The organism is Phyllobacterium ifriqiyense (assembly GCF_030817885.1).
GTDB lineage: Bacteria > Pseudomonadota > Alphaproteobacteria > Rhizobiales > Rhizobiaceae > Phyllobacterium > Phyllobacterium ifriqiyense.
This window is the reverse complement of record NZ_JAUSZT010000003.1, coordinates 114,447-345,132: the sequence shown is the minus strand read 5'-3', so window position 1 is coordinate 345,132 and position 230,686 is coordinate 114,447. Positions and strand designations below refer to the sequence as shown.

General features: G+C 51.9%; 223 protein-coding genes, 2 tRNA genes, 3 pseudogenes and 1 riboswitch (2 of these 229 only partly in view). Of the genes and pseudogenes, 117 read left to right on the top strand and 111 right to left on the bottom strand.

The features are described from left to right. A protein-coding gene (locus QFZ34_RS09005; protein WP_307279831.1) for a Fur family transcriptional regulator crosses the window boundary here: on the bottom strand, positions 1-304 show its 5' portion. It extends 101 nt beyond the left edge of the window; the window shows 304 of its 405 coding nt (coding positions 1-304); its start codon is at positions 302-304; the stop codon falls past the left edge of the window. Between the two features lie 187 nt (positions 305-491). On the opposite strand from QFZ34_RS09005, the gene aztA reads away from it, so the two are divergent. The 5 genes from aztA (at position 492) to zigA (ending at position 5,714) form a co-directional block, all read left to right on the top strand. Next, a complete protein-coding gene (gene aztA / locus QFZ34_RS09000) occupies positions 492-1,301 on the top strand; it encodes a zinc ABC transporter ATP-binding protein AztA (protein ID WP_307279828.1) in 810 nt (269 codons plus the stop codon). A gap of 1 nt (position 1,302) precedes the next feature. Continuing rightward, a complete protein-coding gene (aztB, locus tag QFZ34_RS08995; RefSeq protein ID WP_307279826.1) occupies positions 1,303-2,169 on the top strand; it encodes a zinc ABC transporter permease AztB in 867 nt (288 codons plus the stop codon). Positions 2,170-2,186: 17 nt separating this feature from the next. After that, on the top strand, positions 2,187-3,152 hold the full coding sequence (aztC, locus tag QFZ34_RS08990) for a zinc ABC transporter substrate-binding protein AztC (protein WP_307279824.1): 966 nt from the start codon (positions 2,187-2,189) through the stop codon (positions 3,150-3,152). 80 nt (positions 3,153-3,232) lie between these two features. Then, the gene (gene aztD / locus QFZ34_RS08985; RefSeq protein ID WP_307279821.1) at positions 3,233-4,438 is read left to right on the top strand and encodes a zinc metallochaperone AztD; all 1,206 of its coding nucleotides are present in this window, start codon (positions 3,233-3,235) and stop codon (positions 4,436-4,438) included. Positions 4,439-4,493: 55 nt separating this feature from the next. Next, positions 4,494-5,714 carry a zinc metallochaperone GTPase ZigA gene (gene zigA, locus QFZ34_RS08980; RefSeq protein ID WP_115052300.1) on the top strand — a complete coding sequence of 407 codons (1,221 nt, stop codon included), beginning with the start codon at positions 4,494-4,496 and terminating at the stop codon, positions 5,712-5,714. A gap of 290 nt (positions 5,715-6,004) precedes the next feature. Here zigA and QFZ34_RS08975 read toward each other — a convergent pair whose 3' ends face one another. The 5 genes and pseudogenes from QFZ34_RS08975 to QFZ34_RS08955 all read right to left on the bottom strand — a co-directional run bounded on the left by QFZ34_RS08975 (position 6,005) and on the right by QFZ34_RS08955 (position 12,080). Further along, positions 6,005-7,582 (bottom strand): TerC family protein, encoded by a 1,578-nt coding sequence (locus tag QFZ34_RS08975; RefSeq protein WP_115052301.1) that lies wholly within the window; start codon positions 7,580-7,582, stop codon positions 6,005-6,007. Positions 7,583-7,913: 331 nt separating this feature from the next. Continuing rightward, positions 7,914-8,465, bottom strand: coding sequence for a DUF924 family protein (locus QFZ34_RS08970; protein WP_307279812.1), 552 nt, complete (start codon positions 8,463-8,465; stop codon positions 7,914-7,916). A 26-nt stretch (positions 8,466-8,491) separates the two neighbouring features. After that, positions 8,492-10,328: pseudogene (locus QFZ34_RS08965) on the bottom strand (monovalent cation:proton antiporter-2 (CPA2) family protein). 104 nt (positions 10,329-10,432) lie between these two features. Then, the gene (locus QFZ34_RS08960) at positions 10,433-11,278 is read right to left on the bottom strand and encodes an amidohydrolase family protein (RefSeq protein WP_307279809.1); all 846 of its coding nucleotides are present in this window, start codon (positions 11,276-11,278) and stop codon (positions 10,433-10,435) included. A 16-nt stretch (positions 11,279-11,294) separates the two neighbouring features. Continuing rightward, the gene (locus tag QFZ34_RS08955) at positions 11,295-12,080 is read right to left on the bottom strand and encodes an IclR family transcriptional regulator (RefSeq protein WP_307279806.1); all 786 of its coding nucleotides are present in this window, start codon (positions 12,078-12,080) and stop codon (positions 11,295-11,297) included. A gap of 261 nt (positions 12,081-12,341) precedes the next feature. Between QFZ34_RS08955 and QFZ34_RS08950 the strand changes: the two genes are divergently transcribed. From QFZ34_RS08950 to iolG, 12 genes are all read left to right on the top strand, one after another. Beyond that, positions 12,342-13,454: a mandelate racemase/muconate lactonizing enzyme family protein gene (locus QFZ34_RS08950; RefSeq protein ID WP_115052307.1), complete on the top strand. Its 1,113-nt coding sequence runs from the start codon at positions 12,342-12,344 to the stop codon at positions 13,452-13,454. Between the two features lie 83 nt (positions 13,455-13,537). Further along, entirely contained in the window at positions 13,538-14,272 is a 735-nt protein-coding gene (locus QFZ34_RS08945) for an SDR family oxidoreductase (protein ID WP_307279802.1), read from the top strand. 8 nt (positions 14,273-14,280) lie between these two features. Further along, positions 14,281-15,558, top strand: coding sequence for an L-fuconate dehydratase (locus QFZ34_RS08940; RefSeq protein ID WP_307279799.1), 1,278 nt, complete (start codon positions 14,281-14,283; stop codon positions 15,556-15,558). A 181-nt stretch (positions 15,559-15,739) separates the two neighbouring features. Then, positions 15,740-15,938, top strand: a riboswitch (cobalamin riboswitch). Between the two features lie 111 nt (positions 15,939-16,049). Then, on the top strand, positions 16,050-17,291 hold the full coding sequence (locus QFZ34_RS08935) for an aromatic ring-hydroxylating oxygenase subunit alpha (RefSeq protein WP_115052310.1): 1,242 nt from the start codon (positions 16,050-16,052) through the stop codon (positions 17,289-17,291). Positions 17,292-17,296: 5 nt separating this feature from the next. After that, the gene (locus QFZ34_RS08930) at positions 17,297-18,382 is read left to right on the top strand and encodes an FAD-binding oxidoreductase (protein ID WP_307279796.1); all 1,086 of its coding nucleotides are present in this window, start codon (positions 17,297-17,299) and stop codon (positions 18,380-18,382) included. Between the two features lie 154 nt (positions 18,383-18,536). Then, the gene (locus QFZ34_RS08925; RefSeq protein WP_307279793.1) at positions 18,537-19,352 is read left to right on the top strand and encodes a TIM barrel protein; all 816 of its coding nucleotides are present in this window, start codon (positions 18,537-18,539) and stop codon (positions 19,350-19,352) included. Positions 19,353-19,435: 83 nt separating this feature from the next. Then, on the top strand, positions 19,436-20,020 hold the full coding sequence (locus QFZ34_RS08920; RefSeq protein ID WP_307279790.1) for a carboxymuconolactone decarboxylase family protein: 585 nt from the start codon (positions 19,436-19,438) through the stop codon (positions 20,018-20,020). A gap of 182 nt (positions 20,021-20,202) precedes the next feature. Then, positions 20,203-20,676 (top strand): YciE/YciF ferroxidase family protein, encoded by a 474-nt coding sequence (locus tag QFZ34_RS08915; RefSeq protein WP_115052314.1) that lies wholly within the window; start codon positions 20,203-20,205, stop codon positions 20,674-20,676. A 347-nt stretch (positions 20,677-21,023) separates the two neighbouring features. Continuing rightward, positions 21,024-21,953 carry a sugar ABC transporter substrate-binding protein gene (locus QFZ34_RS08910; RefSeq protein ID WP_115053215.1) on the top strand — a complete coding sequence of 310 codons (930 nt, stop codon included), beginning with the start codon at positions 21,024-21,026 and terminating at the stop codon, positions 21,951-21,953. 86 nt (positions 21,954-22,039) lie between these two features. After that, positions 22,040-23,581, top strand: coding sequence for a sugar ABC transporter ATP-binding protein (locus QFZ34_RS08905; RefSeq protein WP_307279785.1), 1,542 nt, complete (start codon positions 22,040-22,042; stop codon positions 23,579-23,581). A 55-nt stretch (positions 23,582-23,636) separates the two neighbouring features. Continuing rightward, the gene (locus QFZ34_RS08900) at positions 23,637-24,707 is read left to right on the top strand and encodes an ABC transporter permease (protein WP_307279782.1); all 1,071 of its coding nucleotides are present in this window, start codon (positions 23,637-23,639) and stop codon (positions 24,705-24,707) included. Further along, the gene (gene iolG / locus QFZ34_RS08895; protein ID WP_307279780.1) at positions 24,704-25,693 is read left to right on the top strand and encodes an inositol 2-dehydrogenase; all 990 of its coding nucleotides are present in this window, start codon (positions 24,704-24,706) and stop codon (positions 25,691-25,693) included. The genes QFZ34_RS08900 and iolG overlap by 4 nt, the downstream gene beginning before the upstream one ends. Before the next feature lie 50 nt (positions 25,694-25,743). Here the strand turns inward: iolG and iolB are convergent, their stop codons facing one another. From iolB to QFZ34_RS08865, 6 genes are all read right to left on the bottom strand, one after another. After that, positions 25,744-26,541 (bottom strand): 5-deoxy-glucuronate isomerase, encoded by a 798-nt coding sequence (iolB, locus tag QFZ34_RS08890; protein WP_307279777.1) that lies wholly within the window; start codon positions 26,539-26,541, stop codon positions 25,744-25,746. Between the two features lie 3 nt (positions 26,542-26,544). Then, positions 26,545-26,766 (bottom strand): DUF3329 domain-containing protein, encoded by a 222-nt coding sequence (locus tag QFZ34_RS08885; RefSeq protein ID WP_115052319.1) that lies wholly within the window; start codon positions 26,764-26,766, stop codon positions 26,545-26,547. Next, the gene (gene iolE, locus QFZ34_RS08880) at positions 26,763-27,647 is read right to left on the bottom strand and encodes a myo-inosose-2 dehydratase (protein ID WP_307279772.1); all 885 of its coding nucleotides are present in this window, start codon (positions 27,645-27,647) and stop codon (positions 26,763-26,765) included. The genes QFZ34_RS08885 and iolE overlap by 4 nt, the downstream gene beginning before the upstream one ends. 31 nt (positions 27,648-27,678) lie before the next feature. Then, positions 27,679-29,529 (bottom strand): 3D-(3,5/4)-trihydroxycyclohexane-1,2-dione acylhydrolase (decyclizing), encoded by a 1,851-nt coding sequence (iolD, locus tag QFZ34_RS08875; protein WP_307279768.1) that lies wholly within the window; start codon positions 29,527-29,529, stop codon positions 27,679-27,681. Positions 29,530-29,597: 68 nt separating this feature from the next. Then, a complete protein-coding gene (locus QFZ34_RS08870) occupies positions 29,598-31,538 on the bottom strand; it encodes a bifunctional 5-dehydro-2-deoxygluconokinase/5-dehydro-2-deoxyphosphogluconate aldolase (protein ID WP_307279764.1) in 1,941 nt (646 codons plus the stop codon). Positions 31,539-31,659: 121 nt separating this feature from the next. Continuing rightward, positions 31,660-32,502 (bottom strand): MurR/RpiR family transcriptional regulator, encoded by an 843-nt coding sequence (locus QFZ34_RS08865; RefSeq protein WP_115052323.1) that lies wholly within the window; start codon positions 32,500-32,502, stop codon positions 31,660-31,662. A gap of 126 nt (positions 32,503-32,628) precedes the next feature. On the opposite strand from QFZ34_RS08865, the gene QFZ34_RS08860 reads away from it, so the two are divergent. Beyond that, a complete protein-coding gene (locus QFZ34_RS08860) occupies positions 32,629-33,738 on the top strand; it encodes a Gfo/Idh/MocA family protein (protein WP_307279759.1) in 1,110 nt (369 codons plus the stop codon). 6 nt (positions 33,739-33,744) lie between these two features. On the opposite strand, the gene QFZ34_RS08855 is transcribed toward QFZ34_RS08860, so the two are convergent. Both QFZ34_RS08855 and QFZ34_RS08850 read right to left on the bottom strand, forming a co-directional pair. Then, positions 33,745-34,386 carry an NrsF family protein gene (locus tag QFZ34_RS08855; protein WP_115052325.1) on the bottom strand — a complete coding sequence of 214 codons (642 nt, stop codon included), beginning with the start codon at positions 34,384-34,386 and terminating at the stop codon, positions 33,745-33,747. Further along, a complete protein-coding gene (locus tag QFZ34_RS08850; protein WP_115052326.1) occupies positions 34,373-34,927 on the bottom strand; it encodes a sigma-70 family RNA polymerase sigma factor in 555 nt (184 codons plus the stop codon). Before QFZ34_RS08850 ends, QFZ34_RS08855 begins: the two co-directional genes overlap by 14 nt. Positions 34,928-35,201: 274 nt before the next feature. Here QFZ34_RS08850 and QFZ34_RS08845 point away from each other — a divergent pair, with 274 nt between their 5' ends. The 5 genes and pseudogenes from QFZ34_RS08845 to QFZ34_RS08825 all read left to right on the top strand — a co-directional run bounded on the left by QFZ34_RS08845 (position 35,202) and on the right by QFZ34_RS08825 (position 39,212). Next, on the top strand, positions 35,202-35,495 hold the full coding sequence (locus QFZ34_RS08845) for a pentapeptide MXKDX repeat protein (RefSeq protein WP_307279749.1): 294 nt from the start codon (positions 35,202-35,204) through the stop codon (positions 35,493-35,495). Positions 35,496-35,588: 93 nt separating this feature from the next. Further along, on the top strand, positions 35,589-36,461 hold the full coding sequence (locus tag QFZ34_RS08840; RefSeq protein WP_307279747.1) for a cytochrome b/b6 domain-containing protein: 873 nt from the start codon (positions 35,589-35,591) through the stop codon (positions 36,459-36,461). Further along, on the top strand, positions 36,458-37,231 hold the full coding sequence (locus QFZ34_RS08835) for a molybdopterin-binding protein (protein ID WP_307279745.1): 774 nt from the start codon (positions 36,458-36,460) through the stop codon (positions 37,229-37,231). The genes QFZ34_RS08840 and QFZ34_RS08835 overlap by 4 nt, the downstream gene beginning before the upstream one ends. Positions 37,232-37,373: 142 nt before the next feature. Beyond that, a complete protein-coding gene (locus QFZ34_RS08830; protein WP_370878833.1) occupies positions 37,374-37,991 on the top strand; it encodes an HAD-IA family hydrolase in 618 nt (205 codons plus the stop codon). 143 nt (positions 37,992-38,134) lie between these two features. After that, positions 38,135-39,212, top strand: a pseudogene (locus tag QFZ34_RS08825) (Tim44 domain-containing protein). Between the two features lie 104 nt (positions 39,213-39,316). On the opposite strand, the gene QFZ34_RS08820 reads toward QFZ34_RS08825, so the two are convergent. Beyond that, positions 39,317-39,949 carry a LysE family translocator gene (locus tag QFZ34_RS08820; protein WP_307279740.1) on the bottom strand — a complete coding sequence of 211 codons (633 nt, stop codon included), beginning with the start codon at positions 39,947-39,949 and terminating at the stop codon, positions 39,317-39,319. Between the two features lie 169 nt (positions 39,950-40,118). Here QFZ34_RS08820 and QFZ34_RS08815 point away from each other — a divergent pair, with 169 nt between their 5' ends. Next, entirely contained in the window at positions 40,119-40,859 is a 741-nt protein-coding gene (locus QFZ34_RS08815; RefSeq protein WP_115052333.1) for a putative nucleotide-diphospho-sugar transferase, read from the top strand. 18 nt (positions 40,860-40,877) lie between these two features. On the opposite strand, the gene QFZ34_RS08810 is transcribed toward QFZ34_RS08815, so the two are convergent. Together QFZ34_RS08810 and QFZ34_RS08805 are read right to left on the bottom strand one after the other, a co-directional pair. After that, on the bottom strand, positions 40,878-41,231 hold the full coding sequence (locus QFZ34_RS08810) for a hypothetical protein (RefSeq protein WP_115052334.1): 354 nt from the start codon (positions 41,229-41,231) through the stop codon (positions 40,878-40,880). Between the two features lie 77 nt (positions 41,232-41,308). Further along, on the bottom strand, positions 41,309-42,235 hold the full coding sequence (locus QFZ34_RS08805; RefSeq protein WP_307279734.1) for a Gfo/Idh/MocA family protein: 927 nt from the start codon (positions 42,233-42,235) through the stop codon (positions 41,309-41,311). A 221-nt stretch (positions 42,236-42,456) separates the two neighbouring features. Here QFZ34_RS08805 and QFZ34_RS08800 point away from each other — a divergent pair, with 221 nt between their 5' ends. Further along, entirely contained in the window at positions 42,457-43,944 is a 1,488-nt protein-coding gene (locus QFZ34_RS08800) for a carboxypeptidase M32 (protein WP_307279731.1), read from the top strand. Between the two features lie 3 nt (positions 43,945-43,947). Here the strand turns inward: QFZ34_RS08800 and QFZ34_RS08795 are convergent, their stop codons facing one another. From QFZ34_RS08795 to QFZ34_RS08755, 9 genes are all read right to left on the bottom strand, one after another. Beyond that, positions 43,948-44,955, bottom strand: a complete 1,008-nt coding sequence (locus QFZ34_RS08795) for an FkbM family methyltransferase (protein WP_115052337.1) — start codon at positions 44,953-44,955, stop codon at positions 43,948-43,950. A 46-nt stretch (positions 44,956-45,001) separates the two neighbouring features. Continuing rightward, positions 45,002-45,760 (bottom strand): class I SAM-dependent methyltransferase, encoded by a 759-nt coding sequence (locus QFZ34_RS08790; RefSeq protein ID WP_115052338.1) that lies wholly within the window; start codon positions 45,758-45,760, stop codon positions 45,002-45,004. 89 nt (positions 45,761-45,849) lie between these two features. Then, on the bottom strand, positions 45,850-46,707 hold the full coding sequence (locus QFZ34_RS08785) for a WcbI family polysaccharide biosynthesis putative acetyltransferase (RefSeq protein ID WP_307279727.1): 858 nt from the start codon (positions 46,705-46,707) through the stop codon (positions 45,850-45,852). Between the two features lie 21 nt (positions 46,708-46,728). Further along, the gene (locus QFZ34_RS08780) at positions 46,729-47,781 is read right to left on the bottom strand and encodes a GSCFA domain-containing protein (protein WP_307279725.1); all 1,053 of its coding nucleotides are present in this window, start codon (positions 47,779-47,781) and stop codon (positions 46,729-46,731) included. Further along, positions 47,778-48,635, bottom strand: a complete 858-nt coding sequence (locus QFZ34_RS08775) for a WcbI family polysaccharide biosynthesis putative acetyltransferase (protein WP_307279722.1) — start codon at positions 48,633-48,635, stop codon at positions 47,778-47,780. Before QFZ34_RS08775 ends, QFZ34_RS08780 begins: the two co-directional genes overlap by 4 nt. Positions 48,636-49,010: 375 nt before the next feature. After that, positions 49,011-49,385 carry a VOC family protein gene (locus QFZ34_RS08770; RefSeq protein WP_307279719.1) on the bottom strand — a complete coding sequence of 125 codons (375 nt, stop codon included), beginning with the start codon at positions 49,383-49,385 and terminating at the stop codon, positions 49,011-49,013. Positions 49,386-49,405: 20 nt separating this feature from the next. Beyond that, positions 49,406-49,810, bottom strand: coding sequence for a lysozyme inhibitor LprI family protein (locus tag QFZ34_RS08765; RefSeq protein WP_307279718.1), 405 nt, complete (start codon positions 49,808-49,810; stop codon positions 49,406-49,408). A gap of 99 nt (positions 49,811-49,909) precedes the next feature. Continuing rightward, positions 49,910-50,653: a class I SAM-dependent methyltransferase gene (locus QFZ34_RS08760; RefSeq protein ID WP_307279715.1), complete on the bottom strand. Its 744-nt coding sequence runs from the start codon at positions 50,651-50,653 to the stop codon at positions 49,910-49,912. Between the two features lie 296 nt (positions 50,654-50,949). Next, positions 50,950-51,774 (bottom strand): alpha/beta fold hydrolase, encoded by an 825-nt coding sequence (locus QFZ34_RS08755; protein ID WP_307279713.1) that lies wholly within the window; start codon positions 51,772-51,774, stop codon positions 50,950-50,952. Positions 51,775-52,062: 288 nt separating this feature from the next. Here QFZ34_RS08755 and QFZ34_RS08750 point away from each other — a divergent pair, with 288 nt between their 5' ends. Continuing rightward, the gene (locus QFZ34_RS08750) at positions 52,063-52,251 is read left to right on the top strand and encodes a hypothetical protein (protein ID WP_307279711.1); all 189 of its coding nucleotides are present in this window, start codon (positions 52,063-52,065) and stop codon (positions 52,249-52,251) included. 245 nt (positions 52,252-52,496) lie between these two features. Here QFZ34_RS08750 and QFZ34_RS08745 read toward each other — a convergent pair. After that, positions 52,497-52,573 (bottom strand) — tRNA-Met (locus QFZ34_RS08745). A gap of 356 nt (positions 52,574-52,929) precedes the next feature. Between QFZ34_RS08745 and QFZ34_RS08740 the strand changes: the two genes are divergently transcribed. Beyond that, the gene (locus tag QFZ34_RS08740) at positions 52,930-53,892 is read left to right on the top strand and encodes a Gfo/Idh/MocA family protein (RefSeq protein ID WP_115053217.1); all 963 of its coding nucleotides are present in this window, start codon (positions 52,930-52,932) and stop codon (positions 53,890-53,892) included. Between the two features lie 164 nt (positions 53,893-54,056). After that, on the top strand, positions 54,057-55,181 hold the full coding sequence (locus tag QFZ34_RS08735; RefSeq protein ID WP_307286208.1) for a DegT/DnrJ/EryC1/StrS family aminotransferase: 1,125 nt from the start codon (positions 54,057-54,059) through the stop codon (positions 55,179-55,181). Positions 55,182-55,211: 30 nt separating this feature from the next. On the opposite strand, the gene mnmA is transcribed toward QFZ34_RS08735, so the two are convergent. Further along, positions 55,212-56,402: a tRNA 2-thiouridine(34) synthase MnmA gene (gene mnmA / locus QFZ34_RS08730; protein WP_307279708.1), complete on the bottom strand. Its 1,191-nt coding sequence runs from the start codon at positions 56,400-56,402 to the stop codon at positions 55,212-55,214. A gap of 302 nt (positions 56,403-56,704) precedes the next feature. Here mnmA and sciP point away from each other — a divergent pair, with 302 nt between their 5' ends. Then, positions 56,705-56,980: a CtrA inhibitor SciP gene (sciP, locus tag QFZ34_RS08725; RefSeq protein ID WP_008124404.1), complete on the top strand. Its 276-nt coding sequence runs from the start codon at positions 56,705-56,707 to the stop codon at positions 56,978-56,980. 94 nt (positions 56,981-57,074) lie between these two features. Here the strand turns inward: sciP and QFZ34_RS08720 are convergent, their stop codons facing one another. After that, positions 57,075-57,527: a paraquat-inducible protein A gene (locus tag QFZ34_RS08720; RefSeq protein WP_307286206.1), complete on the bottom strand. Its 453-nt coding sequence runs from the start codon at positions 57,525-57,527 to the stop codon at positions 57,075-57,077. A 174-nt stretch (positions 57,528-57,701) separates the two neighbouring features. Between QFZ34_RS08720 and QFZ34_RS08715 the strand changes: the two genes are divergently transcribed. After that, positions 57,702-59,819 (top strand): carboxy terminal-processing peptidase, encoded by a 2,118-nt coding sequence (locus QFZ34_RS08715; protein WP_307279704.1) that lies wholly within the window; start codon positions 57,702-57,704, stop codon positions 59,817-59,819. 31 nt (positions 59,820-59,850) lie between these two features. Beyond that, a complete protein-coding gene (locus tag QFZ34_RS08710) occupies positions 59,851-60,147 on the top strand; it encodes a GNAT family N-acetyltransferase (RefSeq protein WP_115052349.1) in 297 nt (98 codons plus the stop codon). A 51-nt stretch (positions 60,148-60,198) separates the two neighbouring features. Here QFZ34_RS08710 and QFZ34_RS08705 read toward each other — a convergent pair whose 3' ends face one another. Next, positions 60,199-60,585: a flagellar export protein FliJ gene (locus QFZ34_RS08705; RefSeq protein WP_115052350.1), complete on the bottom strand. Its 387-nt coding sequence runs from the start codon at positions 60,583-60,585 to the stop codon at positions 60,199-60,201. 489 nt (positions 60,586-61,074) lie between these two features. Between QFZ34_RS08705 and ctrA the strand changes: the two genes are divergently transcribed. Then, positions 61,075-61,776 (top strand): response regulator transcription factor CtrA, encoded by a 702-nt coding sequence (gene ctrA, locus QFZ34_RS08700; protein ID WP_008124398.1) that lies wholly within the window; start codon positions 61,075-61,077, stop codon positions 61,774-61,776. Between the two features lie 70 nt (positions 61,777-61,846). On the opposite strand, the gene QFZ34_RS08695 is transcribed toward ctrA, so the two are convergent. The 4 genes from QFZ34_RS08695 to chpT form a co-directional block, all read right to left on the bottom strand. Then, positions 61,847-62,233: a cupin domain-containing protein gene (locus QFZ34_RS08695; protein WP_307279691.1), complete on the bottom strand. Its 387-nt coding sequence runs from the start codon at positions 62,231-62,233 to the stop codon at positions 61,847-61,849. A 53-nt stretch (positions 62,234-62,286) separates the two neighbouring features. Beyond that, positions 62,287-62,883, bottom strand: coding sequence for a YdeI/OmpD-associated family protein (locus QFZ34_RS08690; RefSeq protein WP_307279688.1), 597 nt, complete (start codon positions 62,881-62,883; stop codon positions 62,287-62,289). Next, on the bottom strand, positions 62,884-63,252 hold the full coding sequence (locus QFZ34_RS08685; protein WP_307279686.1) for a response regulator: 369 nt from the start codon (positions 63,250-63,252) through the stop codon (positions 62,884-62,886). It lies immediately after the preceding gene. A gap of 133 nt (positions 63,253-63,385) precedes the next feature. Next, positions 63,386-64,015: a histidine phosphotransferase ChpT gene (gene chpT, locus QFZ34_RS08680; RefSeq protein ID WP_115052354.1), complete on the bottom strand. Its 630-nt coding sequence runs from the start codon at positions 64,013-64,015 to the stop codon at positions 63,386-63,388. A 331-nt stretch (positions 64,016-64,346) separates the two neighbouring features. Here chpT and QFZ34_RS08675 point away from each other — a divergent pair, with 331 nt between their 5' ends. Continuing rightward, positions 64,347-64,880 (top strand): DUF1134 domain-containing protein, encoded by a 534-nt coding sequence (locus QFZ34_RS08675; protein WP_307286202.1) that lies wholly within the window; start codon positions 64,347-64,349, stop codon positions 64,878-64,880. A gap of 118 nt (positions 64,881-64,998) precedes the next feature. Then, positions 64,999-66,045 (top strand): coiled-coil domain-containing protein, encoded by a 1,047-nt coding sequence (locus QFZ34_RS08670; RefSeq protein WP_307279681.1) that lies wholly within the window; start codon positions 64,999-65,001, stop codon positions 66,043-66,045. Here the strand turns inward: QFZ34_RS08670 and QFZ34_RS08665 are convergent. From QFZ34_RS08665 to QFZ34_RS08655, 3 genes are all read right to left on the bottom strand, one after another. Next, entirely contained in the window at positions 66,016-66,828 is an 813-nt protein-coding gene (locus QFZ34_RS08665; RefSeq protein ID WP_307286199.1) for a TrmH family RNA methyltransferase, read from the bottom strand. The genes QFZ34_RS08670 and QFZ34_RS08665 overlap by 30 nt on opposite strands. Positions 66,829-66,851: 23 nt before the next feature. Continuing rightward, a complete protein-coding gene (locus QFZ34_RS08660; protein WP_115052357.1) occupies positions 66,852-67,631 on the bottom strand; it encodes a HugZ family pyridoxamine 5'-phosphate oxidase in 780 nt (259 codons plus the stop codon). Positions 67,632-67,726: 95 nt separating this feature from the next. Further along, positions 67,727-67,918 carry a hypothetical protein gene (locus QFZ34_RS08655; RefSeq protein ID WP_115052358.1) on the bottom strand — a complete coding sequence of 64 codons (192 nt, stop codon included), beginning with the start codon at positions 67,916-67,918 and terminating at the stop codon, positions 67,727-67,729. 239 nt (positions 67,919-68,157) lie between these two features. Here QFZ34_RS08655 and QFZ34_RS08650 point away from each other — a divergent pair, with 239 nt between their 5' ends. Further along, positions 68,158-69,084, top strand: coding sequence for a cell wall hydrolase (locus QFZ34_RS08650; protein WP_307279677.1), 927 nt, complete (start codon positions 68,158-68,160; stop codon positions 69,082-69,084). A 56-nt stretch (positions 69,085-69,140) separates the two neighbouring features. Here the strand turns inward: QFZ34_RS08650 and QFZ34_RS08645 are convergent, their stop codons facing one another. From QFZ34_RS08645 to QFZ34_RS08625, 5 genes are all read right to left on the bottom strand, one after another. Then, a complete protein-coding gene (locus QFZ34_RS08645) occupies positions 69,141-69,527 on the bottom strand; it encodes a DUF930 domain-containing protein (protein WP_115052360.1) in 387 nt (128 codons plus the stop codon). Between the two features lie 114 nt (positions 69,528-69,641). Further along, positions 69,642-70,322, bottom strand: a complete 681-nt coding sequence (locus QFZ34_RS08640; protein WP_115052361.1) for a hypothetical protein — start codon at positions 70,320-70,322, stop codon at positions 69,642-69,644. Between the two features lie 19 nt (positions 70,323-70,341). After that, positions 70,342-70,932, bottom strand: coding sequence for a protein-S-isoprenylcysteine O-methyltransferase (locus tag QFZ34_RS08635; RefSeq protein WP_307279673.1), 591 nt, complete (start codon positions 70,930-70,932; stop codon positions 70,342-70,344). Beyond that, positions 70,929-72,125: a hypothetical protein gene (locus tag QFZ34_RS08630; RefSeq protein WP_307279671.1), complete on the bottom strand. Its 1,197-nt coding sequence runs from the start codon at positions 72,123-72,125 to the stop codon at positions 70,929-70,931. Before QFZ34_RS08630 ends, QFZ34_RS08635 begins: the two co-directional genes overlap by 4 nt. 127 nt (positions 72,126-72,252) lie before the next feature. After that, entirely contained in the window at positions 72,253-73,014 is a 762-nt protein-coding gene (locus QFZ34_RS08625; RefSeq protein WP_115052364.1) for a 3-hydroxyacyl-CoA dehydrogenase, read from the bottom strand. Between the two features lie 314 nt (positions 73,015-73,328). Between QFZ34_RS08625 and QFZ34_RS08620 the strand changes: the two genes are divergently transcribed. From QFZ34_RS08620 to QFZ34_RS08595, 6 genes are all read left to right on the top strand, one after another. Further along, positions 73,329-74,936 (top strand): ABC transporter substrate-binding protein, encoded by a 1,608-nt coding sequence (locus tag QFZ34_RS08620; RefSeq protein ID WP_115052365.1) that lies wholly within the window; start codon positions 73,329-73,331, stop codon positions 74,934-74,936. A gap of 115 nt (positions 74,937-75,051) precedes the next feature. Continuing rightward, positions 75,052-76,056: an ABC transporter permease subunit gene (locus tag QFZ34_RS08615; RefSeq protein ID WP_307279665.1), complete on the top strand. Its 1,005-nt coding sequence runs from the start codon at positions 75,052-75,054 to the stop codon at positions 76,054-76,056. An 11-nt stretch (positions 76,057-76,067) separates the two neighbouring features. Continuing rightward, the gene (locus tag QFZ34_RS08610; protein ID WP_115052367.1) at positions 76,068-76,979 is read left to right on the top strand and encodes an ABC transporter permease subunit; all 912 of its coding nucleotides are present in this window, start codon (positions 76,068-76,070) and stop codon (positions 76,977-76,979) included. Positions 76,980-76,981: 2 nt separating this feature from the next. Then, positions 76,982-77,839 carry an ABC transporter ATP-binding protein gene (locus QFZ34_RS08605; RefSeq protein ID WP_115052368.1) on the top strand — a complete coding sequence of 286 codons (858 nt, stop codon included), beginning with the start codon at positions 76,982-76,984 and terminating at the stop codon, positions 77,837-77,839. Next, positions 77,836-78,669: an ABC transporter ATP-binding protein gene (locus QFZ34_RS08600; RefSeq protein WP_115052369.1), complete on the top strand. Its 834-nt coding sequence runs from the start codon at positions 77,836-77,838 to the stop codon at positions 78,667-78,669. The genes QFZ34_RS08605 and QFZ34_RS08600 overlap by 4 nt, the downstream gene beginning before the upstream one ends. Positions 78,670-78,727: 58 nt before the next feature. Then, the gene (locus QFZ34_RS08595; protein ID WP_115053220.1) at positions 78,728-78,991 is read left to right on the top strand and encodes a hypothetical protein; all 264 of its coding nucleotides are present in this window, start codon (positions 78,728-78,730) and stop codon (positions 78,989-78,991) included. Between the two features lie 39 nt (positions 78,992-79,030). Here the strand turns inward: QFZ34_RS08595 and choV are convergent, their stop codons facing one another. The 3 genes from choV to QFZ34_RS08580 all read right to left on the bottom strand — a co-directional run bounded on the left by choV (position 79,031) and on the right by QFZ34_RS08580 (position 81,946). After that, entirely contained in the window at positions 79,031-80,071 is a 1,041-nt protein-coding gene (gene choV, locus QFZ34_RS08590; protein ID WP_115052370.1) for a choline ABC transporter ATP-binding protein, read from the bottom strand. Next, the gene (gene choW / locus QFZ34_RS08585) at positions 80,068-80,910 is read right to left on the bottom strand and encodes a choline ABC transporter permease subunit (protein ID WP_115052371.1); all 843 of its coding nucleotides are present in this window, start codon (positions 80,908-80,910) and stop codon (positions 80,068-80,070) included. The genes choV and choW overlap by 4 nt, the downstream gene beginning before the upstream one ends. Positions 80,911-81,004: 94 nt before the next feature. Continuing rightward, on the bottom strand, positions 81,005-81,946 hold the full coding sequence (locus tag QFZ34_RS08580) for a choline ABC transporter substrate-binding protein (protein WP_115052372.1): 942 nt from the start codon (positions 81,944-81,946) through the stop codon (positions 81,005-81,007). 187 nt (positions 81,947-82,133) lie between these two features. Here QFZ34_RS08580 and QFZ34_RS08575 point away from each other — a divergent pair, with 187 nt between their 5' ends. The 6 genes from QFZ34_RS08575 to QFZ34_RS08550 all read left to right on the top strand — a co-directional run bounded on the left by QFZ34_RS08575 (position 82,134) and on the right by QFZ34_RS08550 (position 89,468). Then, positions 82,134-82,715 (top strand): thymidine kinase, encoded by a 582-nt coding sequence (locus tag QFZ34_RS08575; RefSeq protein ID WP_115052373.1) that lies wholly within the window; start codon positions 82,134-82,136, stop codon positions 82,713-82,715. A gap of 149 nt (positions 82,716-82,864) precedes the next feature. Further along, positions 82,865-83,953, top strand: coding sequence for a hypothetical protein (locus tag QFZ34_RS08570; protein ID WP_115052374.1), 1,089 nt, complete (start codon positions 82,865-82,867; stop codon positions 83,951-83,953). Between the two features lie 3 nt (positions 83,954-83,956). Next, positions 83,957-85,108, top strand: a complete 1,152-nt coding sequence (locus QFZ34_RS08565) for a hypothetical protein (RefSeq protein ID WP_115052375.1) — start codon at positions 83,957-83,959, stop codon at positions 85,106-85,108. A 13-nt stretch (positions 85,109-85,121) separates the two neighbouring features. Next, entirely contained in the window at positions 85,122-87,032 is a 1,911-nt protein-coding gene (locus tag QFZ34_RS08560) for an AAA family ATPase (protein ID WP_307279647.1), read from the top strand. Next, the gene (locus QFZ34_RS08555; protein WP_307279643.1) at positions 87,032-88,318 is read left to right on the top strand and encodes a DUF6638 family protein; all 1,287 of its coding nucleotides are present in this window, start codon (positions 87,032-87,034) and stop codon (positions 88,316-88,318) included. The genes QFZ34_RS08560 and QFZ34_RS08555 overlap by 1 nt, the downstream gene beginning before the upstream one ends. Before the next feature lie 10 nt (positions 88,319-88,328). Further along, positions 88,329-89,468, top strand: a complete 1,140-nt coding sequence (locus tag QFZ34_RS08550) for a DUF2333 family protein (RefSeq protein ID WP_115052380.1) — start codon at positions 88,329-88,331, stop codon at positions 89,466-89,468. Positions 89,469-89,513: 45 nt separating this feature from the next. Here the strand turns inward: QFZ34_RS08550 and QFZ34_RS08545 are convergent, their stop codons facing one another. Next, the gene (locus QFZ34_RS08545) at positions 89,514-89,975 is read right to left on the bottom strand and encodes an Lrp/AsnC ligand binding domain-containing protein (protein ID WP_115052381.1); all 462 of its coding nucleotides are present in this window, start codon (positions 89,973-89,975) and stop codon (positions 89,514-89,516) included. Positions 89,976-90,084: 109 nt separating this feature from the next. Here QFZ34_RS08545 and putA point away from each other — a divergent pair, with 109 nt between their 5' ends. The 8 genes from putA to QFZ34_RS08505 all read left to right on the top strand — a co-directional run bounded on the left by putA (position 90,085) and on the right by QFZ34_RS08505 (position 102,937). Next, entirely contained in the window at positions 90,085-93,174 is a 3,090-nt protein-coding gene (putA, locus tag QFZ34_RS08540) for a bifunctional proline dehydrogenase/L-glutamate gamma-semialdehyde dehydrogenase PutA (RefSeq protein ID WP_307279633.1), read from the top strand. 85 nt (positions 93,175-93,259) lie between these two features. Then, positions 93,260-94,939: a formate--tetrahydrofolate ligase gene (locus QFZ34_RS08535; protein WP_307279630.1), complete on the top strand. Its 1,680-nt coding sequence runs from the start codon at positions 93,260-93,262 to the stop codon at positions 94,937-94,939. 234 nt (positions 94,940-95,173) lie between these two features. Then, a complete protein-coding gene (locus tag QFZ34_RS08530) occupies positions 95,174-97,357 on the top strand; it encodes an anthranilate synthase (protein ID WP_307279628.1) in 2,184 nt (727 codons plus the stop codon). 15 nt (positions 97,358-97,372) lie between these two features. After that, positions 97,373-98,302 (top strand): cation diffusion facilitator family transporter, encoded by a 930-nt coding sequence (locus QFZ34_RS08525; RefSeq protein WP_307279624.1) that lies wholly within the window; start codon positions 97,373-97,375, stop codon positions 98,300-98,302. 24 nt (positions 98,303-98,326) lie between these two features. Next, on the top strand, positions 98,327-98,908 hold the full coding sequence (locus QFZ34_RS08520; RefSeq protein WP_307279621.1) for an NUDIX domain-containing protein: 582 nt from the start codon (positions 98,327-98,329) through the stop codon (positions 98,906-98,908). A 286-nt stretch (positions 98,909-99,194) separates the two neighbouring features. Further along, positions 99,195-100,139: an alpha/beta hydrolase gene (locus QFZ34_RS08515; protein WP_307279618.1), complete on the top strand. Its 945-nt coding sequence runs from the start codon at positions 99,195-99,197 to the stop codon at positions 100,137-100,139. A 301-nt stretch (positions 100,140-100,440) separates the two neighbouring features. Next, entirely contained in the window at positions 100,441-102,144 is a 1,704-nt protein-coding gene (leuA, locus tag QFZ34_RS08510) for a 2-isopropylmalate synthase (RefSeq protein WP_307279616.1), read from the top strand. A 178-nt stretch (positions 102,145-102,322) separates the two neighbouring features. Then, positions 102,323-102,937 carry a hypothetical protein gene (locus tag QFZ34_RS08505; protein WP_307279614.1) on the top strand — a complete coding sequence of 205 codons (615 nt, stop codon included), beginning with the start codon at positions 102,323-102,325 and terminating at the stop codon, positions 102,935-102,937. Positions 102,938-102,963: 26 nt separating this feature from the next. Here the strand turns inward: QFZ34_RS08505 and QFZ34_RS08500 are convergent, their stop codons facing one another. Further along, positions 102,964-103,875 (bottom strand): metallophosphoesterase family protein, encoded by a 912-nt coding sequence (locus QFZ34_RS08500; RefSeq protein WP_307286195.1) that lies wholly within the window; start codon positions 103,873-103,875, stop codon positions 102,964-102,966. A gap of 85 nt (positions 103,876-103,960) precedes the next feature. Here QFZ34_RS08500 and QFZ34_RS08495 point away from each other — a divergent pair, with 85 nt between their 5' ends. After that, the gene (locus QFZ34_RS08495) at positions 103,961-104,431 is read left to right on the top strand and encodes an NUDIX domain-containing protein (protein ID WP_307279612.1); all 471 of its coding nucleotides are present in this window, start codon (positions 103,961-103,963) and stop codon (positions 104,429-104,431) included. 1 nt (position 104,432) lies between these two features. On the opposite strand, the gene QFZ34_RS08490 is transcribed toward QFZ34_RS08495, so the two are convergent. Further along, the gene (locus QFZ34_RS08490) at positions 104,433-105,413 is read right to left on the bottom strand and encodes a glutathione S-transferase family protein (RefSeq protein WP_307279609.1); all 981 of its coding nucleotides are present in this window, start codon (positions 105,411-105,413) and stop codon (positions 104,433-104,435) included. Between the two features lie 372 nt (positions 105,414-105,785). Between QFZ34_RS08490 and QFZ34_RS08485 the strand changes: the two genes are divergently transcribed. After that, a complete protein-coding gene (locus QFZ34_RS08485; protein ID WP_307279605.1) occupies positions 105,786-106,292 on the top strand; it encodes a GNAT family N-acetyltransferase in 507 nt (168 codons plus the stop codon). A gap of 2 nt (positions 106,293-106,294) precedes the next feature. On the opposite strand, the gene QFZ34_RS08480 is transcribed toward QFZ34_RS08485, so the two are convergent. The 4 genes from QFZ34_RS08480 to QFZ34_RS08465 are packed head-to-tail and all read right to left on the bottom strand — an operon-like array spanning position 106,295 to position 113,126. Beyond that, positions 106,295-108,370 (bottom strand): hypothetical protein, encoded by a 2,076-nt coding sequence (locus QFZ34_RS08480; protein WP_307286192.1) that lies wholly within the window; start codon positions 108,368-108,370, stop codon positions 106,295-106,297. 9 nt (positions 108,371-108,379) lie between these two features. Next, a complete protein-coding gene (locus tag QFZ34_RS08475; RefSeq protein WP_307279604.1) occupies positions 108,380-111,208 on the bottom strand; it encodes a DUF4159 domain-containing protein in 2,829 nt (942 codons plus the stop codon). After that, a complete protein-coding gene (locus QFZ34_RS08470; protein ID WP_115052394.1) occupies positions 111,205-112,119 on the bottom strand; it encodes a DUF58 domain-containing protein in 915 nt (304 codons plus the stop codon). The genes QFZ34_RS08475 and QFZ34_RS08470 overlap by 4 nt, the downstream gene beginning before the upstream one ends. Continuing rightward, positions 112,119-113,126, bottom strand: a complete 1,008-nt coding sequence (locus tag QFZ34_RS08465) for an AAA family ATPase (RefSeq protein ID WP_307279598.1) — start codon at positions 113,124-113,126, stop codon at positions 112,119-112,121. Before QFZ34_RS08465 ends, QFZ34_RS08470 begins: the two co-directional genes overlap by 1 nt. Before the next feature lie 123 nt (positions 113,127-113,249). Here QFZ34_RS08465 and QFZ34_RS08460 point away from each other — a divergent pair, with 123 nt between their 5' ends. The 3 genes and pseudogenes from QFZ34_RS08460 to QFZ34_RS08450 all read left to right on the top strand — a co-directional run bounded on the left by QFZ34_RS08460 (position 113,250) and on the right by QFZ34_RS08450 (position 115,765). Further along, a complete protein-coding gene (locus QFZ34_RS08460) occupies positions 113,250-113,858 on the top strand; it encodes a DUF1285 domain-containing protein (RefSeq protein ID WP_307279596.1) in 609 nt (202 codons plus the stop codon). Continuing rightward, a pseudogene (locus QFZ34_RS08455) lies at positions 113,855-114,497 on the top strand (CoA pyrophosphatase). The gene QFZ34_RS08460 and the pseudogene QFZ34_RS08455 overlap by 4 nt, the downstream one beginning before the upstream one ends. Further along, on the top strand, positions 114,494-115,765 hold the full coding sequence (locus QFZ34_RS08450; protein ID WP_307279595.1) for a CCA tRNA nucleotidyltransferase: 1,272 nt from the start codon (positions 114,494-114,496) through the stop codon (positions 115,763-115,765). The pseudogene QFZ34_RS08455 and the gene QFZ34_RS08450 overlap by 4 nt, the downstream one beginning before the upstream one ends. Before the next feature lie 9 nt (positions 115,766-115,774). Here the strand turns inward: QFZ34_RS08450 and QFZ34_RS08445 are convergent, their stop codons facing one another. Together QFZ34_RS08445 and hemF are read right to left on the bottom strand one after the other, a co-directional pair. Further along, positions 115,775-115,957: a DUF1059 domain-containing protein gene (locus QFZ34_RS08445; RefSeq protein ID WP_115052399.1), complete on the bottom strand. Its 183-nt coding sequence runs from the start codon at positions 115,955-115,957 to the stop codon at positions 115,775-115,777. A 95-nt stretch (positions 115,958-116,052) separates the two neighbouring features. After that, positions 116,053-116,964, bottom strand: coding sequence for an oxygen-dependent coproporphyrinogen oxidase (gene hemF / locus QFZ34_RS08440; protein WP_307279589.1), 912 nt, complete (start codon positions 116,962-116,964; stop codon positions 116,053-116,055). A 155-nt stretch (positions 116,965-117,119) separates the two neighbouring features. Between hemF and QFZ34_RS08435 the strand changes: the two genes are divergently transcribed. Together QFZ34_RS08435 and QFZ34_RS08430 are read left to right on the top strand one after the other, a co-directional pair. Continuing rightward, a complete protein-coding gene (locus tag QFZ34_RS08435) occupies positions 117,120-117,392 on the top strand; it encodes a hypothetical protein (protein ID WP_307279586.1) in 273 nt (90 codons plus the stop codon). Between the two features lie 223 nt (positions 117,393-117,615). Next, complete coding sequence (locus QFZ34_RS08430; protein ID WP_115052402.1) at positions 117,616-118,719, top strand: ABC transporter substrate-binding protein; 1,104 nt, start codon at positions 117,616-117,618, stop codon at positions 118,717-118,719. Between the two features lie 21 nt (positions 118,720-118,740). Here the strand turns inward: QFZ34_RS08430 and QFZ34_RS08425 are convergent, their stop codons facing one another. Next, positions 118,741-119,217: a tRNA (cytidine(34)-2'-O)-methyltransferase gene (locus QFZ34_RS08425; protein WP_307286189.1), complete on the bottom strand. Its 477-nt coding sequence runs from the start codon at positions 119,215-119,217 to the stop codon at positions 118,741-118,743. Between the two features lie 353 nt (positions 119,218-119,570). Here QFZ34_RS08425 and QFZ34_RS08420 point away from each other — a divergent pair, with 353 nt between their 5' ends. The 6 genes from QFZ34_RS08420 to QFZ34_RS08395 all read left to right on the top strand — a co-directional run bounded on the left by QFZ34_RS08420 (position 119,571) and on the right by QFZ34_RS08395 (position 127,148). Further along, positions 119,571-121,403: an ABC transporter ATP-binding protein gene (locus tag QFZ34_RS08420; RefSeq protein WP_307279580.1), complete on the top strand. Its 1,833-nt coding sequence runs from the start codon at positions 119,571-119,573 to the stop codon at positions 121,401-121,403. Positions 121,404-121,549: 146 nt separating this feature from the next. Beyond that, on the top strand, positions 121,550-123,400 hold the full coding sequence (locus tag QFZ34_RS08415) for an ABC transporter ATP-binding protein (RefSeq protein ID WP_307279577.1): 1,851 nt from the start codon (positions 121,550-121,552) through the stop codon (positions 123,398-123,400). Between the two features lie 345 nt (positions 123,401-123,745). Next, complete coding sequence (gene petA, locus QFZ34_RS08410; RefSeq protein ID WP_115052405.1) at positions 123,746-124,309, top strand: ubiquinol-cytochrome c reductase iron-sulfur subunit; 564 nt, start codon at positions 123,746-123,748, stop codon at positions 124,307-124,309. Between the two features lie 21 nt (positions 124,310-124,330). Further along, positions 124,331-125,629 (top strand): cytochrome b, encoded by a 1,299-nt coding sequence (locus tag QFZ34_RS08405; protein WP_115052406.1) that lies wholly within the window; start codon positions 124,331-124,333, stop codon positions 125,627-125,629. A gap of 20 nt (positions 125,630-125,649) precedes the next feature. After that, entirely contained in the window at positions 125,650-126,519 is an 870-nt protein-coding gene (locus QFZ34_RS08400; protein WP_115052407.1) for a cytochrome c1, read from the top strand. A gap of 83 nt (positions 126,520-126,602) precedes the next feature. Beyond that, on the top strand, positions 126,603-127,148 hold the full coding sequence (locus QFZ34_RS08395) for an adenine phosphoribosyltransferase (protein ID WP_115052408.1): 546 nt from the start codon (positions 126,603-126,605) through the stop codon (positions 127,146-127,148). A gap of 24 nt (positions 127,149-127,172) precedes the next feature. Here QFZ34_RS08395 and QFZ34_RS08390 read toward each other — a convergent pair whose 3' ends face one another. From QFZ34_RS08390 to lgt, 11 genes are all read right to left on the bottom strand, one after another. Continuing rightward, a complete protein-coding gene (locus QFZ34_RS08390; RefSeq protein ID WP_162802459.1) occupies positions 127,173-127,646 on the bottom strand; it encodes a MaoC family dehydratase in 474 nt (157 codons plus the stop codon). After that, the gene (locus QFZ34_RS08385) at positions 127,643-128,107 is read right to left on the bottom strand and encodes a MaoC family dehydratase (RefSeq protein ID WP_307279564.1); all 465 of its coding nucleotides are present in this window, start codon (positions 128,105-128,107) and stop codon (positions 127,643-127,645) included. The genes QFZ34_RS08390 and QFZ34_RS08385 overlap by 4 nt, the downstream gene beginning before the upstream one ends. Before the next feature lie 8 nt (positions 128,108-128,115). After that, a complete protein-coding gene (gene ychF, locus QFZ34_RS08380; RefSeq protein ID WP_115052410.1) occupies positions 128,116-129,219 on the bottom strand; it encodes a redox-regulated ATPase YchF in 1,104 nt (367 codons plus the stop codon). A gap of 12 nt (positions 129,220-129,231) precedes the next feature. Further along, positions 129,232-129,951, bottom strand: a complete 720-nt coding sequence (gene pth / locus QFZ34_RS08375) for an aminoacyl-tRNA hydrolase (RefSeq protein ID WP_307279560.1) — start codon at positions 129,949-129,951, stop codon at positions 129,232-129,234. Positions 129,952-129,975: 24 nt separating this feature from the next. After that, the gene (locus QFZ34_RS08370) at positions 129,976-130,614 is read right to left on the bottom strand and encodes a 50S ribosomal protein L25/general stress protein Ctc (RefSeq protein ID WP_115052412.1); all 639 of its coding nucleotides are present in this window, start codon (positions 130,612-130,614) and stop codon (positions 129,976-129,978) included. 214 nt (positions 130,615-130,828) lie between these two features. Then, positions 130,829-131,761: a ribose-phosphate pyrophosphokinase gene (locus QFZ34_RS08365; protein ID WP_008124277.1), complete on the bottom strand. Its 933-nt coding sequence runs from the start codon at positions 131,759-131,761 to the stop codon at positions 130,829-130,831. Between the two features lie 144 nt (positions 131,762-131,905). After that, positions 131,906-132,511, bottom strand: a complete 606-nt coding sequence (locus QFZ34_RS08360) for an RAD23 family protein (RefSeq protein WP_115052413.1) — start codon at positions 132,509-132,511, stop codon at positions 131,906-131,908. A gap of 62 nt (positions 132,512-132,573) precedes the next feature. Then, positions 132,574-133,725 carry a M24 family metallopeptidase gene (locus tag QFZ34_RS08355; protein WP_307279555.1) on the bottom strand — a complete coding sequence of 384 codons (1,152 nt, stop codon included), beginning with the start codon at positions 133,723-133,725 and terminating at the stop codon, positions 132,574-132,576. Positions 133,726-133,729: 4 nt separating this feature from the next. After that, positions 133,730-134,521, bottom strand: a complete 792-nt coding sequence (gene pgeF, locus QFZ34_RS08350) for a peptidoglycan editing factor PgeF (protein WP_307279552.1) — start codon at positions 134,519-134,521, stop codon at positions 133,730-133,732. Between the two features lie 67 nt (positions 134,522-134,588). Beyond that, on the bottom strand, positions 134,589-135,671 hold the full coding sequence (locus QFZ34_RS08345) for a class I SAM-dependent methyltransferase (protein WP_307279548.1): 1,083 nt from the start codon (positions 135,669-135,671) through the stop codon (positions 134,589-134,591). Further along, positions 135,668-136,519: a prolipoprotein diacylglyceryl transferase gene (lgt, locus tag QFZ34_RS08340; RefSeq protein ID WP_307279546.1), complete on the bottom strand. Its 852-nt coding sequence runs from the start codon at positions 136,517-136,519 to the stop codon at positions 135,668-135,670. Before lgt ends, QFZ34_RS08345 begins: the two co-directional genes overlap by 4 nt. A gap of 169 nt (positions 136,520-136,688) precedes the next feature. On the opposite strand from lgt, the gene QFZ34_RS08335 reads away from it, so the two are divergent. Further along, positions 136,689-136,985, top strand: coding sequence for an accessory factor UbiK family protein (locus tag QFZ34_RS08335; protein WP_115053225.1), 297 nt, complete (start codon positions 136,689-136,691; stop codon positions 136,983-136,985). Between the two features lie 17 nt (positions 136,986-137,002). Here the strand turns inward: QFZ34_RS08335 and QFZ34_RS08330 are convergent, their stop codons facing one another. Next, on the bottom strand, positions 137,003-137,176 hold the full coding sequence (locus QFZ34_RS08330; protein WP_307279543.1) for a hypothetical protein: 174 nt from the start codon (positions 137,174-137,176) through the stop codon (positions 137,003-137,005). A 549-nt stretch (positions 137,177-137,725) separates the two neighbouring features. On the opposite strand from QFZ34_RS08330, the gene QFZ34_RS08325 reads away from it, so the two are divergent. Together QFZ34_RS08325 and QFZ34_RS08320 are read left to right on the top strand one after the other, a co-directional pair. Beyond that, on the top strand, positions 137,726-138,226 hold the full coding sequence (locus tag QFZ34_RS08325; protein WP_115052418.1) for a type III secretion system chaperone family protein: 501 nt from the start codon (positions 137,726-137,728) through the stop codon (positions 138,224-138,226). 38 nt (positions 138,227-138,264) lie between these two features. Beyond that, positions 138,265-138,600 (top strand): tRNA-binding protein, encoded by a 336-nt coding sequence (locus tag QFZ34_RS08320; RefSeq protein ID WP_115052419.1) that lies wholly within the window; start codon positions 138,265-138,267, stop codon positions 138,598-138,600. Between the two features lie 14 nt (positions 138,601-138,614). On the opposite strand, the gene QFZ34_RS08315 is transcribed toward QFZ34_RS08320, so the two are convergent. The 3 genes from QFZ34_RS08315 to QFZ34_RS08305 all read right to left on the bottom strand — a co-directional run bounded on the left by QFZ34_RS08315 (position 138,615) and on the right by QFZ34_RS08305 (position 141,331). Then, positions 138,615-139,910, bottom strand: a complete 1,296-nt coding sequence (locus tag QFZ34_RS08315; RefSeq protein ID WP_370878832.1) for a sensor histidine kinase — start codon at positions 139,908-139,910, stop codon at positions 138,615-138,617. A gap of 157 nt (positions 139,911-140,067) precedes the next feature. Continuing rightward, on the bottom strand, positions 140,068-140,796 hold the full coding sequence (locus tag QFZ34_RS08310; protein WP_307279537.1) for a response regulator: 729 nt from the start codon (positions 140,794-140,796) through the stop codon (positions 140,068-140,070). A 31-nt stretch (positions 140,797-140,827) separates the two neighbouring features. Continuing rightward, complete coding sequence (locus tag QFZ34_RS08305; RefSeq protein WP_307279534.1) at positions 140,828-141,331, bottom strand: MarR family winged helix-turn-helix transcriptional regulator; 504 nt, start codon at positions 141,329-141,331, stop codon at positions 140,828-140,830. A 245-nt stretch (positions 141,332-141,576) separates the two neighbouring features. Here QFZ34_RS08305 and QFZ34_RS08300 point away from each other — a divergent pair, with 245 nt between their 5' ends. The 3 genes from QFZ34_RS08300 to QFZ34_RS08290 all read left to right on the top strand — a co-directional run bounded on the left by QFZ34_RS08300 (position 141,577) and on the right by QFZ34_RS08290 (position 143,677). After that, complete coding sequence (locus QFZ34_RS08300; RefSeq protein WP_307279531.1) at positions 141,577-142,467, top strand: branched-chain amino acid aminotransferase; 891 nt, start codon at positions 141,577-141,579, stop codon at positions 142,465-142,467. Positions 142,468-142,604: 137 nt separating this feature from the next. Then, entirely contained in the window at positions 142,605-142,916 is a 312-nt protein-coding gene (locus tag QFZ34_RS08295) for a hypothetical protein (RefSeq protein WP_115052423.1), read from the top strand. A gap of 116 nt (positions 142,917-143,032) precedes the next feature. Next, on the top strand, positions 143,033-143,677 hold the full coding sequence (locus QFZ34_RS08290) for an MBL fold metallo-hydrolase (RefSeq protein ID WP_307279528.1): 645 nt from the start codon (positions 143,033-143,035) through the stop codon (positions 143,675-143,677). Between the two features lie 40 nt (positions 143,678-143,717). Here QFZ34_RS08290 and QFZ34_RS08285 read toward each other — a convergent pair whose 3' ends face one another. The 3 genes from QFZ34_RS08285 to QFZ34_RS08275 form a co-directional block, all read right to left on the bottom strand. Then, positions 143,718-144,143: a BA14K family protein gene (locus tag QFZ34_RS08285; RefSeq protein ID WP_115052425.1), complete on the bottom strand. Its 426-nt coding sequence runs from the start codon at positions 144,141-144,143 to the stop codon at positions 143,718-143,720. Positions 144,144-144,516: 373 nt separating this feature from the next. Then, positions 144,517-144,732 (bottom strand): cold-shock protein, encoded by a 216-nt coding sequence (locus QFZ34_RS08280; protein ID WP_008124224.1) that lies wholly within the window; start codon positions 144,730-144,732, stop codon positions 144,517-144,519. A gap of 447 nt (positions 144,733-145,179) precedes the next feature. Next, positions 145,180-146,049: a lytic transglycosylase domain-containing protein gene (locus tag QFZ34_RS08275; protein WP_307279523.1), complete on the bottom strand. Its 870-nt coding sequence runs from the start codon at positions 146,047-146,049 to the stop codon at positions 145,180-145,182. Between the two features lie 128 nt (positions 146,050-146,177). On the opposite strand from QFZ34_RS08275, the gene QFZ34_RS08270 reads away from it, so the two are divergent. Further along, complete coding sequence (locus QFZ34_RS08270; RefSeq protein ID WP_115052427.1) at positions 146,178-146,879, top strand: HAD family hydrolase; 702 nt, start codon at positions 146,178-146,180, stop codon at positions 146,877-146,879. Here the strand turns inward: QFZ34_RS08270 and QFZ34_RS08265 are convergent, their stop codons facing one another. Next, positions 146,880-148,397, bottom strand: a complete 1,518-nt coding sequence (locus QFZ34_RS08265; RefSeq protein WP_307279515.1) for a helicase HerA domain-containing protein — start codon at positions 148,395-148,397, stop codon at positions 146,880-146,882. A 102-nt stretch (positions 148,398-148,499) separates the two neighbouring features. Next, positions 148,500-149,528, bottom strand: coding sequence for a Rossmann-fold NAD(P)-binding domain-containing protein (locus QFZ34_RS08260; protein WP_307279507.1), 1,029 nt, complete (start codon positions 149,526-149,528; stop codon positions 148,500-148,502). A 156-nt stretch (positions 149,529-149,684) separates the two neighbouring features. On the opposite strand from QFZ34_RS08260, the gene QFZ34_RS08255 reads away from it, so the two are divergent. Continuing rightward, a complete protein-coding gene (locus tag QFZ34_RS08255; protein WP_307279503.1) occupies positions 149,685-150,269 on the top strand; it encodes a TetR/AcrR family transcriptional regulator in 585 nt (194 codons plus the stop codon). Between the two features lie 9 nt (positions 150,270-150,278). Here QFZ34_RS08255 and QFZ34_RS08250 read toward each other — a convergent pair whose 3' ends face one another. Beyond that, entirely contained in the window at positions 150,279-151,583 is a 1,305-nt protein-coding gene (locus QFZ34_RS08250) for an MFS transporter (protein ID WP_307279499.1), read from the bottom strand. Between the two features lie 119 nt (positions 151,584-151,702). On the opposite strand from QFZ34_RS08250, the gene QFZ34_RS08245 reads away from it, so the two are divergent. Further along, positions 151,703-152,287, top strand: coding sequence for a TetR/AcrR family transcriptional regulator (locus tag QFZ34_RS08245; protein ID WP_307279496.1), 585 nt, complete (start codon positions 151,703-151,705; stop codon positions 152,285-152,287). A 7-nt stretch (positions 152,288-152,294) separates the two neighbouring features. Here QFZ34_RS08245 and uvrB read toward each other — a convergent pair whose 3' ends face one another. The 5 genes from uvrB to QFZ34_RS08220 all read right to left on the bottom strand — a co-directional run bounded on the left by uvrB (position 152,295) and on the right by QFZ34_RS08220 (position 159,130). Further along, positions 152,295-155,111 (bottom strand): excinuclease ABC subunit UvrB, encoded by a 2,817-nt coding sequence (gene uvrB, locus QFZ34_RS08240; protein WP_115053228.1) that lies wholly within the window; start codon positions 155,109-155,111, stop codon positions 152,295-152,297. 116 nt (positions 155,112-155,227) lie between these two features. Then, positions 155,228-156,133 carry an HNH endonuclease gene (locus QFZ34_RS08235; protein ID WP_307279489.1) on the bottom strand — a complete coding sequence of 302 codons (906 nt, stop codon included), beginning with the start codon at positions 156,131-156,133 and terminating at the stop codon, positions 155,228-155,230. Positions 156,134-156,255: 122 nt separating this feature from the next. Next, positions 156,256-156,543 carry a SemiSWEET family sugar transporter gene (locus tag QFZ34_RS08230; protein ID WP_307279486.1) on the bottom strand — a complete coding sequence of 96 codons (288 nt, stop codon included), beginning with the start codon at positions 156,541-156,543 and terminating at the stop codon, positions 156,256-156,258. Positions 156,544-156,623: 80 nt separating this feature from the next. Continuing rightward, positions 156,624-157,793: an alpha/beta hydrolase gene (locus QFZ34_RS08225; RefSeq protein ID WP_115052433.1), complete on the bottom strand. Its 1,170-nt coding sequence runs from the start codon at positions 157,791-157,793 to the stop codon at positions 156,624-156,626. Between the two features lie 140 nt (positions 157,794-157,933). Then, on the bottom strand, positions 157,934-159,130 hold the full coding sequence (locus QFZ34_RS08220; RefSeq protein ID WP_307279481.1) for a mandelate racemase/muconate lactonizing enzyme family protein: 1,197 nt from the start codon (positions 159,128-159,130) through the stop codon (positions 157,934-157,936). A 161-nt stretch (positions 159,131-159,291) separates the two neighbouring features. Here QFZ34_RS08220 and QFZ34_RS08215 point away from each other — a divergent pair, with 161 nt between their 5' ends. Then, positions 159,292-159,681 carry an acyl-CoA thioesterase gene (locus tag QFZ34_RS08215; protein ID WP_115052435.1) on the top strand — a complete coding sequence of 130 codons (390 nt, stop codon included), beginning with the start codon at positions 159,292-159,294 and terminating at the stop codon, positions 159,679-159,681. A gap of 63 nt (positions 159,682-159,744) precedes the next feature. On the opposite strand, the gene QFZ34_RS08210 is transcribed toward QFZ34_RS08215, so the two are convergent. Beyond that, positions 159,745-160,167 carry a VOC family protein gene (locus QFZ34_RS08210; protein ID WP_307279477.1) on the bottom strand — a complete coding sequence of 141 codons (423 nt, stop codon included), beginning with the start codon at positions 160,165-160,167 and terminating at the stop codon, positions 159,745-159,747. Positions 160,168-160,425: 258 nt separating this feature from the next. On the opposite strand from QFZ34_RS08210, the gene QFZ34_RS08205 reads away from it, so the two are divergent. Beyond that, complete coding sequence (locus QFZ34_RS08205; protein WP_307279473.1) at positions 160,426-161,610, top strand: low temperature requirement protein A; 1,185 nt, start codon at positions 160,426-160,428, stop codon at positions 161,608-161,610. Here the strand turns inward: QFZ34_RS08205 and QFZ34_RS08200 are convergent. The 3 genes from QFZ34_RS08200 to QFZ34_RS08190 all read right to left on the bottom strand — a co-directional run bounded on the left by QFZ34_RS08200 (position 161,607) and on the right by QFZ34_RS08190 (position 164,760). Then, on the bottom strand, positions 161,607-162,455 hold the full coding sequence (locus QFZ34_RS08200; RefSeq protein ID WP_370878726.1) for an extensin-like domain-containing protein: 849 nt from the start codon (positions 162,453-162,455) through the stop codon (positions 161,607-161,609). The two genes, QFZ34_RS08205 and QFZ34_RS08200, sit on opposite strands and share 4 nt — an antisense overlap. Before the next feature lie 179 nt (positions 162,456-162,634). Beyond that, positions 162,635-163,540, bottom strand: coding sequence for a DMT family transporter (locus tag QFZ34_RS08195; protein WP_307279469.1), 906 nt, complete (start codon positions 163,538-163,540; stop codon positions 162,635-162,637). A gap of 74 nt (positions 163,541-163,614) precedes the next feature. Then, on the bottom strand, positions 163,615-164,760 hold the full coding sequence (locus QFZ34_RS08190; protein WP_307279467.1) for a PQQ-dependent sugar dehydrogenase: 1,146 nt from the start codon (positions 164,758-164,760) through the stop codon (positions 163,615-163,617). Positions 164,761-165,045: 285 nt separating this feature from the next. On the opposite strand from QFZ34_RS08190, the gene greA reads away from it, so the two are divergent. Both greA and QFZ34_RS08180 read left to right on the top strand, forming a co-directional pair. Then, positions 165,046-165,519, top strand: a complete 474-nt coding sequence (gene greA, locus QFZ34_RS08185) for a transcription elongation factor GreA (RefSeq protein WP_115052440.1) — start codon at positions 165,046-165,048, stop codon at positions 165,517-165,519. Between the two features lie 5 nt (positions 165,520-165,524). Continuing rightward, positions 165,525-166,586, top strand: coding sequence for a glycosyltransferase family 4 protein (locus QFZ34_RS08180; protein ID WP_115052441.1), 1,062 nt, complete (start codon positions 165,525-165,527; stop codon positions 166,584-166,586). Here QFZ34_RS08180 and QFZ34_RS08175 read toward each other — a convergent pair. Together QFZ34_RS08175 and QFZ34_RS08170 are read right to left on the bottom strand one after the other, a co-directional pair. Continuing rightward, positions 166,583-167,053, bottom strand: coding sequence for an Lrp/AsnC family transcriptional regulator (locus QFZ34_RS08175; protein ID WP_307279461.1), 471 nt, complete (start codon positions 167,051-167,053; stop codon positions 166,583-166,585). The genes QFZ34_RS08180 and QFZ34_RS08175 overlap by 4 nt on opposite strands. A gap of 96 nt (positions 167,054-167,149) precedes the next feature. Continuing rightward, a complete protein-coding gene (locus QFZ34_RS08170) occupies positions 167,150-168,550 on the bottom strand; it encodes a TrkH family potassium uptake protein (protein WP_115052443.1) in 1,401 nt (466 codons plus the stop codon). Between the two features lie 281 nt (positions 168,551-168,831). On the opposite strand from QFZ34_RS08170, the gene trxB reads away from it, so the two are divergent. Further along, positions 168,832-169,806, top strand: coding sequence for a thioredoxin-disulfide reductase (gene trxB / locus QFZ34_RS08165; protein ID WP_115052444.1), 975 nt, complete (start codon positions 168,832-168,834; stop codon positions 169,804-169,806). Positions 169,807-169,863: 57 nt separating this feature from the next. Next, a complete protein-coding gene (locus QFZ34_RS08160; protein ID WP_115052445.1) occupies positions 169,864-170,760 on the top strand; it encodes a LysR family transcriptional regulator in 897 nt (298 codons plus the stop codon). A 427-nt stretch (positions 170,761-171,187) separates the two neighbouring features. Here QFZ34_RS08160 and QFZ34_RS08155 read toward each other — a convergent pair whose 3' ends face one another. Further along, a complete protein-coding gene (locus tag QFZ34_RS08155; RefSeq protein ID WP_115052446.1) occupies positions 171,188-172,390 on the bottom strand; it encodes a pyridoxal phosphate-dependent aminotransferase in 1,203 nt (400 codons plus the stop codon). Positions 172,391-172,632: 242 nt separating this feature from the next. Between QFZ34_RS08155 and QFZ34_RS08150 the strand changes: the two genes are divergently transcribed. Continuing rightward, the gene (locus QFZ34_RS08150; RefSeq protein ID WP_115052447.1) at positions 172,633-173,247 is read left to right on the top strand and encodes a glutathione S-transferase family protein; all 615 of its coding nucleotides are present in this window, start codon (positions 172,633-172,635) and stop codon (positions 173,245-173,247) included. 9 nt (positions 173,248-173,256) lie between these two features. Here the strand turns inward: QFZ34_RS08150 and QFZ34_RS08145 are convergent, their stop codons facing one another. Continuing rightward, positions 173,257-174,174, bottom strand: coding sequence for a LysR family transcriptional regulator (locus tag QFZ34_RS08145; protein ID WP_307279453.1), 918 nt, complete (start codon positions 174,172-174,174; stop codon positions 173,257-173,259). A gap of 110 nt (positions 174,175-174,284) precedes the next feature. On the opposite strand from QFZ34_RS08145, the gene QFZ34_RS08140 reads away from it, so the two are divergent. Beyond that, on the top strand, positions 174,285-175,316 hold the full coding sequence (locus QFZ34_RS08140) for a zinc-dependent alcohol dehydrogenase family protein (RefSeq protein ID WP_307279451.1): 1,032 nt from the start codon (positions 174,285-174,287) through the stop codon (positions 175,314-175,316). 99 nt (positions 175,317-175,415) lie between these two features. After that, positions 175,416-176,090 (top strand): type 1 glutamine amidotransferase domain-containing protein, encoded by a 675-nt coding sequence (locus QFZ34_RS08135; protein ID WP_307279448.1) that lies wholly within the window; start codon positions 175,416-175,418, stop codon positions 176,088-176,090. A gap of 84 nt (positions 176,091-176,174) precedes the next feature. Here QFZ34_RS08135 and QFZ34_RS08130 read toward each other — a convergent pair whose 3' ends face one another. Next, on the bottom strand, positions 176,175-176,387 hold the full coding sequence (locus QFZ34_RS08130; RefSeq protein WP_008124164.1) for a cold-shock protein: 213 nt from the start codon (positions 176,385-176,387) through the stop codon (positions 176,175-176,177). Between the two features lie 335 nt (positions 176,388-176,722). Between QFZ34_RS08130 and QFZ34_RS08125 the strand changes: the two genes are divergently transcribed. After that, positions 176,723-178,507, top strand: a complete 1,785-nt coding sequence (locus QFZ34_RS08125) for an ABC transporter ATP-binding protein/permease (protein WP_115052451.1) — start codon at positions 176,723-176,725, stop codon at positions 178,505-178,507. Positions 178,508-178,527: 20 nt separating this feature from the next. Here the strand turns inward: QFZ34_RS08125 and carB are convergent, their stop codons facing one another. After that, positions 178,528-182,013, bottom strand: a complete 3,486-nt coding sequence (gene carB / locus QFZ34_RS08120) for a carbamoyl-phosphate synthase large subunit (protein ID WP_115052452.1) — start codon at positions 182,011-182,013, stop codon at positions 178,528-178,530. 335 nt (positions 182,014-182,348) lie between these two features. Here carB and ypfJ point away from each other — a divergent pair, with 335 nt between their 5' ends. Continuing rightward, positions 182,349-183,260, top strand: a complete 912-nt coding sequence (gene ypfJ / locus QFZ34_RS08115) for a KPN_02809 family neutral zinc metallopeptidase (RefSeq protein ID WP_115052453.1) — start codon at positions 182,349-182,351, stop codon at positions 183,258-183,260. A gap of 16 nt (positions 183,261-183,276) precedes the next feature. Here ypfJ and QFZ34_RS08110 read toward each other — a convergent pair whose 3' ends face one another. Then, positions 183,277-183,999 (bottom strand): aspartate/glutamate racemase family protein, encoded by a 723-nt coding sequence (locus QFZ34_RS08110; RefSeq protein WP_115052454.1) that lies wholly within the window; start codon positions 183,997-183,999, stop codon positions 183,277-183,279. Positions 184,000-184,142: 143 nt separating this feature from the next. On the opposite strand from QFZ34_RS08110, the gene QFZ34_RS08105 reads away from it, so the two are divergent. Further along, a complete protein-coding gene (locus tag QFZ34_RS08105) occupies positions 184,143-184,607 on the top strand; it encodes an Lrp/AsnC family transcriptional regulator (RefSeq protein WP_307279428.1) in 465 nt (154 codons plus the stop codon). A 47-nt stretch (positions 184,608-184,654) separates the two neighbouring features. On the opposite strand, the gene QFZ34_RS08100 is transcribed toward QFZ34_RS08105, so the two are convergent. Together QFZ34_RS08100 and QFZ34_RS08095 are read right to left on the bottom strand one after the other, a co-directional pair. Then, a complete protein-coding gene (locus QFZ34_RS08100) occupies positions 184,655-185,212 on the bottom strand; it encodes a TetR/AcrR family transcriptional regulator (protein ID WP_115052456.1) in 558 nt (185 codons plus the stop codon). Between the two features lies 1 nt (position 185,213). Then, positions 185,214-185,687 (bottom strand): nuclear transport factor 2 family protein, encoded by a 474-nt coding sequence (locus QFZ34_RS08095; protein ID WP_307279424.1) that lies wholly within the window; start codon positions 185,685-185,687, stop codon positions 185,214-185,216. Positions 185,688-185,828: 141 nt separating this feature from the next. Here QFZ34_RS08095 and QFZ34_RS08090 point away from each other — a divergent pair, with 141 nt between their 5' ends. Further along, positions 185,829-186,743, top strand: a complete 915-nt coding sequence (locus QFZ34_RS08090; RefSeq protein ID WP_307279421.1) for an aldo/keto reductase — start codon at positions 185,829-185,831, stop codon at positions 186,741-186,743. On the opposite strand, the gene carA is transcribed toward QFZ34_RS08090, so the two are convergent. After that, positions 186,740-187,981, bottom strand: a complete 1,242-nt coding sequence (gene carA, locus QFZ34_RS08085) for a glutamine-hydrolyzing carbamoyl-phosphate synthase small subunit (protein WP_115052459.1) — start codon at positions 187,979-187,981, stop codon at positions 186,740-186,742. The genes QFZ34_RS08090 and carA overlap by 4 nt on opposite strands. Before the next feature lie 282 nt (positions 187,982-188,263). On the opposite strand from carA, the gene QFZ34_RS08080 reads away from it, so the two are divergent. Then, a complete protein-coding gene (locus QFZ34_RS08080; protein WP_307279417.1) occupies positions 188,264-188,713 on the top strand; it encodes a GatB/YqeY domain-containing protein in 450 nt (149 codons plus the stop codon). Positions 188,714-188,786: 73 nt separating this feature from the next. Here QFZ34_RS08080 and cml read toward each other — a convergent pair whose 3' ends face one another. The 3 genes from cml to QFZ34_RS08065 form a co-directional block, all read right to left on the bottom strand. Next, a complete protein-coding gene (gene cml / locus QFZ34_RS08075; RefSeq protein ID WP_307279415.1) occupies positions 188,787-189,989 on the bottom strand; it encodes a CmlA/FloR family chloramphenicol efflux MFS transporter in 1,203 nt (400 codons plus the stop codon). Positions 189,990-190,384: 395 nt separating this feature from the next. Beyond that, positions 190,385-190,918, bottom strand: coding sequence for a DUF1003 domain-containing protein (locus QFZ34_RS08070; protein ID WP_307279413.1), 534 nt, complete (start codon positions 190,916-190,918; stop codon positions 190,385-190,387). Then, the gene (locus tag QFZ34_RS08065) at positions 190,902-191,405 is read right to left on the bottom strand and encodes a GNAT family N-acetyltransferase (protein WP_307279409.1); all 504 of its coding nucleotides are present in this window, start codon (positions 191,403-191,405) and stop codon (positions 190,902-190,904) included. Before QFZ34_RS08065 ends, QFZ34_RS08070 begins: the two co-directional genes overlap by 17 nt. 98 nt (positions 191,406-191,503) lie before the next feature. Between QFZ34_RS08065 and QFZ34_RS08060 the strand changes: the two genes are divergently transcribed. Then, positions 191,504-191,668 (top strand): hypothetical protein, encoded by a 165-nt coding sequence (locus QFZ34_RS08060; protein ID WP_162802461.1) that lies wholly within the window; start codon positions 191,504-191,506, stop codon positions 191,666-191,668. A gap of 14 nt (positions 191,669-191,682) precedes the next feature. On the opposite strand, the gene QFZ34_RS08055 is transcribed toward QFZ34_RS08060, so the two are convergent. Further along, a complete protein-coding gene (locus tag QFZ34_RS08055; RefSeq protein WP_115052464.1) occupies positions 191,683-193,353 on the bottom strand; it encodes a Na/Pi cotransporter family protein in 1,671 nt (556 codons plus the stop codon). Between the two features lie 362 nt (positions 193,354-193,715). Between QFZ34_RS08055 and dnaG the strand changes: the two genes are divergently transcribed. After that, positions 193,716-195,665: a DNA primase gene (dnaG, locus tag QFZ34_RS08050; protein WP_115052465.1), complete on the top strand. Its 1,950-nt coding sequence runs from the start codon at positions 193,716-193,718 to the stop codon at positions 195,663-195,665. Between the two features lie 304 nt (positions 195,666-195,969). Continuing rightward, on the top strand, positions 195,970-197,997 hold the full coding sequence (rpoD, locus tag QFZ34_RS08045) for an RNA polymerase sigma factor RpoD (RefSeq protein WP_115052466.1): 2,028 nt from the start codon (positions 195,970-195,972) through the stop codon (positions 197,995-197,997). Positions 197,998-198,055: 58 nt separating this feature from the next. On the opposite strand, the gene QFZ34_RS08040 is transcribed toward rpoD, so the two are convergent. From QFZ34_RS08040 to QFZ34_RS08030, 3 genes are all read right to left on the bottom strand, one after another. Beyond that, complete coding sequence (locus tag QFZ34_RS08040; protein WP_307279401.1) at positions 198,056-198,349, bottom strand: DUF2798 domain-containing protein; 294 nt, start codon at positions 198,347-198,349, stop codon at positions 198,056-198,058. Positions 198,350-198,518: 169 nt separating this feature from the next. Further along, positions 198,519-199,043, bottom strand: a complete 525-nt coding sequence (locus QFZ34_RS08035) for a TIGR00645 family protein (RefSeq protein WP_307279396.1) — start codon at positions 199,041-199,043, stop codon at positions 198,519-198,521. 117 nt (positions 199,044-199,160) lie between these two features. Beyond that, entirely contained in the window at positions 199,161-201,281 is a 2,121-nt protein-coding gene (locus QFZ34_RS08030; RefSeq protein WP_307279393.1) for an OmpA family protein, read from the bottom strand. A gap of 247 nt (positions 201,282-201,528) precedes the next feature. Between QFZ34_RS08030 and QFZ34_RS08025 the strand changes: the two genes are divergently transcribed. Beyond that, positions 201,529-201,981 (top strand): YcgN family cysteine cluster protein, encoded by a 453-nt coding sequence (locus QFZ34_RS08025; RefSeq protein WP_307286183.1) that lies wholly within the window; start codon positions 201,529-201,531, stop codon positions 201,979-201,981. 487 nt (positions 201,982-202,468) lie between these two features. On the opposite strand, the gene QFZ34_RS08020 is transcribed toward QFZ34_RS08025, so the two are convergent. Beyond that, positions 202,469-203,197, bottom strand: a complete 729-nt coding sequence (locus tag QFZ34_RS08020) for an SIMPL domain-containing protein (protein WP_307279392.1) — start codon at positions 203,195-203,197, stop codon at positions 202,469-202,471. Positions 203,198-203,338: 141 nt separating this feature from the next. Between QFZ34_RS08020 and QFZ34_RS08015 the strand changes: the two genes are divergently transcribed. The 4 genes from QFZ34_RS08015 (at position 203,339) to QFZ34_RS08000 (ending at position 207,172) form a co-directional block, all read left to right on the top strand. Further along, positions 203,339-203,632, top strand: coding sequence for a hypothetical protein (locus QFZ34_RS08015; RefSeq protein WP_307279390.1), 294 nt, complete (start codon positions 203,339-203,341; stop codon positions 203,630-203,632). 182 nt (positions 203,633-203,814) lie between these two features. Continuing rightward, positions 203,815-204,846, top strand: a complete 1,032-nt coding sequence (locus tag QFZ34_RS08010; protein ID WP_307279387.1) for a thiamine pyrophosphate-dependent dehydrogenase E1 component subunit alpha — start codon at positions 203,815-203,817, stop codon at positions 204,844-204,846. Positions 204,847-204,850: 4 nt separating this feature from the next. After that, a complete protein-coding gene (locus QFZ34_RS08005) occupies positions 204,851-205,849 on the top strand; it encodes an alpha-ketoacid dehydrogenase subunit beta (RefSeq protein WP_307279384.1) in 999 nt (332 codons plus the stop codon). Between the two features lie 3 nt (positions 205,850-205,852). Then, positions 205,853-207,172: an acetoin dehydrogenase dihydrolipoyllysine-residue acetyltransferase subunit gene (locus QFZ34_RS08000; protein WP_307279381.1), complete on the top strand. Its 1,320-nt coding sequence runs from the start codon at positions 205,853-205,855 to the stop codon at positions 207,170-207,172. On the opposite strand, the gene QFZ34_RS07995 is transcribed toward QFZ34_RS08000, so the two are convergent. After that, on the bottom strand, positions 207,153-207,791 hold the full coding sequence (locus QFZ34_RS07995) for a hypothetical protein (protein WP_115052475.1): 639 nt from the start codon (positions 207,789-207,791) through the stop codon (positions 207,153-207,155). The genes QFZ34_RS08000 and QFZ34_RS07995 overlap by 20 nt on opposite strands. A gap of 197 nt (positions 207,792-207,988) precedes the next feature. Here QFZ34_RS07995 and QFZ34_RS07990 point away from each other — a divergent pair, with 197 nt between their 5' ends. Genes QFZ34_RS07990 through ptsP form a run of 5 tightly spaced genes read left to right on the top strand, consistent with a single transcriptional unit; the run spans position 207,989 to position 212,659 of the window. Then, positions 207,989-208,423, top strand: coding sequence for a transcriptional regulator GutM (locus QFZ34_RS07990; protein ID WP_115052476.1), 435 nt, complete (start codon positions 207,989-207,991; stop codon positions 208,421-208,423). 42 nt (positions 208,424-208,465) lie between these two features. Further along, complete coding sequence (gene srlA, locus QFZ34_RS07985; protein ID WP_307279373.1) at positions 208,466-209,224, top strand: PTS glucitol/sorbitol transporter subunit IIC; 759 nt, start codon at positions 208,466-208,468, stop codon at positions 209,222-209,224. Positions 209,225-209,241: 17 nt separating this feature from the next. Then, on the top strand, positions 209,242-210,264 hold the full coding sequence (gene srlE, locus QFZ34_RS07980; protein WP_307279370.1) for a PTS glucitol/sorbitol transporter subunit IIB: 1,023 nt from the start codon (positions 209,242-209,244) through the stop codon (positions 210,262-210,264). Between the two features lie 29 nt (positions 210,265-210,293). Beyond that, complete coding sequence (locus tag QFZ34_RS07975) at positions 210,294-210,671, top strand: PTS glucitol/sorbitol transporter subunit IIA (protein WP_115052479.1); 378 nt, start codon at positions 210,294-210,296, stop codon at positions 210,669-210,671. A gap of 38 nt (positions 210,672-210,709) precedes the next feature. Continuing rightward, positions 210,710-212,659, top strand: coding sequence for a phosphoenolpyruvate--protein phosphotransferase (ptsP, locus tag QFZ34_RS07970; protein ID WP_307279367.1), 1,950 nt, complete (start codon positions 210,710-210,712; stop codon positions 212,657-212,659). Between the two features lies 1 nt (position 212,660). Here the strand turns inward: ptsP and QFZ34_RS07965 are convergent, their stop codons facing one another. Then, positions 212,661-213,401, bottom strand: coding sequence for a hypothetical protein (locus QFZ34_RS07965; RefSeq protein ID WP_307279365.1), 741 nt, complete (start codon positions 213,399-213,401; stop codon positions 212,661-212,663). 132 nt (positions 213,402-213,533) lie between these two features. On the opposite strand from QFZ34_RS07965, the gene QFZ34_RS07960 reads away from it, so the two are divergent. From QFZ34_RS07960 to QFZ34_RS07945, 4 genes are all read left to right on the top strand, one after another. Continuing rightward, complete coding sequence (locus QFZ34_RS07960) at positions 213,534-214,589, top strand: sugar-binding transcriptional regulator (protein WP_370878725.1); 1,056 nt, start codon at positions 213,534-213,536, stop codon at positions 214,587-214,589. Positions 214,590-214,687: 98 nt separating this feature from the next. Next, positions 214,688-214,764 (top strand) — tRNA-Ile (locus QFZ34_RS07955). Positions 214,765-215,183: 419 nt separating this feature from the next. Continuing rightward, positions 215,184-215,804 carry an autotransporter outer membrane beta-barrel domain-containing protein gene (locus tag QFZ34_RS07950; RefSeq protein WP_307279362.1) on the top strand — a complete coding sequence of 207 codons (621 nt, stop codon included), beginning with the start codon at positions 215,184-215,186 and terminating at the stop codon, positions 215,802-215,804. 488 nt (positions 215,805-216,292) lie between these two features. Then, on the top strand, positions 216,293-216,766 hold the full coding sequence (locus tag QFZ34_RS07945) for a VOC family protein (RefSeq protein WP_307286177.1): 474 nt from the start codon (positions 216,293-216,295) through the stop codon (positions 216,764-216,766). Between the two features lie 38 nt (positions 216,767-216,804). Here QFZ34_RS07945 and QFZ34_RS07940 read toward each other — a convergent pair whose 3' ends face one another. Beyond that, positions 216,805-217,104 carry a DUF982 domain-containing protein gene (locus QFZ34_RS07940; protein ID WP_307279359.1) on the bottom strand — a complete coding sequence of 100 codons (300 nt, stop codon included), beginning with the start codon at positions 217,102-217,104 and terminating at the stop codon, positions 216,805-216,807. A gap of 474 nt (positions 217,105-217,578) precedes the next feature. Between QFZ34_RS07940 and QFZ34_RS07935 the strand changes: the two genes are divergently transcribed. Both QFZ34_RS07935 and QFZ34_RS07930 read left to right on the top strand, forming a co-directional pair. Continuing rightward, complete coding sequence (locus tag QFZ34_RS07935; RefSeq protein WP_307279356.1) at positions 217,579-217,917, top strand: hypothetical protein; 339 nt, start codon at positions 217,579-217,581, stop codon at positions 217,915-217,917. Between the two features lie 36 nt (positions 217,918-217,953). Next, on the top strand, positions 217,954-218,148 hold the full coding sequence (locus QFZ34_RS07930; RefSeq protein WP_307279354.1) for a hypothetical protein: 195 nt from the start codon (positions 217,954-217,956) through the stop codon (positions 218,146-218,148). A 41-nt stretch (positions 218,149-218,189) separates the two neighbouring features. Here the strand turns inward: QFZ34_RS07930 and QFZ34_RS07925 are convergent, their stop codons facing one another. Further along, positions 218,190-218,393: a hypothetical protein gene (locus tag QFZ34_RS07925; RefSeq protein ID WP_307279351.1), complete on the bottom strand. Its 204-nt coding sequence runs from the start codon at positions 218,391-218,393 to the stop codon at positions 218,190-218,192. Positions 218,394-218,816: 423 nt separating this feature from the next. Between QFZ34_RS07925 and QFZ34_RS07920 the strand changes: the two genes are divergently transcribed. Further along, positions 218,817-219,038: a hypothetical protein gene (locus tag QFZ34_RS07920; RefSeq protein ID WP_307279348.1), complete on the top strand. Its 222-nt coding sequence runs from the start codon at positions 218,817-218,819 to the stop codon at positions 219,036-219,038. Between the two features lie 69 nt (positions 219,039-219,107). Continuing rightward, entirely contained in the window at positions 219,108-219,710 is a 603-nt protein-coding gene (locus QFZ34_RS07915; RefSeq protein WP_307279344.1) for a cysteine hydrolase family protein, read from the top strand. Between the two features lie 2 nt (positions 219,711-219,712). Here the strand turns inward: QFZ34_RS07915 and QFZ34_RS07910 are convergent, their stop codons facing one another. From QFZ34_RS07910 to QFZ34_RS07900, 3 genes are all read right to left on the bottom strand, one after another. Continuing rightward, positions 219,713-219,925: a hypothetical protein gene (locus tag QFZ34_RS07910; RefSeq protein WP_307279341.1), complete on the bottom strand. Its 213-nt coding sequence runs from the start codon at positions 219,923-219,925 to the stop codon at positions 219,713-219,715. Positions 219,926-220,074: 149 nt separating this feature from the next. Then, on the bottom strand, positions 220,075-220,536 hold the full coding sequence (locus QFZ34_RS07905) for a GFA family protein (protein WP_162802467.1): 462 nt from the start codon (positions 220,534-220,536) through the stop codon (positions 220,075-220,077). A 445-nt stretch (positions 220,537-220,981) separates the two neighbouring features. Further along, positions 220,982-223,114 (bottom strand): sensor histidine kinase, encoded by a 2,133-nt coding sequence (locus QFZ34_RS07900; RefSeq protein ID WP_307279335.1) that lies wholly within the window; start codon positions 223,112-223,114, stop codon positions 220,982-220,984. 220 nt (positions 223,115-223,334) lie between these two features. Between QFZ34_RS07900 and QFZ34_RS07895 the strand changes: the two genes are divergently transcribed. Both QFZ34_RS07895 and QFZ34_RS07890 read left to right on the top strand, forming a co-directional pair. Then, positions 223,335-223,838: a peptide deformylase gene (locus tag QFZ34_RS07895; protein WP_307279332.1), complete on the top strand. Its 504-nt coding sequence runs from the start codon at positions 223,335-223,337 to the stop codon at positions 223,836-223,838. A 134-nt stretch (positions 223,839-223,972) separates the two neighbouring features. Continuing rightward, positions 223,973-225,364, top strand: a complete 1,392-nt coding sequence (locus QFZ34_RS07890) for a GGDEF domain-containing protein (RefSeq protein WP_307279328.1) — start codon at positions 223,973-223,975, stop codon at positions 225,362-225,364. Here the strand turns inward: QFZ34_RS07890 and QFZ34_RS07885 are convergent. Continuing rightward, complete coding sequence (locus QFZ34_RS07885) at positions 225,357-226,373, bottom strand: LacI family DNA-binding transcriptional regulator (protein WP_307279324.1); 1,017 nt, start codon at positions 226,371-226,373, stop codon at positions 225,357-225,359. The genes QFZ34_RS07890 and QFZ34_RS07885 overlap by 8 nt on opposite strands. A gap of 181 nt (positions 226,374-226,554) precedes the next feature. Between QFZ34_RS07885 and QFZ34_RS07880 the strand changes: the two genes are divergently transcribed. The 3 genes from QFZ34_RS07880 to QFZ34_RS07870 form a co-directional block, all read left to right on the top strand. Next, positions 226,555-227,583 (top strand): ABC transporter substrate-binding protein, encoded by a 1,029-nt coding sequence (locus tag QFZ34_RS07880; protein ID WP_307286174.1) that lies wholly within the window; start codon positions 226,555-226,557, stop codon positions 227,581-227,583. Between the two features lie 81 nt (positions 227,584-227,664). Then, positions 227,665-229,884 (top strand): ABC transporter permease, encoded by a 2,220-nt coding sequence (locus QFZ34_RS07875; protein ID WP_307279321.1) that lies wholly within the window; start codon positions 227,665-227,667, stop codon positions 229,882-229,884. Continuing rightward, positions 229,884-230,686: the 5' portion of an ABC transporter ATP-binding protein gene (locus QFZ34_RS07870; protein ID WP_307279318.1), read on the top strand. It continues 262 nt past the right edge of the window; the window shows 803 of its 1,065 coding nt (coding positions 1-803); it begins with the start codon at positions 229,884-229,886; its stop codon lies off the right edge, out of view. The genes QFZ34_RS07875 and QFZ34_RS07870 overlap by 1 nt, the downstream gene beginning before the upstream one ends.

The window sequence follows — 230,686 nt, the reverse complement described above, 5'->3', positions numbered from 1 at the left end:
TAACGTCATCTGAAAACTCGGTAACCTGGCCGCATTTCTCGCAGATCGCGAAGGCGATCATGCCATGGTTGTGGCTATGATCATGAGGATGGGAGCAAGCAACAAAGGCATTTATGCTTTCAAGCCGGTGGATCATCCCATAATCGAGAAGTTTATCCAGCGCACGATAGACCTGTAAGGGGGCGCGGAAACCATTTTCACGCAATTGGTCCAAAATAGTGTAGGCGCTCAACGGCCCGTCGGCGCGTGTCAAAGCGTCGAAAACCAGTGACTGGTTCTTGGTGAGTTCCTGAGTGGCCGCCATATTCGCTTGTTCCTTTTATCTGCTTACTAGATAAGAAATTTTTTCACGAACCGCCAGTGCGTCATCTCTTTTCCACTGATCTCAAATTTGCCATTGTTGACTAATGTAATAACATCACATACGAAGACGTCAAGAATTTGCCGAGAAGGCTTTCAGTAAATCCGGCTTTTCCGCGAGTTTTACCTTTATGACTGAACCAAGTCTGACATTTCGTGATCTTACGTTGGGTTACCACAGCCATCCAGCTGTGCATCACCTTAGCGGCGTTGTCGCGCGGGGATCTTTGACAGCCGTTGTCGGATCAAATGGTTCAGGCAAGTCCACGCTGATGAAGGGTATTGTCGGTGTGTTGAAGCCCATGTCCGGCTCATGCACAGTTGAGAAGGGCATGCGGATCGCCTATCTGCCGCAGCAATCGGAACTTGACCGGTCTTTCCCGGCACGTGTGGTCGATCTCGTATCACTTGGCCTGTGGCCAAGACGGGGATTACTGGGCCGTTTCAGCAAAGAAGACCGGGCAAGCGTTTCACAGGCATTGATGGCTGTGGGGCTTGGCGGCTTTGAAAAGCGCGGCATTGATACCCTGTCCGGCGGACAATTGCAGCGGGCATTGTTTGCGCGCGTTCTTGTGCAGGACGCTGACATAATTCTGCTGGACGAACCCTTCAATGCGATCGATGCCAAGACCGTTGCTGATCTCGTCGGCCTCATCAAGCGCTGGCATGGCGAAAGCCGGACCGTCATGGTTGTCGTGCATGATCTGGAACTGGTGAAGGAACATTTCCCGGAAACCCTGCTTCTGGCCCGCAAGCCAATTGCCTGGGGTTCATCCCGCGATACGTTGCGGCCGGAAAATCTTCTCCACGCCCGCCAGTTCCACGAAGCATGGGAAGAAGGCGCTGCATGGTGCGAGGATGACCAGTTGCATGGTCACGATCACACGCACGCCCACAATCACAGCGGACCCCATGACCATATGAAAAAGGGGGCTGCATAGCATGTATGATTTTCTGATTGCTCCCTTCGTCGATTATAGCTTCATGCAGCGCGCATTGCTGGGTTCGCTGGCTCTGGCACTTGGCTCATGTCCGGTCGGTGTATTTTTGATGCTGCGTCGCATGAGCCTGACCGGTGATGCGATGGCGCATGCGATCCTGCCCGGCGCTGCGGTCGGTTTCCTTCTCTATGGTTTGCAGATCGTGCCGATGACAATTGGCGGGCTGGTTGCCGGTGTCATCGTTGCCTTGGGGGCGGGGGCGGTTTCCCGCTTTACCATCCAGAAGGAGGACGCTTCAATGGCGGCTTTCTATCTCATATCGCTGGCGCTGGGTGTTTTGATTGTTTCGCTGCGCGGATCGAACGTTGATCTCATGCATGTCCTGTTCGGCACGGTACTCGCGCTCAATAATGATGCGCTTGGCCTGATTGGTCTTATCTCGGCAATCAGTGTCGTGACACTGGCAATCTTCTGGCGGGGATTGGTGGCGGAGTGTCTTGATCCGTTATTTCTGCGCTCTGTCAGCCGCATCGGTACGCCGGTCCATTTCATATTTCTCGGCCTGGTGGTGATAAATCTCGTCGGCGGTTTTCAGGCGCTTGGCACATTGCTTGCTGTCGGGCTGATGATGCTTCCGGCTGCCGCTGCGCGTTTCTGGACTGCTCGTGTCGGGCCGATGTGCGCCGTGGCAATAGCAATCGGCTTTGCCTCATGTGTCGGGGGACTGTTGATCTCCTATCATTTTTCGGTGCCATCAGGACCGGCTATTATTCTCTCTGCCGGTGCAGTTTATCTTTGCTCCATCATAATGGGCTCGAGCGGAATTCTACAAAGCCGCCTTCGCCCTCATCGTCACAGAACCGCATAAAATCAAGGAAAGAGACCATGATCAAAACCCTCAAACTTGCCAGTGCTTTAAATGTTATACTATTACTGAGTGCAGCCTATAGTTCTGCTTCTGCCGAAAACCTGAAAGTTGTTTCGAGTTTTTCGATCATCTCTGACTTCGCCAAGAATGTCGGTGGCGACAAGATCGATCTGACGACGCTGGTTGGCCCGGATGGCGACGCGCATGTTTATGAGCCAAAGCCATCTGATGCCGCAGCTGTTGCCAAAGCTGATGTTGTGTTGGTCAATGGTTTGAACTTCGAGGGATTTCTGCCGCGGCTTGTAGAAGCAAGCGCCACAAAGGCACCAATCGTTGAATTGACCAAGGGTGTTGAGCCGTTGAAAAGCGGCGAAGAAGAGCATGATCATGCGAGTGGAGAAGAGCACAAGCATGAACCCGAAGCGCATGCCCATGAAGGACACGATCACGGTGCCTATGATCCGCATGCTTTTCAGTCCATCAGCAACGCAAAGATTTATGTGAAGAATATCGCCGACGCCTTCTGCACAGCTGATGCTGCAAATTGCGATACCTACAAGACCAATGCTGCCGACTACACCAAGAAGCTCGACGCGACGGAAGCAGATGTGAAGGCCGCAATTGCGTCAATTCCGGAAAGCAAGCGCCTCGTCATCACGTCGCACGATGCATTTGGCTATTTTGAACATGAATATGGCCTGAAATTCCTGGCGCCAGAAGGCATTTCGACGGATTCGGAAGCCTCTGCTGCCGATATTGTTGCCCTGATCAAGCAGATCAAGGAAGACAAGGCCTCGGCAATCTTTGTCGAGAATATCACCAACCCGCGTTTGATCGAACAGATTGCCAGCGAAACGAAACTGAACGTCGGCGGCACGCTGTTCTCGGATGCTCTATCCAAGCCTGAGGATGGTGCCGGGACCTATGTCGAAATGATGCAGCACAATATCGCTACATTCAAGAAGGCCATTCTCGGCAGTTAATACGGCACGCCGGAAAAGCGGAGCAGGACTCCGCTTTTCTTTTACCCAGAAATGTTATGTTATTACATTAGGAGAAAACCATGACACGGCACCTACTTGTGTTCTCGTCTCTCGCCATCACAGCTGGTTTGCTGATGACCCCCGCCTTGGCAGAGGGAAAAACGGCATGGCGGCTATTCGTCGCCGATCAGGCCGATCCCGTAATACGCGCTCTGGATGCCAAGACCGGCGAGGTGCTGGACACGTTCAAGATGAAAGCACCAGCCAGCCTTTCGCGGAGCGAAAGTGGTCGCCTAGTATTCGCCAACGAGCGTGATGCTGGCCAATTCTCAGTCATTTCAAGTGGCATTTCTGTTGATGATCATGGAGATCACGGGGATCTGAAAGTTGAAAAGCCTACGCTGCTCAATTTGAATTTTGCGGGAAAGAAACCGTCGCACTTTGTCGACCACCATGGGCAAATTGCCTTGTTCTTTGATGGGGACGGGGCGGTCAAAATTGTTAAAGAGTCTGACGTTCTGGGCGAGAAGGCCGATGCAAGGGAAGTGAAAGTTGCCTCGCCGCATCATGGCGTTGCGGTCGCTTTCGGTGAGAAGGTTCTCGTGTCCGAACCGCACCCGACAGAGCCAGTCAAGGAGCTGCCCATCGGCGTGCGTATTGCCGGAGCGAATAATAAAGTTTCAGGAGAATTGTATGATTGCCCGGATCTCCACGGCGAAGCGGCCTCAGGCAGTATCGTCGCCATAGCCTGTAAATCGGGTCTGCTTCTGGTGAAATCGGCGAATGACGAGCTGGAGATCAATCATCTTGATTATTCAAAATCGCTTCCAGAGGGCAAGTCCTCAGCTTTGGTTGGTGGCAAGGGGCTACAGTATTTTCTGGGCAATTACGGGCCGCAGGCGGTGGTTCTGATTGATCCAACCGCTGAAGATGCATTCCGTCTGATCGAGCTTCCCGCACGCCGCGTTCATTTTGCTGTCGATTCTGTGCGCCCGCGCTTTGCCTATATCTTTACCGAGGATGGTCAACTGCACCAGCTGGATGTCATCACCGGCAAGATTGAAAAATCGCTACAGCTTACAGAGCCTTACAGCATGGACGGCCATTGGAACCTGCCACGGCCTCGAATTGCCGTCGCAGGCGATGACATCATACTTACCGACCCTCTGAAAAGCCGGTTGCAGGTCATTGACGCAGCCCGTTTCGAAAAGTCCCGCGATATTCCAGTTGAAGGCACTCCTTACAATGTTGTGGCCATAGGCGGGTCGGGCGAAGTTCACGAGTAATCCTATGCCCGCGCGCCGAACAGCGCGTGGGCTTTTTTTTGGAAAGGCTAAAGCCATGCAAAACACAGCAACAGCCAAGCGCTTGCCCGTGACAGTGCTTTCGGGTTTTCTCGGAGCGGGCAAAACCACACTCCTCAATCATATTCTCAACAATCGTGAGGGCCGCCGTGTCGCGGTTATCGTCAACGATATGAGCGAGGTTAATATTGATGCCGCGCTTATCCGCGACGGTGGTGCGAACTTGTCGCGGACGGAAGAGCAATTGGTTGAGATGACCAATGGTTGCATCTGCTGCACCTTGCGCGACGATCTTCTCGCAGAAGTGCGGCAATTGGCAAGTCAAGGCCGGTTTGACCATCTGTTGATAGAGTCGACCGGCATATCAGAGCCGCTGCCGGTGGCATCCACCTTTGATTTTCGTGATGAAAACGGCATGAGCCTGTCGGATATCTCATGCCTCGACACAATGGTGACTGTCGTTGATGCGGCAAATCTTTTGAAGGATTATGCCTCCAGCGACTTTCTCAAGGATCGTGGCGAGTCACTGGGTGATGGGGATAACCGCACATTGGTCGATCTTCTCGTCGATCAAATCGAATTTGCCGATGTCATCATCCTGAACAAGATATCGTCGGCCTCCATGTATGACCGCGATATTGCACGAAAAATCATTCGTGCCCTGAATCCAGATGCCAAGGTAATCGAAACGGATTTTGCCAAGGTCAATCTTGCCGACGTTCTGGACACGGGCCTTTTCGATTTCGACAAGGCGCAAGAAAACCCGCTTTGGTACAAGGAACTGAACAATTTTGCCGATCACATACCTGAAACGGAAGAATATGGTGTTCGCTCATTTGTCTATCGTGAACGGCGCCCGTTCGATCCGCAAAAGTTCCAGGATTTCATCAACTCAAACTGGACCGGGGTCATCCGTGCCAAAGGCTTTTTCTGGCTTGCGACACGGCCGGACCATGTCGGCGAGCTTAGCCAGGCGGGTGCATTGGTCAGATCAGAAAAGCGCGGTCTTTGGTGGTCATCGGTTTCGAAAAGCCGTTGGCCTGATAGTCCCGAGTGGTTGAATGCCATGAAGCCATATCTTCATCCTATTTGGGGTGATCGGCGCCAGGAACTGGTCTTCATCGGCGTCGATCCCATGGATGAAGCTGAAATCCGCGCGCAACTCGACGCCTGTCTCTTGGATACGGATGAATTCACGCCGCATAAATGGGAGGCGTTGCTGGACCCCTTTCCAAGCTGGATGAGACAGGCTTCCTGAGAGCCGGCAAATGAGATTGCGCTTGGGAACCATGCAGAATCTGGCATCGAAACTCCTGGGTTTTGATGTCTCAGACGAGCGGGCAAAGCCTGTTCAAACCAAAAGCTTCAATTGCGATAGTCCTTCCCTTTTGGGGGAAGGACATCAGTGCCCGGAAGAGGTCATGAGTTGCGATTGCGAAAAAGCTTCTAGAGCATTTCCAATAAAAACGGAGTCACCGTAATGCTCTATCTCTTTGTTTTTACGCATTATCCAACGCAAAGCCGCTTCACACTTTTGCTGGAAATGCTCTAAATGAAAAGCGCCGAAGCCAAGGTTGAACTGATGCGCACCTTGCCAATATTTCGGCCATCCATTTCTACGATTTCATACTCGTAGTCATCGACGGTCAGTTTTTCGCCTGTGGTCGGGATGTGTCCGAGATTCCACAGAATATAACCGGCGAGCGTGGTGTAACGGTCGCCGTCATCGACCAAATCCCGATCGATGAGGCTGCCCAAACGGCGGATGTCGATATAGGCATCCACCACCATGCTGCCATCTTCGGACCGCTCGAGGATCGGACTTTCTTCACCCTCTTCAGGAAAATCACCGGCAATCGCTTCGAGAATATCGGTTGGCGTCACCACACCCTCAAACGAACCATGCTCGTCGAGGATAACGCCCATCTGAACAGTTGAACCGCGAAGCTGTTCCATCACGCGCAGAACATTGGCGTTCTCATGCAAGATGAGTGGTTGGCGTGTCACCTTTTCCCAATCGATCTTGCCGCCATCCAAAATTGCGAACAGCAAATCCTTGGTGAGCGCGACACCAACAAAATCATCCACGCGCCCTCGGGCAAGCACAACGCGGCTATGGGCGAGCGTGCGGATTTCCGCGAGCAATTCCTCATTGGTTTCATCCAGATCAAGCCACTCCACTTCGTTGCGTGGCGACATGATCGAGCGCACCGGCCGCTCGACCAGATCGAGGACGCCGCGGATCATTTCCTTTTCTTCCGGATGGAAAACATCTGATGCAGCAGAATGTTCTGCTATGGCATCCAGCGTGTCCGAGTGAGGCGCATCGCTGCCGCGACCACCGCCGAGAAGGCGCAGAACGGCACCAGCCGTGCGATCGCGCAAGTCCATTGTGGTGATGCGTTTTTCGCGATTGTGGCGACCAAACTGATTTGCAGCTTCCACGAGAACCGAAAAGCCAATGGCCGCGTAGAGATAGCCCTTTGGGATATGAAAGCCGAAGCCTTCGATAATGAGACTGAAACCTATCATCATCAGAAATCCGAGGCAGAGGATAACCACTGTCGGATGACGATTAACGAAGCTCATCAATGGCTTTGCGGCGAGCATCATCACGCCGACGGCGACAATGACCGCAATCATCATCACTTCAAGGTGCTTGACCATGCCAACGGCGGTGATCACGCTATCCAATGAGAACACGGCATCCAGAACGACAATCTGCGCGATGACCTGCCAAAATACGGCGTGGACAGCATTGCTTTCCTTGGCTGCAAGACTTCCCTCCAGCCGCTCATGTAACTCCATCGTCCCCTTGAACAGAAGGAAAACGCCGCCCACGATCAAAATGAGATCGCGGCCGGAGAAAGCAAATCCTGCAACACTGAAAAGCGGTTCCGTGAGGGTAACGACCCAGGAGATAGAGGCGAGCAAGGCAAGCCGCATGACCAATGCCAGCGACAGGCCGACAAGTCGTGCCCGGTTACGCTGGTGCGGCGGAAGTTTGTCGGCAAGAATGGCAATGAAAACAAGATTGTCGATACCAAGCACGATCTCCAGAACGACGAGCGTCGCAAGACCGATCCAGGCATTGGGGTCGGCAATCCATTGAAATGTCAGATCCATTGGAAGTCGGGTCCTGTTAGCGGATAAAATGAGAGCATGACTTTGCGGGCGGACCGGCTGTCAAAAACAGCACAAATCCACCAGCATAGCGGGCAAATTCAGGATAAGGGAGAATGGCGGGTTTTCGGTGCTGACGCTGCGAGTGCAGAGTCAGCATGCTTCGCAAGTCCGGCTCTTCAGATTGATCGTCCGGCATTGATGCGCGCGGTCAGTCCCTGTGTCACTGGCTGAAATTGTGAAATGTATCGGTGCCAGATGCGCATATAATGGCAGTCCCGCCGCTTTGGTTCAAGTGGCGGACAATAACAAAGCCGATACCGCGATAGATATTTCAGCCGGCAAACCCGCCTGCATCAAGGAATGCGCGTTCTTCCTCGGTGGTATCGCGGCCCAATATTATGTTGCGATGGGGAAAACGTCCGAAACGTTGAATAATGTCATAGTGGTCATTGGCATATTCGACATTTGCTGGAGAACCGTGACTGCAAAGCTCTACACAACGGCGCTGGTCGTCCACATCTTCCGAATGCATGAATGGCAGATAGAAGAATGCGCGCAGTTCCGGCGCGACAGAAATGTCATGGCCTTGTTCCAGCGCCCGATTTGCGTAATAGCGCGCCAGTTCATCGGTCGCGTACATATGACCGGTATTGCGGAAACAATTGCGGGGAAACTGATCGAGCAGGATCATGAGTGCCAGCGCACCCTCAGCCGTGTCGACCCAAGTTTCATATTCCCGTCTTGCGGCGGCGAAATGTTCGTCAAGAAATGTCTTGTGAAAAACAGTGTCGAAGGCTTCGTCCTTCTTGAACCATTTTTCCGGTCCGGCCTCACGCCAGAAGTCAGTGACTTCCTTGATTACCGACGATTGTTCCTTTGACATATTCTATCCTCTTTAGTCTGACCCACTCAGTTTGCGTCCGCAGATGCGGCAATGGGCAAGACACTTGCAGTTTCTTCGCTCAAGGGGCGTCCGGGCTGGCGTGGTTTGATCAAAGGTCCGGGAACCGGCATATTGCCCTTCATGAGATCATTGCCTGCATGTATGCCGCCAGCCAGTTGAAGATCGAGACGCTCGTCATCGCGCTGGCGAATATCGCGGATGATCTCGGCTGCTTCTTCCGGATCAACGCCAAGTCCGATCAAGGTTGTTTGCCCAAACATGAGCGCGGATTCAAAGGTTTCGCGAAGTTGGTACTCGACGCCGATCTTGATCAGTTCAATCGTATTGCCACGATCAAATGACCGCGCATAAATCTGCACCAGCGGAAATTCGGCCTTGATGAGATGGGCGATTGAAAGAATTGTTTCTGCCTTATCGACGCAGATCAACACTGCCTGGGCGCGACCCGCACCGGCTGCGTGCAGAATATCCAGACGCGTGCCATCGCCATAATAGACCTTGAAGCCGAACTGCGCGGCTGCCTGGATCATTTCTATATCATTATCAATGATCGATACGTCGACATCGCGAAGCAGCAGAGGTTGGCTGGAAATCTGGCCGAAACGGCCAAAGCCGATAACTAGAACCCTGCCGGTCAATCCTTCCGCTATATCAACATCCTTCAGCGCCTGCGTCTCGGCTGGCAAGATATATCGCATGCCGATAATGGCGAGAGGCGTAAGAACCATCGAGATAATGATGATTGCCGTCAGGATCGCATTGGATTCGCCATCCAGAATGCCCACTGCCGTCGCCGTGGAATAAAGCACAAAGGCAAATTCGCCGCCCTGAGCCATTACAATGGCGCGTTCCAGCGATTCGCGATGGGATGATTTCAGCATGCGAGCCACAATGTAGATCGCGATTGCTTTGACGATCATGAAGGCGGCAACGTAGAAGACCACCATTTGCCAGTTGGCGGCAACGACAGCCAGATTAAGGGACATGCCGACTGCGAGGAAGAAAAGCCCAAGCAATATACCGCGGAATGGTTCGACATCCGCCTCCAACTGATGGCGGAAGGTGGATTCAGACAGGAGTACGCCTGCAAGGAAAGCGCCCATGGCCATGGAAAGGCCGCTGACCTGCATGACAAGCGCGGCCCCCGAGCACAACCAGCAAAGCGGCAGCAGTCATAACCTCCCGGGCTCTCGTCATGGCGAGCAGGCTGAACAGGGGATTGAGCAGGTAGCGCCCCGCAATGATAAGGCCCGCGACAGCGCCAATCCCGATGCCAATATCAAGCCAACGCAATCCGCCCGCCTCGGTGGTGCTGATGGGTGCAAGAAAAGCGACCAGCGCCAGCAGCGGTACGATTGCCAGATCTTCGAAAAGCAGGATCGATACCATGCGCTGGCCTTTGGCCGAGGCAATTTCGCCGCGCTCTTCCAGCAATTGCATGACGATGGCCGTCGAGGTCAGAACAAAGCCTGCGCCTGACACGAAAGACACAGCAACGGGAAAGCCGGTTGCGCTGCCAACGCCAGTCAGCAGCAGAGCACAGACGATGACCTGTAATGCACCGAGACCGAAAATCTCATTGCGCATGCCCCAAAGTTTCGTCGGCTGCATTTCCAGTCCAATAATGAACAGAAACATGACAACGCCAAGTTCAGCCACATGCAAAATGGTTTCAGGGTCAGAAAAGAAGCCAAGACCAAAGGGACCGATGACCAGTCCGGCGGCAAGATAGCCAAGCACCGATCCTAGCCCGAGCCTCTTGAACAGGGGGACAGCGACCACGCCTGCACCCAGCAGGACGACAACACTTAATAGATCGGGGCCACTTGCTTCAGTTGCCATTGTCTCTCCTGCGATGCGCAATTGCTCTGATTTTCACAGGTAAAGCGGTGGTGCCCAGCAGGCAAGCTAAAATGGACGAGATGTCCTCTACAATAATTTGAAGATTACAGCTTCCAGATCCGCTTGGCGTTTTGCGAGAAAAGTTTTGCCTTCTCATCCTCGCTACAGCCGGCAACAAGCGCATGCGTGGCAGCAACCCATGTGGCGAGGCCTCCACCCAACGTACATACCGGCCAGTCGCTTCCCCAAACCAGGCGATCAAAACCAAAACTGGCAATGACGTGGTTCACATAAGGGGCCAAAGTCTCAACATTCCAGGTCTGCGCATCGGCATAGGCAACCACGCCGGATATCTTCGCCGTAACATTGGCGCGCTTTGCGATTTCGGTGATGCCTGCCTGCCATGGCTTGAATGCCCCGCCCTTGATATCGGGTACGCCGCAATGATCAAGAATGAACTGAACGTCGGGGGCAAGGTCGGCAAGGGTGATCGCTTTTTCGATCTGTTTGGGCAGAACGCACAGGTCAAAAGATAGCCCCGTGCCTCCAAGCTTCTTTAAATTCTCGCGAAATAATGGCTGCGCAGAAAGCTCGTCGGGCATGACGTGGAGAACGCGCCGAAAGCCCTTGACCAGTGGATTTGCGAGTTGCCGCTCAAGAAAGGCAGAAAAAGCCTCATCTTCCGGGCGGCAGGAAGAGATCGCCCCCGCAATCAAGTTTCCTTCGCGTGCGGATAATTTGGCGACGTTGGTCGTTTCGCTCTCAATATCAGAGGCTGCGACGTCAACTTCCATATGCAATGCGCGGGTAATGCCGACGCGAAGTGCTTGCTGGGCATATTCTTCGTAGAGGAAATCACGGTTCAGCGCTTCCACACTGGATAGCCAAGGATAGGACAAGACGGATTGGTCAATGAGGTGCAGGTGCGTATCAATCAATTCACTGGCCATTATTTGATTTCTCCAATCAGGCCTTACCTACGTCGGCGCCGGAAAGTTCCGACAGTTTTTTCGCTGTCGCAACTATCATCTGACAGACCTGATCAACGCTAGGTGCTTCAGGAACATTAAGGACCTGAATATAGGGGCAGGTGATTGCAGCAATCGCGCGCCCATCCGGCCCGAGCACTGGAGCAGAAACGTTGAAAACCCCTCCCGTCTGGGCACTGGGCATGACCTCGTAGCCGCGTTCGCGTATCATATTCAGCCGATCACGATAGTCGTCCGGTTGTGAATTATCATCAACGTGGCGTTCATACTCGGCGATCATCAGGCTACGCTCTTCAGGCGAACGGAATGCCATCAATACATGACCGGAGCCGGTATTGAGCAAACTCATATGCGAGCCGACCCGAATTGAGATTCCCCAATATTCAGGCGCTTCCTGCTGGGCAACGACCACGACTGCCCCGCGATCAAACACGCATAAATGATTTGCCTGCTTCGATTGAACCGCAAGATCGCGCATCAAGGGCGTTGCGTAAGCCGCCAACCGCCGAACAGGGGCGTGGAGCTGTGCAAGGCCGAAAAGCTTGAGCGTCAATGAATAGCGATCGCCTTCGAGCCTGGTTACATAGCCTCGGCGCACCAAGCGATCCAGCATCCGGTAAAACTCGTTGGGGCTGCGGCCAAGGCGCTTGGCTATCTCCGCCTGTGTTACGCCGCCATCAATGCCGGCAAGCAGCTCCAATATATCAAGACCTTTGTCGAGTGCGGGCGCGCGATAGCGGTCACTGTCGTCTTCATCAGTCATATGCGAATACCCCCTGGAGCGCTTCTGCAATCTTTGAATCGCCTGCGCCCTGACTGTTTATTTTAGCGCAATTCCGAATAGAAAACCGGTTCCCATTTTCCTGGAATTCCTCTCATCTAGGCTTATACGAAGAACATGAGCAGATGGAAGCGGTTTCATCGCTTGACGATATGTGGCGCAAATGTTTGTATATGAATGAAGTTCCCATATATGGGTATATAATATATAAGGGCAATATACAAAGCCCGACGGGAGGATAATTTGGCTAAGATCCAGCGCGTGGAACTGCGGATGGTTGACCTGCCGCCAAAGGTGCTGCGGACGGATGCAATTCAGAGTTTTGTCAGCCAGGAAACGCCAATCGTTACAATTACCGATAGCGATGGCGCTGTGGGCACGGGTTATAGTTATACGATCGGAACGGGCGGATCGTCGGTAATGCGACTTCTTTCCGATCATCTGGCACCCAGACTGCTTGGCAAGGATGCAGACCAGATCGAAGCCATCTGGCATGATCTTGAATTTGCTACACATGCAACCACCATCGGCGCAATTACTGCGATTGCGCTTGCAGCCATTGACATCGCTCTGTGGGATTTACGGGCCAAGAAGCAGAATCTGCCTTTATGGAAACTTGCTGGCGGCGCAAAGGATCGCTGCCCGCTTTATACAACTGAAGGTGGCTGGCTGCATATTGAAAAGCAGGCTCTGGTCGATGACGCGCTGCAAGCCAAGGCAAAGGGTTTTAAAGGTGCCAAGGTCAAGATCGGCCGTCCGCATGGATCGGAAGATCTTGATCGCCTGTCGGCCGTTCGCGCTGCCGTCGGTTCCGGATTTGAGATCATGACGGATGCAAATCAGGGTTTTTCACTTGATGAAGCCATTCGGCGCTCGCACGTGTTGCGGGATATTGATCTGGCGTGGCTGGAAGAGCCGCTGCCAGCGGATGATATTGATGGGCATGTGCGCCTGTCAGCTTCTACACAAACGCCCGTGGCGGTTGGAGAATCGCTCTATTCGATCCGGCATTTCCGCGAATATATGCAAAAGGGAGCCTGCTCCATCGTTCAGGTCGATGTTGGCCGTATTGGCGGGATCACTCCCTGGCTGAAAGTGGCTCACGCAGCAGAAGCCTTCAATATTCCCGTATGTCCACACTTCCTGATGGAACTCCATGTCAGTCTGACATGCGCGGTTCAGAACGGCAAATATGTTGAGTATATTCCCCAGCTTGATGATCTGACCAAGACTCAAATGCGGATCGAGAATGGCTATGCTTTGGCACCGATGGAACCAGGTATCGGAATTGACTGGGACTGGGATGCCGTCAAAGCGCGCAGCGTGGAAGAGTTCACCACTGAAATTCGCGTTTGATGGCTGACTTAACGAGAAATGATTGCCCTGTTCAGGGCTGAAGTGCATGACTGGCATCATAAGATGCCCAATGGAGATATGAGATGACAGGCAAGCTTGAAGGCAAACGCGTTCTTATCACGGCAGCTGGACAAGGCATCGGTCGGGCTTCGGTGCTGGCTTTCGCACGCGAAGGTGCAATCGTGCACGCAACCGATATCAATCAGCAACTGCTCGATGCTTTGCCGAAGGAAGCCAATATCAAGCCGCGCAAGCTCGACGTGCTCAAGGCAGAAGAAGTGACGCAGGTCATTGGCGAAATCGGCGCTATCGATGTGCTGTTTAATTGCGCTGGTTTTGTCCATGGCGGTTCAATTCTCGATATGCCGGACGCCGATCTGGATTTTGCACTTGATCTCAATGTCCGCGCCATGATCCGCACGATCAGGGCGGTACTACCGGGTATGATCGAACGTAAGGACGGTGCTATCGTCAATATGTCTTCAGTCGCCAGCAGCGTGAAAGGTGTCCCGAACCGTTTTGCCTATGGCGTAACCAAGGCTGCCGTATTGGGAATAACCAAATCGGTAGCTGCGGATTATATTACGCAGGGTATTCGCTGCAATGCGATCTGCCCCGGCACGGTGGAAAGTCCTTCGCTTGAGCAACGCATGCGCGCTGGTGGCGACTATGACGCCACGCGGGCGGCATTTATCGCGCGCCAGCCCATGGGGCGTCTGGGCCTCCCGGAAGAAATCGCTGACCTTGCCGTCTATCTTGCTGGTGCTACCTACACCACGGGACAGGCCTACAATATTGATGGCGGCTGGACAGTTTAGGAAAGACCATGACCCTCATCACTGATCTTCGCGTTTTCGATATCCGTTTCCCGACCTCGCAAAGTCTGGACGGATCGGATGCCATGAATCCTGACCCGGACTATTCGGCTGCCTATGTGGTGCTGGATACGGATGCAGGGCTTTCCGGCCACGGCCTTACCTTTACCATCGGGCGCGGCAATGAGATCTGCTGCCTTGCCATTGAGGCCATGAAACACCTTGTTATCGGCCTTGAACTTGATTGGATAAAGGAAAACCCGGGCAGATTCTGGCATTTTATCACCGGTGACAGCCAGTTACGCTGGATCGGCCCTGATAAGGGTGCAATGCATCTGGCCACAGGCGCGGTAGTGAACGCCGTTTGGGATTTGCTGGCCAAGGAAGCGAAGAAGCCTGTCTGGCAACTGGTCGGTGAAATGACGCCGGAAGAGATCGTCAAAATCGTGGACTTCCGCTATCTTACGGACGTGCTGACGCCTGAAGAGACGCTGGAAATTCTGCGTAGAGCAGAGGTTGGTAAGAAAGAGCGTATTGAAACGCTAAAAGCAGATGGGTATCCCTGCTATACGACATCGGCAGGCTGGCTGGGCTATTCCGATGAAAAGCTCCGTCGCCTTTGTCAGGAGGCCGTGGATGCGGGCTTCAACCACATTAAGATGAAAGTCGGCCGCGATCTCGAAGATGATATCCGACGTCTTACCATCGCGCGCGAAGTGATCGGCCCTGACCGCATTCTCATGATCGATGCCAATCAGGTCTGGGAAGTGAATGAAGCCATTGATTGGGTGAACAAGCTTGCCTTCGTCAAGCCGTTCTTCATTGAAGAGCCAACGAGCCCCGACGACGTTGCGGGCCATCGCAAAATTCGGCAGGCTATCCATCCGGTGAAAGTCGCGACCGGTGAGATGTGTCAGAACCGCATCATGTTCAAACAGTTCATCGCCGAAGGCGCTATCGATGTCGTGCAGATCGATAGTTGCCGCATGGGTGGACTGAACGAAGTGCTGGCGGTGCTGCTTATCGCCGCAAAGTATGAGCTGCCAGTCTGGCCGCATGCGGGCGGTGTTGGTCTGTGTGAATATGTCCAGCATCTGTCAATGATTGATTATATCGCCGTTTCAGGGACGAAAGAGGGCAGGGTTATCGAATATGTCGATCATCTGCACGAGCATTTTGTTGATCCCTGCAACATTCAGGATGCAGCCTATATGCCGCCCTCACTGCCGGGCTTTTCAATTGAGATGAAACCGGAATCGATCAAGCAGTATTTGCATCACGGTCTTTAGAGCCTTTTCGCCTGGTAAATGAACCATCGCCGTCTCTCGCGATGTTCATTGCTGACATGGAAGGGGTATTCTGCCGCCATTCTGACGTGCCGGAGTGGCGGCATTTTCTGTTTTTTCGGTCGTGTCGTCTTGTGTAAATGCGATGTCGTTTCCGCACCTATTCTTTTTATCATCCGGATGCTTTTATCAGGCTACTTGAGGTGCCGCTTTCTAGGGAAGGTGGAGAATTGGGAAGCCGGTTTAATCCCGGCGCTGCCCCCGCAACGGTAATGGAGTGAAACGCGGCAAAATAGCCACTGGAGCATGGTTCCGGGAAGGCGCCGTGAGGCTCGCAAGAGCAACTCCAGAGCCCGGAAACCAGCCGCAAGCGATAACACCGACTGATCGCGGTGGGCGATCAAGGAGCATTGTTTTGTATGGGCAGCCATACGGACGGTCTTCTCCGTCACCACCAGTCAGTTCTTTCGCAAATGAGATGGCGAGGACACGACATGGACGCACATAGTGAACTACTCCGGAACCTGAAACACCGGAAACCTGGTTATGGCCTTGAGCAGGCTTTCTACAATGATCCAGAGTATTTCCGGTTGGATATGGAAAATATCTTCTACCGCGACTGGCTGTTTATCGGTCATGATTGCGAAGTGGCGCGACCGGGCAATTATTTTACCGTGCAGATTGGCGATTATCCGGTCGTTATCGTCCGGGACCGCGAGAAGAAAATACGCGCGTTTCATAATTCATGCCGCCATCGCGGGTCGCGCGTTTGTGCTTCTGAACGGGGCACCTCGGCGAAGCTTGTTTGCCCCTATCATCAGTGGACTTATGAACTGGATGGCCGTCTATTGTTCGCACGCCAGATGGGCGACGACTTCGATGCCAGCCAGCACAGCCTGAAGACGGTGCATTGCGAAAGCGTTGGCGGCTATATCTTCATCTGCCTTGCGCCGATTGCGCCGGATTTTGCCGCTACGCGTGCCATGATCGATCCTTATCTTGCACCGCATCGCCTCAGCGAAACCAAAGTCGCCTTTCAAAGCTCGATCGTGGAGAAGGGTAATTGGAAGCTGGTGTGGGAAAACAACCGCGAATGCTATCATTGCGCCGCCAATCATCCGGAACTCTGTAAGACGTTTCCTGAAGCACCAAGCGTGACTGGCATACAAGGCTCAAAGGATGATCCGGAAATCGTGGCGCATTGGGACAAATGCGAAGCCGCAGGTCTGCCGAGCGTGTTCCGTATCGATGAGAATGGCCAGTACCGCGCGACACGCGTGCCGCTGCTTCACGAAGCCGAGAGCTATACCATGTCGGGCAAACGTGCTGTGGCGCGTCAGCTTAGCGATGATGTGAATGCACGGCAGATCGGTTCGCTATTGCTCTATCATTATCCGACGACGTGGAATCACATTCTGGGGGATCATGCCCTTTCTTTCCGCGTTCTCCCGCTTAGCCCGACCGAAACCCAGGTCACGACCAAGTGGCTGGTGCACAAGGACGCGGTGGAAGGCGTCGATTACACCATTGAGGAACTCACGCATGTCTGGCTCGAAACCAATGATCAGGACCGCCAGATCGTTGAAGAAAATGCTTTTGGCATTCGCTCTCCTGCCTATGAGCCGGGCCCTTATTCGGTAGAGCATGAAGGCGGTGTTCTGCAATTCCTTGAATGGTATTCCAACACGATGGAAACGCGCCTTTCCGGCGACAAGCGACTGAGCAAGGTAGCGTAGTGAATATGGGCATTCCTCAAAAGTACCCGCATCTCGATCAGATGCAGCCATGGAACGACCGGCTGCATCTGCTGGAGTGCCTGTCTGTCATTGAGGAAGCGCCCAATGTGAAGACATTCACATTTCGTTCCGACAATCAAAACTGGTTCCGGTATGAGCCCGGCCAGTTCATGACGTTTGAATTGGGTACGCAACCGGATGCGGTCCTGCGTACCTACACACTCTCTTCCAGCCCCTCGCGGCCATTTACGATTGCAATCACGGTCAAAGCGCAGGATGGCAGCATTGGCACCCGCTGGATGCTGGACCACCTCACGCCGGGCGCGCGGCTGAAAGCATTTGGGCCGCTGGGTGACTTTTCAATCTCAAAACATCCCGGCGAAAAATATCTGTTTATTTCTGCCGGATCAGGCATCACGCCTATGATGTCAATGACGCGCTGGATGCAGGATTGTGCACCACAAAGCGATATTAGTTTTGTCAGTTGCGCACGCCGCCCGAGCGATATAATTTTTCGGAAGGAACTCGAATATCTGACCAGTTGCATGCCAAATCTCAAATTGTCCTTTCTGATCAAGGAACATGAAATGGGGCAGCTCTGGACGGGTATCAGAGGCAGGCTCGAAGCGCCGAAGCTTTCGCTATTGTCGCCCGACTTCAAGGAACGGACGATTTTCTGCTGCGGTCCTGACGGATTCATGCGCGATGTTCGGGCCATGCTGGAAGAGTCCGGCTTCGATATGGCCAATTACCATCAGGAAAGCTTCGGTTCCGCCGCCGAACCTGTGCTTCCGGTAATGGACGATATTTCTACGGAGGTGTCTGAAACTGCCGCGATCGTCACTTTCTCCATGGCCGGCAAGGATGTGCACTGCGTCGCAGGCGATACAATCCTCAAGGCTGCCCGTGGTGCTGGCATTCGAATTGCCGCGGCCTGTGAATCCGGATTGTGCGGCACCTGCAAGGTCATGAAAATTTCCGGCAATGTCGATATGAACCATAATGGCGGGATTCTCGACGAGGAAATTGATGAAGGCTATATCCTGGCCTGTTGTTCCAAACCGTTGGGCAATGTCGAAGTGGAAGCCTAGAGCAAATTTTGCTCCAGCTCCCAAGCGCATTTTCGTGTTGTCGATCTCAATCCCCTTGCTTTTCCCGATGCATTGCTTGACGAAGCTCGTGTATTGCCAGAGGCCGAGATTCGCATAGAGCAGGCTGGCTCAAAGCGGTGGGGAGGAATCCAAAATGGCTGCACCAATTTTTGCTATCAATCATATCGCTACTCCTTATCTTCGCCCTGCCGCGTTTTTTCAGTTGGCGGTGGCGCTTGGCTTGCGCGATGTTGAGATTCGTAATGACCTTGGCGGCAATGCGATTATTGACGGCACAGCTGCAACTGAAATGAAGGCGCTATCGAAAGCAGCCGGCGTGCGCATTGCCACGATCAATGCCTTGCAGCGCTTTAACGAGTGGACTCCGGAACGTGAGCACGAGGCTATTGAGCTTGCGGATTATGCGCGAGACGCTGGCGCAGCGGCACTTGTTCTGGTTCCTGTCAATGATGGCACGGGTCAGGAAGAGGGTGAGCGGGAGACTAATTTGCGAAAGGCGCTGACGGCGCTAAGGCCCATTCTTGAGAGCCGCGGGCTGTTGGGTTTTGTCGAACCGCTGGGCTTTGAAATTTGCTCGCTTCGTTCAAAGGGCGAGGCGGCGCATGCCATTGAGGCTATCGGGGGTAAGGCTTGTTTCAAGCTTGTCCATGACACTTTCCATCATCATCTTGCCGGAGAGCCAGAATTTTTTCCGGATTTGACAGGGCTCGTCCATATTTCCGGCGTGACGGATCCTCATGTGAGCATTGATGATATGCGTGATCCGCACAGGGTTCTGGTCGATGAGAATGATCGCCTTGGCAATGTCGATCAGATCCGCGCACTTTTGAATCAGGGCTACAAGGGCTTGTTTTCATTTGAGCCTTTTGCAGAAGAAGTCCAGAAAATGGCTGACCCGGCACGTGCCATTTCTGCCAGTATGGCATGGATTAATACCCGATTGGGCTGAACGCCGCTTCGCTCTAAAGGCCTATATCCCATGGCGTCCCGCTTTCTGATAAGGTAGGTGCGACTATTGTTGGGAGAATGGCGATGTTCCTGCAAACGATTGACGATGAAAGCGCGACGGACGAAGTGGCCGAAATTTATGCCAGGCACAAAGCCCAGCTTGGCTTCGTCATGGACGCGACGCGCTGCTTTACGGCGCGCCCTGGTCTTTTGCCCGCCTATACAGATTTCATGGATAAAATACGGGCAGGCTTTTCGCTCGGCATGCGAGAATGGCGGCTGATCACGCTCATTGCGGCAAAGTACATCCCTTCGACCTATTGCTCGCATGTTTATGCGAAACAACTGATCGGCGACCTTGGGTCAAAGGAAATGGTACTCGCTGTCCATAGCGATTTTCGAACTGCCGGGCTTTCTGCTGCGGATGTGGAAATGCTGGCCTATGCGGAAAAGATTACGCAGGATGCTTCCAAAGTTGAACAAGAAGATATTAATCGGCTGCGCGCGGCGGGCTTCACGGATGTCCAGATATGCGACATCGCCCTTTGTGCCTCATTCCGCTGTTTTGTCAGCCGTTTCTTTGATGCGACAGGCGCTGCGCCAGAAGCAATATTTCTTGATCCAGATATCAATTTTCAAACTGCGATGACTGTCGGAAAACGTTTCTAAACTGATGAGGCACTGCGCCGTTTTACAGGCTTCGTTGCGATAGGCTATGGCGCTATTTCAGAATCTCTTTGGCATTGACCCAAGACACTCGGTTGATTGTCATGTGATTTCGTCCTGGGTGCGACGGAACATTATCGCTCCCCCAAGGTTCCTGTATCCCAATCGACAGGAGGAAAATCACAATGAAGACACTAGCTGAGATTTTTGAACACACATTGCATGACATCTATTATGCCGAGAATGCGCTCGTCAAAGCTCTACCAAAAGTTGCGAGCGCCTCCAAAGACGCCAAACTCAAAAAGGCAGTAGAAGAGCATCTTGAAGAGACGAAGGGTCAGGTAAAGACGCTGGACCAGGTTTTCAAATCGCTGGGTCTTAAGCCGAAAGCCGAAAAATGCGATGCCATTGAAGGTTTGATCAAGGAGACGGATGGTCTTATTGAAGAGGCTTCCGGCACCGCGCTGAATGCGGGCTTGCTTGCCGCTGCGCAAGCCGTGGAGCACTATGAGATTGCCCGCTACGGCTCGTTGCGGGAATGGGCAAAAACACTCGGCCATGACGAAGCTCACAAGCTGCTCAGTGAAATTCTCGATCAGGAGAAGGCAGCCAATAACAAGCTGACCAACATCGCTGTTGAGAGCGTCAACAAGCCTTAACAGGCCCTTCTATCGGACAAATTGAGCGGGTCTGGCAAGTTTGCCGGGCCCGTTTTCATGTTGGATGGACAGCGAACCATTTTGCGCAGCTGTGCAACTAATTACTTCGTCTAACAATAGTCGAGAGTTGAATCGGACTTGACGATGAAGCCTTAAAATGGAATAAATATTTCAGAAACTAGCGTGGCGGTCTGTACATTCCGAAAACGCGCCAGGATCGAGTTGCGCGAGAGATACGCGCTTTCCATAACTTCGTCGCTTGCCGGTCAGGGGTAGTGGCCACAAGGACGAAGTGGAAGATTCCGGATAGAAAGGTGTTGCCGGGCACCATTGTGGAGGAGAAAAAAGTGAAAAAGTTTCTATTGGGAGTGGCTGTTTCAGCGTTGATGAGCAGTTCGGCGCTGGCCGCCAATATAGGCGTGTCGATGGCGCAGTTTGATGACAATTTTCTCAACGTTTTGCGCACGGGGATGGAAGACTATGCCAAGACGCTTGATGGCGTGACTTTGCAGGTTGAAGATGCGCAGAATGACGTGGCGAAACAGCAGAGCCAGATTCAGAATTTCATCGCCTCAAAAGTAGATGCGATTATTGTCAATGCGGTGGACACGGATGCCACTGCGGCCATGTCGAAAATTGCTGCCGATGCCGGTATCCCACTGGTTTACGTTAATCGCCAGCCAGCAAATGTCGACGAATTGCCTGAGAAGCAGGCTTTTGTCGCCTCCAATGAAACTGAAGCGGGCACACTTGAAACAACGGAAGTCTGCCGGTTGCTCAAGGGGCAGGGCAAGGTCGTCGTCATGATGGGCGAGTTGTCCAATCAGGGTGCGCGGGCACGCACAAAGGCCGTGCATGATGTGATTGCGACCGATGCATGCAAGGGAATCTCCATTGTTGAAGAGCAGACCGCCAACTGGTCGCGCACACAGGGCGCGGATTTGATGACAAACTGGCTCTCGGCTGGCTTGGAGTTTGACGCTGTAATTTCTAACAATGACGAGATGGCAATCGGGGCTATCCAGGCGCTTAAGGCTGCAGGCCGTGCCCCGGACAGTGTCGTTGTTGCCGGTGTTGACGCCACACAAGACGCTTTGGCGGCAATGACTGCCGGTGATCTTGATGTAACCGTATTCCAGGATGCGGCAGGGCAAGGCAAGGGTGCTGTCGATGCGGCGCTCAAGATTTCCAAAGGCGAGAAGATTGAAAGCAAGGTCTATATTCCTTTCGAGCTCGTAACGCCTGAAAACCTGTCGAAATATCAGTCAAAAAACTAAGCAATAAGTCGTTGCCGGTCTCTCCCCCCCTGGGGAGAGACCGCATTGGTATTTAAAGCAGCCAAACTCTCTGGGAGGAGAAGAGCATGACACTCAGCCCTTCAACCATGGCGGCAGTTCGTGCCAGCGGTGCAGTGCCGCAGGCGGAATATCTTTTGAATGTTGAAAATGTCCGCAAGGAATTTCCAGGTGTTTTGGCGCTGGATGGTGTGCAGTTCCGGCTGAAGCGCGGGACAGTTCATGCGCTGATGGGTGAAAATGGCGCCGGTAAATCCACTCTGATGAAGATACTTGCTGGAATATATATTCCAGATCAGGGCGAGGTTTATCTCAAAGGCCTGCCCATTCGCCTGAAATCGCCATTGGACGCGCTCGAAAATGGCATAGCGATGATTCATCAGGAATTGAACCTGATGCCATTCATGACTGTAGCCGAGAATATATGGATTCGCCGTGAACCGAAGAATGCTTTCGGCTTCGTTGATCATGGCAAAATGTACGATATGACGGCCGAGCTTTTTCAGCGGCTGAATATCAGGCTCGATCCTGATAGCCATGTGCGGGATCTCTCGGTCGCCAACCGCCAGATGGTCGAAATTGCCAAGGCGGTTTCCTATGAATCCGATGTGCTGATTATGGATGAGCCGACCTCTGCGCTGACTGAGCGCGAGGTGGAACATCTCTTCGCGATCATACGTGATCTGCGTTCGCAAGGGATCGGCATTGTCTACATCACGCACAAGATGAATGAACTGTTCGAGATTGCCGATGAGTTTTCGGTATTTCGGGACGGCCGTTACATCGGCACACATGCCTCAACCGATGTAACCCGTGATGACATCATCAAAATGATGGTTGGCCGTGAGATTACCCAGATGTTCCCGAAGGAAACTGTGCCTATCGGCGATGTCGTGCTTTCGGTGAAGGATTTGTCGCTGAAGAATGTATTTCACAACATTTCTTTTGATGTTCGCGCGGGTGAAATCCTGGGTATTGCCGGACTCGTCGGCTCTGGTCGCTCAAATGTGGCTGAAACCATTTTCGGTGTTACTCCAGCCACGACAGGAACCATTGCCATTAATGGCAAGGAGGTAAAGGTCACCACGCCCAACCAAGCCATCAATATGGGCATGGCCTTTCTGACAGAGGATCGCAAGGATACGGGCTGCCTGCTGATCCTCGATATTCTTGAAAACATGCAGATCGCTGTGCTGCAGGATCGCTTTACCAAATTTGGTTTTGTGCAGGAGAAGCAGATTACGTCTGTTTGCCAAAAGATGAGCGAAACCTTGCGGGTGAAGACGCCCAACCTGGAAGAAAAGATCGAAAATCTATCCGGTGGCAACCAGCAGAAGGTTCTCATTGGTAGGTGGTTGCTTACCAATCCTAAAATTCTCATTCTGGATGAGCCGACCCGCGGCATTGATGTTGGTGCCAAGGCAGAAATCCATCGCCTCGTCACGCAGCTCGCAAGGCAGGGCGTTGCGGTCATCATGATCTCATCGGAAATGCCTGAGGTGCTTGGCATGAGCGATCGCGTGATGGTGATGCATGAGGGGCGCGTAACGGGTTTTCTGGATAGGGCTGAAGCGACGCAAGTCAAGGTAATGGAGCTGGCGTCAAAATAATCCGGTCAAATTTTTCAGATCGGACGATGCTACTGGGGTATTGGGAGAAACTATAATGACAAGCGAAAAAGCAACTGCAACGCTTACGTCTCGCCGAAGCCGGCGGCTACCGCCTGAAGTCAACATTCTTCTGGTGTTGATCGGGATTGCGCTGGTGTTCGAAATCCTTGGCTGGATACTTGCAGGCCAGAGCTTTCTGATGAACACACAGCGCCTGCGGATCATCATTCTGCAGGTTTCAGTGATCGGCATTATCGCTGTTGGTGTCACCCAAGTGATTATCACGGGCGGTGTTGATCTCTCGTCAGGCTCGGTTGTAGGCATGACCGCGATGATTGCCGCGAGTTTTGCGCAATCCTCCACCTGGGCGCGACCGGTTTATCCCGGTCTTACCGACTTGCCGTTCGTCATACCGATCGCTATCGGGCTGGGTGTCGGGCTTCTGGCCGGGATCATCAATGGCTGGCTGATTGCTCAAACCAAAATTCCCCCCTTCATTGCCACGCTGGGCATGATGGTTTCTGCTCGTGGCATTGCAAAATGGTACACAAAGGGCTCGCCCATCTCCGGCTTGACTGATCAATTCAATTTCATTGGAACCAGTATCTGGCCGGTCATTGTTTTTCTCCTCGTGGCTCTCATTTTCCACATAGCCTTGCGATATACGCGCTATGGAAAGTTCACCTATGCCATCGGTGCCAATGCGCAGGCGGCGCGGGTTTCGGGTATCAATATCGAACGGCATCTCATCAAGGTCTATGCCATTGCCGGTCTGCTGGCGGGGCTTGCCGGTATTGTCACCGCTGCTCGGGCACAGACAGCACAATCGGGCATGGGCGTGACCTATGAGCTCGATGCGATTGCAGCGGCCGTCATTGGCGGGACATCGCTGACAGGTGGTATAGGCCGCATCACCGGCACGGTTATCGGCGCCATTATTCTGGGCGTCATGATTTCAGGTTTCACCTTTCTTCGGGTGGACGCCTACTATCAAGAGATCATCAAAGGCATCATTATCGTTGCAGCGGTGGTCATCGACGTATATCGCCAGGAAAAAGAGAAAAGTCTGAGTTTTGTAACGCCCGGGAATCATCCCGGGCCATTCTTCCATGAGGTAATGAAATGACTGTACGTTTTGGTCTGCTGGGCGCAGGCCGTATCGGCAAGGTTCACGCCAAGGCAATAGGCTCCAATGCACGGGCAGAGCTTGTTGCAGTGGCCGATGCGTTCGAACAGGCTGCCACGGATCTATCTGCTGCCTATGGCTGCGAAGTGCGCACCATTGATGAGATCGAGAGTGCCGGCGATATCGACGCCGTTATCATCTGTACTCCGACTGATACGCATGCGGATCTCATCGAACGTTTTGCGCGTGCAGGAAAGGCCATCTTTTGCGAGAAGCCGATCGACCTTGACGTAAAGCGGGTTGAAGAGTGCCTTGCAGTGGTAAGGCAGACAAAGGCGACATTGATGGTAGGCTTCAACCGTAGGTTCGACCCGCATTTCGCCGCAGTACGCAAGGCAATCGACGATGGCGCGATTGGCGACGTGGAAATGGTCACCATAACCTCGCGTGACCCCGGTGCGCCACCTGCCGAGTACATTACCCGCTCGGGTGGCATTTTCCGCGATATGACTATCCATGATTTTGATATGGCGCGCTTCCTGCTTGGCGAAGAGCCTGTGTCTGTCGCTGCACATGCTTCTGTACTTGTGGACAAGAAGATTGGCGAGCTTGGCGATTACGATAGTGTCAGCGTCATTCTTTCGACGGCTTCGGGGAAGCAATGCGTGATTTCAAACTCGCGCCGTGCAACCTATGGCTATGATCAGCGCATTGAAGTGCATGGTTCCAAGGGAATGGTCGCAGCGGAAAATCAGCGTGCCGTTTCAATCGAAATTGCCAATGGCAATGGCTATACGCGCCCGCCACTGCACGACTTCTTCATGACGCGTTATACGGAGGCCTATGCCAACGAAATCGCGGCCTTTATCGACGGTATTGCCACCGGCACGCAAGCTGCCCCCAGCGGCGAAGATGGGCTGATCGCATTGGCACTTGCCGATGCTGCCTTGCGTTCGGTGAAAGAAGGCAAGACGATTACGGTGTAAATTTCAAATTGCAGCTTCATCGTTTTTTCGGTGAAGCTGCAATTGAAAGCTTATAGCTTTGTCAGCCATTCATGCTCGGCAGCATTGTGGAATTTCCACGTGCGCTTTGGACCAGCCATCACGTTGAGATAATAGAGGTCATAGCCGTGGCAGGCCGCGCAGGGATGGTATCCTTTGGGCACCATGACCACGTCGCCATCCTCAATCGCCATGGCTTCATCAAGCGAGCGATCATCCGTATAGACACGCTGGAACCCAAAACCTTGCGGCGGGTTAAAGCGATGGTAGTAGGTTTCTTCCAGATAGGATTCGGCCGGAAGATTATCCTGATCATGTTTATGCGGAGGATAGCTGGAAGTATGTCCTCCCGGCGTAATCACCTCAACCACCAGAAGTGAGTCCGCAGGCTCGTTTTCAGGAAGAATATTGGTGACATAGCGGGTATTGGTGCCTTTGCCGCGCGTTTCCTGGCCAAGATCATCCGGCGATATGACGCGCACAGGTAGCCCGCCATTGAGGCTGGGTGCGGAGCAGACGGCAAGTTCGACGCCAGTCTCGGCTGAAATGGACCAATCCGAACCTTCAGGCAGGTAGACAGACCATGGCTTGCCATCAAATGGCGACATGCGTTTGCCGAGAAGGCCAAGGTCTTCGCCATTGGCAGTTACATTGCCCTTGCCGGTTACAAAGACGAGGCAGACCTCTTTGTCCTCGGTTTTTCCACACAATGACTGCCCGGCTTCCAGCCTGTGCAGGTCAAAGCCTACATAAGTCCAACCAGCACTTTCAGGTGTGATATTGGCAATATGGCCAATACCATCCACGGCCTTGATCAAAAGTTTCGACATGGATCATTCCTTCTCGGCATTAACGTCCGCCGGCGGAACCGGTTCCGACGCGTCGTAGACGATGATGAATTGCCAAACGCCATAGCCTGCGAAACCTAGTGCGATGATGCCCCAGAATGGTGTTCCCGTGGCAAATTCGAAAATTGCCCAAGCAACGCAGAACGCCACGACGGCAATTCTGCGCCACAGGGGACGGAAGAATGGATGGTTGGAGTCTTTAGTCACGCAAGCCCTGCTTCCTTTATGAAGCGGCTTAGATTGGCATGCCCAAGCTTGGAATAGGTTGCCGGATCAGCTTTCGTCGGATCCTGCTCAGCTTCGACAACCACCCAGCCGCTATAGCCTTTGAGTTCCTTAAGTACTCGAACATAGTCGATCATACCGTCGCCGGGAACAGTGTAAACACCGACGAGAACGCTATCAAGGAATGACCAGTCTTCGCGGTTTGATGCCCACATGACGTCTTCGCGAATATCCTTGCAATGGACATGGCCGATGCGTGCTTTGTAATGCCGTGCCAGACGCGCCGGATCTCCTCCACCCCAAGTCGCATGTCCCGTGTCGAGCAGAAGATTTACCGAATCGCCAGTGACTTCCATGAAGCGGTCAATCTCGGATTCCGTCTGAACGACAGTACCCATATGGTGGTGATAGACCAGTTGCAGGCCATAGGTCTGCTTAATGGCTTGTGCAAAGCGGGTATAGCGCTCACCGAAGACTTTCCAGGCCGATTTCAGCAAGACGGGGCGGGCGGAAAGTGGCAGCTCCTTATTGGAATGGATGGCATTTGATGTTTCCGCTGCAATCAGAACGGTGCAGCCCATGTCTTTCAACAATGTGGCGTGATCTTTAACAGCTTCAAGTTCCGCATCCACATCGCGGACCAGCAACTCGGTTGAATACCATCCGCTGACAAGGCTGTGCCCATAAGCGTCGAGAATAGGACGCAATTTTTCGGCAGTGCGCGGAAATTTATTGCCAAGTTCCATGCCGGTAAATCCGGCTGCCTTTGCCTGCTCAAGACAGGTTTCCAGTGGAATATCGCCACCGATTTCCAGCATGTCGTCATTCGACCAGCCGATTGGGTTCGCCCCGATACGGATCATTCTTCAGTTCCTTTGGTTAGCAGTAAACAGCTTAGTCACCGACGCGCTGTAATTTCAATTTTTGTTCATATTCCTTGCGTGCCGCAGTGACCTGGCTGCGCTGGCTTACCTCCGGCACCGCCACATCCCACCAGGTGCCGCCTTCTTCCGTCGAAATCAGTGGGTCGGTATCAATGACAATAACTGTTGTGCGGTCGTTGTCTTTTGCCCTTGCAAGCGCTGTTTCCAGCTCAGCAATTGAAGCGACTTTTTCTGAGATTGCACCGAGGCTACGGGCATGAGCAGCGAAATCGATATCGGGCAAGACTTCGTGCTTCGAATCCTTCAGAAGATTATTGAAGTTGGCCCCACCCGTTCCCATTTGCAGCCGGTTGATGCAGCCATAGCCGCGATTGTCGAGCAGCACGACGGTGATACGCTGACCCAGCATGACTGAGGTGGCAAGTTCCGAATTCAACATCAGATAGGAGCCATCGCCAATCATCACAACGACTTCATCGTCAGGCTTGGCCATCTTCGCACCCAGCCCGCCAGCAATCTCGTAGCCCATGCAAGAAAAGCCATATTCGGCATGGTAGGAGCCGGGAGCACCTGCCTGCCATAATTTGTGCATTTCGCCCGGCAGTCCGCCCGCAGCATGAAGGACCGTTGCCTCAGCGCCAAATGTACGTTGCACGGCACCGATAACCTGTGCATCCGAAGGCAGCGAAGCATTGGTAGGGCTGGTAACCTTTGCAGCGGCTTTTTGCCATTCGGCTTTTCCGGACTTTGCATTTTCTGTCCAGCTTGCAGGCGCCTTATATCCCTGCAAAGCGGCCGTGAGCTCCAGCAATCCTTCTTTCGCATCAGCAACCAGTGGCAGCGCCCGATGTTTTGCAGCATCAAAGGTCTGGACGTTAAGGCCGATGAAAGTCTTAGCAGAATTCTGGAAGAGTGACCACGAACCCGTCGTAAAGTCCTGCAAGCGTGTACCCACGGCAATGATCACGTCGGCCTCTTGCGCCAGCCGGTTTGCAGCAGAAGTGCCGGTTACCCCGACAGCTGCCATGTTGAGTGGATGGCTATCGGGCAGCGAAGATTTGCCGCCTTGCGTTTCACAGACAGGGATACCCGCAGCCTCGACAAAATCAGCAAGTTCCTTTGAAGCTTGCGAAAAAATGACACCGCCACCGGCAATGACCAAAGGCTTTTTGGCGGATTGCAAGGCTGCAACAGCGGCTGAAAGCTCATTACGATCAGGACGCGGGCGTCGAAGTGACCAGACGCGCTTATCGAAAAAGCTCTCCGGATAATCGTAAGCTTCCGCCTGCACATCCTGACAGAGAGCCAGAGTGACCGGGCCGCACTCCGCCGGATCGGTCAGCACTGTCATGGCGCGGGCGAGGGCGGGAATAATCTGTTCAGGGCGCGTGATACGATCGAAGTAACGGGACACGGGCTTGAAGCAGTCATTGGCGGAAATGGTGCCGTCGGCAAAGGATTCAACCTGTTGCAGAACTGGGTCGGGAATACGGTTTGCAAAAACATCGCCGGGAAGCAGGAGGAGGGGCAGGCGATTGACATGGGCAAGGGCGGCGGCGGTGACCATATTGGTTGCGCCAGGTCCCACCGAACTCGTTACGGCCATCATGCGCTGGCGGAAACTCGCCTTCGCAAAGGCGATTGCGGCATGGGCCATCGCTTGTTCATTATGCGCGCGATAGGTCGGCAGTTCATCGCGGACTTGATAGAGTGCCTCCCCAATACCAGCCACGTTGCCATGGCCGAAAATCGCCCAGACACCGGCGAAAATCGGCATTTCCTTGCCGTCTATCGTGGTCATCTGTGCCGCGAGAAAGCGTGTCAGTGCCTGCGCCATCGTCAGACGTACTGTATTGCTCATATCAATCTCCTCCCCGGTCCTATTCTCCGTATAACGGATGGAAAACCGGCTCCACTATTCGTAATTATCTAGTTCGACAATATATCGCGACTGGACAGCCATGCCTTGGTCAATTTCTCGAAACGACCAGCCATATCACCAACCGCTTCCTCGTCAGAAAGTTTACCCGAAAGCCAAGCTTCCGCAGCCTCCATGAAGAGTGTCCGGCCCACAGCAAAGCCCTTCACGATAGGAGCCTTGGCGGTGGCGGCGAAAGCAGCCTCCAACTCATCTTGCGGTGCTTCCAAACCAAGCAATACAACACCGCGGCACCAAGGATCATTCTTTTCAACGATCTGCTCGATATTTTTCCAAGCTGTTGCCGAGGCCTGCGGCTCAAGCTTCCACCAGTCGGGCTTGATGCCGAGTGCGTAAAGCTCTTCCAGTGCGCGTGGAATAGTGTTGTCATCCAGAATGCCGTGTTTTCCGGCGATAATCTCGATCAGCAATTCCCGGCCCACTTTGCGTGCTGCCTCAAAAAGCGTGCGCAATTTTTGCTGCTGTTCAAGCTTGAGGTCAGCAGGGTCGTCGGGGTGATAAAAGCACAAGCACTTTATGCAATGATCGACTGGCCACTCAACAAGCTGGGAGCCAATATCCTGCGAGAACTCAAACCGTAGCGGACGGGAACCTGGCAGTTCTACCGGACGTCCAAGCCAGTCAAAACTATGGCGTGCAAATTCGAACATGGCTTCACGACCGAACTTCTCATCCAGCAGCATTCCATATCCACCACGACCATCGGCAACTTTTGCAGCGGCTTTGACCGCCAATTCCTTGAATTCACCGATCTTTGATGTATTCGCACCCAGCTTTTGACAAAGATCTTCAAGCTGGACCCTGTGATCAATGGCGAAGGTCATCATTGAAGGAATTTCGCGCCGACGCGTTGTTGCCCAATGGATATGGTTGATGGCCTCGTCCTTGCGCAGAGCATGATGCTTGCTGCCATGTTCGAGGAAATATTGCAGCTCTGCGAAGGTTGGTATTTCCGGCGAGCAAAGCAAGCGCGAAACGGCAAATGCGCCGCAGGCATTTGCCCATGTTGCGGCAGTTGCCAGAGACTCGCCGCCGAGCCATCCGCGTAGCAGGCCGGACATGAAGGCGTCGCCTGCTCCAAGGACGTTGAACACTTCGATGGGAAAGCCCTTGCCGACAATGCCATCTTCGAGATCGTCGGAGATGGGTCCCTCGTAAACAATGCAACCCATGGGTCCGCGTTTGAGGACAATTGTTCCTTTTGATAGAGCGCGAATGGTCTTGAGAGCGCTCAGAAGGTCATCTTCCCCGGAAGCGATCAAAACTTCTTCTTCGGTGCCAACAATCAAATCGCAATCAGGCAGTACGGTTTTAAGGTGGTTGGAAACGGCATCGGATGCGATATAGCGGCTGTCGCCCTCACCGTGACCGGCAAGGCCCCAAAGGTTAGGACGATAGTCGATATCGAACACGACTTTTCCGCCAGCTTCTTTCATCAGGCGAATGGCTTTGCGCTGTGCAGCGTCCGGCTTTGGTTTGGAGAAATGCGTACCCGTGACAACGACCGCGCGGGCTGAAGCGATGAAATCCGCGTCAATATCGCTTTCTTCCAATGCCATGTCGGCACAGTCTTCGCGATAGAAAATCAGTGGGAAGCTTTTATCATTCTCCACAGACAGAATAACCAGTGCAGAAAGACGCTGCGGGTCAGTAATAACGCCCGTTGTCGCGACGCCTTCCCGTACCATTTGTTCGCGGATAAAACGGCCCATCTGCTCATCACCGACACGGGAGAGCAGGGCAGAACGCAAACCAAGCCGCGCAGTGCCAATGGCAATGTTGGCCGGGCAGCCACCCACTGATTTTGCAAACGACGTGATGTCTTCGAGACGTGAGCCGATTTGCTGGCCGTAAAGATCAACTGACGAGCGCCCAATGGTTATGACATCAAGCGGCTTGCCAAGGGGCTTGGCGCTATCAGTTCTATCCATGTCGTTCTCCCGATATTCTGATTAAGTGTCCCATTTCGGACAGCAGGTTCTCGTCTATATGAAATAATAATTCTATCAAATCGTCAACATGGAATGTATATTCTTTTTAGGTTTTTGACATTCACAGTTTGCGGCGCCGTTCGGCAACGCTGACGGTCAAAGCCATGGCAAGCGCCATTGTGCCGGACAGTGAGCGGAAGCCTGAGAAATCGCCTTCCGCCGCCTCGAACCAGACTTTTGCCGACTGAGCGAGCGGCGAAAATGCGCTGTCAGTGATTGCAACGACAGGAACGTTGCGAGCAGCGAGCGTGGCGGCATGCTCAATTGTGGCTGATGCGTAGGGAGAAAAGCTGATGGCAATGGCTGCATCTGCCGGTGTTGCAAATGACAAAATCTCAGGATCAATCCCGGCTGTTGATTCAATCAACTGATTGCGAATTTTCAATTTGCCGAAGGCGTAGGCCATATAGGCGGTAATTGGATATGAACGTCGGCGGGCGAGAAGAAAGATGGTCTCGGCACCTGCCAGAATATCGACTGCCCGGTCCAGTACATCATCTTCGAGCTGCCGGGAGATCGTCTCCACAGATTGGCTGGCCGCAGCCAGAAACCCGTTGAGAATTGCGCGATTTTGGGAAAGACCATCCGTATTTCCATGCAGTGCGGAAAGGCGCTCTTCATAAGAGATTTGCCGCTCGCGCAGACGTTCGCGAAAAACAGATTGCAGGCTGGTGAAACCATCGAATCCGAGGTGCTGAGCAAACCGGATAAGGGTTGAAGGTTGCACGCCTGCCGTATTGGCTATGCTGGCGGCGGTACCAAAGGCAATTTCGTCGGGATTGCTGAGGGCATAGGCTGCGATCTGGGCCAAACGTTTCGGCAGGATATCTCGCCGCTCCAGGATGAGATTGCGCAATGCATCGAAGTCCCGCGGCAACTCCGCTCCATTGTCCATAGTACCCATCCGAATCATTGCCCCAATGACTACATCTTACAAAGCAAAATATTTATATCAAAGTGGATCAGTTATTCCATTTTCATCTGTTATAGATTATTTCATTCGTTATTCGCAAGCGCTGGAGAAGAGTCGATGCTGGGTGTTGGGCTGATCGGAACAGGTTTTATGGGCAAATGCCACGCTCTGGCGTGGAATTCGGTACGCGCCGTCTTTGGTGACGGCCCCGACATTTCTCTGGTTCATCTTGGCGAAGCCAATGAAAATCTTGCGGTAGAACGTGCAAGCGAGTTCGGTTTTCGAAGGGCATCCGGTGATTGGCGCGAAGTCATCAACGATCCACAGGTTGATGTTGTATCGATTACAACGCCGAACCAGTTCCACCCTGAAATGGCAATTGCAGCTCTTAAGGCTGGCAAACATGTCTGGTGCGAGAAGCCGATGGCACCTGGCTTTGCAGAGGCAGAAGCAATGGCTGCTGCTGCAGCTCAGTCCGGAAAAGTAGCTGCGCTTGGATATAATTATACGCAAGGGCCAGCGATCCGTCATATCCGCAAGCTTCTGGATGAGAAGATTATCGGCGAGGTAAATCACCTGCGCATTGAAATGGATGAGGATTTCATGGCCGATCCTGATGCGCTTTTCTACTGGAAGCATGAAGCGACCTCGGGCTATGGGGCGCTTGACGATTTCGCCGTACATCCTTTGTCACTGTTGTTCACACTGTTCGGACGCGTGTCGCGAGTGATGTGCGACATGGCGAAACCCTATGCGAGCCGCAAGACCCGAGATGGCACCAGCCGGGCTGTCGAAACCTATGACAGTGCCAGCGTTTTGATGCATATGGAAAACGGCGTGGCAGGTACATTGCAGGTGAACCGTTCTGCATGGGGACGCAAGGGCCGCATCGCGTTGCAGATATTCGGTTCAAAGGGCTCCATCCTGTTTGATCAGGAGCGCGCCAATGAATTTCAGCTCTATGTGACATCGGATCGCCCTACAGAGCAGGGCTATCGCACCATTTTAACGGCACCGCATCACGAGCCCTATGGCCGGTTCATTCCAGCGCCGGGCCATGGGCTTGGTTTCAACGATCTAAAAATCATTGAATGCCATGAGCTGATCAAGCGTATCGAAGGCCAAGCGGCGCATCTGATCGAGTTTGCAGATGGCCTGGAAATCGAGCGCACCGTTCATGCCATGGCTCGCTCTTTCAAGGATCAGCGCTGGGTGGATGTCAGGTAGCTATTTCTACCATCTGAGAAAGAAACGCCCGGCCAAGGCACCGATGAGGCCGGGTATCAATACGCCGAGCGTATACCAGACAGCGACAAACGGCATGGCGCTTTCCGTGCAGTGGAAAGAATAGATAACCGAGCCTATCGCGCCCGCTGCAATGCCGGCCGCAGCCCCCGCCATGGTGAGGCGAGTGGGTGCCATACCACGCAAAACCCAGAATGCGCCGATCAGCAGTGGCATGGACAGCACAACAATATTGAATGTGCATACGGCCAGCGATTTGCCGGTCAGCATCGTCATGTGCGCTTCGGGCGGTGCCATGGCGAATATCCCCGCAGCCAATATTCCGAATGCAAACAGTGCGACTGCCATCAAGACAAGATTGATGATGATGCTGCCAAGTGGATAAGCGATCCGCTTGACTGCCCATGCACCGATAACGGCGAGAAGAAGCGTATAAGCGAGCTTTCCCCAGAAGGGCATTGTGGCAGAAGCTTCCATGAGATCTGGCCGCATGCCCAACCACCAGACCATCAAAAGCCAGGATGCGGCAAAGCCCAAGCCAAGACCTATGGCAAGCCGCTTGGCGACGCTGCTGCGCTGTATAGGCTTCAGATCGCGCGTGAGACGTGCAATCAAGTCATCCGTTGCCATGTGCACGTCCTTTCAATTTTGCGGCAATCGCCTTGATGCCTCTATGTATACCAACCTTCACCGCTGATTCCGAAAGTCCGGTGCTCGTCGCGACCTCTGCTATTGATTGCCCTTCAATTTTTGTGCGGTAGATCAACTCCCGTGATTTCTCCGGGACTGACTGTAACAGGCTTTCCACATCTATCCGGTCCGCAGTTGCATCGGAATAATCCGCCGGTATCAAATCTTCAGCATTATCCAAAGGTATAGTTGCGCGAATTTTGTTGCGGCGGAAATGATCTATCAATTTATATCGCGCGATAGCGTGCAGCCAGGCGGTGAACGGGCGATCGGTTTCGTAGGTTGCCCGTTTGGTATGCAGCGCCATCAACGTCTCCTGCACGAGATCGTCAGCGTCACCCTTATGGGCTTCAGAGAGCCGTCGCAAAAAATAAGAACGCAAATGCTTTGCCACGTCATTCAGAAGAATGGCGTAGCTGCGCGCATCACCTGCAAGACTAGCAAGCATCAGTTCTTTCAGTCGCGTTTCGACAGAATGCACTCCGGTTTAATTCCTTATTCGCAGCGGCGGCAGAAAGGTTACAGCATGAGGTGCAAGATGGCGGAACGTCAATGAGCGACACGCAAATCGGATGCAAATGTTGGAATCAGACCACCCGCCCATCACCAATCCGTGATCCTCGTAACCAATTTCCTGTCCGATCCGTATTGCTTCATGTCACTGGCGACAACGCGCCGAAGCAATGTGGGTGTCAGAGGCACTCGAAACTTATGGGCACGTTTATCGTATCTGAATTAACTCAAGGAGAATGACCATGAACGTTTTTACACGTAGTATAGTCCTTTCGGCTTTCGCACTTACCGCTGGTTTTGCCAGTGTGAATCTGGCCGCTGCTGAAGATGCCATGAAGGCACAACCGGTGAAAAAGCAGGATGCGATGAAACATGACGCAATGAAACCAGATGCAATGAAAGCCGACCCGATGAAGGGCGATGCGATGAAAGCGGATGCCATGAAGCCGGACGCCATGAAAAAAGACGCGATGAAGGGCGATGCCATGAAGCCTGTCAAGAAAAAGCCGGATGCAATGGCTCCAGCAGCCAATTAGCATTGGCAAAGGTTATAATTGTGATCTCTCCTCGAAACTGGGGAGGGATACACAGTTGGAATAGATGCGATAATGGGCGGGTGGAGGCTTAAAATGACAAGTGTAACGACTGGCACTGCATTGAAGGAAAAGCCAAAAAGAGCTGTGGTCTACCGCCATTCCCTGGCGGTGCGGATTACCCATTGGCTGAATGTTTTGTGCCTTAGCTTCCTTTTGATGAGCGGTTTGCAAATATTCAACGCCCATCCGCATCTTTACTGGGGGCAATATGGTGCCGATGCTCTGCCTGATCCGGCATTTGTTTCCATCGAGGCATATCCCGACGGGGACAGCATGAAAGGCGTGACCAGCATTGGGTCCTTTCAGTTTACAACAACTGGAGTGCTTGGCGCATCGAAGGTCGATGGAGAATTAACCCCGCGCGCCTTTCCGGCGTGGGCGACAATCCCAAGCTATCAGGATCTCGCCACGGGACGACGCTGGCATTTCTTTTTTGCCTGGTTCTTCGTCATTAACGGGTTCGTTTATATGCTTTACGGGCTTGTCTCCCGGCATTTTCGCCGCGATCTGCTGCCGACGAAAGTTGAGTTGACCCCCAGGCATCTCGCTCACGAGGTTGCTGAGCACGCACGTCTGCGTTTTCCAAAGGGTGAGAAAGCTCGCCGCTACAACTCTTTGCAGAAGCTTGCCTATATCGGGGTAGGTTTCATCTTGTTGCCACTGATGGTGCTGACGGGCCTCACCATGTCTCCCGGCTTCAATGCAATTTTTCCTTGGTTGCTGGATGTATTTGGCGGTCGTCAGTCGGCACGAACAATTCATTTCATCACGGCCTCGCTGATCATTGTCTTCGTATTCATACACATTGCCATGGTTCTCTTATCCGGCGTCTGGAACAATATGCGCTCAATGATTACCGGCTATTACGCTTTAAAGCCTGAAGCAGATAAGGAGATAACCAAATGAGTATTGATCTCACACGGCGTCGTTTCCTGATTGGTTCAGGCATTGCTGCCACAGGCATTTTGACGGGTTGTGATGCGCTGGTTCAAAGCCCAAGCGTCAATGCCGTTCTTGAGAAAGGTGAGTGGCTTTCAATGAACGCTCAGCGTCTGCTTTTGGGCAACCAGCAGCTGGCTCGTGAATATAGCGAGGCGGATTTATCACCTGTATTCAAGGCAAATGGAACGCAAATGCCTGAGACAGATGTCTATAAGCAGCTTGTTGACAGTAATTTTGCCAATTGGCGACTTCAGGTTGGTGGCATGGTCAAGACGGCCAAGAGCTTCTCCATGGCGGATTTGAAAGCCATGCCGTCGCGCACACAAATTACCCGCCATGATTGCGTCGAGGGCTGGAGCGCGATCGGCAAATGGACCGGCGTCCCGCTCGGGCTGGTTTTGGAACAGGTTGGTCTTGCGCCCGGAGCACGTTATGCGGTGTTCTATTGTGCAGACGATTATGAGCAATCACTTGACGGCAGCGGTCTTTACTATGAAAGCATTGATCTGGTGGATGCCTGGCATCCGCAAACAATCCTTTCCTATGGTATGAACGGCAAAGATCTGGAGATCGCCCATGGCGCGCCCTTGCGCCTGCGGGTTGAGCGGCAGATCGGATATAAACATGCCAAATATCTGATGCGAATTGAGCTTGTCGACAGTTTCAAGAACATCGGTTCCGGCAAAGGCGGCTTCTGGGAAGATCGGGGATATGAATGGTACGCCGGTATTTGAGTGTGCCCCTCCAAAAAGTAGGCGCTGGTCTTTGCCATATTCGGATCATCTGACATAAGAGGCGACACAATCCGCTAAAGAGAGATTTTTCGTGTCCGCAACTTTCGTCTTCGATAAAACTTATGCAGCCTTCCTCTTTGACATGGATGGCACGATTCTCAACTCCACCGTTGCTGCAGAGCGCGTCTGGAGCAAATGGGCAGAGTCTCACGGGCTTGATGTGGCGGCATTCATGCCAACCATGCATGGCGTGCGGGCGATTGATACTATTCGCCGTTTGGGATTGCCTGGTGTTGATCCCGAGGTTGAAGCTGCCAAGATAACGGAAGATGAAATAAACGACGTAGCTGGCGTGATGCCGCTGCCGGGAGCGGCGGCTTTCTTGGAAAGCCTGCCACCTGAAAAATGGGCGATTGTGACGTCCTCGCCGCTTGAGCTGGCAAAACGGCGCCTTGCCGCAGCGGGAATTCCCGTGCCGCGCACATTGGTGACAGCCGAAGACGTCAAGATCGGCAAACCAAACCCGGATTGCTATCTGTTGGGCGCACGCAAACTGGGCTTTGACGCTTCAGATTGTCTGGTCTTTGAGGATGCTATTCCCGGTATTCTGGCTGGAGATGCCGCTAAAGCCGATGTTATGGTGATTACGGCAACCCATAAACATCCAGTTGAAACGACACACGCGACAATAGCGGATTATGAGAACGTGGTTGCGCGGATTGATCTGAACGGAAGACTATCTGTTGTTAAAAGCAATTGATCGGCAGAACATTATTGGCTTTGCCGAGCAAACGCAAAATTGATCAATCTCCCTCACACAATTTGCGGCTCGTCCTTTTAATCCCTGCAGTTCTTCCCCATATGTAGCGCGAACGTCACGTGACGCATATTGAGGAGATTTGCATGCCGCTCGTACTATTCAAGCTGAGTTGGGCCACCCTTAGCAGGATTGCCGCGATACTCGTTATTGGACTGGCTGTAAGCTTTAGCGCAGTCTATGAGGCTGATGCACGTCGTGGCGGCGGCGGATTTGGTAGCCGTGGCTCGCGAACATTCGATGCGCCGGCACCGACACGCACCGCGCCGACCAACGCAGCCCCTATTGAACGTACAATGACACCGCGGCAGCAGACTCAGCCCGGTGCAGCTCAGACGCAAGCTACGCAGCAGCGCCCCGGCGGTTTGTTCGGCGGAATGGGCCGCTCGTTGATCGGAGGCCTCTTGGTTGGCGGCCTTATCGGAGCATTTCTCGGGAACGGGTTTGGCGGAATAGCCGGGCTATTCGGCATGCTGATCCAGATTGCCCTGGCCGTCGGCGTCGTGATGCTGGCTCTACGCTTTTTTCGCTCTCGCCAGACATCTTCAATGGCTCCCGCTGGCGCTGCTGGTCAGGCATTCGGGTCGAAATGCATTTAACGACCAGCCAGCCTCGTCTTCGTCAATGCGCGTTCCAACAATTGGTTCAGGATCAAGACAAAACGATACGGCGAGCAGCGGTTTTGGCTCGGGCAGTGCTGCCAGTAGTGCTGCAGGCCATGCTAAACAGCAGCCGGGAAAGCTGGTCCCAGAAGATGAAATTGGTTTGACCCAAAACGATCTTGATCGTTTTGAAGCCCTACTGACTGAGGTGCAAACTGCCTATGGCAAGGAAGATTATGCAACTTTGCGCAAGATCACCACGCCGGAGGCAATGTCCTATCTGGCCGAAGAACTGGGCCAGAATGCCACCGATGGACTGCGCAACAGCGTAACCGATGTCAAGCTTGTTCAGAGCGATATTTCCGAAGCATGGGCAGAAGGCGACCGTGACTATGCAACCGCGGCACTGCGCTATTCCAGCATTGATGCCATGCTCGACCGCAATACAGGGCGCGTGGTCAATGGCGATGAGGGCGTACCAAGCCAGACAACGGAAATTTGGACATTTGTGCGCGAGAGCGGTCAAGAATGGAAGCTCGCCGCCATTCAGGACGCGGCCTGATCAAATCTGAACGAAATGCGGCCCGGTTCCACTCTACTTGGACCGGGCCTTTTTTTGCCCAGCCCGACACGTCCCAAGCAAGATCATCTCGATAAGCCTTGCTTCTAGCTTTTTTGCAAAGCGAGATGTGCGCCAAGGCCTACAAGAATGGCGCCGCCAGCACGTTGCATGAGCTTTTGAGCCCGGCTGGAGCGTTGCAATCGGCTGAGCATTGCACCCGCAAGAAACACGCACAAAAGATCTGCGGACGAAAACACTATGTTGACGATTGTTCCAAGGAGAACGAACTGCACCCAGACAGGAAATGCAGCGGAGGGATCGATAAATTGAGGCAGGAACGCAAGAAAGAAAATTGCCGTTTTTGGATTGAGGACCTCAACGGTTATGCTTTCGAGAAAGGCGCGCTTGCCAGACTTTTGTTCAATGGGAGCCGACGCGATTTCACTGTGTGTTTTGGTGCGGAAAAGTGAAATTCCCAGCCAGATCAAATAAATTGCGCCAGCAAATTTAACCACCATGTAGATCAGGGGAACGGCGTGAAAAAGCACGGAAAGGCCCGCTGCTGCCGCGATGACATGAATATATCCGCCAAGATGAATCCCGAGCGATGCCATAAGCCCTGACCAGCGGCCACGGGCTATTGTTTGCGCAGCCGCGTAAAGCATTGCCGGGCCGGGGATAAAAGCAAAGACGGCAGTGGTTACCAGAAAAGCAATTAAAGTATCCAGAGGAGGCATGACCAAGTCCTTTAGGAGGAATATTTATGGAATCGAATCGGCTTGCAATGATAGTCAGACAAATGTCTTGTTTCTGATCTCTAAAGCTGACGAGAACCCCAGGAAAGAAAAATTTGTGATCACCAGATTGATAAATAGATTTCGAGCTTCGTCATCAGCCCATCGGGCAATGCTCGTTCATTTTCCTGACAGCAAGGAAGCGGCAATTCGTGCCGCAAGCACCAAGCAAAGCAATAATTTGGTTGTGGCCTTTTACACGCGGGATTCATTTTACGAGCGGGAAGCTCAACGCATGTCGGCCTCGGCAATCCGGCTGGGGTTATCCGTGGCGATGACGGCGGTGGACAGTGCCGGGAGCTGGGTGCGGAACGCTTCCATGAAAGCGGAGTTTTTGTTCAACGAACGTCGCGCAAGACGAGGTCCTTTGCTTTATGTCGACGTCGATGCTGTATTTCACCGCGATCCATGGCCAGCCCTGGAAGAATATATGGGAGATGTTGCGGTACATTATGATCCGCGTGTCAAAAAGCTGATCGCAGCAACCATTCTGATCAATGATACGCCGGCAGCTTTGATTCTGATGGAGATGTGGAAGGATCGTTGCAATGCCAATCCAGATATCTGGGATCAGGTAGTATTGGAACAAATCATAGCAGAAGATGCCGCTGCAGATGCTCCGCAATTCGACGTCCGGCATATTCCAGTGGCTTTTTGTTGGATATTTGATCGTTTGTCGAATGTTCCGGTAGACGCAGTTTACATAGAGCAGCTTCAGGCAAGTCGTGAGGCGCGCAACAAGCCCAGATGGTTTGGCTTTGTCGGCAAACGCCTCCAACGTCGCAGAGATCGCGTAGAGATGATTGACCGTATTTTGATGCAAGAAAAAGACTCGGATCGAACCAAGTCATAGGGTCCGGACCCTAAGGCTCTAATTCGGCAAAATGCGCACTTTGTAGCGGCCAACTTTTGGCGATGTTCCCATTATCTTCAATTCGCTATTCTCAAACTTGATAATGGATGTAGTCATGCGGAATTCCGTATGAACGAAGACTGGATTGAGTTGACCGGCTTCACTGAAGCGAATCGCCGAGACATCATCATCGCGAAAGCTGATATGGACCCGCGTTTGTTCATCTACATTTCTGTCGCTGCGAAATGAAACCAACGCATCAAAACGGCAACGTTGCCCGCGATCAATGTTAATGCCCGACTCCTCGATGAAATTGGTCAATGCCTCCCAGTTCGCATCTTCGTCAATCTGTTCCGGTTCGGTCGGTTCCATCGGGAGCTTTCATTGCTTTCAGCATGTCGTCAGTTATTTATACATCAAATCGCGGTTGTGGCGCGATGCTTGAATTTTCAATCGTGAAAGGGCTCTACAAAGGCGCGCTCACCCATCATGAATGCGTCTGCCACATGACGTAACGGGGCGATGTCGACATCGGATTTGCCATTCTTTACCAGATCGGCAAAGCGCCGGTAAAGCTCAGGATATTCGGCTTCTTCCGGCAAGGAAACAGCCTTGCCGCCAATGGTAAGCTTCGACCCTCCATCAATCAGGATCATCTGGCCAGCAGATGTTTCGGCTATGATATCCCATGTCTGCTTGCCAGTTTGTCGCCAGTCGAATTCTGCGTGAACAGGTGTCCCAATAGCACTGGTCATTTTCAGATCGGCAGCAATCGGCGCTTGCCGGTTCTCTGGAAATTCCAGTGTCGCGCTTCTGATGAATACCGGGTTTGGCATGATATGGGTAAGGATCGACAGGGCATTAATGCCCGGATCAAAAACGCCAAGGCCGCCAGCCTGCCAGATCCAGTCCTGGTTAGGGTGCCAATGCCGGACATCCTCCTTCCAGACGATGTGAACACTTTGGATCGTGTTGGAGCCAAGGAAGGATTTCGCTGCTTCGACGCCGGGAGCATAGCGGGAGTGCCAACTGGCAAAGAGCGAAACGCCTTTTTCATTTGCCAAAGATGCCAGGCTCTCAACTTCGCTCAACGTCGCCCCCGGCGGCTTCTCAAGAAAGACGTGCTTGCCCGCTAGAATGGCTTCGTAAGCGGCGTCATAACGAAACTGCGGCGGCATGCATAAGGACACAGCGTCGATAGTCGGGACGGCCTCGAACATGGCCTTCATGGTGGTAAAATTGGGGATGCCGTCTACAGTGCCGTTGCGGCTTGCTGCGGCTACCAGCGTGAAGTCAGCATTTCTCTCTATGGAAGGCAGGTGTTGATCCCGGGCAATTTTGCCAACGCCGACGATTGCCAGATTGATTGGGGGCATAGCGACGTTCCTCTTTTTCCGTCATCGCATCAAGCGATTGAAGTGCACTGATTTTTCAGCAGAGGTAATGCGGAAATCGCGCAGCGGCAAGTGGGGCACGCGATAAACTGTGTATCAACGGCACGGTGCTCAACACCCACATGGGTGAGTTCAATCTTGCACTTGGAAGAAAATTGGAGTCCTGTCCGATATTGAGTTGAATCAGTTATGCGAGAAACAGAATGTCCTTCCAGAAAATCGACGATCATGGCCGCAAGCTCGAAGCGCTTGAGCATGCGCTGGCAATTCTGGGGGCCGATGAGGCCACGCACATGGCCGTCGGAGGTGGTGAAAAACGTGCCGAAGCAATGGCCGCGCTTGCGGGAATGTATCACAGACAAGCAACAGCTCCAGAAATCGCCGATTGGATTGCTGATGCTGAAGCGCAAACGCTTGGTGATGAACAGCTTGCCGCCGTGCGTGAGTTCCGGCGCCATTACACAAATCTGACTTGCCTGCCTGTTGAGTTTGTCGAGCGTCAGACAAATGCGCGGATGCGCTGTGAACAATTATGGCGGGACCTGCGGGCAAAAAACGATTGGGCTGGTTTTGTGCCCGCGCTCGACGGCGTTATTGCACTGGCCCGTGAGGAGGCGGCTCTGCGTGCACAGGCGTTAGGACTTACGCCTTATGATGCAATGATCGAGCAACATGATCCGGGTGCCCGTACCGCCACGATTGGCCCGGTTTTCTCGGAGTTGAAAAATTTCCTGAAAGATTTTGTTTCCGAGGCATTGGCTGTTCAGGAGGAGAGGGCGGCCAAACGCCCCGTAAAAGCTTTGTCCGGAGTTTATCCCGTCGAAAAACAGCGAGAGCTCGGACTGGCAATCATGGCGGCAACCGGCTTTGATTTGGCGCACGGAAGTCTTTCAGTTTCACATCATCCGTTTTGTGGCGGCGTGCCAAGCGATGTGCGTATCACCACGCGTTACAAGACAAGCGAATTCCTTTCAGCGCTCATGGGCGTCCTGCACGAGACAGGTCATGCGCTTTACGAGCAGAATCTACCGAAAGAATGGTCGCATTGGCCGCTCGGCAGAGCACGGGGAATGGCAATGCATGAGAGTCAAAGCCTTTTCGTGGAGAAACAGATAGGCCGCAATCCGGCATTTTGGCGCTGGGCGCTCCCGGTTATTGCCCAACATCTGAATGAGACATGGTCTTTGGAAGACATCCTTCCGCACGTGCATCATGTAGGGCGCGGGCTGATCCGCGTCGATGCGGACGAAGTGACTTATCCGCTTCACGTTATCCTGCGATATGAGCTGGAAGAAGAGATTATTGCGGGCAAACTGCAAACCATCGATCTTCCGGAAGCGTGGGACGCGAAAATGCGTGAATATCTGGGTTTGTCCACGATTGATACACCGGGGGATGGACCGATGCAGGATGTGCATTGGCCCGCGGGTGCTTTTGGTTATTTCCCCTCATACACGCTCGGCGCAATGATGGCAGCACAGCAATGGGCCGCGTTGATACGCGACTACCCGACAGCGAACAACGATCTTGCGGAAGGCAACTTCACGAAGATCAATGATTGGCGACGTGAGAAAATCTGGTCGCAAGGCTCACGCTGGTCCACGCCGGAGCTGCTCGAGCGGGCTACTGGTGAAAAGTTGGATGCCAGCCACTTCATAGGGCATCTGCGCAGCAGATATGGGGCTGCCTGAATATTATAGCTTCAGCGATAGTTTGGCCAACTGCCTGGCTACTTCTTTCTTGCGGCTTGGATGAATGGCCAGAATATTGGCAACCCGTCCGGATGGAAAAGCGGAATCGATTGCCTGAACGTCGGGCAATCGATTGATCCTCCCATTCAGAACTTCCCATATCTGATAATCCCAACCTATCAGCCTGTCGTAAATTCCGCCGGGCGTCGTCTTTGACAAATTGGCAAGAACGTCGCGGTTTATCTCGATGAGCATTGTGGGAGTATATGCCGGGATCGTGTTTGTCGCGCCCTCCAAAAACAGGCCCTCTGCGCCTTCAATATCGACCTTGATGGAATCCGGCTTTAGCCCTTTTGCCATCACGTCCAGCGTCTCCACCTTTGTGCTCCGCTCGGATTTTGTATTGCCTGACCCCGCTACCAGACTTGTCGCTCCGGCATTGACCGAATATTCCGCTGTGTTGAGTTCCATCTCGCCAGGCTGATCGGCGAGAGCCAGTTGATGTACTTTGACCGTTTTCGAAAGCTTGTTTGCAATGATCGACTTGCTGAAAAGATTCCATAGATGAGGTAGCGGTTCAAACGAGACCACTTTCCCGTTGAACCCCGGCTTTGTGGCAATCGAAAGCGAGTAATAGCCGACATTGCCGCCTACATCGAAAAATGTACCATTGTCCGGCGTGACAGCTTTCATGATGTCTATGTCAAACTTCTCATATCCGCCGCTGAAAATACCAAACGTCATGTGATACTGACGCAGATCGAGATATATCTTGAAACTATTGGTCGTCTCGAACAGCAACTCGACGCTTTTGGGCACAAAATTGTTAAATATGATCTCGGCATGGCGCTGATGAAATTCGGATGAGGCGAAGAAGTTTCTGCGGTGCTGCTCAAGGGAAATCGTGCAAAGAGAGGACAGATTGTCCGATATTTTCAATTTCTCCTCGGCGTTGGCATCGCGTCCGAGGATGAATTTATAACAGTTCAGAATATCGCCAAGATCAGTCATGTTGCCATCACGTTACTTCAGAAATCAGTGACCAAGGCTCACAGGATCAGGCTCGCCGGGCTATGAAATAATAAGCGTGAATTCCCGTCGTTGAACGGTCATGGATCAGATGTACATCGGTCATCTGGTTCTTGTGAAACAGCGCCATCACCGTGTTCGCGTCGTAATCATACATTTGAATATCAGGGTGATCATAATTATCCCTGTCGATGAAAACGGTTTCATTTTTGTAGTAATCATTGCGGAAATACATCATCCGGTCGTTATAATACTCGGCGCGGTTTGCGGTTTTGAACAGCGGAACGTGCAGCGAAGCAACGCCGCCACTCTTCACACATTGCAAAAGATCATTGATGATAAAATAGCCCCGGCGCGGTTCAATGTGTTGCAAAACAATATAGCTATTGAGCCAATCGACTTTGACACCTTCCTTGACAAGGACCTCGGGTGACTCGACGCAGCGCACGTTTTTCAACCCGCGATTGGCGCAATTTTTCAGCGCAATATTTCGCATCGTTTCAGAAATATCGATGCCAATGGCATTTTTTGACTGCTCGGCGAGGGGGATCAGCAGTCTTCCTACCCCACAGCCAAAATCAATGATCGATTCAGTGGGAACCTCAAATTCCGGAACCAGACTTTTAATAAGCTTGGACAAATTGGCGATATCAGTCTGACCTGTGGCGAAGAATTCAGTTGCATCTTTTTTTGTCAATTTTTTCGATTTGAACTGGTCTTCTGTCAATACGGCCCAATAGGCATTGTCTTGAGCCAGTTTCTCCCAGTCTTCATTTGTATTGCGCATGGAGTTCCCCTCGATCCAGTCAACTCATTTCAGGCAATTAAAAGTATTTTTCATATATCTCAGCAAAGTATTTTCAGTATTAAATAGCATCAATGCAGCGCCTCCATAAGAACTGATTTTACCAAGTTGTGGCGGTTGGTGTACTGAACTTCGGGAAGAAATGGGTCCGGCGCCAATCTGGAGTATATTCCGAAGCTCTGTTCGATGAATTGCTCCAGGGAAATTTGCTTATATTCCTGGGGCACCTTGAACATGTAAGAGCCTCTCACGCCGAAAACTTCTCCTATTTCCGGGTAGACCGGATAGCATGCTCCTGAAGTCATCACGTCTGCTGGCACAAGATCTGTGCAATTGGGTTCGATGCCGCATTTTTCAAGAAATAATTGCGCGATATCGTGTATCGGACGCGCCTTGGAGTGATTGATTCCGTACATGAAGCAATCGCCGCGTGTCCAAACCCTGAATTTGCCCGAAATATCGAGCCCGTGATTCATGAAGGTTTTCAGAAGCTGATCTCGCTCGATTTCCCATCGTGTGAAATAACCGCATCGTTCAAATACGTCGCGACGAAAGAGAGCCGTTGTTGTTTGAACATCATACCCGGCTTGATAGGCGGCAAGCACAATCATTGAATGGAATGGCCCCAAGGGGCTATCCAACATTGCTCCCCGCGCTACCACCGTGCAAAGGTCCGGGTGATAAGCATCAAACTTTATGGACGGTATCTTGCTGAGATTGTCCAATGCTGAAAAATCATAGGCTAGGCCGTTAATGTCGGGGTGAATGATTACTTTCGCATATTGGGACAGCGTTTGTTTATAGTCATCAAGCTTGTTGCGGAACGACCAATAGTCGGCGTGATCGATCTTGATGCCATTGGTGAGCAATCGCAATGAGTTCGCGAGTCCGAATGTATTGCAGTTGGAAACGAGTAGCCAATTATCCATGACAGGTTCTCGAGTTCGGGGTTACGGGCGCATCATCTCGATCTCGCGTTCATCGCAAATGACATTGCGTTGCGGTGCTTCCGGAAGGGGCAACATTGTCGCCGCCGTCTTTTCTTCTTCCGGTTGAGACACATAATTTTTGACGAAGCAGCGCATGGCATGCGCCACACCGATTGAGTTTACCTCTCGATAATCGTCCTCATAATACAAGCCGCCCGCATAGCTGCCGGTTATGATCTCGTAGGAGGGAAAATAGTCCACCCAATCAAAACGCGCCAACATCTGTTCGGCAACTACCCGCAAAACGGATTTACTATAGGTGGTGGAAACAAGGACACTTCGGTCTTCATAGGTAGCGACTAGCGGTACTGGAGAGACAGTGAGCAGCACCTTAACGCGAGGATTGACCGCTTTCAGCTTTTCCAGAAAAAGAGTCATATCCATATCAACGTCAGCAACGTTGAAATTGATGAACTCGTATTTTTCAGCATCGTAAGCACCAGCGCTGACGCCAGGTGCCAGCGGAAAAACAGAGCCATCGGATCTCGATCGCCATGCTTCGGTCAGACCGAGCGTGAAAACGAAAACATCTGAATCGAGAAATACGGATTTAACTGCTTTAAGATGGGCGCGGCGTGCTTCCCTGACGGCTTCTTCCGTCTCATAGCCGTCCGGCTCAATGAGCGGACGAAATGGATCGACAAATTTGCCGTCCTTACGCCGCCAGGCGGTTTCCAGTGGTGTTCTTCCCTCAAAAACTTCCTCAAAAAGTTGCAAGAGCTGGCGGGCAGTATAGAGATTTCCGTAACGCGCAGAAAACACCCCGAAATTGCGGGAAATACGCTCCTGAGGGGGCAGGTCTTCACCGGATTCTGCAATCAAATAATGGAAACCTATCCGCTGCATCTGACGAGAGATATGTTGGGCGAAACAGCTTCCAGCCGTGGCAATTTTCATTGAACTGTCGATTTTGTACCGGGGATTTTCAACCGGATCAAAAAGATGGGTTTCCACTCGCGCAACCGAACGCCGCCACAACTGATAATCCTTGATTCCGACGTAGGGGTTGGTCATTTGTCCGCCTCCGCTATGATATTTTTGACGTGATTGTATCGGTCAGCAAAGAAATATTCGGCTGCAACTTCGCCCGGTGCCCATTTGGAATAGACCTCAAAACTTTTTTGAATGAACTCTTCCAGTGACATCAACCGGTATTCGCCCAGAACTTTGAACATGCGCGATCCGCGAAAGCCGAATGTTTCCGCAATTTCCGGGTAGACTGGAAGGCATATGCCGTCGACCAAGGTGTCGTGGGGTACAAGGTCAGATTTGTTTGTCTCAATGCCGATCGATTCAAGAAATACTCTCGCAACATCGTGAATTGGCCCAGCCTTTGGGTGACCGAGGCCATACATGAAGGACTGGCCGCGAGACCATGATCTGAACGGCGCTGCTATATCGAGATTGAAGAATGAAAAAACTTTCATAAGCCGGTCCCGTTCCGGCTCCCATCGTGAAAGAAATCCGCACTGCTCGAATATTTCCCGCCGAAATAGTCGCTCGGTTTTCTCGACACTATAGCCCGCTTCAAAAGCGGCAAAAACCAGCATGGAATGATAGCCGGCCGTCGGGCCATAAATGCGCTGTCCGTCCGCAAAAAGATAACAAAGATCCGGATGATAGGCATCAAAGTCGATACCGGGAATTCGGCTGACGTTTTTCAGAAGAGAAAAATCATATTCTACGAATTGAATGGCAGGATTTATAATAACCCTATCATATCCCGGCATGGTTTCCTTGTACTTTTCGAGATTTTTCATCAGTTCGAAGACATCGAAACAGTCCAAGGTGAAACTGTTACTGAGAAGCTTTAAGGAGTTTGCCAATCCATATGTATTGCAGTTCGAAATCAGCAACCATTTTTCCAAGGGACGCTCTCTTCAAAGTGACTGTTACACAAGGCTATATTCGATAGCTGCGGAATGGTTCCATTGCTTACAAAACTCGTCGGAATTCTCATGAACGGCTGTAAATCATTGTCAAATTACGACGTTGATCCGAGATAAGCCTTTTGGAGACTTATAAATCTATACAGATTGCGCCTTAACGCGTCATAATACGACCGTCGTACATTATCCTTTGAAGACTTGGTAAATGGTCGCTGGCATAAGCGCGGCAGTGCCCAACCTACGGCTGACGCAGAAGTTTTCGTCGCATCGTTTCGCAACAGCGAACTGTCAGATGACCTTTAAAGCGTGAAGTTTAAGCGACCCCGGTATCCGGTGATACCGGGGTTATGAGCGTTATGCCTCCGGCGCGTGGCAAACGGCCTCGATATTATGTCCGTCAGGGTCGATGACAAAGGCAGCATAATAATTGACGTGATAATGGGGGCGAAGACCAGGAGCACCATTATCTTTGCCACCAGCTTCCAAAGCTGCACGATAAAACGCGTCGACTTCCTGGCGGGTTTTTGCCGCGAAAGCCAAATGAATATGCGCTGGCTTTTCCTGGGTTTCGAACAGACACAATGAAGCCTCGCTCCCAGCGCTAAGCTCAATACCGTATGAAGGCTCGCCCTCGGCGACGATAGTTACTCCCAGCGGTTTTAATGCCTCGACAAAAAATGCCCTGCTCGCAGCATAATCGCTAACGCCGAATTTGACATGATCAAACATTGGACCTCCTTGTTGCCTCGCTATTTTGCTGGAACAGGACAGTCCATGTCTCCATCCGTGCATTTGAGGTATAGTTTCAATTCCTGAATACGGGATCGAGTTTTATTATAGAGGCAAGAATTCGAGATAAAAGGGTATGCTGTTCCACCTTGAACAGTCGAACTTGAGAAGTTGCATTCCGCGTCTCGAAATCCAATCCAGGCTTTTTGTGCAGCCACCAACAGTTTTGCGGTGTCCGGATCACCCTTTAATCGTCCTGCAATCTGCTTGTAGACCGAATTGAGTTCTCCGTCAGCTTTGGAATAAGCTTGCCCGGCACAAATATTCATGTCGGTCTGATTGGTCTTATCGCCACAGTTTTGCTGAGAATGTGCGAGTGAAATTCCTCCGAGAAATATGGCTGACGCCATAAACAGAACCTTCATTGCTTCTCTCTCCCTCTGAACAACGGATCAACGCCGACTCGGCAGTCATATCAAACTGAAACAGGATTGTTGAGCCAATCGGCCAGCGCAAAATTTGCTCTAGGCGAAACAAAGCACCGTATGCTCGCCAATCTGTGCATATCGCCATTTGTTCGTATGAACCTCATGCATCAGATCGCGATCAATCAGCTTACGGAACTTGGCCAATAGTTGGGGGTGCTCAGAATAGGTGGTTAGAAAGAGCTTGTTCTGAAAAATCAGAAATGGTGCAAGGCGGCGGTTTGCAACGCGCATATATTCAAAGAAGCCTTCCGAAACACTAGGCCAATGTGGACCGAGGAAATCATCAAGCAGGATGACGCCGCCGGGCACGATCATTTCCTGAGCGAGCGCCATATCATTGATTACATGCTTGACCGTATGACCGCCATCGACCGAAAAAAGTCGCACACCAGAGCTTTTTAGCCGTTGTCGGATGGTTGCCGGTGTAAATGACATGCTGTCAGCCGAAATTGCTGTGACCTGCCGCTTCAGGTGGGAAAAATAACTGTCGAGATGCTGGTTAAACATCGACAATGACCCTTTCCCGCTATGATCAAGATTTTTCTCCTGGTCGTCAAAAAGGTCGATGGCAATGCATTTCTCATTCGGTCTTGCTGTGGAAGCCATAAGGAAAAATAGTTTGCCGTGGTGCACACCGATTTCCACGATATCGCCAACGACATTATCTTCCAGCTGAATCTCCCTGATGAGCTTCAGAACATGGGGTACCCGGCTGCCTACCCAACCTTGGATGTTTATCCAAACATCTTTTAACGCGGTTTCCAATTGGGTCGCTGTCATTTTCTACCGGAGTGTCGATGAATTCATCCCCCCTGCAATATGAAACTCCTGGAAACCTAGGAGCAATGATTGGGGGCAACAATACAAATCACGCCAGAAAAGCCCGGATGCAACGATTCCTGCGGAGCACGAAGATGCCATGGACAATTTTCCGGGAATTCGCCTATGTCGATCGTGCCTGCGGCATCCGAGGGCGATGGTTCATGATGATCGTCGTTCCCAAGCGGGATGGCCCATTATCCAGAGCAAAAGGTTGGAGGTGGCAGGGCCGATTAGTTGGTCGGCCCTATCGCGCATCATGACCGAAAAAATGCCAGAAGATCCGAGTTTATGATCTCGGCGTGTGTCGTCGGCATCCCGTGCGGAAAGCCTTCGTAGGTCTTCAGCGTCCCGTTCTTCAAAAGCTTTGCCGACAATGGTGCTGAATCAGCATAGGGCACAATCTGATCATCGTCGCCGTGCATCACAAGCACGGGAACCGTGATTTTCTTGAGGTCTTCGGTGAAATCGGTTTGCGAGAAAGCAACAATTCCATCGTAATGTGCCTTGGCACCACCCATCATTCCCTGACGCCACCAATTATTGATCACTGCATCCGAAGGTTTGGCGTTTGGCCGATTGTAGCCATAGAAGGGGCCCGCAGCCACGGCATGATAGAATTCACTACGGCCTGCAGCGAGCTGTGCCTGAAAGCCATCAAATACATCTTTCGGCAAGCCATCCGGATTGGCATCGGTTTTCACCATGAGCGGTGGTACGGCACTTAGAATGGCTGCCTTTGCTACCCGGGATTCGCCGTGGCGCGCGATATAGTGTACCACCTCACCGCCGCCTGTCGAATGCCCGACGTGAATGGCGTTTCTAAGGTCAAGTTTTTCCGTCAGTGCGGCAAGGTCATCGGCGTAGTGATCCATGTCGTGACCATCACCGACCTGAGCGGAGCGGCCGTGTCCGCGCCTATCATGTGCAATGACGCGAAAGCCATGATTCACGAAGAATATCATCTGTGCATCCCAGTCATCGGCCGAGAGTGGCCAACCGTGACTGAAGACAATAGGTTGGCCAGTGCCCCAGTCCTTATAGAATATCTCGACGCCGTCATTGGTGGTGATTGTAGACATTTGCTCTCCTTGACAAGGTTGGACGATCTCATGCTGTACTTCGCAATCTCGGTTGCGTTTGCCTACCTGCTGGCCGCACTCCCCAAAGTATTTTCATTGAGCGTAACATCAAACATACCGTCAGAAAATATTGCTCAAATAAGCATATTTGCTAAGTCAATTCAGCAAGATGAAGGTCATAACCTCAGTCATGCAGGCGGCGGAGTTCATTGTGAACGAGTGTCCGGGCACAGATACCGAAAGCTGGATATAGCCAAGCACACGCTCGTCAAATGTTATGATGGCAAAATGTCCCCCGGCGTTGCTCGCATGGCCTTTATTGAGGGGCCAAGGAAGCGGGCATTTACGTCGAAACGGCAGGCCGCCCGCCGCCTACCGGTAAGCTGGAAAAGTGGCGCAAAGGAAAGATGCGGCGCAGAGCTTAGCCATGCCTTCCCCGCCTATGTTGGCGGTTTTGAGAACTGCTCCGATGGATGATTGAGGGCTGGAAGCTGCAAATCAGGTCACCCTACAGTGGCGACAAAAACATAGCCCGTTGCGATCTGTGAGAATCAAAGATGCTTTGAAGGGCCTTTAAGGAGAACTTTAAGGCCCTTCAAAAAAAGCGTCTGTTCTAAAATCGGGTGGCAAAAAATCAGAAACGCGCGGCGCGCTACAGCTACAGCGTGGCGTGCTACAGTCATTTCACTATAACTTATTGAAATACCTACTCTTTAGGGGAATGGTAGCGAAGGAGGGATTCGAACCCCCGACACAAGGATTATGATTCCTCTGCTCTAACCTACTGAGCTACTTCGCCCCATATGTCTTGCGACCCGTAAATGGCTGCCTCATAAAGCTGACCTGGGAGCGCACTGTCATTCGCCGAAGACGGGCGACAGGGACGTGGGCGGATATATGTGGGTGGAATGGGCCTGTCAAGCAATCTTCTCTACCAGCAAGTCCAGAAATTGTCCGAAAACCGATTCATCACAGTTACCGTCTATGAAAAACCGGGAAAACTTATCCAATCGCGTTCCTTTTCGCCGTTGGTCACAACAATATTTACCATGCTTGTCCACTGTATGGGGTGAATTCTTTGGTAGCCATGTTTGCAACACTTGTGTTCGTTAGTTGCTCCAGATATTGCATGCGGACATGAACAAGGCTGAAAAGATGGCTCCACGAATTGCAGTGCTCGGTTGTGGTTATTGGGGCAGCAATCATATCCGTACGTTGAAAAGCCTCGGCGCGCTTTACGCCGTGGCTGATCAAAATAGCGATCGCGCTGCGGGCTTTGCTGCCGAGCAGGGTGTATTGCATATTGAGGTCGAAGACCTTTTCACTCATCCTGACGTTGATGCTATCGTCATGGCACTGCCGCCGCAGTTTCACGCTGCAGCCGCAATACGCGCCGTAAACAACGGTAAAGACGTTCTTGTCGAAAAGCCGATTGCCTTGACCGTGCCTGATGCGGAGGCAGCCGTGAAGGCTGCCCGCGATAATAATCGCATCTTCATGGTTGGCCATGTTCTTCGTTTTCATCCGGCCTTTGAGAAGTTGCTGGAATTGATCAAGGTTGGCGATCTTGGTGATGTTCGCTATATCCACTCGCACAGACTGGGTCTTGGAAAATTTCATACGGAAAATGATGCGCTATGGGATCTTGCGCCGCATGACTTGTCGATGATTCTTGCAATCACCGGCACCGAGCCATTGGAAGTGCGGGGCGAGGGTGCAGCGGTTCTGGATCATTTGAGTGATTTCGCCCATCTTCATCTGCGGTTTCCAAACAATGTGCGGGGGCATCTGTTTGCCTCGCGGCTTAATCCCTATCGCGAGCGCCGCTTGACGGTGGTCGGGACCAAGGCCATGGCAGTTTTCGACGATATGGAGCCGTGGGACCGCAAGCTGGCTGTCTACAAACATTCGATCTGGCAGGATAATGGCCAGTGGGCTTCGACCACGGAAGAGCCGAGCTATATCAAGGTCGCGCAAGGAATGCCGCTGACGCGCGAATGCCAAAGCTTCATTCACAGCATCCAAACGCGTGAAGAGCCGAAAACCGATGGCGAAGAGGCCGTTCGCGTCTTGCGTATCCTGACGGCAGGCACCGTGGCTCACAACAAGGCCGGCTAACCTTCCTTGCCCTCCGGGATCGGCGTTGTTAGAACGGCCACGCCTTGTTACAAGAAGAGGCAAACTTTGAACGGCAACATCTGGCGGTTGTCGATCCGCCCTTTTAAAGAGTTGCCTAGATCTCGCCCGCAATGGATTCGCGGGAAACTTTTATTGGAGCAATGATGCAGTTCATCGATCTCGGCGCACAGCGTGAACGGATTAGCGGCAAACTTGACGCGGCCATCGCTAAAGTGGTGCGTGAAGGCAAATATATTCTCGGTCCGGAAGTCGCCGAATTTGAGAAACGCCTGGCCGATTATATCGGCGTTGAACACGTCGTTGCCTGCGCTAACGGCACGGATGCGCTGCAAATTCCACTGATGGCCAAGGGCATTGGTCCTGGCGATGCGGTGTTTGTTCCAAGCTTTACCTTTGCTGCAACAGCCGAAGTTGTTGCATTGGTCGGTGCGGAGCCGGTGTTTATCGATGTCGATCCCGACACCTACAACATTAATGTTGAGCAATTACAGGCAGCGGTTGATGCGGTCCGGGCCGAAGGCCGGTTGCAGCCTAAGGCTGTTATTCCCGTTGACTTGTTTGGCCTGGCTGCGAATTACACCTCCATTTCGGCAGTCGCCGCCAAAGAAGGCCTGTTTGTTATCGAGGATGCTGCGCAGTCTATTGGCGGCAAACGTGACAATGCCATGTGCGGTGCCTTTGGAGACGTCGGCGCAACCAGTTTCTATCCGGCAAAGCCACTTGGTTGCTATGGCGATGGCGGCGCGATGTTTACCAATAATGGCGAGTTGGCCGAAATAATGCGGTCCGTGCTTTTCCACGGCAAAGGCGAAACCCAATATGACAATGTGCGCATCGGCCTGAACTCGCGACTGGATACGATTCAAGCGGCGATCCTCATCGAAAAACTGGCAATTCTTGAAGATGAGATGGAAACTCGGCAGGTTGTTGCCAAGCGCTATGCTGCAGGCTTGAAGGATATTGCCAAGGTTGCTGTCATGCCGGAAGGTTCGCGTTCAGCCTGGGCACAATATGCTATCGAAACTGAAAACCGTGATGGGCTGAAAGCACATCTGCAAGCGAACGGCATTCCTTCGGTTATTTATTACGTGAAGCCTCTGCATTTGCAGGATGCATATAAGCATTATGGCCGCGCACCGGGCGGGCTTCCGGTTTCAGAAACTTTGCCGAAGAATATACTCTGCCTGCCGATGCATCCTTATCTCAGCGCGGATGATCAAGACAGGATCATTGCTACAATCCGGGACTTTCATGAAAAAGGGGCCTGAGGCCCCAATTTCTCAAATATGATGATGTGATCAGGCGTGCAGACTGCTCTGTGCGGCCAGCTTCTTGAGCATGGCTTCGGCCTGTGGAGCGCGTTCCGAACGGCCGATGAAGCCGCCGCCATAAACGCGGGCTGTGTTGCTGTCGTCGGAATAAAGAACACAGGCCTGGCCCGGTGCAATACCGCTTTCGCCATCAACCAGTTCCACCCATGTTTCACCAGCCTGATGATGTAGAACTGCAGGGCGGGGCGGGCGTGTTGAACGCACTTTGGCATAAATTTCGACACCGTTTTCCGAGATGTCGGTCAATGCTTCATCGCCGAGCCAATTGACGTCGCGCAAATAGACTTTTCGGGTCTCAAGCGCTTCGCGTGGCCCAACGACCACGCGCGCATTGGCAGCGTCGAGATGCACAACATACAATGGATCGCCTGTGGCGACGCCAATTCCGCGACGCTGACCGATAGTGTAATGGACAATACCCTCATGCCGCCCAAGCACGCGGCCATCTATATGGACAATGTCGCCGGGATTTGCCGCTTCCGGCTTTAATTTCGAGATAATGTCGGAATATTTGCCTTGCGGGACAAAGCAGATGTCTTGGCTATCCTGCTTATTGGCAACGGTCAGGCCAAGTTCTTCGGCGATGGCACGCGTCTCCGCCTTGGTCAGTCCACCGAGTGGAAAGCGCAAATAATCGATTTGTTCCTGCGTTGTGGCGAACAGAAAATAGCTCTGGTCTTTATCGGTGTCTACGGGACGGAACAGCGAGCGATGCGCACCATTTGCACGGCTGCGAATATAATGACCCGTTGCAAGGGCGTCGGCACCGAGGTCACGGGCTGTTTGCAACAGATCGGCAAACTTCACGGTCTGATTGCAAGACACGCATGGAATCGGCGTTTCGCCGCTAACATAGCTGGCAGCGAAGGGATCAATGACTGCTTCACGAAAGCGCGCTTCGTAATCGAGTACGTAGTGGGGGATGCCAATGCGCTCGGAAACCCTGCGCGCGTCTTCGATATCCTGGCCGGCACAACAGGAACCAGCACGGTGAGTCGAGGCGCCATGATCATAAAGTTGCAAGGTTACGCCAACAACGTCATAGCCTTGGCGTTTAAGAATGCCTGCGACAACAGAGGAATCCACGCCGCCGGACATGGCAACGACGATACGAGTGTCTTCCGGCCGAGCCGGTAGATCGAGACTGTTCAGTGTCATAAGCAATTCCAATTGGATGCAGCGGCATAAAAGCGCATGGCTGATGTCCGCTCTATATAGGTGAAATGGGAGAGCCTGCCAACAAGAACCGGCATCACAACTATTTTTTCCCGCGAAGTCTGTTTCGCCTGCTTGTCCGGAACTTTGATCAGGTGCTTGGCGGGTTCGGCTAAAGTTTAACAAAAACAATATGATTCCATTAACCGAAGTTACCAGAGAGTGACTACGTGTTTAGTCAATTATTAAAGCCCTGCATGTAATGTCAGCTGCGATAGGTCTTGAAGTTAAGTGTAGAGAGTACAATGACCGATCTTGTTCGACCGAGAGTAAAATATGTAATCGGCCCGGATGGCAGCCCGCTGACCATCGCCGATCTTCCACCCGCTAGCACGCGGCGTTGGGTAATTCGCCGCAAGGCCGAGGTGGTTGCCGCTGTACGCGGCGGTCTTCTCAGCCTTGAGGAAGCCTGCCAACGCTATACACTAACGGTGGAAGAGTTCCTGTCCTGGCAGTCGTCGATCTCGGATCACGGCTTGGCAGGTCTTCGAACGACCCGGATACAGCAATATCGTCATTAGATGATGGTGCCTATAAACGTGGAAAAGGCTGGTCTTCGGATCAGCCTTTTCCTTTTTGACCGATTTGCTTGTGTATCGTAGGGGCAGTCAGTCGCTAGTTTTCGGCATCCTTGCGCACAACGAAATGGGTGGCAACAGCCGAAAGTATGGCGGATATGGTGAAAAACCACAGGCCAGGTTGAGCAATCGCAGTGGCGAGGCCGCTGGTCTTGGCGCCGAAAATCACCAAAGCCACCAATAACACGTCCAACATTGACCATTTCGACAGGAACGCAACGGAATGGCGCCATTTGTGTCTTGCGGGGGTGGTCTGCAGAGCCGTCATTTGAGCCACTCCAAGCTTTGTGATTGGCAAAACGACGGAAAAGAGTGCGACAATTATCGCGAGCAGTTGATCGCCGCCGTCCCACAGGGATTGTATGATACCGAGCAGTGACGGGTTTTCTTCAAAGAAATACAGTTTACTGACATTCATCAGGGGCATGGTCAGACCGAGTGCCAATGTGAATGTAGCAATAAACAGTAGTAACGGAACAATTGATCGCATTGACAACAGAGTTTCCAGTTAGCCTGTCAGGGCTATGGCACAGGATGGTTGCATCTATCCAGAGCAAAGCAATTTTTGGTAACGCCTGCGCCTTTAATTTCTGGCCGGACGTGAACAAACGCGATACAGACGTAATACAGTCTCGATAAGCACAGATATTGGATAGAAAATCATATGCGTACTAAAATCGGCTTTTTTCTGGTTTTCATTGGATTGGCAACCTCTGCCTTTGCTCTGGAGAGCGGTGCGCCACCGGTACTGAAGCCTTTGACTGAGCAGGCGCAAGCTGCGCATTTAAGCGCGCAATTTCTTATCCAATATCACTATAAGACTGTGCCACTGGGCGACGAGCTTTCCGAGAAAATCCTCAATCGCTATATCAAATCGCTTGATCCGGAGAAATTTTTCTTCTCGCAAGCGGATATTGATGTCTTCAATGCCGATAAAGACAAGCTGGATGACGGTATTTATGGTGAGGATCTGACGATCCCTTTTACCATTTTCAACCTTTACGAACAGCGCGTGGTGGAACGTCTCAACTATGCTCGCGACTTGCTGAAGCAAAATTTCGATTTCAGCACCAAGGAAGATTTTCCAATTGTTCGTGACGATGAGGCATGGCCGAAGACCGAAGCAGAAAGTCGCGATCTATGGCGCAAGCGCGTCAAGAATGATTGGCTGCGTTTGAAGTTGGCTGGAAATGATGATGCAACCATCCGCAAAACGCTCGAAAAGCGTTACGCCAATTCGCTTTCCCGCGCCTACAAATACAAAAGTGAAGATGTTTTCCAGATATTCATGAATGCCTATACAAACTCGATAGAGCCTCATACGGACTATTTTGGACCTACGGCGGCGTCGGATTTTGATATTTCCATGCGTCTTTCGCTGGTCGGAATCGGCGCTGTCCTACAGGAGCGCGAAGAGTACACAACCATTCGCGAGCTGGTCGCAGGTGGTCCAGCTCAGCTATCCGGGCAATTGGGCGTGGGTGACAGAATCGTTGGCGTTGCACAGGGCAAGGACGGCGAAATGGTCGACGTTGTCGGAACGCCGCTTCCAGATGTGGTAAAACTCATCCGGGGCACAAAAGACACGGTGGTTCGTCTCAGCATATTTCCATCCGACGCCGGACCTGATGGCAAACATCGCGAGATCAGCCTTGTTCGCAATACCATTAACCTGGAGAAGCAGGCTGCGAAGAAGACCGTATTGCAGGTAAAGAATGGTGATGTGACCAATAAGGTAGGCGTCATTACCCTACCAACTTTCTACGAAGATTTCGATGCCCGCCGCAGAGGTGACAAGGATTACCGTAGCGCCAGCCGAGATGTTTCCAGACTGTTGACTGAACTGAAGAAAGAGCAGGTCGATAGTGTGATTATCGATTTGCGTAATAATGGCGGTGGGTCGCTGCCGCAAGCAATCGAGTTGACAGGGCTTTTTGTCGGCAAGGGGCCAGTCCTTCAGCAGCGCAACCATGAAGGCCAGATCAAGGTGAATGGTTCCGACACGCGTTCAGCAGCCTGGACAGGCCCGCTTGGCGTTCTGATCAATCGCGGATCGGCCTCGGCGTCGGAAATCTTCGCAGCAGCAATACAGGATTATGGCCGTGGCATCATTATTGGTGAGCCTAGCTTTGGCAAAGGCACTGTACAAACCGTGGTCAATCTTGACGAAGAGGCCAACAATCCCAAGCCCGAATTCGGTGAATTGAAAATGACGGTCGCCCAGTTCTTTCGCATAAATGGCGGCACCACGCAGCTAAGGGGCGTCGTACCCGATATTAGTTTGCCGGGTTTTTCCGATCTCGAAAATTTGGGGGAGGCGAGCTATGACAATGCTCTGCCATGGCTTCAGATTAAAAAGGCTGATTATAAGCAGCTCGGTGACATTAAGGACCTGGTGCCCCAGGTGCAGACGTTACATAATGAGCGCGTGACAAAGGATAAGGATTTCCAACGTCTCGTGGAAGATGCGGCTGAACTCGAACGTCGTCGGAAACAAAAAGCGATCTCGCTGAACGAAACAGAACGACGTAATGAGCGCGAGCAGCAGTTGAGCCGTATCAAAGCCCGCGAGAAGGCTGATGGTGTGACACCGCTCGACGCGGCCTTTCAGGAAGACGGACTTCAGGCCAATGAGCGCAGCCTGAGCGCTGACATTGCAAGTGAGAAAGCATTGAAAAATGCCAAGGACGTGTTGCTCGAAGAATCTGCTCACATACTCGTGGACGTGACGGCGCTTACGAATGGCTCCTCAAGCACGGCAGGAAAAGCGGTAAAGCAATAGGTGCGCTCGCTCGAGACCCTCGGAGATTTGAATGTCTGAAAATATCAAGATTGAAAAGAAAGAGGCTGGAAGCGGCGGGCGCTATGTAGCCACACTGTCCGGCCATGAGGCGGAAATGGCCTATTCGCGGGCAAGTCCCAAGCTAATCATTATCGACCATACGGCCGTGCCCGATGCACTGCGTGGTCAGGGCGTGGGGCAGGCTTTGGCTTTACACGCAGTTGAAGATGCAAGGGCTGGCGGCTGGAAGATCATTCCGTTATGCCCATTCATGCGCGCCCAGTCGCTTAGGCACGAAGAATGGGCTGATGTCATTCAGCAAAAATGAGACGTTTTGATAGATTCGCGCGGGTTGCCGAACTCTATCAAAATGTCTCCGTCAACCGATCATTGCACGGCGGTCGGGCACGACAACTTCTTCGGCTTCTCTTGGCTTGCCATCACGCTGCTCGAGCGCTTCGGCCTTTGCCAATTCTTTTTCCGATTCCACAAGCGCAGCTTCCGCCTCATCTTTCTGATTCTTCAGGTCTCTGATCGATACAAAAAGATTATCGCGGCGCTGACGTGCAGCTTTTGCGAAGGTCGGGTAGGCAAAATGCGTTGTGTCGGTGATGCCGGCTTTCGTCTCCTCAGACGTTATCTGTGCGTCTAGTTCAGCAGCCATACGTTCGAATTCACCCATCATCAGGTCAAGCTGGCCGAGTTGGCGGCGCTTCTCCTTAACCTGAAACAGCTTCAATCGTACTAAACCTTCATGCGACTTCATATTTACTACCCCCGTAACGCTTCACCAAAAGCTGGTACTCTGAGTGCTGTGAAACCCTTCCTGGCGCTCATCCAGCCCCATTCGACCCGAATCACTTGGGTAAAATGAAACAAAAACTTAAAGACAGGCCCGCTTGGTAACCTTTCCTTTACGTTCAGCATTAATCATACGCCTTAAGACTTAAAGCTCTGTAAACTGATGCATCAAGTTTTGAAGCGGCAAGTTTATTGAGTCGAATGAATCGCTTAGGTGGAAAACCTGATGCTTTGGCTGATGGTATTTTGGCGGCGAGTTGACCTTATGAATCAATGCAGTGTCTGCGATTTTTAATTTATGAGTCAAAGACACTTGCAAAGCGGAATTAGATTTTGTTAACCATTCGGTGGCAATCTTAACGTTATGGAAACGGCTTGTTTCGCGACCTGACTCGGGATTGCCTGACCTAGGGTTTTGGGCAACCCATTTCAGCGGCGGGAAAAGGGGAATGATATGCGGGTTCTTTTAATCGAAGATGATAGTGCAACGGCCCAGAGCATCGAATTGATGCTCAAGTCGGAAAGCTTCAATGTTTATACGACGGATCTGGGCGAAGAGGGTGTCGATCTCGGCAAGCTCTACGACTATGACATTATCCTCCTCGACCTCAATCTGCCGGACATGTCCGGTTATGAAGTCCTGAGGACCCTGCGTCTGTCGAAGGTAAAAACACCAATCCTTATCCTTTCCGGTATGGCTGGTATTGAGGACAAGGTGCGTGGCCTCGGCTTCGGCGCTGACGACTATATGACCAAGCCATTCCACAAGGATGAGCTGGTTGCTCGTATCCATGCAATCGTGCGCCGCTCAAAGGGCCATGCTCAATCGGTTATCACAACAGGTGATCTGATCGTAAACCTGGATGCAAAGACTGTAGAAGTCACAGGCCAGCGCGTTCACCTGACTGGTAAGGAGTACCAGATGCTGGAGCTTCTTTCGCTGCGCAAGGGTACGACACTTACCAAGGAAATGTTTCTCAACCATCTCTATGGCGGTATGGACGAGCCGGAATTAAAGATCATCGACGTCTTCATCTGCAAGCTGCGCAAGAAGCTCGACAACGCCTCCGGTGGTATCAATTACATCGAAACGGTCTGGGGTCGCGGTTATGTTCTTCGTGAACCGGATGCCGCTGATCTTCGCGAAATCGCCTGATCACTATAATTTAGAAAAAGGGCTCCGCGAAAAGCGGAGCCCTTTTTATTTTTGATGCGCGCTCAATCTATTAAATCCAAACGTCATTCTGCGCTGTGCGCTGGCTGTCCAGGTCGCCGGTGTTGAGCACGCCGCGCGGTTCGATCAGCATCAGTTTCACTTCTTTGTCCGCGTAGGGTTTATGCTCTACGCCTTTTGGGACAACATACATCTCGCCCGCTCGCAATGTGACTGCACCGTCGCGAAAATCGATGCGTAGCTCGCCTTCAAGCACGATGAACGTTTCATCGGTATCTTTATGATCGTGCCAGATAAAATCTCCTTCCAGCCGGGCGATTTTGAACTGGTAATCATTCATTTCAGCAATGACTTTGGGTTGCCACTGTTCGGAAAACAGCTCGAACTTGTTACTGAAGTTGATTGCTTGGCGGGATTGTAATGATGTGTCATTGCTCATGGTGGAGGCTCTCTGGCTGACGGGACATTATCGTGGCGCGTTTCCGGCGTTGGTCAGATCTTCGCCTTGGACGGATAAATAGTTTCTCCCCGTTCTAACATGTCGACGAATTTTTCAATCCTGCTGGCACGTGTCTTTGCTTGTTTTGCGGTAAATATCCGGTGAAGAATGGCGTAGCGATTGGTTTTGTTGATCCGTTCGAAGAACTCCTTTGCAACCGGATTCAGATCAAGGGCCAATTGGAGGTCGTCCGGGACTTGTGCAGTGCTTGGGGGAGCATAGGCGGCGTCCCATCGGCCATCGGCTTTTGCCCGTTCGACTTCGGCCAATCCTGCTGACGTCATCCTACCTTGTTCGATCAGCTCGGTGGCTTTTGAGCAGTTGCGTTGAGACCATTTGCTTTGAGCTTTGCGCGGCGTATAGCGCAAAAGCCAGAAATCGTCGTCGAGTTTGTCGCTCTGACTGTCGATCCATCCATGACATAATGCGCTATCGATAGACTCCGCATGGGAAATGCTGGCCATACCGGCATTTTTCTTGGCAAGCTTGAGCCAAAGCCCTTGCGAGGTACGTGGCTGTTCACTCAGCCAAGCTTCAAACTGCGCAGCTGAGTCAAACTGAATTATCGGAAGCTCAGATTTCGCTGGCATTTAGGTTCCAACTTCAATCGGCGGCATGATTTCTGCAAGCGATGCGCGATTGAACGGTTTCAGCAAATATCCTGCTGCTCCAGCGCGTTTTGCACGCATGATTCTGGTGATATCCATTTCCGGCAGGCAGAGATAGATTTTCGTGCTGTCGCCGCCAGGCAGTGCTCGAATTGTTTGGATTATTTCTGTTGCGGACATATCGATGAGCCCGTCATCCAGAATGATCATGTCCGGCATTTCGACACTGCATGCGGCCACGGTCTGGTAACCAGTATCAGCTGTCGTCACAACGACTTTGTCGCTGGAGATCAGACGGCCAGCGACTTTTCGCACCACAGGTGAGCCGTCAACGATCATACAACGCAGCATAAGTTCCCCCGAACCGGACAGCCATCTCAGCTATTCAGGTGGTGAACCTATAGGCCGCCCGTGAATAAACAGGCAAGCGGAATGGTAAATATTGAAATACCGCCGGAGTTACCGGCGGTAACCCGTATGAGACTTAAGCGGCGGTAAAGATAATTTCTTCCGGTGTCGCATGGATGGAAATGGTCATGCCGGATTCTTGCGCCAACAAAAGCGTATAATAAGGTTGAACCGCGTGCGCATCGATTGCTTCTTCAGGAACTTTGCCGCTGTGAAGCTCAAGAAATTTCGGTGGCACGCGCAGCATCGGTCCGCGCGAGGTCAGAACAAAGCGTGGTTCGGTTTCCGGCGTCTGCAGGGAAACCGACAAGGTACCACCGCGTGGCAGAGCCGCATTGGCGATCAGGATGAGATTCAGCAGCAACTTAACTTTGTTCTTGGGCAAAAGAACGCGATTGCCCTCCCAGCTCAGTTCCGCTTTTTCGCCCTTCATATATTGTTCTGCAACATTGTGAGCGTCGCCTGTATCGATTTGTACTCCTGCCGATCCGGCAGCACCAAAAGCGATGCGGGCAAATTGCAGACGGGCAGAGGCACTGCGCGCGCTGGACTTGATAAGATTCATCGCATCTTCGTCTGCGCCACCCTCTTCGAGCAGCTCAAGACCGTTGTTTATGGCTCCAACGGGCGAAATAATGTCGTGGCATATCCGGCTGGAAAGGAGCGCTCCAAGGTCAGTTGCCGAAAGGATGACGGGCAATGTCATAAGAGGTCTCCTGAAAATGAGCTTTATGGTTCTAAGTTCCCCGCGAATCAAAGCCGCGAATCACTTGGTTCTCGTGCTCTTCTGGATATAGAGGGCGGTGCGGATGGGCAAGAACGTCATGCAGCAGGATGAAAATGCCTAAAAAATGCAATTTTAACGAGCCATTGAAATGCCAAGATCAATTCATAAACTTTTATACAAGGTTTGCTGTCTTAAATAGGGTTAACGCAAACACAGATTTGCGAATCAGGCGTCGGACAATGAGCGAACACCAAAAGGAATTATTATGGCGTCTCTACTCTTGTCTTTGAATCGTGGCTTTCTCCTTCTCATGACCGTGGTGTCATTGTTTTTTGTGCAGGCGCAAGCAGCGCATGCTCAGAATACTTATACGATGGACGAAATCGTCAATTCCGGTCAGAGATTTTTCGGTTCGACCTCTGGCGGTCTGGCGACGGCCGTCGAAAAGGTTTTTCAAAGTTATGGTCTGCCGAATGGCTATGTCCTCGGCGAAGAAGGTTCTGGAGCCATTATCGGCGGTCTGACCTATGGCGAAGGCTCGCTCTATACGAAGAACGCAGGTGACCACAAAACCTTCTGGCAAGGTCCCTCCATCGGTTGGGATTTTGGTGGTCAGGGATCGCGCGTCATGATGCTTGTCTATAATCTTGACGATGTGCAAAGTCTCTATGGACGTTTCGTTGGCGTGGCCGGCTCCGCCTATCTCTTTGCAGGTGTCGGGTTCAATGTTCTGAAGCGCAATCAGGTCTTGTTGGTACCGATCCGGACTGGTGTTGGAGCGCGCCTGGGTGTCAATGTCGGCTATTTGAAGATTACCCCTTCAGCGACGTGGAACCCGTTTTGATTTCTTGAAAACGGCGTTTTGAAAGCCAAGGCGCGGGCAACCCAGTTCGCGCCTTTGTATTTTAAACACCTGACTGATAATAAGATTGTGTCGAGAAGACCTCTGACAGGACCCTATAGTGATCCAGACCGCGCTTTATTTTGCTCTTGGATTTCTGGCTGCCGTATTATTGGCATTGCTGGTAGTTCCGCCAATCTGGCGCCGTGCAACTTACTTAACTCGCAGACGCGTTGAAGCTGAAATACCCCTTACCCTGAATGAAATACAGGCGCAGCGTGATGGTTTGCGGGCTGAACACGCACTGGCTAACCGCAAGCTTGAACTTATGCTGGAGAACGCCAAGGAAAAGGCGGGACGGCTGCTTGCGGATGTGAGCGAAAAGGACAGGCTTGCAGCAAAGTTTGCGCAGGAGCTGGAGCAGCGCGAACAACGAATTTCCGAGCTAGAGGCGATATTGGCTTCGGATAAGGAAAACCTCAATAAATTGACAGCAGCAAGCGCGGCACAAGAAAAACTGCTGGAACAGCGTGCGGCAGAACTGGAACTGTTGCATCGCCGGTTGGCTGGTCTTGCGACGAATGCGGATAGTCTCAAGATAGATTTGGCCGCTCAATCGGCCCGTATCGATAATCTTTCTGATGACCTCAAGACCGCACGCAAAGACAAACGAGAAAGCGACGAACAGAAACGTAAGGCTGAAACAGAATTGAAAGCGCTACGCAGCTCGCTTGAGCAGGAAATCAGGCAAAGGTCTGAACTGGATAAACAAGCCAGCGCTCTTTTGCGGCAGCTTACAGATAGTGAAGCCAAACTTGCGCGACGTGAAAAAGATATCGAGCGTGTAAATGAGCGTTTGCGCAAGGTCCTTGCGGCAGAGAGAAAGCAGCCTGCAGTAACGGGCGAGGTGGCCCGGGGCAAACAGGCCTTTGTCCAGGCGCAAGAAGGCGATGTCTTGCGGGACCAGATGAACGATCTGGCTGCGCAAGTTATAGCAATGACTGCGAAGCTTGAGGGCTCAGAGTCGCTGATTAACGACTTGCTGGGTACGAGCAGCAATGGTTCGGAAGTGCGTGATGCGGATGGCAAGATTATTGTAAGTCTTGGCGATCGCATACGCGCGCTTCAGCAGGCCGCGTCACAAGCTGGCAAAGCGGCTGAGCCGTGATAAGGCAATCCCCGATGCGGTTGCAACATTAAGACTGTCGAAATCCGAAGACATGGGGATTCTGGCTGTTTGCAGTTGTTGCAAAAGGGCAGGAGGAAGACCTTCGCCTTCAGTCCCGAGCAAAAGCGCTGTTCTTTGTGCCGGCTGGACAGAGTTAATGCTGGTTAATCCGGAAGGACTGAGGCCAAAAAGTGTAAAGCCGGCATCCTGCAATGTCTCAATGATCGCCTCAATAGGGCCCTGCTGCGCGAAAGGAACCTTGAGTGTTGCCCCGACCGACACTCTTATCGCCTTGCGATAAAGCGGGTCGCAGCTGGTCTCGTCCATTATGACGCAATCTGCTTCAAAGGCTGCCGCGTTGCGGAAAATCGAACCCATATTATCGTGATTGGATATGCCACAGAGCACAACGACCAAAGCCGTTGGGGAAAGTGTATCTATAAGGGCTTGCACGGATAGCGGGTTCATTCGCCTGCCGACAGCCAAGATTCCCCTGTGCATGGGGAAACCGGCAATCGCATCAATCGTTGTGCGAGAGACGCAATAAATCGGCACATCTGCTGGACATAAGCGGATTTGGTCTTTGAGGCCCGCCAACCTGTTTTCAATGATCAGCAGAGATTCAATGGCGAACGACCTGTTGGCCAAGAGCACATTGAGGACGACCTTACCCTCTGCAATAAAGCGCCCCTCACGCCCCACCAGATCACGTTCCCTGACATTTCTATAGGGCGCAAGCCGCTCGTCCTCAGGACCAGCAATGCGGGTAATCCGCTGCTCCAGCCAAACGTCCGGATTATCGTCGCTCACACCGGGGCCTGTTCCGCTGCTAGACCGGCGCGTGCCTGGCCAGCCATGCGCACCAATGTCATATGCATATCTTTTGCAGATTCCAGCGGCTTTTCAAAGAATATACGAGCCACTTCATCGCCATCCGCAATGTCAAACCCATCCGCATCAATACCTGTTATCCGCCATTTGCCATCCGGTAGCTTGGCATAATAACGGGCATATAAAGCGATCGCTTCAGCATGATCCTCGTTCATGTGATCGACAGCGTTCTTTTCTGCTTCAGCAAGTTCTGGGTTGACAGGGCTTAAGCTCAACCAATCCTTTGCTTCCAGTTGGTAAGCGCGTCCGAAACCACCATTCAATTTGGTATTTTCCGGTTCCAGCCGGAAAAACCGGAAATCGCCAAGGCCGACATAGAGTTTCGATTTGGGCAGGTGTGAAAGGTAGCGCCATTCAATACGGGCGTGTTCAGGAGTGCCTTTGACTATTTCCCGCGCTTTTGCAGAAATTGTCATCCGCGGATAGGCCAGGGGATCTCCCTTGCCAAGTTCACCAACCAAGAGCGAGCATCGCGGGTCGGCCAGCAAAGCAGGCGTATGAGCAGCAAGGGCAGAAACCAGGGTAATTGGAGTGCCGTCATGGTCTGTGGAAATGCCGATACGTGTTGCGATGGGGTTGCCGGTGTTTGGCTCCAGCGTTGCAATGACTGCATGTCGGGCGCTTCGCATCAAACGGCGTATAAGCCGGATCGCGCTGTCATCCATCTCACGCAAAACATCCATCTTTTCGCTCACGTCATATCCTCAATCAGTCAGGAGCAAGTTTTTGCTCTGGGAATATCTGATTGATAAGAGGTGCAGCGAATTGGGACAAGTCCCGAAGTCTTATATCAGGCGGCGATTGCCTGATTATCATTGATCCCTGCATCTCTCATGCAGTCGGCAAGCAGATCAAGATCGACCGGTCCGATCGTGCAAAGGACTGGCGCGACATCCTCGGCTGCCACCTGCAATGACATCAATTCGCGCAGTGCGTCCATGAGTGATTCGCGCGTATCATATCGTGGTGGAGGAGAACGCATGAGCTTGCCCTTCGGACCTCATTTAGTTGCCCAAGATTAACTCGATAGTGGTAAACAAATTCTTAATTATGCCATTATTAGGATTTTCGTGCTATTGCATTGGATAAAATAAACGCATAATTTCAATTAGATAGATGTTGGATGTCCAGAATTGTATTTTGTTGCCATTGTTTGGCCCCAAATGACATCATTCTGTGCTCAACTTCACCAGCAGGAAAAACAGCGATGAGAATTGCTTCGTGATCGGCGGTAAGTGGAAAATCCACTCTGTAGCGGGAATTGTAACGGCGGCGGCGCTCATCAGCGGTTGCACAACACAGAACGCGCAGACCAGCAAGATCAAGCCGCAAGCGGCAACCTCGCAGACTACATCCGGTAATTACGCCTATACGCCCAAGGACAAGGAATGCCTTGAACGGGCAATGTTCTTTGAGTCCAACCGTTCAAGCCAAGATGGTCTGGTGGCTGTTGGAACAGTGGTTATGAACAGACTTGATGCGGGCAAATGGGGAAACTCCATATGCAGCGTTGTTGGACAGAAGGGACAGTTCGCCCCGGGCGTCTTGTCTCGTCCGATGACGTCATCGGCACTTCCGGACGTTCAGGCTGCGGCAGACGCTGTGCTGAAGGGCAAGCGTAACCCTCAGGTCAAGAACGCAATGTATTTTCACACTGCCGGTTTGCGGTTCCCTTACAAGAACATGCATTACACCGTCGTTGCTGGCGGAAATGCGTTTTACGAAAAGCGCGATCGTTATAATTCGGCAGAAATTGCTTCCAAGGAAGCAAGCCAAGCCATTGCCAATGCATATATTGCAAGCATGAGAACCTCCGGCGCAGGCAATGCTACGCAAGTGGCAAGCGCAGCGACGACCACCTCCACACCGACCTCTGGTCGCGTTGTGGCCACGCAGCAACCCGTACTGGTTGCGCAGGCTGACATCGTTCCACCGCAGATGGCGTTTGCTAGCGAGAAGGTTGCTGTTCCTGTTGATCCGCCTGTTGGGGCCATGGAGCACACATTGCAGGCACAGCAGCAGGCTGCACAGACGACACCAGGCGCCGCTCCGGCTGGAATACTGGCCTATGAGGCTCCGACCAGCAAAAGCGTAGATGCTATTGGTCAAATGCTCTTGGCTCAGGACAGACCTAACGCCTTGAACTAATAAAAAAGCACGCTCCGGCGTGCTTTTTTATTATTGTACCCTGCTACAATAGCTCTTCAGGGCACCAGAAAATGATGGTCCCACTCATTGTGGGGAACCAACTGCCCAATCGCATACTGAAATGTCAGAATGGTCATATGATCGGGCGATGTCGAGCATGTGTATGACAGGTGATACCATTCGCCCTTACTGCGAAAGGCCGCACCCGTGGAGCGAATCTTGTCGCCGCTGATCTTGGGCTCGGCAAAAGCATAGGCCACCAATTCATCCGGAACCATTTTGGCCGGATCCTTGTGGATACGTTCCATTGCTTCCAGATCACAGCGCTGCTCAAGCCTTGTTTGCGGGTCCAGCCTTTCTAGCTCGTCGGCTGCGCTTTTATCCATTGCTGCGGCTGGAGCGGAAACCGCAATGGCAAGCAGAAAAGCACCAATAATTTTCATCAATTTGCTTTCCGGCGTAATCGCATGGCCCGTTGCGGGTCAAAGTTCTGTGAGATACCGCTGCATTTAAGACGGAATTGTGGAAATCAAAACCATTGGAACATTACAATTTTTTCATGAAGTGGGGGATTTTCGTCCCTTGTCTCCATTCGCTTCTATAAAGGAATAGATATAGGAGAAAGATGGTTGAGCGCGATTTGCCGGCTCAACCAAGCCTGCAACGCTGCCCAGCGAGGCTGCATAATTGTTGCAATTAAAGCCGAACATTCTCCAGAGCGGTGGATTGGCGAGATTGTAACGTACTTTGCCCAGTAATTGTTGATACTGGCTTTCAGTCAATGAAACGCGATAAGCGGCGCCGGTTGAAAAATGGCAGTCCGCATAGCTTGGCTTCAGTTCGGCCGGCATCGGAATGATTGCTCCGCCGTAAAGCCCGATCAAGCTGCCTTTTGGAAACAGCCCATTATACTGGCGTGTTACCGGGTTGCCTTGCGCGTCAAGACGTCCAAAGACCACATAAAGATGGCCGCTCGGTATTCCCGGCGAAAGACGTTGGCGAAACTCGATATAGGCGGGATCACCGGTCTTGGTGCGATTGGCGGTGAGCTTCACAGCGTTGCCATTGACGCTGCCATGCGCAGCACAGGTCAATTGCGGTATCTCTGCAGCATATGCCGAGACATTGCTTGCAGCGGTCGGCTGCGGTGACGATTGACACGCCGCAAGCGACAGTGAGACCACCAGAACCGGCAGTGTTTTTGCGAGTGACGAACAGGACAGCTTGATTTTACGCACGATGAAAACTTTCAGCCAATCAATAGATGTAGGGCAATACACGCCAGGTGCTTGCACGATAGACGTCGTATTCTTCTGCAAAGGCTTCACTCATCATCGTTTCCTCTGGACCCACCCGTGAGAAGAACAGATAGCCAAATCCAACAATCCCTGCAAATCCTGCAATATAGTTAGGCAAGAGCAGCGCTTGCGCAATGGCAAGGCACCAGAATGCCGTATACATCGGATGCCTGACGTGTTTGTAGATTCCTGTTGTGATGAGTTTGTGATCCTGTTTCAGTTGCAATGATACTGACCACATTTTTCCGAGCGCTTTATGCGTAAGCCTGAAAAGCACAAGCGCGATAATCCCGACGATGATGCCGAGTGCAAGCAGCATTGGATGCCCAGGATAGGATGCAAATCTCGGGAATCCGGTAACAAGGTATATGCCTGGTATTATGCCAAGTCCCGTCAGCGATATGGCCATCCGTAGGGTATCTGCTCCCGGCCGGCGATCAACGGTGAGCCGGCTTCGGCGAGCGCGGCGATCAAAGGGCCGGCGCAACAAATACCAACCAACGACCAGAAACGCCCACAGAGCCTTTCCAGCTAAAGCAAGGCTTATCATGTAATGGCAGGCCCCACGATCTTGAGGCTGTCCTTGGAACAGAGAGTTTTCTCGCAGGGCAATCCGCCGCGGGCGGCGATATCTGCAAAACGTTGAGGCCCACAAAGAATTGCATGCCAGGAATAATGTGTCCGTTTATCTACACCAAATACGAACTGGCGGTGCACGCGGAAAAAGTCGCGCCGGATTGCCTTGTAAGTCTCGTCGCAAAGCTGGTGTCTGAAACGCACTTGCATAAGAACAGGTGATTTTCCTTTTGCAATATCGAGATCTCTGATCGGATCAGATTTGTAAAAGTTCATTGGGTCAGTCAGCGATTGGGCATCAATCCAGGTCGTATTGCTTTGTGCGACATTGGCCACACAATCTCGCAAGCGTGATGCTGCAGGATGTAGTGCGACTTTGAGCAGGCTGGAGCCTACGGTAAGTAGTCCGTAGCGTCGCGATTTATTGCGCTTCACCGCTTCATCTATAATCGGGAGTGCGCAAATTGCGCCCAAGCTATGGGCGGCAATAATAACCTCGGTATCGCTTGGAGCTTCACTGATCAATGACGCGGCATGACCGACGACTTTTTCCATCTTCGTCATAACGTCTGAGCGCTTTCCGCGTGCCATGTCGCGAGCAAATGTCCAGTCGTCCATGAGCAGCAAAAGATGTAATTTTGCAGCAGAAAACCACAGTAGACATATCCCAGCCAAAAGACTTGTCCCTGCCAAAACAAATGGGCTGTTCGGAAAGGCATCGTCGACCAAGTATCCCATGCCAATAGATGTAATCACAATGGCTGCAAGCACGAGCAGTGGATAAACAAAGAACAGCGCATAGCGCCAGCTTGTCATGATGAAGCGGAAAAATGTGCCACTGACGATAAAGTCGAGCAGTGCAAGCAGTCCGCTCAGCAGGCGGACGACTGGATTTCTGGAGGCGTAAAACAGCGTGATATCGCCAAGCCCGTAAAGCACGAAATCGGTATGAGCCGCCCAGTCATCACCCTTGGCATGCAAACTGAAGCGACCCATGGCAACGCCGTCTTCGACAGCGCTGACAGATAGGGGGGAAGGCTCCGAGACGGTCATGTCGTAAACAGGCGCAGTTTTGCCTGCCTCGCGGACAAAGCGCCGATGGTGAGCCTCTACAGGCATATGCTCAAAGCCTGGCAGTAAAATCACCAGACGCTTGAAGATCGTCATCCGCATCCTTTCCTCATCGCTTACCGATGATTGCGATCTACCTTACTTCGCTAACAAGGATTTTAGATGATCAGCGTTAACAGAACGTCGTCAGCGATAAGAAGTTGCAATAATTGGTAATGCAACTTCATTTTGGTGCCATGCGAATAGCTCCGTCAAGCCGGATCGTTTCTCCGTTTAGCATTGGGTTCTCGATAATATGCACAGCGAGCGATGCATACTCCTCTGGCTTACCAAGTCTTGAAGGGAAGGGAATGGATGCTGCAAGTGAATCCTGAACCTCCTGCGGCATTGCCAGCAGCATTGGCGTTGCGAAAATACCAGGAGCGATAGCCATAACGCGAATACCGAAGCGAGCAAGTTCCCGCGCCGCTGGCAGGGTAAGGCCTGCAATGCCGGCCTTGGAAGAGGCGTAGGCAGCCTGTCCGATTTGACCGTCGAATGCAGCGACCGAAGCGGTAGAGATAATCACACCGCGCTCGCCTGTTTCCAAGGGATCAAGCTTGGCGGCTGCATCTCCCACCAAGCGCAGCATATTGAACGAGCCGATAAGATTGACCTCGATCACGCGCCGGTAAAGTTCCAGATCATGCGGGCCATCTCGTCCGACAATACGTCCGGCATTTGCTATGCCAGCGCAATTGACGAGAACACGCGGTGTGCCAAATTTTTCGGTGACCTGACGCACTGCGCCTTCTGCATCGCTTGCACTGGAAACGTTGCAGCCGAGTGCAATGCCGCCGATTTCTTGCGCAACTTTCTGGGCAGCATCCAAATTAATGTCGAAAAGTGCCACCTTGGCGCCCTTTTCCGCAAAAAGCCGGGCCGTCGCTGCTCCAAGTCCAGATCCCCCGCCTGTTACAATAGCGGTATGTCCTTCAAGATTCATAATTTGCTCCCTTCCAGTGCAACGATTTCCTCAGCCGCTTACCATGACAAGTGTGACGCCGATAGTCGCGCCCTTTGCTCATGTACGTAACTATGTGCCTTTGACTGTCAGAAATGTGAATGGACGGTTTTGTAGTGAAATTCACTATTTTTGCATTTATGTGGTCGAGTTTCCCCAGAATCGTGGATTATGGTTCTCCGGATGGGTTGACTGCGAATAAATCTGCTTGCATTGCGACATGGCAAAGGCTTCCATGCAGCTTCGGTTGCAGGCAAGGGGGCCGGCAACAAAAAAACCTCTGAAGGTGGAAAAACATGAAGACCTACAAGAAACTCATTGCGGCGACAGCGCTTGCAATGTTGACGGGTGGGCTGATGGCAGGTGGAGCCGCAGCTAAAACTTTCGTTTATTGCTCGGAAGCATCGCCGGAAGGCTTTGATCCCGGCCTCTATACGGGCGGTAACACCTATGATGCTTCGGCGCATACGGTTTATAATCGCCTTTTGGAATTCAAGGCTGGTACGACAGAAACCCAACCAGGTCTGGCCGAAAGCTGGACAATTTCTGATGATGGTTTGCAGTACACGTTCAAGATTCGTCCGGGCGTAAAGTTCCAGACTACAGAATTCTTCACGCCGACACGTGAACTCAATGCTGACGACGTGATTTTCTCCTATGAGCGCCAGTGGAAAGAAGACAGTCCCTGGAACAAGTATGTAACAGGTACTTCATGGGAATATTTTGCCGGCATGGGCTTCCCTGAGCTCCTGCAGTCGATTGAAAAAGTCGACGACATGACAGTGAAGTTCACACTGAAGCGCAAAGAGGCTCCGTTCCTCGCAAACGTTGCAATGCCATTCGCTTCGATCATGTCCAAGGAATATGCCGACAAGCTCCAGGCTGAAGGCAAGATGAACCAGCTGAACCAGATGCCTCTTGGCACCGGTCCTTTCTCGTTTGTCGCCTACCAGCAGGATGCCGTTATCCGTTTCAAGGCAAATCCTGACTACTGGAATGGCAAGCAGAAGATCGACGATCTGGTTTTCGCCATCACGACCGATGCTTCGGTTCGCTATCAGAAGCTCAAGGCTGGTGAATGCCATTTGATGCCTTATCCAAACCCAAGCGATGTGGCCGCGATGAAAGCGGATCCAGAGTTGAAGGTGATGGAGCAGGAAGGCTTGAACGTTGCCTACCTCGCGTACAACACGCTGATTGCACCGTTCGACAAGGTTGAAGTACGCCACGCGCTCAACATGGCCATCAATAAGAAGGCAATCGTTGACGGCGTATTCCAGGGTCTGGCAACACCTGCCAAAAACCCGATCCCACCGACAATGTGGTCCTATAATGACGCCATTGAGGACGACAAGTACGATCCTGAAGCAGCCAAGAAAATGCTTGCAGATGCCGGTGTAAAGGATCTTTCCATGAAGATCTGGGCGATGCCAGTTTCACGCCCTTATATGCTCAACGCTCGCCGCGCTGCGGAATTGATGCAGTCTGATCTTGCAAAGATCGGCGTCAAGGCCGAGATCGTGTCTTATGAGTGGGCCGAATATTTGAACAAGTCCAAGGCAAAAGACCGCGACGGTGCTGCTATTCTCGGCTGGACCGGTGACAATGGCGATCCAGACAACTTCCTTGATACATTGCTTGGTTGCGAAGCCGTCGGCGGTAACAATCGTGCGCAATGGTGCAACAAGGAATTTGATGCCCTGGTGAAGAAAGCCAAGGTTACAACAGACGTTGCAGAGCGCACAAAGCTCTATGAAGAGGCGCAGGTCGTGTTCAAAAAGGAAGCTCCTTGGAATACGCTTGATCACTCCCTGTCGATCGTACCGATGCGCAAGGGTGTTGAAGGCTTCCATCAGAGCCCGCTTGGTGACTTCGCCTTCGACGGCGTAGACATTACCGAGTAAGAGCTGAAAACTTGTAGGAAGGGCGTCCGTCAGGCGGGCGCCCTTTTTTCTTCCGAGCAAAAATGCGTTAAGGCAGCCGGAAGCACCGCCACCGATTGTGGCTGGAAGGTTCGATATGTTCAGATTTATTATGGGACGCGTGGCGGTTATGGCCCTGACTTTTGTCGGTGTATCCATCATCGCTTTTTCCTTTATTCGCATGCTTCCGGGCGATCCGGTTGCGTTGCTTTCAGGCGAACGTGTCATGTCGCCAGAACGTCATGCAGCTATTTCGCGCGATCTTGGCTTCGACCAGCCGATCATCATTCAATATTTCGACTATCTTCGGGGTATTCTGCACGGTGATTTCGGAACATCAATTGTTACCAAGCAGCCGGTTGTTGAACAGTTTTTCAATCTGTTTCCAGCAACGCTTGAGCTTTCAATTTGCGCAATTCTTTTTGCGGTTTTGCTTGGCATTCCAGCTGGTGTTTTCGCAGCGATCAAGCGCGGTTCCTTTCTCGATCAGTCAATCATGGGAACTGCCCTGATAGGCTTCTCGATGCCCATCTTCTGGTGGGGCCTGCTGCTGATCATGCTCGTATCCAACACATTGCACTGGACGCCCGTATCTGGCCGCATCTCACTGATGTTCTTTTTCCCGCCAGTGACCGGATTCATGCTGATCGATTCACTGATTTCTGGACAGTCGGGTGCTTTCAAGTCAGCCGTCAGCCACTTGATCCTGCCAACGATTGTGCTCGGCACTATTCCGCTGGCGGTTATCGCGCGTCAAACTCGTTCCGCAATGCTCGAGGTATTGTCCGAGGATTATGTGCGCACCGCTCGTGCCAAAGGCCTGGCTCCATTGCGCGTTATCGGTATTCACGCGCTGCGAAATGCCATGATCCCCGTTGTTACAACCATCGGTCTCCAAGTTGGCGTCATGCTGGCCGGAGCAATCCTGACAGAGACGATTTTCTCTTGGCCGGGTATCGGAAAATGGTTGGTCGATTCCGTCAGCCGCCGCGACTATGCGGTAATTCAGGGCGCTTTGCTCATCATCGCCGCCACCATCATGTTGGTCAATCTCGCTGTCGACTTGCTCTACGGCCTGATCAATCCGCGCATTCGACATTGAGGGGATAGATCATGGCCCAGACAAATATTCAAAGTGGAACCTCCACCGATTCATCTCTCCGACGGCAGCTTGCCGAGTTTTGGTATTATTTCTCGGAAAATCGTGGTGCCGTCATCGGCCTGGCAGTTTTCATATTGCTGATTATAACGGCTATTTTTGCACCATGGATTGCCCCGCACGGCCCGGCAGATCAGTACCGCGATGCTGTACTCCTGCCACCAATCTTCCAGGAAGGCGGACGTGCAGGCTATCTGCTTGGAACAGATGCCGTTGGTCGAGATATTCTCTCGCGTCTGATTTACGGCGCGCGCTATTCACTGTTTATCGGTATTGTCGTCACCTGTATCGCGCTTGTCGGCGGTATTTTTCTAGGTGTTATCGCTGGCTATTTCCGCGGTTGGGTCGATACAGTTATTATGCGCCTGATGGATGTCATCCTGGCCTTTCCATCATTGTTGCTTGCTCTGGTTCTGGTAGCAATTATCGGGCCGGGATTGACCGGGGCAATGATCTCCATCGCGCTGGTGTATCAACCGCATTTCGTGCGTTTGACCCGCGCTGCGGTGATGGCCGAAAAGACGCGTGATTATGTGGTGGCCGCAAAGGTTGCCGGTGCTGGTCCGCTGCGGTTAATGTTCAAGACGATCCTGCCTAACTGCATGGCACCGCTGATTGTTCAGGCGACGCTCTCATTTTCCAATGCGATTCTTGACGCTGCAGCACTGGGCTTCCTGGGTTACGGTGCTCAGCCACCGGCATCGGAATGGGGAACAATGCTGGCCGATGCACGTGAATTTATCGCAAGCGGTCAATGGTGGGTGGTAACGCTGCCCGGTCTCGCAATTCTGATTACAGTGCTTGCTATCAATCTCGTCGGTGACGGATTGCGCGATGCGCTTGATCCAAAACTGAAGAGGAGCTGAACATGAGCAAGCTACTCGAAATCAAAAATCTTTCTGTCGGCTTCGATACCAGCAATGGCATGTTTATGGCCGTCCAAGGCATTGATTTATCGGTCGAAGCTCGCGAAGTCCTGGCAATTGTCGGTGAATCCGGTTCTGGAAAATCCGTTGCGATGCTGGCTGTTATGGGGCTGCTGCCCAAATCAGCAACAGTCACTGCCGACAGCATGACATTTGATGGTCACGACATGCTGACAATGACGAGCAAACGTCGACGTGAAATCATCGGGCGCGACGTTGCGATGATCTTTCAAGAGCCTATGGCGAGCCTTAATCCGTGTTTCACTGTTGGATTCCAGCTGGAAGAAGTTCTGCGGGTTCATATGAAACTCGACAAGAAAGCAAGGCGAGCCCGTGCCATAGAGCTCTTTAAACAGGTCGGTATCCCGACCCCGGAAGAGCGGCTCAACTCTTATCCGCATCAGATGTCAGGCGGGCAGTGTCAGCGCGTCATGATCGCTATCGCGATTGCGTGCAATCCAAAGCTGCTGATCGCAGATGAGCCAACGACCGCGCTTGACGTTACCATCCAAAAGCAAATTCTGGATTTGCTTGTTCGTCTTCAAGCCGAGCATGGCATGGGATTGATTATGATCACGCATGATATGGGTGTAGTGGCTGAAACCGCTGATCGTGTGATCGTTCAGTATAAGGGCACCAAGATGGAAGAGGCCGATGTGCTGACGCTTTTTGAGGCGCCCAAGAGCCCATATACCCGCGCATTGCTTTCCGCTCTTCCCGAAAATGCGACCGGCGATCGACTTTCGACCGTGGCTGATTTCATGAAAAACGAAGCAGCCAATGCAGGAGCTGCATCATGAGCGAGATTGTACTCGAAGGCCGCAATATCGTACGCGAGTATCACGTTGGCGGTGGCCTGTTTGGAAAGGCAAAGACTGTTCAGGCTGTAAAGGGCGTGAACTTCACTGTTGAGAAGGGCAAGACGCTTGCAATAGTGGGCGAAAGCGGATGCGGAAAATCGACACTTGGTCGTATTCTGACGCTGATCGATCCGCAGACATCTGGCGAATTGCTCATTGACGGCAAGCCTATCAATATTGCCAAAGACAAGGTGACGACCGAAATGCGCCGCAAGGTGCAGATCATTTTTCAGAATCCTTATGGTTCGCTGAATCCACGTCAGAAGATTGGTGAAGTTCTAGGCGAACCATTGCTGCTGAATACCAAGAAGACCGCTGCAGAGCGGCGCGAACTTGCCATGCAGATGCTGGTAAAAGTAGGCCTTGGCCCTGAACACTATAATCGCTACCCGCATATGTTCTCCGGCGGCCAGCGTCAGCGTATCGCCATAGCGCGCGCACTGATGTTGAGCCCAAGCCTGCTTGTTCTGGACGAGCCGGTTTCTGCGCTCGATCTTTCGGTGCAGGCGCAGGTTCTCAATCTACTTGCGGATCTGCAGGATGAGTTCAACTTGACTTATGTTTTCATCAGTCATGATCTGTCGGTGGTTCGTTATATCGCCGATGACGTTATGGTCATGTATTATGGTGAGGTGGTTGAATACGGTACGCGCGACGAGGTGTTTTCAAACCCGCAACACAGCTATACCAAGACGCTGTTTGCGGCGACGCCGAAATCTGACGTGGAGAGCATCCGAGCGCGTATTGCAAAGAAAAAAGCTGCCGCTTGAGTGAAGCCCGATTTGCAATCGGGCATTTACTCATTGAGCTTCAACAGGAGGAATGTCCGTGAGCAAAAAGCAGTCGATTTCATCTGCCCCGACAGATGGCAGCAAGGTGCAGATTTTCTGGACAGATGAAGATGGGCAGGAAAACCAATCCATCGGGCAGTATCGTTCGTTGGATCGCCTCAAAGTTACCGGCGGTCAGTGGGATGAGACCGATGCCGGATGGTGGGTATTTACCGATTCCAGCACGCAGAAAAAGGTAACGCCAACGGGATGGATGCCTGCTGGCAAATCGGATGAGTCCGAAGAAAACGAAGAAGAATAGCAAGAGCGGCGCTAAGTCCGGAAGTTAGGACGGACCTGACTATTTCTTCTGATGTTTGAGCAGACCGCGAACAATATCGTCAGCGGAAATCATGCCAAGAATAGCGCCTTTTTCGACAACGCCGACATCACCGCTATTCTTGGCCACTGCCTGCATCACATCCCGCACAGGTGTATCGGGCCGGGCAGTGGCCGCGAATGGCCGGTCACCGCGTGAACGGTCAAGTGGAACCATGATGTCGGCCGCTGTAAGCACTCCAAGTGGATTCATATTGGCAACGAAATCCGCCACATAATCATCTGCCGGGTTTAGAAGAATATCCTGCGCTGTTCCGCACTGAATTATGCGGCCACCTTCCATGATGGCAATGCGATTGCCGATTTTCATCGCTTCATCAAGGTCGTGACTGACAAACACGATTGTCTTCTTCAGTCGATCCTGCAAGCTCAGAAGCTCGTCTTGCAGCCTGTTGCGAATGAGAGGATCAAGGGCGGAAAACGGTTCGTCCATTAACAGGATTGGAGCTCCGGTCGCAAATGCGCGGGCAAGGCCCACACGTTGTTGCATGCCGCCCGAGAGCTCTCCAACCTTTCGCTTGGCCCAGTCTTTCAAATTGACCAGTTCAAGTTGCTGTTGAACGGCGCGCGCGCGCTCTTCCTTCGGCACTCCGGAAAGCTCCAGTCCGAAACCGACATTCTCCTCAACGGTACGCCAAGGCAAAAGTCCAAACTGCTGGAAGACCATCGACACCAGATGTTTGCGCAGGTTGCGCAAAGTCGTCTTGTCCGCCTTGCCTACGTCGATTGACTGCCCGTCATTATGAACGACGACTGAACCACGTGAAATAGGGTTGAGACGGTTGATAGCGCGCAGCAATGTGGACTTGCCAGAACCGGATAGGCCCATAAGGACCAGTATTTCGCCTTCGGCAATGGTCAGCGAACAGTTGTGAACGCCCAGAACATGACCGGTTTCAGCCTGAATCTCCGACCTGCTTTTTCCCTGGTCAGCCAAGGCCAGTGACGCGTCGGTCCGTTTGCCGAAAATAATGCAGACTTGATCAAGTGTAATCGCAGTCATTCACCTTGCTCCTTGCCGGGGCGGAAAATGCGGTCAAGCACGATGGCAACGACCACGATGACGAGACCGGCTTCAAAGCCAAGAGCTGTATTGACCGAATTAAGGGCACGGACAACCGGAACGCCAAGACCGTCGGCGCCAACCAGCGCGGCGATAACAACCATGGAAAGCGACAGCATAATGGTCTGGGTGAGGCCTGCCAGAATCTGCGGCATGGCATAGGGCAATTCAATCTTCCACAATAGTTGCCGCGACGAAGCGCCAAAGGCTTCCCCAGCTTCGACCAAATGCAGCGGGGTCGATGAGACGCCAAGATGGGTCAGGCGAATGGGGGCAGGTAGTACAAAGATTGCGGTGGCAAGCAAGCCCGGCACCATGCCAATGCCGAAGAACACGATGGCGGGAATAAGATAGACGAAGGTTGGCAATGTCTGCATCAAGTCCAGCACAGGGCGAATTGCCGAATAAAATTTGGGTCGATGCGCGGCAATGATGCCAATAGGGACACCGATACCCATGCAAAGGATGCAGGAAGAAAGCACCAAGGTGAGGGTTTCCATCGTCTCGTCCCAGTAGCCCTGGTTAACAATGAAGAGAAATCCCACAATCGTAAGAATGGTGACCGCAATTGAACGCCGCAAGGCATAGGCAACGGCAGCAAATATGGCGATCATAACCAAAGGGTGAGGGTATTTCAGCACGAACATAAGTCCGTCAATGAAACTTTGCATCACCATTGCAAGTCCGTCAAAGAACCCGGCAAAGTTGGTGGTGAGCCAATCGACGACGGCCTTAGCCGTCTTGCCGACTGGAATCTTGTCTTGTGTCAGCCAGTCCAACCGAACTATCCCTCTGTCGTTCTATCAATAAGCGGAAAAAGCCTCCCGGCCGGTTGGCCGGGCGGCACTTGTTTCATGCTCTTGTTGCACCGGCTTAAAGGCCGAGCTCTGCCTTGACAGCGGGGAGACCATCTTTGCCGTCATAGGTAGTGACACCAGCCAACCACGCATCGAGAACACCCGGATTGGCTTTCAACCATTCCGTTGCAGCGTCGGCAGCATCTTCCCCGTCATCCAGGATTTTGCCCATGATCTCGTTTTCCATGGGTAGTGTAAATTTGAGATTGGCAAGCAGTTTGCCAACATTCGGACATTCGGTTGTGTAGCCGGTGCGAACATTGGTATGGACTTCAGCGCCACCAAAATTAGGGCCAAACACGTCGTCGCCACCAGAGAGATAGGCGAGCTTGAAGTTGGCATTCATTGGATGCGGTTCCCAGCCGAGGAACACCACAGGCTTTTCGGACTTGGTATCTTTCGCAACTTGGGCGAGCATGCCTTGCTCGGATGACTCGGCAAGCTGGAAACCCTTCAGGCCAAACTGGTCTTTCGAAATCATGTCAAGGATGAGGCGATTGCCGTCATTGCCAGGCTCGATACCATAGATCTTCCCGCCGAGATCATCCTTGAATTTGGCGATATCCTTGAAATCCTTCAGGCCCTTGTCATAAAGATATTGTGGCACGGCAAGCGTATATTTCGCGCCGGTCAGGTTCGGACCGAGGTCCTCAACGGTCTTGTTCTCAATATAGGGTTTGATATCAGCTGATTGCGTTGGCATCCAATTGCCAAGAAAAATATCAATGTCTTTTTTGCCGAGGGAGGCATAGGTCACAGGCACCGACAGGACTTTTATGTCGGTGCTGTAGCCAAGCGCCTTAAGCACTTCGGCTGTTGTTGCGGTTGTGGCGGTCACATCAGTCCAGCCGACATCGGCAAAGCGTACGTTTTTACAGCTCTCAGGTTCGGCAGCCAAAGCGGTGCCCGCCGAAAGCACCAAAGCCAAGGTAACAGTCAATTTGGACAGAGTTTTCATATTTGTTTTCCCCTTCCGGCTTTTCCCGGCATTCAATCTGCTGAACCAAGCATCAAACGGGCAGCCATTCAAGCATAGGCGCGCATAAATCCGGTCAAATAGCGACAGTTGTTGATATTCCACAAAAAGTGAACGCTGTACTCATGCTGTGGCTTCAAGCCAGAACGCAAGTCTGGTTAAAGCGGTTATGGCAAAATTATACTTCAGTTATTCGGCAATGAATGCCGGTAAATCGACGCTTCTCCTGCAGGCTTCTCACAACTATCGAGAGCAGGGTATGCGAACCATACTGTTCACTGCCGGTCATTATGCAGAAAATGGTGTGGGGAGAATAACATCAAGGCTTGGCGTCAGTGCACCTGCCGAACTTTATTGGGACGATGACGATCTGTTTGCACGAATCAAGGATGCGAATGGTGAAGCTCCGCTCAGTTGCGCATTTGTTGATGAGGCACAATTTCTGACCAAGGAACAAGTGTGGCAGCTTGCCCGCGTAGCTGACAGATTGAACATTCCAGTTATGTGTTTTGGTCTTCGTACCGACTTTCAGGGAAAGCTCTTTCCTGGTTCCTCTGAACTCCTCGCTATTGCCGATACATTGCGTGAAATCCGGACAATCTGCCATTGTGGAGCCAAGGCTACCATGGTGGTGCGTAAGGACCAAACCGGCAAGGCGCTCACTGAAGGAAATCAGGTTGCCATCGAAAAGTCTGTCTATGTTTCGCTCTGCCGTAAACATTGGGAAGATGAAACCGGACATTCTTTATAGGGCAACCGTATAATTAGCCGATATTCTTCGCTTGCAAGTCCGCTCCCGCCGTTGTCATCTGGCTGCAGGCATTGTTTGACAAGATGTAATTGCTATATGCAATCGGGATCATGGTTGATATTTCAATTACGCAATAGGGGAGATTTATAATGGCGAGTTTGCAAGATTTCGACGCTGAGATTGAAAAGACCAAAACAATGGTCAACGACATGCGTGCGAAGATTGATCAGTCCAGCGTTGTTCTCGATAAATTCGCCAAAGCAGATGCAAAGATTGGCGCCGCCGACTTTGACATCGAGAATGCGCGCATCGACGACGTGTTGCGCCAGCAAAAGGCAATGGAAGGCAATATTGCCGAGTTGATTATCGGCCTGGAGGATGCCACCAACATTTTCGGTACAGAATTCGAAAGCATGAAGGGCTATTCGGGCTGGGAAAAATTTATTGGCGTGTTTTCCAAGGACAAGATGCAGCGTCTGCGCTCCGATAGGGTGCGCAACATGTCGCTCGCGGGCAATCTTCAGGAGCTTCTTACCAAATCAGATCGCATCGTCGGTATTTTGAAAGAGCAAAAAGTTGTTCTCGATGCCCGGTACAAAACCTCGGAAAACAGCCTGGCAACAGTGATTGAGCGCCGCAAGACCACTATTGCTACGCTTGAAGCGACTCAAAAGCGTATCGAAGAACTTAATCCGCTATTGCTTGACATCGAAAACCGCATTGCCGCGTCGACCGATCAAGGGACACGGGCGCAACTTGAGGGAGAGCGCTCCAAGCTTGCCACCGAGTATAATGAGCGTCAGGCCAAGGAACAGGAACTGCTGGCTGAGAGCCAGACTCTTGAACGCTATACCTCGATGTTCCAGACATTTGTTGACTCGCTCAACAATCAGATCGCCGCTCAAAGCACGCTGATCAACAAGCTAGCTATCGATACCGAACAGCGCATTGTGCTTTATAAGGCTCTGGAGGACTCTCTCAAGACTGCAGCTCAACAGGACGTTGCCCACAAGATCAACACGCTTGGCAGTCAGGTGGACAAGGCGGCCGAGGAAACCATGGCTGGTGTTGGTGCCGCTGCACAAAAACACATTGGCGACCTTCTCGAGATGCACGAAAAGAACATGGTCAGTTCGCAAGATATTCAGCGCCGCAAGAAGCTTGCAGATGATGCATTTGCCCGCAGATTCTCTGAAGTCCTCAAAAAACATAATTCTGCCGATTACGTTCAGAGTTAATTCATGGCGGAGAATGCAGATCTGGCGGCGGCGGAACGTTACTTCGGTGCAATCCGTGCAGCATTGGATGGGCTTGAAGTTTTCCTGAACAATCAAGACTCGCCGCTTTACAAGCATGATCTGGTTGCTCAGACCGTTGCAGAATATCTCGAGCGGCTGGACGCATCATTTGAGTGCTGGCGTAACAGGCTTGGCTTTACAGAGCGCTTCCGCATATCCAAGGCGGAAAGCGGCTTTCCTGTATTCCAGAACGTGCTGGAACTGGAAAATGACAAGAAGGAAGCAAAGGGACGACTTGCTGCCATATCGCCGGTGGAAACATTGCGCAGCGAGATGGTGGATTTCATCCTGCGCCACCGCGAGTTTCCGCGTGATTTACAAAAATCCATAGCTGAGCGCATCTATCTGGAGACAGTTTTGAAAGGCGAGGTTTTTTCGCCATTCGTACTTCCCACAACGATCCGTGTTTCAGTAAATCCAAAGACAATGCGTCCGTTTTACGTCGTGCATTGGGGAGCCTTCGATGGTGCTTCGAACCTCCCGCTGATCTATATGGCAGTCATTGAGGATTCTTCGGAAGACATCGTCGAAACACTGGTCCAGAAGGATGGAAAGCTCAATCCAAAAGTCAAAATTCCACTTCCAGTGGGTGGTTTGCTGAACCCCGATCTGGCAAGCCGTTTCGATGATTTTGCGGCGAAAAATTCCGCCTATTCACTATCCCCCGTAACAATCGCGATGAGCCTAGACAAGGATTTCCCAGAATTGCACCCCAAGCAATTGCGCCGAATTGTTCTAGGCCCATTCTATACGGCGGGGATCACAGAGCATAACCAGAAAGTTGCAGATGTGCTTGAGCGTGTCCGTCGGCCTGAAGACGCGTGGCTGTTGACCTGGACCATGCAGGAAGTGTTCTCGACAGCCGAGAAACCGGGAAAACGCGGCATCTGGTCTTCAGAACCGTCTCGCGAAGAATTTCATATTAATACTGACGATCTGGAAGCCACCCGACAGGGTGTAAGTTACTACGAGCAGCACGCTCTGGTTCCTCATGAAGCATATCAGGCGCTCTACGCCTCTGGGGAAGCATCGCGGATTTTTACCGGCTTTGAAACGCATATCCTGTCGAATGGGCAGGTTATCAGCGGCATTTAAAAGGACTGAGTTCATGGATGTCGGCCTGACGACGATTGAAGAAAAAGATATCGACAAACACCTTCCGGTTGCGAACGCAATGGTGACGCGATTTGTTTCGCTTGAAACCAGCGAGGGGCAGTCGGGCACCGAGATCGCGGGCACTGGCCGTCGTTTCGTTTCGACAGTCTCAACTGGCGGGCTACGCAAGACGCGTGAGGTCGAATTTGCCAAAACTGTGCAATCTGTGCGGGCGGATGACCCGATGTTGTCGATCGCCCAGCACACATTGTTGTTCAGAGCGCGACGCGGCGTCGCTATTGCTCTTGCCGTAGCGGATGTCTTTGGAAGGCAGAGCGACTTTGAAAGCCTGATGGCGCGCAATGCCTCTGCGCCGCTGCAGGGTGAGGAGGCCAGCCATTTCAAACGTCTCCTATCAGCGGCATCCTACATTGCGGCATTTTCTCTGTCTGCCTATCTGGCCCAATTAATCGAAGCGGACGGGGAGCCTGCAAATGATATTGCCGAGCCGGATTTCCTGTTTGACACGTCGCAGGATGCATTGAAGTCAGTAATCGCTGGACTGGATCGCGCCATAAGCGGGGTAAAGGACGAACAGACAATGCTGGCACGAGCCAAGGCTTTTGCAGCGCTCAGTATTGACGGGCTTTTGCAGCGAAAGGGTCGATTTGAAGGGCTGGGCAGTTTTGATGACATGCACCTGCGGCTGGATAGCGACGATTTCACATTGGATGGCTTCGACGTAGCGCCGTCAAAAAAACGCACGCCGCTGGTCATGACGTTCAGAAAGCCGAGCGAAGTTGTCGGCAATCACATCGCCAAATATCAGGCGTTAAAATTATCCAAAATGCTGATGGCTTATGATTTTGACAGACAGCTCAACCCGTTCGTGGAACTCGGTGGATTCCTGTTCACATTCATTGGCGACGGCGCGCCGGGTACGGGTAAAACAACACTGATCCAGATGATAGCGGGACTCGTCAATGATTACTGTCAGGTTGCTGGCTATGCCTTTCATTACGAAAACTTTGGTGTAGACCAGATATCCTCATATCAAGGCAAATCGGGTCAGAACTGTAAGCAGTTCGTTACCAATGTTCTCAATCCGCGTACCATCGGTTTCGGTACGATCGACGATATTGATCAGGTCGCCGCCAAGCGCTCGGATGACCGGGCTTCATCGGGCCAGCATGAGATAACCGGCGTTCTGATGGAAGCTTTTGCAGGTGCTTCGACTGTTGTGAGAGGCAACTGCTCTTTCGGCATGTTCTCCAACTATCCGGAGAATGTCGATGATGCTCTGCGCCAGCGCGCTGGTGCGCGTTGGCTGGTTGATGGTCCGCAGACACGCGACGACTATATTGACATCTTTGCGCTGCTGGCAGGTAAGAACCACAAGATTCCGCTTGGGGACCATAAGCTCTATGAAGCACAGCAAATTCAACGTGCGGTGGAGACTGCATATGAGGAATTGTCGAAGCCACAAGAAGATGGGCTGAAAGTCGTCTACGACCGTTTCATAAAGGATAATGGCCAACCCGAAACATTGTCCGATGTTGGCACATATCTCCATATGATCAAAGAGCGCGAACCGCGTTTCACGGGACGTGCGATCAAAAACGTCACCGATGCAATCAAGATGCGGGCAATGGATGTCGAGCTGCCGGACGAGTGGTTTGAAAAACCCGAAACGTTCATGCACAAGAATTATGATGATAAGAAAGCGATGATTGAGGCGCTGCGTAAACCGTTCACGATGGATATGGTGTTACAGGAAATCAATCGTTATGCGGATTCGGAATTCCGCTATGCCGACAAGTCCGACGATGCCGCCATCGACAAAATGGTGCGTGATGCAAGGCTGCGCGAGCGTGCTGTCAAGGAAGTCGAGGCGTTGAAAGCCAAGGGGCAATGGGAAGCCTGATGGAACTGCTCTACCAGAATGATCTGATTTATGGGCGGTTGTTGAAAATTGACCAGCCGCACCTTGTTGAGCGGTACAATAAAGCGCTTCAATCCTTTGGCTTTCCAGCTAGCAAGCTGAATGAGTTCGACATTGACAGGACAGGATTCTCGCCACAGATCGCCGAAGAACTGAAGGATCCCGCTTATCTTGATCCGAATGGCGTGAACAGGCGCTTCATTATCCTCACGCCGTCGCAAGCTGACTTGCCTGTTGTTCACACGCAATTCTCCAATACGTCGCAATTGATGTACGAGTTTTTTTCGAGCAATGCCCGGGCGATCAATGCGCTGACTATCAAGGATGTCCTTTACGGCGAGATCGAAGATTCGGTTTCGGTTGTCTCTGATATCGAAGATCTGCTTTCCATTAATCAGGTCGAGTTTCGCGTGCTTTCAGCGCAAAACGTTATGGCGCGGGCTTCTGAGCTGCGCTTGCTGGCCGACCGCCTCAAAGATGAGCCTGACGCATGGCGCGACAATGCAATGCTGGAGCGTATGGTCGAGCTTGCCAAAGTCACGGGTGATATCCGCGAAAACTCGCTGGTTCCCGACAAGGTGCTTTTCAGGCACAGCGCCTTTTGGACCAGTCATTTTGGCGGGATCTATATTTTTGTCGATGACAATACGACTACTGTTATCGGGAATCCTGAGGCACCGGGTTTCCGGCGCTCGCGTCCCTGGCAGGTCAATTATATTTCGATCAAGGATGCCGAGCAGGTTTTCCAGTTCCTGAGCACGACGTCGCGTATTGAATTGCCGCGTGCATCGTGGATCGAGCAATCGGGTTATCTGGAAAATCGCGGCGAGATGATTATTCGTCACCTGATCCAAACGCTGGAGCCAGAGCGTGATTTAAAGAATATCGACCGGATTTGGCTGCAAACATGGATCCATGCCAATGCCAGCCTGATCAATCATGATGGCACATGGCCATTTCTCAACGCAGTGAAGCGGGAGATCGGACAATCCGGCCAGTTAAATATATCTGAAACCGATCCGTCGCGGCGATTTCTTGTTGTCCGAGCGTTGCCCAAGCATCCCGATGCATGGCTGGTGAATCAGCTGATCAGTGATTTTGTGCCTTGGGATTTTCTGTCGCGCTATGTGTTTAACAAGCCCGGTTTTTATGCCGATTATCAACGCTGGAGCCTTCCTTATCAGGAACACGTTGTCGATATTCTCAAAACAACCTATTTGAAGGACAAGGAAGGGCTGCGAAAGCGGCTCTATGGACTTGACCAGTGAAGGAAACAGGATGCTCGAGCCCGTAGTTAATTTTTTCAGCCGAATATTCACCTATATCGGACGTGGTATCGGGTTTATTGTCGGTATCCTCCTGTGGCCGTTCATGTGGGCGGGCAGCTGGTATACTCAGAGGGGTTTTATTCTCAAGATTGTGGTGGGTCTTGCTCTTCTCCTCTGGCTGGGTCTTTACGGTTATTTCTTTTACAACACGCAGGCCTGGACCAATTTTAATCCGGATTATGTTGCGTCCTACAATTTCAAGAATCAGACAGCGCCTGCTGGCGAGCCATTGGCTGCGCCCGCTGCAGCTGCGACGACGGGCACAAATGTTGCCAAGACCTGTGCTCGTTCCGCAATTGTAACAGTCACTGCGGATTTGACGGATTTCAACGTCAACCAGAATGCCTGGATCTCCTCGATGCTGCTCTACAAGCTCGGATTTTTCGGTATGGATTGGGACAGGACGCCATTTCTTGATAACAAGGCATCCTTTCAACGAGGTATCAATTCAGCCGTCCGCCGAACGGGTATAGAGTTGGTCGATACGTTGGGGCGCGTTCGCGGCACCTCACAGATCGATGGCGACCTGCAAAAGGCTCGCGGTAATCTGCAGTTCACCGAGGATGCATGGTATTTCGGCCTCAATCCATTTGGTCCGAAAACGCCGACGCCAAGCTATTACCGCTCGGCTGTGAATGATCTGCGCACATTCAATACAAAGCTGGAAAACTGCAACGCGATCTTCGACGCGCGTGCGGATAATCTGATTCAGTTTATCGATCGTATCGCCAATGATATCGGTGCCACATCAGCTATCCTGAAAGATCGTTCCGAAAATCATAATAATGGCTGGTTCGATACGCGTGCCGATGATCGTTTCTGGTTCGCTTATGGTCAGCTCTACGCTTATTACGGCTTGATGAATGCTGCACAGGTCGATTTCAGGCAGGTGCTGGATGAAAAGCATCTCACGCCGCTATGGGATGGTATGGACGGCCAATTGCGCTCTGCTCTGGCTATTCAGCCCTGGATCATCGCCAATGGCAGTGAAGGGGGCTGGCTGTTGCCAAACCACCTAACGACCATGGGTTTCTATATTTTGCGCGTCCGCTCGAACCTGATCGATATCAAGCAGGTGCTGCAACAATAAGCGGGCTTTGATAGGTGAGGCGGGCTTAGCCCCGCCTCTTCTCAATCAAACCGGCAGGGCCGATGTTTCCTTAACTTCTTCCATGACCGCATAAGTATGGGTTTCGCGAACGCCCGGTAGCGAAAGCAGCGCATCGGAAAGAAAACGCCGGTAATGCTCCATATCGGCGACACGGGCTTTGATCAAATAGTCGAACCCGCCGGCGACCATATGACATTCCATCACGTCCGGGTTACGGCGCGTTGCAGCGGCGAAAGTTGCGAAAACGTCCGGTGTGGTGCGATCCAGCTTGATCTCGACAAAAACCAGCATTGCGCGATCGAGCTTTTTCGGCGACAATTTTGCTGTGTACCCAAGTATATAGCCGTCACGGGATAGGCGTTTCACCCTTTCGGTTGTCGCTGTTTGGGAAAGGCTGATACGTTCGGATAATTCAGTATTGGATAGCCTTCCATCTTTTTGCAGCTCGCGCAGAATCCTGCGATCGAGACTGTCCAAACTCTTCATCTCTAAAAAATTCCCCATTTTAGTTTTTTACTCTGATTAGGCTGTTTTTATTGGTGAGAATAACCAGCTGGAATAGATTATATGGAAAAAATCAATAAGGGGAAGCCTGATGACTAACCATTCGCCATCCACCCAAGATTTTTCCGCGCCCTATGCTGTCGATGATCAGCAATTGGTCGCTGATTTGCTGCACACCATTGCGCTTTCCGAACCGGTAAACCGGCGTATCGACGAGCGTGCCAGTAAATATATCGCGACGATCCGCAAAGAAGCGAATGGCATTGGCGGCGTCGAGGATTTTCTTCGCGAGTATGGACTTTCGACGCGTGAAGGCTTGGCCTTGATGGTGCTTGCCGAAGCACTCTTGCGCGTGCCGGATGCTGCTACACAAGATAAGTTGATTGAAGACAAACTCAAGCAGGGCCACTGGTCCGAGCATGAGCCGAGCGGCGATACGTGGTTCGTTTCTGCCTCAGCTTGGGCACTTGGCCTTTCCGCTAAAGTTATCAAGCCAGGTGAAACGCCGGAGGGTGTATTATCGTCACTGGTCAAGCGGATCGGGTTGCCAACTGTTCGCACCGCCACCAAACAGGCTATGCGTTATCTTGGTCATCACTTTGTACTGGGCGAAACCATCAAGGACGCCTTGAAACGTGCCGGTACAAACGAAGCCAAGGGCTATCGCCATTCCTTCGATATGCTGGGGGAAGGCGCGCGGACACGTAAGGATGCGCAGGGCTATTTCAAATCCTATTCAGATGCGATTGATGCCATTGGCCGCGCTACGGGTAATAAGAAGTTGCCGGATCGTATGGGGATTTCTGTCAAACTGTCAGCGCTGCATCCGCGTTATCTTGCAACACACCATGATCAGGTCATGGCTGAATTGGTGCCTGATCTTTTGGCTCTGGCGCAAAAGGCGAAGTCCTATGATTTGAACTTCACGGTTGATGCGGAAGAGGCGGACCGGCTTGAGCTGTCTCTGGATGTGATTGACCGCGTTTTTGCTGATCCGTCACTGCATGGTTGGGACGGGTTCGGCCTTGCCATTCAGGCTTATCAGAAGCGTGCTCTCGCGGTCATCGATCACGTTGACAAGCTTGCCGCCCGCCATAACCGCAAGATGATGGTGCGGTTGGTCAAGGGCGCCTATTGGGATACTGAAGTGAAGCGAGCCCAGGAGCGCGGTCTCGCCGACTATCCAGTATTTACGCGCAAGCCTGCGACTGACGCTTCTTATATGGCCTGCGCCAAGCGTATGCTTGATGCTCGACCGCGGATTTTTCCTCAGTTTGCGACCCATAATGCGTTAACAGTCGCAATGATTCTGGAAATGGCCGGAGACGACAAGACTGGTTTTGAGTTTCAGCGCCTGCATGGCATGGGTGAAAGTCTTTATAAGCAGATCACCGAAAAGAATGACAAGATTGCTTGCCGCATATACGCGCCAGTAGGTGGATATCGCGATCTTCTAGCCTATCTCGTGCGCCGTTTGCTTGAGAACGGGGCAAATTCTTCATTTGTTTCGGTGGTTGGCGACAATAATGTGCCGATTGCCGATCTTCTGGTTCGTCCTACCGAGAAGCTGAATGACGGCAAGGGCTATCGTCATCCCAACATTCCGATGCCTCTGAAACTTTACGGCAAACGCACAAATTCGGCCGGTGTCGAACTTGGCGACAGGAAAGCATTGGCACGTCTCTTATCGGGCATTGCCAAGGCATCGAAAAGCGTTAAGGCCGTTCCATTGATTGACGGAAAACCATCGGGAAAAACGCAGGACGTGATTTCTCCCGTTAATGGTGCAACGATCGGTTCGGTTGTTTTTGCAACCGCCGAAGAGGCAGCGAAGGCTGTCAGCATTGCACGCAAGGGCTTTGTTTCATGGTCTCGCACTGCGGTTGAAACACGCGCAAAGGCACTGGAAAAGGCGGCGGATCTGCTTGAAGGCAATCGTGATCAAATGCTTGATCTTTTGTCGCGGGAGGCTGGAAAAACTCTTGATGATGGCATTGCAGAAATCCGAGAAGCAGTCGATTTTTGTCGATACTATGCTGCTGAGGCCCGCCGCCAGTTCGCAGCGGACAAAATAATGCCTGGTCCGACGGGCGAAGATAATAAGCTTCGCCACCGGGGACGCGGTGCATTTGTGTGTATCAGCCCGTGGAATTTTCCCCTGGCAATTTTCCTGGGACAGGTAACGGCTGCGCTTGCTGCAGGTAACAGTGTGCTTGCCAAGCCGGCGGAGCAGACGCCGCTTATAGCCTATGAGGCGATCAGAATCCTGCACGAAGCGGGCATTCCGAAAGATGCACTTCTGTTCGTACCGGGTGATGGTTCGGTTGGTGCGGCACTGACATCTCATGTGGACATTGCCGGCGTTGCCTTCACGGGCTCTACTGACACGGCTTGGGCTATCAACCGCACGCTGGCTGCAAAGAAGGGACCCATTGTACCGCTCATTGCAGAGACAGGGGGTCTCAATGCTATGATCGTTGACGCAACGGCTCTGTCAGAGCAAGTGGCGGATGATGTCGTCATGTCAGCTTTCCGTTCGGCAGGCCAGCGCTGTTCAGCGCTGCGTATTCTCTACCTTCAGGAGGATATTGCGGACAATATGCTCCATATGATCGAGGGAGCTGCAAAAGAGCTGGTTCTCGGTGACCCGGCATTGGCATCTACTGATGTTGGACCAATTATCGACCGCGACCAACGCAACATGTTGCGCGATCACATCGAGGCAATGCGCAAAACTCAGAAGGTTCGTTTTGCAGGCGAGGCGCCGAGCGATGGCTTGTTCTTTGCGCCGCATATTGTTGAGCTGGATAGAGCCGATGCCTTGCAGCGCGAGGTATTCGGCCCCGTTCTGCATGTCGTCCGCTGGAAAGCAAAGGATCTGGATAAGGTGCTCGACCAGATTGCGTCGACCGGTTATGGCCTGACCTTCGGGCTGCACACACGTATCGAAGCAACGGTCGCGAAAGTCATCGACAGGCTCGACATTGGAAATATCTACGTGAACCGCAATACGATTGGCGCTGTTGTAGGAACTCAGCCTTTCGGCGGATCGGGTCTTTCCGGCACCGGGCCGAAAGCTGGTGGGCCGTCCTATTTAACGCGGTTTGCACTTGAGCAAGTCGTTTCCGTTAACACGGCTGCTGCTGGTGGAAATGCCAGCCTTATTGCCATGGGGGAATAGCAGCAAATGGGGATAGGCGTGTTCGGCCTATCCCCATTTCACGTACAGAATGCTATTGACGTTGTTAAACATTGGGGAAACGTCAATGGCCACCGTCAAGTCCGATATTGAGATTGCTCGCTCCGCTACCAAAAAAACGATTTTAGAGATTGGTGCAACGATCGGCATTCCGCCGGAACATCTGGTGCCCTACGGCCATGACAAGGCCAAACTGTCGGCAGAGTTTATCCGCTCCAAGAAGGAGGGGAAGAATGGCAAGCTCATTCTTGTAACCGCCGTTAGCCCAACGCCCGCTGGCGAGGGAAAAACCACCACCACTGTTGGTCTTGGCGATGGCCTTAACCGCATAGGCAAAAAAGCGATCGTCTGTATCCGTGAAGCTTCGCTCGGTCCGTGTTTTGGTACCAAAGGGGGCGCAGCAGGCGGTGGCTATGCGCAAGTTATCCCAATGGAAGATATCAATCTGCATTTCACTGGCGATTTCCATGCCATAACTTCCGCGCATAATTTGCTCGCGGCAATGATCGACAATCATATCTATTGGGGCAATGACCTCAATATTGATACGCGCCGGATCACATGGCGCCGGGTGATGGATATGAATGACCGCGCCCTGCGCGGCATTGCATCATCCTTGGGCGGTGTAGCCAACGGCTTTCCTCGCGAATCCGGCTTTGATATCACTGTTGCTTCGGAAGTTATGGCAATCCTATGTCTTGCCGTTGATCTTGCCGATCTTGAGAAGCGTCTTGGCGATATCATCATCGGCTACAGATTTGATCGAAGCCCTGTATATGCTCGGGATTTGAAGGCGGACAAGGCTATGGCCGTTCTGCTGAAAGATGCGATACAGCCCAATCTTGTGCAAACGCTTGAGAATAATCCAGCTTTCGTGCACGGCGGTCCCTTCGCAAATATTGCGCATGGCTGCAATTCGGTTGTTGCAACGACAACGGCTCTAAAACTGGCTGATTTTGTTGTCACAGAAGCAGGGTTCGGCGCGGATCTGGGCGCTGAAAAATTCTTTGACATCAAGTGCCGCAAAGCTGGCTTGAAGCCTGCCGCTGCCGTTATTGTCGCCACGGTTCGGGCGATGAAAATGCATGGCGGCGTTGCCAAAGTCGATCTGGGGGAAGAGAATGTCGTGGCGGTTAAATCCGGCTGTGCCAATCTCGGGCGTCATATGGAAAACGTCCGGCAGTTTGGCGTGCCGGTGATCGTTGCGATCAATCATTTTACTGCGGATACCGATGCTGAAATCGAGGCGGTCAAAGCTTTTGTGGCTGCTCACGGTGCGGAAGCAGTGTTGTGTAAGCATTGGGCGCATGGTTCGGCAGGCATAGAGGAACTCGCGCAGAAAGTTTCGGCACTGGCAGAAGGCGGATCGGCACAATTTTCGCCACTCTACGAAGATGAGCTTTCCTTGTTTGATAAAATCGAAACAATTGTAAAACGGATCTATCGCGGGGCAGAAGCAGACGCCGATGCCAGCGTTCGTGACCAACTGCGCCGCTGGGAGGAGGCAGGTTACGGCCATCTTCCGGTTTGTATGGCAAAAACGCAATATTCGTTTTCAACAAACCCTGATTTACGCGGTGCGCCAGTCAATCATGTTGTGCATGTGCGCGAGGTGCGGCTCTCGGCTGGAGCGGGCTTCGTTGTGGCAATATGCGGTGAAATCATGACTATGCCAGGCCTGCCAAAGTCTCCATCGGCGGAGCGTATTCATCTCAACGCTGATGGCTTGATCGAGGGCCTATTTTAGACCTTAGGCGCACAAGTGATTTTTGCAGTTGCAAGCGGCCCAATGTAACGATAACAATCGTCGCCATGAACACATGCATTTTCTCAACTGGCTGGTGGTGGGCTCGCTTTTAGCGGCCGCGCAGCCTTTTGCATGTTTGTGAAAAAGGACAGGGCCGCAACGGGTTTTCCGGGCGGCCTTTTTGTTTGACCGCTTGAATTGCCCTGAATGCCGAATGCAACAAAGGATTTGACGATGCATAGAATTGAGGGCCAGTTGGAAATATTCGATACAAAGGGCGGGGTGACAATCACCCGTTCGCGGGTGGCAACAGCCTATGCCAGCGCTATCGATAGCTATATTGATGCGTTGGACGAGCGCCGTGGCGCGGTCTTTTCCTCCAATTATGAATATCCGGGCCGCTATACGCGGTGGGATACAGCGATCATCGATCCTCCTGTTGTAATTACCTCAAATGGACGGCACATGACCATTGAGGCGCTGAACAAGCGCGGTGAAGTGCTTCTTCTGCCCATTAAGCAAGCCATGGAAAAGCTTGAGGAAATAACAATCAGCTCGACCAGCGAGACGAAGCTGGAGCTGGAGATTGCGTTGCCGACGCGCGCATTTACCGAGGAAGAGCGCTCACGCATTCCTTCGGTGTTCACCGTTCTACGCGGCATTGTTGCGCTGTTCTTTACCGAAGATGATGCAAATCTCGGTCTTTATGGTGCTTTCGGCTATGATCTGGCTTTTCAGTTTGACCCGATCGAGTACAAGCTGAAACGACCGGATGATCAGCGCGATATCGTGCTTTATTTGCCCGATGAGATTTTGGTCGTTGATCACCATGCTGCCAAGGCTTGGCTGGACCGTTACGACTATGCTTATGAAGGAAAATCGACGGAGGGGCTGCCACGCGACACTGCCAAAAAGCCGTTTGAACCTACCGACATTATTCCAGGCAGGGGCGACCATAATCCGGGCGTCTATGCCGAATTGGTCAAGAAGGCCAAGGAAAGTTTCATGCGCGGCGATCTTTTTGAGGTCGTGCCGGGACAGACTTTCTATGAGCGTTGCGAAACCAAGCCATCGGTAATTTCGCGAAGGCTGAAGGCGATCAATCCCTCGCCTTATTCGTTCTACATCAATCTAGGTGACAACGAATATCTCGTCGGAGCCTCGCCTGAAATGTTTGTTCGGGTTGTCGGCCGCCGCATTGAGACTTGCCCGATTTCCGGGACTATCAAACGTGGTGAAGATGCCATAGCTGATGCCGAGCAAATCATCAAACTGCTGAACTCCAAGAAAGACGAATCCGAACTTACCATGTGCTCGGATGTCGATCGCAACGATAAAAGCCGTGTCTGTGAGCCGGGCTCTGTTCGCGTTATTGGCCGGCGCCAGATCGAAATGTATTCGCGCCTGATTCACACTGTTGATCATATTGAAGGCCGTCTGCGCGAGGACATGGACGCTTTCGATGGGTTCCTTTCCCATGCATGGGCAGTTACCGTTACCGGAGCGCCAAAGCTATGGGCGATGCGATTTATTGAGGAAAATGAACGCAGCCCGCGCGCATGGTATGGCGGTGCCATTGGCATGGTCAATTTCAACGGTGATATGAACACCGGCCTGACGCTGCGGACCATCCGCATCAAAGACGGCATCGCACAGGTGCGGGCAGGCGCGACATTGCTGTATGATTCAATACCGGAAGAGGAAGAGGCTGAAACCGAACTGAAAGCATCGGCGATGATAGCGGCCGTGCGTGACGCCCATAAGAGCAATATCATTCCTGAAGAGCGTGCTGTCGCTCGCGTCGGTGAAGGATTGCAGATTTTGCTGGTCGATCACGAGGATTCTTTCGTGCACACCTTGGCGAACTATTTCAGACAGACCGGAGCCATTGTTACCACTGTCAGAACGCCCGTGCCGGAAGAGATATTTGACCGCATCAAGCCAGATCTTGTGGTTTTATCACCTGGCCCAGGGACGCCGACCGACTTCGACTGCAAGGCGACAATCAAGAAAGCTCGTGCACGCAACTTGCCAATATTCGGCGTTTGTCTTGGATTGCAGGCTTTAACTGAAGCCTATGGCGGAAGTCTGAGGCAGCTTCACGTGCCTGTGCATGGAAAACCCTCGCGCATTCGCATCACCAAACAAGGCAGGATTTTCTCGGGGCTGCCCAAGGAAGTGACGGTGGGCCGTTACCACTCAATTTTTGCCGATCCGGTACGTCTCCCGGATGATTTCATCGTGACAGCTGAAACAGAAGATGGTGTCATCATGGCTATCGAGCATAAGCACGAACCCATTGCAGCGGTGCAATTCCATCCGGAATCGATCATGACACTGGGGCACAATGCTGGTATGCGCATGATTGAAAACGTCGTGGCTCATTTACCGCGCCGTGCGAAGGAACGAGCGGCTTAGAGCGAGAAATTCAGCATGATAGATACACGCTCGGCAGTTAACGGCGAGACGACAGTTCGCCGGTTGGCATTCTGGTCGATTTTTATCGGCATTGCCGTGCTCGGTCTGAAATATGCCGCCTATCATGTTACGGGATCGGTAGCGCTTTATTCTGACGCATTGGAATCGATTGTAAATGTGGTTGCCGCTTTGGCAGCATTCTGGGCAATTCTGCTTAGCCATAAGCCTGCTGACCAGAATCACCCCTACGGTCATCACAAAGCGGAATATTTTTCAGCCGTTATCGAAGGGGTGCTGATTATTCTGGCTGCCTTGCTCATCTTGCGTGAAGTTTGGGTGGCTTGGGAAACACCCAGAAGTTTGGATGAACCTTGGCTAGGTCTTGCCATCAATGGCGGGGCCTCACTGATCAATGCGGTTTGGGCTTCGCTGCTACTTAGAAGCGGGCGCAAGCATCGTTCCCCGGCGCTGATTGCTGACGGCAAGCATATTATGACGGATGTGGTGACATCGCTTGGTGTGTTCATTGGTCTCGTTGGTGCGGTTGCGACCGGATGGACAATCCTCGATCCGCTGTTGGCGGTTATCGTTGCCGTGAACATTCTCTGGCAGGGCTGGCGCGTGATCAGCAATTCCGTCCAAGGATTGATGGATGGCGGGGTGTCTACGGATGAAACCATGCGCATCCGCGATATCATATCGGCAAATGCTGGAGGTGCCTTGGAGGTTCATGATTTGAAGGCCCGCGTGGCCGGGCGTATGACCTTCATTGAGTTCCATCTTGTTGTGGACGCAAACATGTCTGTTCGAGATGCGCATATTATTTGCGACCGTATAGAAAACGCTTTGATGCACCACATTCCTGAAGCCAGCGTCGTGATCCATGTCGAGCCAGAAGATGAGGCAAAACTGCCCATCGGCACGGCTGCCGTTCCTTTTGCCTGATCCGTTGAAAGGATTGAAATTCTCATGAATGCACCCCGGGTTCACGTTAAATCGACCGAGCTTCTTTCAGATAATTGGGGAACTCTCACCAAATATACGTATAATTTTTTACGTCGCGACGGGCTTGTCGAAACACAAACTCGCGAAGTTTATGATCGTGGCAATGGGGCGGTGGTTTTGCCCTATGATCCGGTACGAGGAACAATTTTGCTGACAAGGCAATTTCGGCTGCCAGCTTTCGTGGTCCATCAGGAGCCGATGCTGATTGAAGCCTGTGCTGGCCTGCTTGATGACAATGATGCTGAAACCACTGCCCGCAAGGAAACGGAAGAGGAACTGGGCTACCGGCTTCGCGATATTGAGCGTGTCTTCGATCTGTTTATGAGTCCGGGCAGCGTGACCGAGCGTCTGGCATTCTTTATCGCAATCTATAATCCTACCGATAAAGTTTCCGCCGGTGGCGGCCATGAACACGAGGGCGAGGACATTGAGGTCCTAGAGGTGACGCTTGATGAAGCCATGACGATGATTGCCGAACAGCGTATCGTCGATGCCAAGACAATCATCCTGCTCCAGCATCTCAAATTGAAGCAATTATCGCGCTGACCGGCTCTTTTTGGTGCAGTCGCGCAACATTGCGTCACGTAATATTTCAGGCCGTCATGATTTTGTTACAATTATATTGACATAGAAGACGCGCTAGTTGAAACCTCGTCCAGCAATGCGAATTCTCCGAACAGGATCAAGCGTAAAAGCGCGAAGTTGGGGACAAGTTCATTTGGTAAAGCGTCAGTTCCGAGGCTGGAATTGATAGCCAACACGCATGGCAGTGCCAGCGGACGACCGCGGCTGTTTACAAATTTAGTTAACCTTTAAACACTAGGATTAGCTTATGGGTAAACCTTATTTCTATGCACTTGTTGCTGGTCTATCGATGATCGTTCTGGCACAGCCTTCCTATGCACGTAGCACTGCTGATTGCGACAAGCTGCAATCGGGCAAGCCCGAAATTTTATCTGCAAATATTGATAACCAGCCTGATGCGGGCAAGAATGTTGTCGCGGATGCCTGCCCAACAAAGGGCAAGGTTGTCTCCCAGGCTCCGGAAAAATTGAAGCCCATCAACATCTTAGCAACTGGTGGTACAGGTATTTTGAAAAAGGCAGTGAAAGGCGAACTTCAATTTCAGAACGAAGGTTCGCTTCATGAGGATATGTCCTTTAAATATCGTATCTACCGCCCGGAAACGCCGAGCGGCGATACTATGGTGCTTTTGCACGGCTCGGGTCAGGATGAAACCAGCCTGGTATCATTCGCCTCCAAAATTGCACCGGACGCTTTGTTGCTCGCCGTTCGCGGCCGTGTCGTCCAAGATGGGTCAAATCGCTGGTATCGCCGATTGTCGCCAGTGAGCTTCGACCAGACGGATATTCGGTCAGAAGCCGAAGCCTTTGCTGGTTTCTTCACCCAAGCTGCATCAAAATATAAGATCGACATCAACCGCACCACGTTTCTTGGTTATTCAAACGGTGCAAATCTCGTCAATTCGGTCATGATGCTCTATCCGGACCTCGTGAAGCAGGCAGTGCTATTGCGTTCAATGCCGGTCTTGACGGGCTCTATAGATGCCAATCTGGGCAAGGCCCGGGTGCTGACAGTATCTGGCGCATCCGATCAGCTTTATGCCCCTTATGCTCCTGCACTGGAAGATATGTTGCGCTCGCACGGTGCTCGTGTGGAGGCGCGCTCGATCAAGTCTGACCATGGCCTTGGCAAGGATGACGTGAAGGTTGTCAGCGAGTGGCTTTCTGGTGCAACGGCTTCGCTAAAAAAATAACGGCTTTCTTAAGAGCTCTTGCATCCGAGCCGACACTCGTTTAGGTGTTTGCTCATGAAAATGCGCCCGACACAGATGTCCAATGCTCAGTCTGCCTTTGCAGGGCTGGCCAATCGCGCCTTTCTTCTACCGCTTCTACTCGACCTTATTGGCGATCGCCGGGCTCGTTGAAGGAGCGTCCGGCGGTCGAAACCGCCATGTGGCTCTCGCTCCTTATCCATTTACAACTTTAGCTCCAAGCCTAAAATAGTGCCATGATTGCGCCAGTTCAGCTGCGCACTTGGCCGGAAACGAGAAGCAGATGACTGACATTATAACATCCCGACCTGTCGCAGGAATGCCTGACGCAGCCAAGAAATATGAACCATATGCCTTCGTCGATCTCAAAGATCGTCAATGGCCATCCAAACGCATCGAAAAGGCACCGATCTGGTGTTCTGTGGATCTGCGAGACGGCAATCAGGCGCTTGTTGATCCAATGGGGCATGATCGCAAGGTGCGCATGTTTGCGCTGTTGCTTGATATGGGTTTCAAGGAAATCGAGATCGGATTTCCGTCAGCATCGCAGACAGATTTCGATTTTGCACGCTGGTGTGTGGAAGAAGGCAATCCCGGAGCGGATGTCTCGTTACAGGTGCTCGTCCAGTGCCGTCCGGAATTGATTACGCGTACATTTGAATCGCTGCAGGGTGCGCATAAACCCATCATCCATTTTTATAATTCCACCAGTGAATTGCAGCGCCGCGTGGTTTTCAACAAAGATGTAAATGGCATCAAGGCTATCGCAACCGATGCCGCAAAGATGATTACTGACATGGCAGCCAAAGCGGGTGGTGGCTTCCGGTTCGAGTATTCGCCGGAAAGTTTCACTGGCACTGAACTCGAAGTGGCCTTGGAAATCTGCAATGCTGTAACCGAGATCGTCAAACCGACGCCGGACAACAAGTTGATTATCAATCTGCCGTCTACGGTCGAGATGTCGACGCCCAATATCTACGCTGATCGTATTGAGTGGATGTGCCGTCAGCTGGATAACCGTGAAAATTTGATTGTTTCATTGCATCCGCACAATGATCGCGGAACTGGCATCGCGGCAACGGAGCTCGGCCTGATGGCCGGAGCAGACCGTGTTGAGGGTACTTTGTTCGGCAATGGCGAACGTACTGGCAATGTTGATATCGTCACATTGGCACTAAACATGTTTACGCAAGGCGTGGATCCAGAAATTGACTGTTCCGACATTAATCGCATGAAGGAAGTCTATGAATATTCCAACCAATTGGTGATTCCGGAACGGCATCCCTATGTTGGAGAGTTGGTCTACACGGCCTTTTCGGGCTCCCATCAGGATGCGATCAACAAGGGCATGAAGGCCATTAAACAAGCCAATAAAAGCTTGTGGGAAGTGCCGTATTTGCCGATTGACCCGCAAGACGTCGGGCGCAGCTACGAAGCGATTATTCGCATCAATTCGCAATCGGGCAAGGGTGGCATCGCCTATATCTTGCAGGCGGATTACGGGTTGAACCTGCCACGCGGCATGCAGGTGGAGTTCCGTGAAGATATTCAAAACATCACGGACGGCGAAGGCAAGGAAATGCCTTCCAAGCGTATTTATGATCGCTTTCAGGAACTCTATGTCGATCAGCCCAACGCCAGACTCAAGTTCGTCGATCACCACACCTATCCGGACACGGAAAGAAAGGGTGTTCGCATTCTTTCAGCTGAGATAACCGACAATGGTGAAACCAAGCGTATCGAGGGCAGGGGAACCGGACCTGTTGATGGCTTCATCGATGCTCTTTCGCATTATCTCGGTTTCAAAATGTCGGTGGTGAACTATTCTGAACATTCGCTGCAGCATGGCTCAGATGCGGCGGCTATCAGCTACATGGAAATCGAGCATCCAGCAGGAAAAATCTTTGGGGCCGGTATCAATAAGAACATTGTGACGGCTTCGCTGGAAGGCATTGTTTCTGCAGCAAATCGCATTATTGCAAAATAGCAGAACAGAGCCTTTTCGGCTTAATTTTATCAGCTAATGAATTCGGGCCAATCCTTTGCTTAAGTCAAAGGGTTGGCCTTGTTTTGACAAGTTTCAGGTGCATTGGCATGGCATGATTGCTAATAATTGAGCCCGGATTTTGTTCACACGCCGATCGATTTTCAGCTTGAAGGAATTGATGAAAGAGAATTCGAATCCACGCGACAGGTTGAGCCTTTCAGAAGCAGTGCGTGGCGCGCAGCTTGCGTCTGCGGATAGGAACGATGTTCTTACCGATACGAAAGAAGCTGATCTTGCCCGGATTGAAGTTCTTGCCCAGGATTTGCAGGAGGTTTTCGACGAAGTGCCAGTTGATGATCCGCAGTGGCAATTTGCTGTTTCAAAAGGCCAGCAGCCGCGCTTATGGATCGACGTCACGTCACATGTCACCATGGCCCGGGATCGACGTACATATCGCTTTGTTCGCGATACGAGGAATGGCCGAATTCTCGTCGCAGAGTCCACCGAGGTAAGACCTGTCGCCGATGCGGTAACGCGTTATATTGCCGAGCGAATTGTCGAGAGACGGCAAATGATGGAAGGCAGCCGGGTCGGGTTGATCGAGCCGAAACCTGTAAAAGAAACACGGCAGATCGAACAATCCATGCAGCCTGCGGTAACCATTCCTGCTATCAAACAACCATCTCGTCTGAGTTCATTTATTACAGCGGCATACTGGTTCCTTATTGGAGCAGCCATTGGATCTGGAGCATTCGTGATGTTTTTTTGGGACCGCGTTTCGAACTACTTCTAGTTCAACCCAGTCAACCCCATTTGAAACTAGCTTCCTGCTAACAAGTCATCGTCACGTATAGTTTGGATCGTCATCTGGGCATCGATAACGCTTCGTTGTTTCATGTGGCATGACCAGCCTACATTGGTTTTTTCGATCGTAAACAGATTATATGCAGCTGGTGGCTTATGGCTGCCGGCGAAGCTCTGGCTTGCCGAAGGGACACATATGACGGGAACGGTCCAGCCTGGCCCGTTAATCTCGTAACGAGTGGCAAGATGGGTATGGCCATGTAAAACAAGTTCGGCGCCGTGCTGACGGACAATGCGCTGGAAAAGGCCGATTCCAAGCAATCTCTTATGGGAAGGGGCCGCGCCGCGAATAGGCGGATGATGGATCATGATGACACGAAACAGACCACGCTGACCCGTTTCTGTAAGAATTTCGGCCAGTTTCGTTGCCTGTTTTGATCTCAGATCGCCCGTTGCCATGAAGGGGGCGGTAGCGCGTGCGGAAGATACGCCGATAAGCGCGACGTCGCCGCGCACGCGTAGGTAAGGAAATTCGACAGGCAGGTTCTCGGCCGCTTGCTTGTCGCCTCGCATCCATGCTTCCCAGTAGCGGCGCGTCTTTTTCAACGCGCCTGGAACATATGCGTCATGATTACCGGGAACTACAGAAACGTCCTCCGGCCGACCCAGCGTTTTGAGCCAACGCTGTGCTGTTTCGAGTTCTTCATCCAAGGCAAGATTGACCAGGTCACCAGTGACGGCGATATGGTCCGGGTGCTGTGTCAGGAGGTCATCTGTCAGCGCCTCCAAGGTGCCACCTGTCATCATGCCTTTGCGATTTGAGCGCCAGTTGATATAGCCGGTGATACGTTTTGAAATCAGCTCACGCAGGGTAAGCGCGGGCAGGGGTGACAGATGGATATCGGAGATATGTGCAAGACGGAACATCATTCCAGCTTTATGAGACTATTAGACAGGAATCCAGTGATAGAACCGTCGCACGGACTGACAGTCTCATTGAAAACCGGATGGCATGGCACAAAAACACTTTAGATGGCGGCTCCGCCTCTTTCACACCTATTTTTTATTTCGCCGCCCCATGACGCTGGGCGCGCGGGGAGTCGTTTTCGATGAGGCAACCAACTCAGTTTTCCTTATCCGCCATACTTATGTTGCAGGCTGGCAATTTCCAGGTGGCGGCGTTGAAACCGGCCATACGGTTGAGCAAACCCTCGCCAAGGAGCTCATGGAGGAAGGCAATATCGAGCTGACGGGACGCCCCGAGCTTTTTGCCATCTATCATAATGCTCATGCCTCAAAGCGCGATCATGTCGCACTTTATGTTTGCCGGTCATTTCGGCAGGCGACGCCCTTCCTCGCCAATCGTGAAATTGCCGAGGCAGGGTTTTTTAAGCTTGATGATTTGCCGCAAGACACTACGGCCTCAACACGGCAAAGGCTCGCAGAAATATTTGACGGCTTGGAGCCGCCCCTGCTCTGGTAGTTCAGGCCATCTGATTGCGATTATGTGGTGCCGCATAGTCAATTTCAGGCCCAAGCGGGACGATACCCGTCGGATTTATTGTACTATGGCTCCTGTAATAATGCCCTTTTATGTGCTCCATATTGACCGTCTGTGCGACGCCGGGAACCTGATAGAGTTCACGTGTGAAATTTGAGAGATTGGGATAATCGGCAATCCGTTGTCGATTGCATTTGAAGTGGCCGACATAAACCGGATCAAAGCGTAGAAGCGTTGTAAATAACCGCCAGTCAGCTTCGGTCAGGCGATTGCCAGCGAGATAGCGCTGCTTTGAGAGTTTGACCTCTATTTTGTCCAGTGCACCAAACAACTGAGCGAATGCTTCTTCATATGCTTCTTGTGTTGTGGCAAATCCGGCTCGATAGACGCCATTATTGATGTTGGGGTAAACAATCGCATTGATGGCATCGATCTCGCCGCGTAATTCTTCCGGATAGAAATCAGAATCCGGATCACCATACTCATTGAAAGCAGAATTGAGCATGCGGATAATTTCAGAGGATTCGTTCGAGACGATTGTGTTCTGTTTTTTGTCCCACAGCACGGGCACAGTAACGCGTCCGGAGTAATTGATATCCGCGCGCGTATAGACTTCGTGAAGACGCCTGTAGCCGAAAAGGTGGTCGGCCGTGGCTCCGTCTTTTTCGGAGAATGTCCAGCCTTCGCTGCCCATGTAGTAATCCACAACAGAAACAGAAATGACGTCCTGCAATTTCTTCAAGGCGCGAAAGATCAGAGTGCGATGGGCCCAAGGGCACGCATATGAAACATAGAGATGATAACGGCCACGCTCGGCTTGGAATCCTGCTTCGCCGGTTGGGCCCGCACTGCCATCAGGCGTTACCCAGTTGCGAAACTGGGACTCCGAGCGGATGAAGCGACCTCCGCTACCCTTGGTGTCATACCATTGATCATGCCAAACGCCGTCAATTAACAAACCCATCTCGTTCATCCTTCAAGGTTGCCCGTAACGACACGGGATATTCGCATTACGATGCTTACCTAGGCATTTTTTACCGTGCAACCAGAACGATGAATGTAAACAGTGTGTCGCTAATGCATGGAACTGATATTCGCATTCCTCCGGCGATCGCTAGGGACGGGAATGTCACAATCGGCCAATAGCCGGAAACCATGACACTTTTCCGGTTTACGCCGCCCCGGTTTAATGTTAGCGAGGAAAAATGGAGACAATTGTGACAGGTACTTTGTTCATCCGACGATGAAACCCTGACCGGCGCTAATAGCGGCGGACGTCCTGTCTTGCCTTCTGAACATGAAGGTTCTGTCCCACTCCCATATGAAGATGCCCAGAATGCTGTCCCATGTCGTCACCTACGCGCCGGAAGAACCGGAGCATGACACTGCCATTGAAGACATCAACAAAGAAGCCTTCGGCCCCGGACGCTTTACTCGTGCCGCTTATCGTATTCGCGAGGGTGGCCCGCATGATCGCAGCCTTTCTTTTGTCGCCACAAGTGGCGGGCACGTCGTGGGTTCGGTACGGCTCACTCCCATTCTGATTGGGCAAACCAAGGCTATGTTGCTTGGCCCGCTTGCAGTGCGTCCTGCCTGGAAAAAGCAAGGCATTGGTGCGGCTTTGATGCGCACAAGCATGGAGGCTGCACGGCGTGCCAATCACAAGTTGGTAATTCTGGTCGGAGACGAGCCCTATTATGCGCCCTTTGGTTTCAGGCGGATCGAAGGCCATCAAATTGTTATGCCCGCGCCGGTTGAGCCGTCACGCTTTTTAGCATGTGAACTTGTTCCGCACGCATTGAAAGAAGTGCAGGGAAGGGTCAGGCATGCTTCGGTGGCCTGACGCTACTTTCCCTCGCGATACCACATTCCGCCGAGCAGAAATATCATTGCAGCAAGTCCAAGAAATCCGGAAAACAGCGGTAGCCGGTCTACGCTTTTAAGAACTGTTTCATTGGTTGGGCGAAGTCCGATCCAGTTATCACCGCTGGCACTGGCTGCGCCGCGAGAGGCGACAATGTTCGGAATTTCAATTGACGCTTGATCCGCGCTCTCACGCAGACGGCGAGCGCCACCACCAGTTTCGCGGGTCAGTGGATCAAGTTTGGCTGTTGTGGACACGTTGTCTGCAAATTCAGGGGCGTCGACGGGGCCGACATGCGCAAGTGTTGTCAGATCACCATTGGCCACCTGGTAAAGCCCAATTTCCTCCATGGGCACAGATGCGGTGAAAACGCCCGGTTCTGTTTCGGCCAAAGGCACAGACTGGGTCTTGCCCGAAGGAGTGATAATACTGGCGGGATCGGCTGTTTTTGCCATTGTCTGGCGGCGAATCTCCAAATTGCGCCCAGAGCCCTTTGCCGTCAGCGCTTCCTCTTCCAACTCGGGTTCTTTCATCAGCCAATGGGCGATACGCCGGTAAAGCGCCGCGTGAGGCCCGCCGCCTTCAAAGCCGCGCGCCCATAGCCAGCCTTGATCGGAAAGGAACATGCCGACACGCCCTTCGCCCAATCGGTTCAACACGAGGAGTGGCCGGTCGCCAGCGTTCATCACCACTTCGCCCTCGGGCTTATTCACGTCGATAACGCGGAACCAGCGACTCCAGTTTGGTGGCTCTTGCGTGCTGCCTTCAAGCCCCCTTGTTACGGGGTGACGTTTTCCTTGTTCACTGAGACGAGGATAGAATGCTCTTTCCTCAATATTGCCGGTTGGAACAGCTGGAAGAACTGAAAGCAGCGGTGTATTGGCGATAGACATGTTGCCGGCATATTCTGGCCCGGCTGCAATCAGGAGCGCGCCGCCGCGCTGAACATAATCATTGATATAATCGTAATAGAGCAGCGGCAGCACATCGCGATGCTGATAGCGGTCGAAAATAATCAAATCAAAATCAGTGATACGTTCAACAAACAGCTCACGCGTCGGGAAAGCTATCAGAGATAGTTCGTTGATCGGCGTCGAGTCCTGCTTTTCCGGGGGACGCAGGATGGTAAAATGCACCAGATCCACCGATGCATCTGACTTGAGCAAATTACGCCACGTGCGCTCGCCATTGTGCGGTTCGCCCGAAACGAGCAAAACGCGAAGGTTCTCGCGAATACCATCAATCATTGCTACAGCGCGATTATTGACCTCGGTCAGCTCCCCCGGAACGGTATCGACGATGATTTCGACGATATTGACGCCAGCACGGGGAAGCGTGACTTCCAACGGCATATCTTCGCCAATAATCGCGTCCTGGCTGCTTACTTCTGTTCCATTGACGCGCACACGCACACCTGCGCGACCGCCCAGAGGCTCACCGGCGCCAGTTACCTTATAGGTAATCTGTTGAGGCTTTCCGGTAAGTCCAAAACGCGGAGCGCGTACAAATTGAATGCGCCTATCGATCTCATTGGGCGTACCGGTAATCAAACCATGCACGGGGGCATTAAAACCGAGACCGCTTTTGTTGGCTGGAATATCATGGATTTGCCCGTCGGTAATCATTATCGCGCCACCGATGCGGGCAGGGGGTACATCGCGGAATGCGCCGTTCAAGGCTCCAAAAAGACGCGTCGACGTGGCATCATCATTCTCAGCAGAGCGTCCGGATTCGACCGTGCGGACTTCAAATTGCGGTAGTCTCGCCAATGCTGCCTGCACTTGAGCAAGCGCAGCGTCGGTGTCGGCGGATCTAACGCCGATATCCTGACTTTGGCTTCGGTCCGCAATGACCGCCACCACGCTTTTAAGCGGCTCGCGTTCCTCGTTGACTACGATCGGATTAAAAAGGGCTGCTATCAGAGCGGCTACCGCCAGACTCCGGATCAGACTTCCGCGCTGGCGAAAGAATATGCCCGCCAAAGCCAGCGCTACAAGTGGCACGATGAGAAGGATGAGTAGAGTATTGGAGACGAGTGGCTGGAAATCGACTGAAATATACATTGCCTAATTCCCCAGTCGCAGGAGGAGGTCTGGCACATGTACCTGGTCGGATTTATAGTTCCCGGTCAGCATATACATGACAATGTTAATGCCGGTCCGAAAAGCATGCACACGCTGCACAGGATCGTTTGGAATCGTTGGCAATAAAGGCGCGCCATTAGCATCAATTGCCCAAGCTCCGGCAAAATCATTACCGGTGATGATAATGGGCGATACGCCGTCACCAGCGCGGACAGGCCGGTCGGAACGCCGATCCTCATTAAGCGATGCCTGGACCCAAAGAGGGCTACCGCGGTAACGTCCGGGAAAATCCTGCAAAATGTAGAATGTTTTGGTCAAAACATGATCACCGGGCACGGGTTCCAGTGGCGGTATATTCAGGCCTGAGAGAATGTCCCGCAGCCTCTGGGTGGACGGCGTCGTTGAGTTATCGAGATTGAATGCAGCCGCGTCCTGATCGCGCGTGTCAAACAGGACAGTACCGCCTTGCTGCATGTAAGCATTGATTTTAGCGATTGCCTCAGAGGAAGGCATGTTAGCGTCGGCATCGACAGGCCAGTAAATTAATGGATAGACAGCAAGCTCGTCTCGGGCAGGATCAACACCGATGGGATCGCCGGGTTCCAATGCCGTACTGTCAGCCAGAGCCTTGGAAAGACCAAGCAAGCCCGCCTTGCTGATGTCGTCGGTCGGCCCATCCCCGGTAATGACGTAGGCCAGGTGCGTTACATTGATAGCATCAAGGATGGCTTGGTCACCTGGCTTACTGTCATTTTGTTGAGCCTGCGCAGGCGAAGGTGCAAAGGCAATAAGAGCGGGCAGCAAGAGGATTGCCAGTGATGCGGCAGCGGTTGTGCGAAGTCGGCGGCGCAAATGTCCCCCGAGCCAGATTATGGCCAGAGCATCAAGCGCCAACAGAGCTGCGGCAAGAGCAAAAAGTGGTCCGCGCAAGGGTATGGATTCATCGACAGCATAGCGTGCGGTCGTGACGGGAAAGTTAAGTTCCGGACGAGCGAGCGGATTGATCTCGCTGTCAGGTTTGAAAAGGTTGAGCGCGGTCATTGCGTCTTCCACACCGTAGAAGCCCGGCGGATTTTCAAATGTCACCGACAGATTTGAACCCGATGTAATGAGCGGCTTGGTGTCCTGATTTGGAGGCATCAACGCACCATCGCCATTGAGCGTCAAATAAGGTGGCAAAGCTCGAGCGCTGTTCGCGCCACTATCCTGTGCGATGGTACCGGCGTTTGACGAAAGAGAGACAATCCTGTGCAACATATCTACAAAGCTGCCGCTAATGGGAAGATTGGACCAAGTTGCTTCGGGAGTAACGTGAAAAAGAACAAGCTGTCCACGTCCTCGTGTTTCCCCGGTAACGAGTGGCGTTCCATCGGCAAGATTGGCCCAGCTTTTTTCAAAGAGGTCGGAAGATGGGTCGGCGAGCACCTGCCGCGACACGGTTACGTCTTGTGGTGTAGGCAAACCGGCGAAAGGACCATTTGACGGAAAAGATGCGACAGGCTGAGCCTCTTTCCACGATAATGCGCCGCCCAAGGAGCGTTCGCCCTTGCGCAGCCTGACTGGGAGCAGCGGGTCTTCTTCGCTTCCACCAGCAAGGCGCGGACCGGCAAAGCGGATCAGCGTGCCGCCCTTGTTCACCCAGTCTGACAAGGTCTGTTCAGTTTCAGCCGGGAGCTTGCCAATATCAGCCATTATAATCACAGAAGGCTTCTGTTCCAGCAATTCCGGCACAGCGCGGATCAGCTCGGAATTTCGCGGCCGAAGCAGATCGGCAAATGGCTCAAGCGCGCGAGAGATATAATAAAGCGGTGATAACAAGGGCTGCGACAGGTCTGCTTCAGATCCAGAAAGTAACGCAACCCGGCGACGCTTATTGTTATCGTCAATCAGATAAGTAGCCCCAGCCTGTGCAGTGCCATCGATCCTCAAGCTATGAAAATCATTTCGTAGCTCATAAGGCGCAGCTATTACGCCTTCGGCAGCAGTTTCACCTGCGTTGAATGCGATTCCGGTGTCGGCAATGCGCCGGCCTTTTTCGTCAAATGCTCCAACGGTAACCACATTGCGGCTAGTATCAATGCTTGAACGGACAATACGGACGGTGAGGCCATTTGCATTATTCGTCGCTTGCCTTATCGCAACAAGGGAAGCTATCGATGGTTGATACCAGATCATGGAAGCAATGCCCGAGCCTTCAAGTGACTTGATTGCTTCTGCCGCTCGCGGTTCATCCACACCATCATTAAGATATGCCAGCCGCGTCCCTTTGGTATCTGCCAAAACTGCCTTAAGCCGGGCAAAAGCTTGTGGGCGATCAACAGGGATAGGCCGCACAGTCAAGGCACGAAGCCGCTCCAAGGCAGTATTGGCATCAAAGGGGCCGATATCGGTATTCGCTTTTTCAGCCGTCCCAACGATATAGATCAGTGCGCCATCGCTTTGTGTATCGGAAATCAGTCTTTCAGCAGTCTCCTTGCGGGCAGTCCATTCCTCATTTGAAGACCAGCCATTATCAAGCACAATGGCAACAGGTTCCTTTCCTGACATGGTCTCAAGCCGTGGGTTCCATACGGGTTCGGAGAGTGCCAGAATAATGAATGCGGCAAGCAAAAGACGCAAAAGCGTCATCCACCAAGGGCTTTTGTTGGGCGTTTCTTCTTTTTGCTTTAGCTGTGCGAGTATCTTTAGCGGTGGAAATATTTCCAGGACCGGACGCGGCGGCGTCACCCGTAACAACCACCAGATAACAGGAAGAACCAAGAGGCCAGCCAGAAGGTACGGCGCGCCAAAAGCCAGGGGAAGCGCATTCATGATGCCCCCCCTTGATAGCCCACATTGGCAGTCATATTCATATGGACTGATACGAGTGCTTCGGATGCCAGCCTGTCTGTGCGATTGGTGGTATAGCTCCAGCCAATGCGCTTGCAAAAATCGCTTAATGCTGCGCGTCGGGCAAAAAACAGGCGGCGGTACCCGTCGGCATAATCCTCCGCTCTGCCAAATGTCAGTGAGGACCCCGTTTCTGGGTCGACGAATTCGGTTCTGCGCCGATAAGGAAAATCCTCTTCGGCAGGATCATAAACTTCGATCAAATGAGCACGTGCACCTGAATGAGCCAGCTTTTCCAGAGTAGCGATTGTTTCATCGACAGGATCAAGAAAATCGCTGACGAGCACGACTTCCGAAAAGCGTTTGATACGACTGAGATCTGGCTTGGCGCTGAGATTACCCGCATGCGCAAGGGAGGTAGCCAAACGTTCAGCGCCGTTTCGTGCGGAAGTCGGATCGGTCACACCCGGAAAGCCGATCCGCTCGCCGCTGCGTGACAACAGCTCCGCCAGAGCCAATATCATGACAAGCGCACGCGATTCTTTTGATGCTTGAGCCTGCTCGGATTTGAACAGCATCGAAGGTGAGGGGTCTGCCCATAACCAAACCGTATGGGCTGCTTCCCATTCCTGATCACGAATGTAAGTGCGGTCATCACGAGCTGAGCGGCGCCAGTCGATGCGCGATATGGCTTCTCCTTCCGTATAGGGCCGGAATTGCCAGAAGCTTTCACCAACCCCGCTCTTGCGACGGCCATGCCATCCAGTATTGACGGTATTGAGAATCCGGCGGGCTTCAACCAGCAGATCAGGCAGAAGCGCGGCGCGCTGACGGGCGCGCGCAAGCGCATCGCCCGTGCCAGTCTTTTGGACCTGCGCGCCAATTGCTGCCATCAGAGCGTGGCCTTTGTCAGGTTTCCAATGACGTCCCGGACATTCATACCATCGGCGCGGGCGGCAAAGGTCAGCGCCATGCGATGCTGTAGTACTGGCTCAGCTAGCGCCTTTACATCATCAACCGATGGCGCAAGACGACCATCGTAAAGTGCCCGTGCTCTTGCACAGAGCATCAAGGCCTGGCTCGCACGAGGGCCGGGTCCCCACGAGATGAGTTTCTTTGCTATCTCATTATCCGCACCCGGGCGTGCAGCCCGAACGAGAGTGAGGATTGCATTGACCACGCCTTCGGGAACCGGCATCCGCCGAATAAGGTTTTGCATGGCGCGAAGGCGCTCGGCATCAATGATTTTGGCTGCAACAGCTTCCGTTGTGCCGGTTGTCGCGAGAAGGATTTGCCTCTCAGCCTCAAGTTCCGGATAAAGAATATCGATTTGCATGAGGAACCGATCGAGCTGAGCTTCCGGAAGCGGATAGGTGCCTTCCTGTTCCAGTGGGTTTTGCGTTGCCAGCACATGAAAGGGCTGCGGCAAATCATAGCGTTCGCCTGCAATCGTTACATGATATTCCTGCATTGCTTGCAGCAGCGCAGATTGCGTACGAGGCGATGCGCGATTGATTTCGTCTGCCATGAGCAATTGCGCAAAAACTGGACCTTTAACATAGCGGAAAGTCCGCTTGCCGTGCTCGTCCTGTTCCATGATTTCTGAACCAAGAATATCAGAAGGCATGAGGTCTGGTGTGAATTGAATGCGGCGCTCGTCAAGGCCAAGCACTGTGCCCAATGTCTCGACCAATTTTGTTTTTGCGAGGCCCGGCACCCCGACGAGAAGAGCATGTCCACCGGCCAAAAGCGCAACAAGTGTTCGTTCGATGACGCTTTCCTGCCCGAATATGACTTTGCCAATACCCGCTTTTACGCTGGCGATATCTGCGAGCGCCTTTTCAGCCTCTGCGACCATCTCTTTCGGGTCGACCGATACCTCAGGTTTAATCACACTCATGGGGTCACCTCTTAACTGGTATCTGCTCAGACTCTTTCTTAAATGAATCTAAATCACTATGACATGCTGACAAGCGGTCCAACGTTGACTATTTCGTGACGTATACAGAAAAAAGGTCCGGCCATGGCAAAATCTACGAACCTACCGGGAGACGCTGCAGGGCTCGAAGCTTTGATCTCGCGCGCGGCGGTTTCAGAAAAGGGACTGCCACCCGTTGACAAATGGAACCCGGATTTTTGCGGCGATCTTGACATGGAGATAAAGGCCGATGGGACGTGGTTCTATTTGGGGACGCCCATTGGAAGGCAACCGCTCGTCCGGTTGTTTTCTACAGTTTTGCGCAAAGATGAAGATGGCAAAACCTATCTCGTTACCCCTGTAGAGAAGGTTGGCATTCGCGTTGAGGATGCACATTTTCTCGCGGTTGAACTGAATGTGGCGAGCGCAGCGGGCGCTCAAATCATGACGTTCCGCACCAATGTCGGCGATATAGTGGAGGCTGGCCCGAATAATCCGCTTCGCTTTGTTATCGATGAGGATAATGGTGGGTTGAAACCCTATTTGCTTGTGCGGGGGCGCCTTGAGGCGCTGCTTGCGCGGCCCGTAATGTATGAATTGGTGAATTATGGTGAAGAGATTGAAATCGACGGCAAGACCATGTTTGCAGTTCGTTCGAACGGCGCAGTCTTCCCCATCATGCCTGCCGATGAACTTGAGAAACAAAGCCTATGACTGAACAAACGGCTTTTATTGAAGGGTTTTCAGCGCAGTCGTTTGCACAGCGCGTGGGTCTCAAGGGCAATCAGGATGTGAACGTTGACCATGGCGACCATATTCTCAATCCCGAACTTGATGTGCTGATTGCTGCCAATCCGTTGCGGGATGCGGCAGTGCTTGTGCCGATTGTCGATCGCGGTGCGGAGGCCAATGTTATTCTGACATTGCGAAATGCAAATATGCGAAAACACTCCGGACAGGTCGCGTTTCCGGGAGGAGCAATCGACCCTGGAAGACAATTATGAAGCAGAGACGGCGGCGTTGCGCGAGGCCCAAGAAGAAATTGGATTGGAACGCCGCAACGTGGAGTTGATAGGTCGTCTTCCCCGTTATTTGACCACGACAGGCTATTCGATCACGCCTGTAATCGGGTTGGTCTATCCGCCCTTTGACCTCATTCCCAACCCGGATGAAGTGGCGGATGTTTTCGAGGTACCTTTGTCATTCTTGATGAACCCTGCCAATCATCGCCGTGAGAGCCGAATGTGGCAGGGCAAGGAACGCTATTACTATACAATGCCGTTTGGAGACCGCTTTATATGGGGCGTGACCGCAGGTATTATTAGAACGCTTTATGAAAGGCTCTATGCGTGAGCAAGATGATTTCCATCGCCGGTAAGGCAGATTGGCTGAATGAACCTTCATTGCAATCATTGCTGGCTGTGCTGTCTTCCGGTGGCGAAGAAGCGCGCATTGTCGGTGGCGCTGTGCGTAACACCCTGCTCAATCAAACCGTATCCGATATTGACATTGCGACGACATGTTTACCGCAAATGACGATTGAACGAGCAACGAGTGCTGGCTTCAAAGCGATCCCAACCGGCATTGATCACGGAACGATAACGGTTGTAAGTTACGGCAAGCCCTATGAAGTGACAAGTCTGCGCGCCGACGTGAGTACGAATGGGCGACATGCCGAGGTAGCGTTTGGTCGCGACTGGCTCGTAGATGCCCAGCGCCGCGATTTCAGCATCAACGCGCTTTATGCTGACGCCGACGGCACAATTACAGATTTGGTGGGCGGTATTGCAGATATAGAAAGCCAGACGCTTCGTTTTATCGGGGATCCTGAGCAACGTATCCGCGAGGACTATCTCCGTATATTACGGTTTTTCCGTTTCTTTGCGTGGTATGGAAAAGGTCGTCCTGAAAGCGAAGGATTGAAAGCCTGTGCGCGTTTGAAGGATGGCCTCGCACAATTGTCGGCTGAGCGAACCTGGTCAGAACTCAAGAAACTTTTTGCGGCTCCGGATCCCTCGCGGGCTTTATTGTGGATGCGGCAGGCCGGTGTTTTGACGGCGGTGCTACCGGAAAGTGAGAAATGGGGCATTGATACGATCCACGGCCTTGTTGATACCGAGCAGGATTTGCGGTGGGAGGTCGATCCTATATTGCGCCTAGCCAGCATTGTTCCGCCAGATGCGGGCCGTATAGCCGAGATGGCAGCAAGGCTTAAGCTGTCAAATAGCGAGCGTGAGCGGCTCGAAAACTGGGCAGATACGACCCTGCCTGCTGCGGAAATATCTGAAACCGGTTTTGCCAAAAAACTGTATCGCAGCAACGTCCAAGGCATGGAAGACAGGCTGCGCTTGGCAATCGTCAGCGCACGTGCTCAAGCAATGGCAGATAACGGCGCAATGATGCGCGCTGGGCTATTGTCCAAACAGCTCGACTATATTGCGGACTATAATCGGCCTAAATTTCCGCTCTCCGGCGGGGACATTGTTGCTGCAAGCGGACTCAAGGGACCGGCAATTGGTCAAATTCAACGGCAGCTCGAAGAAGAATGGGTCAACTCCGGCTTCGCGCTGGACCGCGACGCACTTTTAGCACGCATACCGGAGATTGCCGCTACAGAGTAAGCAAGATGGTCAGGCCGCCTTGCCCTTTTCAGGCTGGATATTGGCTTTGATTGTTTCCAGCATAGACTCGCGAATGGTTGTCTCACCATGGGTTTCGCGCAGATGGTCAGTGGTTCGACGTATGATTTCAGCATCCGTGTCGTGACGTGTGTGCCACTGGCAGCCGGGAACAATACAATGAAGTTCTTTCATGGCTTCTCTCCCTATTGCGAGTGCCCACAAGCACTCTTTCACAACGGTGAGGATTATAACGCATCAAAACCCGAATTGATCCCCCAAAATTCCTATTATGGCCATTTCACCGTTGGGGGCATGGATGAAAGAATAGAGTCGACATTACCTCCGGTCTTCAATCCAAAGATTGTTCCGCGATCATAAAGCAGATTGAACTCGACATAGCGACCACGCCGGACAAGTTGCTCCTGACGATCAGCATCAGTCCAATCCTGATTGAAGTTTTGCCTTACGAGATAGGGATAAACAACCGAGAATGCCCGGCCAACATCGCGCGTGAAATTGAAGTCCGCGTCCCATCCGCCGTTCTCGTCGGATGAATGCAACCAGTCATAGAAAATACCACCGGTGCCACGGGGTTCGTTACGGTGCGGCAGGTAGAAATACTCGTCACACCAGGATTTGAATTTTTCATGGTTGGCGACTGCGGAATGCTTGTCGCAAACAAATTTCATCGCTTTGTGAAACGCCACAGTGTCAGAATCATCTGACTGCCGCTTACGTTCCAGAACAGGCGTCAGATCGGCCCCTCCACCGAACCATTGGCGGGTGGTCACTACCATTCTCGTGTTCATGTGCACGGCAGGCACGAGAGGACTTTGCGGATGGGCAATCAATGAAATTCCCGACGCCCAAAAACGTGGGTCCTCGTCAGCGCCCGGGATTTGTTTGCGGAATTCTTGACTGAATTCGCCATGAACTGTTGAAATATGAACGCCGACCTTTTCGAAAACACGGCCATGCATGACCGACATGGTTCCGCCGCCGCCATCGCCTTCACGCTTCCAGGGCGTTTGTTTAAAGCGGCCAGGCGTGCGATCGGACAAGGGGCCCTGCAACTCGTCTTCCAACAACTCAAAACTCGCGCAAATCTTGTCGCGTAGTTCGGTAAACCAGGCCGTTGCTGCAGTTTTCTTCTCTTCGAGCTTTTCGGGAAGGATGGCGGGTATGTCGGGACGGTCCATGAGATGAGAATCCTTGTTTGCCCGAACAATAGCACAACAGATTACAGCCAAAAGACAAAGCCGTTTACCCAATTCGCAAATGCACAAAAAATGACTCGTTTTTCGGCGGCCCTCCACTTAATCTATCAGGTGTAGGGCTCAGTGAGGATACGAGTATGGTTTCCAGAGCACCCAAATCGCAGTTTCCGAAACCGCCTCTCGACGGGCTGCGCAAGAGATTGAGGCAAAGCCGTGAAGATGTTGGGTTGCAGCGCGGTACGTTCGTTCGCGAGAGTTTTAAGCTCCCGCGACTGGCAGCGCGCGAAAAAGCGAAGGAGTGGTTCGCTCAATATCCAAAGGCTGCGTATTGGACCGAGATCGAAAGCTGGTATGAGCGTCCGGGAGATATAATTGAGTTTACCATGCGGCGACTGCCGAATGCTGACTAAGTCACATTTTGGCATTTTGGCACCAAACAACAATAAAATTGATGGATTCTTCAATAAATTGATCGGGTTTTGACCAAAATCATCCGTATTTTGAAATTATTTCGAGTTTTTAGGCGATTTCTCGCTAATTCCAATGAATCGTGCTGACAGTCTATTTTAAAGCCAGTAGAACTTTTTCCAGCACCGGAGAATCTTCCGGGACGCACAATAATTGGAGGATAATATGCGTTTATCATTAATCTCTGGAGTGGCTCTGGCAGCTGTGATGGCAATGACATCATTTGCCCGCGCTGACATCATTGTAGGTATCATCGCGCCGGTCACGGGCCCCGTTGCCGCTTACGGTTTGCAGGTCAAAAATGGCGTTGAGAGCGCGGCCGAGGCAATCAACGCGGCTGGCGGCATCAAGGGTGAAAAGATTGTAACCAAGGTGTTTGATGACGCAGGCGAGCCGAAGCAGGGTGTTTCTGTGGCCAACCAGGTGGTGGGTGAAGGCATCAAGTTTGTTGTTGGTCCGGTAACATCCGGCGTGGCAATGCCCGTATCCGATGTGCTGGCCGAAAACGGCATTGTGATGGTTACACCGACTGCAACGACGCCGGAATTGACAACCCGTGGTTTGGAGACTGTATTCCGTACCTGCGGACGGGATGATCAGCAGGCCGATGTCGCTGGCAAGTACATTCTCGACAACTTCAAAGACAAGCGCATAGCCATTATCTATGACAAGACGCCTTACGGCACTGGTATTGGCAACGGTCTGAAGGCTGTTCTCAATAAAGGCGGTGTAACCGAGGTCGTTTTCGAAGGCATCAATGCCGGTGAGAAGGACTACAGCGCACTCATTACCCGTATCAAGTCTGAGAAAGCCGATGTGATTTACTTCGGTGGTTATCACGCGGAAGGCGGTCTGATTGCCCGCCAGTTGTCGGATCAGGGCATCAAAGCACAGCTCATTGGCCCCGATGGCCTCTCAAACACTGAATATTGGGCCATTGGCGGTGAGGCTGCTGCTGGTACACTATTCACGAATAGTGCTGATCCAACAAAGAATCCTGCCGCCGCAAAAATTGTAGAAGCACTTACAGCCAAGAATATCCCGGCTGAAGCATTCACGCTTAACGCCTATGCTGCCTTGCAGGTTATAGCTGCTGGCATTGAAAAGGCAGGTTCGTCAGAACCAACGGAAGTTGCTGCCAAGATAAAGTCGGGCGAAGCACTGCCGACAGTTGTTGGCGATCTTGCCTACTCGGCAACTGGCGATCTGACGACACCAGCTTTCGTTTTCTACAAGTGGGAAGGCGGTAAGCCGGTTCAGCTGGATTAATCTCTGAGTAAACCGCCGGTCTTAGTGACCGGCGGTTTTCAATCCGGACTGTAATTGCCGGAGCGCTTCACTTGTGGCAATTGCGGCGGACAATGCGAGGTTCAACGACCGAGCGCCTTCAACCATGGGAATTATCAGTCGCGAATGTGCCGCTTGGTGAACCTCATCCGGGACACCCGATGATTCTCGCCCCAGCAGCAGAATGTCACCGGGTTGAAATGAAAATTCTGTGTAGGGCGTAGCCGCTTTGGTCGAGAATAGAAGCAATCGGCGATTTTCACCCAGCCGCCATTCTTGAAATGCCTGCCAGTTCGAGTGGCGGGTCAGGGCCGCCTGTTCCAGATAATCCATACCCGCGCGTTTGAGTGAACGGTCGGAAATGTCAAAGCCTGCAGGCTCGATCACGTCAACGCCGATGCCAAAACAAGCGGCCATCCGCAATATGGTACCGGTATTACCGGGAATGTCAGGCTGATAGAGCGCTACTCGCAGGTTCAAACTATTATCGGTCAAGTGTGGCGTGCTCCATGGGCAACAATTGGCTGAACGAAGTGCCGTTACGCAGATTGGCCTCTCGCTTTTGACGTTCATAATCGCTATAGGGGTTGCACCGCAACGCTTGAGCAAAATTTGGAGGTGTCGATGACCGAATTTTTCCGACTTCTTCCAAGCCGGATAGTTTCACCAATGGAAGCTGTGGCCGGTTTCGCAGGCGGCGTGGGGTCAATTTATACGATCTAGTTTTTAAGACACAAACCGCATTCGTTCTCATGGTTGGCGATTTACTGACCAATCAGCTCCGGCAATTCATGCCGGTATAATTTCTTGCCGATCCCAAAAGAGGTCCGACAATGTTCCGCTGGTTTGAAGACAGGCTTGAGCCATTTCCCGCTGCTGAGCCGAGTGAGCCGCCCAAAACACTAATTGCGTTCTGTCTGCACTACACACGTGGTGTCTGGCCATGGCTTGCCGTTATGGCGGTGTGCACATCGCTGATCGCTGTTCTCGAAGTGTCCATGTACGCATTTCTGGGCAACATCGTCGATTGGTTGTCGAATCATTCGCGGGAAACATTCATCGCGGATGAGGGGTGGAAACTCGCATTGCTTGCGGGTGTTGTGCTTATAGCAATGCCAGGTATCGTACTTCTGGATTCGCTGGTTATTCATCAGACCCTTTTGAGCAACTATCCAATGCGAATCCGGTGGATGGTGCACCGCTATGTGGTTCGCCAATCAATGACTTTTTTTCAGGATGAGTTTGCTGGACGTATTTCGACCAAGCTGATGCAGACCTCTCTGGCGGTCCGTGAAGCGGTGATGAAACTGCTCGATGTGCTTAATTATGTAATCGTCTACTTCACCGGGACCCTCATTATCGCTGCTGCGGCCGACTTGCGACTGATGGTGCCGTTTCTACTCTGGTTGATGGCCTATATAGGCCTGATGTGGTATTTCATCCCAAAATTGCAGGTTGCATCTAAAGCACAAGCAGATTCCCGTTCGTCAATGACGGGCCGGATTGTCGACAGTTATACCAATATTGCGACGGTCAAGCTTTTCTCCCATTCCAAACGGGAGGAAAGCTATGCCCGCGAAGGGATGCAGGATTTTCTGTCGACAGCTTATCGCCAGATGCGCATGGTGACCGGCTTTCATGTGACTCTGTATGCGATGAACTGCCTGTTATTGTTCTCCGTAAGCGCCATAGCGATCTGGCTTTGGCTTGGGGCAGCGATCACAGTCGGTGCTGTGGCAGTGGGTATAGGTCTTGTGCTTCGCCTTAACGGCATGTCGCAGTGGATCATGTGGGAAATGTCGGCACTGTTCGAAAACATCGGCACGGTGGAAGACGGTATTACGTCCATATCGCTCCCACGATTGGTCATGGACGTGCCTGATGCTCCCAACCTTGATGTACGAGCCGGCGCTATCACCTTTGATAAAATCGGTTTCCACTATGGCAAGGGAGCCGGCGTTATTGATCGGCTGTCTCTTGATATCAAGCCAGGTGAGAAAATCGGATTGGTCGGACGTTCCGGCGCGGGCAAGTCCACGCTCGTCAATCTCCTGTTGCGATTCTACGATCTTGAAAGCGGCAGAATCACGATTGATGGGCAGGATATTTCGAAAGTCCGACAAGATTCGCTGCGCGAACATATCGGGATGATCACTCAGGACACATCATTGCTGCATCGCTCAATCAGAGACAATGTGCTTTACGGAAGACCAGATGCTTCGGAAGAACTGATGAGGCAAGCGGTCAGGAACGCGCAGGCAGATTCGTTTATTGAAGCGGCTTCCGATCCGAAGGGGCGTCGTGGTTTCGACGCTCATGTGGGCGAGCGCGGCGTCAAGCTTTCTGGCGGACAGCGTCAGCGCATTGCAATTGCCCGCGTAATGCTCAAAGACGCACCTATCCTTATCATGGACGAGGCGACATCGGCTCTCGATTCAGAAGTGGAAGCCGCAATTCAGGACAATCTCTATCGCCTGATGCAGGGCAAGACAGTTATTGCCATCGCGCATAGGCTTTCTACCATCGCAGCACTCGACCGTCTCGTTGTCATGGACAAAGGGCAGATTGTAGAAAGCGGCAGTCATGATGAGCTTATCGCAGCTGGCGGTATTTATGCCGATCTGTGGGCGCGCCAGTCCGGAGGCTTCCTGGGAATGGATGATTAGAGCAAATTCGCTCTGGCAGACAGTAGAGTGAACCAAGTTTAATTTGACGACCGCCGGGACTCAACGGAAAGTACTCCGCCGGTCGTCATTTGTTACGGCTGTTTGGTTTTAACAAACCGCAAGGATTCCAAACTGATGTGGTTTGCATGAAGCGTCTGTTCGCCCTTTTCGAAAGCTGGGTTGATCCCTACGCCAAAGCTCCGACGGACCGTGTTCCAAACCACACATTGGCATTTATGTGGTTCTACGTCCGGCAGCAGAAATATGTGTTTCTTGCGATGCTTGTCTGTGGCGGGCTTATCGCCTTTTTTGAAGCAGGGCTTTTCTGGTTTGTCGGCAAAATTATCGATATCCTCTCTTCAGCGGATCGCGTTGAAGGATGGGACGGATTAATCGACAAACATGGGATAGCGCTTCTTCTCATGCTTTTGGCGGTGTTGATTGGTCGTACGCTGGTACTTTCACTTGCGGCGCTGGTTGAGGAGCAGGCAATTGTTCCCGGCTTCAATAATCTCGTGAGGTGGCAAGCTCACAGCATAGTCTACCGTCAGAGCCTGTCGTTTTTCCAGAATGATTTTTCCGGTCGTATTGTTACGAAGGTCTGGGCTACCGGGCAGGCGCTTGGCGATTTCATGGTGACGCTGCTCCAAGCCGTCTGGTTCAGCGTGGTCTACTGCGCCACTACGCTCTTTCTGATCGGGCGGCTGGATTGGCGCCTTGCATCTGTGGTGATCGCATGGCTTGCTGTTTTTGGTTTGACCGCGCGTTATTTCCTGCCGCGTGTGCGCCGGGCGGCCCGTGAAACGGCGGAAAGCAGCTCAGTTGCGATGGGTCAACTCGTGGATGGTTATAGCAATATCCAGACATTGAAACTGTTTGGTACTGCAAGCCGCGACGATGCCTATATCCGTCAGGGCATGGATCGTTGGTTACAGGCTATCACCACGCTGACGCGTGGCCTGAGCGGCATTCGCATTTCATTGGCCTCTACCAGCGGAATTATGATCTGCACAGTTGCCTATGTGTCGATAGACCTGTGGCTGGCCGGGGAAATCTCATCAGGCGAAGTGGCTTTTACTCTGGGGCTGGTGCTGCGCCTGAGCATGTTGCTGACCCGGATGATGGCTAATCTGAATGGCCTTTTGCGCAACTACGGCACGATACAAAATTCCAAAGAGCTACTGGCAAAGCCTGTGACTGTGCTCGACAAACAAGATGCACAAGAATTGGTGGTGCCGCAAGGTTCGATTAACTTCGAAAATATCCGGTTTCACTATGACAGCGCCAGATCGGTCATTAATGACTTGTCACTATCCATTCGACCGGGTGAGAAAGTGGGGCTGGTAGGGCGCTCGGGAGCGGGAAAGTCCACGCTCGTTAATTTGCTTTTGCGTTTTTATGATCTCGAAGGCGGTAAAATTATCATTGACGGGCAGGACATAGCGAACATTACGCAGGATTCCCTGCGCGCCAATATCGGTATGGTCACGCAAGACACATCGCTACTGCATCGCTCCGTGCGAGACAATATTTTGTATGGCAGGCCGGGCGCATCGGAAGAGCTTTTGCAAAAGGCAGTTAAAAATGCACAAGCCGATATTTTCATTAATGATTTAAGTGACCAGAAGGGTCGAAAGGGTCTGGACGCACATGTTGGGGAGCGTGGCGTGAAGCTCTCCGGCGGGCAACGGCAGCGCATCGCAATTGCGCGTGTCATGCTGAAGGACGCTCCCATTTTGGTACTGGACGAGGCCACCTCCGCGCTTGATTCCGAGGTTGAGGCGGCCATTCAGGAGAGTCTTTACCAATTGATGCAGGGAAAAACGGTCATCGCTATCGCCCATAGACTCTCGACCATTGCCGCATTGGATCGCTTGGTCGTGATGGACGAGGGGCGCATTGTGGAAACAGGCAAGCACGAAGAACTCATCGCGGCGAATGGGATTTATGCCAGTCTCTGGGCGCGGCAGTCAGGCGGGTTTATCGCTCATGATTAACGCTTGCGGGATGAATTTGATATTTGCATCCGGTCCAGCCGCAAACTCCGGTGCGAATATCAAATCACTCTACTGGAATCATATGCTTATCGGTGGTCTTGCCGATTCCAACATTCGCAACAAGCATGATCGAAATGAGATGCGAATGTTAGAATAAGACCACCAAGCTTATCCCTGCGACATCCTGCCCTTGTGGCTTTGTCAGGCTGGACAAGCCCCTGCGACACGCTTAGAAACCACCCGATATGTTGGGGATTCCGCGAGGCTCATTAATATGGGCCAGTCTGCTATTGTTGATAAAGCGGGGGCTCCAGCTGCGTTGTTATTCGGAAAGGACCAGGCCCCGTGAGCGCACACGATACGACCGAGCCGACACGGCGTGACTTCCTCTATATTGCGACAGGTATGGCCGGTGCGGTCGGTGTAGGCGCCTTTGCTTGGCCCTTTATCGACCAGATGCGCCCGGACGCCTCCACGCTGGCAGTCTCGTCCATCGAAGTTGATGTTTCAGCCTTAACGCCGGGTATGTCGCTGACAGTAAAATGGCGCGGCAAGCCGATCTTCATTCGTAATCGTACGCCCAAGGAAGTCGAAGAGGCCAAAGCTGTACAGCTCAGCGAGCTTAAGGATCCAATTGCGCGCAACGCCAATCTGCCGAGTGACGCACAGGCGACAGATGCTGATCGTACTGCAGTCAAGGAAAAGGAAAACTGGCTGGTGATGGTGGGGGTTTGCACCCATCTCGGCTGTATTCCACTTGGTCAGCAGGGCGACTTTGGTGGATGGTTCTGCCCATGCCATGGTTCGCACTACGACACGGCCGGACGTATCCGTAAGGGCCCTGCGCCGGAGAACCTGCCGGTTCCGCCGCTTTCATTCATTTCCGACACCGTCATCAAAATCGGCTAAGGTTTTACGGGGAGACACGACATGAGCGGTGGACATTCATCCTATACGCCTAATACCGGTATCGAAAAATGGTTTGATGCGCGACTGCCGTTGCCGCGTCTGCTTTATGATAGCTTTGTAGCTTACCCGGTTCCGCGCAATCTCAACTATGCTTATGCCTTTGGCGGAATTCTGGCATTGATGCTGGTTTCGCAGATCATTACAGGCATCGTGCTGGCCATGCATTATGCCGCAGACACGGGTCTTGCGTTCAACTCCGTTGAAAAGATCATGCGCGATGTCAATTCTGGCTGGCTTCTGCGCTATCTGCATTCGAACGGCGCTTCGATGTTCTTTCTTGCGGTGTTCATTCATATATTTCGCGGTCTTTACTACGGGTCTTACAAGGCTCCGCGCGAGCTATTGTGGATACTAGGTGTCATCATCCTGCTTTTGATGATGGCAACAGCTTTCATGGGTTATGTTCTACCCTGGGGGCAGATGTCGTTCTGGGGTGCTACGGTTATCACCGGCTTCTTCACGGCTTTCCCGGTTATCGGCAATCCTATTCAGGAGCTGCTGCTTGGTGGTTTTGCTGTCGATAACCCTACACTGAACCGGTTTTTCTCACTGCATTACCTTCTGCCGTTCATGATTGCCGGTGTAGTCGTTCTGCACGTATGGGCGCTGCATGTTACCGGTCAGACGAACCCCACGGGTATCGAAGTCAAGTCAAAGACCGATACAGTCGCGTTCACGCCATATGCGACGGTCAAGGATGCTTTCGGTCTTTGCATCTTCTTTATCCTCTTCGCTTACTTCGTATTCTACATGCCTAACTATCTCGGTCATCCGGATAATTACATTCCAGCGGACTCGTTGAAGACGCCTGCGCATATCGTTCCTGAGTGGTACTTCCTGCCATTCTACGCGATGCTTCGTGCCATCACCTTCAACATCGGACCAATCGACTCGAAGCTCGGCGGCGTGTTGACCATGTTCGGTTCCATTGCGATCCTGTTCCTGGTGCCTTGGCTGGATACGTCTAAAGTTCGCTCTGCTGTCTACCGTCCTTGGTACAAGCTATTCTTCTGGCTGTTCGTCATTGACGCAATCATTCTCGGCTGGCTCGGTTCACGTCCTGCTGAAGGCCTCTATACGGTCTTCTCACAGATCGGAACGGCATACTACTTTGGCTTCTTCATCATCATCATGCCTTTGCTGGGGTTGATTGAGACGCCGCGCCGCTTGCCGAATTCAATTACGGAAGCCGTACTTGCCAAAACCAAGAGTGGTGAGCAGCTAGCTGGTGCAACCACTGCTTCGGAAACCAGGGCCTGAGAATCGTGAAGGACTCAACCATGAAAAAAATCCTCCTCGGTCTTGCCGCTGCCGGTCTCGGTACAATGCTGGCTTTCAGTGGTGCGAAGGCGGCAGAAGAAGCTAACCACGCAGCGGAGCCAACGCATTTCCCGATCAAGCATCCGGAAGAAATGAAGTGGACCTTTTCCGGCCCCTTTGGATATTATGACAAGCAGCAACTGCAGCGCGGCTTGAAAATATATAAGGAAGTTTGCTCGGCCTGCCATTCCATGAGCTTGGTTCCATTCCGCGCTTTGGAAGAGTTGGGTTACAACGAAGCTCAGGTAAAAGCCTTCGCTGCCGAATATGAAGTGCCGGATGCACCGAATGCCGATGGTGAGATTGTTAACCGCAAGGCCATTCCTGCCGACCATTTTCCATCGCCATTTCCAAATGTTCAAGCTGCCGCCGCCGCCAATGGTGGCGCTGCTCCGCCCGATTTCTCGCTGATCGCAAAGGCCCGTTCAGTTGAACGCGGTTTCCCGCAATTCCTGTATGACATCGCACCGTGGGTTCAATATCAGGAAGGTGGTCCGGATTATATCCACGCGCTTTTGACGGGTTATGGTCAGACGCCGCCGGAAGGCATGCAGATTCCAGAGGGAACGCACTATAATCCCTACTTCATTGCCGCCAAATCGCTTGCAATGGCACAGCCTCTGCAAGACGGACAGGTGACCTATGATGATGGTTCGCCAGCGACCTTGTCGCAATATTCACAAGATATCGCAGCGTTCCTCATGTGGGCTGCTGAGCCGCATCTGGAAGAGCGCAAGAAGACCGGCTTCCGCGTCATGATCTTTCTGATCTTGTTTGCGGGTCTGGTTTATCTGGCCAAGCGCCGGATTTGGTCTGACGTTCCGCATTGAGCGGTTGATAGTATTGATCGTGGAAGGGGCGCAATGCGCCCTTTTCTTTTGTGGGTATGGCAAAGAAGCAAAGGAATCATGAGATGGATTCAAGTCTGAAGCAGACCTTGGTCAATTCCATCCGGAACATTCCGGACTATCCAAAACAGGGTGTCATGTTTCGTGACATTACAACCCTCCTTGGCAATGCGCGAGCCTTCCGCCGCGCCGTTGATGAATTGGTCCATCCCTATGCCGGCGGCAAAGTCGACAAGATTGCAGGCATCGAAGCGCGGGGCTTCATCATAGGCGGGGCGATGGCGCATCAGTTATCAGCTGGCTTCGTACCTATCCGCAAGAAGGGCAAGCTGCCCCATGATACTGTGCGCATTGCCTATAGCCTTGAATATGGGCTGGACGAGATGGAAATGCACAGGGACGCCATTATCCCTGGCGAAAAAGTTTTGCTTGTCGATGATCTCATTGCAACCGGCGGCACCGCAGAAGCGGCAGTAAAGCTCTTGCAACAACTGGGCGCCGATATCGTCGCTGCCTGTTTTGTTATTGATCTGCCGGAGCTGGGCGGCCGAAAGAAACTAGAGGCGCTTGGCGTAAACGTTCGCACATTGATCGATTTTGACGGCCACTAACAAAAGTCTTATGTTGGTGGCGAATTAGTCAGGCAGGGCAATAAGAGCGGCGCTGTCGAATTCCATCACGCGGATGCCATTCTGATTATAGGCCGCTGAGGACATCTGCATCATCGACCAGCCGGGACGTGATTGAAGTGTACGCACGCTATTCACGGTTCGGGTAAAACGGATTGTGTCTCCGGCATAGACCGGCTTCAACCATTTCAGGTTCTCAAATCCGGGCGAGGGGCCGAATGTTGGCGGTTGTTCGCCGCGCTTCATAGCCTCTTTAATAAGGGCTTTCATGCTCTCCACGTTAAGCCGCATCCAGATGGCTGTCGTGTGCCAACCTGATGCACAAAGCGCGCCGAAATTGCTATGCTTGGCAGCTTCGGGATCAACGTGAAATCGCTGCGGATCGTATTTTTTGGCAAAGGTAATAATTTCTTCCGCACCGAATGTATGGCTGCCCAGGTCCATTTCGACACCGATGTGGGCTTCAATGTCGTTGCTCATGATGCCAATGGCTCCCGCAAGGAAAACATGCCGGTGTTTTGCAGTTCACATACGAGCACGCCATCCTGATTGAAAACTTCATGGTGTAAAACCACAAAGCCAAGTGAAGGCTTGGACTTGGATACCCGGCTTTCGATGACGGTTGTCTTGCCGGTCAGCGTGTCACCGGCAAGTACTGGTGCACGCCATCTCGCATAGTCTATTCCTGGTGCTCCTTGCGAGGTCGAGTCGAGGAGATAGGCGTCACACATCATACGCATGAACATTGAGACTGTATGCCAACCCGACGCTGCAAGGCCGCCTAAGATGCTTGCTTTGCCTGCTGCTTCGTCCAAATGGAATGGTTGAGGATCGAACTGGCTGGCAAAATCGATGATCTCGCCAGCGTCGACTATCTTTGAACCCAGCGGCCATTCGCTGCCAACAGCAAAATCTTCAAATGCGTAGCGGGGTTCACTCATCATTGCCTCTATGTGTTGAAGCGGAACAGCATGATGTCGCCGTCCTGCACGATATATTCCTTACCTTCGTCACGGGCTTTACCGGCTTCCTTGGCTGCGACTTCGCCACCAAGCGTCACATAGTCATTATAGGCGATCGTCTGCGCGCGAATGAAGCCCCGCTCGAAATCCGTGTGGATGACGCCAGCCGCTTGAGGCGCTTTAGAACCGCGTTCAACGGTCCAGGCACGCGCTTCCTTTGGACCAACTGTGAAATAGGTAATGAGATGCAAAAGCTTGTAGCCGGCCCGGATAAGGCGGTCCAAGCCAGGCTCATCAAGGTTCATAGCGTCCAGATATTCCTTGGCCTCTTCCTCGGGAAGTTGAGCGACTTCTGCTTCAATGGCTGCGGATATGACGACGGTTTCAGCACCCTGCGCAGTGGCCATCTCTTCGACCGCTTCGGTGTGTTCATTGCCAGTAGCGGCGTCTTCCTCGGCTACGTTACAAACATAAAGCACTGGCTTTGACGTGAGGAGATTTAGGCCCTGCAATATTTCAAGGTCTTCGGCGGCTATGCCATTCAGCATGAAACGGACGGGTTTGCCATCCTGAAGCAATGCGAGCGCCTCTTCCATCACGGGAAGCAATGTCATTGCTTCCTTATCTTTGCTGCTCGCGCGCTTCCTGAATTGGACGATGCGGCGCTCAAGGCTTTCGAGATCCGAGAGCATCAGTTCTGTTTCGACGGTTTCCGCATCGGAAACGGGATCAATGCGGCCTTCAACATGCGTAATATCGTCATCTTCGAAACAACGCAGCACGTGCACGACCGCATCGACTTCGCGGATATTGGCGAGGAATTGATTGCCAAGTCCTTCACCCTTGGAAGCACCACGCACGAGGCCTGCAATATCTACAAAGCTGATACGAGTTGGTACTATATTCGCTGACTTGCCAATCTTGGCGATTGCTTGCAGGCGCGGGTCCGGCACAGCAACTTCACCCGTGTTGGGTTCGATGGTGCAGAAGGGATAATTCGCAGCCTGGGCAGCGGCGGTCTTTGTCAGCGCGTTGAAAAGCGTGGATTTGCCAACATTTGGCAGGCCAACGATGCCGCATTTGAAACCCATAATGTGCGATCCTTATTCTTTCTTGCCGAAGAGCTTGTTCAGCATGTCGGCCATAGGGCCGGATTTTGGAATGTTAACTGTCGGTTTTTGAACCCGAGCCTGCCGGATATGGCTTTGACTGGCCGGTTTTGCAACAGACTTTTCAACTTGTGTTTTCTCAGGCTTTCCGCCGGTGGCCAGAGCAACGCGATTCATAAAGCCAGCATCGTCTTTTTTGACGATATAGTCTGCATTGACAGCAATCGCATCGAGCACTGGCTCCAGCCACTCGGAGTCCGACTTCACAAAATTGCCAAGCACGTGATGTGTGACCAGTTCCTTGACACCCGGATGATCTATACCAATACGAACGCGGCGATAATCTTTGCCAATATGTGCATCAATGGACTTTATTCCATTGTGTCCGCCAGAACCGCCCCCAACCTTCACACGAACTTTCCCGGCGGCGAGATCAAGTTCGTCATAAATAACGGTAAGATCGCCAAGGCCAAGTTTGTAGAAGCGCATGGCTTCACCAATCGACTGACCGGAAAGATTCATGAAGGTTTGCGGTTTGATCAGAATTATCTTTTCGCCGTCGATCATGCCGTCGGCGATGAGTGCCTGAAACTTTTTCGCCCAAGGCGAAAAATTATGGCGGCGGTGTATTTCATCCGCCGCCATAAAACCAATATTATGCCTGTTATAGGCATATTGAGAGCCGGGATTGCCAAGACCTGCAATGAGCAGCACGCGACCAGCTCCCTGTAAAGGCGATTATTCGCCTTCTTTTTCTTCTGCTTCAGTGCTTTCAACTGCGGCTTCCGTTGTCTCGTCTTCAGCAGCGAGAACGGCAGGAGCAGCAATGGTAGCAATGGTGAAGTCACGATCCTGAATAACCGGTGTCACACCCTTTGGCAGGGTAACATCAGAAATGTGAATCGAATCGCCGATAACCTTGCCGGTCAAATCAATTTCGATTGCTTCCGGAATGGCATTGGCTGGCGCATGAAGCTCAACGTCGTGACGAACGATGTTGAGAACGCCGCCGCGCTTAATGCCAGGCGAAAGCTCGTCATTAAGAAAGTGAATCGGCACATGTACGTTTACGACCGATTTGGCCGATACACGCAGGAAGTCAACGTGAACTGGTTTGTCGCTGACCGGATCAAGCTGGTAGTCCTTTGGCAGGACCTGGATCGACTTGCCGTCAAGAATGATGTTGGCAATGGTGGTTTTGAAACCGCCGCCATGGATCTTGTAGTACAGCGTCTTGTAGTCGAGGGTAATCGAGATTGGCGCCTTTTTGTCACCATAGATGACTGCTGGCACTTTACCGTTGCGGCGAATTTCTCGGGCGGACCCCTTACCAACCCGTTCGCGCGCCTCGGCCTTGAGCTCGTATGCTTCGCTCATGGCATTTCCTTTCGAGGTTCAAATCTGGAGTGTTCCTGCAAGGTCAAATGAATGACAATCCAAAAAACATGAAGCGGCCCAAAGGCCATCCCAACGAGAGATCCCGTAACAGATGATTGGCCGCCTCATTCCGCGTTGCCTCCAAGGGTGTCTACGCGGATGGCGGCTCTATAACGGAAAGATCACGATTGTGCAAGTTATGAGCGTAGCAACCTCAATCAAACAGGCTGGAAACCGACTCTTCCGATGCGGTACGTGCAATTGCTTCGCCGATCAGATCAGAAATGGGCAATACACGGATATTATGGGCAGCATTGACGGCAGGGGTTGGCTGAATGGAATCAGTTATAACCAGTTCCTTCAGCTTGGAGCCGGTGATGCGGGCAACCGCGCCGCCTGAAAGTACGCCATGCGTTATATAAGCAGTAACGCTTGTTGCGCCTTTTGCGAGTAGCGCTTCGGCAGCGTTGCAAAGCGTGCCGCCCGAATCAACAATATCGTCGAACAGCAGGCAGTCCTTGCCGCTGACATCACCAATGACATTCATCACTTCGGATTCGCCCGGACGATCGCGGCGCTTGTCAACAATAGCCAACTGCGCATCAATGCGCTTTGCCAATGAGCGGGCGCGGACCACACCGCCGACATCAGGAGATACGACCATCACGTTTGAAGTGCCGTAGTGGGAGCGAACATCACGGGCAATAACTGGCACGGCGTAAAGATTGTCAGTCGGGATATCGAAGAAGCCCTGGATCTGGCCAGCATGCAGATCAAGCGTCAGAACTCTATTTGCACCAGCTTCGGTGATCAGATTAGCCACGAGCTTCGCGGAGATTGGCGTGCGCGGACCGGGTTTACGGTCTTGGCGGGCATAACCGAAATAGGGGAGAACCGCCGTGATACGTTTTGCCGACGAACGACGGAAGGCATCGATCATGATGAGCAGTTCCATCAGATGATCATTTGCCGGGTAGGACGTGGATTGCATGACGAAGACATCTTCGCCTCGAACATTCTCTTGAATCTCGACGAAAATCTCTTCATCGGCGAAACGCCGTACACTTGCTTTGCCGAGTGGAATATTAAGATACTTGGCTACAGATTCAGCGAGAACGCGATTGGAATTGCCCGCGAAGAGTTTCATGCTGTATTTCCTCACGTCTTTTTCAGAGCGTCAGCCAAAATAAGGGTATGGCGCGCCTTTTACTGTGACTGACGCACATTGCAAGCGGGCAGAGTCGATTCATGCACAGTTGGACAAGGTTAAGCCCTCAAACGTGTAAATATGTCACGTCTTGGAGCCTGAAACCCACGATAGATAGCCGCCGATTGCTTTGTCAGCTATGCCTTCCATCGTTGCTGCTGGCACGGAACTCCATGGATCAGCCGCACCGCCGGGCACTTTTTCTTGCCCTTGTATGCGATGAAGGCGTGTTCCCGCCGGATCAAGGATGTCCCACACGTAGATTATCGTGGTCAGATTGCCATCGGGCAGGGCAGAGAAATAGCCCTTCATAATGTGGGTATTGTCCGTATCGCCAGCGGTGCCCAAAACGATACCTTTTTGCTTGGCAAGTGCCGAGAGGCGTTGGGACAGTGGTGTAGCAGCGGCAATAGGTGCGCCAACAATAGGCGCAAAACGCAGTTTAGCGGTCTGCGACACACCTGTAGGCATTGCAGTTCCGGTGGCGGCCGGAGCCGTACCTGTGGTTGGCGTATTGCCTGGCACAGGAGCCGCTGCCGGATCAGTTCCCGGCGCTCCTGTTGCACCACCTTGCGCCGGTGGCAGATCGGATTTGGTGACGCCCAAGGTATTTTCAGAGCTGTTGCACCCACTCAAAACGATCATCATGAAAGCGGTGACGGTGCAAGTCAGTGCGTTACGCAACTTCATCTTCACTCAAACCCCATTAAGCAACCGCAAAAGCGGCTTGATAAGCAAAGCTGACAAAAGTTTTATTTCACGATCAAGTCAAGAGGTTGGCGTGAAAGCGTTTCCGCCTTGCCATTGGTTGTAAGGTAGGTCTGGCCCAATGTCATGGCCGTATTGCTGTCGGAGTCCATGATAATCATATGGGCGAACAAGGTCATATCCGGCTGGATACGTTCAGGGTTGCCCGAATAGAACATGGGCATGTCCATCCAAGACGGCGTGAAGCGGGCGCCGACTGAATAGCCGCATGCATTGAGGCGGTGGCGGGTCAGCTCGTGCTCTTCCATTACCTTGGCATGCGCATCAAACACATCACCAAAGGTGGAATCCGGCGTCATGGCCGCTTCAACAGCCTGCAGCGCTTCGAGTGCAGCGTCGTAAAGCTCCTGGTGGCGTTTCGATGCCTTGCCCGTCAGGACGGTGCGCATCATTGGCGCATGATAATGTCGATAGACACCCGACCATTCGAGCGTCAGCTGGTCGTTTTTGGTAAGCTTGCGCCTGCCAGCCTTATAACGGCAGAGCAATGCATCATCGCCCGAACCGATGATGAATTCGTTGGCCGGATAATCGCCGCCGCCAGCAAAAATTGCTCCCTGCATGGCAGCTAGAATGGCGCCTTCATCCGCGCCTGCCTTTATTAGGTTCAAAGCTGCGGTGAGAGCATCGTCGCCGAGTTCGGCAGCCTTGCGGCTATAGACGATTTCAGCTGGACTCTTGAGAACACGAAGCTTGTCCACAAGTCCGGATGCATCCACGAGTTGGCCAAAGGCTGCAAGCTGCTCATCCAACTTTCGACCATTGGCCGCCGTTAGACCGTGGGTTTGATATTCAATACCGATGCGACAGCCCAGCAGATCAAGGTCATTAAGCAGTTCGCGCAAATCCGCCGCCGGATTGGCATTGTCCCGATCTGCCCAAACAATGATGTTTTCAATATTGGAGGTCTGCCGCGCCTGCCGCAAATCGGCCGAGCGGGTCATCAGCACATTACTACCATCGGCTTTGACAACGAGGCATTGGAAGAAGCAAAAGCCAAAAGTATCGTAGCCGGTCAACCAATACATGCTTTCCTGTGCAAAGAGCAGGATCGCATCAAGCTTTTGCTCGGCCATGACCATCATCAAACGATCACGGCGCGCATTGAATTCTTCCGGTTCGAAATGAAGGCCCATAATGCTACTCCGTAATTGTAATGGCCGATATCTGCCGGCCATAATCTGGTTCGTTGCGGTGCGTGGTGCGGCGATAGGAAAAGAACTGGTCTTCATCAGCATAGGTACACAGTTCAAGTGCTGAAGCATTTACACCTGCTTGCTCAAGCTGTGTGATTATGAATGCCCAAAGATCAAACATCTTATGGTTTTCATTGGTTGATTCGCGGAAAAATTTACTGAATGACGAATTCGTTGAGACGAATTGCTCGTAGAATTCCCGGCCCACTTCGTAATTGTCGGGACCAATGGTAGGTCCCAGAACAGCTTGGATACGATCACGTTTGGCACCAAGCCCGATCATGGCCTCGACCGTGTTGCCCAGCACGCCACCAATGGCGCCACGCCAACCGGCATGAGCCGCGCCGATGACCCCAGCGTCCGGGTCGGCGAAAAGAATTGGACCGCAGTCGGCCGACAATGCGCCTATCACTATACCGGGCGTGGCCGTTACCATAGCGTCGGCTTTGGGCCGGTCTCCAGTGAGGGGAGACGTCACGGTTATGACGTCCGGCGAATGCACCTGATGCACCGTCACAAGTTGAGAAAGTGGCACGCCTAACGTTTCTGCAACCCGCCGTCGGTTTTCCGTGACATTGACTTGATTGTCATTGGAGCCGCTACCGACGTTCAGGCCGCGATAAATACCATCAGAGACACCACCTTTTCTGGTGAAAAATCCATGATCGATTCGGTTTTGCCCGGGTGAGCCCAGCAGGGAAGAACGCAGTGGTGCTGGTTTTTCGTACGTGTTCATCGTGGAGTGGTTTCTCCCAAAGGCTGCGGATGGTGATTTAGCTCTCGGACGAAGTCAATCTTCCGTTTCATTTTGTCTGAAAAGGAAATGTATGGGTGGCAGGATCTGTTATACACAGAACCTTGAATAAGGTTCCCATCTCGGTGGGTCCGGCTAGACGTTCAACATCAATATGCAGTTGCTCCTGAACGTCGGGAGATTTGCCTTGCCCTAAAGCACCGGCGCGGTCCAACAACCCCATGGCAATGAGAAAATCGCCTTGTGTCATTGCGCTGGATTTGCACCCTTCAGCACGGGCAGATTGCGCGAGACTATGAAAGTCGACGTGTGTCGTTATGTCCGCTGCGCCCGGCGTGCTAAGGGCATTGATCGGCCTGTGCTGGCTCAATGCCTGCAAAGTGTCGCCATAACCTTGTTCCAGGTGGCCATAATCAACAAGCAATGCTGCTCCGCGTTCGCGGCAAATATGGTTGGCGATCTGATGCATGAGCGCGTTGCGAGCGGGAGCGATTTCGAAAATACTGCCATCTGCCGCAGTATCGCTGCTGCCGGGCAACAGGGCCTTTTCAAGAGAACCAGAGCCTGCAGCAAAAAACAGATTGCCCTCACTGTCGGCAGAAACCATTCTTTCGACAAAGCGACCATTTGATTTCACATATTGCCTTGATGGGATTGCGTCGAAAAGTTCATTGGCAACAAGGATCAGCGGGTTCGCCGGAATTTCGGCGATAGTTTTACGCCATTCGATGTCTGCTGTGTGCTGCGCCAGCGCTTCTTGCTGAATTTTGGTCAGCCGCTCGCTAAGTTCAACCATTATTACCTTGACCGCCTTCATAAAGGCGGGCGAAATTTTTCCGGCGGTGCGTAAAAGATCGTTCATTAAGGTCCCGCGGCCGGGCCCCACTTCACAAAGGCTGAAATGTTGCGGAGACCCTAGTGCTTGCCAGGCTCCAACGCACCAGACACCAATGAGTTCGCCGAACATTTGGCTGACTTCCGGGGCGGTGATAAAATCGCCACTTCTGCCGAAGGGTTCTTGTGTTGTGTAGTAGCCATTATCCCGATCGAACAGGCACAAAGCCATATAATCTGCCACGCTGATCGGACCCGTTGTCTCGATCTGCCGGATAATGCGCTGCTTTAAACTCATCGTTGCGTTTTTACCTCAGGGTTGCGCGCGGACAAGATAAACGCCAGACCAATAATGACCATTGGGATTGAAAGCACCATGCCCATCGTCAACCAGCCGCCAAAAAGATAGCCGAGTTGAGCATCCGGCTCGCGGAAAAACTCGACAAAAATACGAGACAATCCATAGAGCGCCACAAATGTGCCCGAGATAAAACGGGGGCTTTTTAGTTTGCGGCCATAGAAGATCAGTACTGCAAGCACCGCAAACAGCACGATACCTTCAAGTGCGGCTTCATAAAGCTGGCTTGGATGACGTACTACAGGTCCTCCCGTCGGAAAAACCATTCCCCACGGCACATCTGTCTCTCGGCCCCACAACTCACTATTGATAAAGTTTGCTACGCGAACGAGACCAAGGCCGACCGGTACACCGGCGGCAACAGTATCAAGCATGCTGGATATATTGATTTTGCGCGAGCGGGCAAAAAGTACCATTGCGAGTGTCGTGCCCAGCATGCCGCCATGAAATGACATTCCGCCTTCCCAAACCTTGAATATGTCCAAAGGATTGGCGATGTATTTGGCAAAATCGTAGAAGAGAATGTAGCCAATACGGCCACCCAGAACTACACCCAGTGCGGCCCACAAGACGAAATCGTCGAGATCTATGGGCTTCATTGGCGGGGTATTGTTTGCCCAAAGTCGTGGCTTGCTGATGAGTTTCTTGGCGTACCACCAAGCAAAAAGAATACCGACCACATAGCCAAGTCCATACCAGTGTACCGCTATGGGACCTATGGAAAAGATAACCGGATCGATCTCGGGGAAAGCTATCGCAGCAAATGTCGGCACAAGTAGCTCGCTCACAAGGACACTCCGTCTCGGTTTTCTCGATTTTGCGGGACCATGCGCGAGGGCGTGATAGGCGTCAAGCCGCATCTGCGGTAACATTTGTGCGGGCTGGCTTAGCGCTAACTTGCTTGCAATCATTATAAGTGGTCATTATTTGAATGGTGAAACCAGAAAGGTATCTGCAATGACCAATGGATCAAATCGCGTTCTCGATGAACTGGCAAAGCTCGTTACAGATGCTGCCGGTGCTGCCCAAGGCGTGCGCCGCGAAGTTGAAACCGCATTTCGAGGTCAGGCGGAGCGTCTGCTCAATACAATGGACGTTGTCCAGCGTGAAGATTTTGAAGCTGTGCGTGAAATGGCAATAAGGGCCCGGGCGGAGAATACAGCCCTCCAAGCACGTATCGAGGCCTTGGAGGCGCTGGTTGGCAAAAAGGACGAATCGGCGAAGCCCACCTCATCGCGTGCCAAAAAGGCTTAGTGCCTTTTTGAAATTATCTAGGCAATGTCGTCTTCGGCCAGGCTTTCTTCACCGTCGGCGATTGCCTCTTCTTCCGTATCATAAGGGCCGACCTTCGGTCCTTCTACGCCGTCTTTAGTGACGACATAATACCAGTTGCCATCATCGTTTTTTTGTACGGCTTTGACTGTTGGTTCAGTTGCATCGGACATGCTCGTTCTCCTGTTTGACCGTTCCAGACTCCCGCGAGAGCCGCGTTGGAAATAACAAGCTAAGACGTTTTGATATCGACTATATGACGAAGTTTTTTAGACCCTAATCCATTCGGGCCCGCTGATAGTCCCGATTTGGTCGTTTTTCTCTCCCGCGGACCACTATCCCCAAAATAAATCTTAAGTATTTATCAACAGGTGGAAATCGCCGAAAACTGTTTCCTTAGAGTCAGTTAAAGCGACCAAGTGAATCTTTTTCCTAACTTCTGTCCACACCCATTCTCGTCAATTGGTCAAAAGGGGACTGGCGCTGTGACTCAGCATCAATACACTGAAATTACTGCATGATTCGTTTCAGTGTTCATGCAGCGGTCCGTAAGTTCATGGCCGCAACCCGGTTGGTGTGTTCTGCCTGCCGGTGAGTTTAAAAAATGTTACCGCATTCAGCGTGGGTCTATGTTGACGTGCAGAAAACATTTGGTGTGCTTGGTTTGGGTGCGCTGTATCTCCCGCAGCGTTATACGAGATTCGATTTAGCAGGTAATGGCGATGAGCCTTCTGGAACTAGAGATTGCGCGTGACTTACATCCCGTAGATGTGATCGAGCACGTTGCCCATGCAAACGAATGGGCATTTGAGCGCACCGGTGAAGATGAGATTGCGATTACGGTCGAAGGTAGCTGGACCGATTACCAGATATCCTTTTCGTGGATGGAAGACTTTGAAGCCCTGCATCTGGCCTGTGCTTTCGATATCGCCATCAGCGAGCCTCGCATCAATGAAGTGATGCGGCTTCTCTCATTGGTCAATGAGCAATTGCTGATGGGACATTTTGATCTCTGGAGGCAGGAGGGTGCGGTCATGTATCGCCAGTCCCTGCTTCTTTCCGGCGGTGCCGAGCCTACCAGTAAACAGGTTGAAGTTTTGCTTTCGAGTGCGCTCGATGCATGCGAAACCTATTTCCAGGCTTTCCAGTTTGTCGTCTGGTCCGGCTCAACAGCGCGGGAATCGCTCGACAGCATTTTGTTCGAAACCGTTGGATCAGCCTGATTTTCCTGAAATGGGCTAGGCGGTGGAGTTGAGAAATCATGACCATCAGTTTTGATGATTTCGAGAAAGTCGATATTCGCGTCGGGACTATTATAGAGGCGGAAATATTCCCCGAAGCGCGTAAGCCCGCATTCAAATTACGGATCGATTTTGGTTCAGAGATCGGTATCAAAAAATCCTCCGCCCAAATTACCAAGCGACACACATTGGAAGAGCTAAGGGGAAAGCAGGTCATGGCTGTGGTCAATTTCCCGCCACGCCAGATCGGTCCCTTCATGTCAGAGGTATTGACGCTTGGTTTTCCCGATGAAGCCGGTGACGTTGTTCTAGCTACCGTGAGCCATACGGTTCCGAATGGCGGTAAATTGTTTTAAGCGACGTCTTCTCGTCAGGCTGGAACTTTGACTATCGCACGTAAGCCGTTCTTAGGGCTGTCTTCAAGCGTAATATCGCCGCCATGGCTACGAGCGATATCCAAGGCGATTGCAAGTCCCAGGCCAGTGCCGCCTGCGTCCTGGTTGCGGGCCTGGTCAAGCCTGAAGAATGGTTTGAAGACCTCATCACGCATTTCTTTCGGGATACCTGGCCCATCATCATCGATGGTCAGTATCAGCCAGCCATCGCGATGATCGGCTGCGACAAAAACATTCTGCGCATAGCGGAAGGAATTTGAAACAAGATTGGTAATCAATCGCGAAAACGCGTTGGGGCGGACATGAATTTCCGGTTGTCCGCGAATGGTAGAGGTGAATCCCCGTTTGAGCAGTATCGCTTCTTCCTTGAGTTTGGCGAATAGGCGCTCAAGATTGAAGACGCCGGTCTCTTCGTCAGCCTCGCCCCGTGCGAATGAAAGGTAGCCTTCTAGCATTGACTGCATGTCGTCTATGTCTTGTTCCATCGCTTCGGTATCGACCCTGTTGCTCACCAGCGCCAGTTGGAGCTTAAAGCGGGTCAAAATGGTTCGCAGGTCATGACTGACGCCGCTGAGCATTGTTGTACGCTGCTCAATTTGCCTTTCGATACGTTCACGCATGACAATAAAGGCCGCACCAGCGCGCCTCACTTCTTCGGCGCCGCGGGGCTTGAAGTTTGGTGGCGGTGCTCGTCCTTTGCCGAAACTGTCTGCGGCAGTGGCCAATTGCTGGATTGGTTTAATCTGATTGCGCAGAAACAGGATCGCAATAGCCAGCAACACAAGGGCTGAACCAGCCATCCATACCAGGAAGATCAACGTGTTGGATGCATAAGCCTGACTACGTCGTGCAAAGACGCGCAAAACCTTGTCCTCGAGTTGTATTCGAATTTCCACCAAATCCGAATCCCCGATCGTATCGATCCAGAACGGTCGATTAATCTGCTTGGTGATTTCTTCACTCAGAATATTGTCGAGAATGGAATAGAACGGTTTGGGACCGGGCGCGGGGAGCGGGTCGGGTGGCAATATGGATATGTTAAGAGCTAAACGTTCGCGCGAAATGCGGATCAGGTTCTCGTAGCCCGAATCTTGGGGAAACGTGTCCATCAGATCAATGATGCCGGAAATATCCCGCACCACGGCAGTCGAAAGACGCTGAGTCACTGTCTGCCAATGGCGTTCCATGAACACAAACGCAATAAGCGATTGTAACAGCACCATTGGCGCAATGATGATGATCAACGAACGGGCATAGAGCCTTTTGGGCATCCAGCGGGCCAGCCAACGCGTCAGCTTTCGCCAAGGACCAAGCAATGTGCTTCGTTTGCGCCGCCAATGGCGTTTCTTCACGGCCAATGCGCGATCTGCGGCGTCCGGGGGGCTCATTACATCGATATCCGCTTGCGCTTCCTGCTTTGCGTGTTCGTTATTCAACACTCAACTTATAGCCAACGCCTCGTACTGTCTGCAACCAAACCGGATTTGCAGGATCGTTCTCGATCTTGCGACGCAGGCGATTTATCTGAACGTCGATTGTCCGCTCACCTACGTCTCCTTCCTGTCCGGTCAGTTCGTGACGTGGAACAGTTTCACCCGCGCGGGCAGCGAAAATCGCCATGATGTCCTGTTCGCGATCGGTGAGACGAATCAAATCCCCTGACCGTTTCAGCTCGCGTTTTGCGATGACGAATGTGTAGGGTCCAAATACGATTTGCTCGATCTTCGCCTGTGTAGCGGGAGCGCCACGCCGCAGAATATTGTTGATGCGGAGTATCAGTTCACGCGGATCGAATGGTTTGGGCAGATAATCGTCTGCGCCTGCTTCGAGACCGGTAATGCGGCTGTCTGTTTCCGAGAGCGCGGTAAGCATGAGAATCGGAACGTTTTTTTCCTGACGCAGAGCCTGAGTTAAAGCGATACCGCTTTCGCCCGGCATCATAACATCGAGGATGAGCAGATCATAATCTATGCCGGCAAGCTTTCGTCTTGCCTCGTCGGCATTGGCCGCTACCGTAATGCGAAAGCCGCTGCCTGTCAGATATTGGGACAGTAGATTTCGAATTCTGGTATCGTCATCAACGATCAGCAAATGTGGGGCATCGTCCGACAGCGCGAGATCGCTGCTAACGGGTGTTTTTTCTGTATCCTGTACCATGCATCCCCTCTTCACCAAGTGGAACCTATATCTATCCTGACTTCGGCAGGCTGTCGATCTGTTGCCACTGTGCGGGATTTACCATGGCTTTGAGAAAATGCTCAATCACCGCCCGGTCGCTTGGATCGAGCTGTTCCAATGCATTGGCAATGCGGCGTGATTGCGGTGCTGCCAATTCAAGTGCAAGCTCACGCCCCTGATGCGTGGGGTAGAGTTCGCGCTGCCGCCGATCGCGCGGCCCTTGTATCTGCACAATGTGGCCGGTGTCGATCAATTGCTTGAGAACGCGTGCCAAGCTTTGCTTGGTGATCTTTAAAACTTCCAGCAATTCTGCAACGGTCATGCCGGGCTTTCGATTGACGAAATAGAGAACACGGTGGTGCGCCCGCCCGAAAGTAAGCTTTTCCAGTATCATATCCGGGTCGGCGGTAAAGTCGCGATAGGCAAAGAAGAACAGCTCGATAATATCGAGTTCCTTGGCGTGCTGCTCGGTCAGGGCTGTCTCAATGTGCCTATCTGGTGTATAAGATTTCATGCAAGGTCCCCGGTCTTGGAAAAGATTATGTCAGCGTTGTTGACTTAATTTTAGACTGCTGATAATTTTTGGCAAGCTGTTGGCTGCATTTTGAATGAATCGAAAAGCCAATACGTGTTTCTGGAAACTTTCCGTAATGAAACGCCTATTGGTGCTGAAGGGCAATGGTACACCAATTGGGAAGCGGGACCAGTTGGCGGAAGGCAAATCCCCGTAAAACATCAGGATAAGGCCTGGAGGAAAACATGGCATCCGTTCCATTCGATCAGCTTGAAGGTTACATCTGGATGAATGGCGAATTTGTTCGCTGGACAGATGCAAAGGTCCATGTACTTACACATGGCCTCCACTATGCAAGCTCTGTGTTTGAAGGTGAGCGTGCCTATGGTGGCGAAATTTTCAAGCTGAACGAACATACGGAACGGTTGCACGAATCCGCGCGAATTCTTGGCTTTACGATTCCCTATTCTGTTGACGAGCTTAACGATGCCTGCCGGAAGCTTTTGGCGAAGCAGGGTTTTCAAGATGCTTATGTGCGTCCGATTGCATGGCGCGGAAGCGAGTCCATGGGCGTTTCGGCGCAAGCGAACAAGATCAATGTTGCGATCGCGATCTGGCAATGGCCGAGCTACTTTGATCCAGCGCAAAAGCTGAAGGGTATCAGGCTCGATATGGCTGAATACCGCCGTCCAGATCCCAAGACCGCGCCTTCTAAATCAAAGGCTGCCGGTCTTTACATGATCTGCACAATCTCAAAGCATGCGGCTGAAGCCAAAGGCTATGCAGATGCATTGATGCTGGATTGGCGCGGGCAGGTGGCTGAGGCGACGGGGGCCAATGTGTTCTTCGTGAAGAACGGCGTAATTCATACGCCAAAACCTGACTGTTTCCTGGACGGGATTACGCGGCGTACGGTTATCGATCTTGCCAAGCGCAGAGGTTATGAAGTTATCGAGCGGGTAATCATGCCCGAAGAGATGGCAGACTTTGAGCAATGTTTCCTGACAGGAACTGCTGCTGAAGTTACGCCCGTATCTGAGATTGGTTCATACAAATTCACGGTAGGCGAAATCGCCATTAACTTGATGAATGACTACGCTGCAGAAGTAACGCCCAAGAAAGTCGCAGCAGAATAACCGCAATTTTCGGTCAACATTACAAGCCTGATACAAATCGATTGTGGTATCAGGCTGTTTGACATTGCTTAAAACTTAGTCATCATGATGTATGTCAGGCATGAGTCTGACGTTGAAACGTTGACGGGGTGTCCATTATGGAAGCGCTTCTTCCTATCGTTATCCAGCTTATCTCTGGTGGTGTCGGCGGCAATATTGTCGGCGGTCTTCTTAAAAATCTCAGCCTTGGTACAACCGGTAATACTGTCGCAGGCGGTGTTGGCGGATTGATTGGTGGTTATCTAACCCAATATCTGGGTGCAGGTGGCGCAGCAGTCGTTGCGGATGCGGTTGCATCTTCCGGGCTCGATATTGGTGCTATTGTCGGCCAAATTGCAGGCGGTGGTATTGGCGGTATCATCTTGACCGCAATTGTGGGAGCCATAAAGAACTCAATGGCCAAGACCTGATCATTGCTAGATGAAGATTTGTTGGGGCGGTCGCTTAGACCGCCCTTTTCATTTGGTATGCTGTTACATTAGGTTCTTTGCGGTTTGATCAGTGAATGACATAGGATTTAGATATTATGGGACAATTGCAGGCCGGTATTATTCCCGTCACGGCCTTTCAACAAAACTGCACCATTCTTTTCGACAGCGATGACAAGCGGGGTGTGCTTATTGACCCGGGTGGGGACAATGATCAGGTGCTTCACGCCATTCAGTCAAATGGGATCATAATCGAGGCAATCTGGCTGACCCATGGTCATATTGATCATGCCGCTGGTGCCATGGATATGAAAGAAGCACTGGCTGTTGATATTGTTGGACCGCATGAGGCCGACCGTTTTTTATTGGAAAGCTTGGAAGAAAAGGCGCTTCAATACGGAATCTCGGGGAATGTGCGCAATTGCACACCGGATCGCTGGCTAAGCGACGGGGACACAGTGTCGTTTGGTGATCATTTGTTTGAAGTCCTGCATTGTCCGGGACATGCTCCTGGTCACGTTGTATATTACAATAAGAAAGCCAAGTTCGCTCACGTTGGAGATGTGCTTTTTAACGGTTCCGTTGGACGGACTGATCTGCCTGGCGGCGATCACGCTGTGTTAATCAATTCAATCACGACAAAACTTCTGCCGCTGGGGGATGATATCGGGTTTATCTGCGGTCACGGTCCGGGTGGAAGATTTGGGGAAGAGCGTCGTACCAATCCGTTCTTGAACGAATAAATGAAAACCGCCGGAATGACCGGCGGTTTTAGTTCAAAATTTAGTTGGCGTTACAGAAATAGTCACGTCCGTCATAGCCGCGGAATGTTCCTGTTTCCGGATTGAAAGACCGATAACGATCCGTGCAATAGCGATACCAAGCGCGAGTCCAAGGCTGAGCGGATCCATAATAGCGCGGTGCTTCGACCTGGCGGTACACTCGAACCGGAGCCCTGTATGTGGGACGGTCGTCATAGTCACGATAAATCACTTCCGGTTCGCGCGGTTGCGCAAGTGCACCACCAATCAGCGCACCGGCTGCAAGCCCGATAGCACCGGCGGCCAGAGCGTCGCCGCCGCGGTGATGATGACGATAACCACGATCATAATGCCGCCAGCGATGATCAGCTGACGCTGACGACAGTGGTGCGATGACGGTCGCAGCTACAGCAGTTGCAAGAATGGCAATTTTCATACCCTTATTCATCTGTGCCTCCTTGAAGCATCTTGGCGATTTTCTACGCCGCTTGATTATTTTGGGTCGCGATCACCTGGACCGCCAACCGTAATGCTGTTTTAACCATCTCAGAATGAATGCAGGCTGAACGGCGACCAAGGCAGTTTGTTCCTTGCTGATCCAGTCAAACATTGTTCCGGAGGGGGGAACAGGACACATGATTTCAGCAATTCCAAGGCGCGATAAAGATACTTGAAACCAATCTGACGAGTTGGTTTCAAATTCTTGGTCAAGAAGATTGAAATCCCCGTGCGAAAAGGGGATTTCAACAAATGTTATTCAAGCATAGATCGCTCAGGCCCGCCCCGTTTGGCGGGCTAAAATGGCAGTGCGGTTACAGAATTTACTCTGTAATCGAGATATTCACTGCTTTTGGGCCCTTACCACGGCGATCTGGCTCTGTATCGAACGAAACTTTCTGATTGTCTGCAAGATCTGTAAGCCCGGATGCCTGTACTGCAGAGATGTGAACGAAAATATCCGCTGCTCCGTCATCCGGCTTGATAAAGCCAAAACCTTTTTCGCTGTTGAAGAATTTGACCGTACCGGTCTGTGCCATGCTCAGTTCCTTTTTCTAAATTACCGCGTTCCCCTCCGGGTTTGCGGGATTGGTAGTGCCGTCTTCTGTACTTACTTCAGACGGAGGTCATGCAGGCAATTCTCGAATTCAGGAAAGGAGCCGATCATTGCCGGGATTGCTCCCGACCCGGTATTCTTGCGGTTCCGGCGCGCCGTTCTTCCAGTCTTCCAGTGTTCATAGATGCCCGAACGCTTTGAGACTGCTAGAATAAGTCTTTTTTGGCAAGCAAAAGTTTTTCTACCACTTGAGTGAATAGGTAGAAATGCGTTGCCGCTATGAGCAAGGCATGTAGAAATTACGTCGTTATATGTATGTTGCAAACCTATGCCTGTTACGTGGCGAGCTAGAGCAAGTTTTGCTTATAGAGAGTATCTCGCGGTGCTCCGCATTTTCGGCTAACGGCTAGCCAATAAAATTGCTTCGGCGTCAACGATTACGCGTAACGATGCAGGCGCCACCAGCACTTTGCAGTTGTGCGCAGATTTGGTTGGCTTCCCCGCGGCTATCGGCACCGATGCGGACCGCGTAAATTCCGCGCCTGCCCATAGCTGAACGTTTCCGGCTGATGATCGGTTCATGCTTGTCGAGAATGGTGGGGAAGTTTCGCTTTAATCGCTGCATCTGACGTATGGCCGCAGATTGCCTGAAATTTCCGGCGATCTGGATACCCCAAGGCTTTGGCTTGATCTGCGCCATCGAGACTGTCGCAAACCGCACGATTGGCAGCTGTCTGCAAGCAGCGTCAAAATTGAGTTTGCTGTTGAGCGGAAGCTTCTTGATTTCGGCACCGGTTGAAAAATCGTCTGCCGAAATTCCAGTTATATCGAGCACATATTCTTCGGTTTCCAGGGGGAGGAAGCCTCCATTGGATATCCAACGGGAAACTCTTGTGGGGCCTGCATTATAGGCAGCGGCAGCCAAACCCCAGTTTCCAAATGCTTTTCGTAGGTCTTTCAATAGTTTAGCTGAAGCCGGAAGCGCCTGCAAAAAATCATAAGGGTCGGCGAGGCCGCGCTCTTTTGCGGTTCCGGGCATGAACTGTGCGATCCCTTGCGCTCCGACTGGGCTTGTTGCGGACACGTCAAACCGGCTCTCTTTCCAGATCAGTCTGGCAAAAAAGTCCCGAGGAACACCATGACCATCCGCATTCGTCGCTATGGCTGCGCAAATCTGGGTAACGCTGGGTGGTAACGGTGCAGCCGGAATTGAAACAGACGGATTGTCCGCAGCAAATGCATCAAAGGCGGCTAAAACACCGCCTGCCACAAGTACGGCAATCAATCTGTAACGGGTCACAATGGCCTTTCAACCTGGAGAACGATATTGAGCATTAAGCACGCTTATATTTCTGATAAAAGGTACTGGTTTACGATTCCGTTGCTACCGGATGGCCAGTGTAGCCATCCAGATTGAAGAGAAATGTTATGCCGCTCTCCGTTACAACGATTGGTTTTGATGCAGACGATACGCTCTGGGAGAATGAGCAGTTTTTTCGTTCGTCAGAAAAGCATTTTGCAAATCTCTTGGCGCCCTATGCTGATATCGCCGATCTACCTCAGAGGCTGCTTGAGGTCGAGAAACGCAATCTGGAGTCCTATGGATTTGGGATCAAGGGCTTTACACTTTCATTGGTCGAAACAGCCGTAGAGGTAACTGAGGGAAAGGTGCCCGCAACAATTATCGCCGAAATCCTTGATGCCGGGCGTGAAATGCTGCGTCATCCGGTTCAAACTTTACCCCATGTGGCGGAAACACTTGAGCAACTGACTGGGCGCTACAAGCTGGTGTTGGTCACGAAAGGGGATCTATTCGATCAGGAGCGCAAGCTGGCTCAATCCGGACTGGGAGATTTCTTTGATGCAATTGAAATCGTCAGTAACAAGGACACCGGTACATATGAGCGTGTGTTCAGCCGGCATGGCAACGGTGCCGAGCGGGGTTTGATGATCGGCAATTCACTAAAATCCGACATCGTTCCCGCGATTGAAGCTGGAGCGTGGGGCATATTCGTGCCCCACGAACTTACTTGGGTGCTGGAGCATGTTGAAGCCCCGATCGAGAATCCGCGATTTCGCCAGATAGAACATCTAGGCCAGCTCACTACTCTCCTTGAGGAGATAGGCTGATTATTCAGCCGCGTATTGTTCTTGGGTCTGTTCGTCCGGTCCGTTGGGATCGCCCGCTGCTGTCTCGCAGCCTAAATCCGGGAACGCCACCACGCGGTTACCCGTAAAATCAGTACGTACAACGACCAAGCCCTGTTCCTCAAAATAGGTAAGCAGCCGTCGCGCACGGCGGGCCGAGTGCGTACCGTAGGCTCGCGCTATCGTTGCATCAGAAGGGCATGGACTCGTCGTAACGGCCGCTTGAGCCACAATAAAGAAAACACCTTGAACATCGTCTGGCAGGCTCTTTGAAAGTTCCAGTGCCTGCTGCCAGGGCTCGCTTTGAGCGGTCTCTCCATCAATTCCAGCGCGTGCGACAGCCAATTTGCGCCGAAATGCGGGGAGTGAGAGCTGATCTCCCGGAACGCGGCGAATGCGGCAGCGGACAAGAAAATCTTGGTACAATACGGCGTCGGTGCGGAAGGACGCGTCGGGATCATTGAGCATTTCATGCATGACCGCCTCGATAAGACTGTTGCGTTCGGCCTCGTCGATTTCAGGAAACAAGGTTGGCGTGGGCGACTCTGCCTGCGCCATAGCCTTGGCTTGGGTCAGCTGGTTGAGGATATCCGCTGTGGGGGTGGGGGCAGGTGGCGTGTGCGTCTTGCGCACCACAGCGCGACGCTCCTCCGGAGCTGGTATGAATATAAGATCACGGGCATCGTCACCCGGTTGGGGAAGAGGGGTAAGCTTGGGGCTGGAAGAGCGCGCTGATGTCTCGACGGCTCCAATTGTAACCGGAAGCGGTCGGCGTGATAAAGCAGGCCCTAGCGCCACGAAATGACCCCGAGCCAGATCACGAAACTGCTCTGCCTGGCGACGTTCCATACCCAACAAATCTGCTGCCCGCGCCATATCAATATCGAGAAATGTGCGCCCCATTAGAAAATTGGATGCTTCTGCAGCTACGTTCTTTGCAAGCTTCGCCAGTCGCTGGGTTGCGATCACTCCGGCTAGGCCGCGTTTGCGTCCACGGCACATGAGATTGGTCATCGCGCCCAACGAAAGTTTACGAGCTTCGTCCGAAACTTCACCAGCTACGGCTGGTGCAAATAGCTGGGCCTCGTCCACGACGACCAGCATTGGATACCAATAGTCTCGCTCTGCATCGAATAGCCCGCCAAGAAAGGCTGCGGCACATCTCATTTGCTGTTCTACATCCAGACCCTCAAGATCCAGAACCACCGATACGCGGTGTTGGCGGATGCGGGCGGCAATCCGTGTCAGCTCGTTCTCCGTACGAGCTCCATCAACAACGACATGACCATATTTGTCCGCCAGCGTGACAAAATCGCCTTCTGGGTCAATGACGCATTGCTGAACCCATTGCGCGCTCTGTTCAAGAAGGCGGCGCAGAAGATGAGACTTTCCAGAACCCGAATTGCCCTGAACAAGCAAGCGTGTTGCCAAAAGCTCTTCAAGGTCGAGCATGGCCTTTGCGCCTGCTGGCGCTGCTCCCATGTCGATATCGACCTTCATCGCTTCTCCAGTCTTGATATGATTCCGCGCGCGAAATTTCGCGCGCGGTTTGTCTAGCACTCCTTCACGCCGGATGCTTGAGCGTTCTCGTATTTTGCAGATTTAACCCACAGCTGGTTTGACGTTCTCCTGAAAAATTGCGCCGAATTCTTTCATCCGATCAACGATATAATCAGCATCTATCAGAGAGTCCGGCAGATAGAGTCCGGCTTTTACGGGTTCGCCGCCATGCAGCCCAAGAAGACGTTCAACGCTAAGCGCCACGTGCAGCGCAGTGAGAGGAGCCTGTCCCTCCGGGTGCACAATATCAAGCCGAATCGCAGCACGCTCGCCGGTAACCAATTCACCAGTGATCTCGATAGCGATCTCAGTTGAAAAAGCTTCTCCGCGTCTGCGGCTGGCCGAAGTGCCATAGACAAGGCCAACACGGATGGATTTGGCGTTTGTAGCTGCCGATAGGCTGAGGACATCCAGCGGCGAATAGGCCGTGGATTCTAATATTGTGCCGTCAATATCCACAAATGGCCGCATGGCATCGTCATCTTTTATCCATTGCCAGTGTCCATCCACTAGGAGGAGTGGATTGGGTGCCGATTCTGTAATCCGTTGGTAGTCCGCAAGAGCGGCTGGTCCGCCCATGTCTTCTTCGTCAAGCACGACTGTGATTGAGATGTTGTCAATAGTTTTAAACTTACGTACGGCCTGCAAAGTCGGAAATGTTGCAGCACCCGCAAGCCAATTGCTTGCCATTAATATTGGAGCTGCATTCGGCTTACTGATAGCGAGTGCCATTTCTGGTCCTACTTCGAAAACTCCGCTCGACACACTGAGGTAGGGTAGGCCATGCGCCTGAGCATATTTCATGCTATTGAGCGTCGCGTCTTTTACGAAGACTGCAATTGCACTGTAGTTGGCACCATCGATCTGGCCCAGATCATCGCGTTCCAAGTGAATTTTGACAGCTTGCGCGTGACCGATCCCGTCAGCGACGCGTTGCGCTTTGGCCAAGTTACGACCACCGACGGCAATGGGCAGATCCGGATATAATTTGCGTAGTATTTGCGCTGCTTTTGCACCGACAACTCCTGATCCGCCGATGATTAATACGGGATCGGTGATGGATAGTGGCATGGCCTCGACTCCTGCTTTAAACTGGACAATGGTTAAACGTTGGCTGGGATTTTCTTTCCCGATAGTTCATATTACTATTAGTAAGTTACTATTGGTAACATTGCAAGATGCCGAGGGACCAATATTGCCGTTTGTTAAATCAGGGTTGAATGCGAAATGGGACTAGCCGCTGCCAAGAAGATGCCAAAGGCGCAACGCCGCGATCAGCTTTTATCGATTGCTCTCGATATCGTTCGAGACGAAGGTACTGATGCCTTGACCCTTGGCTACGTTGCTGAAAAGGCAGGTGTGAGCAAGCCGATTGCCTACGAGCACTTCGGGACGCGTAGTGGATTGCTCATTGCTCTGTTCGAGCAACTTGATCAGCAGCAAATCGACCAGCTTGCCGCTGCGATTGCAGAAGCGCCCAAGCGGTTGGAAGATGTCGCCCGTGTCGTGAGCGATGCTTATATGGCATGCTATCAATCCATCGGAGCAGAATGGTCATCCATTTCTGCGGCTCTTAGAGGCGACGAGGTTATGGATGAAATCCAATGCGGCCTAATCGACAGCTACGTCGATCTCTATTGTTCCATACTCGCGCCATATACAAAAATCACTGCAGACGATCTTCGCTTGCGCTGTGTTGGAATCGTTGGCGCGGCGGAAGCAATTTCACGCGAAATGATCCGCGATAAGCTTGAAGAAAAAGCGGCTGCTGCGGTGCTGCAGTCGCTCATCGTCACTTGGCTATCCAAATAGATTTGCCTGTTAATTAACAGGAACAGTCTCCAAAACAGGATTTGGCTTGCCGTGCTTGCTAAGAGTTAACACCAACAGAGCGGCGATCAAACACAATATGCCTGCTACGAAAAATGCGGGCATATAGGTCTGGTATTCGGTGCGAACGAACCCGCCACCATAGGCCGCGGAAGCGGCGCCCAATTGGTGGCCCGCAAAAACCCAGCCAAAGATCAGCCCCGCCTTTTCGCGGCCAAAGCGATCGGTTGCCAGTTTGACTGTCGGGGGCACTGTCGCAATCCAGTCCAGCCCATAGAACATGGCAAAAAGTGACAGGCCATAGAATGAAAAGTTCGAGTAAGGTAGGTACAGGAGCGAAAGACCACGCAGGCCATAATACCAGAAAAGCAACCAACGATTGTCTACGCGATCGGAAAGCCAGCCGGAGCCGATTGTACCGAAAAAATCAAAGAAGCCCATCATTGCCAGAACGCTGGCTGCCATTATCGGCACCATGCCGAAATCACCGCACATGGCAACGAAATGTGTTCCGACAAGACCATTGGTACTCGCCCCGCAGACGAAGAAGGTCGCAAATAGAACCCAAAAGGTGCTGCTACGTGAGGCATCCTTCAAGGCGATCAACGGCATGGTGATAAGGGTGATAAGCCCTCCCGTGACCGGAGGCGTGAGGACAACCTCTTTGTCTCCATAGGCTGGCAGACCAACATCCGCAGGTCGATCACGCATGAGGAAAAAGACCGCAAGAACTGCAACAATCAACAAGCCACAGATCAGCATAATGGCAGTTCGCCAACCATAATTTTCGCTAAGAGAAGCCATAAGCGGCATGAAAGCTAGCTGGCCCGTAGCGGAGCTCGCCGTCAGCATACCAAGGGCAAGTCCTCTGCGCTCAGTGAACCACCGAGCTGCAACCGTTGCGCCCAGTACCATTGCGGTAAGACCTGTGCCGAAACCAACGACTACGCCCCACAACAGGATGAGTTGCCAGATTTCCGTCATTGCAAGCGATGCAAAGAGACCGCCAGTGATAAGGATTAGCGCGACGCAAACGACCTTCCTGACACCAAAATAGTTCATGAACGCCGCTGCAAACGGACCCATCAGGCCGAACAGCAGGAGCCGTATTGAAAATGCTGTTGCAATTTCCTTGGTTTCCCAACCGAACTCTTTTTCGAGCGGGACAATCAGTACGCCGGGAGCGCCTACAGCGGCCGCCGTTACGAGCATTGTCAAAAAAGTAACGGCAACAACCACCCAGCCATAATGGAAGTTACGCTTTGCCAGGGCGGCTGCGAGCGGATTGGAGATCATGTCGGGTCTTTCAACAATGGGCTGCTGATTGCTGCCGCTTAAATGATGGGCATCATGTTTGACTATTCATGACGATCATCATATATTTTGTCAATAGTTGTTTTGAAGGGGACCGCAGCATGCGTGTCAGTAAAGATCAGGCAGCGGAAAACCGCGCCCGTATCATAGAAGTTGCAAGCCAGCAGTTCCGTCAGAAAGGCTTTGATGGAATTGGGGTAGCTGATTTAATGAAAAGTGCCGGGCTGACCCATGGGGGGTTCTATGGCCATTTTGCATCAAAGGATGACCTGATCGCAGTTTCCTGCGATGAGGCGATGAAGCGATCTGCGGAAAAATGGTCCGCCTTGACTGAACAGCAAGAACCTGAGGATGCGCTAGCTGCGATTGTATCATCATATCTGGCAAAATATCATTCGGATGGACTTGCCAATAGCTGCACCATGGCGATGTTAGCGCCGGATATTGCGCGGCACGGTGGGGATGTTCAGACGAATTTCACTGATGGCACCAAGAAATTGCTCAAAATCCTTGCAAGCGTAACTGCGGGTAAGACTGACAAGGACAAGCGGGAAAAGGCTATTGCCACCATGGCCGGTTTGGTTGGTGCCGTCGTCTTGGCCCGCGCCGTTAATGATCCGGCTTTTGCCGATGAAATATTAAGCGCAGGCAGTGTGATTTTTGGACCGGAAAGCGACGACCGATAGGTCGTCCTTATCGACCTGGCCGACCTGTTTTTCCGGGGCGACGCTTTTTACGCGCATCGCTAGAGTCCTCATATGAACCCGCTCCGGTACGTTCGCGGCGAATGATCGTCTGGTCATTCCGGTTCGTGCCCGTGAAAGCGGGTTTCTCCGGAACATTACCGATGACAGGCTTTTCGGTGCGCCCGACGGTCATTTCATCCAGTGAATTTTTACGGAAAACTCCAGGTCCAAGAGGGCGAGTTGTATCACCACCCATTTCGTCGAGGTGCGGTTTGCGAAAGAGCGCAGTGTTCGCCTCGCTTTCATCGGTGACCACGCGATGCACCGAGCGACCGGCATTATGTCTGCCCTTGGTGCGGCCAGTGACGGGACTTTCCATCTCCACTTCTCGAGCCATTGGATCGTCCGAAATGGCAAGCTCCATTTCCCGCAAGCGCTTAATTTCGTCGCGCAGTCGGGCAGCCACTTCAAAGTCCAGATCGTCCGCCGCATCCCGCATTTGTTTCATGAGATGTTCAAGATGGGCCTTGAGATTATTGCCCATCATTGCACCCTCTTCGGCAAAACCGGAGATGTCAGCGCGGACGTGATCGCGTTCATAGACGCTATTGAGAATATCGCCGATATTCTTCTTGATACTGGCAGGCGTTATGCCGTGTTCCGTATTATATGCTTCCTGCTTTTCGCGGCGACGATTGGTTTCCGCCATCGCCCGCTCCATGGAGCCGGTGATATTATCGGCATAAAGCACAACTTTGCCGTCGACATTACGTGCAGCGCGACCGATCGTCTGAATCAATGAAGTCTCTGAACGCAGAAACCCTTCCTTGTCCGCATCAAGAATAGCAACGAACCCGCATTCCGGAATATCGAGACCTTCGCGAAGCAGGTTGATGCCAACCAATACGTCAAACGCACCAAGGCGCAAATCGCGCAAAATCTCAATACGCTCCAACGTATCAATATCAGAGTGCATGTAGCGGACGCGTATCCCCTGTTCATGCAAATATTCGGTCAGGTCCTCTGCCATGCGCTTGGTGAGAACCGTTACGAGGGTACGATAGCCTTTGGCAGAGGTTTCGCGGATTTCTCCCAGTACATCATCCACCTGTGATTTGGCTGGACGTACTTCCACCGGAGGGTCAATAAGGCCGGTCGGGCGGATAACCTGTTCGGCAAACACACCGCCAGATTCTTCCATTTCCCATTTGCTCGGCGTCGCCGAAACAGCAACGGTTTGCGGACGCATCGCATCCCACTCCTCAAACCGCAATGGGCGATTGTCCATGCAGGAGGGCAAGCGGAAACCATACTCGGCCAAGGTCGCTTTACGGCGGAAGTCGCCCTTATACATCGCGCCAATCTGCGGAACCGTGACATGGCTTTCGTCGATGAAAACCAACGCATTGTCAGGAATATACTCGAAAAGCGTGGGCGGTGGTTCACCCGGCTGGCGGCCGGTCAGGTAACGGGAATAGTTTTCAATGCCCGCACAGGATCCTGTTGCCTCAAGCATCTCAATGTCAAAGGTACAACGTTGCTCCAGACGTTGGGCTTCAAGCAGGCGTCCGGCAGCATTCAATTCCACCAGGCGGTGTTTTAGTTCTTCCTTGATCGATTTTATCGCCTGATTGAGCGTTGGACGCGGCGTAACATAATGCGAATTGGCGTAAATCTTAACGGAACGCAGATCGCCGGTTTTCTGGCCAGTGAGTGGATCGAACTCTGTTATCGTTTCAATTTCATCGCCGAACATCGAAATACGCCAAGCACGGTCTTCCAAGTGGGCCGGAAAAAGCTCAATCGTGTCGCCGCGTACGCGGAACGAACCGCGGGTGAAATCCATGTCGCGCCGCTTATATTGCTGTGCAACCAGATCAGCGAGCAACGCACGCTGATCCAATCGGTCACCGATCTTCATTTCGAAGGTCATTGCGGTATAGGTTTCAACTGAACCGATACCATAGATGCACGAGACCGAGGCGACGATAATCACATCATCGCGCTCGAGAAGCGACCGAGTTGCCGAATGGCGCATACGATCAATCTGTTCGTTGATCGACGATTCTTTCTCAATATAGGTGTCGGAACGCGGCACATAGGCTTCCGGCTGATAGTAGTCGTAGTATGAAACGAAATACTCGACCGCATTGTTGGGAAAGAAGGACTTGAACTCACCGTAAAGTTGAGCTGCCAAGGTTTTATTCGGCGCTAGAATAAGGGCAGGGCGCTGGGTTTCTTCAATCACCTTCGCCATGGTGAAAGTTTTACCCGAGCCAGTAACACCGAGAAGAACCTGGGTTTTATCATTATCGCTAATGCCAGCCACCAGGTCGCGTATCGCCGTTGGCTGATCACCAGACGGCACGAATTCAGTTTCCATCTGAATGGATATGCCACCTTCAGATTTGTCTGGTCTAGCCGGTCGATGCGGCTGCCATGCCGTGCCGTTCTTAAACAGCGGATTACCGCTTTCGATCAGAGCAGAAAGCGCGGCAACGGTCGCGGTGGCACCGCCCGGTGCAATGCTGGATGCGTCCTCCAGATTAATATCAAGCCCGGCAACCGGATTAAGACCTGCTGCTGCGCGGATTTTAGGATCGGATGATCCGCCAATGGAGGTTCCGCGAGATGTCCTGCTCGCGTTTGATTTGTCGCCTGACGTCTTTTTGACCTTGGCAGCTTTAGGTTGTGATTTTTTGGTTTCCTCGGTGATTTGGGCAGCCCAGTCACCAATTGAGCCAGTCAGCGGGGTGCCTTCCAGTTCAGGTTGGGGCGCTTCGCCGAAACCGTCGAGCTTATATTTGTCAGGGGATTTTGCCATAGGCTTAATATGGTGAGAGTCTATACAAATGGAAAGAGGCACGCCCTCAAAAGCGATATATTGGAACATGCTACTGACATAAGGCTGTCAGTAGCATGTCAGGATAGAGCGCTACTTTACGGTTTGAATACATGCTCGCGATGGTAGCGAAGAAAATCGGGATGCGGACGTACGAGCACGTCTTTCGGCAGCATGATTCTGCCGGATTCATTGATCAAATTGTCTATCTTCGGGTGATAATACCGCGATGACTTCACAATTCGGTAGTCGGATTCAACCGAGATAAAGCCTTTGTCGAAAAGCCAGTGAATGGTCCGTAGTAATGGTATTCCATTGCTAACCGCGTCAGGCCCCGAATCTTTAACTGGCTTGATATGGGCGCATTCGACTTCGTGACCGCCATCCGCTGCACGCAGATGAATTCCCGTCATTGCGCATCTCCATCCGTAAGCTTCCCCCACAGCTTTGCTGAATGTGCGGTCACGCAACGCACGTGAGGTTATGAAACGGCTTCGCAACAAAGGTTCAGACGGATCTTCTGCAAAGCCAGAGTGGGGGGCGGTGGGGACTTCTGCCTTCTTTTGGTTCATGGGCTCATTGAAAGCCGATTCCATAATTCTGTTGTACTCTTCAACGGACAGAAGACGTACGCGCTGTTGACTGGCATGTTTGTTCAAACTGCCATCTGATTGCTGCATATTTTGCTCAAAGTAAAACTTGGTGAGGGCGTCTGGCGATGTGACGCTAAAGGGAACGCTTGGGAATTCACAAAAATCAACCAATTTGGCAGCGCAATACCCATCCTTGCCGACGGAGAATTCCAGGGAGACGATGCGGGCAGTTGCGAAATATCCTATCGTTCTATTGCCAAATTCACCAGCTCGCTTGGCTGGCGAATAGTAAATTATCCAGTCATTCAGAACTAGCTCTACTATAGGTAAGTACTTCTTCTCAAAGTAAAAAAATTCGTGAATTGAAGTTGTGGACTCTTGGTTTGATCTGATCTGGAATACTGCGGGCATGCGATTTGAAAATAACCTGTTGAAACATTGATACGTTCCAAACTTATGGTGTCACGCGACAAGCGAAACTTACCTGCAATTGTATTTTATATAGGCATGCAATCCATACATCGGTTGAGCGCTCAGCCATACCGCAGCTTGAGGCCAAGAATTGCGAGAATCAGCAGCAGCGTCATTCCGTTCGCTGCCATAACGGGCCATGACATGATCATGATGCCATAGCAAAGCCAGAGAAACACACCCAAGGCCAAGGTGATATTTGTCACGAGGGAAATACTCGCCGCATCCCTGTGTCTCACGATTTTTATGATCTGTGGAATCCAACCCATGGTGGTTATGACAGCAGCAAGGCTGCCAATGAGTTCAATATGAAGCGGCACGGCGCGTACTTTCAAAAGAGTTTTTTGCAAAGAATATATATGCGAGGATTCACTGCGAAATATAGCGGAATCGTGACGTTAGAGTTGCCCGTGCATAACAATTTCTTCTGTTATCGTACAACACCTAAAAGTCGTCCCGGCAAGTAGATCACCAGTGACGCTGCACCCGTGATTACCGATGTGCCGTCGGCCAACACAGCCTGTCCTGCCGAGCGTTCATCGCCATCAAGAACACGTTCGGAAAGCTGACCGCTTCGAGCCATATTCATGAGCGTAGGAGAGCTTGCAAAAACACCGTGCGCGCCCCCATCAAGATCAGAAGCATCAAGCACAACGATACCTAGTTTTTGCAGCATGGGAATACTCGAGCCATCACCAACGCGCGGGTGCCCACCAACAATTCGTCCTGATACGTTCAGTGCCCGATCAGCGCGTGACACCAATACAGTGAAAGGCTTTGGCAACTGGCCTATGTCGGCAACTTGAGCCTGAAAAACGTCGATGTCTATATCAGGTGCCGCGAGCATTACACCTGACATCCGACGGAAAACATCTGTTTGACCATTCTCTGCCAACTCGCGCAGAGCTTCCATAACGACAAATGTACCCATGGAATGTCCGACAAGCAGAATCTTGCTGGCTTTGGTTTTGGCGGCAAGTCGCAAGGTTTCAGCCAATCCATCCCGTCCAAAAGTGGCGCTATCGCGATCATAGACGTAAAGGCCAAGCGAGCCAGCGGAGGGCCATGAATAGTGAACTGTGACGGCTGGAATGCCAAAATCATAGCTCATTTGAGCTGCGCGAAAGACGCTGTCCGCAAAGTTGTTGTTGTAGCCGTGCACAAAGATAAAAAGTTCGCGCTGGTTTGCTGGACGTTTTGCAAGTTCAGCATTGATCCTGTCAACGAAGACCGCGCCTGTATCGTAAGGCTGGAATGTCGTGGCGGCAAAGTTGCGTGCCGGATTAGGCTTGGTGCTCGATTTTTCTACCTGCCCGTTCTTGTGGGTAGGAGGAATACCAATATCAATCCGGGAGAAATTCAATTTCGGCGAGCGTTTGGCCGAATAAGGCAAAGAAAGATTGTCTGAGCGCTCGCGACTCGTCGCAACAAACACCGGTATAACGGCTTTTGGACCAGTCTTGTCGTTGAGAACCGGGGCAGGAATGGCAGCATTGGCTTTGACCACGCCACTTGCATCCAGCCCAAGCACCGCGCGTCCGCCGCAACCAGACAAAACAAACATGAGAAGCAGTAATGCCGACAAGCGCGAAAGTGTCATGGCTGAACTCCGGACTACCATCACCGAGCTTGAAACAGCAATCGCCGATTACTGCAACTGAAATCCCATATTATCTTATAAATTAAACCCGTAATTGCTCACCAGCGTGACAAATTTCCAACATTTAAAATTGCAAAAACTCAGACTATCAATGGATTGCGTCCCATATTTAAATGGAGTTCATGCCCATGATAGGCATACTCTTCCGCGACCGCTTCGTCCAATTCCACACCAAGCCCGGGCTCGGACGAGGGAACGACGTAGCCGTTTTCCCATAGAATAGGTTTTTTCAAGATTTTTGCATGAAATCCGCCAAAGGCCTGGATGCACTCCAGGATCAAGAAGTTGGGGCTGCAGGTTGCTAGCTGGATATTTGCTGCGCCCACAATTGGCCCGCAATAAAGATGCGGGGCAATTTGCGCATGAAAGGTCTCGGCCATACCGGCGATCTTTTTCGCTTCGAGTAGACCACCAACACGCCCGAGATTCATCTGGAGGATATTGGCCGCGCGGTTCACCAGCAAGCGTTGAAACTCATACTTGGTGGTCAGACGTTCACCGGCGGCGATCGGGATAGAGGTGTGTTGCTGAACATATCCCATATTTTCCGGCATATCGGGCGGCACGGGCTCTTCCAGCCACAATGGATCATAGGGCTCAAGCCGCTTGGCAAGCCGCACAGCGCTGGTGGGGGTCATCTGTCCATGGGTCCCGAACAGGAGATCGGCCTTTGCACCGACTGCATCACGCACAAGCCGCACAAATTTTTCACCTAGTTCGAGATGTTCCAGAGACAGCTGGCGTGGGTCGAACGATGTATAGGGGGCAACGGGGTCAAATTTCACTGCCGTATAGCCTTGCGCGACATACTCCGCTGCCCGCTCTGCGGAAGCCTCGGCGTTCCAGTATATATCGGCAGTTTCGCCAAGCTCCGGCTTTGGATAGATATAGGTATAGCTGCGCAATTTATCGTGGACTCGGCCGCCGAGCAGTTCGTAAACAGGTTTATCGGCTTCTTTGCCAATGATATCCCAACAGGCCATCTCAAGTGCTGACACGGCCCCCATGACAGTAACGTCCGGGCGCTGTGTAAATCCGCCGGAATAGGCACGTCTGAAGAATTTCTCAATGTGATGCGGGTCTTCGCCAATAAGCCAGCGTTCGGCTATATCCTCCACCACTTTCCGCATAATTTGCGGGCTGATCGTGGAGTTATATGCCTCGCCATAGCCTATAACACCGGAATCTGTGACTAATTTGACGAAAAGAAACCATGTGCCTCCAAATGAAGGCGGTGGATTGCCGACAACGAAAGTTTTGACATCGGTAATTTTCATGGCTTCTCCAGACATTTGCCTTACAAGAGACTATGCGAGGCTTGACCTATTGCGGAAACCGCGTAACGACCCGGGATATCAGGTTTCCGACAGTTTCCGGACAAGATGGCGGCAACCAGAACAGAGAAGATACATAATTAAAATTGCCTTGGAGACTGTAAATGACCGAACAGACCCAGCCTATCGGCGAGTTGACGCTTCGTACACTGGCTATGCCCGCAGACGCCAATGCAGCAGGCGATATTTTTGGCGGTTGGGTTATGGCGCAGATGGATTTATCCTGCGGTATCCGGGCGGCGGAACGGGCGAGGGGCCGCGTCGTAACCGCTGCTGTTAAGGAAATGGCCTTCGCCAAGCCGGTCAAGATCGGGGATACGCTTTGCGTTTATACCCATATTTCTCATGTCGGGCGGACGTCAATCACTCTTAAGGTCGAGGCTTGGGCACAGCGCTATCTTTCCGATTTAATGGAACGGGTTACTTATGCCGACTTTGTGATGGTTGCGCTCGACAAAGAGGGTCACCCCACGCCCGTGCCAGCAGAAATCTGATGGCTGCGTGGGTTCTGACATTCGCGTAATTTGCGATCGGATGGCATGCAAATGTGAAATTTGCTAGCCTTGACTGCCGATCATATATTTATCCCAGAAACCGGCCTGGGCTTCGATCTGTTCAACCACGTCAATCCACAGACCCGATGGATCGTGGAAACCGAAACGCCGTTGGCCGAATGGTTCGTCGGTAATTGGATATTCGATTTTCAGGCCGGTAGCGCTAATTTTTTCAAAGGCCGCTTGAGCATCGTCAACCTGCAGTTCAAAGCATATTCCGGTCCCGCTAAAACTCTCCGAGCCCGGAGGCGATGATGGATGATCAGGGGTCATGAAGGCAATGGACGCTGAGCCTTCCTCTGCTGAAAGCCATGAAAACCATGTGCTGTCAAAACCGCTGACGAAGCCCAGATGTTTAATCCAGAAATCCCGGCACGCTTCTTTTTGAGAAGTGATAATAATGGGATAGCGGTCGGTAAAATTCATTGCATTCTCCGCGACGTTACGAGTCAGCTGGCATTTAACACGATAGGCAAAAGCCGGAGCAAGCCCTGTTTGTCAGGAGCGTTTGTCGAATGAACTCTTTTTGAAAGAATGTTGGGCTTTATTGGTCAAAGAGTGTGCTGGTGACAGAGGAAAATGTCTCTGCAATAAGGTATTATAAGATTTTTGCGGCATACAAGAGCCGTTGCCGTAAACTGTGATTGTAGTGGCGTGTTCTTTTTTGATTTCATGAGGTGAAGAGTGGTTTTTTCGGGTGCAATTCGTGACTACTCCCGCAAGAAGAATGCGAAAGATAGTTCAAAGGTCGATTTCGTAGAGCTGTTCTTTGATCTGGTATTCGTATTCGCCATCACGCAGATTTCGCACCTGCTTCTGCACGATCTGACATTGAAAGGCCTCGTTGAAAGCGCGCTCCTGCTCGCGGCAGTGTGGTGGGTTTGGGTTTACACTACATGGGTGACAAACTGGATGGACCCTTCCAAACCGCCGATACGCGCCATGTTGTTTGTTCTTATGCTTGCCGGGCTGGTGCTTTCCACGTCCATTCCAACAGCTTTTGGCGAGCGCGGCCTGATTTTTGCGATTGCTTTTGTATTCATGCAACTTGGAAGGTCGCTGTTTATGTTATGGGCGGTTCGCCGTCATAACCAAAGCAATTTCCGCAATTTTCTGCGTATTTCGATATGGCTGGCAATATCGGGAATGTTCTGGATCGCTGGCGGACTCGCTGACCCTGAACATCGAATATTCTTTTGGGGCTTGGCGTTGGCGGTTGAACTTGGCGGACCGGCACTTGGTTTCCGTACGCCGGGATTGGGTTCATCCACTACAGCGGATTGGGACATTGATGGCGATCACATGGCTGAACGCGCAGCTCTGTTCATCATTATCGCGCTCGGAGAATCCATTCTTGTTTCAGGGGCGACCTTTGCCGAACAACACTGGAATCTCATTTCTTTCTCCGCATTTCTGACGACATTTACGGCGTCAGTCGCAATGTGGCTGGTCTATTTCAACGTCGGGCAATCAGCGGCTCACCATAAGATCACGGCAACGGACGATCCAGGTCGTGTTGCCCGCATTGCTTATACCTACATTCACGTCCTTCTGGTTGCAGGAATCATCGTGGTTGCTGTGTCTGATGAACTGATACTTGCTCATCCATCCGGTCACATTGAGACAGCGACCATATGGACATCAATCGGCGGAACAGCTCTCTATCTGTTGGGAAACTTGCTGTTCAAATTCTATATTGCTGGGCGCCCGCCATTGTCCCATATGGTGGGGCTGGGCTTGTGTGCAGTACTTGCTTGTTTTGCCAGCCATATGTCGCCGCTCATGCTAGGCCTTCTCACCAGCCTCATTTTGATTATTGTGACGATCTGGGAATTGAAAGGCAGGCCCAACGACCAACACCACGTCTAACGACAGGAACGCTTTCCACTGCGACGATCCATAAGGTCAAAATGGAAATGGTCGCGGTGGAAAATGTCGTAGCCTGGCCCAAGGACCGTGGTGAAGTAATTACAGGCGTCCGAGCGCACGCTATTGAGCAAGCCGCGCTGGCGAAATGAGAACAACCCCGGCTTTTGAACTTTAATGTCCTTCCCATTGTTCAAAGTGACCTTGGCAATATCCAACGCATTTCCCTTTGAATGCTCCGACATGGCCCGTCCACGCTGATTGCTCATTGTACGGCAGGAATAACTGGATGCTTGATGAATCGTATTGATGCCTGAGAGGTAACGCAAACGAGTGGAGGGTGACAGATCGCCTTTAACCCATTTGGCGAAGGCGAGTGTCATTTGACAATTCAGGGTGGCGGCTGGTTTCAGTTTTATTCGCCCGCTGGCAAATCCGCTGACCTTTAGAGGATGGTCGATGCGGCAAACACCGCCATCATTGATCGGCTCTCGTTCCTGAAAAACCACGCCGAGCCGTTTAAGCTGTGTTCGGCATGAAACCTCGCTACCTGACATTGCAAATGTGCTTTCACCGCGCGATATCGGATCACTGATGCTGCCGGGATAACCATAACTTTCTTCGGAAGCGTTTTCACTGTTTTGCACGGGCAGCTCTTCAGCCCGGGAAAGCGGTTGCATTCCATCTTCAGGTTGCTCGGTTTGTTCCGTTTCGGGGGGCGCAGGAGCAACAGTTACGACCTGCTCATAGTTCTCTTCAGCTTGGGGCTGCATATCCTGCTGCGGTTGTGTGGCGATCACGTCTTGCGGATTGCCGACATCTGCGGAGGGGCGTCTAACATCCCCCATTCCGCACGCACTTAAAGAAGCCGAAAGCGTTAAAGCGGCAAAAGTCAAAAGACGCCAGGAGCGCTTGGGGGACGACAACGCACAACTCATGTCACCACTTCCTTTTGCCCGAAATCGGGTCAATTGCACGCAAAAATAGCGTCAAATTGTAAAGGAATAGTCAGCGTCCCCGTTAAGGCTTATGGCGAGACTGAGGCTCGATCCATTGAAGATCGGTTCCGCAAAGCTGGAATAAGCTCTACGGCGATCATGGCGGTGAATATGAGCGCACAGCCAATTGCTCCACGAAACGATATTGTCTCGCCAAGAAGCATTGCCCCGAAAAGCGCCGCGAAAAGTGCTTCGGATGACAGCATGATCGCGGCCTGCGCGGATGTTGTGAAGCGCTGGCCAACTGCCTGCAGAGTAAAGGCGATACCGGAAGAAAAAATGCCGGCAAAGATAATGAGAGGCGCAACCGAAAGAATATCGGAAACATTGCTGCGCTCGATGCCACTTGAAATAATCAAGCCAAGCGCAGCGCAGACGAGAAATTGCACGAGCGACAACATAATCGGTCGACCGCTTTTAACAGCGAGCCGGTTGATGAAGATGATCTGCAGCGCCCAGAAGGCCGCGCAAGCTATGGTCAGCCAATCGCCGACAGACAGTCCTTCTACATTGCCTCCCGATAGCAAGTAAATTCCGGCTAGAGCAGTCAATGCGCAAGGCCAGACGATCGGGTGAGGCCATTGCCAGAACAGGACAACCGCTAGGAAGGGCACCATCACCACATAAAGACCAGTGAGAAAGCCTGAGTTTGTGACGGAGGTTGTTTCCAAACCAACCTGCTGCAGCGCGGCACCAGTGAAAAGCAGTGTCCCGATGAAAATGAATCCCAAATAATCTTTTGGTTCCAGCTTCCCGGTTGCAAGGCGTGCCTCGCGAAATGCAAGCGGTGTCACGGTAAGAGCAGCCAGAAGAAACCGCAGGCCGATGAACATAAAAGCTTCCACGCCCCGCATAGCACTTGATTGAGCGACGAAACCAAGACCCCAGATGGCTCCGGCTGCAAGAAGAAGTAAATTGGCACGCCCGCGCGTCATGATATCCCCATTGATTGTAACGGCTAAAGCGTCGACGCCATCTCTATCCACTGGGATGGAACACGGCAAGCGCATCATCCATCAGAAGCGCGGGTCAGCCTGATAATTTTTCCATTGCTCGCATCTGTAAGCAGATAGACTGATCCATCCGGCGCTGCGCGCACATCCCGGATACGTCCGAACTCTCCCTCGAAGAGCCGTTCTTCGCCCTTCATCTTGCCCTTCTCGTCGCGGTCAAGACGTACAAGCATTTCAAATTTGAGGGCGCCTGCAAGCAAATCACCCTTCCACTCTGGAAACATATCGCCACTGTAAGCAACTAGGCCCGATGGCGCGATTGACGGATCCCAATAGTATAAGGGCTGTTCGTAACCTTCGGCTGCGGTGCCTTGGCCGATTTTTGCTCCCGAATAGTCCACCCCATAGGTTATTACCGGCCAGCCATAGTTCTTTCCGGCTTGCGGCTGATTGATTTCATCCCCTCCCTTTGCGCCATGCTCGAGGGTGAGCAAAGAGTGGGTTAATGGATCCCATGTTGCGCCCTGCGGATTGCGATGGCCCTTGGACCAGATTTCCGGCAAAGCCTTTTTTCCGTCTGCATAAGGATTGTCAGAGGGAGTTGTCCCGTCCGCATTGACGCGCAATACGGAGCCGGCATGGTCCATGTAGTCCTGTGCCCGCTCTTGCTCGCCCCGTTCACCCATCGTGACAAACAGCTTGCCGTCGGGCGAGATTACGATCCGAGAGCCAAAATGTTGACCCTTGTTTGTTCTTTTGCTCATCGACACCAGGGTACGAACGTTTTCAAGTTCAGTACCATCAGAACCGTACACGAGCTTCGCGCTGGCAAGGGCCGTGCCCGCGCCACCTTGGCCGGGCTGGGAGTAAGTGAAGTAGATCGTATTACTGGTCGAAAAATCTGGGGCTAAGGCTATGTCAAGTAGTCCGCCTTGGCCATTTGCCCAGACTTCCGGAACATTTTCGATAGGCTCGGAGAGTTTCCCTTGCTTGACTAGCCTCATTGTTCCCGAACGTTCGGTCACGAGCAGCGAGCCGTCAGGCAAAAATGCGAGGCCCCATGGGTAATCGAGACCATCGGCGATGGTTTCTGCGGAGACGGTGACAGTCTGGGTTTTGAAATCCTTTGCTTCTGCCGGTAGTGATAGCGCGGAAAGAAGTGCCGACAGGCTTGCGGTCATTACTTTATAATTCCGTCTCATGCCTCGACCTCCTCTAAATTTGGCATTGCGTTGCGATTTTGCATGTAATCCAGGTCACCGTCGTCTCACAGTGGTGTGAATTGGCTCGTTTCGTGTCTGAAATCATGTAAGCGTAACGTGGGTGCGACTTTTTCCACTTTCTTCGTGAAATTGCGGCAAACAGTGCTATATTAAAGAACGAATGACTGAACGGTTCCGAAGTCTTTGAACTTTGGCGACCGTTTTCTTTTTGTGTTGCGAGGCCCGGGAAAGGGCAACCCAACATTGACTACGAAAGGAGAGGGCATGGAAAAGGTCCCGATGACTCAAGCTGGTTTTGATAAGCTCAAGGAGGAGCTGCGCTTTCGACAACAGGAAGAGCGGCCACGGATTATTCTGGCGATTTCTGAAGCGCGCGCCCATGGCGACCTGTCGGAAAATGCAGAATATCATGCCGCCAAGGAAGCGCAGAGCCACAACGAGGGACGCGTCGGCGAACTTGAGGATTATACGGCCCGCGCCGAAATCATCGATATTTCCAAGCTGTCGGGCGACAAGATCAAATTTGGCGCTACCGTTGAGCTTATCGATGAAGATACTGAAGACAAGAAAGTCTATCAGATCGTCGGTGATCAAGAAGCAGATCCAAAGGCTGGTCGCATATCCATTTCGTCACCAATTGCTCGTGCCCTGATCGGTAAGAGCGAAGGCGATACGATTGAAGTGAATGCCCCTGGTGGTGCGCGGTCTTATGAGATCGTCGGATTTAAATTTATCTGAAGCACGTGCCTGAATCATTGAACAATGTCGAGGTGATAGCCCCAAATTTGAAGCGCAAGCTCTCTGGGGTCACCTCGACAATCGTTCAACTTGTTCCGCTGCAACGAGCCAACGGTCTTGGAATTGTTACAATAGGGCCGGGTCTTCCCTCTACGCTGCCGCATATTGGCTGGGTCGATTTGCTGGGCGCTTGGTCCAAGCCACATAATCGACCATTCCGCATCTGGCACGCACGGCGCAATACCGAGATGGTCGCAGGCATCATTCTACGCTCTGTTCTACGCATGAAGTTCAAGCTGTTATTTACGTCAGCTGCTCAGCGTGATCATAGGCCCTTTACCAAATGGCTTATCCGGCAGATGGACGGTGTTATCGCAACAAGCGGTAGATCAGGAAGCTTTCTCAAGGTTCCGCACCGAGTCATTATGCACGGGGTCGACACCGAAAAGTTTCATCCGCCACAAAACGCGGAGGATCGTTTTTCGGCTTCGGGCTTGCCGGGTAAATATCTCGTGGGGTGCTCTGGTCGCATTCGCCCGTCGAAAGGCACTGACCTTTTCGTTGATGCGATGATCAGTCTTTTACCTCAATATCCCGAATGGACGGCAGTGATGACTGGCCGGACAACCCATGAGTTCGCTGGCTTCGAGAAAGAACTGCGTGGGCGCATAGCCGCTGCAAATCTGCACGATCGGATATTGTTTCTCGGTGAAGTTCCGGACGTACGTATCTGGTACAGAAGAATGACGCTCTATGTTGCCCCGTCGCGTAATGAGGGCTTTGGCCTGACGCCGCTCGAAGCCATGTCTTCGCAGACGGCCATCATCGCCAGTGATGCAGGAGCCTATGCGGAAATGGTAACGCCCGAAACCGGTGCGGTTGTACCTGCTGGTAACGGGCGCGCTCTTGAGCAAGCCATCAAGCCATATCTGGCTGATCCCGCAAAATGCGAAGAGGCAGCAAAAGCCGGGCTTGCTCACGTGCGGGCAAATTTTCCGCTGCAGAAGGAAGCCTCAAATATTCTTGAAGCCTATGAAGAGATTTTTTCCGGTAATCAGGTAGTCTAAAGCACCATTAATGGTTCGTTTTTGACAGACCGGATCGTCAGTGATGTGCGCACGCTGTCAACATTGGGCGTTGATGTCAGCTCTTCAATAACGAAATTTTGGAAAGTACTAAGATCGGCTGATACGCAATGCAGCAGAAAATCGGATTCGCCAGAAACCATCCAAGCCCGTCGAACAATGGTCCAACTCTTGGTTTTCTCTGCGAAACTTTTCAAATCGGCATCAGACTGGCGATGCAGCCGGATCATGCAGAATGCTACAATATCCTGTCCAAGTATCGACCCGTTCAAGATCGCCCGGTAGCCTTGGATGATGCCGCTTTCCTCCAGCTTGCGTACGCGACGCAAACAGGGTGGCGCAGAAATACCAACCCGTTCAGCCAATTCAACATTGGTGATACGGCCATTCTCCTGCAGCTGTTTCAGGATTTTCCAGTCGATAGCGTCGAGGTCCGCCTTCAAAGGCATGATTTTTATCTATCCCCATCCCAAAGCTTGACGATCACCATAGGCGATTCCTGACGCTGTGTAATGCATCGCGCGGCGGTTGCAAACAGGTTCATTCTATCGGCTCCAAAAACGGCGCGTGAAGAGAATGACAATTGTGATGATCTCAAGGCGTCCGGCGAGCATGAGATAGCTAAGAACAAGCAAGGAAGGATCGCTGAGTGTCGAAAAGTTGCCGACGGGTCCTATCGTGTCGCCAAAGCCCGGTCCGACATTGGAAAGTGCTGTCAGCGCGCCTGTGATGGAGGTGCCAAGGTCGTTGCCGAGCATGGTGAGCGCGGTCGCACCGATGACTAGGGAGGCCATGTAGAGAAATATGAAAAGCAGAGCCGACTGAGAAACATCCTGCGTTATTTCGGTACGGCCATAGCGCATTTTTATAATGGCATTGGGTATGATCAGGCGAGTGAGGCTTGCGGATGCAAGCTGCCAAAGGATGATGATGCGATTAAGCTTGATGCCCCCGGAGGTCGAGCCGGAGCAACCACCGAGAAATGTGACAAGGAAGAATATGCCCAGCGCTTCCGCGCCCCAGAGCGTATAGTCCTCGGTTGCAAAGCCGGTTGTTGATAATACCGAAACGAGATTGAATGAGGTAGCGATCAGCGCATCACCAAAGCCGATACTTGTCTCCAGCTTCAGCCCGATCGCTAAGAAAAAGCTGAAACCAACAACAATACTGAAAAACAGAATCAGCTGTGGGTCCGCTAGCGATGAGAGGCGCTGCGGCATCAAGGCTTTGATGTAGAGCACGAAGGGTAGGGCACCCAAGATCATGAAAATTGTCGCGATCACCAGAATGGCGCGGTTATGGGCATAAAAACCCAATGAGGAATCATGTGTAGAAAAACCGGCTGTGGCGACAGTCGTCATGCCGTGATTGATGGCGTCGAACATTCCCATGCCCGCAACAAAATAGAGCAGCGTGCAAAGCAGCGTCAGGGTGAGATAGGCAAGGACGATACCCTGTGCGATCTGGTGGATGCGGGGCAGTATTTTTTCAGACTTGTCGGACGACTCCATGTGCAGCAATTGAATGCCTCCCACGCGCAAGGATGGCAGTAGCAAAAGACCCAATCCGACAAAGCCGAGGCCACCAAACCAGCACAGGAGCGATCGCCACATAAGTATTCCGCGTGGCATTGTATCCAGTCCCGTCAAAACCGTCGCTCCAGTCGAAGTAATACCAGACATTGATTCGAAGAGCGCTTTTGAAAAGCTGATGGGGAGGGTCGAAAAATAGAGCGGAAGCGCGCCCAATAGCGCTGCTGTCAACCAGATGGCAACGATCAGCAGAAATCCCAATCGCGGACTGAAGCGAATATCGGAGTTGTGGGTCGCGAGCACCACTAGCCCGCTCAAGACACCAGTGAATATAGCTGACTGCACGAACACCAGCCAATCTCTGTTGCCTATATGCAGGTCAACTAAAGCTGGAATAAGCATGGTTCCAGCCATGACCAAGCCAAATCTTGCGCAAATATTGGTAATGGTACGAAGGATCGGACTGGCCTCGTGCTCGCGATTTTGACTGCTGGTATTTCATAGACTTATCTCGGAATTGACACAATCCGCCCTGAAACACCAGTCTGACCTGCACAAGCTGTGGCTAACCTTGCTATATTGGTTGCAGACCTTGCAAGGAGGGGGGCTGAAACACTACTTTAAAGCCATTGAAAGCGATGGTGGGGTGTGCCAACTATCGCATAGTTCTAAAAGTGCACCATCAAGGTCTAGTTATGACACAGCGCCATGTGCCCGTCCTTATTATCGGTTCCGGTCCAGCCGGTTATACCGCCGCAATCTATGCGGCTCGTGCCAATCTGAAACCTGTCATTGTTGCAGGCCTTCAGCAGGGCGGTCAGCTTATGATCACGACCGATGTGGAAAACTATCCCGGCTATGCCGATCCGGTTCAAGGTCCGTGGATGATGGAGCAGATGCGGCTTCAGGCCGAACATGTCGGCACTGAGATTATTCACGACATCATTACCGAAGTTGATCTGTCGATCCGCCCATTTCGTCTGACTGGCGACGGTGGAACGCAATATACTTGCGATGCCTTGATTATTGCGACAGGTGCGCAAGCGAAATGGCTTGGCTTGCCGACTGAGCAGACATTCATGGGCTTTGGCGTTTCCGCCTGTGCTACATGCGATGGCTTTTTCTATCGTAACAAGGATGTTGTTGTCGTTGGCGGCGGCAATACCGCTGTTGAAGAGGCGCTGTATCTCTCAAATATCGCCAAGTCAGTCACGATCGTGCATCGCAAAGACCATTTCCGCGCGGAAAAAATTCTACAGGATCGGCTCTTTGGCAAAGAAAATGTCAAAGTTATCTGGGACAATGTCATTGATGAGATTACCGGGATCGAAGCGAAGCCTCCAATGGCTGCATCGGTCACTGGTGTACGGTTGAAAAATATAAAGAGCGGCGAAACCACAGAACTTGAAACGCATGGCGTATTCATAGCCATAGGACATGCACCTGCGGTGGAACTGTTCAAGGGGAAACTCAAGCATAAGCCGAATGGCTATTTGTGGACTGCGGCGGATTCAACCGCCACGGACGTTCCGGGTGTTTTTGCTGCGGGTGATGTAACCGATGATATTTATCGTCAGGCCGTCACCGCTGCTGGAATGGGCTGCATGGCAGCTCTCGAAGCCGAACGTTGGTTGGCGGCACAGGAACCGGTGCGTCAGGCAGCAGAATAGGCTGTATAAGAGGCCGGTCTCGATTTTCGGGACCGACAAAGGGGGAGAGACCGCGCGATGTCGCTTGATTGGGACAAGTTGCGAATATTTCATGCTGCTGCCGAGGCTGGGTCGTTCACTCATGCCGCCGAGACACTGCATCTATCGCAATCAGCTATCTCCCGTCAGGTCAGTGCGCTGGAGCAAGATGTCGGGGTTCCCCTTTTCCATAGGCATGCTCGCGGTCTGATTCTGACTGAGCAGGGCGAGGTACTCTACCGCACAGCACATGAGGTGCTGATGAAGCTGGAGAATGTTCGCTCCCGTCTTACCGAAAGCAAGGATAGGCCTTCAGGTAAGCTGCGGGTGACCACTACGGTTGGCCTCGGCTCCGGTTGGCTGGTTGAGCGCGTTCAAGAGTTTATCGAGCTGTTCCCGGAAGTGCAGCTGCAATTGCTCTTTGACAATGAAGAACTTGATCTGACTATGCGTCACGCGGATTGTGCTATCCGTTTGCGTCAGCCGCAACAACCGGACCTGATCCAGCGCCGATTGTTTACGGTGCATATGCACGTATACGCGTCGCCAAGTTACATTGCCAAGTATGGCAAGATTGAAAATATAGACGAGATCGACTCGCACCGCATTGTGAGTTTCGGTGAGCCGGCACCCTCATATCTTACGAACCTTAACTGGCTTGAAGTCATAGGGCGTTCCGACGGTAATCTTCGCCCGGCGGTACTTCAGATCAATAATCTGCTCTCGATTAAACGTGCAATCCAAAAGGGTGTAGGTATCGGGGTCTTGCCGGATTATATGATCGAAAAGGACTCCACGCTGGTGCGATTGTTACCTGAGATGGAGCTCCCCTCATTCGATACGTTTTTCTGTTATCCTGAGGGGATAAAGAATGCTGCAAAGTTGCATGTGTTCAGAGATTTTCTTTTCAACAAGGCTCGTACCTGGTCTTACTAGTCAGGAAATTTATTTGGGAAGATTTTCTTTCCAGAAATCGGTTTTATCTTGAAAGCAAATTGCTCAAGGAAAGGCGATAGAGGGTTCAAATTCTGATCGGCGAAACAATTGAGTGGTTATGAGCTTTGTGCATAGCAGCTATGCATTTTTGCAGGGTTGTAAGTCGGATAGGGAGAGAACATATCCACATCACTTGGTCGTGCGTCTCCTCCTCCCATTTGCGCACCACCAAGTGTTCCCCTCTGGAGGTTTTGCTGGAAACGGCACCTTCAAAACTTATAGGCCGGGCACTTGTCCGGCCTTTTTTTCATTTACTCACATTTATCCAATAGGCTTGATCTGGCCTAACTTAGATATTTGGCCGAGTCCGATAGCGACACAAAAAAAGGGCCATCTCGGCCCTTTTTCAATCCTTATAACTATGTGTTTAGCGAAGATTAGCGCAGAAGCGCTGTATCCGCTTGCCTGCTTCTTCGAGGTTTGCATCGGAGGTTGCATAGGAAATGCGGAAATTTGGACCAAGGCCGAAGGCAGAGCCGTGCACTGCTGCCACAGCTTCAGTGGCCAGCAGTTCGCTGACGAAGTCTTCGTCATTTTGAATGATTTTGCCTGATGGTGCAGTCTTGCCGATAGCAGCAGCACAGGAAGGATAAACGTAGAACGCACCTTCCGGCTTGGGGCAATCCAGCATATTCGTCTGATTCAGCATTGAAACGATTAGATCGCGACGTCCTTCAAAAGCTTTTTTGAAAACCGGCAAATGTTCTTGCGTGCCATCCAGCGCTTCAACGGCAGCCCATTGTGAAATGGAACTTGTTCCTGAAGTCTGTTGTCCCTGAACCATATCCATTGCCTTGATCAACTCAATGGGTCCGGCCGCATAGCCAATACGCCAACCAGTCATGGCATAGGCCTTCGAGACGCCGTTCATGGTCAGCGTGCGATCATAAAGATTTGGTTCGACTTGCGCTGGTGTGACGAATTTGAAATCACCGTAAGTCAGATGCTCGTACATATCATCGGTCAGAATCCACACGTGCGGATGACGAACGAGAACATCGGTCAACTTCTTCATCTCATCCCAGGTGTAAGCCGCTCCAGATGGATTCGAAGGCGAGTTCATGATGATCCATTTGGTCTTCGGCGTAATAACGCGTTCCAGATCCTCTGGCTGCAACTTGAAATCGTTTGCCTGAATGGCAGACACAATTACCGGTGTTCCCCCGCAAAGAGAAACCATCTCCGGATAGCTGACCCAATATGGCGCAACACAAATAACTTCATCGCCGGGGTTCAACGTCGATAGAAGGGCATTGTAAATGACGTGCTTGCCACCTGTGGAAACGATGGTCTGATTGGCCTTGTATTCCAGTTCGTTCTCACGCTTGAACTTGCGCGTAATGGCTTCGCGCAACTGCGGTATGCCAGAGACCGGCGTATATTTGGTTTCGCCGCGGCGAATTGCAGCAATAGCAGCTTCCTTGACATTGTCAGGTGTGTCGAAGTCCGGTTCCCCTACGGAAAGAGAAATGACATCACGACCCTCTGCTTTCAAATCACGCGCTTTCTGGGTGATCGCAATCGTTGCGGATGTCTTCACACGGGAAAGGGTGTCGGCGAGGAATGCCATGGTATCGTTCTCCTGAAGCGAGCGTTGATGACCGGTAGCCGGTTTGCGGGACTGCTATGTCCCAAGACCTGCAGAATCGCAAGTAAAAGCGTGCGCAAAGGCTTCACTTCCTGCGCTTTCTGTGCAGGGTGTGACATCCCATGTCAAAAACATCAGTGTCGGTTGTGTAAAGCGTCAATAGAACTGATTGGACATTGTCAACGGTTGCGGGAAAACACTGCCCGCCACAGGAGAGACGGACCATGCCGAAACTATACTCGCAAATTGAATCCGGAAATTGCTATAAGCCCCGGCTTTTGATGGCTAAATTGAGCTTGCCGTTCGAGCACATTTCGATGTCATCTGTCGATGGCTCAACCCGCAAACCGGATTTCATGGCCAAGAACCCCAATGGCAAGGTTCCTCTGTTGGAATTTGATGACGGACGCGTTCTGGCGGAATCGAATGCGATATTGCTGCATCTAGCAGAAGGCAGCAGGTTTATTCCTGAGGATGCTTATGAACGTGCTCTAATGTATCAATGGTTGTTTTTCGAGCAGTATACACACGAGCCTAATATTGCTGTTCGGCGGGCGTTGCTCGTCTATCCGGAACGAGCCAAGGATGCCACGCCAGAAAGATTGGCTGCCACTCTGGAAGGCGGCAACAAGGCATTGCTGGTGATGGAAAACCAGCTACAGAAAACACCCTACTTGGTCGGTACAAATCTGACGATTGCCGATATAGCACTCTATGCCTATACGCACGAAGCCAACCAAGGGGGCTTTGATCTTTCGGCATATCCATCAGTCGCAAAATGGCTAAGCCGCGTTGCCGGAGATGAAGGGCATGTGCCGATAACATGGCTGCCGGCATAATGGCGTGATTTATTTAACTTCGCGATCTGCACCGGTCATGCCGGGTAGCCACGCGGCTAGAGCGTCGATGAGAACTCTGATGCGACCTGGCATATAGGGTTGCTTCGGCCAGACCGCATGTGTGTCGAATATCATCTGTTCAACGTCGGGCAGGAGCCTCTTCAGCGTCCCTGATTCCACCTGATTGCGTATAAGCCAGCAAGGCAACCAAGCAACGCCCATGCCGCTGGCGGCTGCATCCGCTACCGTTTCCAGATCATCAAAAATGACACGGCTTACGGTCTTGGCACTGTCAAATCCCCTCCGTTTGTTTGGAAAAAGCCAAGAACGTATATTGCCATCCTGACCATAAAGAATGGCTTGGTGTGAGGCGATATCTTCAATCGTTTCGGGCGTGCCATGTTTTTCAAGATAGGATGGCGAGGCGCATACCGTCATCCGCTGCCGGGCAATGCGCCTTGCCGCCAGATTGGTTGTATCCGGCAATCCAGCATTGCGAACAACGAGGTCATATCCTTCTGCAACGAGATCCACCGGGCGGTCTGTAAAAGACACTTCGAAGCGTAACAACGGATATTGGCGGGCGAGATCAAACAAAACTGGAGCGACACAACGTCGGCCGAATAGCACAGGCAGACTTAGGCGAAGTCGCCCGGATATTATGTCCTTGCCGGACGTGATGGCATTTTCCGCCGCTTCAACTGTCATCAGTATCGATCGGCAATGTTCGTAAAAAGTGTGACCGTCATCGGTGAGTTTGAATGAACGCGTTGTTCTTTGGCAAAGCCGAGTGCCAAGTCGTTCTTCCAACCGCGCAATTGTCTTCCCAACGGCTGAACGCGATAGATGTAACTTGTCAGCCGCCGCAGAAAAGCTGCCCGCGTCCACCACCGCAACAAATTCTTCGATGCCAATCAGCCTGTCCATTTTAAGTCCTTTGTAGAGTTTAACGATACAATCATGGGTAAAATCGGCGCAACTGCTTTGCTCTCATCTCATATAAATACGGAATCCTTGATTTAAAGCGAGGATTTCACATGAGCAAAACAATGAAACAGTGGCAGATTGCAATGCCCGGACGAACTAATCTGAAGCTGGTTGAAACCGCGGCTCGGGAGCCCAGGCGAGGGGAGATACTTATCAAGGTCGCCGCGGTCTCCCTGAACTATCGTGACGGGCTGCTGATTGATACCGGATTTGGCATGCCTGAAAACATGGGCGAGCCGCTCGTTCCCGCTTCAGATCTTGCCGGAACTGTCGTAGCAACCGGCGAAGACGTTAGCCGATTTGCAGCGGGCGATAGAGTGATATCAACCTTTATTCCGGATTGGATCGAGGGTGCCGGACCGGGTACTGCACGAACCCCCAATGGCCGAACGTTAGGCGGTCCGCTGCAAGGTGTCCTGGCAGAATACGTGACGATGAGCGAAGATTGGGCAACTCATGCTCCTGCAAAACTAAATCAGGTAGAGGCGAGTACATTGCCATGCGCCGGACTGACTGCCTGGACAGCGCTGGTGGAGCGCGGAAATATCAAAGCCGGTGATAGAGTAGTCGTGCTCGGCACTGGAGGCGTTTCCCTCTTTGGAGCACAAATTGCCCTGATGCATGGAGCAGAGGTTATTGTGGTTTCCGGAGACGATGCAAAATTGCATCGTGTGCAACAGCTTGGAGTTCATCACACTATAAACCGGAAGAAAGAAGATTGGGTCGAAACCCTTTACCAGATTACCAATGATCATGGGGCCGATCATATTCTGGAAACAGTAGGTGGCCCACATCTGGACAAATCATTGCGGGCCTCAGCGGTAACTGGACGCATTTCAATGATCGGTATTCTGGATGGTTTGGAGGTTTCTGGCGGCTTTGTGCCTCTCGCGGTTAAACGCGTGGTTTTGGAAGGTATTCAGGTTGGTCATCGGAAAGGGTTGGAAGACTTGGTAAGAGCTTTTGATCGAACTGAAATCAAACCCATTATAGATGCGGTTTATTCCTTCAATGAGTTAAATGATGCTTTGGATCATTTAAAGCGGGGTGCATTCGGCAAGATCGTCGTGGAGCTGAACTAAATACATCCAGCCACAGATCAAAAATGGGGCGACCATTGAAACCAATGGCCGCCACAATCATATCAGGGGATATCAGCGCCAGTTTTTAAGGACCGAATCATGAAGATACTCATCATCCTCACCTCCCACGACAAGCTCGGCGATACAGGCAAGAAAACGGGCTTCTGGCTCGAGGAATTTGCCGCGCCTTACTACGTATTTTTGGATGCGGGCGCAGAAATAACGGTTGCTTCGCCGAAGGGTGGGCAGCCGCCGCTTGATCCCAAAAGCGATGAACCCGACAGCCAAACTGAAATGACGGAGCGATTCCGGCGGGATAAGGCTGCCCAACAAGTTCTGGCAAATACAAAAGTTCTATCAGAACTGAAAGAGGCGGATTACGACGCTGTGTTCTATCCTGGCGGCCATGGCCCGCTTTGGGATCTGACTTCTGACCTCGCCTCAATCAGACTCATTGAACAATTTTACAAAAACGGAAAGCCAGTCGGGGCTGTATGCCATGCGCCTGCGGTATTGCTGCAGGCGAAGATTGACGGCGAACCGCTCGTCAAGGGCAAGCGGGTAGCTGGTTTCACAAATAGCGAGGAAGAAGCGGTGCAACTTACGAGCGTCGTGCCGTTCCTTGTTGAAAATGAGTTGAAGCGGCTCGGCGCTCATTATGAAAAAGTTGATGACTGGCAGGTGCTGGCTGTTACCGACGGTCATCTGGTAACTGGCCAAAATCCCGCTTCTTCGGCAGCGGTCGCCAGTGAGGTTCTCAAGCTGCTGGGATAGGGCAAGAATGCAAAAAGGCGGGATTAATCCCGCCTTTTCTAATTTATGTGCGTTCAGAAATCAGACGATTCCCGTATGCGGCTATCAGCCTTCAACGCTAAGGTTGTCTGCTGACGACTTGCCCGAACGACGATCCTGAACGATCTCGTAGTTGACCTTCTGGCCGTCATTGAGACCGCGCAAGCCTGCACGCTCAACAGCGGAAATATGGACAAAAACGTCTGCACCGCCAGTATCGGGCTGGATGAAACCGTAGCCCTTAGTGCCGTTGAACCATTTCACTGTTCCCGAAGCCATGGGAAGTTCCTTTCAGATATATAAAACAGGCAGCATGCACATATGCGGCCCAGGGAATCGAACCTATGCAATGGAGCTCGTCAGGAAGCGCAACAGGTTACGCAGGTCGCAAAGTCACTCGACCGATAAAATCGATGCAAAATACATATGATAGAATTTCTGGCAAAACAAGCCGTTTTCAAAACGGAACTACATGCGACTTTTCGGGTATCCCGCTGAGCATCTAGCGCGAAAGTTTCTGTACTATCGCAAAAATTGCAGGTGCGGTTGAGTGGTTTGAAAGAGTCAATGTTAGAGTGAGAAAGCCGAATCACGGCCTTCGACGGGGGAGCCCAATGGCGAAGCAGAAACCCAACCGAGTGCCAGCAACCTCCGTCGCTGGCGAAGTGCAAGCGGGGCTTTTGGCGCAGCTTGGCGTTATTGCTGACATTTATTGGAACTCTCCAGTCCGCAATCGTCTGATATTGTTCATTTCGGGCGTGTTCGGCATTATCATTTTGACCTCGGTAGGACAGGTACTTCTCAATCGTTGGAATGTGCCGTTTTATGATGCTCTGTCGCGACGCGACTTTCAGGCCTTTCTCGACCAGCTCATGGTGTTTTTCGGGATTGCGGCGGTGCTTCTTGTCTTGAGCGTGGGCCAGACGTGGCTCAATCAGATGACGCGCCTGAAACTGCGGGAAGGCCTGACGCGAGATCTCATTGGCGAGTGGCTGGTGCCCCGGCGTGCGTTCAAACTTTCCAATTCAGGGCCCATCGGCGTTAATCCCGATCAACGCTTACATGAGGATGCACGGCATCTGGCGGAAATGTCGACGGATCTCGGCTTTGGCTTGCTGCAATCCACGATCCTGATGGTCAGCTTTGTCGGTGTGTTATGGGCGCTTTCAAGCGGGTTCGTGTTCAATGTATATGGCTACAGTTTTTCTATTCCGGGCTACATGGTGTGGGCTGCAATTCTCTATGCGTCTCTCGCATCATGGTTGAGTTGGCTTGTTGGACGCAAACTCATCAAGTACAATGCCGATCGCTACCAAAAGGAATCTGAACTGCGTTTCTCGCTGATGCGGGTGAACGAACATATTGATGCGATTTCACTTTACCGCGGTGAAGCCGACGAAAACCGTCGTCTCGGCTTTGATGTTGATAGTCTTCTGGCTTCCATACGATTGCTGGTTAGAGCTTTGACGCAACTCACATGGGTCACGTCTGGCTATGGCTGGATTACCATCGTCGCACCTATTCTGGTTGCTGCACCAGTTTACTTCGCAGGCAATCTTTCGTTCGGCGGTCTTATGATGGCTATCGGGGCATTTAATCAGGTCCACGATGCATTGAAGTGGTTCGTCAACAATTTCGGCGCGATTGCTGACTGGCGTGCAACGCTTTTACGCGTGACGTCTTTCAGGCAGGCCGTGCAGGCAACCGACGCCATGAACAGCATTGAACAGCGCATAAAATTTGCCGAGTCCGATAGGGATCAAATCATTCTTGATTCGCTGAAGATCACCGCGCCACGTGCTACAGTACGGCTCAAGGAAAAGCACGCTGTTGTCAAAGAGGGTGATCGCGTTCTCATTACAAGCGAAGCGGGTATTGATCGCACTTTGCTGTTTCGGGCAATTGCCGGCCTTTGGCCTTGGGGGGCTGGAACAGTCACGTTACCTGCCAACAAAACCATTATCTACATGCCGCGTCTGCCCTATTTTCCGCCCGGCAGCTTGCGTGAAGCGATGTCCTATCCGCTCGGTAAAGATGGTTTTACTGACGAGCAACTGGTTGGAGCCTTGCATGAGCTTGGACTGAAGCGGCTTGAAACCATGCTGGATTTCAGTGCTCGCTGGGATCGCGAGCTTAGTGATGATGAGCAACAGTCGCTCGCATTTGCACGGTTGATGCTGCACAAGCCGGAGTGGGTGGTTATTGACGAGTCGCTCGACGCGATGGAGTCAGATGCTTATGACCGAGTGGTGGCAGTCTTGCGTGAGCACCTCGCCAAATCGACGATTGTCCATATTGGGCGAGAAGACAAGAATGATCATGTCTTTTCGACGGTGCTGCATTTTGTCAGCGACCCCTCCGGCCATGGATTGGAGGAGGAGGGGTTGCTAGGTGTTTAACCAATTTCGCCCAGACGAAGTTAAGCGAAATAATCCTGAAGTGGCCGTACTTCCAGTGATCCAGCCTTGAGCGCAGCAATTGCTTCTGCAACGGCATCGGCACCCGATAGCGTGGTGTAGTAAGGCACTTTTTGCATCAAGGTCGCGCGGCGAAGCGATTTTGAATCCGAGATCGCCTTGGCGCTGTCTGTCGTGTTGAAAACCAATTGAACCTGACGGTTGCGGATTGCGTCTTCAACGTGCGGACGACCCTCTTGCACCTTGTTGATCTTTTGCGCTGCTACGCCGTTCTCGCCAAGGAAGCGAGCTGTTCCGCCAGTAGCGAGTATCTTGAAGCCCAATTCCGCCAGCCGTTTTACCGGCGCGAGAATGCGCTGCTTGTCTTCGTCCCGCACGGAAACGAACAAAGTACCGTCGCGTGGAAGATCAACACCTGCGCCCAGCTGAGCTTTGGCAAAGGCCAGCGCGTAGTCATAATCCAGTCCCATGACTTCGCCCGTCGAGCGCATTTCCGGTCCGAGCAGTGTATCGACACCGGGGAAACGAGCGAACGGGAACACAGCCTCCTTGACTGCAATATGTTTGCGCCCTGTAGCGGAAGGCTTGCCGCCATAATGCGACAAAGCTTGTTCCAGCGTCTCTCCCGCCATGATACGGGCCGCTACTTTGGCAATCGGAGTGCCTATGGTTTTGGCAACGAAGGGTACTGTCCGTGAGGCGCGTGGATTGACCTCAAGAACATAGATCGTGCCGTCCTTGATGGCGTACTGGACGTTCATCAATCCAACCACGTTAAGCGATTTGGCAAGCGCGGCGGTTTCCTTTTCCAGATCGGATACAGTTTCGGCGGAAAGGGAATGAACTGGCAAAGAACAAGCACTGTCGCCGGAGTGGATGCCAGCTTCTTCAATGTGCTCCATGATGCCGGAGACCCAAGTGTCCTTGCCATCGCAGAGGCAGTCCACATCGACCTCGATGGCTTCGGTCAGATAACGATCAAACAGCAGAGGATTTTTACCAAGCAGCGTGTTGATTTGTCCGGTCTTGTCGTTCGGGTATTTCTGCTTGATATCTTCCGGCACGAGCTCAGGAACCGTATCAAGCAGGTAGGCCTGTAAGCCGCGCTCATTGTGGATGATCTGCATCGCGCGACCACCCAAGACATAGGAGGGACGTACGACCAGCGGGAAGCCAAGCTCTCCAGCTATGGTGCGTGCCTGCTCAACCGAGTAGGCAATGCCATTCTTGGGCTGCGTGAGATCAAGCTTGATCAGCAACTTCTGGAAGCGGTCGCGGTCTTCAGCAAGGTCGATGGCGTCCGGCGAAGTTCCAAGGATAGGAATGCCAGCTTTTTCAAGCGCATCTGCGAGTTTCAGCGGTGTTTGCCCGCCAAATTGCACGATCACGCCATGCAAGGTTCCTGCCGTTTGTTCGGCCCGCAGGATTTCCAACACGTCTTCGGCTGTCAGTGGCTCAAAGTACAAGCGGTCTGACGTGTCATAGTCTGTGGATACTGTTTCAGGGTTGCAGTTGATCATGATGGCTTCGTAGCCAGCATCCCGCAGCGCAAAGGCAGCATGGCAGCAGCAATAATCGAACTCAATGCCTTGGCCGATACGATTGGGTCCGCCGCCGAGAATCACAACCTTCTTGCGGTCGGAAATCTGGGCCTCGGAAACCAAAGCACCTGCAAATGGAACTTCATAAGTGGAGTACATATAGGCCGTTGGCGATGCAAACTCAGCCGCGCAGGTATCAATGCGCTTGAACACCGGATGAACGTCAAGTTTGTTGCGTAGCTTGGTAACTTCGCTGGGCTCGATTTTTGCCAGACTTGCAAGGCGGGCGTCGGAAAAACCCATGCCCTTCAATGCGCGCAGGTTTTGCGCGTCCTGAGGAAGCCCGTGCTCGCGCACGCGCTCTTCCGTGCCAATGATCTCTGCCATTTGTTCGAGGAACCACGGGTCGATCTTGCAACCTTCATGCACTTCTTCGACAGTCAGTCCAAGCCTTAGTGCTTGCCCCACCATACGGAGCCGGTCTGGGGTAGGAGTGCCAATAGCGGCGCGAATAGCATTGTTGTCATTGCCCTCGCCAATGCCTGGAATTGTGATCTCATCAAGTCCGGTAAGGCCAGTCTCCAGTCCGCGCAAGGCTTTCTGAAGCGATTCTTTGAATGTACGGCCAATAGCCATAACTTCACCGACCGATTTCATGGCTGTCGTTAGGGTAGGTTCTGCGCCGGGGAACTTCTCAAAGGCAAAGCGCGGTATTTTGGTGACGACGTAGTCAATGGATGGCTCGAACGAGGCTGGCGTAGCGCCGCCGGTAATATCATTGTCGAGTTCATCGAGCGTGTAGCCCACAGCAAGCTTGGCTGCAATCTTTGCGATCGGGAAGCCAGTGGCCTTCGATGCCAGTGCAGATGAGCGTGACACACGGGGATTCATTTCGATAACAATCAGGCGGCCATTTTCCGGATTGACCGCAAACTGTACATTCGATCCGCCGGTCTCTACGCCGATCTCGCGCAATACCGCAATCGATGCGTTGCGCATGATCTGGTATTCCTTGTCGGTCAGCGTCAAAGCTGGGGCAACAGTAATGGAGTCGCCGGTATGAACACCCATCGGATCTATATTTTCGATGGAGCAGATAATGATGCAATTATCCGCCTTGTCGCGAACGACCTCCATCTCGTATTCTTTCCAGCCGAGAACGGATTCTTCAATCAGGACTTCAGTGGTTGGCGATGCATCAAGACCACTGCCGATGATCTCGTAAAATTCTGTCCGGTTATACGCGATACCGCCGCCTGTACCACCCATCGTGAAGGAGGGGCGGATGATGGCAGGTAGACCAACATGGTCTAATGCGGCACCGGCCATGCCGAGGGCATGCGATACATAGCGCTGCTTGCGGTCACCTTCGCCGAGCTGCCACTCGGTTTCCAGCTTGTCTAAAGCCGCATCGAGTTCTGCACCGGAATATTGGGCTTTAACCGCTTCGCGCTGTTCCTGGTGTAATTTGCGGTCGAGATCTTTTACCTCGGTAGCGTTTGCGAGCATTGATTTTGGTGTTTCCAGACCAATCTTTGCCATGGCCTCGCGGAATAACGCGCGATCTTCCGCCTTGTCGATCGCTTCAGCATTCGCGCCAATCATTTCGACATTATAACGATCGAGTACACCCATGCGACGCAGCGAAAGGGCGGTGTTCAGCGCAGTCTGACCACCCATGGTTGGTAGCAACGCGTCGGGACGTTCCTTGGCGATGATCTTCGCAACGACTTCAGGCGTGATTGGCTCAATATAGGTCGCGTCTGCCAATTCGGGGTCAGTCATTATCGTTGCCGGGTTGGAGTTGACGAGGATGACCCGGTAACCCTCTTCTTTAAGTGCCTTGCAGGCCTGGGTGCCGGAATAGTCGAACTCGCATGCCTGACCGATAATGATCGGGCCAGCGCCGATAATCAGAATAGATTTGATGTCGGTGCGTTTTGGCATGTTCGGGTCCTTATCATAGCGGTCTGCACAAAAAACCGCACGGTTTCACCGTACGGGTAGCTACTTGAATTCAAATGCGAGGCTAAGGCTGCCTTATAGGCAAAGGAAACGCTTTGCGTAACCCCAAAAAGCGACGTTAACGCATTTTAAGGCGGTTTTGGGGTTTCGTTTCGCATTACGGCCACAACGTAACATTCCATCGCAAAAGTTGATGTGCCACTTCCTGCAAGCAAAAGTTGAAAAATAACATCGCGCATGAAACAAATGCCGCGTATTGATGTTGTGCATACAGCGTATCAGCCGGTTTGGATCGGCAAGCGATCGGGAGACGGAACATGCGTTGGCAGGGGCGTAGACAGAGCGACAATGTTGAAGATCAACGCGGCGAAGGCGGCGGCGGTTTTCCAGGGGGCGGAAGATTTCGTATTCCTGGCGGTTCCGGATTGCGGACGGCCGGCGGTGGTGGATTTTCCGGCATTCTCATCCTCGCTGCAATTTTTCTTTTTTTGAAATTCTGCACCAATATTGATCCGATGCAGATACTGGTTGATTCTGGTGGCGGGCAATTGGTGCCGGGCCAAACCCAGAGCGATACCTCGGTCAAAAACAACGACGAGACGACACAATTTGCCAAGACAGTTCTTGCAGAGACGGAAGATGTCTGGAGCGGTATCTTCAAGGCTGAGGGTCAAACCTATCCAGCGCCAACGATGGTGCTGTTCAGTGATCAAGTGCGTTCCGCATGTGGCTTTGCCAGCGCAGCGTCCGGTCCCTTCTACTGCCCGGGCGACCGGAAGCTTTATATCGATTTAAGCTTCTATGACGAGCTGGATAAGAAGTTCGGGGCATCGGGCGATTTCGCGCAAGCCTATGTGCTGGCGCATGAGGTTGGGCATCACGTACAGAATTTGATTGGCGTGTTGCCCAAGTTCAATCAAATGCGGCAGAACATGAGCGAAGCGGAAGCCAATGCCATGTCAGTGCGTGTTGAACTGCAGGCAGACTGTTTTGCCGGTATATGGGGACACTTTACCGAGCAGAAAGGTATTCTTGACGTTGGCGATCTGGACGAGGCACTCAATGCTGCGCAACAGATCGGCGATGACACTATGCAACGCAAGACTCAAGGTTATGTCGTTCCAGAGAGCTTTAATCATGGAACGTCTGCCCAGCGCAGCAAATGGTTTAAGCGTGGATTTGACAGCGGCAAGCTGGATAATTGCGATACGTTCAGCGGTAGTATTTAATTAGATAAGAACGCGATTAGATCGCGTTCTTTCTGTTCTTGACGTTGTTGCCCAATGCATAAGCAACGGCTGCCTGCGAATGTATGGTTGTTGAATCGTAGACCGGCAACGCCAAATTATCTTCGGTCAGCGATAAGCAAATTTCGGTGCAACCGAGAATTACGCAATCAGCGCCAGCCTCTTTGCCACGGGCAACGATTTTCTCCAGTGCATGGCGAGACTCGTCTTTGACCAAGCCGCAGCAAAGTTCGTCAAAAATGACGGAGTGAATCTTGGCCCGGTCAATTTCATTGGGGACGGCGAGGTCGATCTGGAAATTATTGTGCAAATAATCCGCGTAAAAGCCGTGCTCCATCGTATAGCGTGTAGCCAATAGAAGCGGGCGCTTCTTGCCTGCGGCTGATAAAGTGCGGCCTGTTTCGTGCCTGATATCAATGAGCGGAATACTGACAGCAGCAGCAACGGCGTCGGCAACAAGATGCATCGTGTTTGTGCAGATTAGGATGCAATCTGCTCCTGCCGCTTCAAGGCGGCTGGCTGCATCCGACAGAAGCGCAGCAGCATCATCCCAGCGGTCGCTCTTTTGCAAGGCGACAACTTCGGAAAAATCCAGCGATTGGAGGGCGATTTTTGCAGATGATAATCCGCCAAGATGTCCGCGGATTTCCTCATTGATCTGACGATAATAAACCGCAGTGCTTTCCCAGCTCATCCCGCCAATCAGTCCAATGGTGCGCATGATAGATCCCTCATTTTCCCTAGCCGGAGGATAGAGGTTGCAGCGCACAATGTGTTCGCATAGTTTTTAAAATTCAGATATGTTGGCGCAAATATTGCGCGTAAATATCTAATACCACGCGATAAATTTGTTGGGATTTATAGATGATCGACGATCGCGATCGCAAGATTCTGGATATTCTGCAAGAAAATGCCTCTGTGGGCGTATCCGATCTCGCTAACAGAGTGAACCTTTCCATTTCCGCGTGTTCCCGTCGCATCCAGCGCCTGGAAGAGGAGGGGTATATCCAGCGCCGCGTTGCTCTGGTAGATCGGCCTCTGGCCGGATTACCAACGACCATGTTTGTTATCATTCGTACGGCGCGCCACTCGGCGGAATGGCTGGAACAGTTTCGCGCGGCAATTTCCGACATACCGGAAATTGTCGAGGTGCATCGCATGACCGGCACTATCGATTATATATTAAAGCTCGTTCTGCCACGTGTGGAAGCTTATGACGAAATATATAAGTCATTGGTCGAAAAGGTGGAATTTTTTGACATCTCAGCATCAGTTTCAATGGAAACGTTGAAATCCACTACAGCAGTTCCAACGCATTACATAAAGTGACTTCTGTCGCGGTATCAATTTGACCGATCTCTATAAGCAAACTTGCTTTAAGTGGTTAGCTGCTTTTCTATGCGGATCATGGCCCGCTCAAATACGGACGGGTTGTTAAGCGCGCGAGCTATTACCAACGCGCCCTGAATGTCTATTATAGCTTCTTCAGCGAGAGCTGCGGCCACTTCTGGATCGTGCCCAAGCTTCTGCAAAGCCTTATTGAGTGCAGCAATCCATGCCGCGAAGTAATTATTGATCTGTAACGCGAAGCGATCACGGACATTGTCGAGAGCAAGCGCACCAACGAGACAGATGCGGCGGCCGGACTTGAAGTATTCAATTACCGCGGCGCACATCATCCGTATCGCAGTTTGAGAGTCGGCGGCTTCGCGCAATGGGCTGTAAATCTGCTTTTCAAACCAACCTTCTATCTCCGCGAGGACGGCCTGTGCCATTTCGGTTTTTCCGCCTGGAAAGAAGTAGTAAAGGCTACCTTTTCCAAGCCCGGTCTTTTCGGTGATGATTGAAAGACTTGCCCCTTCAAAGCCGTGTTCCCGAAAGATTTCGGCAAGCACCGGAACAACGTCAGAGCGTTCGGAGACAGTTTTGACCATATTACAGCTCGAGTTCCGATAATCCCGGATGTCCAATCGGACGTGGACCAGTTTGATCCCACAAGAACTTCCGATCTGCCTCTTTGATTGCAAGATCATTGATGGAAGCATAGCGTTTCTGCATCAGGCCATTTTCGTCAAACTCCCAGTTTTCATTGCCATAGGCGCGAAACCAATTGCCAGAATCGTTGTGATACTCATATGCAAAACGCACTGCTATCCGGTTGCCCGAAAACGCCCAAAGTTCTTTGATCAGGCGGTATTCCAATTCTCGCTTCCACTTTTCTTGCAGGAAGGCGACGATTTCGGCGCGGCCACATAAGAATGTTGATCTGTTCCGCCAATAGCTATCCTGTGTGTAAGCCAGCGCCACGCGCTCAGGATTGCGTCCGTTCCAACCGTCTTCCGCAGCCCGAACCTTTTGGATCGCAGTGTTGTGCGTAAAGGGTGGAAAAGGCGGACGTTGCTCTGACATTTGATTTCTCCTTTTGTACCAAATGGTAATGTGTGTACCTATTGGTACATTATCAGTTCTTTGTCAAGGGACGGTGTACCCTTGTCCTCCCGTGGTGAGGCTTTAAACTAGACGAGCCATAATCATTTGCAGGAAATCAGCATGTCCTATGAAACACGTATCTCGTTGGGTAGTTTGAGCCTATCCCGATTGGTCCTTGGCGCATGGAGGTTGCTCAGCGACCTTGAACGATCTGATGCTGATAGTGTCGCCAGGCTAGTTCATGGTGCAATTGACATCGGTATTACGAGTTTCGACCACGCTGATATTTATGGGAATTATGGTGTGGAAGAGGCTTTTGGTGCCGGATTACAAAGGTGGGGCGGCAGCCGTGATACAATTGAGCTGATTACCAAATGCGACATTATGCTGATATCGGGCGCCCGCCCTGAAAATCGCATTAAGCACTATGATACGAGCTCGGCGCACATTCGGGCTTCCGTGGAGCGGTCGCTGAAAAACTTACATACGGATTATATTGACGTGCTGTTACTGCATCGGCCCGATCCCTTGATGGATGCCGATGATACAGCCCGGGGTCTGGAAGATGTAGTCAAGGCTGGCAAAGTCCGTGCGGTCGGCGTATCAAACTTTCTGCCGCATCAGTTTGATCTTCTGGCATCAAGATTGCCATTCCCGCTGGTCACCAACCAAATCGAATTTTCTGTCAAATATGTTTCGCCTTTGACGGATGGAAGCCTCGACCACGCCCAAAGATTGAGATATGCGCCGATGATCTGGTCACCGCTTGGCGGCGGCAGTCTTTTCACAGGCGAGGGCGTGCAAGAGGTACGACTCCGCGCTGCTCTGAGAGATATTGCTTCGCAATTGGATAATACAGATATTTCGGCAATTGCCATTGCTTGGCTGCTGCGTCACCCCGCCAGCTTAATCCCCGTTCTTGGAAGCCTGAAGATTGATAGACTAAAAACAATGGCGACTGCGCTGGATATCGAGCTCAGTCGCCAACAATGGTTTGCAATTCTAAAGGCGAGTACCGGAGAGGACGTTGACTAAGCGGCGTGATCACGCTCCGATAGTAACTCCATGCCCTTCTTCTGCCGGATCAGATTGAAAAACCGGCGGAAAAGATAGTGTGAGTCCTGGGGACCGGGAGATGCTTCGGGATGGTGCTGAACCGAAAATACAGGACGTCCAGTTAGCCGCAGACCGCAATTGCTGCCATCAAAGAGCGAGACATGGGTTTCTTCGACATTGTCGGGGAAGGAGGCTGCATCAACAGCAAAACCATGATTCATGGATACAATCTCAACCTTGCCGGTTGTGTCATCGCGAACTGGATGATTCGCCCCGTGATGGCCTTGATGCATTTTCTTGGTGTCGCCACCAAGCGCCAATGCCAGCATCTGATGTCCAAGACATATACCAAAAACCGGGATGTCAGTTTTAATCAGCTCTTTGATTGTTGGGACAGCGTATTTTCCGGTTGCCGCAGGATCGCCGGGACCATTGGAGAGAAAAATTCCATCTGGATTATAGGCAAGGACATCTTCGGAGGTCGCTGTCGCGGGGAGAATTGTTATCTTTGCACCAAGTCCTGCGATTAGGCGCAGAATATTCCGCTTGATACCGTAATCAATGGCAACGACGTGAAACTCTGGTGCGGACTGTTCAGCAAAGCCCTGATCCCAAACCCATGGCTTTTCGGTCCAAACCGAGCTTTGTCCGGATGTAACATCCTTGGCGAGATCGAGATCCAACAATCCATGCCACGAAGCAGCGCGCGCTTTGAGCGCCGGAATATCGAATTTGCCGTCAGGATCATGTGCAATTACGGCGTTGGGCATGCCCTTTTCGCGGATGAGCGCCGTCAAGGCCCTCGTATCGACACCGGCAAGGGCGATAACACCCCGTGCTTTCAACCAAGCATCCAGATGATCGACCGATCGATAGCTTGATGGCGAAGTGATATCGGCTTTGAATACTGCTCCAACAGCACCGGCGCGCTTTGCCGGCGTAAGGTCTTCAATGTCTTCATTGTTTGCGCCGACATTGCCAATATGCGGAAACGTAAACGTGACAATCTGACCGGCATAGGAGGGGTCCGTGAGGATTTCTTCGTAGCCTGTCAAAGCAGTGTTGAAGCAGACTTCAGCTTCGCAAATGCCCGTAGCGCCGAGACCTTTGCCTTCAATAACCGTGCCGTCAGCCAGCACGAGCAAGGCTGTGGGCTTTACTTCGGACCAAGCCGCAGTTTTTGCTTGCGTACCTGCTTCTATTGATGTGGCTGTCATGCGGTACTCCTGAATGAGCTAGCGTCGCACTGGATAAAGGGGGCCATTGAAAAATGTCCTCGAATATCCCATATGACGTGGCTGAGCGCGATGGTTGGGTAATCATCCACCGCAGCAACAATAAAAATGTCTGGCTAAGTCCCAGTCCATAAACAAAGCAACGCCTTCGGTCAATTGCAAGACGAGCACTTGGTGGTAATTCATGTCGTGGATGACATGGCGCCATTGTTGATTTCGCTCGAAGCGACGACTAGTGTGGGCGCATAACAGGAGAATACGGCCATGCGCGATACAATCGCCGGGGCACTGAATACAGCCATCAAATCTCAGGACAAACGCCGCGTCTCCACGCTACGCCTGATCATGGCAGCCATCAAAGATCGTGACATTGTAAATCGCGGAATCGGGAAAGATCCGGTTAGCGGTGATGAAATCAGCGTAATTCTGGCGAAGATGATCAAGCAGCGCGAAGAATCTGCGAAGATGTACGAAGAAGGTAACAGGCTTGAGCTGGCTGAACAGGAGCGTGAAGAAATCGAGATCATTCGTGATTTCATGCCCAAGCAATTTTGTGAGTCTGACATACGCAATGCCTGTACGCAGGTAATCGGCGAAATTGGCGCTGGTGGGCTGCGCGATATGGGTAAGTGCATGAACGCTCTTAAAGAGAAATATGCTGGGCAAATGGACTTCAGCAAAGCCAGTGGCATCGTGAAGGAAATATTGCAGTAGCAATTGAGTTACCGCTTGGGTTTGACCCAATGAAGGGCGAAAGACTTCGGTCTTTCGCCCTTTTTATTTTCGGTCACATGGTGTTTTTTAGAAATGCACGGCGCTGTAAGACGAGTGCTGACAGCACGATTATGGGAAGCAGCAGGCAGTAGACCACCAATGGCAGGGGGGTGCCCCCGTCAAACAAAACTACCACGCTGGTTCCTACAAGCCCCGTGATCAGACTTTGAATGCAGAAGTAGTAGGCTACAGCGGAGCCAGCCCTATCAGCAAAATCGGCGAGGGCGCCATTCGCTGTAACCGATCCCGTCAGCACGATGCCAGCAGCGATAATCCACATCGGCAAAACAAAGCTCGCAAATGATAGGGCGAAAAACAGCTGGTTGATAAAAAGCACAATCGCTCCGGTAATAATTGTCAGCATTCCTCGTATTAAACAGCCCGCAATGCCCCATCTGGCGACGACGTGTTTAACGAAATAGCCGGTAATGATCATCACGACTGCAACAGTTGCGAAGATAAGGCTGAAATGAATTTCGCTATACTTCGCATTGTTAATCAGAACTCTCGGCGCTGTTGAGAAGAATACAAAGAATGCTCCCATTGCTGCACTGAATCCCAGTGTATAGGTCCAGAATGTCAAACTGCCCAAGACGGGGAAGATCGACCTGTCCTTTGAGGATCGTTGAGGCGGGCTGGTTTCGTGCCACATGAAAACAGCCCTCAAGCCCGCAAATATTCCGATACAACCCAGTGCCAAGAATATAGCCCTCCAGCCGAGCATGTTCGCAATGAGGGCGCCTGCGATGGGACCAAGTGCCGGCACGAATGCGAGCATTGACGTAAACATCCCATAGATGATCGTGCTTTCCGGTCGTTCACCATAGACATCTCGAACCGTGGCAAATGTGGCGACCAATACCGCCGATGCGCCGATTGCCTGTAGAGTTCGAAACAGCAGGAAGGGCAGTGGCGTGGACGAGAGGGCGAGGCAAAATGATGCTCCGGTAAAAAGCAGGGCACCTGTAAGCAGGATCGGCCGCCTGCCGATCCTGTCGGATAAAGGTCCGAACACGATTTGTCCAAGTCCTAAAAGAACCATGTAAAGACTAAGGGAGAGCTGGATGACGTTTGAAGTCGTTCCCAAATTTCTTGGCATTGCAGGAACGACGGGAAGGTAAATGTCCATTCCAAGTGAAGCCAGAATGTCAAATGGCGCCATCAGCAGGAGGGTAGCCGGGAGCGAGTAAGCCCAGATTTGTCGTTTGATAGGCATGATTATATGTCCGCTAAATGAATTCATTTGGCGGCGTCTGCCTGCGATCAAAATGATGGATGGTCTGACAGATGCGCCGCAACAACGAAAGGTTGCTGCGGCTTACTTGTCCGAGGTTTTCTGTGCACCCATTTGTGCTGCTCCAAAAGAGACGTGGTAGTCGCTATTCGACTAGCAGTCAGCGGTGGGAAGCGCAACCGGTGCGATATGGTATGCAACTATTTGCATAGCTATTATGCATATTTGAAGGTAGCAAAAATTTTAGGCTTTGCTATCTTGAACTTGTTGGGCTCTTTCCTCCCAGATATCCCAACGTCGAATGTACTGCACCTCCTCCCGCGGTACATTTACAATCAGGACCGCTGCACCTCCTCCCGCAGCGGTCCTTTTTTGTTTTAGCCTTCTTCGGAATCGCGTTTGCCAGGTTGCAGGCCTCTTGCGGCTTTTCTCAAATGCACGACTTCCCGCTCGCAAAGTTCATCTATTTTCTGGTGCATTAGTTCAATCTTCTCATGAAGAAGCTCAATTTCGAGCTCAGCCTTGATGTTGATCTTATAGTCGTTGGCGGCTTCTTTCCGGTCTATATCCTGTTGCCTGTTTTGGCTCATCATAATGAATGGTGCAGCATAGGCTGCCTGAAATGACAGAGCCAGATTGAGGAGGATAAAGGGGTAAGGATCCCACTCCCGCACATCGGCGGTAACGTTCAGCACAATCCAAAAGAACAATATTGTGGTCTGGATAATGATGAATTTCCATGAGCCCATGGTCGCAGCAACAGCATCCGCAATTCTTTGACCACGAGTAAGCTGGTCTTCTATTTCCGCCGGTTTGTGGCTTCGTATTCTGCGGCGAACCGTGCGTAGCTGCTGGAGCAGCTTCCGCTCGGCATCATGAAGGCCCTTCGTCACATCATCCGTTTCGGCCATCGCTTCTCTCCAAAGCGGCAATTTGTTTGCTCATATTGATGCCTGTCACGTGGAACCCACAGGCATCATAAAGATTTTTCGCACGAGGATTATTGGCGGCAACCCGTAATTTGATTTGCCGAACCCCTGCCTTTACCGCCTCATTTTCAAGAAGCCTTAGTGCTTGTTTACCGTGCCCCTTGCCCTGCTCGGATGGAAAAACGTAGAAGTCGCAAATATGAATCTCCCCCATTTTTGTATCTACTTTATACCAAAGATAACCCACGACACGTTCGGTGTTCGCTTGCAAATCGACGAGACAGACCAAACTGTGCCCGGGCGTATCAATGCCCTGTTCCAAATCGTGATTGATTTCATCGATAGCGCGATCTTTTGCAACAGAATGCTCAAGGCCATAATTGGCCGCAATCTCCGTCGCGTAGTCGGCGATGAAATAATCCAGAAAATCCGAATAGTCGTCCGCGCGCATTGGTTTAAACATAAGCATCGGCTGCTTCCTATTGCGTGTGCTAAGCGCTGTGCGCGCAAGCGGATGGAACCGAAACGACGCACTTACGTTTATGGTTAATAAAAACGGAGGCTGATATGAAAGAACATAGCTGGTCTACCATAATCGGAATAGTTGCGGGCCTGTCGATAGGCGCAGGCATTGGCGAAACTGTTATGGGCAACATGTTGCTTGGGCTCCTCATTGGCTCGGCAATGGGAGCTTTCATCGGTTCAAATACCCACATTCATCGTAATTATTAACAAGTTCCATTCGCTCAGCTGTGCAACGCCCGCAGACGCGTTGTGTTCAACAGACCCTGTTCTTCAAGGACAGGATAGGCCATGGATGCGAGTAGCGAGTTAATCTGCTTGAGGTCTCGTATGGTGTCGAGATGAATTGAGCTGGTTTCCAGGCTACGGACTGTCCCTTCACGCAATCTACTGAAGTGGCGTTGACTGCTCTGCTTTTCCAGGTCACGCAGGTGGTCCTTTTCCAAAACCAGCTGATGTGCGGTTTCCCGATCGCGAGATACCAGCACATTGAAAGCCATACGGGCATTAACCAATACTTTTGCGTGGAAGTTGCTGAGTTCCAGCCAGCCTTCATCAGTAAATTTAAGTTTGCGATCCATTTTTTTCTGAACAAGGGCGAGCATATTGCGGACAATGATGTCGCCCACCTGTTCAAGCTTGACGCAGGCACCCAATAATTCCTGAGCACGGGCCACCTCGAATTCGGACAGTTTTCTCGTTGTTAGTTTGGCCAGATAAAGTTTGATGGCTGCATGTTTGCGGTCCACCTTATCGTCAAGCATCGATAGTTCGTTGATGCGATCCTGTTCCGGGTTTTCATAAAGCGCGATAACGCCGCGAAGCATTATTTCCACAGTTTCGCAGACCATCACGGTTTCCCGGGTGGCATTTGTCAGTGCCAGGCTTGGTGTGTCCAACACGCTTTCATCCAAAGCACTGAGCTCTGCTTGAACAAGAGAGGGCGCTTGCTCGACAGGTGCGTTCAACGCAACAACCGCCTTGGTTACGCGTAAAACCAGTGCTGACAGCGGGACACCCGCCAGCAGAATGATGATATTGAACAAGATATGACCGTTGATGACTTGGTCCGCTGGTGACGAGCCAAGGAAGGCAATAGAGGGTTTGAATGTCATGAAGAGAATGAGGATCACGATTGATCCAGCGCCCCGCATCAGCAGGTTTCCCATCGGCACGATCCGGGCCTGTGGGGCAGCTGATCGAGTGAGGAGGGGGGCAATGAACGATGACCCGAGATTTACGCCAAAGATCATCACAATTCCGAGCTCAGGCTGGATAAGACCCCGCGAGGCAAAGGTGACCAGCAAAAGCACGGCAGCAATGCTGGAGTGGAATAGCCAGGTCATGATCGCCGCAAGCAGAAATGCTGTAACCGGATCGGTGCTGAGATAACCAACAATAACGGGCAGCAAGTCGCTGTTGCGTAGCGGTTCGGTCGCTTGCCCTGTCATTTCCAGCGAAAGCACCAAAAGACCAATGCCAACAAGAATGCGGCCAATCTGCCGCCAATTGCTGCGCTCCGTGGACATGAAGATTACAGTGCCCGCGACAAGGCAGAGCGGTACCAGCAAAGTTAGGTCAAAGCTGAGAATCTTTACGACCAGAGCGGATCCGACCTCAGCGCCGCGAACGGCCATCAATCCTGCAACGCCACTGACAAAGCCTGAACCGACGAAAGACCCGACAAGGAGGCTGACTGCTGTCGAACTCTGCAATGCGATTGAAAGCATCAAGCCCCAGAGAACAGCAAGAATGGGATTGTGAAGGACGCCGCGTAGACTTTGACGCATGCGCTCGCCATAGGCGCGCTCGACGCCTGTTCGAACCATTCGTGTTGCCCAGAGCAGGAGCGCTACAGCACCTGCCAAATGCAACAAAATTGCGGAACCGTTCACTTGCTACAATCCTGTCGTGTTGAGAGAAGCGAGAATAGCAACCATGCCAAGTTTGATTGCAATTTATTAATATAAGATATCACTCAAAAAGCGAAAAAAATATGTTCCGGCTAAGAAAAAATATGTCGTTCTTAGCACAAATACGCTGGCAGAAGATAATTCAGACCTGACACGCTGATAATTTGCCGGCTTTGTAAAAACCAAATCCCTTCATGCTTTGATCGAACAGTATGAGTCGGGGATGAAGTGCTTGAAGGCCTTTCATAGCAGTCTTATTTAAGGCACAATGAACCTGGACCTCAGACGTGAGTGTTGAGCACTCCATATCCCGCAGCAGAGTTTAATTTAGAACGAACATTCATATGCGATTTCCGCCATCTTTTCTCGACGAGATCAGGGAGCGTGTGCCGATATCCAGCGTCATCGGGACACGCGTTTCGTTTGATCGCAAGAAGACAAATGCCCAGAAAGGCGATTTCTGGGCCTGCTGTCCATTTCACGGCGAGAAATCACCTAGCTTTCACTGCGAGGATCGCAAAGGGCGGTATCATTGTTTCGGATGCGGGGTCACAGGCGATCATTTTCGTTTTCTGACTGAACTTGAGGGCCTGAGCTTTCCGGAAGCGGTCGAGCGTGTTGCAGATATGGCGGGTGTTCCCATGCCCGCGCGCGATGCCGAAATGGAGATACGCGAGGCAAAGCGCGCCACGCTCTATGATGTCATGGAAATGGCAACGAAGTTTTTCGAGGAGCAGTTGCAAGCGGCCGGTGGTGCAAAAGCACGGGCTTACTTGCGCGATCGCGGGCTCAGCGCTGCAACGCAGCACTCTTACCGTCTCGGCTATGCACCGGAAAGCCGTAATGCCCTGAAAGAACATCTGGCCAGCAAAGGGGCTACAAAGGATCAGATAGAAGCCTGCGGCTTGGTGGTATATGGCGATGACAAGCCAGTTTCCTTTGATCGTTTTCGTGATCGCATCATGTTTCCGATTGAAGATTTACGGGGGCGTATCATTGCCTTTGGCGGGCGAGCGCTGGCTCCCAATGCCATCGCAAAATATATGAACTCCAATGAAACCGAGCTTTTCCACAAAGGAAAAATTCTGTTCAACGCATTGCGCGCCCGCAAGGCAGCACAGCCGCAAGCGGGACAGCCAGCCAAAGCTGTCATTGCGGTGGAAGGATATATGGATGTTATCGCCTTGGCGCAGGCGGGGTTCACACATGCGGTTGCGCCGTTGGGTACAGCGCTGACGGAGGATCAGCTGGGTCTTCTTTGGCGAATGTCACCCGAGCCCGTACTTTGTTTTGACGGCGACAGTGCCGGCATAAAGGCGGCGCATAGGGCAATCGACTTGGCTTTGCCGGTTTTGAAGCCGGGATATTCGCTCCGTTTTGCTGTGCTGCCAGAAGGCAAAGATCCCGATGACCTCGTTAAGTCGTCAGGGCCACAGGCTTTTCAGGAAGTCCTTAATGATGCCCGCCCCTTGGCGGACATGCTATGGAGTCGTGAGACATCAAGCGGTGTCTTTGATACGCCTGAACGTCGGGCCGAGCTTGAATCTCGCTTAAAACAGATGACTGCTTTGATTGCCGATGAGAATGTCCGGCGTCATTATGGCCAGGATGTACGTGAGCGAATCCAGCAGTTTTTCGGGCCTAACCAACGTAACAATGGTGAGCGCGGCAACAATCAGAATGCCTATGGTCAGCCCAGATATGGTTCTCGCGGAAAAGGTGCTGCCACCGGGCGGTTTGCTGTCAGTGATAATCTGACAAAGTCGGCATTGGGCGCTCGCTCGTCATCAAAGCTTCCTGTTAGAGAAACAGCTATTCTGATGACCTTGTTCAACCACCCCCGTCTGATTGAAGATGACTTTGAAACGGTTGTTGATCTTGAATTGGAGCATCCGGACCTGAAGCGTTTTCATGCTGCTATGCTCGATGCGATGGCGGAGCATCATGTCTCCAGTGGAGCAGAGATGCGCAAGGCAATCGCGGATCAGGGATTGGCAACGCTGGTGGAGGCGCTTGAAGCTATTATCCGACGCAACCGTGAATGGTCTGCTTCTGCTGAAGCTGCAGAAGAGGACGCCAGAGAAGCTTTGCGGCAGGCGATCCACTTGCATCAGCGCGCTCGCGCACTACATAAAGAACTAGAATTGGCGCGGGTAGCTTTGGGTGCTGACGCGACCGAGGAAAACTTTAACAGGTTACTCGATATACAGAACGATATCCGTAACGCGCAGGCTACGGAGGCGCTGATCGAAGGGTTTGGAATCCCCTCTGGACGCTCCGCGAAGGGTTTTTGACCGAATTGATTCGCTTTTTTGACCCGAATCAGTTGAGTCGGGGTTGACGTGGGTCAATAATGACGGAATCAGATTGCGCAGAATTGTAGATATTGCGTTGATGTTTGTGGGTTTTGCAGAAATACCGGCAAATTCGACAAATATGCAGCGTGCTCGCCACCGGAATAACAGGGTTAATCCGCCATTAACAGGATTTCGGCTAGTCGATCATTTAATACCTTGATTGATGTAGGGGAACCGGTGCGCTGCTGCACTCGTTGTTCTCATGCATGAAAAAAGCGAATGTCGCTTGGAGATATAGAATATGGCAACGAAGGCAAAGGAAAATGAAGAAGTAGAAGTCGAGCGCGAAGGCGCGCCAGACGGTCCGCTTCTCGACCTTTCCGATGACGCTGTCAAGAAGATGATCAAGCTCGCTAAGAAGCGCGGCTATGTGACGATGGACGAACTCAATGCAGTTCTGCCATCCGAAGAGGTCACTTCAGAACAGATCGAAGACACAATGGCGATGCTCAGCGATATGGGCATCAATGTTGTTGAGGATGACGAGCAAGACGCGGACGCCGAAGAGGCGGATAATAGCGCCGATGATGAAAGCGATGCGCGCGAGCTCGCCGAGTCGACCGGTACGGCTGTCGCTCCGACTGTCACCAAGAAAGAACCAACTGACCGCACAGATGACCCTGTTCGCATGTATTTGCGTGAAATGGGCACTGTTGAGCTCTTGTCGCGTGAAGGCGAGATTGCGATCGCCAAGCGTATCGAGGCTGGTCGTGAGACTATGATCTCAGGCCTATGTGAAAGCCCGCTGACGTTTCAGGCGATCATCATCTGGCGCGAAGCGCTGAATGAATCGCAGATTCTTCTGCGCGAAATCATTGATCTGGAGACGACCTATGCTGGCCCTGAAGCCAAGCAGGCACCGGTAATTGAGCGCGTCGAAGAAGAAAGACCTGCTCCAGGAAATGATCGTTCGCGCAGCCGCCGCGATGATGACGACATTACAAATGTTGGTGGCGATACGCAGGTCGAAGACGACGATGATGAGGATGATGAGGCCAATCTGTCGCTTGCAGCGATGGAAGCCGAATTGCGTCCGCAGGTCATGGAAACCCTTGACGTTATTGCTGACACTTACAAAAAGCTTCGCAAGCTTCAGGATCAGCAAGTTGAAAATCGCCTTGCTGCATCGGGTTCGTTGTCACCAAGCCAGGAGCGCCGTTATAAGGAGCTCAAGGACCAACTGATCAAGGCAGTGAAATCGCTGTCGCTGAACCAGAATCGTATTGAAGCTCTGGTGGCTCAACTTTATGACATCAACAAGCGTCTCGTGCAGAACGAGGGTCGGTTGTTGCGTCTTGCGGAGTCTTATGGCGTACGTCGTGAAGACTTTCTGAAAGAGTATCAGGGCAACGAACTTGATCCGAACTGGCTGAAGGCTGTTTCCAACCTGACGACACGCGGTTGGAAAGAGTTCACGAAGAACGAAAAAGAGACGATCAAAAATCTGCGTACCGAAATTCAGAATATGGCGCAGGAAACTGCAATTTCCATTTCGGAATTCCGCCGCATCGTCAACCAGGTGCAAAAGGGTGAGCGCGAAGCCGCTCTTGCCAAGAAAGAAATGGTTGAGGCAAATCTGCGTCTCGTCATTTCCATCGCCAAGAAGTACACCAATCGCGGGTTGCAGTTCCTTGATCTTATTCAGGAAGGCAATATTGGTTTGATGAAAGCGGTCGATAAGTTTGAGTATCGCCGTGGGTACAAGTTCTCGACCTATGCGACATGGTGGATCAGGCAGGCAATTACCCGTTCGATTGCCGACCAGGCACGTACAATCCGTATTCCGGTGCACATGATTGAAACGATCAACAAGATCGTTCGTACATCGCGCCAGATGCTGCACGAAATCGGCCGTGAACCGACACCGGAAGAATTGGCTGAAAAGCTGGCTATGCCACTTGAGAAGGTGCGCAAGGTCCTGAAGATTGCCAAGGAACCAATCTCGCTCGAAACACCGGTAGGTGATGAAGAAGATTCGCACCTCGGTGATTTCATCGAGGATAAGAATGCGCTTCTGCCTATCGATGCTGCGATTCAGGCGAACTTGCGCGATACCACTACGCGGGTGCTGGCATCACTGACACCGCGTGAAGAACGTGTCCTGCGTATGCGTTTCGGTATCGGCATGAATACGGATCATACGCTGGAAGAAGTTGGACAGCAGTTTTCGGTTACGCGTGAGCGCATTCGTCAGATCGAGGCGAAAGCATTGCGCAAGCTCAAGCATCCGAGCCGTTCGCGCAAGCTGCGCAGCTTCCTCGACAGCTAAGCGATCCTTATCTGCAAAAATAGAGAACGGGATGGGCGAAAACCCATCCCGTTTTGCATTAGCGGGTGGGCGAGTCACAGATAATGCTGACGATACGACGAACGACAGGCAGCACCATTAAAAGTGTTGGAAATGCAACAACCCACGACAAGGCCCAAGCTGTTACCCAATTGTAAGGCAGGTCGGCGTGAAGCCCGAGATTCTTTACTGTCGCAATGAATGACACCACTAAAGTCATGAGCACCGAGAGAATAAGCGGTGTAATGACAGCAATGTACTTCGCTGGCAACTTGCGACGAAAAGACAGTTTCTGATTATAGTTCATGGTTTTTCCGTAAGTATGCGGTCTCATGTGCAACGATCCTTGGCCGATAAAAGCCACGCCGGTTAGAGACCGGAGGAGATGCGTTGCCTGACGTAAGACGCTTACGGTAGGGCTGAAAGTTCAACCTACGCTTGTCCTTTACACGCGGCATAGACGTGTTGGCAATAAAAAAGCCCGGCTGACCGGGCTTTTTTGTTCAGAGCGATGGCTCGTGGGATTTTTTGTCGCCTTTATCCTTGACCATGAGTTTGTCGATATAGGCGAGGAACAAGGCCGAAAACACGAAGGCAAGGTGGATAATTGTGAACCACATCAGTTGGTCGTGGCTGTACTGCGTCAGGTTCAAGAATATCTGCAACAGATGGATCGATGAAATCGCCACGATGGTCGATGCGACTTTGATTTTAAGTGATCCAGCGTCGATTGTACCGAGCCAGTGCACTTCATCTGCTTGGTCGAACCGCGATACGAAATTTTCGTAACCGGAAATGATGACCATGACCACAAGACTTGCAACGAGGGCTGCATCGATAAGGCTGAGCATTTTGAGGATCGTGTCGGTTTCGTTCAGGATCATGACTTTGGAGACGAAATCGACGAGCTTCCCGGCAAAAGAAAAAGCATAGATCGCCAGTGCAATCGCCAGCCCGAGATAAAAGACGACCAGAAGCCAACGTGAAGCGAGGATGATGTTTTCGATAAAGATTTCTATGCGTTTCATTTGCTCATTCCGATAGAAGTACAGGTTCAAACAACAAATAACGAGCATCTGCGTGAACTCAAGGCGCAAACGCAAAAAACCCGGGCTTTTGCCCGGGTCCGATTGTTTCGAAAGGGATTAATTATTGCTTGCCATCGGGGCAACCAACGGCGTGATCCTGCGGATTGCAACACGGCGATTCTGTTGCTCAGGACCCTCTGATTTAATCTTCAGATAGTTCTCGCCATAACCTTGTGTGGCCATGTTCTCTGGCGGAATATCGAAGACATTGGTCAATGCCTGTGCGACTGATTCAGCCCGTTTATCCGACAGAACGAGATTGGCCTGATCCGAACCCACGGCATCCGTATGGCCTTCGATGAGGAATGTCTCTGCAGGATTCTTCTTCAGGATCTGGGCCATGGCCTTCGCGACGCTTTCAATACGCGCGATCTGATCTTCACCGATTTCGGCAGAACCGAAAGGAAAGGTGATGGTGTCGAGATCAACACGGCGTACTTTGTCGCGGATACGTGCAGAGCGCTTTACCTCGTCTATGGAATAGAGACGCTCGACACGTTCGACCGGAGGCTGAGTGAAGAATTCGTAGACTTCTTCCTCGGGCACTTCTTCCGCGTCCATAATGTATTCGCGTACAGGGATCGTGAGACGCAGGGGTGGCAGATCGTCACCCGGATCGCGCCACACGAGGCGTTCTTCGCGATCATAGTCGGGCGCGTAGCTAAGAACCACCTCACGTCCGTCAGGCATCAGCCGTGAGCGTTGGATCACATCTCCATACCGATTGCGAACCGTTATGATTTGGACGCCATTTTCACGAATAATGGTTTCTCGCGTGCGATTGCGCGGCAAGTCTTCGTAATACACATCCTGTGCGTCCCGAGACATGCGGGGGCGATCCGAACTTTCAACGAAGATATTATTATTCACTTCGACAATCGTGCGATTATCAAACTGCTTGATAACCTGTACGTCATCGGGACGTTCATCCCGTCTAGGTTCCTTGGTGCGTACGCCTTTTTCTGTTCGTACTGGCTCGATCTTGACCGGAGCAAGTTCTTGCTGAACATCTGCGTCAGTTTTTGGCGGCGCGACGGGAGCAGTTTCCGGTGTTTGGCTGGCTGGCTGCTCCTGTGAAGCTTCGCCTGTAGCTTGGCCCTGTTTGCTGCCCTTTTCTCCGCGACGGCCCTTCCGGGGCTTATCGCTATCGAGCACAGGTGCTGCATTTTCTGGAAGCGGCGATGCTTCCTGTTGTTCCGGTTTAGCTGCCTGTCCCGAAGGAGCTTCGGTGGTTCCATCGGCAGGCTTTGCACTTTGGTCTGGCGTTACAGGCGTAGCCTCCTGCGAGGGTACTGCCGGAGTTTCGCCCGTAGGCTGGCTAGGCGTCGTTTCAACAGGAGATTTCTGTTCGACGGCTTCGGGTGAGGTTTGCTGGGCGGGCGTTTCCTTGGCTGCTTTGTCTGCAGCCTTCTTGGCTTCTTCGGCGGCCTGATCTGTCTGTTTCTCGGCAGCTTTCTGAGCACTGTCTGCTTTTTTCCGTGCTTCTTCTTCAGCTAATTTTTGGGCTTCTGCTGCCTTGTCAGTTTCATGTTGAGCAGCTTTCTTAGCCTTTTCCGCTTCCTTGGCAGTTTCTTTCTCGGTTGCTTTGACCGCTTCAGATTCTTCTGCCGCCTTCGCGCGTGCAGCTTCTCCTACAGCTTTCTGCTCTTCGGCCGCCTTATCAGCTTCGGCCTGAGCATCGCGTTTAGCCTGTTCGGCATCCTTGGCAGCCTTCTTTTGTGCAGATTCCACGGCCGCAGCTTCATCAGCCGCCTTTTGTTTAGCCTCCGATTCGATTGCCTTTTGCTTCTCCGCAGCTTTGTCAGATTCGGCTTGGGCATCCCGTTGGGCTTGTTCTGCCTTGGCAGAGGCTTCCGCTTCGGCATCCTTTGCGGCCTGATCGGCTTGCTCTTTTGCCTGCTCTGCGGCCTGCTTTTGTGACTCGGCAGCTGCATCGGACTCTTCGGTCGCGCGCTGCTTGACATCGTCTACTTGTTCCTCAACCGGGCGCTTTTTCTTGACAGGCTCTTCAGTTGCTTCAGCTTCAGGCTGTTGCTCTTCAACTTGAGCGAGCAACATTTGGGGATCATTGGTGTTCGATGAAATATACGGCCTGTTCAAAGCGGGTTGCTCCGCCATCGCATGCGGCGACGAAAAGAGAATTGCTGTTGAGGCGAAAAAAAGTGCTGTCCGTTTCATGTCCATCCCTGTCTCGCATTTCAAAAGCTTGAAACACGTCAAATGTTCTTAACCGCAACCTGTTCCCATTTTATGGCAACCTTTTGTGGCGCGATCATCGTTTTTTCGGCCATGGCGACCGAATTCGAAAGATGCAGCATTCCACTACCCGCCTGTATGCGGTGTGAAGGCGCTGTTCATCTTGCATTCATGGACAACTACCGGTCGCGACTATGGACGGGAGCATATCAGCGTTGTATTTGATGGCATGCCTAGCGAACCATTCTGGAAAACCAAAACACTTGATGAGCTTAATCGCGCTGAATGGGAAAGCCTCTGCGACGGTTGCGGCCGTTGTTGCCTTCACAAACTTGAAGATGAAGATACGGAAGAAATCTACTTCACGACAGTGGCGTGCACGCTGCTTGATGCGGGCACATGCCAATGTTCCGACTATGTTGATCGGAAAAAGAAGGTGCCCGACTGCGTGTTTCTGACGCCTGAAATTGTCAGGACTGTCGACTGGCTCCCTGAAACCTGTGGCTATCGGTTAATAGATGAGGGCCAGGATCTCTATTGGTGGCATCCCCTCGTCTCCGGTACCAGCGAGACTGTCCATGAAGCCGGAATCTCTGTTCGGGGCCAAGTAACGGCGTTCGATCATGATCTGAAATCTGACGAAGATTACTTTGAACATATGGTAAGAGTTGCCGGCAATTAACTATTTGTAACCTGGGAACAAAGTGGACTTGTTGGACCTTTATGGTGTGTCCGGTTTGACGGACTAAATGACAGGGAGAAACGTTCAATGGCTCGTGTTTCATTAAGAATCCTGGCACTCGGTGCCGCGATTGGTATCTCTTCCGTATTTGGACTTGGGGTCGCGTCTGCTACGCCTTCGGTCCAAACACTCGGAATTGCGAATTCGGAAATCATCAATGTCAATCACCGGCCAGGGCACTGGGGCCCGGGTTATCGGCGCGCCTGCACAGCTAGCCAAGCAGCAAGTAAAGCACGCCGTATGGGGCTGCGTAACCCGACGGTAACAGTGCGCAGAAACGTTTTACGAGTAACGGGCTGGAGATATGGCCATCGCAGCGCAGTGGTGTTTGCGAGAGCTAGAGGATGCCCGATTATCCGCTAATCAGCGATAAAATATAAAAAGGGTGCTTTGAAGCACCCTTTTTATTACTGGCTGTGTAGATTGATCAGTTCTTTAGTTCAAAAGTAACATCCACAGTTACGTTGTAGGTGTTCTCGCCAGCAGCGACCGGGACAGAATCTGCAGCCATTGCCATCATCTTGCTTTGCGCCATTGGCATGGGACGAGGGTTTCGCGATTGCTCGCTAATCTGTACAATTTTGCCAAGTTCAACGCCCGCAGCTGTGCTGAGAGTTTTCCCTTTTGAAATAGCACTGGCAACGGCTTTTTTTCGTGCTTCTTCCAGGATCGCATCCGGCTTGTCGTTGGTGAATACGAGATTGCCACCCTGATTAACGCCAAGTGACACAGATTGGTCCAAAATTTCTCCAACCTTCTTCAAATCGCGGACGCGCACAGAAAGCGAATTGGACACTGCATAGCCAACGATTTTTGGTGCTTCAGGCTGTTGTTTGCCGTCCTTGTTTTCCGGATAAACATAACGCGGTTCAATGTTGAAGCCGGAGGTCTGGAGATCGCGATCTGCGATTCCTGCCTTCTTCATTCCGTCCAGAACCTTGGCCATTGATTCATTGTTGGCAGTCAGCGCTTCTCGTGCCGTTGGTTTCTCCTCCATAACAACCAGCGAAAGAACCGCTGTGTCAGGTGCAATCGCAGCTTCGCCTTCGCCGGTTACGATGATGCGCGGGCGCGGAGTTTCATCCGCAAGAGCAGCAAAAGGAACAGCAATCATCGCAGTCGTTGCAAGGGCTAGGGTCAGGATTTTAGATGTCATGGATATCTCCCCAAATGACGTGAAGCTGCTGACTCGCAGGTCATTATGGGTGGATTAGGGCAAAAAGCAAAAAATCTCCGACTGCATAAAATGCATCCAAAAGCGTTGTTCGACGTTCCTGAACAACCAAAGGAGTGCATTATGACTGACGAAAGAGAGAAAATTAGCGGCAAACAGCCGGAAAAGCAGGAAAAGCCTGACAGAATACCAATCGAAACCCAGGATTGGGATGAGGTTGGTGTGACTGAAGTGCAGGCCGATGATGAGCTGGCAATACTGGGTGAGCGGCAAACCGAATCCGAAGACGCCGGCGATCTGTCCGAAGACGACGATGATAATCCATATCAGGAAAGCGATGCAGCTCTGCCTGATGACGAGGAGGAAGCTGAGATCGCATTTGATCCGGAGCGAGAGGGTCACCGGTTTGGTGACTAAACAGCAGTAACTTTGCTGGAAAGACAACGCCTCGTTAAGGGGCGTTTTCTTTTTCTACAGCATCGCAAGTTGTGGACATAGGTATTGACTAAGATACAAATGTTCATTACTCGATATGCAGTGCTGCCATGTCTTTCGGGTCGCGAGCAGCGTAATTCGACAATCAGTCAAGGAGTCCCGGGATGGCTTCCGCCAGAACGTCAAATGCCAAGCTCAAGGACGACGGCAGCAACCTTCCATTCGCCTTTCGGCACTACACGCCAGATCAGTTAAAGGAAGCCTTGCGCAAAATGTATCTGATACGCCGTTTTGAAGAGGGCGCTGAGGAATCGTACACACGCGGGCTGATCCACGGTACGATGCACCTTTCAATCGGTCAGGAGGCGAGTGCCGTCGGTATATCCATGCCGCTTGCCGAAAATGACATGATCACCTCTACACATCGTGGTCATGGTCATTGCATTGCCAAGGGCGCGGACGTTGCAAAAATGTTTGCTGAGTTCTTTGGCAAAGAAACCGGTTACTGCAAGGGGCGTGGTGGCTCCATGCATATTGCGGACGTTTCCAAAGGCAATCTTGGTGCAAATGGCATTGTCGGCGGAGGCATTCCTATCGCCGTGGGCGCAGCGCTGTCAGCCAAGAAACAGAAAAACGGTAAGGTCGTTATTTCCTATTTCGGCGATGGTGCAAACAATGAGGGTGCCTTTCATGAGGCCCTTAACATGGCTTCGGTATGGAAGCTTCCTGTTGTTTTCGTCTGCGAGAATAATGGTTATGGCATGTCTACTTCCACCGCACGTTCTACTGCCGTCGCCAATGTGGCGGACCGGGCGGTCGCGTACAACATGCCGGGTGTAATCGTCGACGGTAATAATCTTTCAGACGTTGCCGAGGCCTCTCACAATGCAGTGGAGCGGGCGCGGCGCGGCGAAGGGCCCACTCTTGTCGAATGCAAGACCTATCGGCATCGCGGACATTCGAAAAGTGACCGCAACCGCTATCGTACCAAAGAGGAAATCGAGGAGTGGATCAGCAATCGTGACCCCATTCATCTATTTGAGGATCAATTGAAAGAGTTTGGTTTCCTTGATGACACCCAGATCGCTGACCTTCGCGATAGTGTAGCAAAGGAGATCGCCGACGCGATCGAATTTGCCAAGGACAGTCCATCACCGGACCTCAATAATCTCACGCGTGACGTATATACGGACTGATCACATGAATGAAGTAGTGCGCGAACTGAGCTATTCGCAGGCAATCCAGGAGGCGATGGCCATCGCCATGGAGGCTGATGACCGGGTGTTCCTTATGGGGGAGGATATAGGCGTCTATGGCGGCGCCTTTCAGGTAACCGGTGATCTGGTGCAACGTTTCGGCGAAGATCGCGTCATGGACACGCCTATTTCAGAACTGGGTGGGGCGGGTGTTGCTGTGGGCGCTGCTCTGACAGGTATGCGGCCCATATTCGAGTTTCAGTTTTCTGATTTTGCCGCGCTGGCGATGGAACAGATTGTCAACCAAGCAGCGAAAATGCGCTACATGCTCGGCGGTGCCGTCTCAGTTCCTCTGGTCATGCGGTTCCCTGCGGGCTCCGGCACGGGAGCGGCAGCACAACACAGCCAAAGCCTCGAAGCATGGTTCGGTCATGTCCCCGGACTGAAAGTTATCCAACCCTCGACACCCTATGATGCCAAGGGCATGCTTCTTGCTGCAATCGAGGATCCTGATCCTGTCATGATCTTCGAACATAAGCTTCTTTACAAAATGAAGGGGCAGGTTCCCGAGGGTCATTACATTGTCCCTATAGGCAAGGCGGCTATTGTGCGCGAAGGCACTGACCTTACGATTGTTGCGTCGGCTATCATGGTTCACAAGGCGCTTGAAGCGGCCCAGGAATTGGCCAAAGAAGGCATTAACGTTGAAGTTGTCGATTTACGAACTGTGCGTCCGATGGACAAGGACACCATTATTGCCAGCGTAAAGAAAACGTCGAAGCTCATGTGCGTATATGAGGGTGTGAAAACACTTGGCGTAGGTGCCGAGGTGAGCGCCATGATTGCCGAAAGTGAAGCATTTGACTATTTGGACGCGCCAATCGTTCGTCTTGGCGGCGCCGAAACTCCCATTCCTTATAATCCCGATTTGGAGAAGGCGACAGTCCCTCAAGTGCCCGGAATTATCCAGAGCGCGCGCGATCTCGTAAAAGGGGTGCGATAGGTTATGCCAGTCGAAGTTATCCTGCCAAAGGTCGATATGGATATGGAAAGCGGCCAAATTTCGCGATGGTATGCGAAGGAGGGGGACTCGATAACAAAAGGTCAATTGCTTTTTGAAATTGAGACTGACAAGGCGGCGATGGAAGTTGACGCGCCGGCATCCGGTGTTTTGCGTAATGTGACAGCACAGGAAGGATCCACCGTTCCTGTAGGACAAGCTGTCGGCTGGATATACGCTGAAGATGAAAGCTACGACACGGCCATTGCTCCTGTAGAGACGGAAGTGCAAGCTACGGTGCCGCAGCAGCAGTTAGAGGTAGTGTCGCAAGATGTTCCGGCGAAACCTACGGACGTGGCCTCTGCCTCACATGAAAACGACGGTATCCGCGCAACTCCTCTGGCCAGGCGCATTGCGCGCGAAGCAGGTGTCGATCTCACCTCTATCGCCGGTTCCGGACCAAAAGGCCGAGTGCAAAAGAAAGACGTTGAACTGAAAACCTGCGTCAAGGCTGTTGCCATGCCTAAAGCCAGCCAGACACAAGCCAGCAATGGAGATATGCTCAAGACCGCTTGGTTGCGGGAGGGCAAAGACAAGTCGCTTGCGCCGGTTGTGCTACTTCATGGCTTTGGCGCAGATATGAATAGCTGGCGACCGATGCTCGGCGGTGGCAGTATTGATAACCCAATTTTCGCCGTCGATCTGCCTGGTCATGGCGGGTCCACATGCTCTATTCCCGGCGAACTTGAAGCGATTGCCGAAATGGTTGAGCAGACCATTGCCGCGCAACGTTCCGGACCACTCATACTCGTTGGGCATTCGTTCGGTGGAGCTATTGCTGCTCTGATTTCTGGTCGCGGAAATTTGGACGTTCAAGCTTTGGTCTTGATAGCGCCAGCTGGATTAGGCCCGGAGATCAATGGTTCATTCCTTGCCGGTTTCGTGCGCGCCCGGACTGAAGCCAGCTTGACTGCATGGATGAAGCAGCTGGTTGAAGATGAGAGCCTTCTAACCAAGTCCTTTGTTGCTGCAACTTTGCAACAGGCAGAGAACCATGATCTGCGTGAAGCGCAAAGGCTGATCAGTGACCGCTTTTTTGCCGACAGCACTCAGGTTTTCGACATAAGGCCGACCTTGAATCGTCTCTCTATTCCGGTCCGCATTATTTTCGGTGCTGCTGATCGTATCATTCCGGCAAGCCATGGCGCTGGCCTACCGGGCGAGATCGCTTTGCATATGTTTGGTCAAACCGGTCATATGCCGCAACTGGAACGCCGTGAGGCTGTTATGCGGATATTGAAGGACGTCAGCCAGTCGGTAAAATAAGATTGGCAGTCCTTTTACCGAGCGTGGCGCGCCGGATGGCGCTCCGTGCAGATGCGAGATTTGGTGTGATCCAATTGGGCTCGATGCCGATGAATTTGTCGAGAAAAGCAATCGCGTAATCGGGTATTTCAGCAACATTCTCGCGATAAGACCACCAAGTTCGTAAATCCTCGGCGCATTTGCTGGTCTCCGGTGCTGTGCCAAACTCCTGTTGGCAGATGGCGGCAATCGCACCCACGCAATAGTTTGTGTAGAGAAAGCCCTCTGGCCAAAACGCAACAATTTCGCGCATTTCCGGTTGTGACAGGGCATTTTCGCTCGTCTTTCCGGTGAGCTTTGCAGGCTCCTCTTTAATCAGTTCCTTAAGTGCGATACCTGCCGCGAAGATGATGAAGTCTTTCCGATCGATATCAGCGTATGATTTTTGCAATTCGACGGTTTCAATCCAGTTGAGAAAGGCTCGCGTCAATTTGGTATCGTCGATCGAAAAGTGATAACCAAAATGCTGGGTGATAAGCGCAGCGTTTTTGCGAAAAGCCATGCGAAACCAGCGCAATTGACGCAAGCGATGCCGCAGGTCCGGCACATGGACAAGTTCATCCTTAAAAATAAAGCTCATTCCTGTTCACCTGCCTGCGTTTAGCTTGGACTTATGTATTATACATATTGACACTTTAAAGAACAAATGTTCTATTTTTTCTGTTCACTGTCGGTATTTTCGATCGTCGCCATTCCCTTTTCAAAAACCCGTGACGGTTTTTCAGGTTATAGGCTAATCATAACACATCGTACGGTGAAACAGGGAGGAGAGTTGGTATGGTCATGTGGCAATGGGGGTTGCTCGCGCTCGGTCTTTTGTGGGCTTTGCAATCGCTGGGCGTCTGGTACCAGATGCGCCACTATACCGACGTCATGAAGGGGATCACGTCGAAGTATAATGATGGTTTTGTTGGAGCCGGCAATGTTCGCGGTCGCCTTGGCAAGGGCATGATCGTACTGATCGTAACAAATGCAGATCTGGCAATTCAACGATTTCTGGTCATGAGTGGCCGTTCGGTTTTCGCGAAGTTCAGGCGACGCCCCGAATTTGAAAATATGTCGATTGAGGCTTTGCGAACAAGTTCATTGATGACGACAGAGGAAGATCGTGCGCTCGCAAAAGCGACAGAAGTTGCGATAGCTCAGATCGATAGAGCAAAGGCTGAGCCGAAGAGTAAGGGTCTTACCGGTATAAAGGCTGTCAACGCATAGGGATGGTCACTTCGAGGGGGTGACCAAAAGGAGGAGGGAAACATGTCAATTCTAACAATTTTGGCACAGCATGCGGATATCGCCGCCCACCATATATCGGTGGCCGGGTCGATTGTTTCGGATGCGGCCTTGCATGGGAAACATGCAATCGATCATGCGGGAAATGATCTTGTCATTCTTGCACAGTCAACCGGCGACATTTCCGTCGAAGAATTCAAGCAGAAGCTGCAGAATGTACAGCAAGAAGAACAACTTGGCTGGCTGACAAGTATCGGTAAATATTTCATCGGTATTTTTCAAAAGGGTGGTGAGGTTTTCGCCGGTTTCGTGACCGGTATCATCCCTACTCTGGTCGTGCTGATGACGGCGTTCTATGCTCTGACGGAACTAGTGGGAGAAGAGCGAGTCCACGGTATCGCACGTGGCGCTGGGCGTATCGCACTGACACGCTACACAATTCTGCCGCTCCTTTCGGTGTTTTTCCTTACCAATCCAATGGCCTATACTTTCGGCTCCTTCCTTGAGGAAAAGCATAAGCCTGCATTCTACGATGCGGCTGTTTCTTATGTGCATCCACCTCTTGGGCTTTTCCCGCATATCAACCCGGGCGAGTATTTCGTTTGGGGTGGTATTCTGGTGGCGCTTCTGGAGCTTGAGAAAAAAGGTGCTGTCCCCGCCGGCTATCACATCAACGTCGCGATCTGGTACGCGATTGTTGGACTGGTAGTCATTTTGCTGAAGGGCATGCTGACTGAGCGGATAACGGCCATCATGGCGCGCCGTCAGGGCATTGAGCTTTAGTCTGGGGGGAACAGATAATGTCAAAAACTTATACGCCAGTTAAAATCTCTCGCGGCAAGAACGGATGGGGCGGCCCACTCGTGATCCAGCTGACACCGGAGCGGAACAAAGTTGTTTCCGTTACCGGAGGTGGTATTCATCCAGTCGCAAGGCGAATTGCCGAGCTTACCGGTGGTGAGGCGGTTGACGGCTTCAAGGCCCCGCCCGTTGAAGGTGAAATGGGTGTTGTTGTTGTCGATTGCGGTGGTACGGCGCGTTGCGGCGTTTATCCTCGCAAGCGCATTCCGACGGTTAATCTGACATCGGTTGGGCAAGCTGGACCTTTGGCACAGTTCATAACCGAGGACATTTATGTATCGGGCGTGAAAGAAGCCGATATCGAGCTTGCGGACGGATCTCAGTCTAGCACGGTTGCAGGCGCATCAGCTTCACGATCAACACCTCCGACGCCGGCAGAGCTTGCCGCTTCGATGGGGGCTTCTGATGCAGGACAGTCCAGCGAGGGCGGTCTAATTGGCCTGATCAGTGCTGTCGGTCGTGTGATGGGCCGTGTCGTTGGCATTTTCTTCAATGCCGGTCGCCGTACAATTGATCAGGTCGTTCGCAATGTTCTGCCTTTCATGGCGTTCGTTACCATGCTCATCGGCTTCATCCTCTATACCGGTATTGGCGATGTACTGGCACAGCCTATGGGCCCTCTTGCCAATAATATTGTTGGCTTGCTGATACTTTCCGCCATTTGCGGCTTGCCGTTCCTATCACCAATATTAGGGCCGGGCGCCGTAATCGCGCAGGTTATCGGGGTTGCAATTATCGGTCCACAGATCGCCAATGGCACTATATCGCCTGCGATGGCTCTGCCGGCGCTCTTTGCCTATAATACGCAAGTTGGCTGTGACTTCGTTCCGGTTGGCCTGGCGCTGGGTGAAGCCAAGCCAAAGACCATTGAAATTGGTGTCCCCGCTGTTCTGATCAGCCGCCAGATCATGGGACCCGTATCCGTGCTGATCGCTTGGGTCGTCAGCCTGATCGTATTTTAAACCAAAAGAAGAGATAGAGGTTCGCCATTATGTCAGTCCAATTCAAAACACGGATAACAGCCGTCGGGCCTGAAGTGGCGGATCTTGCGGAAGGAGGCGTCGTCATTCTTTTTGCCGACGGCGCTCCTCCCGAGCTTGCCGAGGTCTCCGTTCTCCATCTTGCGGAAACAGAGGCTTCTGATTCCAGTCCTCCCGTCGGCTCAGTCATTCAGATTGGGGATATCTCCGCCAAGATTACCGGAATGGGTGATTACGCATGGCAAAAGGTCAAGGAAATTGGCCATGTTGTTATTACTTTTAATGGCGCCAGCAAGGTGGAGCGACCTGGGGAAATTTGTGCTGCTGAAATATCAGCTGACAGGCTTGTAGCCGCCCTGAAAGTGGGAACCGTAATTACCATCGGTTGATTGCCGGAAAACACATCGAATACCGAAGAGAGAATTGAATGGAACGCTCGACTATCGTCCGGGTGCATGATGGATTGCATGCCCGACCAGCCACTCGATTTGTAAATCTTGCCAAAGGTTTCGAATGCGATATCGAATTGATCAAGGCTGACAAGTCGATCAATGCGAAAAGCTCAGTGAAGTTGATGCTGCTTGGCGTCAAGGAAAATGACGAGATAACTGTTCGTGCTACTGGAGCAGATGCGGCCGAGGCCATTGAGGCGCTTATCGGCTTTCTCGAAAATCCACACTCAGGCACATTTGAAATCAATACAGCCGAAAAAATCAAATCGGTTGAGGTCGCGCCGGTTGCAAACAACACCGTGTCGCACAGCCATCTGCGCGGTGTTGCGGCAAGTGAAGGCTTGGCAATCGGGAAGGCCTTTGGTTTTTTTCCGGCCGTAATTGATCAGGAAAACCGGACAATCGCGAAAGACGCCATACCAGCCGAACTCGCCCGGTTGAAACAGGCTTTTGCAACAGTGCAGGATCGCATGAATGCATCGCTTGAAATTGATAATCTTGCCGCAAGCGATAGAGGGATCATTGCGGCGCTAAAAGATATTGCTTGTGACCAAGATCTCGTCGACGGTGCCACAACACTTGTTGAAAGTGGAATGGATGCAATATCGGCCGTGATTGGCACGACATCCAGAATAGCCTCAGATTTTGCTGCTATCGATGATCCTTATTTGAACGCGCGCGCTGACGACATGAACGCTGTCGGCCGCCAGATATGCCTGGCTCTGCTTGGCCAAAACGATGTCAATTTGGACGCAATTCCAGAGGGATCAATCCTGATAGCCGAAGATATAGGGGCTTGGGATTTGGCGCGTGCGCCCTTGAAGCGCATTGCAGGTATTGTATGCGGCCGCGGAGGGGCTACTTCGCATGTGGCCATTATTGCGCGCGCGCACGGTATTCCTGCGGTGCTCGGACTTGGATCGGATGTGCAACGACTAAGCAATATTGGCACCGTTGCAATCGATGGTAATAGCGGCGAAGTGTTTGAAGATCCGGATCAGGAGATTGTCGCAAGGTTTCAAAGAAAAATTGCAGAAGCTACAGCCGAGAAACATGCGCTGAGCGTCTTCAAAGACTTCATTCCCAAACGCGCAGATGGAACGATTATCGAAATTGCGGCTAATATAGGCTCGCTTGAGGAAATTGAAGCAGCGCAGGAAGCCGGTGCAATGGGTGTCGGGCTTTTCCGGACCGAGCTTTTGTTTATGCGGCACATGCATCTGCCGTCAGAAGATTTTCAGACAGAAACCTATGCAGCGTTAGCCACTGCTTTTGCACCTTATCCGGTTATTGTCCGCACACTTGATATTGGCGGAGACAAGGCCGTTTCGGGCATTGATTTTCCTGACGAGGATAATCCATTCTTGGGATGGCGCGGAATTCGCATGTGTCTTGATCGGCCCGATGTGTTTAAACCCCAGCTGCGTGCGCTTTTGCGGGCTTCCGCCAAGGGAAATATCAAAGTCATGTTGCCAATGGTCTCAAGCATCGATGAGGTGCATGCCACGCGAGCGCTGATTGATGAGTGCATCGCTGAACTGAAAGCTGAGAGCCAGGAATATGCATTGTTTGGTTTGGGGGTGATGATCGAGACGCCAGCCGCCGTATTGATCGCTCCGGCATTGGCACGCGAAGTGGCATTTTTCTCTATAGGGACGAATGACCTGACCCAATATATCATGGCTGCTGACCGTCTCAATCCCACGGTTGCCAAGTTGAATGATGTAACTCATCCGGCTGTCATGACCGCAATTGAGATGACAACCACCGCCGGTGTTCAGGCGGGAATAATGGTCGGAATGTGCGGTGAAGCAGCAGGCCGTCCTGATCTCATCCCGACTTTCATTAAAATGGGCCTAACCGAGCTGAGTATGAGTCCTGCGTCGATACAAAGGGCTAAAAAATGCGTACAGGACTTCGGTTAGCTTAAGGCAGGTGTGGTATCAGAAAGGCGAACAGGTCGGATAATGCGTGAAGCTTATCCCGTGCCATTATAGCCTGTTCGAGTTTTTCGGGGCGAGCCTGTAAGGCCAATAAGGTTGTTTCTACCAACTTCTCCCCGTCGGGTTGATGATTTGAATATGTTGCCAGACCTATAGCTAGAGCGAGTGCAGAGAAGCACAAAAATGATCTCGTTTGATCCGTCGCCTGCTGGGTGAACAGAGCGGTGCTCCGGTAGCGCGCGTGCAGTTCAATAGCCAATGCGGCGCATGCATTTGCAATCGCCTTCGGATCACCGCTTTTTGTTGCGGAAAGCAAGGTGGCATGCCGGCGAATCATGGTGGCATGGACGGATGCGAAGCCCGCTTCATGAACGAGCGCATTGGGTTCATGGAGTGCCTTCAAAAGATATTTTGTCAGGTAATAAGCGTCGCGGCAGAACAATGCTTCGCCAGCATCGCCATTCTCAAAGAAGTAGGCGGCCAAGCTACGCGCCTCGGGAGCGCCCGAATGAGCAGTCGGATCGTGTGAAATCAACGAAATTGACACTGTTTCTGCTGATGTGAACGCTTTATCCAAAACGCGCGCGACCTTATCGAGCATGAATTCCGGGAGTTCATGAGGCGTCAATTTCACATCTTGCCGGCTGGCTCTTATGAGATGGCGAACATCTCGGAGCCTGTCTTTAAGATTGACGACGAAATCGTTTTGAATGTCCCGTAGCATATTGGCAATCCCGTGCAGGAAAGTGGATAAGACTTTGTATCTTTTTTTCTTGGCTTGCTAAATAACATTCTGGTGGAGTTGTATAATAATGACCACGCAGGTGATTTGCCTGCAGGTATAGGGGGGAGATGATTGACCGATCGACGCAAGCGACCGAATAGTGCTGCCGGCAGCCCGAAAAAAGCAGCGCTCGATGTGGGCCAGCCTGATACAAAAATCAGCCGGATGCGCATGCGTGCTGCATGGATGTATTACATAGAACAGATGACGCAGAACGAGATTGCCGAGGTCCTCGGGGTTGGACGCGTGACAATTGTGCGCATGCTGGCAGAGGCGAGGGCGCGCAATGAGGTCAAAATCGGTATCCAGGGTTATCTTTCTGATCTCATCGCGTTGGAGCGCGAAGTAGAGCAGCAATTCGGCTTGGAGAAGGTGATTATCGCACCCTTGTCCCAAGCGGAAAGCGATCCGATACCTGCCATCAGCGCTGCAACTGGCGCATATCTATCCGATGTTGTCAGTAATGGCATGCGCGTGGGGGTGGGCTGGGGCCGCACATTGCTCAGCACGCTCTCATTCATTGAGGCGCGCGCGCTGGAAGACTTCACCGTGATCTCGCTTTTGGGTGGAATCAGCCAACCGCGCCGATTCAATCCGGCGGAATTTGCATGGCAATTCGCCCAGCTTTTTCAGGGTGAAGGCTATCTTATCCCCGCTCCGGCAATGGTGGACAGCATTGAAACCCGAACCGCGCTCATTGAGCGATGCGGATTGAAAAGCGTGTTCGAAATGGCGGAAGACCTGGATATGGTGCTGCTCAGCGTTGGCGCCATCGAAACTGCATCAAGCACACCTTATCGTATCGGGTTTCTCAATGAAGGGCATCAAGCCTCACTGGCTGAAAGAGGCGCGGTTGGCGATCTGTTATTCCATTTTTATGATAGGCAGGGAAATCTGGTCGATCACCCGGTTCATGATCTCGTCATGTCTGTCGGCATCGACACCATACAAAGGGTGCCGGTGCGCGTGCTTACATCGGGCGGGCGGGAAAAGATCAATGCGCTTCATGGAGCTATGAAGCTCATTCGGCCAACTGTATTCATCACCGATGAAGAAAGCGCCCGACAATTGCTTGCGCTGGCCGATGGCGAAACGGCGCGAACCGAAATTTCTGTTAGAAAAAGTTGAGGTAATTGGACTGTTTGGCAAGTCGGGGATTGCATTCAGGATTTTTCCCGTTATTGATCCCCGCACGGCTTGCGTGTCTTGCAACGCTGCCTCAGGTGGGGCCTGTAGCTCAATTGGTTAGAGCCGGCGGCTCATAACCGCTTGGTTGGGGGTTCAAGTCCTCCCGGGCCCACCATTTTTACATTCGACAAGTGATTTCCATGGAATAGCGCTTTGGATTACCAAGCGTCGGCTTTGATCTTTTCAAAGCTCTTTCCCGCAACATCCGATTGATAAATTCTGCTCGGAGTTAGAGTCTTTCATCGCCTAAGTGTAATTCACACCCAACAAGTCTTTTAATGCCTTTATATGATGAGCGTTAGAGGGCAAATCTGGACAGTGGTGCCGTTTGGACACGTATTGATGGAGCGCATTCAAGCATTGATCCCCACACCTCCACAACACGCTCCGACTATGACCATAATAGTTGGCGATTGCAGTCAGGGCTGGACGGCAAGCTGCATGAAACCGAATTCGGCATCTTGATGGGCGGCGTCACTGTCCATTATGGACAAGTTTCAACCAATGCTTCCTCAGTATTCGGCGATGGTTCGATTGAACGGACGGATATGGCTTTGGCGGAACGCTGACCTGCTGGCGCAAAACGGCTTCTATGTTGATGGTCAGGTCCAGGTCACATGGTATGAAACCGACATTGGTTCCGATATGCTGGGACGCAGCCTGGCCAATGACAATGATGGTTTTGGTTATTCGCTGAGCCTTGAAACAGGCAAGCGGATTGCCCTTGCTGGAAACTGGTCAGTTACGCCGCAGGCGCAGCTGGCATATTCCAACCTGGATTTTGACAGCTTTACCGACCCGTTTGGCGCTCGAGTCTCGATGGACAGAAGTGAGAGCCTTAAGGGGCGCGTCGGGGTTGCAGCTGAATATCAAAACGCTTGGCAGGATGCTTCAGGCAGGATGGCGCGCAGTAATGTTTACGGCCTTGCCAATCTGTACCATGAGTTCCTTGATGGATCGGATGTTGATGTGGCTGGTGTGAACTTTGCCAATGAAACAGATCGGACGTGGGGCGGCATCGGTGCTGGCGGTTCTTATAGCTGGGCCGATGACAAATATTCCATCTTCGGTGAGGTTTCGCTGAATGCCAGCCTGAGCAATTTTGCCGACAGCTATAGCGTCAACGGAACAACAGGCTTCAAGGTGAAGTTCTGATTGCTTGATTTGAATAATGTTGGCGGGCCGGAGCAATTCGGCTCTTCAGCGTTGATTACCTATTGGCGTGGCGCATCTTTGAAGGCCTCAAAAATGCGCGTTGCCTATCTGAGAATTTTCACATATTGGACGGAGCATAATCAGCGCCGGTGCAATGAGGCAATAATGCAGGCTAGAAATCGATCTTCAAGATTTGTGCTGCTAGAGGCATTATTCATGACCCTGCTTTTTGTTATCCTCGTTGCCATTGCATTTGGCGGGTTTTATTTCTTTATCGCCAATCCATATTATTTTACCTCCCCATCAATGTAGCTGATCACCGTTGCCATCATAGGAATTTGCAAGCGCGTGCCCGGCGATTTCAAATGCAGGTGATGAGCACATCTTGTCGCGTGTGCGCCATGATGGTTGCTACACGCCTTTTGCCTGTTGATCAGCTTCTACACTGTATGCAGTATAGGCTTGAACAGGGAGGATAAGTGATGCCAATCGCCAAAAACACAATATGCATTTGGTACGACAAGGATGCTGAGGCTGCTGCACACTTCTATGCAGAAATTTTCCCCGACAGTTCAGTTACAGCTATTCACCATGCTCCCGGTGACTTTCCGTCCGGTGAGAAGGGAGATGTACTGACTGTTGAATTCACTGTCGCTGGGATACCGTGCCTCGGTCTCAATGGTGGCCCGGCATTCAAACATAATGAAGCTTTCTCGTTTCAAATCGCTACGGATGATCAGGAAGAAACAGACCGTTATTGGAACGCAATAGTAGGGAATGGCGGACAAGAGAGCGCATGCGGATGGTGCAAGGACAAATGGGGCGTGTCATGGCAAATCACGCCACGAGTACTTACTGAAGCTTTGTTTGCCGGAGGCGATGGAGCTAAACGCGCATTTGCAGTGATGATGGACATGAAGAAAATTGACGTCGCCGCAATCGAAGCCGCCCGCCGAGGCTGATAAATAGGGCCCCAGCGGGCAGGAGCCGTCCTTTATGTTCAGGCAGTCATAAGACCACCGTTCGGCTTTGCTTTCATGATCCAGGGCATCACAGCAGCTGGATCTTCAAGGATTTTTGCCTTTCGCGCAAAACCTTCGAATGCCGAGTGGGCCACACTTAACGGTTTGTGACCATCAAATGCTTCATGGCAAATTCGCGTCGCGGTTTCATGAATGAGGTCGCGATTTCTTTCCGGCCAATTGTCCAAAAATTCGATCGCCTCATCGAGGGTTGCGATTTCTTGAACGATTATCGACCCCTCTTTTACGAAGATCGGGCTTTCAAAATATAAGTTCATCAAGTCCTCCTGAATGGGAAACCGAGAGTTCGTGAGCTTTGACCTCAGACTTTACCCAACCTTATGCGGCGACGCATACAGCCACCTTTGGCTTTGCGGAGGATTTGGGAGATCGTTTCAGGCGGTGCGTAGTCTCGAGCCACCTGAGCCTTGATTTGTTTAAGGAGCTCCGGTGAAGCCACGCGATTAGTAGTTTTTAGAGTCAGTCCTTCCATGTTTTGCCACTCCCTGAAGAATAACAAACTGCACCCACGGATTAAGCGTGGTGTAGGTTTTGGGTTGTTTGGATGGCGTAAATTATAATTTTGAGAAGTAAGGGTTTCAAGACTTTTGTACAAATTTCATTTCCAATGCGGGCTGGAAAAGCGGTTGCGTCGAAGTAATGAAAGAGGACAATCCTGTTCGCCCCGCGTGTGGCATGTCGGAACCATAATCATTTTCGATGGTTCATCTTTCAAACGGAAGGAGGCAGTCATGACCGATACGCGCTCATCGAACCATAATGTGAAAGAAACCGGGAAAGAGGCAAGGCAGGGCCCACTGGGCAAGCCGATATTGTATGTTTTAATAGGTGGGCTGCTTCTTGCATTGATTGCTTGGGGCGGTGCCGAATTGTTCGGAGAAGGTACTGACAACAGTGCAACTATAACCGAGCAAGAAAATCCTGCAGCCGGTCAGAATAAACCTTCCGATCAGGCAACACCTCCGTCTGGCGATCAACCCACCACCAATCCGCCAGCCGAAAATGCCAGGCCGCAAACCGGCACTGGTGGAGGAACGCAAGCAAACCCTCCAAGCGCCACGCCGCAGTGATGCTGAACAGATATGAATCTCGAAAGGAACATTACGTTGACAGAAAAATTGGGTAAGGGTGACCCGAAAAAAGACGCCAAAGGTCAGTTTGCAAAAACTCGGCATGGCGCGAAAAATGATGGTGTCTCCAGCGCCAACCCGCGAATTATGTCCGGCAAGGAAGATGGTGATGCCACATTCAAATCAAGCGCAAAAGAAAACGAACGTGATCGGCAAGCGCCAGCTAAGTAATCTCAAGCAGATGCTGTCAGATCCGTTCAGCCGGAACTGCATCAGGCTGGCGATACAATCGCTAGAACGATTGCGATTATTAGCAATAAAGGTCCCATCCATTTGAAATGAGGAACGATGTTTGCAAGCCAAGCATTCTTGGCGCTTTGATCGGGAGTTGGAAATGAAAGATAGCGGAAGCCCACACCCGTCATCCATAATCCGGCACAAAACATAATTACTTCGTCAATATAAGCGGCGATCATCCACTTGCCCCCTTTGTTACAGCGCAATCTAACCGTGTAGCCAAGTGGAAAACAAGAGGGTGCACGCCGGGGTTTGAAGGCAAGACTATTGGTTCAATTATCGTTATTGCCCGGATTGATCTAACGCATGCGGTGATGGTTGTTGCCCGGTCGTGCGATTTTCAAGCGGATTGATAATAATGAATGCAGCCGTCGCGATTACGACAACAGCGGCGCAGATCCAAGCTATTCTTGTTGTCACGTCCCGTCTCCTTTTCCTAACCTTACGTCGATTGCAGCAGCGCGCTCCGGTCGGCGAGCCATGACCTGAATTTTGTTGAAGGAGCAAACCTCTTGAGTTGGAAACGGTTCCTGCAATGAATCAGTTCCCTTGGCTGCAACCCTTGCTCGATAAAAAGGTTGTAGTAGCTGGGAGGACTGATCATGGAACAGCCAGATCTGGTTTCGAAATACAGAGCTTCTTTGAAAGAAGGGGATGATGTGAAAATTCTCAGGCACGAGTTGGCCTCGGGTTGCCCAGACGATAGCAAGTGGAGGCAGGCGAAAGTCATTTCAAGTTCGGAAACAGCGCTAACAGTGGTTTATGATGATGGCAGTCAGGAGGTTGTCGAATGGAATTCAGGCCGTGTGCACTCCTCTGCCTGATGCTGATTTGAGCGTGATCTGCGTTCGCAAATTTAACCACGTCCTTCAACGTTACACTGCATTGTTGACATGGCTTCGGGATTGAGATTCGGACCTATCGGAGAAAACACTGTGCATCTGTGTGTGGATATGCAGTGCCTTTTTACAGGCTCGAGCCCTTGGGCGATGCCGTGGTTTGAGCGCGTTTTACCCAATGTGTGCCTGCTGGTTGAGAAGCGGCCTACTCATACAGTGTTTACGAGGTTCATACCTCCTTTATCGCCGGAAAATTCGGGCGGAGCTTGGGCTCGGTATTATAATAAATGGCGTTGCATGACGCTTGACCAGCTTCCTCCTGAAGATGTGAATCTGGTCGCCGAACTCGAATCATTTGTTCCGCCAGCGCGCGTCGTTGATAAGAGCGTTTACTCTCCTTGGCACTTTACCCAACTCCAGCAGACGCTGCGGATGGCTAATGTCGATACGCTATTGATTTCGGGAGGAGAGACGGATGTCTGCGTCTTGGCAACTGTTCTTGGTGGCGTTGATCTGGGCTATAGGGTAATTCTGGTCAGTGACGCAGTTTGCAGCTCGTCGGATCAAGCTCACGATGCGATGCAGGGTTTTTATGCTGGACGGTTATCTCTTCAAGTCGAGACAGCAGAAACGCAGGTCATTTTAAGCAATTGGTGATGCTAATCCAAGCGTTCAATCTGTCCATCATTCATTTTGAAGACGCCGTCCTGACCGCCCTGCCGGTTGAAGTCACGTTCCAACTCTTCCCACCGCCCAAGCAAAACCCCGCATGTGCTGCAATAGATTGGCGTGTCGCTTTGCACATCTTTCGGAATTTTCAGATAGATGGTGCCGCAGTCTTTACAGTCCAATTTATGATCCAGGCGTTCCATGATATCACCTCCAAGCGGAGATTGCGCTTGGTTAAGAATGAAGTCTATAGGCAATCATGGCCGCTTTCTTGTACCACATCAATGCCATGTAAACCGGCATTTTTTTGAGGGACGACGCTGCCAATTATCTGCAGGCAAATGCTGGGGTTTCAGCTTTTTTCGCCTTTTGCCATGCGTTCTGCTGGCGTGCCGACTGCAGGATGACGATCACGTGTGTAGGTGTCTATCCTTTGAAGATCATCGTCAAACTTCACCCAGGGCAGATGCATGCTCCAATACCCGTGAACGGAGGGCGGAAACCTCTCGGGACGGTCAAAAAATCCTATTGTAAGGTAAAGTTCGTCGGCAATTCCGGTGTCTTGATATCCGATGGATGTGCCGCAACGTCCACAAAAACTACGCTCAATGCCAAGCGTTTTGGAAAAGGTTTTGAGTTCACCAGAAAGGAGCTGAAACTGCGATGGCCGATAACCAACCCATACAGTGAGTGGGCTGCCAATCGCCTTCCGGCAATCGTCATCGTGGTCGAAATTAACCCAGAAAGGCTCTCCCTTAAGTTCCGCTTTGATATCTCCGCAAAAACACGAGCAGGTTTCGATACGTTCACTCACGGCCCGACCTCTGTTTTTCCAATCGATCAGCAACAGAAATTACGCCAGAGCAGAGCTCAGCGGACATGGTGAGTTTAATGTCGTCATTCCTGGTGTCTATACAGCCAAGAGCACTGCCATCACTGCAAAAGCTCCGAACAAAATCATGGAGCAGGTTATGCCGTTGGAAAGGTCACCATTTTGCTTTATGTGCCGCATCATATCGACTCCTCCTGAGCGAAACTGGATAATCCAGAATGTCCTCAAACGATCACGTGACTACCTTGGCTAGCGCCAATGTCGTTGGTCGATTTCATGATCCTGTTTCCGTTTGGCTGCGAAATACTGTTTTCGCGCTTCAGATACCGGAGACGCAACTATAATCATTTTATTAATCTTGTTCAATTTTTACGGGCCTAATACATCATCACATTTTGATGTGCGTCATGAAAGATCGTGATGCAGTTTAAGCCGCAGAGGTTTCAACAAGTCTAGGAAAGACCATTCGCATTAGTGCGCCGCGTCCGCCATGAAAGTTTGCGGGCGCGTCGAGCAGTTCCAGATGGCCACCATGGTCTTCAATGATCTTATTAACGATTGCCAGACCAAGTCCGGTGCCTTTTTCTCGGGTCGTAACGTATGGCTCAAGCAGTTGATGGCGGTTTTCCGCGGGTAATCCCTTGCCGTTGTCCAGGACTTCGACCAGGATTGAGGCGCCGGAGCCCTTTGCACGAACAAGAATGTGTCCTTGATCAATGATGCCTTGCTCAAGTACCGCATCGATTGATTCAGATGCGTTCTTGATGATATTCCCGAAAGCTTGGCCGAGCAGGCGATTGTCGAAATTGCCAAGAAGCGGCTCATCGTCGAACTCATGCTCGAATGTGATGCGATTATTGCTGATTTCCACGAGGAATGAAGCGTCTTTAAGCACGTCTACTACATTTGTGGTAACGAATTCCGGTTTTGGCATTCGAGCAAAATCTGAAAACTCGTCAACCATACGGCCAATGTCACCAACCTGACGAATAATCGTGTCGGTGCATTGATCAAAAATTGCGCGATCTTCAACAATAACTCTACCATAGCGGCGGCGGATGCGTTCGGCAGACAATTGAATGGGGGTAAGCGGGTTTTTGATTTCGTGTGCGATACGTCGGGCCACATCTGCCCAGGCAGACGAACGATGGGCTGCTACGAGATCAGTTATGTCATCAACTGTAACGACATAAGAAGCGTTTTTGGCGTCGGCATCTTCGCGCGTTATTTGAACATTGAGCGAGCGGGCAATGCCATTGCGGGTAATGCTGATCTGTCTGCGGCTTGATGATCGATCGTTGATACCGGCCAGAGCAAAAATTTCGCTGATCTCCGGAAACACCGAGGTAAGCTGCTGACCGAGGGTTTCCGATACATTGATATCAAGCATGTTTTCAGCAGGGCGGTTCAAACCCGCAATTTCGCCATTTGCATTGACGCTGATAACACCGGCGGTGACGCCCGATAGCACCGCCTCCGTAAAACGCCTACGTTCGTCGATCTCATCCTTGGCTGACGTGAGATCATCGTGCTGGGTTTTTAGCTGTCCGACCATGTTGTTGAATGTCTGCGACAAAGCTCCAATATCGCCGTCGGAACCTTTTACAGGCACGGAAATATCGAAATTGCCAGTCGCCACCTCTTCTGCTGCGCTAATAAGGGCGCGGATCGGCTGCACGACACGATTTGCAACAGCGATACCTGTCCAGACAGCCGTCAATAGAAGCAACAAGGTTAGTTCGGTGTACAGGAGCGCATAGGCAATTTGTGTATTAGACCTGTTACTGGCAAGTAATTGATATTCCGTATTATTATCGTTCATAATACGCATATTGTTGAGGGCGGACGAGTCTACCGAGCGTATTGTGTAAAGGTAGAGATCAGGCAGAGCCTGCGTTTTGATCACAGCCCCTACAAGATTGGTTGATCCTGGCGGAATCAAAACTGGGCGATCACCGGCTGCACCGCTAATCGCTTTCAGGGGCACCGCCGGCAAGACCAAATCGTTGAACAATCGCGCGCTGACGACGACTTCTCCCGTGGATTTAACGAGCGAGGCACCCAGCAGATTATTGCGATCAGCGTCATATGTTAGCCAATCCGAAAAAGCGCCCCTATCAAGATTGTAGAGCAGCCTGCGCTGATCAAGTTCGATGACCATCGATAAGGTCGTGGACAAAAGGCTTTGGGCATTGTCTTCGGTATAAGACTGCGCAGCTTTGATCGACATGTCGATGATCTGATTATTCTCGGGATTAATCCAGGAATTCAGCCGGTTGTCGAGAACGATAAGCGAGAAGCAAGCAACTATAATTGATGGAATCGAGGCAATCAGAGCAAAGATAATAGTGATGCTGGTATGCAGGTCACGATTCTTCTCTTTGCTCTTGAAAAAAATCAGTTTTCTTAACGTTGCATAAGACAGATAAATGAGCACGAGAATTGATATTGCATTCGCCCCGACGATGACCTGCGTAACAGTCTTCGTCGGAGAAATTCCGGTTATACCCATCATGACGACAAAGGAGATGATCGTGGTCGCCAGAACCAAGAGCGTCATTCCTAACGCACCCTTGGGTAATACCTGCGGTTTCAATATGCTTTTGTCGCCCGGCATCCGTCAGCCTCTTTGTGCCGCTCAAATTTATCCGAGCGACGACATTTCGATTATCGCTCCCAGCTTCCCTTGTAAAGCAAGCTTCCCGCAGGACATTGCGCTATAGCGGCGAGAAAGGTTATTTCATGACCTCTCTCGCCCATCTGCCTAATGGAGAATTGCGTTGACAAGAAGAAGGGTTTTAACGTTTCCGGATGCTGGTTTGCGAGCGATTGCCAAGCCCGTGAAAGAGTTCAATCAACATTTGCAGGAATTGGCAGATGATCTCCTGCAGGCAATGCGAGCGGCACCTGGAATTGGTATTGCTGCCCCTCATATTGGTGTGCTGGAACGCGTTATTGCTATAGAGATTCCTGGAGGGGCGGGACCATCAATTTATGTTAATCCCATGGTGGAATGGTCGTCCAGCGAAACGGCGCGGTATGACGAAGGAAGTATTTCCATGCCGGGCGTCACGGAATCCATAGAGCGCCCTGCTGCAATCCGGATACGTTATCAGGACTTGTCGGGCCGCGAGCAAACGGAAGCCGCCGATGGTCTGCTTGCAGTTTGTCTGCAACATGAGATTGATCAACTCGATGGGATTTTCTGGATTTATCGATTATCCAAATTGCGACGGGATCGGATCGTCAAGCGCTTTGGTAAGATCGGAAACGTTATAGAATAATTTTCTGGCAGCGTGGCGATCTATTGAGTAGCTGATTTGATCTAGAACAATCTATCGGCGCAATCACATAGTATTATTCTTGACTGCACCTTTCTTCTTTAGGCAATGTGAGGTTGCAAAGTGGAAGTAGAGCAATGTCAATCAGCAAGTCGCGACAATCACCCTTCAATATAGCGAATGAAAGTGGTGGTGATCGTTTGCTTCAGATTGAAGCAGTCTATGACAGGGTGCCGGTCGGCCTTTGCTACCTCAATCAAGATGGATTGATTGTCACGATCAATGACCAACTGTCTCGCTTGCTAGGTGTGGAAAGCAAGATAGCTGTTGGCCGTAACATAGAGGACATTGTTCCACTCCACGCTCCGCTTTTGCGCAAAGGCTTGGCAGCGGCCAAGAGTGGAGAAGTCATTGCGGATGGTGAAGTCGAGATCGCTGAAGAAAGCTTCATGGTTTCTGCTGCTGCTGTGATGAATGATCTGGGCCAGTTTGCCGGTATTTCAGTTGCCTATACCAATATTACCGAATTACGCCGGGCCACCCGCAAGTTGCAGGAAACTGAACAGCGGACTGCCTATGCCCTTGAGAATGCCGGCCAATGGATATGGGATCTGAATATACCAGCCAACCAGGTGTGGCGCTCACCACAATATCGCATTCTACTCGGGCTTGACCCGAATGCGGCTGAAAAGCCAAGCGTTGGCTGGGACATTCTGCACCCGGACGACCGGGCACACACACTCCAGGCATTCGATGATGCACTCAGTGGCAAGAACCCGCTTTTTGAAGCAATCTATCGCGTAAAACGGCCTGATGGCGGCGATACTTGGATATTAAGTCGCGGCAAGATTGTTGAATATGACGCCAACGGTGCGCCGTTGCGCCTGCTGGCGACCAGTGTCGACATCAGCATGCAAAAGCGTATCGAAGAACAACTTTCGAGCACGGTCGAATTGAGATTGAAGCTCGAAGAGAAACTCTTGGCTGCTAATCGCAAGCTCAGGAATCTTTCTGAGCGCGATCATCTCACCAATTTGCCGAACAGACGAAAATTTGCTCATCTTTTGCGGCAAGCATTTGGACAGGCTCATGATGTCCACAAGGATCTCGCCGTGATAATGGTCGATATTGATCACTTCAAAACCTATAATGACTTTTACGGGCACCTCGCAGGCGATGACTGTCTTATTCATGTCGCTCGCAGCTTGAACAAGGTTGTAAAACAGACAAGCGGATCGCTGGCTCGTTTCGGGGGTGAAGAATTCGCCGCGCTCTTATCCGGTGTTTCCAAGCACGAGGTGATGAAAACCGCAACTCAGATGCTTAATTCCGTCACTGCAATGAAAATTAAACATGAGGCGAGCCCGAGTGGATTGGTATCGATTAGCCTCGGTATAGCGATACTTGACGAAAACAACAGAGCGGCAATCGCCGGGCCGGACGATCTTTTGAACCTGGCCGACACTGCACTCTACCAGTCCAAACGCAATGGACGTGGGAGAGTTAGTCTTTGGGGAGCATTCAGCTAACTTGCTGATGATTGCCTCGAACGGTTTTTCGCCAAACCAGGGGAGCATTGAAAGTCTGGGATTTGACGTTCTGGGTATCGGCGGCTTCGCTCAACCACAACAGGCTCGCCTGAACGATTTGATCAATCGGTTGAGCAAAAGTGGTCAGTTCATAGGAAGACCAGCTAGCTTGCTCAATGTCGTCGAAGCCGATCACGCAAAGATCTTCGGGTATCCGGACGCCAAAATCTTGCCTGGCACTATCTATAAATCCGAGCGCCATCAAATCATTGACACAAAAAACGGCATCCGGTCGGTCAAAACTGGTTAGAAGGGAGTGCGCAGCATGCCTGCCACTCTCGTAAACCGTATTACCATGGCTGGTAACTGTCACATTGAGACCAAAACTTGCTGCCGCAGCCAGGAAGCCGTTTTCCCGGGCCATCAGGCTCGGCGTTCCCACTTCTGAGTTGACAAACGCAAGTGCACGGCAACCCGCTCTTAAAAAGGCATTTACAGCTACCTTGGCTGCCTGATGGTCGTTGAGATTGATGTGAAAAGGACCATTAATGTTATCGTCGCGATTGATGAGAACGATCCTCTGTCCGCTGTCGAGGCACAGCTTTGTGATCGCTTTGTCAGGAAGTCCCGAAAGCAATATTGAAGCATCAGCGCGATAGTTCAATGTTTGCCGTAAAGCTGCATCAACACCGCCGTCTGAACGATCGGTATTGATGAGCATTGATATTTTTCCGGCTTTTTGCAGTTCGTGAGAGAAAGCGCGAACGAGCCGTGCACGATATGGCGTGTCCATTTCAGATACGACGAGACAGACAATACCGCTTTCGCTGCGCATGAGGCCCCGCGCGAGCTGATTGACGTGGTATCCCAGAGTTTGAGCCGAATTCATGACGCGTTTGCGCGTATCTTCTGAAACGCTCGCGCCAGGCGTAAACGCGCGAGAAACTGCTGATCGCGATACGCCCGCATGACGTGCGACGTCATTAGCGCTGACAAATGACTTGCTCAAAAAGCCCTCCCTTTGCGTAATTTGCACACGCTTGCGTACAACATAACTGCATTCATATGCAAATTTATCGGAAGTATTCAAGTTCCTTACTTGACAACAGGACTTTGCATGTGAAACTTTTGCACACGCTTGCAAAATGCGTGCGGCATGGAGGTGCCGTGTTATCCAGGGAGGAATAATGATGCGTTCAGTGTTCGCAATTGCCGCTGCTTTTGCTTTTGGACTTCAGATGGTGCCGGGCGAAGCCAAGGCAGCTGGAAATCTCAATTTGATCTGCTCGGCCGATGTCGTTATCTGCGAAATGATGAAGGACAGGTTTGAGAAAGAAAAGGGGATTTCCGTGAATATGGTGAGACTCTCGTCTGGAGAGACCTATGCCAAAATCCGCGCAGAGGCGCGTAATCCAAAAACCGATATTTGGTGGGCAGGCACCGGTGATCCTCACCTTCAGGCTGCTTCCGAAGGCCTGACGCAGGAGTATAAATCTCCACTGCTGGACCAGTTGCAGGATTGGGCCAAAAAACAGGCTGAGAGCGCTGATTATAAAACAGTGGGCGTTTACGCCGGTGCGCTTGGCTGGGGATACAACACGGAAATCGTGAAAAAGAAGGGTCTCAAGGAAGCCAAATGCTGGGCTGATTTGGTTGATCCTGCCTTTAAGGGCGAAATTCAGATGGCAAACCCCAATTCCTCGGGTACGGCCTACACGGCCTTGGCATCTCTCGTGCAAATTATGGGAGAAGATAAAGCTTACGAATATTTGAAGCAGCTCAATGCCAATGTCTCACAATACACAAAATCCGGTTCGGCGCCGGTTAAGGCTGCGGCCCGCGGTGAGACTGCGCTCGGTATTGTGTTTATGCACGATGCTGTGGCGCAGATATCGGAAGGTTTTCCCATCAAGGCTGTCGCACCATGCGAGGGCACCGGCTATGAGATCGGCTCGATGTCGATCATCAAGGGGGCTCGCAACCTTGACGAAGCCAAGCAGTGGTATGATTGGGCCCTGAGTGCTGACACGCAATCGCACATGAAGGATGCAAAATCCTTCCAGCTGCCTTCGAACAAGAGTGCCGTCGTTCCGCCGGAAGCTCCGAAGTTTGAAGACATCAAGCTCATTGATTACGACTTCAAAACCTATGGTGATCCTGCCAAGCGCAAGGAATTGCTTGAGCGTTGGGATAAGGAAATCGGCGCAAGCGCTAATTGATTGTCTATTAATCTGGAGCATGCCCGGAGGGTTTCCGGGCATCTCTCGCCATATTTTTGAAGATAGCGCGCGGAAGGCCTTATGGAACGCAGTGACCGGAGATTGAACATCGCTCTCGGTATTGGGCTTACGGGTCTGATTCTATTGCCTTGGTACAAAGTTGAAACAGGTTTTTACGGGTTTGATTGGCTCGATGGTTTTCCAGCTAGTGCGGCAGGACCGGGGCTCGTCCAGATATTCGCCTATGGCCGATGGACTATCGCGATCATCGCGCTGATCTTTGCGGTTGGCCTTATTGCGCGAACCTTGACCGTGTCGAAACTTCGATCAAATCTTCTTGTTGCTGCTGGAGCCGCCGGTCTTATATTTCTGGTTCTTCAGGGGCTCGCTGTCGGTTTTACCGGGTGGACCTGGCTCATTAGCGAGCATTTGTTCGGTCCACTTTCTGATGGACAGCCATCGATGGGCGCTGGTGCCGGTCTGGTCGCCCTGTCTTTTGTATTGCTGTTCTCGTTCGGCCTTGCTGAAAGAGGCGTATTGAGGGGCGATGCGTTTGTTGTGGCATCCATCGCATTACTCATTTTCCTGGTGGCAATTTTTGTGTTCTATCCGGTTGGAAGCATGCTTGTCGGAGCATTCCAAAGCTTTGACGGTTCCTTTGACCCGTCCGGATTCATCCGCAACATTCAAGACCCATCAATCTGGAGTCTGGACTGCGTTATAGGGGGAAACCGCTGCGGCATTGCATGGCGCACGCTTCTGCTGGCGATACTGGCAGCATTTGGATCTACTTTGCTCGGGCTTTGTTTTGCGCTCGTTGCAACGCGTACGCGATTTCCCTTCAAAAAGGGCCTTCGTCTGCTGACTATTCTGCCGATCATCACGCCGCCCTTCGTCATCGGCCTTGCGTTGATTCTCCTCTTTGGTCGCGCAGGCGTTGTCACCCAACAGCTATCGAGCCTTTTCGGGATTGAGCCGGGCCGCTGGCTTTACGGTCTGACCGGGATATGGATCGCTCAGGTTTTGTCGTTCACGCCAATTTCATTTCTCGTTCTTATCGGTGTGGTCGAAGGCGTAAGCCCGTCGATGGAGGAAGCCTCGCAAACCCTTCGGGCAGATCGCTGGCGTACATTCTGGAAGGTGTCGCTTCCCTTGATGAAACCCGGCCTGGCAAATGCTTTCCTGATCGGCTTCATCGAAAGCATGGCCGATTTCGGCAATCCGCTTGTGCTCGGAGGCAGTCACGGCGTCCTTTCAACGGAGATATTCTTTGCTGTTGTCGGCTCGCAAAACGATCCGTCACGCGCCGCGGTACTCGCGATAATTCTTCTGTTCTTCACTCTGTCAGCCTTTTTGGCACAGCGCTTCTGGCTATCCGGCAAGAGTTTTGCAACGGTGACAGGGAAGGGTGATTCAGGTGCTCATATCGCCCTTCCAAAATCACTATCGATTGGTGTCCATGCGATTGTTATACCGTGGATCATTTTCACGCTCGTTATCTATGGAATGATCTTCTTTGGCGGTTTCGTGCGCACCTGGGGGCTTGATAATACGCTGACCTTTGACCACTACCAGCGGGCCTTTTCATTCACTTTCGCTGATGGCGGAATCTCCTGGACTGGCGTCGCCTGGAACTCTTTCTGGACGACCATCAAGATCGCCTTGATCGCAGCGCCTTTGACAGCGGCTGTTGGCTTGCTGACGGCCTACCTCATCGTCCGGCAGCGTTTCGTTGGCAGAAACATCTTCGAATTTGCGCTTATGATGAGCTTTGCTATCCCGGGTACCGTTATAGGTATCAGCTACATTATGGCATTTAATCTCCCTCCGCTGGAAATGACCGGAACCGCGCTGATACTGGTTGCGTGTTTTGTCTTCCGTAATATGCCGGTAGGTGTGCGGGGCGGCATTGCTGCCATGAGCCAGCTCGATAAGAGCCTCGATGAAGCCTCGCTGACCTTGCGCGCCGCCAGCTTCCGGACAATTCGCAAGGTGATTTTGCCCTTGCTGCGCCCAGCGATCGTTGCAGCGCTCGTCTATTCGTTTGTTCGGGCCATCACCTCGATTAGCGCGGTCATCTTCCTCGTCAGCGCTGAATACAATATGGCGACCGCCTATATTGTGGGCCTTGTCGAAAATGGTGAGTACGGCGTGGCGATTGCTTACTCTTCCATGCTCATCATTGTCATGATTGTTATCATCACCTGTTTCCAGCTTTTGGTGGGAGAGAGGAAATTGCGCCGCGAGAACCGTGTTGCAACTGCTTTCATACCATCTGCATCTCCAGAGAAGGCCGCGTAATGGCACCGAATGTTACAGGATCAGTTGTTTTCTCCAACGTCAAAAAGCAGTTTGGCACATTTACCGCCATACATGATCTGTCGCTCGACATAGAACCCGGAACCTTGGTCACCCTTCTCGGGCCGTCCGGTTGTGGCAAAACGACCACGCTGCGCATGCTTGCCGGTCTGGAGCATCCAACTGCCGGACGGATACTGATAGGCGGCAAGGATGTTACGATGCTCCCCGCAAACGAGCGGGACGTATCAATGGTGTTCCAGTCCTATGCGCTGTTTCCGCATATGTCAGTTCTGGAAAACGTGGCATACGGCCTTGAATCGTCAAAGATGAAAAAAGCGGAGGCGAGGGAACGGGCAGAAGAGGGGCTGAACCAGGTTGGACTTGCTGGCTATGGCCAAAGATTGCCGGCTGAGCTTTCTGGGGGGCAACAGCAACGCGTTGCGGTTGCCCGCGCGCTGGTTCTGGAGCCACAAGTCTTGTTGCTGGATGAGCCACTATCCAATCTTGACGCACGGTTGCGCCGCCGCGTGAGAACAGAAATTCGCGAACTGCAACAACGCCTTGGCTTTACAGCTGTCTATGTAACACACGATCAGGAGGAGGCCTTGGCTGTATCCGATCGAATTATTGTGATGCAGAACGGCGTTGTGGCGCAGCAGGGTTCTCCGCGCGAACTTTACGAAGCACCTGTGTCTTCGTTCATTGCCGATTTCATAGGCGAAGCCAATGTTGTGCCTTGTGAAGTGCTTCGCACCGAAAATGGCCAAGCGATCGTACAAGTTGGAAAGCTTGAACATCGCGT

Coding starts and splice junctions, on each gene's coding strand:
- QFZ34_RS08145 (WP_307279453.1), bottom strand. CDS start 174,174: ATGGACAGGCTGATTGGCATCGAAGAATTTGTTGCGGTGGTGGACGCG.
- QFZ34_RS08635 (WP_307279673.1), bottom strand. CDS start 70,932: ATGATAAGCCTTGCTTTAGCTGGAAAGGCTCTGTGGGCGTTTCTGGTC.
- rpoD (WP_115052466.1), top strand. CDS start 195,970: ATGGCAACGAAGGCAAAGGAAAATGAAGAAGTAGAAGTCGAGCGCGAA.
- QFZ34_RS08015 (WP_307279390.1), top strand. CDS start 203,339: ATGACTGACGAAAGAGAGAAAATTAGCGGCAAACAGCCGGAAAAGCAG.
- QFZ34_RS08445 (WP_115052399.1), bottom strand. CDS start 115,957: ATGAAAGAACTTCATTGTATTGTTCCCGGCTGCCAGTGGCACACACGT.
- QFZ34_RS08090 (WP_307279421.1), top strand. CDS start 185,829: ATGTCCTATGAAACACGTATCTCGTTGGGTAGTTTGAGCCTATCCCGA.
- QFZ34_RS08610 (WP_115052367.1), top strand. CDS start 76,068: ATGGCCCAGACAAATATTCAAAGTGGAACCTCCACCGATTCATCTCTC.
- QFZ34_RS08430 (WP_115052402.1), top strand. CDS start 117,616: ATGCGTTTATCATTAATCTCTGGAGTGGCTCTGGCAGCTGTGATGGCA.
- QFZ34_RS08500 (WP_307286195.1), bottom strand. CDS start 103,875: ATGTTCCGTCTTGCACATATCTCCGATATCCATCTGTCACCCCTGCCC.
- QFZ34_RS08300 (WP_307279531.1), top strand. CDS start 141,577: ATGGCATCCGTTCCATTCGATCAGCTTGAAGGTTACATCTGGATGAAT.
- QFZ34_RS08620 (WP_115052365.1), top strand. CDS start 73,329: ATGAAGACCTACAAGAAACTCATTGCGGCGACAGCGCTTGCAATGTTG.
- QFZ34_RS08255 (WP_307279503.1), top strand. CDS start 149,685: ATGGGACTAGCCGCTGCCAAGAAGATGCCAAAGGCGCAACGCCGCGAT.
- QFZ34_RS08200 (WP_370878726.1), bottom strand. CDS start 162,455: ATGGGGGATGTTAGACGCCCCTCCGCAGATGTCGGCAATCCGCAAGAC.
- QFZ34_RS08575 (WP_115052373.1), top strand. CDS start 82,134: ATGGCAAAATTATACTTCAGTTATTCGGCAATGAATGCCGGTAAATCG.
- QFZ34_RS08170 (WP_115052443.1), bottom strand. CDS start 168,550: ATGGCTGGAACCATGCTTATTCCAGCTTTAGTTGACCTGCATATAGGC.
- QFZ34_RS08750 (WP_307279711.1), top strand. CDS start 52,063: ATGTCCCCCGGCGTTGCTCGCATGGCCTTTATTGAGGGGCCAAGGAAG.
- QFZ34_RS08305 (WP_307279534.1), bottom strand. CDS start 141,331: ATGAAATCTTATACACCAGATAGGCACATTGAGACAGCCCTGACCGAG.
- QFZ34_RS07975 (WP_115052479.1), top strand. CDS start 210,294: ATGTCAGTCCAATTCAAAACACGGATAACAGCCGTCGGGCCTGAAGTG.
- pgeF (WP_307279552.1), bottom strand. CDS start 134,521: ATGAACACGTACGAAAAACCAGCACCACTGCGTTCTTCCCTGCTGGGC.
- QFZ34_RS08840 (WP_307279747.1), top strand. CDS start 35,589: ATGACAAGTGTAACGACTGGCACTGCATTGAAGGAAAAGCCAAAAAGA.
- QFZ34_RS08105 (WP_307279428.1), top strand. CDS start 184,143: ATGATCGACGATCGCGATCGCAAGATTCTGGATATTCTGCAAGAAAAT.
- QFZ34_RS08490 (WP_307279609.1), bottom strand. CDS start 105,413: ATGGGTTTGTTAATTGACGGCGTTTGGCATGATCAATGGTATGACACC.
- QFZ34_RS08035 (WP_307279396.1), bottom strand. CDS start 199,043: ATGAAACGCATAGAAATCTTTATCGAAAACATCATCCTCGCTTCACGT.
- QFZ34_RS08265 (WP_307279515.1), bottom strand. CDS start 148,397: ATGAAGGTCGATATCGACATGGGAGCAGCGCCAGCAGGCGCAAAGGCC.
- hemF (WP_307279589.1), bottom strand. CDS start 116,964: ATGGACCGTCCCGACATACCCGCCATCCTTCCCGAAAAGCTCGAAGAG.
- QFZ34_RS08150 (WP_115052447.1), top strand. CDS start 172,633: ATGCCGAAACTATACTCGCAAATTGAATCCGGAAATTGCTATAAGCCC.
- QFZ34_RS08220 (WP_307279481.1), bottom strand. CDS start 159,130: ATGAAAATTACCGATGTCAAAACTTTCGTTGTCGGCAATCCACCGCCT.
- QFZ34_RS08930 (WP_307279796.1), top strand. CDS start 17,297: ATGGGCATTCCTCAAAAGTACCCGCATCTCGATCAGATGCAGCCATGG.
- QFZ34_RS08600 (WP_115052369.1), top strand. CDS start 77,836: ATGAGCGAGATTGTACTCGAAGGCCGCAATATCGTACGCGAGTATCAC.
- iolD (WP_307279768.1), bottom strand. CDS start 29,529: ATGAGCAATACAGTACGTCTGACGATGGCGCAGGCACTGACACGCTTT.
- QFZ34_RS08395 (WP_115052408.1), top strand. CDS start 126,603: ATGGATTCAAGTCTGAAGCAGACCTTGGTCAATTCCATCCGGAACATT.
- QFZ34_RS08130 (WP_008124164.1), bottom strand. CDS start 176,387: ATGGCTTCGGGAACAGTGAAATGGTTCAACGGCACTAAGGGCTACGGT.
- choV (WP_115052370.1), bottom strand. CDS start 80,071: ATGACTGCGATTACACTTGATCAAGTCTGCATTATTTTCGGCAAACGG.
- QFZ34_RS08260 (WP_307279507.1), bottom strand. CDS start 149,528: ATGCCACTATCCATCACCGATCCCGTATTAATCATCGGCGGATCAGGA.
- QFZ34_RS08555 (WP_307279643.1), top strand. CDS start 87,032: ATGGAACTGCTCTACCAGAATGATCTGATTTATGGGCGGTTGTTGAAA.
- QFZ34_RS08460 (WP_307279596.1), top strand. CDS start 113,250: ATGGCAAAATCTACGAACCTACCGGGAGACGCTGCAGGGCTCGAAGCT.
- QFZ34_RS08100 (WP_115052456.1), bottom strand. CDS start 185,212: ATGGTCAAAACTGTCTCCGAACGCTCTGACGTTGTTCCGGTGCTTGCC.
- QFZ34_RS08110 (WP_115052454.1), bottom strand. CDS start 183,999: ATGCGCACCATTGGACTGATTGGCGGGATGAGCTGGGAAAGCACTGCG.
- QFZ34_RS08135 (WP_307279448.1), top strand. CDS start 175,416: ATGAAGATACTCATCATCCTCACCTCCCACGACAAGCTCGGCGATACA.
- QFZ34_RS08755 (WP_307279713.1), bottom strand. CDS start 51,774: ATGTCTACAATCACCACCAATGACGGCGTCGAGATATTCTATAAGGAC.
- QFZ34_RS08235 (WP_307279489.1), bottom strand. CDS start 156,133: ATGCCCGCAGTATTCCAGATCAGATCAAACCAAGAGTCCACAACTTCA.
- QFZ34_RS08800 (WP_307279731.1), top strand. CDS start 42,457: ATGTCCTTCCAGAAAATCGACGATCATGGCCGCAAGCTCGAAGCGCTT.
- QFZ34_RS08705 (WP_115052350.1), bottom strand. CDS start 60,585: ATGAAGTCGCATGAAGGTTTAGTACGATTGAAGCTGTTTCAGGTTAAG.
- QFZ34_RS08365 (WP_008124277.1), bottom strand. CDS start 131,761: ATGAAACTCTTCGCGGGCAATTCCAATCGCGTTCTCGCTGAATCTGTA.
- QFZ34_RS08390 (WP_162802459.1), bottom strand. CDS start 127,646: ATGAGCAACGACATTGAAGCCCACATCGGTGTCGAAATGGACCTGGGC.
- QFZ34_RS08615 (WP_307279665.1), top strand. CDS start 75,052: ATGTTCAGATTTATTATGGGACGCGTGGCGGTTATGGCCCTGACTTTT.
- QFZ34_RS08870 (WP_307279764.1), bottom strand. CDS start 31,538: ATGGATAGAACTGATAGCGCCAAGCCCCTTGGCAAGCCGCTTGATGTC.
- QFZ34_RS08030 (WP_307279393.1), bottom strand. CDS start 201,281: ATGAAACGGACAGCACTTTTTTTCGCCTCAACAGCAATTCTCTTTTCG.
- QFZ34_RS08915 (WP_115052314.1), top strand. CDS start 20,203: ATGAAGACACTAGCTGAGATTTTTGAACACACATTGCATGACATCTAT.
- QFZ34_RS08900 (WP_307279782.1), top strand. CDS start 23,637: ATGACAAGCGAAAAAGCAACTGCAACGCTTACGTCTCGCCGAAGCCGG.
- QFZ34_RS08715 (WP_307279704.1), top strand. CDS start 57,702: ATGCGTACTAAAATCGGCTTTTTTCTGGTTTTCATTGGATTGGCAACC.
- QFZ34_RS08320 (WP_115052419.1), top strand. CDS start 138,265: ATGACCATCAGTTTTGATGATTTCGAGAAAGTCGATATTCGCGTCGGG.
- QFZ34_RS08525 (WP_307279624.1), top strand. CDS start 97,373: ATGATAGATACACGCTCGGCAGTTAACGGCGAGACGACAGTTCGCCGG.
- QFZ34_RS08215 (WP_115052435.1), top strand. CDS start 159,292: ATGACCGAACAGACCCAGCCTATCGGCGAGTTGACGCTTCGTACACTG.
- QFZ34_RS08355 (WP_307279555.1), bottom strand. CDS start 133,725: ATGGGCCTTCATTTCGAACCGGAAGAATTCAATGCGCGCCGTGATCGT.
- zigA (WP_115052300.1), top strand. CDS start 4,494: ATGCAAAACACAGCAACAGCCAAGCGCTTGCCCGTGACAGTGCTTTCG.
- QFZ34_RS08140 (WP_307279451.1), top strand. CDS start 174,285: ATGAGCAAAACAATGAAACAGTGGCAGATTGCAATGCCCGGACGAACT.
- QFZ34_RS08245 (WP_307279496.1), top strand. CDS start 151,703: ATGCGTGTCAGTAAAGATCAGGCAGCGGAAAACCGCGCCCGTATCATA.
- QFZ34_RS08310 (WP_307279537.1), bottom strand. CDS start 140,796: ATGGTACAGGATACAGAAAAAACACCCGTTAGCAGCGATCTCGCGCTG.
- ypfJ (WP_115052453.1), top strand. CDS start 182,349: ATGCGTTGGCAGGGGCGTAGACAGAGCGACAATGTTGAAGATCAACGC.
- QFZ34_RS08005 (WP_307279384.1), top strand. CDS start 204,851: ATGAATGAAGTAGTGCGCGAACTGAGCTATTCGCAGGCAATCCAGGAG.
- QFZ34_RS07940 (WP_307279359.1), bottom strand. CDS start 217,104: ATGAACTTATATTTTGAAAGCCCGATCTTCGTAAAAGAGGGGTCGATA.
- QFZ34_RS08845 (WP_307279749.1), top strand. CDS start 35,202: ATGAACGTTTTTACACGTAGTATAGTCCTTTCGGCTTTCGCACTTACC.
- QFZ34_RS08210 (WP_307279477.1), bottom strand. CDS start 160,167: ATGAATTTTACCGACCGCTATCCCATTATTATCACTTCTCAAAAAGAA.
- QFZ34_RS08695 (WP_307279691.1), bottom strand. CDS start 62,233: ATGAGCAATGACACATCATTACAATCCCGCCAAGCAATCAACTTCAGT.
- carA (WP_115052459.1), bottom strand. CDS start 187,981: ATGACAGCCACATCAATAGAAGCAGGTACGCAAGCAAAAACTGCGGCT.
- QFZ34_RS08960 (WP_307279809.1), bottom strand. CDS start 11,278: ATGGCCAGTGAATTGATTGATACGCACCTGCACCTCATTGACCAATCC.
- QFZ34_RS08535 (WP_307279630.1), top strand. CDS start 93,260: ATGGCCACCGTCAAGTCCGATATTGAGATTGCTCGCTCCGCTACCAAA.
- QFZ34_RS07915 (WP_307279344.1), top strand. CDS start 219,108: ATGGCTTCGGGATTGAGATTCGGACCTATCGGAGAAAACACTGTGCAT.
- QFZ34_RS08435 (WP_307279586.1), top strand. CDS start 117,120: ATGGTTTCCAGAGCACCCAAATCGCAGTTTCCGAAACCGCCTCTCGAC.
- QFZ34_RS08765 (WP_307279718.1), bottom strand. CDS start 49,810: ATGAAGGTTCTGTTTATGGCGTCAGCCATATTTCTCGGAGGAATTTCA.
- QFZ34_RS07965 (WP_307279365.1), bottom strand. CDS start 213,401: ATGCTACGGGACATTCAAAACGATTTCGTCGTCAATCTTAAAGACAGG.
- iolE (WP_307279772.1), bottom strand. CDS start 27,647: ATGATCCGTATCGGGGCGAACCCAATCGGCTGGTCGAATGACGACATG.
- QFZ34_RS07910 (WP_307279341.1), bottom strand. CDS start 219,925: ATGGAACGCCTGGATCATAAATTGGACTGTAAAGACTGCGGCACCATC.
- QFZ34_RS08580 (WP_115052372.1), bottom strand. CDS start 81,946: ATGAAAACTCTGTCCAAATTGACTGTTACCTTGGCTTTGGTGCTTTCG.
- QFZ34_RS08740 (WP_115053217.1), top strand. CDS start 52,930: ATGGCTCCACGAATTGCAGTGCTCGGTTGTGGTTATTGGGGCAGCAAT.
- QFZ34_RS08830 (WP_370878833.1), top strand. CDS start 37,374: ATGGATGGCACGATTCTCAACTCCACCGTTGCTGCAGAGCGCGTCTGG.
- mnmA (WP_307279708.1), bottom strand. CDS start 56,402: ATGACACTGAACAGTCTCGATCTACCGGCTCGGCCGGAAGACACTCGT.
- QFZ34_RS08000 (WP_307279381.1), top strand. CDS start 205,853: ATGCCAGTCGAAGTTATCCTGCCAAAGGTCGATATGGATATGGAAAGC.
- QFZ34_RS08975 (WP_115052301.1), bottom strand. CDS start 7,582: ATGGATCTGACATTTCAATGGATTGCCGACCCCAATGCCTGGATCGGT.
- carB (WP_115052452.1), bottom strand. CDS start 182,013: ATGCCAAAACGCACCGACATCAAATCTATTCTGATTATCGGCGCTGGC.
- QFZ34_RS08505 (WP_307279614.1), top strand. CDS start 102,323: ATGAAAGAGAATTCGAATCCACGCGACAGGTTGAGCCTTTCAGAAGCA.
- QFZ34_RS08530 (WP_307279628.1), top strand. CDS start 95,174: ATGCATAGAATTGAGGGCCAGTTGGAAATATTCGATACAAAGGGCGGG.
- QFZ34_RS08315 (WP_370878832.1), bottom strand. CDS start 139,910: ATGCCCAAAAGGCTCTATGCCCGTTCGTTGATCATCATCATTGCGCCA.
- QFZ34_RS08625 (WP_115052364.1), bottom strand. CDS start 73,014: ATGAATCTTGAAGGACATACCGCTATTGTAACAGGCGGGGGATCTGGA.
- QFZ34_RS08405 (WP_115052406.1), top strand. CDS start 124,331: ATGAGCGGTGGACATTCATCCTATACGCCTAATACCGGTATCGAAAAA.
- putA (WP_307279633.1), top strand. CDS start 90,085: ATGACTAACCATTCGCCATCCACCCAAGATTTTTCCGCGCCCTATGCT.
- QFZ34_RS08060 (WP_162802461.1), top strand. CDS start 191,504: ATGAAAGAACATAGCTGGTCTACCATAATCGGAATAGTTGCGGGCCTG.
- QFZ34_RS08655 (WP_115052358.1), bottom strand. CDS start 67,918: ATGCGTTCTCCTCCACCACGATATGATACGCGCGAATCACTCATGGAC.
- QFZ34_RS08160 (WP_115052445.1), top strand. CDS start 169,864: ATGTCGCTTGATTGGGACAAGTTGCGAATATTTCATGCTGCTGCCGAG.
- QFZ34_RS07890 (WP_307279328.1), top strand. CDS start 223,973: ATGTCAATCAGCAAGTCGCGACAATCACCCTTCAATATAGCGAATGAA.
- QFZ34_RS07880 (WP_307286174.1), top strand. CDS start 226,555: ATGCGTTCAGTGTTCGCAATTGCCGCTGCTTTTGCTTTTGGACTTCAG.
- QFZ34_RS08565 (WP_115052375.1), top strand. CDS start 83,957: ATGGCGGAGAATGCAGATCTGGCGGCGGCGGAACGTTACTTCGGTGCA.
- QFZ34_RS08095 (WP_307279424.1), bottom strand. CDS start 185,687: ATGTCAGAGCAACGTCCGCCTTTTCCACCCTTTACGCACAACACTGCG.
- QFZ34_RS07875 (WP_307279321.1), top strand. CDS start 227,665: ATGGAACGCAGTGACCGGAGATTGAACATCGCTCTCGGTATTGGGCTT.
- QFZ34_RS08835 (WP_307279745.1), top strand. CDS start 36,458: ATGAGTATTGATCTCACACGGCGTCGTTTCCTGATTGGTTCAGGCATT.
- iolG (WP_307279780.1), top strand. CDS start 24,704: ATGACTGTACGTTTTGGTCTGCTGGGCGCAGGCCGTATCGGCAAGGTT.
- QFZ34_RS08550 (WP_115052380.1), top strand. CDS start 88,329: ATGCTCGAGCCCGTAGTTAATTTTTTCAGCCGAATATTCACCTATATC.
- QFZ34_RS08325 (WP_115052418.1), top strand. CDS start 137,726: ATGAGCCTTCTGGAACTAGAGATTGCGCGTGACTTACATCCCGTAGAT.
- QFZ34_RS07935 (WP_307279356.1), top strand. CDS start 217,579: ATGACCGATACGCGCTCATCGAACCATAATGTGAAAGAAACCGGGAAA.
- QFZ34_RS08295 (WP_115052423.1), top strand. CDS start 142,605: ATGGAAGCGCTTCTTCCTATCGTTATCCAGCTTATCTCTGGTGGTGTC.
- QFZ34_RS08805 (WP_307279734.1), bottom strand. CDS start 42,235: ATGCCCCCAATCAATCTGGCAATCGTCGGCGTTGGCAAAATTGCCCGG.
- QFZ34_RS08795 (WP_115052337.1), bottom strand. CDS start 44,955: ATGACTGATCTTGGCGATATTCTGAACTGTTATAAATTCATCCTCGGA.
- trxB (WP_115052444.1), top strand. CDS start 168,832: ATGACACAGCGCCATGTGCCCGTCCTTATTATCGGTTCCGGTCCAGCC.
- QFZ34_RS07995 (WP_115052475.1), bottom strand. CDS start 207,791: ATGAGCTTTATTTTTAAGGATGAACTTGTCCATGTGCCGGACCTGCGG.
- QFZ34_RS08065 (WP_307279409.1), bottom strand. CDS start 191,405: ATGCTTATGTTTAAACCAATGCGCGCGGACGACTATTCGGATTTTCTG.
- QFZ34_RS07900 (WP_307279335.1), bottom strand. CDS start 223,114: ATGACGCTCTTGGTTCTGGCGACCACGATCATCTCCTTTGTCGTCATG.
- sciP (WP_008124404.1), top strand. CDS start 56,705: ATGACCGATCTTGTTCGACCGAGAGTAAAATATGTAATCGGCCCGGAT.
- QFZ34_RS08335 (WP_115053225.1), top strand. CDS start 136,689: ATGACCAATGGATCAAATCGCGTTCTCGATGAACTGGCAAAGCTCGTT.
- ptsP (WP_307279367.1), top strand. CDS start 210,710: ATGGAACGCTCGACTATCGTCCGGGTGCATGATGGATTGCATGCCCGA.
- QFZ34_RS08250 (WP_307279499.1), bottom strand. CDS start 151,583: ATGATCTCCAATCCGCTCGCAGCCGCCCTGGCAAAGCGTAACTTCCAT.
- QFZ34_RS08780 (WP_307279725.1), bottom strand. CDS start 47,781: ATGACCAACCCCTACGTCGGAATCAAGGATTATCAGTTGTGGCGGCGT.
- QFZ34_RS07925 (WP_307279351.1), bottom strand. CDS start 218,393: ATGATCGCCGCTTATATTGACGAAGTAATTATGTTTTGTGCCGGATTA.
- QFZ34_RS08465 (WP_307279598.1), bottom strand. CDS start 113,126: ATGAGTGTGATTAAACCTGAGGTATCGGTCGACCCGAAAGAGATGGTC.
- QFZ34_RS08415 (WP_307279577.1), top strand. CDS start 121,550: ATGAAGCGTCTGTTCGCCCTTTTCGAAAGCTGGGTTGATCCCTACGCC.
- QFZ34_RS08925 (WP_307279793.1), top strand. CDS start 18,537: ATGGCTGCACCAATTTTTGCTATCAATCATATCGCTACTCCTTATCTT.
- QFZ34_RS08790 (WP_115052338.1), bottom strand. CDS start 45,760: ATGCGCAATACAAATGAAGACTGGGAGAAACTGGCTCAAGACAATGCC.
- aztB (WP_307279826.1), top strand. CDS start 1,303: ATGTATGATTTTCTGATTGCTCCCTTCGTCGATTATAGCTTCATGCAG.
- QFZ34_RS08370 (WP_115052412.1), bottom strand. CDS start 130,614: ATGAGCGAAGCATACGAGCTCAAGGCCGAGGCGCGCGAACGGGTTGGT.
- QFZ34_RS08905 (WP_307279785.1), top strand. CDS start 22,040: ATGACACTCAGCCCTTCAACCATGGCGGCAGTTCGTGCCAGCGGTGCA.
- QFZ34_RS08420 (WP_307279580.1), top strand. CDS start 119,571: ATGTTCCGCTGGTTTGAAGACAGGCTTGAGCCATTTCCCGCTGCTGAG.
- QFZ34_RS08485 (WP_307279605.1), top strand. CDS start 105,786: ATGCTGTCCCATGTCGTCACCTACGCGCCGGAAGAACCGGAGCATGAC.
- dnaG (WP_115052465.1), top strand. CDS start 193,716: ATGCGATTTCCGCCATCTTTTCTCGACGAGATCAGGGAGCGTGTGCCG.
- QFZ34_RS08080 (WP_307279417.1), top strand. CDS start 188,264: ATGCGCGATACAATCGCCGGGGCACTGAATACAGCCATCAAATCTCAG.
- aztA (WP_307279828.1), top strand. CDS start 492: ATGACTGAACCAAGTCTGACATTTCGTGATCTTACGTTGGGTTACCAC.
- cml (WP_307279415.1), bottom strand. CDS start 189,989: ATGCCTATCAAACGACAAATCTGGGCTTACTCGCTCCCGGCTACCCTC.
- greA (WP_115052440.1), top strand. CDS start 165,046: ATGGAAAAGGTCCCGATGACTCAAGCTGGTTTTGATAAGCTCAAGGAG.
- QFZ34_RS08820 (WP_307279740.1), bottom strand. CDS start 39,949: ATGCCTCCTCTGGATACTTTAATTGCTTTTCTGGTAACCACTGCCGTC.
- QFZ34_RS08190 (WP_307279467.1), bottom strand. CDS start 164,760: ATGAGACGGAATTATAAAGTAATGACCGCAAGCCTGTCGGCACTTCTT.
- QFZ34_RS08280 (WP_008124224.1), bottom strand. CDS start 144,732: ATGGCACAGACCGGTACGGTCAAATTCTTCAACAGCGAAAAAGGTTTT.
- QFZ34_RS08865 (WP_115052323.1), bottom strand. CDS start 32,502: ATGGGTACTATGGACAATGGAGCGGAGTTGCCGCGGGACTTCGATGCA.
- QFZ34_RS08735 (WP_307286208.1), top strand. CDS start 54,057: ATGCAGTTCATCGATCTCGGCGCACAGCGTGAACGGATTAGCGGCAAA.
- QFZ34_RS08955 (WP_307279806.1), bottom strand. CDS start 12,080: ATGACTGATGAAGACGACAGTGACCGCTATCGCGCGCCCGCACTCGAC.
- QFZ34_RS08360 (WP_115052413.1), bottom strand. CDS start 132,511: ATGAAGTTGCGTAACGCACTGACTTGCACCGTCACCGCTTTCATGATG.
- QFZ34_RS08495 (WP_307279612.1), top strand. CDS start 103,961: ATGGCACAAAAACACTTTAGATGGCGGCTCCGCCTCTTTCACACCTAT.
- ctrA (WP_008124398.1), top strand. CDS start 61,075: ATGCGGGTTCTTTTAATCGAAGATGATAGTGCAACGGCCCAGAGCATC.
- iolB (WP_307279777.1), bottom strand. CDS start 26,541: ATGTCGAAACTTTTGATCAAGGCCGTGGATGGTATTGGCCATATTGCC.
- QFZ34_RS08810 (WP_115052334.1), bottom strand. CDS start 41,231: ATGGAACCGACCGAACCGGAACAGATTGACGAAGATGCGAACTGGGAG.
- QFZ34_RS08860 (WP_307279759.1), top strand. CDS start 32,629: ATGCTGGGTGTTGGGCTGATCGGAACAGGTTTTATGGGCAAATGCCAC.
- QFZ34_RS08760 (WP_307279715.1), bottom strand. CDS start 50,653: ATGACAGCGACCCAATTGGAAACCGCGTTAAAAGATGTTTGGATAAAC.
- aztC (WP_307279824.1), top strand. CDS start 2,187: ATGATCAAAACCCTCAAACTTGCCAGTGCTTTAAATGTTATACTATTA.
- uvrB (WP_115053228.1), bottom strand. CDS start 155,111: ATGGCAAAATCCCCTGACAAATATAAGCTCGACGGTTTCGGCGAAGCG.
- QFZ34_RS08195 (WP_307279469.1), bottom strand. CDS start 163,540: ATGACGCGCGGGCGTGCCAATTTACTTCTTCTTGCAGCCGGAGCCATC.
- QFZ34_RS08945 (WP_307279802.1), top strand. CDS start 13,538: ATGACAGGCAAGCTTGAAGGCAAACGCGTTCTTATCACGGCAGCTGGA.
- QFZ34_RS08070 (WP_307279413.1), bottom strand. CDS start 190,918: ATGGCCGAAACGGATGATGTGACGAAGGGCCTTCATGATGCCGAGCGG.
- QFZ34_RS08935 (WP_115052310.1), top strand. CDS start 16,050: ATGGACGCACATAGTGAACTACTCCGGAACCTGAAACACCGGAAACCT.
- QFZ34_RS08515 (WP_307279618.1), top strand. CDS start 99,195: ATGGGTAAACCTTATTTCTATGCACTTGTTGCTGGTCTATCGATGATC.
- QFZ34_RS08225 (WP_115052433.1), bottom strand. CDS start 157,793: ATGACACTTTCGCGCTTGTCGGCATTACTGCTTCTCATGTTTGTTTTG.
- QFZ34_RS08785 (WP_307279727.1), bottom strand. CDS start 46,707: ATGGATAATTGGCTACTCGTTTCCAACTGCAATACATTCGGACTCGCG.
- QFZ34_RS08155 (WP_115052446.1), bottom strand. CDS start 172,390: ATGGCATTCCTCGCCGACACCCTTTCCCGTGTGAAGACATCCGCAACG.
- aztD (WP_307279821.1), top strand. CDS start 3,233: ATGACACGGCACCTACTTGTGTTCTCGTCTCTCGCCATCACAGCTGGT.
- QFZ34_RS08475 (WP_307279604.1), bottom strand. CDS start 111,208: ATGAATGCGCTTCCCCTGGCTTTTGGCGCGCCGTACCTTCTGGCTGGC.
- chpT (WP_115052354.1), bottom strand. CDS start 64,015: ATGACATTGCCCGTCATCCTTTCGGCAACTGACCTTGGAGCGCTCCTT.
- QFZ34_RS08675 (WP_307286202.1), top strand. CDS start 64,347: ATGACCGTGGTGTCATTGTTTTTTGTGCAGGCGCAAGCAGCGCATGCT.
- QFZ34_RS08815 (WP_115052333.1), top strand. CDS start 40,119: ATGCTCGTTCATTTTCCTGACAGCAAGGAAGCGGCAATTCGTGCCGCA.
- leuA (WP_307279616.1), top strand. CDS start 100,441: ATGACTGACATTATAACATCCCGACCTGTCGCAGGAATGCCTGACGCA.
- QFZ34_RS08710 (WP_115052349.1), top strand. CDS start 59,851: ATGTCTGAAAATATCAAGATTGAAAAGAAAGAGGCTGGAAGCGGCGGG.
- QFZ34_RS08385 (WP_307279564.1), bottom strand. CDS start 128,107: ATGAGTGAACCCCGCTACGCATTTGAAGATTTTGCTGTTGGCAGCGAA.
- QFZ34_RS08020 (WP_307279392.1), bottom strand. CDS start 203,197: ATGACATCTAAAATCCTGACCCTAGCCCTTGCAACGACTGCGATGATT.
- QFZ34_RS07990 (WP_115052476.1), top strand. CDS start 207,989: ATGGTCATGTGGCAATGGGGGTTGCTCGCGCTCGGTCTTTTGTGGGCT.
- QFZ34_RS08270 (WP_115052427.1), top strand. CDS start 146,178: ATGCCGCTCTCCGTTACAACGATTGGTTTTGATGCAGACGATACGCTC.
- QFZ34_RS08330 (WP_307279543.1), bottom strand. CDS start 137,176: ATGTCCGATGCAACTGAACCAACAGTCAAAGCCGTACAAAAAAACGAT.
- QFZ34_RS08685 (WP_307279686.1), bottom strand. CDS start 63,252: ATGCTGCGTTGTATGATCGTTGACGGCTCACCTGTGGTGCGAAAAGTC.
- QFZ34_RS08570 (WP_115052374.1), top strand. CDS start 82,865: ATGGCGAGTTTGCAAGATTTCGACGCTGAGATTGAAAAGACCAAAACA.
- QFZ34_RS08940 (WP_307279799.1), top strand. CDS start 14,281: ATGACCCTCATCACTGATCTTCGCGTTTTCGATATCCGTTTCCCGACC.
- QFZ34_RS08400 (WP_115052407.1), top strand. CDS start 125,650: ATGAAAAAAATCCTCCTCGGTCTTGCCGCTGCCGGTCTCGGTACAATG.
- srlA (WP_307279373.1), top strand. CDS start 208,466: ATGTCAATTCTAACAATTTTGGCACAGCATGCGGATATCGCCGCCCAC.
- QFZ34_RS08040 (WP_307279401.1), bottom strand. CDS start 198,349: ATGAGACCGCATACTTACGGAAAAACCATGAACTATAATCAGAAACTG.
- QFZ34_RS08010 (WP_307279387.1), top strand. CDS start 203,815: ATGGCTTCCGCCAGAACGTCAAATGCCAAGCTCAAGGACGACGGCAGC.
- QFZ34_RS08855 (WP_115052325.1), bottom strand. CDS start 34,386: ATGGCAACGGATGACTTGATTGCACGTCTCACGCGCGATCTGAAGCCT.
- QFZ34_RS08520 (WP_307279621.1), top strand. CDS start 98,327: ATGAATGCACCCCGGGTTCACGTTAAATCGACCGAGCTTCTTTCAGAT.
- QFZ34_RS08345 (WP_307279548.1), bottom strand. CDS start 135,671: ATGAGTTTAAAGCAGCGCATTATCCGGCAGATCGAGACAACGGGTCCG.
- QFZ34_RS08970 (WP_307279812.1), bottom strand. CDS start 8,465: ATGTCAAAGGAACAATCGTCGGTAATCAAGGAAGTCACTGACTTCTGG.
- QFZ34_RS08285 (WP_115052425.1), bottom strand. CDS start 144,143: ATGAATAAGGGTATGAAAATTGCCATTCTTGCAACTGCTGTAGCTGCG.
- QFZ34_RS08720 (WP_307286206.1), bottom strand. CDS start 57,527: ATGCGATCAATTGTTCCGTTACTACTGTTTATTGCTACATTCACATTG.
- QFZ34_RS08770 (WP_307279719.1), bottom strand. CDS start 49,385: ATGTTTGATCATGTCAAATTCGGCGTTAGCGATTATGCTGCGAGCAGG.
- QFZ34_RS08545 (WP_115052381.1), bottom strand. CDS start 89,975: ATGAAGAGTTTGGACAGTCTCGATCGCAGGATTCTGCGCGAGCTGCAA.
- srlE (WP_307279370.1), top strand. CDS start 209,242: ATGTCAAAAACTTATACGCCAGTTAAAATCTCTCGCGGCAAGAACGGA.
- QFZ34_RS08175 (WP_307279461.1), bottom strand. CDS start 167,053: ATGCCTTTGAAGGCGGACCTCGACGCTATCGACTGGAAAATCCTGAAA.
- QFZ34_RS08125 (WP_115052451.1), top strand. CDS start 176,723: ATGGCGAAGCAGAAACCCAACCGAGTGCCAGCAACCTCCGTCGCTGGC.
- QFZ34_RS07920 (WP_307279348.1), top strand. CDS start 218,817: ATGGAACAGCCAGATCTGGTTTCGAAATACAGAGCTTCTTTGAAAGAA.
- QFZ34_RS08290 (WP_307279528.1), top strand. CDS start 143,033: ATGGGACAATTGCAGGCCGGTATTATTCCCGTCACGGCCTTTCAACAA.
- QFZ34_RS08025 (WP_307286183.1), top strand. CDS start 201,529: ATGCCTAGCGAACCATTCTGGAAAACCAAAACACTTGATGAGCTTAAT.
- QFZ34_RS08560 (WP_307279647.1), top strand. CDS start 85,122: ATGGATGTCGGCCTGACGACGATTGAAGAAAAAGATATCGACAAACAC.
- ychF (WP_115052410.1), bottom strand. CDS start 129,219: ATGGGTTTCAAATGCGGCATCGTTGGCCTGCCAAATGTTGGCAAATCC.
- QFZ34_RS08605 (WP_115052368.1), top strand. CDS start 76,982: ATGAGCAAGCTACTCGAAATCAAAAATCTTTCTGTCGGCTTCGATACC.
- QFZ34_RS08630 (WP_307279671.1), bottom strand. CDS start 72,125: ATGACGATCTTCAAGCGTCTGGTGATTTTACTGCCAGGCTTTGAGCAT.
- QFZ34_RS08470 (WP_115052394.1), bottom strand. CDS start 112,119: ATGGCAGCAATTGGCGCGCAGGTCCAAAAGACTGGCACGGGCGATGCG.
- QFZ34_RS08690 (WP_307279688.1), bottom strand. CDS start 62,883: ATGCCAGCGAAATCTGAGCTTCCGATAATTCAGTTTGACTCAGCTGCG.
- QFZ34_RS08920 (WP_307279790.1), top strand. CDS start 19,436: ATGTTCCTGCAAACGATTGACGATGAAAGCGCGACGGACGAAGTGGCC.
- QFZ34_RS08645 (WP_115052360.1), bottom strand. CDS start 69,527: ATGAAAATTATTGGTGCTTTTCTGCTTGCCATTGCGGTTTCCGCTCCA.